The 226,982-nt window shown below is 69.0% G+C and carries 207 protein-coding genes and 43 pseudogenes (2 of these 250 only partly in view); 110 read left to right on the top strand and 140 right to left on the bottom strand.

Features of this window, described 5'->3' with window-relative positions; all coding sequences use genetic code 11:
- Positions 1–574, top strand: the 3' portion of a protein-coding gene (locus OG594_RS46015; protein WP_266608670.1) for an IS630 family transposase. It extends 281 nt beyond the left edge of the window; the window shows 574 of its 855 coding nt (coding positions 282–855); its start codon lies beyond the left edge, outside the window; its stop codon occupies positions 572–574.
- A gap of 887 nt (positions 575–1,461) precedes the next feature.
- Here the strand turns inward: OG594_RS46015 and OG594_RS46010 are convergent.
- The 4 genes from OG594_RS46010 to OG594_RS45995 form a co-directional block, all read right to left on the bottom strand.
- Entirely contained in the window at positions 1,462–2,799 is a 1,338-nt protein-coding gene (locus tag OG594_RS46010) for a cytochrome P450 (protein ID WP_266608669.1), read from the bottom strand.
- The gene (locus OG594_RS46005) at positions 2,796–3,746 is read right to left on the bottom strand and encodes a terpene synthase family protein (RefSeq protein WP_266608668.1); all 951 of its coding nucleotides are present in this window, start codon (positions 3,744–3,746) and stop codon (positions 2,796–2,798) included. Before OG594_RS46005 ends, OG594_RS46010 begins: the two co-directional genes overlap by 4 nt.
- 521 nt (positions 3,747–4,267) lie before the next feature.
- The gene (locus OG594_RS46000) at positions 4,268–4,888 is read right to left on the bottom strand and encodes a hypothetical protein (RefSeq protein ID WP_266608667.1); all 621 of its coding nucleotides are present in this window, start codon (positions 4,886–4,888) and stop codon (positions 4,268–4,270) included.
- A gap of 390 nt (positions 4,889–5,278) precedes the next feature.
- Positions 5,279–5,875 (bottom strand): TetR/AcrR family transcriptional regulator, encoded by a 597-nt coding sequence (locus tag OG594_RS45995; RefSeq protein WP_266608666.1) that lies wholly within the window; start codon positions 5,873–5,875, stop codon positions 5,279–5,281.
- Between the two features lie 131 nt (positions 5,876–6,006).
- Between OG594_RS45995 and OG594_RS45990 the strand changes: the two genes are divergently transcribed.
- Positions 6,007–6,795 carry an SDR family NAD(P)-dependent oxidoreductase gene (locus tag OG594_RS45990; RefSeq protein ID WP_266608664.1) on the top strand — a complete coding sequence of 263 codons (789 nt, stop codon included), beginning with the start codon at positions 6,007–6,009 and terminating at the stop codon, positions 6,793–6,795.
- 54 nt (positions 6,796–6,849) lie between these two features.
- Here OG594_RS45990 and OG594_RS45985 read toward each other — a convergent pair.
- The 5 genes and pseudogenes from OG594_RS45985 to OG594_RS45965 form a co-directional block, all read right to left on the bottom strand.
- Positions 6,850–6,963 (bottom strand): annotated as a pseudogene (locus OG594_RS45985) (ABC transporter ATP-binding protein); the annotation flags it as partial.
- 580 nt (positions 6,964–7,543) lie between these two features.
- The gene (locus OG594_RS45980) at positions 7,544–7,777 is read right to left on the bottom strand and encodes a hypothetical protein (protein ID WP_266608663.1); all 234 of its coding nucleotides are present in this window, start codon (positions 7,775–7,777) and stop codon (positions 7,544–7,546) included.
- 256 nt (positions 7,778–8,033) lie between these two features.
- Positions 8,034–8,879: a helix-turn-helix transcriptional regulator gene (locus tag OG594_RS45975; RefSeq protein ID WP_266608661.1), complete on the bottom strand. Its 846-nt coding sequence runs from the start codon at positions 8,877–8,879 to the stop codon at positions 8,034–8,036.
- A 14-nt stretch (positions 8,880–8,893) separates the two neighbouring features.
- Positions 8,894–9,424, bottom strand: a complete 531-nt coding sequence (locus tag OG594_RS45970) for a DUF6879 family protein (RefSeq protein WP_266608659.1) — start codon at positions 9,422–9,424, stop codon at positions 8,894–8,896.
- On the bottom strand, positions 9,393–9,638 hold the full coding sequence (locus OG594_RS45965) for a hypothetical protein (RefSeq protein ID WP_266608658.1): 246 nt from the start codon (positions 9,636–9,638) through the stop codon (positions 9,393–9,395). Before OG594_RS45965 ends, OG594_RS45970 begins: the two co-directional genes overlap by 32 nt.
- A gap of 803 nt (positions 9,639–10,441) precedes the next feature.
- Between OG594_RS45965 and OG594_RS45960 the strand changes: the two are divergent.
- From OG594_RS45960 to OG594_RS45950, 3 genes and pseudogenes are all read left to right on the top strand, one after another.
- A pseudogene (locus OG594_RS45960) lies at positions 10,442–10,879 on the top strand (helicase associated domain-containing protein); the annotation flags it as partial.
- Positions 10,880–10,923: 44 nt separating this feature from the next.
- Positions 10,924–11,232: a hypothetical protein gene (locus OG594_RS45955; protein ID WP_266608657.1), complete on the top strand. Its 309-nt coding sequence runs from the start codon at positions 10,924–10,926 to the stop codon at positions 11,230–11,232.
- A 470-nt stretch (positions 11,233–11,702) separates the two neighbouring features.
- Positions 11,703–12,257 carry a hypothetical protein gene (locus OG594_RS45950; protein WP_266608655.1) on the top strand — a complete coding sequence of 185 codons (555 nt, stop codon included), beginning with the start codon at positions 11,703–11,705 and terminating at the stop codon, positions 12,255–12,257.
- Between the two features lie 202 nt (positions 12,258–12,459).
- Here OG594_RS45950 and OG594_RS45945 read toward each other — a convergent pair whose 3' ends face one another.
- Together OG594_RS45945 and OG594_RS45940 are read right to left on the bottom strand one after the other, a co-directional pair.
- Positions 12,460–12,972, bottom strand: coding sequence for a hypothetical protein (locus OG594_RS45945; protein ID WP_266608653.1), 513 nt, complete (start codon positions 12,970–12,972; stop codon positions 12,460–12,462).
- A 703-nt stretch (positions 12,973–13,675) separates the two neighbouring features.
- Entirely contained in the window at positions 13,676–14,050 is a 375-nt protein-coding gene (locus OG594_RS45940; RefSeq protein ID WP_266608651.1) for a carboxymuconolactone decarboxylase family protein, read from the bottom strand.
- 115 nt (positions 14,051–14,165) lie between these two features.
- Between OG594_RS45940 and OG594_RS45935 the strand changes: the two genes are divergently transcribed.
- Entirely contained in the window at positions 14,166–15,113 is a 948-nt protein-coding gene (locus tag OG594_RS45935) for a LysR family transcriptional regulator (protein ID WP_266608649.1), read from the top strand.
- A 1,320-nt stretch (positions 15,114–16,433) separates the two neighbouring features.
- Here OG594_RS45935 and OG594_RS45930 read toward each other — a convergent pair.
- On the bottom strand, positions 16,434–16,718 hold the full coding sequence (locus OG594_RS45930; protein WP_266608648.1) for a chaplin: 285 nt from the start codon (positions 16,716–16,718) through the stop codon (positions 16,434–16,436).
- Positions 16,719–17,010: 292 nt separating this feature from the next.
- On the opposite strand from OG594_RS45930, the gene OG594_RS45925 reads away from it, so the two are divergent.
- The 3 genes and pseudogenes from OG594_RS45925 to OG594_RS45915 form a co-directional block, all read left to right on the top strand.
- Entirely contained in the window at positions 17,011–17,475 is a 465-nt protein-coding gene (locus OG594_RS45925; RefSeq protein WP_266608647.1) for a DUF3618 domain-containing protein, read from the top strand.
- Positions 17,472–17,738, top strand: coding sequence for a DUF4235 domain-containing protein (locus OG594_RS45920; RefSeq protein WP_266608646.1), 267 nt, complete (start codon positions 17,472–17,474; stop codon positions 17,736–17,738). The genes OG594_RS45925 and OG594_RS45920 overlap by 4 nt, the downstream gene beginning before the upstream one ends.
- 527 nt (positions 17,739–18,265) lie before the next feature.
- Positions 18,266–18,592, top strand: a pseudogene (locus OG594_RS45915) (polyphosphate kinase 2); the annotation flags it as partial.
- 257 nt (positions 18,593–18,849) lie between these two features.
- On the opposite strand, the gene OG594_RS45910 reads toward OG594_RS45915, so the two are convergent.
- The 7 genes and pseudogenes from OG594_RS45910 to OG594_RS45885 form a co-directional block, all read right to left on the bottom strand.
- Entirely contained in the window at positions 18,850–19,005 is a 156-nt protein-coding gene (locus tag OG594_RS45910) for a hypothetical protein (RefSeq protein ID WP_266608925.1), read from the bottom strand.
- Positions 19,006–19,407: 402 nt separating this feature from the next.
- On the bottom strand, positions 19,408–20,463 hold the full coding sequence (locus tag OG594_RS45905; RefSeq protein WP_266608644.1) for an endonuclease/exonuclease/phosphatase family protein: 1,056 nt from the start codon (positions 20,461–20,463) through the stop codon (positions 19,408–19,410).
- Positions 20,464–20,512: 49 nt separating this feature from the next.
- The gene (locus OG594_RS47325) at positions 20,513–21,583 is read right to left on the bottom strand and encodes an FG-GAP-like repeat-containing protein (protein WP_353962640.1); all 1,071 of its coding nucleotides are present in this window, start codon (positions 21,581–21,583) and stop codon (positions 20,513–20,515) included.
- A 72-nt stretch (positions 21,584–21,655) separates the two neighbouring features.
- Positions 21,656–21,826, bottom strand: a pseudogene (locus OG594_RS47495) (transglycosylase family protein); the annotation flags it as partial.
- 294 nt (positions 21,827–22,120) lie between these two features.
- A complete protein-coding gene (locus OG594_RS45895) occupies positions 22,121–23,221 on the bottom strand; it encodes an RICIN domain-containing protein (RefSeq protein ID WP_266608642.1) in 1,101 nt (366 codons plus the stop codon).
- A gap of 293 nt (positions 23,222–23,514) precedes the next feature.
- A complete protein-coding gene (locus OG594_RS45890; RefSeq protein ID WP_266608640.1) occupies positions 23,515–25,788 on the bottom strand; it encodes a LuxR C-terminal-related transcriptional regulator in 2,274 nt (757 codons plus the stop codon).
- A 462-nt stretch (positions 25,789–26,250) separates the two neighbouring features.
- Positions 26,251–26,664 (bottom strand): hypothetical protein, encoded by a 414-nt coding sequence (locus tag OG594_RS45885; RefSeq protein WP_266608638.1) that lies wholly within the window; start codon positions 26,662–26,664, stop codon positions 26,251–26,253.
- A 414-nt stretch (positions 26,665–27,078) separates the two neighbouring features.
- Between OG594_RS45885 and OG594_RS45880 the strand changes: the two are divergent.
- A pseudogene (locus OG594_RS45880) lies at positions 27,079–27,452 on the top strand (transposase); the annotation flags it as partial.
- 181 nt (positions 27,453–27,633) lie between these two features.
- On the opposite strand, the gene OG594_RS45875 reads toward OG594_RS45880, so the two are convergent.
- Positions 27,634–27,876 carry a hypothetical protein gene (locus OG594_RS45875; protein WP_266608636.1) on the bottom strand — a complete coding sequence of 81 codons (243 nt, stop codon included), beginning with the start codon at positions 27,874–27,876 and terminating at the stop codon, positions 27,634–27,636.
- 1,319 nt (positions 27,877–29,195) lie between these two features.
- Here OG594_RS45875 and OG594_RS45870 point away from each other — a divergent pair.
- Entirely contained in the window at positions 29,196–30,035 is an 840-nt protein-coding gene (locus OG594_RS45870; protein WP_266608635.1) for an IS5 family transposase, read from the top strand.
- A gap of 189 nt (positions 30,036–30,224) precedes the next feature.
- Here OG594_RS45870 and OG594_RS45865 read toward each other — a convergent pair whose 3' ends face one another.
- From OG594_RS45865 to OG594_RS45855, 3 genes are all read right to left on the bottom strand, one after another.
- Positions 30,225–30,992, bottom strand: coding sequence for a 2OG-Fe dioxygenase family protein (locus tag OG594_RS45865; RefSeq protein WP_266608634.1), 768 nt, complete (start codon positions 30,990–30,992; stop codon positions 30,225–30,227).
- A gap of 478 nt (positions 30,993–31,470) precedes the next feature.
- Positions 31,471–31,911, bottom strand: coding sequence for a hypothetical protein (locus OG594_RS45860; RefSeq protein ID WP_266608620.1), 441 nt, complete (start codon positions 31,909–31,911; stop codon positions 31,471–31,473).
- 1,009 nt (positions 31,912–32,920) lie between these two features.
- On the bottom strand, positions 32,921–33,388 hold the full coding sequence (locus OG594_RS45855) for a lamin tail domain-containing protein (RefSeq protein ID WP_266608618.1): 468 nt from the start codon (positions 33,386–33,388) through the stop codon (positions 32,921–32,923).
- A gap of 1,171 nt (positions 33,389–34,559) precedes the next feature.
- On the opposite strand from OG594_RS45855, the gene OG594_RS45845 reads away from it, so the two are divergent.
- The 9 genes from OG594_RS45845 (at position 34,560) to OG594_RS45805 (ending at position 47,046) form a co-directional block, all read left to right on the top strand.
- Entirely contained in the window at positions 34,560–35,546 is a 987-nt protein-coding gene (locus OG594_RS45845) for an ABC transporter substrate-binding protein (protein WP_266608617.1), read from the top strand.
- Positions 35,547–35,566: 20 nt separating this feature from the next.
- Positions 35,567–36,646 (top strand): iron ABC transporter permease, encoded by a 1,080-nt coding sequence (locus OG594_RS45840; protein ID WP_266608911.1) that lies wholly within the window; start codon positions 35,567–35,569, stop codon positions 36,644–36,646.
- Positions 36,647–36,657: 11 nt separating this feature from the next.
- On the top strand, positions 36,658–37,467 hold the full coding sequence (locus tag OG594_RS45835) for an ABC transporter ATP-binding protein (RefSeq protein WP_266608910.1): 810 nt from the start codon (positions 36,658–36,660) through the stop codon (positions 37,465–37,467).
- A gap of 691 nt (positions 37,468–38,158) precedes the next feature.
- Entirely contained in the window at positions 38,159–39,556 is a 1,398-nt protein-coding gene (locus OG594_RS45830) for a YcaO-like family protein (RefSeq protein WP_266608615.1), read from the top strand.
- Between the two features lie 66 nt (positions 39,557–39,622).
- Positions 39,623–40,645, top strand: a complete 1,023-nt coding sequence (locus OG594_RS45825) for an LLM class F420-dependent oxidoreductase (RefSeq protein ID WP_266608613.1) — start codon at positions 39,623–39,625, stop codon at positions 40,643–40,645.
- On the top strand, positions 40,642–41,991 hold the full coding sequence (locus OG594_RS45820; RefSeq protein WP_266608611.1) for an MATE family efflux transporter: 1,350 nt from the start codon (positions 40,642–40,644) through the stop codon (positions 41,989–41,991). Before OG594_RS45825 ends, OG594_RS45820 begins: the two co-directional genes overlap by 4 nt.
- Before the next feature lie 763 nt (positions 41,992–42,754).
- Positions 42,755–44,251 (top strand): peptidylprolyl isomerase, encoded by a 1,497-nt coding sequence (locus OG594_RS47315; RefSeq protein WP_323185479.1) that lies wholly within the window; start codon positions 42,755–42,757, stop codon positions 44,249–44,251.
- A 148-nt stretch (positions 44,252–44,399) separates the two neighbouring features.
- Positions 44,400–45,095, top strand: coding sequence for a hypothetical protein (locus OG594_RS45810; protein ID WP_266608610.1), 696 nt, complete (start codon positions 44,400–44,402; stop codon positions 45,093–45,095).
- A 193-nt stretch (positions 45,096–45,288) separates the two neighbouring features.
- On the top strand, positions 45,289–47,046 hold the full coding sequence (locus OG594_RS45805) for a VCBS repeat-containing protein (protein WP_266608608.1): 1,758 nt from the start codon (positions 45,289–45,291) through the stop codon (positions 47,044–47,046).
- Positions 47,047–47,246: 200 nt separating this feature from the next.
- Here the strand turns inward: OG594_RS45805 and OG594_RS45800 are convergent, their stop codons facing one another.
- From OG594_RS45800 to OG594_RS45790, 3 genes are all read right to left on the bottom strand, one after another.
- Positions 47,247–47,432, bottom strand: coding sequence for a hypothetical protein (locus OG594_RS45800; protein WP_266608607.1), 186 nt, complete (start codon positions 47,430–47,432; stop codon positions 47,247–47,249).
- A 308-nt stretch (positions 47,433–47,740) separates the two neighbouring features.
- A protein-coding gene (locus OG594_RS45795; RefSeq protein WP_266608769.1) for an IS5 family transposase occupies positions 47,741–48,507 on the bottom strand; the annotation gives its coding sequence in 2 pieces (ribosomal slippage) (positions 47,741–48,201 and positions 48,201–48,507; 768 coding nt in all).
- 405 nt (positions 48,508–48,912) lie between these two features.
- Entirely contained in the window at positions 48,913–49,209 is a 297-nt protein-coding gene (locus OG594_RS45790) for a hypothetical protein (protein ID WP_266608605.1), read from the bottom strand.
- Positions 49,210–49,355: 146 nt separating this feature from the next.
- Between OG594_RS45790 and OG594_RS45785 the strand changes: the two genes are divergently transcribed.
- Positions 49,356–49,655 (top strand): DUF6506 family protein, encoded by a 300-nt coding sequence (locus tag OG594_RS45785; protein WP_266608604.1) that lies wholly within the window; start codon positions 49,356–49,358, stop codon positions 49,653–49,655.
- A 15-nt stretch (positions 49,656–49,670) separates the two neighbouring features.
- Here OG594_RS45785 and OG594_RS45780 read toward each other — a convergent pair.
- From OG594_RS45780 to OG594_RS47310, 3 genes and pseudogenes are all read right to left on the bottom strand, one after another.
- Positions 49,671–50,556, bottom strand: a pseudogene (locus OG594_RS45780) (IS5 family transposase).
- Positions 50,514–50,918: a hypothetical protein gene (locus tag OG594_RS45775; protein ID WP_266608603.1), complete on the bottom strand. Its 405-nt coding sequence runs from the start codon at positions 50,916–50,918 to the stop codon at positions 50,514–50,516. The pseudogene OG594_RS45780 and the gene OG594_RS45775 overlap by 43 nt, the downstream one beginning before the upstream one ends.
- A 33-nt stretch (positions 50,919–50,951) precedes the next feature.
- A pseudogene (locus tag OG594_RS47310) lies at positions 50,952–51,164 on the bottom strand (pRL2-11); the annotation flags it as partial.
- A 626-nt stretch (positions 51,165–51,790) separates the two neighbouring features.
- Between OG594_RS47310 and OG594_RS45770 the strand changes: the two are divergent.
- The 4 genes from OG594_RS45770 to OG594_RS47305 all read left to right on the top strand — a co-directional run bounded on the left by OG594_RS45770 (position 51,791) and on the right by OG594_RS47305 (position 54,903).
- Positions 51,791–53,005 (top strand): IS110 family transposase, encoded by a 1,215-nt coding sequence (locus OG594_RS45770; protein WP_266608602.1) that lies wholly within the window; start codon positions 51,791–51,793, stop codon positions 53,003–53,005.
- Positions 53,006–53,525: 520 nt separating this feature from the next.
- A complete protein-coding gene (locus OG594_RS45765) occupies positions 53,526–54,206 on the top strand; it encodes a hypothetical protein (protein WP_266608601.1) in 681 nt (226 codons plus the stop codon).
- Positions 54,207–54,241: 35 nt separating this feature from the next.
- On the top strand, positions 54,242–54,370 hold the full coding sequence (locus OG594_RS45760) for a hypothetical protein (RefSeq protein WP_266608600.1): 129 nt from the start codon (positions 54,242–54,244) through the stop codon (positions 54,368–54,370).
- 116 nt (positions 54,371–54,486) lie between these two features.
- Complete coding sequence (locus OG594_RS47305; protein WP_323185496.1) at positions 54,487–54,903, top strand: helicase associated domain-containing protein; 417 nt, start codon at positions 54,487–54,489, stop codon at positions 54,901–54,903.
- Positions 54,904–55,538: 635 nt separating this feature from the next.
- Here the strand turns inward: OG594_RS47305 and OG594_RS45750 are convergent.
- The 5 genes from OG594_RS45750 to OG594_RS45730 all read right to left on the bottom strand — a co-directional run bounded on the left by OG594_RS45750 (position 55,539) and on the right by OG594_RS45730 (position 60,199).
- Complete coding sequence (locus OG594_RS45750; RefSeq protein ID WP_266608596.1) at positions 55,539–56,261, bottom strand: hypothetical protein; 723 nt, start codon at positions 56,259–56,261, stop codon at positions 55,539–55,541.
- A 716-nt stretch (positions 56,262–56,977) separates the two neighbouring features.
- Entirely contained in the window at positions 56,978–57,262 is a 285-nt protein-coding gene (locus tag OG594_RS45745) for a barstar family protein (protein WP_266608906.1), read from the bottom strand.
- A gap of 419 nt (positions 57,263–57,681) precedes the next feature.
- Positions 57,682–58,044, bottom strand: coding sequence for a DUF3883 domain-containing protein (locus OG594_RS45740; RefSeq protein WP_323185494.1), 363 nt, complete (start codon positions 58,042–58,044; stop codon positions 57,682–57,684).
- A 1,094-nt stretch (positions 58,045–59,138) separates the two neighbouring features.
- Positions 59,139–59,834, bottom strand: a complete 696-nt coding sequence (locus OG594_RS45735; protein ID WP_266608903.1) for a hypothetical protein — start codon at positions 59,832–59,834, stop codon at positions 59,139–59,141.
- 164 nt (positions 59,835–59,998) lie between these two features.
- Positions 59,999–60,199, bottom strand: coding sequence for a hypothetical protein (locus tag OG594_RS45730; RefSeq protein ID WP_266608594.1), 201 nt, complete (start codon positions 60,197–60,199; stop codon positions 59,999–60,001).
- Between the two features lie 180 nt (positions 60,200–60,379).
- On the opposite strand from OG594_RS45730, the gene OG594_RS47300 reads away from it, so the two are divergent.
- On the top strand, positions 60,380–60,751 hold the full coding sequence (locus tag OG594_RS47300) for a hypothetical protein (RefSeq protein WP_323185478.1): 372 nt from the start codon (positions 60,380–60,382) through the stop codon (positions 60,749–60,751).
- A 617-nt stretch (positions 60,752–61,368) separates the two neighbouring features.
- Here the strand turns inward: OG594_RS47300 and OG594_RS45720 are convergent.
- On the bottom strand, positions 61,369–63,291 hold the full coding sequence (locus tag OG594_RS45720) for a WD40 repeat domain-containing protein (RefSeq protein WP_266608592.1): 1,923 nt from the start codon (positions 63,289–63,291) through the stop codon (positions 61,369–61,371).
- A gap of 66 nt (positions 63,292–63,357) precedes the next feature.
- On the opposite strand from OG594_RS45720, the gene OG594_RS45715 reads away from it, so the two are divergent.
- Positions 63,358–64,157, top strand: a protein-coding gene (locus OG594_RS45715; protein ID WP_266608901.1) for an IS5 family transposase whose coding sequence is annotated in 2 segments (ribosomal slippage) — positions 63,358–63,697 and positions 63,697–64,157 — 801 coding nt in all. Because the reading frame shifts where the segments join, the coding sequence is not laid out codon by codon here.
- On the opposite strand, the gene OG594_RS45710 is transcribed toward OG594_RS45715, so the two are convergent.
- Complete coding sequence (locus tag OG594_RS45710; RefSeq protein ID WP_266608590.1) at positions 64,129–65,784, bottom strand: serine/threonine-protein kinase; 1,656 nt, start codon at positions 65,782–65,784, stop codon at positions 64,129–64,131. The genes OG594_RS45715 and OG594_RS45710 overlap by 29 nt on opposite strands.
- A 303-nt stretch (positions 65,785–66,087) precedes the next feature.
- Here OG594_RS45710 and OG594_RS45705 point away from each other — a divergent pair, with 303 nt between their 5' ends.
- Together OG594_RS45705 and secD are read left to right on the top strand one after the other, a co-directional pair.
- Positions 66,088–66,465, top strand: a complete 378-nt coding sequence (locus OG594_RS45705) for a hypothetical protein (protein ID WP_266608589.1) — start codon at positions 66,088–66,090, stop codon at positions 66,463–66,465.
- 100 nt (positions 66,466–66,565) lie between these two features.
- On the top strand, positions 66,566–68,914 hold the full coding sequence (gene secD / locus OG594_RS45700; protein WP_266608588.1) for a protein translocase subunit SecD: 2,349 nt from the start codon (positions 66,566–66,568) through the stop codon (positions 68,912–68,914).
- 188 nt (positions 68,915–69,102) lie between these two features.
- On the opposite strand, the gene OG594_RS45695 is transcribed toward secD, so the two are convergent.
- A complete protein-coding gene (locus OG594_RS45695) occupies positions 69,103–69,393 on the bottom strand; it encodes a hypothetical protein (protein WP_266608587.1) in 291 nt (96 codons plus the stop codon).
- Positions 69,394–69,463: 70 nt separating this feature from the next.
- On the opposite strand from OG594_RS45695, the gene OG594_RS45690 reads away from it, so the two are divergent.
- Positions 69,464–69,778 (top strand): hypothetical protein, encoded by a 315-nt coding sequence (locus tag OG594_RS45690; protein WP_266608586.1) that lies wholly within the window; start codon positions 69,464–69,466, stop codon positions 69,776–69,778.
- A 110-nt stretch (positions 69,779–69,888) separates the two neighbouring features.
- Positions 69,889–70,476 carry a GNAT family N-acetyltransferase gene (locus OG594_RS45685; RefSeq protein WP_266608585.1) on the top strand — a complete coding sequence of 196 codons (588 nt, stop codon included), beginning with the start codon at positions 69,889–69,891 and terminating at the stop codon, positions 70,474–70,476.
- A gap of 261 nt (positions 70,477–70,737) precedes the next feature.
- On the opposite strand, the gene OG594_RS45680 is transcribed toward OG594_RS45685, so the two are convergent.
- The 3 genes from OG594_RS45680 to OG594_RS45670 all read right to left on the bottom strand — a co-directional run bounded on the left by OG594_RS45680 (position 70,738) and on the right by OG594_RS45670 (position 73,008).
- The gene (locus tag OG594_RS45680) at positions 70,738–70,941 is read right to left on the bottom strand and encodes a hypothetical protein (protein ID WP_266608583.1); all 204 of its coding nucleotides are present in this window, start codon (positions 70,939–70,941) and stop codon (positions 70,738–70,740) included.
- A 211-nt stretch (positions 70,942–71,152) separates the two neighbouring features.
- Positions 71,153–72,160 carry a restriction endonuclease gene (locus tag OG594_RS45675; protein ID WP_266608582.1) on the bottom strand — a complete coding sequence of 336 codons (1,008 nt, stop codon included), beginning with the start codon at positions 72,158–72,160 and terminating at the stop codon, positions 71,153–71,155.
- Complete coding sequence (locus OG594_RS45670) at positions 72,160–73,008, bottom strand: restriction endonuclease (RefSeq protein WP_266608581.1); 849 nt, start codon at positions 73,006–73,008, stop codon at positions 72,160–72,162. Before OG594_RS45670 ends, OG594_RS45675 begins: the two co-directional genes overlap by 1 nt.
- A 345-nt stretch (positions 73,009–73,353) precedes the next feature.
- Between OG594_RS45670 and OG594_RS45665 the strand changes: the two genes are divergently transcribed.
- Positions 73,354–74,556: a helicase associated domain-containing protein gene (locus OG594_RS45665; protein ID WP_323185477.1), complete on the top strand. Its 1,203-nt coding sequence runs from the start codon at positions 73,354–73,356 to the stop codon at positions 74,554–74,556.
- A 112-nt stretch (positions 74,557–74,668) separates the two neighbouring features.
- Here OG594_RS45665 and OG594_RS45660 read toward each other — a convergent pair whose 3' ends face one another.
- Positions 74,669–75,502: a pentapeptide repeat-containing protein gene (locus tag OG594_RS45660; RefSeq protein ID WP_266608579.1), complete on the bottom strand. Its 834-nt coding sequence runs from the start codon at positions 75,500–75,502 to the stop codon at positions 74,669–74,671.
- Positions 75,503–75,630: 128 nt separating this feature from the next.
- Here OG594_RS45660 and OG594_RS45655 point away from each other — a divergent pair, with 128 nt between their 5' ends.
- Positions 75,631–77,007 (top strand): IS1380 family transposase, encoded by a 1,377-nt coding sequence (locus OG594_RS45655; RefSeq protein ID WP_266594891.1) that lies wholly within the window; start codon positions 75,631–75,633, stop codon positions 77,005–77,007.
- Positions 77,008–77,702: 695 nt separating this feature from the next.
- Positions 77,703–78,374, top strand: coding sequence for a serine protease (locus OG594_RS45650; protein ID WP_266608577.1), 672 nt, complete (start codon positions 77,703–77,705; stop codon positions 78,372–78,374).
- 414 nt (positions 78,375–78,788) lie between these two features.
- Here the strand turns inward: OG594_RS45650 and OG594_RS45645 are convergent.
- From OG594_RS45645 to OG594_RS45615, 7 genes and pseudogenes are all read right to left on the bottom strand, one after another.
- Positions 78,789–79,799: pseudogene (locus OG594_RS45645) on the bottom strand (IS701 family transposase).
- A pseudogene (locus tag OG594_RS45640) lies at positions 79,797–79,886 on the bottom strand (IS5/IS1182 family transposase); the annotation flags it as partial. The pseudogenes OG594_RS45640 and OG594_RS45645, both read right to left, overlap by 3 nt.
- Positions 79,887–79,926: 40 nt before the next feature.
- Positions 79,927–80,061 carry a hypothetical protein gene (locus tag OG594_RS45635; protein ID WP_266608575.1) on the bottom strand — a complete coding sequence of 45 codons (135 nt, stop codon included), beginning with the start codon at positions 80,059–80,061 and terminating at the stop codon, positions 79,927–79,929.
- Positions 80,062–80,741: 680 nt separating this feature from the next.
- Positions 80,742–81,258, bottom strand: a pseudogene (locus tag OG594_RS45630) (IS5 family transposase); the annotation flags it as partial.
- 204 nt (positions 81,259–81,462) lie between these two features.
- On the bottom strand, positions 81,463–81,765 hold the full coding sequence (locus OG594_RS45625) for a hypothetical protein (RefSeq protein ID WP_266608573.1): 303 nt from the start codon (positions 81,763–81,765) through the stop codon (positions 81,463–81,465).
- Complete coding sequence (locus tag OG594_RS45620; protein WP_266608571.1) at positions 81,752–82,648, bottom strand: protein-L-isoaspartate O-methyltransferase; 897 nt, start codon at positions 82,646–82,648, stop codon at positions 81,752–81,754. Before OG594_RS45620 ends, OG594_RS45625 begins: the two co-directional genes overlap by 14 nt.
- 57 nt (positions 82,649–82,705) lie before the next feature.
- Positions 82,706–84,820: an FG-GAP-like repeat-containing protein gene (locus OG594_RS45615; RefSeq protein WP_266608569.1), complete on the bottom strand. Its 2,115-nt coding sequence runs from the start codon at positions 84,818–84,820 to the stop codon at positions 82,706–82,708.
- 197 nt (positions 84,821–85,017) lie between these two features.
- Between OG594_RS45615 and OG594_RS47295 the strand changes: the two are divergent.
- A pseudogene (locus OG594_RS47295) lies at positions 85,018–85,104 on the top strand (hypothetical protein); the annotation flags it as partial.
- A 53-nt stretch (positions 85,105–85,157) separates the two neighbouring features.
- Here OG594_RS47295 and OG594_RS45605 read toward each other — a convergent pair.
- The 5 genes and pseudogenes from OG594_RS45605 to OG594_RS47490 form a co-directional block, all read right to left on the bottom strand.
- Positions 85,158–85,514, bottom strand: a pseudogene (locus tag OG594_RS45605) (transposase); the annotation flags it as partial.
- A 281-nt stretch (positions 85,515–85,795) separates the two neighbouring features.
- Positions 85,796–86,272: a hypothetical protein gene (locus OG594_RS45600; RefSeq protein WP_266608567.1), complete on the bottom strand. Its 477-nt coding sequence runs from the start codon at positions 86,270–86,272 to the stop codon at positions 85,796–85,798.
- Positions 86,273–87,256: 984 nt separating this feature from the next.
- A complete protein-coding gene (locus OG594_RS45595) occupies positions 87,257–87,508 on the bottom strand; it encodes a hypothetical protein (RefSeq protein WP_266608566.1) in 252 nt (83 codons plus the stop codon).
- Positions 87,509–88,520: 1,012 nt separating this feature from the next.
- Positions 88,521–88,691: pseudogene (locus OG594_RS45590) on the bottom strand (IS701 family transposase); the annotation flags it as partial.
- 72 nt (positions 88,692–88,763) lie between these two features.
- A pseudogene (locus OG594_RS47490) lies at positions 88,764–88,997 on the bottom strand (transposase); the annotation flags it as partial.
- 69 nt (positions 88,998–89,066) lie between these two features.
- Between OG594_RS47490 and OG594_RS45585 the strand changes: the two are divergent.
- The 4 genes and pseudogenes from OG594_RS45585 (at position 89,067) to OG594_RS45570 (ending at position 90,488) form a co-directional block, all read left to right on the top strand.
- Positions 89,067–89,216 carry a transposase gene (locus OG594_RS45585; RefSeq protein ID WP_266608564.1) on the top strand — a complete coding sequence of 50 codons (150 nt, stop codon included), beginning with the start codon at positions 89,067–89,069 and terminating at the stop codon, positions 89,214–89,216.
- Positions 89,201–89,569, top strand: a pseudogene (locus OG594_RS45580) (transposase); the annotation flags it as partial. The gene OG594_RS45585 and the pseudogene OG594_RS45580, both read left to right, overlap by 16 nt.
- Before the next feature lie 192 nt (positions 89,570–89,761).
- On the top strand, positions 89,762–89,992 hold the full coding sequence (locus OG594_RS45575) for a hypothetical protein (RefSeq protein WP_266608562.1): 231 nt from the start codon (positions 89,762–89,764) through the stop codon (positions 89,990–89,992).
- An 82-nt stretch (positions 89,993–90,074) separates the two neighbouring features.
- Complete coding sequence (locus tag OG594_RS45570) at positions 90,075–90,488, top strand: hypothetical protein (protein ID WP_266608560.1); 414 nt, start codon at positions 90,075–90,077, stop codon at positions 90,486–90,488.
- A 618-nt stretch (positions 90,489–91,106) separates the two neighbouring features.
- On the opposite strand, the gene OG594_RS45565 is transcribed toward OG594_RS45570, so the two are convergent.
- Positions 91,107–91,427: a hypothetical protein gene (locus OG594_RS45565; RefSeq protein ID WP_266608559.1), complete on the bottom strand. Its 321-nt coding sequence runs from the start codon at positions 91,425–91,427 to the stop codon at positions 91,107–91,109.
- A 33-nt stretch (positions 91,428–91,460) separates the two neighbouring features.
- Positions 91,461–91,997 carry a hypothetical protein gene (locus OG594_RS45560; protein ID WP_266608558.1) on the bottom strand — a complete coding sequence of 179 codons (537 nt, stop codon included), beginning with the start codon at positions 91,995–91,997 and terminating at the stop codon, positions 91,461–91,463.
- Positions 91,998–92,197: 200 nt separating this feature from the next.
- On the opposite strand from OG594_RS45560, the gene OG594_RS45555 reads away from it, so the two are divergent.
- From OG594_RS45555 to OG594_RS45545, 3 genes and pseudogenes are all read left to right on the top strand, one after another.
- On the top strand, positions 92,198–92,458 hold the full coding sequence (locus OG594_RS45555; protein WP_266608556.1) for a hypothetical protein: 261 nt from the start codon (positions 92,198–92,200) through the stop codon (positions 92,456–92,458).
- Between the two features lie 106 nt (positions 92,459–92,564).
- Positions 92,565–92,733, top strand: a pseudogene (locus OG594_RS45550) (XRE family transcriptional regulator); the annotation flags it as partial.
- Positions 92,734–92,867: 134 nt separating this feature from the next.
- Complete coding sequence (locus OG594_RS45545) at positions 92,868–93,503, top strand: hypothetical protein (RefSeq protein WP_266608554.1); 636 nt, start codon at positions 92,868–92,870, stop codon at positions 93,501–93,503.
- A gap of 46 nt (positions 93,504–93,549) precedes the next feature.
- Here the strand turns inward: OG594_RS45545 and OG594_RS45540 are convergent.
- A pseudogene (locus OG594_RS45540) lies at positions 93,550–93,642 on the bottom strand (IS5/IS1182 family transposase); the annotation flags it as partial.
- Positions 93,643–94,533: 891 nt separating this feature from the next.
- Here OG594_RS45540 and OG594_RS45535 point away from each other — a divergent pair.
- Together OG594_RS45535 and OG594_RS45530 are read left to right on the top strand one after the other, a co-directional pair.
- Positions 94,534–96,132: an ISL3 family transposase gene (locus OG594_RS45535; protein ID WP_323185475.1), complete on the top strand. Its 1,599-nt coding sequence runs from the start codon at positions 94,534–94,536 to the stop codon at positions 96,130–96,132.
- A gap of 89 nt (positions 96,133–96,221) precedes the next feature.
- On the top strand, positions 96,222–96,731 hold the full coding sequence (locus tag OG594_RS45530) for a hypothetical protein (RefSeq protein WP_266608553.1): 510 nt from the start codon (positions 96,222–96,224) through the stop codon (positions 96,729–96,731).
- 415 nt (positions 96,732–97,146) lie between these two features.
- Here the strand turns inward: OG594_RS45530 and OG594_RS45525 are convergent, their stop codons facing one another.
- Complete coding sequence (locus tag OG594_RS45525; protein ID WP_266608896.1) at positions 97,147–97,665, bottom strand: pyridoxamine 5'-phosphate oxidase family protein; 519 nt, start codon at positions 97,663–97,665, stop codon at positions 97,147–97,149.
- Positions 97,666–97,883: 218 nt separating this feature from the next.
- Here OG594_RS45525 and OG594_RS45520 point away from each other — a divergent pair, with 218 nt between their 5' ends.
- Both OG594_RS45520 and OG594_RS45515 read left to right on the top strand, forming a co-directional pair.
- A complete protein-coding gene (locus OG594_RS45520; protein ID WP_266608551.1) occupies positions 97,884–98,408 on the top strand; it encodes a hypothetical protein in 525 nt (174 codons plus the stop codon).
- A gap of 350 nt (positions 98,409–98,758) precedes the next feature.
- Positions 98,759–99,088 (top strand): isoamylase early set domain-containing protein, encoded by a 330-nt coding sequence (locus tag OG594_RS45515; RefSeq protein WP_266608549.1) that lies wholly within the window; start codon positions 98,759–98,761, stop codon positions 99,086–99,088.
- 610 nt (positions 99,089–99,698) lie between these two features.
- On the opposite strand, the pseudogene OG594_RS45510 reads toward OG594_RS45515, so the two are convergent.
- Both OG594_RS45510 and OG594_RS47290 read right to left on the bottom strand, forming a co-directional pair.
- Positions 99,699–100,837 (bottom strand): annotated as a pseudogene (locus OG594_RS45510) (serine hydrolase domain-containing protein).
- A 146-nt stretch (positions 100,838–100,983) separates the two neighbouring features.
- Entirely contained in the window at positions 100,984–101,217 is a 234-nt protein-coding gene (locus OG594_RS47290; protein WP_323185474.1) for a hypothetical protein, read from the bottom strand.
- Between the two features lie 594 nt (positions 101,218–101,811).
- Between OG594_RS47290 and OG594_RS45500 the strand changes: the two genes are divergently transcribed.
- From OG594_RS45500 to OG594_RS45485, 4 genes are all read left to right on the top strand, one after another.
- Positions 101,812–102,435: a LysR family transcriptional regulator gene (locus OG594_RS45500; RefSeq protein ID WP_266608547.1), complete on the top strand. Its 624-nt coding sequence runs from the start codon at positions 101,812–101,814 to the stop codon at positions 102,433–102,435.
- 614 nt (positions 102,436–103,049) lie between these two features.
- Complete coding sequence (locus OG594_RS45495) at positions 103,050–104,216, top strand: S1 family peptidase (protein WP_266608545.1); 1,167 nt, start codon at positions 103,050–103,052, stop codon at positions 104,214–104,216.
- Positions 104,217–104,750: 534 nt separating this feature from the next.
- Positions 104,751–106,010 carry a family 16 glycosylhydrolase gene (locus OG594_RS45490; protein WP_266608544.1) on the top strand — a complete coding sequence of 420 codons (1,260 nt, stop codon included), beginning with the start codon at positions 104,751–104,753 and terminating at the stop codon, positions 106,008–106,010.
- Positions 106,011–106,122: 112 nt separating this feature from the next.
- Positions 106,123–107,784, top strand: coding sequence for a beta-1,3-glucanase family protein (locus tag OG594_RS45485; protein ID WP_266608542.1), 1,662 nt, complete (start codon positions 106,123–106,125; stop codon positions 107,782–107,784).
- A gap of 144 nt (positions 107,785–107,928) precedes the next feature.
- On the opposite strand, the gene OG594_RS45480 is transcribed toward OG594_RS45485, so the two are convergent.
- Entirely contained in the window at positions 107,929–108,792 is an 864-nt protein-coding gene (locus OG594_RS45480; protein WP_266608540.1) for an alpha/beta hydrolase, read from the bottom strand.
- Between the two features lie 411 nt (positions 108,793–109,203).
- On the opposite strand from OG594_RS45480, the gene OG594_RS47285 reads away from it, so the two are divergent.
- The 3 genes from OG594_RS47285 (at position 109,204) to OG594_RS45465 (ending at position 110,475) form a co-directional block, all read left to right on the top strand.
- Positions 109,204–109,488, top strand: a complete 285-nt coding sequence (locus OG594_RS47285; RefSeq protein ID WP_323185472.1) for a hypothetical protein — start codon at positions 109,204–109,206, stop codon at positions 109,486–109,488.
- A 66-nt stretch (positions 109,489–109,554) separates the two neighbouring features.
- Positions 109,555–110,283 carry a TetR/AcrR family transcriptional regulator gene (locus OG594_RS45470; protein ID WP_266608536.1) on the top strand — a complete coding sequence of 243 codons (729 nt, stop codon included), beginning with the start codon at positions 109,555–109,557 and terminating at the stop codon, positions 110,281–110,283.
- A gap of 24 nt (positions 110,284–110,307) precedes the next feature.
- Positions 110,308–110,475, top strand: coding sequence for a hypothetical protein (locus OG594_RS45465; protein ID WP_266608534.1), 168 nt, complete (start codon positions 110,308–110,310; stop codon positions 110,473–110,475).
- A gap of 16 nt (positions 110,476–110,491) precedes the next feature.
- Here the strand turns inward: OG594_RS45465 and OG594_RS45460 are convergent, their stop codons facing one another.
- Positions 110,492–111,367, bottom strand: coding sequence for a LysR family transcriptional regulator (locus tag OG594_RS45460; protein ID WP_266608532.1), 876 nt, complete (start codon positions 111,365–111,367; stop codon positions 110,492–110,494).
- A gap of 122 nt (positions 111,368–111,489) precedes the next feature.
- Between OG594_RS45460 and OG594_RS45455 the strand changes: the two genes are divergently transcribed.
- Together OG594_RS45455 and OG594_RS45450 are read left to right on the top strand one after the other, a co-directional pair.
- Positions 111,490–112,488 carry an NADP-dependent oxidoreductase gene (locus tag OG594_RS45455; protein ID WP_266608530.1) on the top strand — a complete coding sequence of 333 codons (999 nt, stop codon included), beginning with the start codon at positions 111,490–111,492 and terminating at the stop codon, positions 112,486–112,488.
- 257 nt (positions 112,489–112,745) lie between these two features.
- Entirely contained in the window at positions 112,746–113,900 is a 1,155-nt protein-coding gene (locus tag OG594_RS45450) for an alpha/beta fold hydrolase (protein WP_266608529.1), read from the top strand.
- A gap of 8 nt (positions 113,901–113,908) precedes the next feature.
- Here the strand turns inward: OG594_RS45450 and OG594_RS45445 are convergent.
- A protein-coding gene (locus tag OG594_RS45445) for an IS5 family transposase (RefSeq protein WP_266603152.1) occupies positions 113,909–114,708 on the bottom strand; the annotation gives its coding sequence in 2 pieces (ribosomal slippage) (positions 113,909–114,370 and positions 114,373–114,708; 798 coding nt in all).
- 40 nt (positions 114,709–114,748) lie between these two features.
- On the opposite strand from OG594_RS45445, the gene OG594_RS45440 reads away from it, so the two are divergent.
- Positions 114,749–114,961 (top strand): alpha/beta hydrolase, encoded by a 213-nt coding sequence (locus tag OG594_RS45440; RefSeq protein WP_266608526.1) that lies wholly within the window; start codon positions 114,749–114,751, stop codon positions 114,959–114,961.
- Between the two features lie 84 nt (positions 114,962–115,045).
- Here the strand turns inward: OG594_RS45440 and OG594_RS45435 are convergent, their stop codons facing one another.
- The 4 genes and pseudogenes from OG594_RS45435 to OG594_RS45420 form a co-directional block, all read right to left on the bottom strand.
- The gene (locus tag OG594_RS45435) at positions 115,046–115,372 is read right to left on the bottom strand and encodes a hypothetical protein (RefSeq protein WP_266608524.1); all 327 of its coding nucleotides are present in this window, start codon (positions 115,370–115,372) and stop codon (positions 115,046–115,048) included.
- A gap of 521 nt (positions 115,373–115,893) precedes the next feature.
- On the bottom strand, positions 115,894–116,694 hold the full coding sequence (locus OG594_RS45430) for a hypothetical protein (protein ID WP_266608522.1): 801 nt from the start codon (positions 116,692–116,694) through the stop codon (positions 115,894–115,896).
- A gap of 473 nt (positions 116,695–117,167) precedes the next feature.
- Positions 117,168–117,485 (bottom strand): annotated as a pseudogene (locus tag OG594_RS45425) (transposase); the annotation flags it as partial.
- A gap of 573 nt (positions 117,486–118,058) precedes the next feature.
- On the bottom strand, positions 118,059–118,760 hold the full coding sequence (locus OG594_RS45420) for an NAD(P)-dependent oxidoreductase (RefSeq protein WP_266608520.1): 702 nt from the start codon (positions 118,758–118,760) through the stop codon (positions 118,059–118,061).
- Positions 118,761–118,887: 127 nt separating this feature from the next.
- Here OG594_RS45420 and OG594_RS45415 point away from each other — a divergent pair, with 127 nt between their 5' ends.
- From OG594_RS45415 to OG594_RS45400, 4 genes and pseudogenes are all read left to right on the top strand, one after another.
- Positions 118,888–119,598, top strand: a complete 711-nt coding sequence (locus tag OG594_RS45415) for a TetR/AcrR family transcriptional regulator (protein ID WP_266608518.1) — start codon at positions 118,888–118,890, stop codon at positions 119,596–119,598.
- Positions 119,599–119,845: 247 nt separating this feature from the next.
- Positions 119,846–120,364, top strand: a pseudogene (locus tag OG594_RS45410) (winged helix-turn-helix domain-containing protein); the annotation flags it as partial.
- Positions 120,364–120,569, top strand: a pseudogene (locus OG594_RS45405) (IS630 family transposase); the annotation flags it as partial. The pseudogenes OG594_RS45410 and OG594_RS45405, both read left to right, overlap by 1 nt.
- Before the next feature lie 105 nt (positions 120,570–120,674).
- A pseudogene (locus OG594_RS45400) lies at positions 120,675–120,973 on the top strand (transposase); the annotation flags it as partial.
- 244 nt (positions 120,974–121,217) lie between these two features.
- Here the strand turns inward: OG594_RS45400 and OG594_RS45395 are convergent.
- The 3 genes from OG594_RS45395 to OG594_RS45385 all read right to left on the bottom strand — a co-directional run bounded on the left by OG594_RS45395 (position 121,218) and on the right by OG594_RS45385 (position 124,798).
- Positions 121,218–121,538 carry a hypothetical protein gene (locus OG594_RS45395; RefSeq protein WP_266608516.1) on the bottom strand — a complete coding sequence of 107 codons (321 nt, stop codon included), beginning with the start codon at positions 121,536–121,538 and terminating at the stop codon, positions 121,218–121,220.
- Positions 121,539–121,550: 12 nt separating this feature from the next.
- Complete coding sequence (locus tag OG594_RS45390; RefSeq protein WP_266608515.1) at positions 121,551–123,032, bottom strand: NF041680 family putative transposase; 1,482 nt, start codon at positions 123,030–123,032, stop codon at positions 121,551–121,553.
- 431 nt (positions 123,033–123,463) lie between these two features.
- A complete protein-coding gene (locus OG594_RS45385; RefSeq protein ID WP_266608514.1) occupies positions 123,464–124,798 on the bottom strand; it encodes an aspartate aminotransferase family protein in 1,335 nt (444 codons plus the stop codon).
- A gap of 96 nt (positions 124,799–124,894) precedes the next feature.
- Here OG594_RS45385 and OG594_RS45380 point away from each other — a divergent pair, with 96 nt between their 5' ends.
- Entirely contained in the window at positions 124,895–125,638 is a 744-nt protein-coding gene (locus tag OG594_RS45380; RefSeq protein ID WP_323185470.1) for an SDR family oxidoreductase, read from the top strand.
- Positions 125,639–125,686: 48 nt separating this feature from the next.
- On the opposite strand, the pseudogene OG594_RS45375 reads toward OG594_RS45380, so the two are convergent.
- The 6 genes and pseudogenes from OG594_RS45375 to OG594_RS45350 all read right to left on the bottom strand — a co-directional run.
- A pseudogene (locus tag OG594_RS45375) lies at positions 125,687–126,151 on the bottom strand (DUF6309 family protein); the annotation flags it as partial.
- On the bottom strand, positions 126,148–126,957 hold the full coding sequence (locus tag OG594_RS45370; RefSeq protein ID WP_266608510.1) for a phytanoyl-CoA dioxygenase family protein: 810 nt from the start codon (positions 126,955–126,957) through the stop codon (positions 126,148–126,150). The pseudogene OG594_RS45375 and the gene OG594_RS45370, both read right to left, overlap by 4 nt.
- Positions 126,958–127,420: 463 nt before the next feature.
- Positions 127,421–127,597: a hypothetical protein gene (locus OG594_RS45365; protein WP_266608508.1), complete on the bottom strand. Its 177-nt coding sequence runs from the start codon at positions 127,595–127,597 to the stop codon at positions 127,421–127,423.
- A 275-nt stretch (positions 127,598–127,872) separates the two neighbouring features.
- Positions 127,873–128,097 carry a hypothetical protein gene (locus OG594_RS45360; protein ID WP_266608506.1) on the bottom strand — a complete coding sequence of 75 codons (225 nt, stop codon included), beginning with the start codon at positions 128,095–128,097 and terminating at the stop codon, positions 127,873–127,875.
- Between the two features lie 431 nt (positions 128,098–128,528).
- Positions 128,529–128,862 (bottom strand): annotated as a pseudogene (locus OG594_RS45355) (DUF4394 domain-containing protein); the annotation flags it as partial.
- A gap of 550 nt (positions 128,863–129,412) precedes the next feature.
- Complete coding sequence (locus OG594_RS45350) at positions 129,413–130,381, bottom strand: YafY family protein (RefSeq protein WP_266608504.1); 969 nt, start codon at positions 130,379–130,381, stop codon at positions 129,413–129,415.
- Between the two features lie 63 nt (positions 130,382–130,444).
- On the opposite strand from OG594_RS45350, the gene OG594_RS45345 reads away from it, so the two are divergent.
- The 3 genes from OG594_RS45345 to OG594_RS45335 all read left to right on the top strand — a co-directional run bounded on the left by OG594_RS45345 (position 130,445) and on the right by OG594_RS45335 (position 132,791).
- Positions 130,445–131,590: an epoxide hydrolase family protein gene (locus tag OG594_RS45345; protein WP_266608502.1), complete on the top strand. Its 1,146-nt coding sequence runs from the start codon at positions 130,445–130,447 to the stop codon at positions 131,588–131,590.
- A gap of 318 nt (positions 131,591–131,908) precedes the next feature.
- The gene (locus OG594_RS45340; RefSeq protein ID WP_266608500.1) at positions 131,909–132,043 is read left to right on the top strand and encodes a hypothetical protein; all 135 of its coding nucleotides are present in this window, start codon (positions 131,909–131,911) and stop codon (positions 132,041–132,043) included.
- A 124-nt stretch (positions 132,044–132,167) separates the two neighbouring features.
- Positions 132,168–132,791, top strand: coding sequence for a DUF6000 family protein (locus tag OG594_RS45335; RefSeq protein ID WP_266608498.1), 624 nt, complete (start codon positions 132,168–132,170; stop codon positions 132,789–132,791).
- A 425-nt stretch (positions 132,792–133,216) separates the two neighbouring features.
- On the opposite strand, the gene OG594_RS45330 is transcribed toward OG594_RS45335, so the two are convergent.
- Together OG594_RS45330 and OG594_RS45325 are read right to left on the bottom strand one after the other, a co-directional pair.
- A complete protein-coding gene (locus OG594_RS45330) occupies positions 133,217–134,041 on the bottom strand; it encodes an ABC transporter permease (RefSeq protein WP_266608496.1) in 825 nt (274 codons plus the stop codon).
- Complete coding sequence (locus tag OG594_RS45325; protein ID WP_266608494.1) at positions 134,038–134,958, bottom strand: ABC transporter ATP-binding protein; 921 nt, start codon at positions 134,956–134,958, stop codon at positions 134,038–134,040. Before OG594_RS45325 ends, OG594_RS45330 begins: the two co-directional genes overlap by 4 nt.
- Positions 134,959–135,168: 210 nt before the next feature.
- Between OG594_RS45325 and OG594_RS47485 the strand changes: the two genes are divergently transcribed.
- On the top strand, positions 135,169–136,074 hold the full coding sequence (locus tag OG594_RS47485) for a histidine kinase dimerization/phosphoacceptor domain-containing protein (protein ID WP_353962639.1): 906 nt from the start codon (positions 135,169–135,171) through the stop codon (positions 136,072–136,074).
- A 23-nt stretch (positions 136,075–136,097) separates the two neighbouring features.
- On the opposite strand, the gene OG594_RS45320 is transcribed toward OG594_RS47485, so the two are convergent.
- Positions 136,098–136,241, bottom strand: a complete 144-nt coding sequence (locus OG594_RS45320; protein ID WP_266608923.1) for a hypothetical protein — start codon at positions 136,239–136,241, stop codon at positions 136,098–136,100.
- A gap of 121 nt (positions 136,242–136,362) precedes the next feature.
- A pseudogene (locus tag OG594_RS45315) lies at positions 136,363–136,455 on the bottom strand (MerR family transcriptional regulator); the annotation flags it as partial.
- 432 nt (positions 136,456–136,887) lie between these two features.
- Here OG594_RS45315 and OG594_RS45310 point away from each other — a divergent pair.
- Positions 136,888–138,147 carry an Ig-like domain-containing protein gene (locus tag OG594_RS45310; RefSeq protein WP_266608491.1) on the top strand — a complete coding sequence of 420 codons (1,260 nt, stop codon included), beginning with the start codon at positions 136,888–136,890 and terminating at the stop codon, positions 138,145–138,147.
- A gap of 544 nt (positions 138,148–138,691) precedes the next feature.
- Here the strand turns inward: OG594_RS45310 and OG594_RS45305 are convergent.
- Positions 138,692–139,903, bottom strand: a complete 1,212-nt coding sequence (locus tag OG594_RS45305; RefSeq protein ID WP_266608489.1) for a hypothetical protein — start codon at positions 139,901–139,903, stop codon at positions 138,692–138,694.
- A 460-nt stretch (positions 139,904–140,363) separates the two neighbouring features.
- Entirely contained in the window at positions 140,364–140,516 is a 153-nt protein-coding gene (locus OG594_RS45300) for a hypothetical protein (RefSeq protein WP_266608488.1), read from the bottom strand.
- Positions 140,517–140,723: 207 nt separating this feature from the next.
- On the opposite strand from OG594_RS45300, the gene OG594_RS45295 reads away from it, so the two are divergent.
- Positions 140,724–140,858 (top strand): hypothetical protein, encoded by a 135-nt coding sequence (locus OG594_RS45295; RefSeq protein WP_266608486.1) that lies wholly within the window; start codon positions 140,724–140,726, stop codon positions 140,856–140,858.
- Here OG594_RS45295 and OG594_RS47480 read toward each other — a convergent pair.
- From OG594_RS47480 to OG594_RS45275, 5 genes and pseudogenes are all read right to left on the bottom strand, one after another.
- Positions 140,810–141,025 (bottom strand): annotated as a pseudogene (locus OG594_RS47480) (hypothetical protein); the annotation flags it as partial. The gene OG594_RS45295 and the pseudogene OG594_RS47480 sit on opposite strands and share 49 nt — an antisense overlap.
- Positions 141,026–141,397: 372 nt before the next feature.
- Complete coding sequence (locus tag OG594_RS45290) at positions 141,398–141,529, bottom strand: hypothetical protein (protein WP_266608484.1); 132 nt, start codon at positions 141,527–141,529, stop codon at positions 141,398–141,400.
- Positions 141,530–141,562: 33 nt separating this feature from the next.
- Positions 141,563–141,985 carry a hypothetical protein gene (locus tag OG594_RS45285; RefSeq protein ID WP_266608483.1) on the bottom strand — a complete coding sequence of 141 codons (423 nt, stop codon included), beginning with the start codon at positions 141,983–141,985 and terminating at the stop codon, positions 141,563–141,565.
- A 436-nt stretch (positions 141,986–142,421) separates the two neighbouring features.
- Positions 142,422–143,249 carry an IS5 family transposase gene (locus OG594_RS45280; RefSeq protein ID WP_266603160.1) on the bottom strand — a complete coding sequence of 276 codons (828 nt, stop codon included), beginning with the start codon at positions 143,247–143,249 and terminating at the stop codon, positions 142,422–142,424.
- The gene (locus tag OG594_RS45275; protein WP_266608895.1) at positions 143,236–143,517 is read right to left on the bottom strand and encodes a DUF3732 domain-containing protein; all 282 of its coding nucleotides are present in this window, start codon (positions 143,515–143,517) and stop codon (positions 143,236–143,238) included. The genes OG594_RS45280 and OG594_RS45275 overlap by 14 nt, the downstream gene beginning before the upstream one ends.
- Positions 143,518–143,657: 140 nt before the next feature.
- Here OG594_RS45275 and OG594_RS45270 point away from each other — a divergent pair, with 140 nt between their 5' ends.
- Complete coding sequence (locus OG594_RS45270; protein WP_266608481.1) at positions 143,658–144,110, top strand: hypothetical protein; 453 nt, start codon at positions 143,658–143,660, stop codon at positions 144,108–144,110.
- Positions 144,111–144,883: 773 nt separating this feature from the next.
- The gene (locus tag OG594_RS45265; protein WP_266608479.1) at positions 144,884–145,102 is read left to right on the top strand and encodes a hypothetical protein; all 219 of its coding nucleotides are present in this window, start codon (positions 144,884–144,886) and stop codon (positions 145,100–145,102) included.
- Positions 145,103–145,140: 38 nt separating this feature from the next.
- Here the strand turns inward: OG594_RS45265 and OG594_RS45260 are convergent, their stop codons facing one another.
- The 4 genes from OG594_RS45260 to OG594_RS45245 all read right to left on the bottom strand — a co-directional run bounded on the left by OG594_RS45260 (position 145,141) and on the right by OG594_RS45245 (position 146,699).
- Positions 145,141–145,557: a VOC family protein gene (locus tag OG594_RS45260; protein WP_266608477.1), complete on the bottom strand. Its 417-nt coding sequence runs from the start codon at positions 145,555–145,557 to the stop codon at positions 145,141–145,143.
- Positions 145,558–145,626: 69 nt separating this feature from the next.
- Entirely contained in the window at positions 145,627–146,004 is a 378-nt protein-coding gene (locus OG594_RS45255; protein ID WP_266608475.1) for a hypothetical protein, read from the bottom strand.
- 234 nt (positions 146,005–146,238) lie between these two features.
- Positions 146,239–146,436, bottom strand: a complete 198-nt coding sequence (locus OG594_RS45250) for a CsbD family protein (protein ID WP_266608473.1) — start codon at positions 146,434–146,436, stop codon at positions 146,239–146,241.
- 101 nt (positions 146,437–146,537) lie between these two features.
- Positions 146,538–146,699, bottom strand: coding sequence for a hydrophobic protein (locus OG594_RS45245; protein WP_266608472.1), 162 nt, complete (start codon positions 146,697–146,699; stop codon positions 146,538–146,540).
- A gap of 401 nt (positions 146,700–147,100) precedes the next feature.
- On the opposite strand from OG594_RS45245, the gene OG594_RS45240 reads away from it, so the two are divergent.
- Positions 147,101–147,394 (top strand): LLM class flavin-dependent oxidoreductase, encoded by a 294-nt coding sequence (locus OG594_RS45240; RefSeq protein ID WP_266608470.1) that lies wholly within the window; start codon positions 147,101–147,103, stop codon positions 147,392–147,394.
- A 154-nt stretch (positions 147,395–147,548) separates the two neighbouring features.
- On the opposite strand, the gene OG594_RS45235 is transcribed toward OG594_RS45240, so the two are convergent.
- Positions 147,549–147,923 carry a DUF3618 domain-containing protein gene (locus OG594_RS45235; protein WP_266608468.1) on the bottom strand — a complete coding sequence of 125 codons (375 nt, stop codon included), beginning with the start codon at positions 147,921–147,923 and terminating at the stop codon, positions 147,549–147,551.
- A gap of 598 nt (positions 147,924–148,521) precedes the next feature.
- Between OG594_RS45235 and OG594_RS45230 the strand changes: the two genes are divergently transcribed.
- On the top strand, positions 148,522–149,103 hold the full coding sequence (locus OG594_RS45230; protein WP_266608467.1) for a DUF2231 domain-containing protein: 582 nt from the start codon (positions 148,522–148,524) through the stop codon (positions 149,101–149,103).
- A gap of 43 nt (positions 149,104–149,146) precedes the next feature.
- Here OG594_RS45230 and OG594_RS45225 read toward each other — a convergent pair whose 3' ends face one another.
- Positions 149,147–149,533 carry a hypothetical protein gene (locus OG594_RS45225; RefSeq protein WP_266608465.1) on the bottom strand — a complete coding sequence of 129 codons (387 nt, stop codon included), beginning with the start codon at positions 149,531–149,533 and terminating at the stop codon, positions 149,147–149,149.
- Between the two features lie 300 nt (positions 149,534–149,833).
- Here OG594_RS45225 and OG594_RS45220 point away from each other — a divergent pair, with 300 nt between their 5' ends.
- The 5 genes and pseudogenes from OG594_RS45220 (at position 149,834) to OG594_RS45200 (ending at position 154,013) form a co-directional block, all read left to right on the top strand.
- Complete coding sequence (locus OG594_RS45220; RefSeq protein WP_266608463.1) at positions 149,834–150,202, top strand: PRC-barrel domain-containing protein; 369 nt, start codon at positions 149,834–149,836, stop codon at positions 150,200–150,202.
- Between the two features lie 178 nt (positions 150,203–150,380).
- Complete coding sequence (locus OG594_RS45215) at positions 150,381–151,346, top strand: hypothetical protein (protein ID WP_266608461.1); 966 nt, start codon at positions 150,381–150,383, stop codon at positions 151,344–151,346.
- Positions 151,343–152,581 carry a hypothetical protein gene (locus tag OG594_RS45210; protein WP_266608459.1) on the top strand — a complete coding sequence of 413 codons (1,239 nt, stop codon included), beginning with the start codon at positions 151,343–151,345 and terminating at the stop codon, positions 152,579–152,581. The genes OG594_RS45215 and OG594_RS45210 overlap by 4 nt, the downstream gene beginning before the upstream one ends.
- Positions 152,582–152,609: 28 nt before the next feature.
- A pseudogene (locus OG594_RS45205) lies at positions 152,610–152,840 on the top strand (helix-turn-helix domain-containing protein); the annotation flags it as partial.
- A gap of 903 nt (positions 152,841–153,743) precedes the next feature.
- Complete coding sequence (locus OG594_RS45200; RefSeq protein ID WP_266608894.1) at positions 153,744–154,013, top strand: hypothetical protein; 270 nt, start codon at positions 153,744–153,746, stop codon at positions 154,011–154,013.
- A gap of 41 nt (positions 154,014–154,054) precedes the next feature.
- Here the strand turns inward: OG594_RS45200 and OG594_RS45195 are convergent.
- The 3 genes and pseudogenes from OG594_RS45195 to OG594_RS45185 all read right to left on the bottom strand — a co-directional run.
- Positions 154,055–154,365 (bottom strand): annotated as a pseudogene (locus tag OG594_RS45195) (PRC-barrel domain containing protein); the annotation flags it as partial.
- Positions 154,366–154,389: 24 nt separating this feature from the next.
- Positions 154,390–156,117, bottom strand: a complete 1,728-nt coding sequence (locus OG594_RS45190) for a thiamine pyrophosphate-dependent enzyme (protein ID WP_266608457.1) — start codon at positions 156,115–156,117, stop codon at positions 154,390–154,392.
- Between the two features lie 35 nt (positions 156,118–156,152).
- A complete protein-coding gene (locus OG594_RS45185) occupies positions 156,153–157,739 on the bottom strand; it encodes an FMN-binding glutamate synthase family protein (protein WP_266608455.1) in 1,587 nt (528 codons plus the stop codon).
- A gap of 195 nt (positions 157,740–157,934) precedes the next feature.
- On the opposite strand from OG594_RS45185, the gene OG594_RS45180 reads away from it, so the two are divergent.
- The 3 genes from OG594_RS45180 (at position 157,935) to OG594_RS45170 (ending at position 160,047) form a co-directional block, all read left to right on the top strand.
- A complete protein-coding gene (locus OG594_RS45180) occupies positions 157,935–158,129 on the top strand; it encodes a hypothetical protein (RefSeq protein WP_266608453.1) in 195 nt (64 codons plus the stop codon).
- A gap of 4 nt (positions 158,130–158,133) precedes the next feature.
- Positions 158,134–158,883: a restriction endonuclease gene (locus OG594_RS45175; RefSeq protein ID WP_266608451.1), complete on the top strand. Its 750-nt coding sequence runs from the start codon at positions 158,134–158,136 to the stop codon at positions 158,881–158,883.
- 312 nt (positions 158,884–159,195) lie between these two features.
- Entirely contained in the window at positions 159,196–160,047 is an 852-nt protein-coding gene (locus tag OG594_RS45170; RefSeq protein ID WP_266608449.1) for an RNA repair domain-containing protein, read from the top strand.
- A 922-nt stretch (positions 160,048–160,969) separates the two neighbouring features.
- Here OG594_RS45170 and OG594_RS45165 read toward each other — a convergent pair.
- The gene (locus OG594_RS45165) at positions 160,970–161,320 is read right to left on the bottom strand and encodes a hypothetical protein (protein WP_266608448.1); all 351 of its coding nucleotides are present in this window, start codon (positions 161,318–161,320) and stop codon (positions 160,970–160,972) included.
- A gap of 902 nt (positions 161,321–162,222) precedes the next feature.
- Between OG594_RS45165 and OG594_RS45160 the strand changes: the two genes are divergently transcribed.
- A complete protein-coding gene (locus OG594_RS45160; protein WP_266608446.1) occupies positions 162,223–162,918 on the top strand; it encodes a VC0807 family protein in 696 nt (231 codons plus the stop codon).
- Entirely contained in the window at positions 162,915–164,120 is a 1,206-nt protein-coding gene (locus OG594_RS45155) for an aromatic ring-hydroxylating dioxygenase subunit alpha (RefSeq protein ID WP_266608444.1), read from the top strand. The genes OG594_RS45160 and OG594_RS45155 overlap by 4 nt, the downstream gene beginning before the upstream one ends.
- A 250-nt stretch (positions 164,121–164,370) precedes the next feature.
- On the opposite strand, the gene OG594_RS45150 is transcribed toward OG594_RS45155, so the two are convergent.
- A complete protein-coding gene (locus tag OG594_RS45150; RefSeq protein ID WP_266608442.1) occupies positions 164,371–164,673 on the bottom strand; it encodes a hypothetical protein in 303 nt (100 codons plus the stop codon).
- A gap of 170 nt (positions 164,674–164,843) precedes the next feature.
- Positions 164,844–165,287: a MarR family winged helix-turn-helix transcriptional regulator gene (locus tag OG594_RS45145; RefSeq protein WP_266608440.1), complete on the bottom strand. Its 444-nt coding sequence runs from the start codon at positions 165,285–165,287 to the stop codon at positions 164,844–164,846.
- Between the two features lie 89 nt (positions 165,288–165,376).
- On the opposite strand from OG594_RS45145, the gene OG594_RS45140 reads away from it, so the two are divergent.
- The gene (locus OG594_RS45140; RefSeq protein ID WP_266608438.1) at positions 165,377–166,300 is read left to right on the top strand and encodes a zinc-binding dehydrogenase; all 924 of its coding nucleotides are present in this window, start codon (positions 165,377–165,379) and stop codon (positions 166,298–166,300) included.
- A 387-nt stretch (positions 166,301–166,687) separates the two neighbouring features.
- On the opposite strand, the gene OG594_RS45135 is transcribed toward OG594_RS45140, so the two are convergent.
- The 4 genes and pseudogenes from OG594_RS45135 to OG594_RS45120 all read right to left on the bottom strand — a co-directional run bounded on the left by OG594_RS45135 (position 166,688) and on the right by OG594_RS45120 (position 168,503).
- On the bottom strand, positions 166,688–166,948 hold the full coding sequence (locus OG594_RS45135; RefSeq protein ID WP_266608893.1) for a DUF5959 family protein: 261 nt from the start codon (positions 166,946–166,948) through the stop codon (positions 166,688–166,690).
- Positions 166,949–167,055: 107 nt separating this feature from the next.
- Positions 167,056–167,169: pseudogene (locus OG594_RS45130) on the bottom strand (hypothetical protein); the annotation flags it as partial.
- Between the two features lie 78 nt (positions 167,170–167,247).
- Positions 167,248–167,496: pseudogene (locus OG594_RS45125) on the bottom strand (IS110 family transposase); the annotation flags it as partial.
- 104 nt (positions 167,497–167,600) lie between these two features.
- Positions 167,601–168,503, bottom strand: a complete 903-nt coding sequence (locus OG594_RS45120; RefSeq protein ID WP_266608436.1) for a helix-turn-helix domain-containing protein — start codon at positions 168,501–168,503, stop codon at positions 167,601–167,603.
- Positions 168,504–169,317: 814 nt separating this feature from the next.
- Here OG594_RS45120 and OG594_RS45115 point away from each other — a divergent pair.
- From OG594_RS45115 to OG594_RS45105, 3 genes are all read left to right on the top strand, one after another.
- Positions 169,318–169,644, top strand: coding sequence for an SgcJ/EcaC family oxidoreductase (locus OG594_RS45115; protein ID WP_266608434.1), 327 nt, complete (start codon positions 169,318–169,320; stop codon positions 169,642–169,644).
- A 255-nt stretch (positions 169,645–169,899) separates the two neighbouring features.
- On the top strand, positions 169,900–170,064 hold the full coding sequence (locus OG594_RS45110; RefSeq protein WP_266608432.1) for a hypothetical protein: 165 nt from the start codon (positions 169,900–169,902) through the stop codon (positions 170,062–170,064).
- Positions 170,065–170,445: 381 nt separating this feature from the next.
- Positions 170,446–170,871, top strand: a complete 426-nt coding sequence (locus OG594_RS45105; RefSeq protein WP_266608430.1) for a hypothetical protein — start codon at positions 170,446–170,448, stop codon at positions 170,869–170,871.
- A 585-nt stretch (positions 170,872–171,456) separates the two neighbouring features.
- On the opposite strand, the gene OG594_RS45100 is transcribed toward OG594_RS45105, so the two are convergent.
- On the bottom strand, positions 171,457–173,193 hold the full coding sequence (locus tag OG594_RS45100) for an immunity 49 family protein (RefSeq protein WP_266608892.1): 1,737 nt from the start codon (positions 173,191–173,193) through the stop codon (positions 171,457–171,459).
- Between the two features lie 177 nt (positions 173,194–173,370).
- Between OG594_RS45100 and OG594_RS45095 the strand changes: the two genes are divergently transcribed.
- Both OG594_RS45095 and OG594_RS45090 read left to right on the top strand, forming a co-directional pair.
- Complete coding sequence (locus OG594_RS45095) at positions 173,371–174,498, top strand: hypothetical protein (RefSeq protein ID WP_323185468.1); 1,128 nt, start codon at positions 173,371–173,373, stop codon at positions 174,496–174,498.
- Between the two features lie 406 nt (positions 174,499–174,904).
- A complete protein-coding gene (locus OG594_RS45090) occupies positions 174,905–175,345 on the top strand; it encodes a hypothetical protein (RefSeq protein ID WP_266608428.1) in 441 nt (146 codons plus the stop codon).
- Positions 175,346–175,461: 116 nt separating this feature from the next.
- Here the strand turns inward: OG594_RS45090 and OG594_RS45085 are convergent, their stop codons facing one another.
- A complete protein-coding gene (locus OG594_RS45085; RefSeq protein WP_266608426.1) occupies positions 175,462–175,734 on the bottom strand; it encodes an isoamylase early set domain-containing protein in 273 nt (90 codons plus the stop codon).
- Positions 175,735–175,940: 206 nt separating this feature from the next.
- Between OG594_RS45085 and OG594_RS45080 the strand changes: the two genes are divergently transcribed.
- From OG594_RS45080 to OG594_RS45070, 3 genes are all read left to right on the top strand, one after another.
- A complete protein-coding gene (locus tag OG594_RS45080; RefSeq protein WP_266608425.1) occupies positions 175,941–176,087 on the top strand; it encodes a hypothetical protein in 147 nt (48 codons plus the stop codon).
- A 282-nt stretch (positions 176,088–176,369) separates the two neighbouring features.
- Entirely contained in the window at positions 176,370–176,567 is a 198-nt protein-coding gene (locus tag OG594_RS45075) for a hypothetical protein (protein ID WP_266608424.1), read from the top strand.
- Positions 176,568–176,857: 290 nt separating this feature from the next.
- Complete coding sequence (locus tag OG594_RS45070; protein ID WP_266608420.1) at positions 176,858–177,322, top strand: hypothetical protein; 465 nt, start codon at positions 176,858–176,860, stop codon at positions 177,320–177,322.
- Positions 177,323–177,652: 330 nt separating this feature from the next.
- Here OG594_RS45070 and OG594_RS45065 read toward each other — a convergent pair whose 3' ends face one another.
- Positions 177,653–178,042, bottom strand: coding sequence for a helix-turn-helix domain-containing protein (locus OG594_RS45065; protein WP_266608417.1), 390 nt, complete (start codon positions 178,040–178,042; stop codon positions 177,653–177,655).
- 122 nt (positions 178,043–178,164) lie between these two features.
- Here OG594_RS45065 and OG594_RS45060 point away from each other — a divergent pair, with 122 nt between their 5' ends.
- A complete protein-coding gene (locus tag OG594_RS45060) occupies positions 178,165–178,998 on the top strand; it encodes an enoyl-CoA hydratase/isomerase family protein (protein ID WP_266608416.1) in 834 nt (277 codons plus the stop codon).
- Between the two features lie 231 nt (positions 178,999–179,229).
- Here the strand turns inward: OG594_RS45060 and OG594_RS45055 are convergent, their stop codons facing one another.
- Positions 179,230–179,454, bottom strand: a complete 225-nt coding sequence (locus tag OG594_RS45055; protein ID WP_266608415.1) for a DUF6480 family protein — start codon at positions 179,452–179,454, stop codon at positions 179,230–179,232.
- A 569-nt stretch (positions 179,455–180,023) separates the two neighbouring features.
- Between OG594_RS45055 and OG594_RS45050 the strand changes: the two genes are divergently transcribed.
- Positions 180,024–180,569 carry a type 1 glutamine amidotransferase domain-containing protein gene (locus OG594_RS45050; protein WP_266608889.1) on the top strand — a complete coding sequence of 182 codons (546 nt, stop codon included), beginning with the start codon at positions 180,024–180,026 and terminating at the stop codon, positions 180,567–180,569.
- A gap of 188 nt (positions 180,570–180,757) precedes the next feature.
- On the opposite strand, the pseudogene OG594_RS45045 reads toward OG594_RS45050, so the two are convergent.
- The 5 genes and pseudogenes from OG594_RS45045 to OG594_RS45030 form a co-directional block, all read right to left on the bottom strand.
- A pseudogene (locus tag OG594_RS45045) lies at positions 180,758–181,206 on the bottom strand (SRPBCC family protein).
- Positions 181,207–181,394: 188 nt separating this feature from the next.
- A pseudogene (locus OG594_RS47475) lies at positions 181,395–181,607 on the bottom strand (hypothetical protein); the annotation flags it as partial.
- Between the two features lie 160 nt (positions 181,608–181,767).
- A complete protein-coding gene (locus OG594_RS45040; RefSeq protein WP_266608414.1) occupies positions 181,768–182,295 on the bottom strand; it encodes a hypothetical protein in 528 nt (175 codons plus the stop codon).
- A 1-nt stretch (position 182,296) separates the two neighbouring features.
- Complete coding sequence (locus OG594_RS45035; RefSeq protein ID WP_266608412.1) at positions 182,297–182,839, bottom strand: hypothetical protein; 543 nt, start codon at positions 182,837–182,839, stop codon at positions 182,297–182,299.
- 416 nt (positions 182,840–183,255) lie between these two features.
- Positions 183,256–183,849 (bottom strand): annotated as a pseudogene (locus OG594_RS45030) (HAD family hydrolase).
- 430 nt (positions 183,850–184,279) lie between these two features.
- Here OG594_RS45030 and ppk2 point away from each other — a divergent pair.
- Entirely contained in the window at positions 184,280–185,317 is a 1,038-nt protein-coding gene (ppk2, locus tag OG594_RS45025; RefSeq protein ID WP_266608410.1) for a polyphosphate kinase 2, read from the top strand.
- A gap of 59 nt (positions 185,318–185,376) precedes the next feature.
- On the opposite strand, the pseudogene OG594_RS45020 reads toward ppk2, so the two are convergent.
- Positions 185,377–185,910, bottom strand: a pseudogene (locus OG594_RS45020) (CHAD domain-containing protein); the annotation flags it as partial.
- Between the two features lie 34 nt (positions 185,911–185,944).
- Here OG594_RS45020 and OG594_RS45015 point away from each other — a divergent pair.
- Both OG594_RS45015 and OG594_RS45010 read left to right on the top strand, forming a co-directional pair.
- Positions 185,945–186,202 (top strand): annotated as a pseudogene (locus OG594_RS45015) (YhjD/YihY/BrkB family envelope integrity protein); the annotation flags it as partial.
- A gap of 52 nt (positions 186,203–186,254) precedes the next feature.
- Positions 186,255–187,034, top strand: a pseudogene (locus OG594_RS45010) (phosphatase PAP2 family protein); the annotation flags it as partial.
- A 95-nt stretch (positions 187,035–187,129) separates the two neighbouring features.
- Here OG594_RS45010 and OG594_RS45005 read toward each other — a convergent pair.
- Entirely contained in the window at positions 187,130–187,537 is a 408-nt protein-coding gene (locus OG594_RS45005) for an ATP-binding protein (RefSeq protein ID WP_323185467.1), read from the bottom strand.
- 661 nt (positions 187,538–188,198) lie between these two features.
- On the opposite strand from OG594_RS45005, the gene OG594_RS45000 reads away from it, so the two are divergent.
- Both OG594_RS45000 and OG594_RS44995 read left to right on the top strand, forming a co-directional pair.
- On the top strand, positions 188,199–189,482 hold the full coding sequence (locus OG594_RS45000) for an AI-2E family transporter (protein WP_266608407.1): 1,284 nt from the start codon (positions 188,199–188,201) through the stop codon (positions 189,480–189,482).
- A 47-nt stretch (positions 189,483–189,529) separates the two neighbouring features.
- A pseudogene (locus OG594_RS44995) lies at positions 189,530–190,318 on the top strand (peroxidase family protein); the annotation flags it as partial.
- Between the two features lie 332 nt (positions 190,319–190,650).
- On the opposite strand, the pseudogene OG594_RS44990 reads toward OG594_RS44995, so the two are convergent.
- Positions 190,651–191,683 (bottom strand): annotated as a pseudogene (locus tag OG594_RS44990) (catalase-related domain-containing protein); the annotation flags it as partial.
- Between the two features lie 352 nt (positions 191,684–192,035).
- Positions 192,036–192,383 (bottom strand): SsgA family sporulation/cell division regulator, encoded by a 348-nt coding sequence (locus OG594_RS44985; RefSeq protein ID WP_266608405.1) that lies wholly within the window; start codon positions 192,381–192,383, stop codon positions 192,036–192,038.
- A 239-nt stretch (positions 192,384–192,622) separates the two neighbouring features.
- On the opposite strand from OG594_RS44985, the gene OG594_RS44980 reads away from it, so the two are divergent.
- Positions 192,623–192,781: a hypothetical protein gene (locus tag OG594_RS44980; protein WP_266608404.1), complete on the top strand. Its 159-nt coding sequence runs from the start codon at positions 192,623–192,625 to the stop codon at positions 192,779–192,781.
- A gap of 258 nt (positions 192,782–193,039) precedes the next feature.
- Here OG594_RS44980 and OG594_RS44975 read toward each other — a convergent pair.
- The 3 genes and pseudogenes from OG594_RS44975 to OG594_RS44965 all read right to left on the bottom strand — a co-directional run.
- Positions 193,040–193,213: pseudogene (locus OG594_RS44975) on the bottom strand (ribonuclease BN); the annotation flags it as partial.
- A gap of 517 nt (positions 193,214–193,730) precedes the next feature.
- Positions 193,731–194,861 (bottom strand): PP2C family protein-serine/threonine phosphatase, encoded by a 1,131-nt coding sequence (locus tag OG594_RS44970; RefSeq protein WP_266608402.1) that lies wholly within the window; start codon positions 194,859–194,861, stop codon positions 193,731–193,733.
- 232 nt (positions 194,862–195,093) lie between these two features.
- Positions 195,094–196,590: a thiamine pyrophosphate-dependent enzyme gene (locus OG594_RS44965; protein ID WP_266608400.1), complete on the bottom strand. Its 1,497-nt coding sequence runs from the start codon at positions 196,588–196,590 to the stop codon at positions 195,094–195,096.
- A 71-nt stretch (positions 196,591–196,661) separates the two neighbouring features.
- On the opposite strand from OG594_RS44965, the pseudogene OG594_RS44960 reads away from it, so the two are divergent.
- Positions 196,662–196,795: pseudogene (locus OG594_RS44960) on the top strand (peroxiredoxin); the annotation flags it as partial.
- A gap of 94 nt (positions 196,796–196,889) precedes the next feature.
- Here OG594_RS44960 and OG594_RS44955 read toward each other — a convergent pair.
- From OG594_RS44955 to OG594_RS44945, 3 genes are all read right to left on the bottom strand, one after another.
- Positions 196,890–197,783, bottom strand: coding sequence for an alpha/beta fold hydrolase (locus OG594_RS44955; protein WP_266608398.1), 894 nt, complete (start codon positions 197,781–197,783; stop codon positions 196,890–196,892).
- Positions 197,784–197,884: 101 nt separating this feature from the next.
- On the bottom strand, positions 197,885–198,610 hold the full coding sequence (locus OG594_RS44950) for a recombinase family protein (RefSeq protein WP_266608396.1): 726 nt from the start codon (positions 198,608–198,610) through the stop codon (positions 197,885–197,887).
- A 273-nt stretch (positions 198,611–198,883) separates the two neighbouring features.
- Positions 198,884–199,273, bottom strand: coding sequence for a MerR family transcriptional regulator (locus OG594_RS44945; RefSeq protein WP_266608394.1), 390 nt, complete (start codon positions 199,271–199,273; stop codon positions 198,884–198,886).
- Positions 199,274–199,352: 79 nt separating this feature from the next.
- On the opposite strand from OG594_RS44945, the gene OG594_RS44940 reads away from it, so the two are divergent.
- Entirely contained in the window at positions 199,353–200,540 is a 1,188-nt protein-coding gene (locus tag OG594_RS44940; protein ID WP_266608393.1) for an MFS transporter, read from the top strand.
- A gap of 34 nt (positions 200,541–200,574) precedes the next feature.
- Positions 200,575–200,769, top strand: a pseudogene (locus tag OG594_RS47280) (NADP-dependent oxidoreductase); the annotation flags it as partial.
- Positions 200,770–200,773: 4 nt separating this feature from the next.
- Here OG594_RS47280 and OG594_RS44935 read toward each other — a convergent pair.
- The 3 genes from OG594_RS44935 to OG594_RS44925 form a co-directional block, all read right to left on the bottom strand.
- Positions 200,774–201,514: a hypothetical protein gene (locus OG594_RS44935; RefSeq protein ID WP_266608392.1), complete on the bottom strand. Its 741-nt coding sequence runs from the start codon at positions 201,512–201,514 to the stop codon at positions 200,774–200,776.
- A 48-nt stretch (positions 201,515–201,562) separates the two neighbouring features.
- The gene (locus OG594_RS44930) at positions 201,563–202,417 is read right to left on the bottom strand and encodes a class I SAM-dependent methyltransferase (RefSeq protein WP_266608887.1); all 855 of its coding nucleotides are present in this window, start codon (positions 202,415–202,417) and stop codon (positions 201,563–201,565) included.
- 511 nt (positions 202,418–202,928) lie between these two features.
- Positions 202,929–203,312, bottom strand: a complete 384-nt coding sequence (locus OG594_RS44925; RefSeq protein ID WP_266608391.1) for a hypothetical protein — start codon at positions 203,310–203,312, stop codon at positions 202,929–202,931.
- Positions 203,313–203,704: 392 nt separating this feature from the next.
- Between OG594_RS44925 and OG594_RS44920 the strand changes: the two genes are divergently transcribed.
- From OG594_RS44920 to OG594_RS44900, 5 genes and pseudogenes are all read left to right on the top strand, one after another.
- Entirely contained in the window at positions 203,705–203,833 is a 129-nt protein-coding gene (locus tag OG594_RS44920) for a hypothetical protein (RefSeq protein WP_266608389.1), read from the top strand.
- Positions 203,834–204,731: 898 nt separating this feature from the next.
- Positions 204,732–205,561 (top strand): annotated as a pseudogene (locus OG594_RS44915) (IS5 family transposase).
- Positions 205,562–205,828: 267 nt separating this feature from the next.
- On the top strand, positions 205,829–206,044 hold the full coding sequence (locus OG594_RS44910) for a hypothetical protein (RefSeq protein ID WP_266608387.1): 216 nt from the start codon (positions 205,829–205,831) through the stop codon (positions 206,042–206,044).
- A 407-nt stretch (positions 206,045–206,451) separates the two neighbouring features.
- Positions 206,452–206,583 (top strand): hypothetical protein, encoded by a 132-nt coding sequence (locus OG594_RS44905; RefSeq protein WP_266608385.1) that lies wholly within the window; start codon positions 206,452–206,454, stop codon positions 206,581–206,583.
- 1,110 nt (positions 206,584–207,693) lie between these two features.
- A complete protein-coding gene (locus OG594_RS44900) occupies positions 207,694–207,966 on the top strand; it encodes an isoamylase early set domain-containing protein (RefSeq protein WP_323185493.1) in 273 nt (90 codons plus the stop codon).
- 356 nt (positions 207,967–208,322) lie between these two features.
- Here the strand turns inward: OG594_RS44900 and OG594_RS44895 are convergent, their stop codons facing one another.
- The 3 genes from OG594_RS44895 to OG594_RS44885 all read right to left on the bottom strand — a co-directional run bounded on the left by OG594_RS44895 (position 208,323) and on the right by OG594_RS44885 (position 211,716).
- Positions 208,323–208,922 carry a hypothetical protein gene (locus tag OG594_RS44895; protein WP_266608381.1) on the bottom strand — a complete coding sequence of 200 codons (600 nt, stop codon included), beginning with the start codon at positions 208,920–208,922 and terminating at the stop codon, positions 208,323–208,325.
- Positions 208,923–209,821: 899 nt separating this feature from the next.
- Positions 209,822–210,370: a hypothetical protein gene (locus OG594_RS44890; protein ID WP_266608379.1), complete on the bottom strand. Its 549-nt coding sequence runs from the start codon at positions 210,368–210,370 to the stop codon at positions 209,822–209,824.
- Positions 210,371–210,852: 482 nt separating this feature from the next.
- Positions 210,853–211,716 (bottom strand): LysR family transcriptional regulator, encoded by an 864-nt coding sequence (locus OG594_RS44885; RefSeq protein ID WP_266608378.1) that lies wholly within the window; start codon positions 211,714–211,716, stop codon positions 210,853–210,855.
- A gap of 92 nt (positions 211,717–211,808) precedes the next feature.
- Between OG594_RS44885 and OG594_RS44880 the strand changes: the two genes are divergently transcribed.
- Both OG594_RS44880 and OG594_RS44875 read left to right on the top strand, forming a co-directional pair.
- Positions 211,809–212,546, top strand: a complete 738-nt coding sequence (locus OG594_RS44880; RefSeq protein WP_266608377.1) for an SDR family oxidoreductase — start codon at positions 211,809–211,811, stop codon at positions 212,544–212,546.
- A gap of 1,314 nt (positions 212,547–213,860) precedes the next feature.
- Positions 213,861–214,769, top strand: a complete 909-nt coding sequence (locus tag OG594_RS44875; RefSeq protein WP_266608376.1) for a hypothetical protein — start codon at positions 213,861–213,863, stop codon at positions 214,767–214,769.
- A gap of 289 nt (positions 214,770–215,058) precedes the next feature.
- On the opposite strand, the gene OG594_RS44870 is transcribed toward OG594_RS44875, so the two are convergent.
- The 5 genes from OG594_RS44870 to OG594_RS44850 all read right to left on the bottom strand — a co-directional run bounded on the left by OG594_RS44870 (position 215,059) and on the right by OG594_RS44850 (position 219,276).
- Entirely contained in the window at positions 215,059–216,546 is a 1,488-nt protein-coding gene (locus tag OG594_RS44870) for a helix-turn-helix domain-containing protein (protein WP_266608375.1), read from the bottom strand.
- A gap of 3 nt (positions 216,547–216,549) precedes the next feature.
- Positions 216,550–216,828 (bottom strand): hypothetical protein, encoded by a 279-nt coding sequence (locus tag OG594_RS44865; RefSeq protein WP_266608374.1) that lies wholly within the window; start codon positions 216,826–216,828, stop codon positions 216,550–216,552.
- A gap of 993 nt (positions 216,829–217,821) precedes the next feature.
- Entirely contained in the window at positions 217,822–218,226 is a 405-nt protein-coding gene (locus tag OG594_RS44860; protein WP_266608372.1) for a hypothetical protein, read from the bottom strand.
- Between the two features lie 250 nt (positions 218,227–218,476).
- Entirely contained in the window at positions 218,477–218,758 is a 282-nt protein-coding gene (locus OG594_RS44855; RefSeq protein ID WP_266608885.1) for a transcriptional regulator, read from the bottom strand.
- Positions 218,759–218,778: 20 nt separating this feature from the next.
- The gene (locus tag OG594_RS44850) at positions 218,779–219,276 is read right to left on the bottom strand and encodes a hypothetical protein (RefSeq protein WP_266608370.1); all 498 of its coding nucleotides are present in this window, start codon (positions 219,274–219,276) and stop codon (positions 218,779–218,781) included.
- Between the two features lie 399 nt (positions 219,277–219,675).
- On the opposite strand from OG594_RS44850, the gene OG594_RS44845 reads away from it, so the two are divergent.
- Positions 219,676–220,032 carry a hypothetical protein gene (locus tag OG594_RS44845; protein ID WP_266608368.1) on the top strand — a complete coding sequence of 119 codons (357 nt, stop codon included), beginning with the start codon at positions 219,676–219,678 and terminating at the stop codon, positions 220,030–220,032.
- 507 nt (positions 220,033–220,539) lie between these two features.
- Here the strand turns inward: OG594_RS44845 and OG594_RS47470 are convergent.
- Positions 220,540–220,983: pseudogene (locus OG594_RS47470) on the bottom strand (YidB family protein); the annotation flags it as partial.
- A gap of 54 nt (positions 220,984–221,037) precedes the next feature.
- On the opposite strand from OG594_RS47470, the gene OG594_RS44840 reads away from it, so the two are divergent.
- On the top strand, positions 221,038–222,075 hold the full coding sequence (locus tag OG594_RS44840; protein ID WP_266608366.1) for a hypothetical protein: 1,038 nt from the start codon (positions 221,038–221,040) through the stop codon (positions 222,073–222,075).
- A 186-nt stretch (positions 222,076–222,261) separates the two neighbouring features.
- Here the strand turns inward: OG594_RS44840 and OG594_RS44835 are convergent, their stop codons facing one another.
- From OG594_RS44835 to OG594_RS44805, 7 genes are all read right to left on the bottom strand, one after another.
- The gene (locus OG594_RS44835) at positions 222,262–223,881 is read right to left on the bottom strand and encodes a sulfatase-like hydrolase/transferase (protein WP_266608364.1); all 1,620 of its coding nucleotides are present in this window, start codon (positions 223,879–223,881) and stop codon (positions 222,262–222,264) included.
- Positions 223,878–224,120, bottom strand: coding sequence for a hypothetical protein (locus OG594_RS44830; RefSeq protein ID WP_266608362.1), 243 nt, complete (start codon positions 224,118–224,120; stop codon positions 223,878–223,880). The genes OG594_RS44835 and OG594_RS44830 overlap by 4 nt, the downstream gene beginning before the upstream one ends.
- Before the next feature lie 182 nt (positions 224,121–224,302).
- Positions 224,303–224,638, bottom strand: coding sequence for a YnfA family protein (locus tag OG594_RS44825; RefSeq protein WP_266608360.1), 336 nt, complete (start codon positions 224,636–224,638; stop codon positions 224,303–224,305).
- An 11-nt stretch (positions 224,639–224,649) separates the two neighbouring features.
- A complete protein-coding gene (locus tag OG594_RS44820) occupies positions 224,650–224,964 on the bottom strand; it encodes a hypothetical protein (protein WP_266608358.1) in 315 nt (104 codons plus the stop codon).
- On the bottom strand, positions 224,945–225,388 hold the full coding sequence (locus tag OG594_RS44815) for a MerR family transcriptional regulator (RefSeq protein ID WP_266608356.1): 444 nt from the start codon (positions 225,386–225,388) through the stop codon (positions 224,945–224,947). Before OG594_RS44815 ends, OG594_RS44820 begins: the two co-directional genes overlap by 20 nt.
- On the bottom strand, positions 225,385–225,741 hold the full coding sequence (locus tag OG594_RS44810) for a hypothetical protein (RefSeq protein ID WP_266608355.1): 357 nt from the start codon (positions 225,739–225,741) through the stop codon (positions 225,385–225,387). Before OG594_RS44810 ends, OG594_RS44815 begins: the two co-directional genes overlap by 4 nt.
- 300 nt (positions 225,742–226,041) lie before the next feature.
- Positions 226,042–226,982, bottom strand: partial view of an aldo/keto reductase gene (locus OG594_RS44805; protein WP_266608351.1) — the 3' portion only. 34 nt of this gene lie beyond the right edge of the window; only the last 941 of its 975 coding nucleotides appear in the window; its start codon lies off the right edge, out of view; it ends in the stop codon at positions 226,042–226,044.

Genomic DNA, 226,982 nt, shown 5'->3' with positions numbered 1-226,982 from the left:
CCACGTCTCCTACAGCGTCTCGGGTGCGACGAGGCTGATGCACCGGATCGGTTTCAGCCCGCAGGTTCCTGCGCGGCGGGTCGCCGAGCGCGACGAGCAGGCCGTGACCGTGTGGAAGGAGGCGACCTGGGCGGAGGTAAAAGAGCCCGGGCGGCCTGCGGGGGGCTACATCTGCTTCGAGGACGAGGTGGGCTTCACCCGGAAGTCGCCCAGAGGACGCACCTGGGGCCGGCGCGGCCGCACCCCGGTCGTGACGGTCAGCGGCCGACGCTCCGGGCGCCTGTCGGTGGCCGGACTGATCGCCATGCGGCCCGGCTCCCGCACCCGGCTGTGCCATCGCCTGCGCACCCACCCCGCGGGCAAGGGAAACCGTCGCAGCATGGGCGAGCGCGACGCCATGGCGCTGATCGACGGCGTCCACCAGCTCGTCAGGGCGCCCGTCGTGCTGGTCCGGGACCGGCTGAACACCCACGTCTCCCACGCCATGCGCGACCTGGTCACCGAGCGCGAATGGCTGACGGTGTTCCTGCTGCCCGCCTACTCGCCCGACCTCAACCCCGTCGAGGGTGTGTGAGCGCACGTCAAACGCAGCCTGGCCAATCTCGCTGTCATGGCCCTCGACCGGCTCGAAACCCTCGTCCGTAACCGGCTCAAACGCCTCCAGTACCGCCCCGACACCCTCGACGGCTTCATAGCGGCACCGGCCTGACCCTCGACGCCCCAGCGTCACCCTGACAGGCCGAAGTCAGTAGTGCAGAGAAGTCGGCAGCCTTGTTGCCGCTACGGCGTCGGAGCGAACCCGCTCTGTACTCCCTGCCGCGCCGCGCTCCAGGCATCTCAGCAGAAGCTGGCCGAGCACAAGGTGTAGGTGAAGCGGGCGCTAGCGGCCTGTGTCCCCGTGTCCTCTCGTGTGTCCCTCCCTGTGTCCCGGGTTGTGCTCTTGTGAAGCCACAGCTCCGAAAGCCCTTTGTGGCTAACGGGTGCGACCGCGGCCTGCTGCGACGTCAGTTTGGCTGGGGCGGCGGGGCGCGGTCGGGCACGGTGGGGAGTGGGGACGAGTGAATGCGCGCGGCGGCCCCACCTCCTCGGCGAGCACCGTGACAGGTACTGGCTGCGGCGGGTCTTCGACGACCAGGACCCTCGACGCGACCACCTGCACTGGCCGCGCACAGGGCTGGTGGGGCCACATTGTGGCGTGGCCACCACTGGCCGATCGCAGCGAGCCGGGCCCGGTCTACTTCGATGTGGGCAGCGGCCCGACCCTGCCGTCGTCGCGCGAGTGGCACGCCTACGACGGCGGGTACGGCCGCCCCCGCGCTGCGGACCTGCGGGGCAGGGACCGACAGCGGACCAGAAGCCCTCGGCGGCCAACCGACAGAGTTGTTTGACCTGCTGCGATGTCCGGCCGTCGGAGGACCTGTTCCCAGGGGTCTAAAGATCACTTCCCGGGTCGTCGCCGGGTCACGGGCTCCGGTTCGCGGCTGTCCGGGGTTCGCAGATCAAGCGGAGTCGGCCGGGTCCGAGGCTCATTCTCGGCCGCGGCGACAAGGGTGAGGTGGAGCGCAGCCGCCACTTTGCGGCGATTGCCGCGATGACGAGGGTGGCTTGTGTCAGCGCGAACTGGTCGCCGATGCATCTCCGGTTTCCTCCGCCGAAGGGGATCATCGCGCCGCGGGGCACGGTGTCGTTGCGGTGCGGGAGCCAGCGGTCCGGGTCGAACCGGTCGGGGTCCGGGAACAGGGCCGGGTCGTGGTGGTGGAGGTAGGGGCTGCAGAGGACGTCGGTGCCCGCGGGCAGGTGGTGCCCGGCGAGGCGGGTGTCGGTGGTGGTGACCCGGGTAACGATCCAGCCGGGCGGGAACATCCGCAGCGCCTCCAGGATGACGCGGCGGGTGTGGTCGAGCGCGGGGAGGGCGTCGGGGGTGAGGGGCCGGCCGCCGGTGGCGGTGCTGACCTCCTCGTGGAGGCGTTCCTCCACTTCGGGGTGCATGCTGATGAGCTGGAACGCGGAGGCCAGGGTGTCGGCGGTGGTGTCGGTGCCGGCGAACATCATCGTGACGAGTTGGTCGTGGATGTCGCCTTCGCTCAGTGCCTCGCCGCTGTCGGTCCGCGCGTCGAGCAGGGTCGACAGCAGTGTGCTGGGCCCGTCCGGGGTACGGTGGTGTTCCTTGATGGCGTTCGCGGCGACGTGCCGCAGGCACTCCCGTGCCCTGGTGAAGGGGCGGTTGGCCGGCGTGGGCAGGCGGAACCAGGACTCGAGGGGGATCACCATGCGCCAGTAGACGCCGTCGAAGGCGATGGGCAGGGCGCGCGCGAGGAGCCGCTGGTCGTCCTCGCGCAGTGAGAACAGGGCGCGGTTGAGGACCTGGATGGTGAGCGCCTGGAACTCCCGCCTGGCGTCGATGACCTGACCGGGCTGCCAGGACGCGGCCAGCGCCACGGCCTCTTGCGTCATGACGGTGGCGTAGGCCTTGATCTGGGCCGAGTGGAACTGGGGCTGGAGCACGCGTCGCTGCCACCGGTGGTCCTGCCAGGAGGAGGTTCCCAGGCCATTCCCGAGTAGCAGCCGCGCCTTGTCGTAGAAGGGCCCGCCCTTGTCGAAGGTCCCCGGGGCCGACAGGATCTCCCGGGTCACGGCGGGGTCGCAGGCCACGACGACGGTGCGCGGCCCGAGGCGGATGGCGACCACGTCGCCGTCGGCGGGGAGCGAGGCGAGGAATGCGAGCGGGTCGCGCAGGAACGCCAGGGCGTGCCCCACGGCGGGCAGGGCACCGGGAGCCGTCGCGACAGTGCTGTTCAAAGAGTCACCTTGGTGGTCGGTGCTGGCAGCGGAACGGTGGCGTCGAAGACCGTGCGGTCCGGATAGAGGGTGACGGTGCCCGCGCGGACACCGTTCCAGCGATGGTGCTCGCCGTGGTAGCGCGCGGCGATGTAGTTCCAGTGCTGATTGCCTCCCACCAGGAGGCGCAGGGCGTCGAGGTAGGCGCCGACGGCGGCCCGGTCGCCGGTGATGGAGACGCTGTCGCAGGCGGCCAGCAGCCGGTGCTCGGCGTCGTCGATCGCCGTACACAGGTGGTCCACGGTTCGCTGCAGGGACCAGCCGTGGTGGTGGCGGTAGGCGACGACGAGGTTCTGGTCGTCGTGCTCGTACTTCTCCTTGCGGAAGGAGAACAGATCGTTGGTCAGGGCGATGTGCTCCAGCGCGCACTGCGTGGCCGGTGCGGCGTCCGCCAGCGACGCGGCGCTCAGGCGCAGTCCCAGGACCGCTTCGATCAGCACCAGGTAGAACTCGATCGCCAGCGTCCCCATGCGACGGCGCAGCAGTTCTGCGGGCGGTGGGACCCGGTGCAGGGCGCGGTCGACGTTCTCGCACTCGGCGTTGTCGAAGTACAGCTGCACGGCCTGGCCCAGGCGGTCGAACAGCACCGGGTCCAGGGCCCGCCGGGTCCGGTCCCACAGATCCGCGAACGGCTCCTCCAACCCCCTTCCCGCAGGAAAGGGATGGCCCGCCCGGCCCCCGGGGACCGCCGCCGCGGCGACAGCACCGGCGTTGCCCGCGGTGGCGAGCGCGTCGTCGGCGAGAAACAGGACGCAGGTCCACTCGACGATCAGCTCCGCCGTCACCACCTCCACCGTAGGGGCGACGTAGCAGCCCCACAGGCCGCTCTGCAGACGGATGTACGCGTCCAGACCGCCCGCGTCCTCGAACGCCGCCACCAGGAACCGGCGCGCCCACTGCGCGCTCACGTGCTCCAGCGTCGGCAGGTCCGGATGCACCCGCACCGGCGCCCGAGTCGAAAGCACCGGCAAGACAAAGCTCTCACCATCACCGAACCGCACAGCCGCTCCTCGCCCTGGCACACCGCAGCATCCCGCCCGACCGTCCCGCCAGCACAGCACCCGGCCGGCACCTGTGGAAGAGCGGGCCTCGCCGGACCACACGTGGGTGGGAACGGCCTGGTATACCGGCCCGCAAGCCGCCCCGAGCGGCTACACTCCGGCGTCTGCCCGACGAGAGGACGCCCGTGCGTCCGGCGCACGCCTCCCCCAGCGAGGGTGCAGAGCAAGGGACTTCGGCCGGCGACAGGGGCCTTCAGGCCTTCAGTGCCCTCACGAACGGCCCGCCCCGAACGGCGGAACTCGTCGCCCTCTGCCCACCCACCTTCTGAAATCCGCTGACCGGCCGCAACGAGACCGTGCCCTCCCATCCGAGTGACGAGCCCGATACGTGCTCGGACGCCTCGGCGCCCGATGCCGGCTGGGTGCGGTCATCTGTCCTGCGCGGCCAGGAGGAGAACGAGGGCCTTGGAGCGGGTGGTGCCGAGCCCGGTGGCCACCGCCTCGGCGGACGCGCCGTCTTCCGCCAGCGCGCCGGCCGCCTCCCGTCCGACGCGGGCGGCGATCCGCTCCAGCACCCCGGCGGCGCGCAGCGCGGCCAACGGCGTGTCCGTGGCCGTGACGGTCAGCTGCTCGGTGATCTCGACCAGGAGGGCGGCCAGCGGCTCGGGCAGCCGTACCGCCTTGTCCCGGACGAGAGACAGGTGGGCGTTCCAGTCCGCGAGCGGTCCGGTGAGGTCGACGCCCGCCTCGTACAGGGGCTCGTGGCCGATCGACTCCCAGTCCAGGGGGTACTCCGCGGCGCCGCGCCATCCGCACGCGCACACCGCCCGGAGGGCTTCGGCGCGCGGGCGGCGGTGCCGGCCGTCGTACGCCGACCAGTGCGTGGTCGACGGCACCTCCGAACCGCTCCCGACATCGAAGTACACCGGGCCCGGCTCGCCGCCGCCGACAAGGACACCCACCGCGCCCACGTGCGCGTCCCCGAACTCCACCGTCCACCAGTCCCACTCCACCAGCACACCGCCCTCCCAGACGTTCCTGCCTGCCACCGTCCCCCGCCCGCATAGCCGCCCACACCCCCGGCAGCCCAACAACGCACGCGTCGTGGTCATGCCCGGTCAATGCCGGGCCCGCAGATGCGACACGGCCCCGCCCCGAAACCGCCTCGGACGAGCGACACCCGGTGTCCGGGCGTCGATCGCACGTCCGGTCAGCCGGAAGCGGGTACCGCTCCGGTCCAGGCGAGCACGTCCTCGCGGCGGTCGTCCTCGCCGAGAACGGCCAGCATGTCGGCTGGCTGGCCCGCGAGGTCGGCGGCCCTCTCCGGGGACTCCTTGCGGAGCAGGTGCCAGCAGGCGGCCCGGCCACGGGGGACCGCGCCGGTCGCGCTCGGCCACCGCAGCTGGCAAGTGTTCGAAGTTACTTCCTTTCAGAACCCGTCAAGGGCTGAGGAAGCTGCCCTGCCGACCCAGGCCACGCAACAATGTGTCGATCACGAGGGTTGCCAGTTCATCGACATCGTCGGCGTCGTCCGAGCGATTCTGGGCGGCCTCGTGAATGAGGGCGTAGTAGACGCGGCGAGTCCACGCAAGGTCAGTGTCGGGGCGTAGAACACCGGCTTCCAATGCGCGCTGGAAGAGGCGGCCGCACTGATCGAGCACATCGGCGTGTGCTCGTGCCACGTCGGGGTCCTCCGGTGTGGTCCTGCTCATTGCGAACCCCCACCCGATCTTGACCCGGAGGACGTTGGCGGTCGCTTGGTAGAGGGCGATCAGTGGTGGAGCGCTGTCGGGATGGGCACTCGTCACGGCTTCGTGGAACTGCTGCGTCGCCCAGGCCGTCAGGGCATCCACCAGGGCCTCACGGCTGGTGAACCGGCGGTGCACGGTTGTCCGAGCGACGCCCGCCGCCTCCGCGATCTGCTCCATCGTGGCTGCCGGATTGGAGCTGAGGACACGCTCGGCAGCTTCCAGGATTGCCCTCACGGTCCGCTCTGCGTCCGCGCGCAGCGGCCGCTGCTGACTCTTCCGATCCACGAGGCTCCCTCTCCCTGACTCTCCGATAAGTGTACGGGGCAGTCGCCATTCATGCGCAACTTGCAACACCGGTGTTGCAAGTTCTAGAGTTTGCGCATCAGATAAGACTCATCTCTGGATAGGGGTGCTCCATGGACCTGCAGCTGACCGACAAGGCCGCTGTTGTGACCGGCGCGAGCCGGGGAATCGGCTTGGCCATCGTCTCCGCACTGGTAAGTGAGGGCATGCGGGTGGTGGCCGCGGCACGGACGATCACACCGGAGCTCAAGGCCACCGGCGCGATCGGCGTGTCTGTGGACCTATCGAAAGCCGATGGCCCTGCCCGGCTCGTCGCCCGGGCCGAAGCCGAGCTCGGCAAGTTGGATCTACTGGTCAACAACGTCGGCGGCGGCGACGCCGGGGAGGGCCAGACGGGCGGCTTCCTCACCTTCACCGACCAGCAGTGGCACGACGCGTTCGACCTGAATTTCCTCGCCTCGGTGCGCACCACCCGGGCCGCGCTGCCCCATCTCGCCAACAGCCGCGGCGCCATCGTCAACATCTCCTCCAACGGAGCCAGGACCCCCCATGCGGGCCCCATCACCTACACCACCGCCAAGGCTGCACTGACCGCGTTCGGCAAGGCGCTGGCCGAGGAGTTCGGCCCCCAGGGCGTGCGCGTCAACACCGTCTCGCCTGGACCCGTCCGCACGGACATGTGGGAAGGCCCCGACGGCTACGGAGCCGAGCTGGCCAGGTCGATGGGCCTGGAACAGGAACAGCTCCTGGAACGTCTCCCCACCGCCATGGGTATGGTCACCGGCAGGCTCGTAAACCCCCGCGAGGTCGCCGCCCTTGTCGCCTACCTCGCCTCACCCCTCGCCGGCAGCACCACAGGAGCGGACCACCTCATCGACGGCGGCGCGATAAAGACAGTCTGACCACAGGCGCGATGCCGCCCAGATCCCGCATGCGCCCCTGTCCAGCCCACCTGGGCTCTGCTGCAGTTGGGCACCCAGGAGCTGGGTGACCCGGTCACGGTCGACAATCGGGTCGAGGCCCGCGACCCGTACCGTGCCGGTTTCGGGGACCCGCAGACCCTCGACGCAGCGTCCAGGTCGACGGAGACGATCCGCCCACCCGGTCCCGCTTCGCCTCGTCAACCGCGAGGCCCCAGCGGAACTTGGTCGCGGTCCACTCGGCGCCGTACCGGCGTCCGGCGCCGGCGGAAGCCACTCCGCCGGATCCTGGTCGGACACGGGACCGCCCGTTGCGCACAGCAGCGCGGGCCGTCGCCTGGCGGGGCGACGGCCCGTGCTCGCGTGCCGGTCAGTGGTCGGTTGCCGCGCGGTCCGGCTGCGGGTGGGTCACATCACGCAGGGTTCGCGGCATGCCGCGCGGCCCACGGGTGGCGGGGGTCAGCGGCGGCGGCCCCAGGTCTCGGTGTCGACGGTGTGGCCGCGGTCCTCGCGCAGGGTGGCGGTGGCCTCGGAACGGGCGGTCCCGAGCCCTGTCGTTGGCGAGCAGCCACGCGACGACGTCGGCTCGGTCGAACTCCCATGTCGCTCGCGCCGACCGAAGGGGTCGGTCGCCCGGGTGACCGACCCCTTCGACCTGTCCAGCCCCGCCGTACGCCTACCCACCGAGGCAGGGACGTCCCGGGGTCTGTCGTCACCGAGCGCAGTGCGATCAGGGCGCTCCGAGGGGTTCGATGTTGCCCAGGGCTGTCGGTAGTTCGCGGCCGCCGGCCTCGGGGCGGATGTAGGCGCGGCGGGTCCAGCGCGGTCCGGTGTGGGTGGCGACTTCCTCGCGGACGACGGCCATCAGTTCGCCCTCGGTGCCGGAGGCGATGTCGCGGACCCGGTGGCCGAGCAGCGGGTGTTGCTCGTGTCCGAGGCCGAGGTCGCGGCCGGTGTTCTTCACGCCTCGCCACCGACGGTGTTCTCCTGCGCCTTGTCCTGACGGTCGAGGAACCGGGCCAGGCCCCGGTCCGCGCGAGCCGGCAGGTCGGCGGAGGGGGCGCCGTAGCCGGGCCGGGCGGGGATCCGCCGGGTGTGCTCCGGGCCGTTGGTGGGTGTGCTTATTAGGGGCCTCCGTGCTGCCGGTGCAATCCCAACATCCCTGAAGCTAGGGATCCGGGCGGAGGGTTCTCAACGTTCTTGCGGGAAATTGCGGATCTTCACCCGTGTGTTGCGGCGGCCCGCCGGATCAGGGTGCGGGCGCCGGCTAGGTGGACGGCGTGGGCGGCGAGGTCGGCGAAGGCCCGCTCGTAGGTGGCGATCTCGCCGGGCGCGGTGATCGTGACCCGGGCGGACAGCAGCTCGATGCCGACCTGGACGTCGTCGTAGACGGTGAAGGACTCCATCGACCACAGCGGCCTCGGCGCGCGGGCGGCGACGATGCCGAGGGACACCTGCGGCAGCCCGGCGAGCTCGATGAGATGCTCCAGCTGGACGGCAGTGGTGTCGGGGTCGGCGATGCGGGAGTGCAGCACGGACTCCTCGATGAGGAACGCGAACCGGCGGCCGCGCTTGTGCAGGACCCTGGAGCGCTTGACCCGGGCCGCCGCCGCGGCCTCGACGTCGTCGGCCGCGCCGTGGAACGTGCCGTACTTGGCGTTGACAGCGGCCGCGTACGCGGGGGGCTGGAGCAGGCCGGGGACGACGTGGGAGCAGTACACGCGGAAAGCGCGGGTCCGTTCGACCAGGGGGACGATCTCCTGCTGCAGGCCGGCCAGCCCGGCCCGGTTCAGGCTTTTCCACTCCACGTACATGGAGGTGACGCTGCGGGCGGCGGCGATCAGGTCCTCGGCCTGGCCGTCGGCGCCGCACGCCGCGCACCAGGCTCGGATGTCGGCGTCGGAGGGTGCGGCGCGGGTGTTCTCGATCCGGGAGGTCTTCGCCGGGTGCCAGCCGCACGCGAGGGACAGCTGGTGACCGGCCAGGCCCGCGTCCAGGCGCAGGTGCCGCAGGCGCGTGGCGAGCGCGCTGCGGGCGGCCTGGGCACTGGACAGGGGCGAGGTCATCGGCGTTGCTCCGGTCAGGGCTTGTAGTCCTCGTAAGGGACGGCGCGCTCCCACACGGCTGTGAACGCCGTGGCGCACAGTGCGGCGGCGGCCGGGTCGTCGGACATCTCACCGCCGGCAGAGGTGCCGTTGCCGGTGAAGTGGTTCCAGCGGACGAGGCGGCCGTCGATCAGCCAGAAGTCGTTGCCGGGCAGCGCGATATTGCTGGCGTGGCGGCGGGGCAGGTAGCGGATCTCCTCCCCGGCCGCGATGTTCACCACCGCCCCGGCGTGGCTGTAGCGGGAGTAGTCCGACAGCGGCTCCGACACGATCCGGGCCCGGCGCACGGACACCCCGCGGGCCGTGATGCGGCGCACCAGGCCGGTCCAGAACGCCCAGTACTCCGAGTCCGGATCCGTGTTCCGCCGGCCGGTGGCCAGCCAGTCCGCGAACCCGGACGACTCCTCGGCGACCCCGTAGGCGTCACGCATCTCCAGGTGGAACGCGGAGTGCCGAGCGCCGTCCAGCAGGACGTCAAAGCCCGGCACGACGTCGCTCTGCGTCATCGCACGCCTCCCTCAGCATCGCCACCATCCGGGCGGGAATCCTCACAACTCCCTCGGTGCCGGGGATCGAACCGGTCTCCAAACACCGGGCGAGCAGCGCCTTGTCGGCCTTCCAGCCCTGGATCACGACATCGGCCGTAGCCTCGTCGACCCACACCGTCGGACACTGCCCGGTGTCGGAGTCCGGGTCGATACCGATGAACCGTAGTGCCATGACAGCCTCCTGCATCGCTCAGCTTGCGGGAAATTGCGCTCAACCCAGTGGACCAGGAAACAGGTGACGGCGGCCGGAGAACAACGGATCCCCTCCCGCGATCGACCCTCCGAGCAGTCCGCCACCCCGCGCGGTTGGCCCGTCAGTCGACCCTCTTGGCGAGGGCCTGGGAGGGCGAGAGGACCCAACCGGGAGCGACGGACGCACCCGACATCGGGGCCACAGCCGGGTGGGCCCGGGGAGGTCGCCTCATGGGTCGGTGCGCACCGTTCCCCAACCCACCCCCCGGTTCCACAATTCGCCCTGCACACGTGACGCGATGCGCCATTTTGTCCTGATTCGTGTCCCGATCGACTCTTGATCGTTTACAGGGAGCCCGCCGCCCGCGTGCCTGCCTTCCGCCCGGTGTCGAGGGCTCGAACAATCTGGAACTGACTGGGACTCGTCAGCGATGACCGTGGGCGTGTTGGAGCGGCAGACCACGATCGGTGCGCAGCTTGCCGGGATGCTGGCCTCGCGTCTGGAGTGCGCGGTGGAGCTGGAGGTGCCGGCTCGGGCGGGGTAGACGCTGCACAGCCCGCCGGGCGCAGCGCCCGTGCTCCACTCGTCGCCCGGGGGGTAGACCTTGCGCCCGCATTCGGGGCAGGGCCATGCCTCGGCCGCCCGGCGCTGGCGTTGCTCTTCCCGTTCCCGTTCCTCGCGCTCGCGGGCGGCCTGTGGTGACGGGGCAGGCGGTAGACCTCTTCGGCGAACGGGCTGAGGTCGGCGGGGTGGAGGTCCAGGTGCCGGGCGAGTTCGAGGACGTCCGACAACACCTCGACGCCGGTGAAGCGCTGCCCACTCTGACGGGCGAGGTCGTGCGCCAGGGCGAGGACATCGGACGGTGGGTCACCTCCGTCCGGTACGGGTGGGACCAGCTCACCGGGGTCCAGCAGTGGATGTGCGAGCAGGTCCTCGGCATCGAACCCGCCGACGAGGACGAGAAGCCGAAGCCGCGCACCAGCCAGGCGGACAAGTGGGCGATGCACCTCGCCGCCGCTGAGCAGTTCTTCGCGCGCGAGGGCCACCTGACGGTGCCCCGCAAGCACGTCGAGACCATCACCCTCGGCGGCGACGGCCAGGCGCAGCGGGACGTCCCGCTGAAACTCGGGACGTGGGTCGACAACCAGCGCCGCCGGGCCGCCACGCTGTCCCCGGAGCGGATGGAGCAGCTGTCCAAGGTCGGGATGAGGTGGGCGTGATGGGCGTCGTCGACCGCACCCGGGAAGACAAAGGGAGGTACAGCATGAGCACCGAGCAGTACGACGCGGACGCGTACGGCCAGGAGCTGGCCCGCATCAGCCGGCACCGGCACGCGGCCACCGCAGCGCGGTCCACGGTGTTCCAGGCCCTGGCCGCCCCCGGGATCGCGCCCGAGCAGGCCGACGAGCTTGTATCACAGCGGGAGGCCAAAGCGGTCGCCGGGGCGCACACCTGGGTCTCTGCTTTAGGGCCGTGTTTTGGAATGTGCTGGTCTGTCGGGTGGGTCGTGCGGGAGGTCACGGGTGGCCAACCAGATGATGAGGTCGTTGGCGATGCAATCGATACTCGTTGAGGTGGCGACGTCATGTTTGCGGCGGGTGGGGTCGCGATGCTCGAACGGCGCCGAAGCCTGAAGGGGACCTCTGGCGGGGATGACTAGGAGCGAAACCGGACGGCTCAAGCCGCCTGGGACGCACCGGCCTAAAATCTGCTGGCTCTGCTGCCCAACCGGACGGAGATCCTGTTCACTGCTCAAGAGCTGGCAGTCACAACGGAGTTGTGCTTTCGCCATGGAGATTGGGGAGGAACGGAATGAGTGAAATGCCATCGCTGGGAGGGCCCGTCACGCCCTCACCGGAGCCGCCGTCGAGGCCACCACCTCCCATGAACCCTCCGACTCCCCCTCCCAGCCCCGCGCCGGCTCCCCCGCCGCAGCCAAACCCTGACGCGGCGGGGCCTGGAGGAACGCCCCGCCCCGCCCCGGCACCTCGGAGGCTGGGAGACATTGCGGCACTGATCTCCGCGATTGCGACCGTCTTCGGAGTGCTGCTGGGATTCTTCGGATTGCCGACCCTTGTCAACTCGCCCACGGCCATGCCGCCCGCCCGCCCCACGGTCACGGTCACGGTCACTGCGCCGGCACCGAGCACCGCTCCTTCCCTGCCCCCTTCGACTGCGAGGAGCAGCCCTGCATCGGATGAAAAGCCCTCCGGCCGGGACGTCGTGACGACGGCTTCGTTCGACCTGGCCGAGGGCTACGGCTTCGACCTAGAGGACAACCCGCTGCGCCCGAGCGACCGGTCGGAGCTGGACTTCGAGTTCTACACGACGAGCGGCAGCATTCTCCGTGCACAGCGGGGCGCAAAACTGGTCCAGCTCAAGCGGACGGAGACCGGATCGTACGAGACATGTTCCATGGTCACGCGTTACACGAATGCGCTAGACCCCTACTCATTCTCCAAGGGAGGCCAGCTGTGTGTGATCTCGGCCGATGGACTGATCGCGCTGGTGGACATCACGAGTGCCAACGTTGGACTCGGGATCAACCCAGAGACCCTCTCAATGAAGGTCACCGTGTGGGCGGGGCAGCGTACGTGAGCCAGTAGCCCGCTGACCCGAATAGACCAACACCGTCCCCTGGAGGTGCGGCGGGCTTGGGACCGGGCCGGGGATGGTCGTGGTCCTCGCCGTAGACCCGACCGCGCAGCAGCTCCTCATCCCTGTCCATGCGTCCCAGCGTCTCAGCTGACGCCGACAGCGGAGGCTTGCCCACGCCCTCGGGGGAGGCTTGCCCAGCCCTTCAGGAGGCTTGCCCGGGGCGGAAGCGGGAGCGCCAGCCGCGGGCCTTCTCAGCGGTCGCTGCGGCTTCCGCCTCCAGGCGGTTGCGCTCGGCCTGATCGGCGGCCGCGACGGTGTCGGCCTCGCACGGCTCGCACAGCTTCGGATACCACCGGTTGCCCGGCTCCGGGGACAGCTGGGTGTTCTCCCATCGGTCGTTGTCGAACGTCGTCCCGCAGCCGGCGCAGGCAGGGCGGGCGGCCCCGCGCTCGGCCCTCCTCTGCTCCGCTGCACGGCGCAGCTTCTCCTGGTACTCCGCCTGTTGCGGCTCCACCCGCTCTGCCCGGCGGGCGAGGACGGCGTCCCGGCGGGGGTTGCCGATCGCGTCGCGCAGTGGCTGCATGTGGGTGCGGTCGAGGGGTACGAGGTGGCCGACGGGATCGACGTGGGTCCCGTGGAGGGAGGCGAGGGCGTGCCACATGTCCCCCGGGAGGCTCGGTACGAGCCCGGCGTTGTTCTGCTGGTGTCGTCGCATGACTCCGTCGTACGACCGCCGAGGAGGCGTAGGGCGGCTCCGGGCCTCCGCATGCCGGACGGTGACGCCACGACTTCGGGAGCCGTCCCGCCACGTGATCCGGACGCTGAGCAAGCCCTCCGAGCCGAGGGCTTGCCCAGCAGAAGCCGTGACCGGTCGGCAGGCCGGCTGTAACCGATCCGTCTCCCGCGATCGGTCAACCAGCACGTCAGCGCCGTGACCGGTCCATGCAACTCCCGGCCGAGGCGGTGACCGGTCATCGGTCATCGGTCATCGGTCACCCGTCATCGGTCAGCCGGGCCCTCGCCGGGAAGCCCGGGGTGGCCGTGACCGATGCCGCCTGGCCGGAGCGCCTCCGGCCCGGGTGGGCAAGGCCGTCCCAGGCGGACGTCGGAGGCCGTGGACAGCAGTGTCACTCTGTTCTCGCGCCGCCGACCTCCACCTTGCGGTCGCTGTCGGTCGGCGCGGCCGGCAGGGCCAGCCGGGCGAGGCGGTCGTCTGCGCCTGGGCAGCCGAGGTCGGCGCACACCGCCGAGCACGCCCTCTTCGGGCTGGATGCCTTTGAGAACGCCCTCTTCCCCCGGCAGGCGGCACCCCGGCGGCTCCGACGCGGAAGGCCTCTGACCCCTTACCTCCCGGCACCGGCCACGGCTGCCTCGCCGGAATGCTGGTCCCGTTGCCGGAGGGCCGGACCGGTGGGCCGTCAGCCGGAGGGGATGGTCGCGCTCGCGGAGGTTGCGGACGGGTCGTGGTGGCCGTGCTGTTCGTAGAGGCGGTCGGCGAGGAGGGCATGGGCGAGGGTTCCGCCAGCCCGGACCGAGGCGGTGACGAACGCGGTCTCGGCGAGTTCCTCGGCGGTGACGCCGTGCCTGCGGGCGGCCGCGGTGTGGACGTCGAGGCAGTACGCGCACTGGGTGACGAGGGCCACGGCCACGGAGATCAGCTCGCGGTAACGGCGGGGGACGGCGCCGTCCTCGCGGTCGACCGCGTTCTGGAAGGCGAGCCAGGCCGCGAACTCGGGCGCCGCGGCAGCGCCCACGGAGCGGGCGCGGTGGAGGTCGTCGGGGTGCGCGTACATGGTACTCCTCGGGAAGTCGATGGGGGTGGGACGTCTCCACCTCATCCCGGACCCCTCCCCCGCGTCCAAGACCGGTTCCGCGGGGGCGGTGCCGTTGTCGGTATCGTGGCCGGTCATGGACTTGAGGGCGTTGCGCTGTTTCGTCGCGGTCGCGGAGGAGGGCCACTTCGGCCGCGCCGCCGTGCGACTCCACCTCGCCCAGCCGCCCCTCAGCCGCCGGATCCGCGATCTGGAGGCGGACCTGGGGTGTCGTCTGTTCGACCGGATCCCGACCGGTGCGCGCCTGACGGCGGCAGGAAAGGTCCTGCTCCCGGAGGCCCGCGACCTGCTGGCCCGGGCCGAGCGCGCCCGCGAGCGGGTGCGGGCCGCGGAGTCCGTACGCGAGGTCGTCCTGGGCGCCGTCGCCGGCGCCGGCCTGGACTCCTGCCCCGCGGCGCTCGCGGAACTGCGCGACACCCGTCCCGAACTGCGTCTGAGGCTGCACGAGGCGCCCGTGACCGATCCGACGGGCGGGCTGCGCGAGCGTCGGGCCGACCTGGCACTGACCCGTCTCCCCTTCGACACTTCGGGAATGACTGTACGTCAGCTCGGCGTCGAGCCTCTGGTGGCGGCGCTGCCCGCGGACGACGCACTCGCCGCGCGGTCGCGGCTGCACGTGCGGGAACTCGCGGGGAGGCCGCGCTTCCGGCTGCCGGCCGGGACGGACGCGCGGTGGCGCGCGTACTGGCTCGCCGCTGACGAGGACACTCCCGGCCCGGTGGTGGCGTCCGTCGAGGAATGCCTGCACGCGGTGGTGTGGGACGGGGTATCCGGGATACTTCCGGCCGGCGCCGCGCGCCGGCACGCGCGCCCTGGCCTCGCGTTCGTCCCGGTCGACGGCCATCCGCCGAGCCGCCTGGTGCTGGCCCGCCGCGCGGACGCCCCCGACCCGCTCGTGGACGCGGTGGCCGACGCCCTGGCGGACGCCCACGCTTCGGCGGACCCTCTGGTCGGTGTCCACCCCGTCGTTCCGGTCGCGCACCCGGCGGCCGTCGCCGGTGCCGAAACCTCCCGCCCGGCCTGAGCGAAAAGCCGCACGGCGTCCTCGGACTCCGGCGAGACGGCCTCCGGAGCTTTGTTGAACGGCTCGCGGACGAGGGCCTGGTGGTCTAGGAGGTAGGGACGACCGGCACGCAGTGGTCGCTCGTGGGCGCCATGGTTCGACCCTGCCTAGGGCATCGGCCTCATCAGCCAGGAAGGCAAAGGCCCAGACGTCCAGGCAGAAGCCTGTGCCATCCACGGTGCGGCGCACCATGTGCACGTGCCAGTGCGCACAGTCCGATGATGCGCACACTGTGCGGTGCGGGACATGGTGCGCGCGAGGGTGGAGCCCACCGTCAGCCGGTGCGCACCTCAGTGGACGCCACGCGATGGGCTGGTCCGCCGATCATGGGGGACCGATCGGCGCCAAAGGCGGCTAGATGCCAGGCGGATCTGCCGGCGCTCTACCCTGATGAGCAGTGCCGTCCTGCCGACCCTCCAGCAATACACGGAAGCCGAAGACTCGATCCGCCGGCTCCAAAGCACCCTCGCCGGCATCGCCACCGCCTGACAGCATCCGACTCGCCCGAGCGTCATGATCGCCCGGACGAGACCTAACGGGTTGGTGCGCGAAAGCGGTCGTGGGTGCAGTCGCGAGTGCAACTGAGTGCACCCTTCGCGCGCCCTCCGCTCCGTGACGAGCCATCGGAAAGCCGCGACACGGCCCGGACTGGTCCTGACCGCGGGCACGGCCGGGCTGGTACTGGCCGCGGTCCTGCTGTGAAATGGCCCGCCGGCCGGGCAGTGGCGACAAGTTCCAGGCCCTGGCCGCCCTCGGCCTGCGCTGGGCCACGTGACATCACCCCCGCCGCCAGGTGGAAGCCGGCTACAGGCCACGACACGAGCCATCGGCGCCGCGCCGGCAACGGCCGGCGCCCTGCGGAGCATCCAGAGCGACGCGTGATTCGTGCTTTGCTGAGCGCCTGGTCAGCGCAGATCGTCAGCAGGTTACTGGGAAGCGAGCACCGAGGTTCAGCCCTCTGTGTTGTAGGACCGTCCGCCGCGTCGCCCCGCACGGGTCTGCACCAGCACCGTGCCACCCGGCCGGGCCGCGGTGAAGACGAGCGGGCCGCCCCACGCGACCGAGGTCCGGCACGCGGACCGGGAGGGCCGCTTCCTGCGGCCTGGCTCGGCTGGCTGCTGGCTGGCTGGCTGGCTGCACGAGCTGGCCCCTTCATGAGAACGGCCTCCCCTTGGAGGATGAGGGGAGGCCGTTCTACCGGGCTGTGCGCTGCGGCTGGTTCAGATGACGGCGCTGGATGTGCCGGCGCGACGAGCTCGCCGGGTCCAGGACTTGCTGCTGTCAGTTTTTGCCGTGGTGGTCGGCCTTGTGGTGCCCGTCCGAGCCGCTGGCGTTGATGCAGGTGTTGCCGAAGGCCGGGTTGAGGAGGCCGACGATGTTGACGGTGTTGCCGCAGAGGTTGACCGGGATGTGGATGGGCACCTGGACGACGTTGCCGGACAGGACACCCGGGGAGCCGATGGCAGCGCCCCCTGCCGTGGCGTCGGCGGCGGCCATGCCGGCCCCGCCTGCCAGGACGGCACCAGTGGCGGCGGTAACGGCTACGGCCTTGGCGAAACGGAACATCAAGATCTCCTTGAACTCACTCTGCCGCGGGGAAGTACGGCACGGACGACGTCCCCCACAACGGCCGGAGGCGCCCGCCCGTCACGGACGATGGGCCGAACCGGTGAGCTCGCGAAGCGTCCGCTCAACCTGACCCAGACCGCGACCGCCCGAGCCGTCGGGCCCGCTGACCGGCGCGGCGACACAGGAGCGAGGCCGTGGGCCGCCATCGTGCAGCCATCGGCCCCCGTACCCGAGCCGGCCATCGACAGCGTGAGGGCCGATGCAGCCGAGATCAAGGAGCAGGCACATCATGACCGATCAGCCTCAGGGCGATGAATCCGCACCTACCCCCGAAGAGCTGCGTGAGCAGGTCGAGCACACCCGCGAGGAGCTCGGCCAGACCGTTGAGGCGCTGGCGGCCAAGGCCGACGTGAAGGCCCAGGCCAAGGAGAGGGTGGCCGAGATCAAGGAGCGGGCCGCCGAGAAGACCACGCATGTCGCCGGCCAGCTCCGGGAGAAGGCAGGGCAGGCCGCTCAGTTGGTGAAGGACAAGACTCCCGATCCGGTCCTCGACAAGGCAGCCCACGCCGCGGCCCAGGTACGCGACACCGCGACCCGGGCTGGACACCTCGCCGCCGAGAAGACCCCGGACCCGGTCCGCGAGAAGGCCGCGACGGCCGCGACCGTGGCGCGGGCCAACCGCACCCCGCTGATCGCCGCGGCTGCCGCGCTCGTCGTCTTCCTGCTTCTGCGCCGCAGCCGGAGGCACCGGTGAAGGCCGCCAAGATCGCCTACAAGCCGGTCGGCCTGGCCCTGGGCGCCGCGAGCGGCATGATCGCCGGCGTGGCCTTCAAACAGGCGTGGAAGATGATCGGCCACGACGACGATGCCCCCGACGCCACCGATGAGAACCGCACCTGGCAGGAGGTCCTGTTCGCCGCGGCCCCGCAAGGTGCGATCTTCGCCGTCGTCAAGGCCGCCGTCGACCGGGCAGGAGCCACCACGACCAGGCGCCTGACCGGCACCTGGCCCGGCTGAATCCTCCAACGGCGGTGCCGGCCCAGAGCTCGAGGGCTGGCACCCCAGACCCCGTAGCCCGAAACCATGGAGGAATGTCGTAGCCGCGCACCACCGGCTGCCCGCCATCACAGCCGCCGCTCTCACCACCGCCATGCTGCTCGCCCGCTGGCGGGCAACCCGCGCGGCCCACGACGCACACGGGGCAAGCGCCGCCAGAGCCCCCTGGCGACGCACAGCACCCCCACCGGCCGCCACGGACACCGCTGACGACCGCGTGGCCGACCTGCACACCTCGTTCATGGAGCCCGCCCTACGGGAAACCGACGCCCACCTCGAGCAGTACTGGAACAAGCTCAAGTCCCTCTACCCTCAACGCGACGACGAGCGCCGTCACAGGTAGAACCAGGCACCACACCGCAGCGCGGCATCAAGCGCTCCGGTGACCGCCAGCGCCTCCGCCCTCCTTCTGACTGCACCACGGCTGCCCGCACCTGCGGGATTGCGGTCACAGCCATACAGGCGCCCTGCGCGGGTAGGCGCACCGCGTGAACGAAGAGGCGTTGCCGCGGACGGAAGCCGAGGATCTGCTGACGGGGCTGAGTGTGGATGCCCGGCGGCCGGAGCAGCCCGTGCTGCTGGACTCCGTCGGCGCTCCGATCCGTACCTGGCGGGAGAACTACCCGTACGAGCGCAAGATCCGTCGTGCGGAGTACGAGCGGACCAAGCGGATCCTGCAGATCGAGCTGCTGAAGCTGCAACGCTGGGTCCGGGAGACCGGTGCCCGGCTGGTGGTGATCTGCGAGGGCCGGGACGCGGCAGGCAAGGGCGGCACGATCCAGCGTTTCACCGAGCGGCTCAACGGCCCCAGGGGGGTAAGTCCAGAACCTCACCAGCCACACAACGGGTTCTGAACAGCGGCGATGCGTGGTGAGAGCGCGGAACGCGTCCCCCTCAGCTTCCCCCCGTGTTCCCCCCTCAGCTTCCCCCGCAGGTTCCCCCACAACCGACCGGAACCCACTGGAACGAGGACCCTACGCCGACAGCCGACCGGATGCACCGGCCTGCACCGTCCCAAGCCGACCAGACTGGCGCCCGGCAGAACCAGTCATCGGACGCGCCACCGCCTGTCTCAAAAGGCCGTCACCACGAAGACGCGCCACTCCGAGTCGCCGCGGTGGAAGTTCTCGGCATCGGCCGCCTCCGAGCCGGTGTTGTCAGAAAAGCGGATGGGAATATTCCCTACGCGGTCACGTTGCTGCGGGGGCAGGTTGCCGAGGCTCAGCACCGGCTCGCGGACCCTGCGGAGGGCGGCGACAAGGGGCGGGGCGTTGCTGCTCGCTGTGGACGGCGTTGAGGATGATCAGGCCGCAGGTCAGGGCTGGCACGGCCCACTGGGCGTAGGACAGGTGGCGTTGGGGCGGCCGGGCCAGAACCTCTCGACGGCGGTGGAGAAGACCTGTCGCCGGCACCGCGACTGCCTCCGAGGGCCAGCCGGACCAGAGGCGAGCCCACCGCCGGCCACACCGGAGACCCCGCTCCTGGACCGGATCCGACAGCGTCACGCTGAGGTCAACGAGCTTGCCGCTGCCGGCCTGTCGCTGAACGCCATCGGTCGGCGTCTGCGGTTGGACCGCAAAACGGTCCGGCGCTACCGGAACAAGGACCTGGCAGGGCTTCTCGCTTCGGCTCAGGACCGAGGGCACGGTGTCCTTGAGCCGTTCATGGAGCACGTGCAGACGGGCTGGTCACCGAGGCGCGCGACGACCGGGGCGTGGTCGGAGAAGCCGTTCGTGGGGATGCCGGGGGTGTTCTCGGTGGTGTCCATGCGGGCTTCGTCGATGTCGCAGGAGGAGATGGCCCGGCCCGTGGCCGGCCGGGTGACGAAGATGTGGTCGAACTCGCGCCATACGTGGCCGGTGCCGTTCCAGCCGTGGAGTGTGGCTCCGTCGACGCAGTTCTCGAAGGCGCCCGTCACCTGCGCCATGAGGGAGTTCTCCGCCTCACGGTTGAAGTCACCGCCCAAGGCGGCCCGCCCGAGGCCGTGCTGGGCGGTGAACCCGTCCACGAAGCTCTTGACGTTCGCGATCTGCGGCCCGATCCGTGAATCCTCGGAGCCTGGGATGATGTGTGTGTTGCACACGGCAGTCGACCGGCCCGTCACCGAGACGCACTGCACGGGCAGGGTGCGGTGGTCCGGGGCCGGGGTCACCACGGGCAGTGCGTCCTGGGAGGCGCGCGCGCTGATCGTGCCTTTGATGGCGATCAGATTGCCGAGCCTGCCGCCCTGGAGGACACCACGGCACGGGCTGCCGTAGGCCAAGGAATTCGCGGAGGTGTCGTCCCACCGCCTGACTGGGGCGAAGTCGAAGCTCCAGCCTTGAGGGCCGAGCAGTTCCTTCAGCCGCTTCTGGTGGTATCCCTCCACCTGAGCTGTGCCGTCCACGGTGGCCGGTACGCCGGGCGGTGCGCCGCACACCTCCTGAAGCACGATCGCGTCCGCTCTCTGGTCGCCCATCAGCCGGACGATCTCCAGGACCTTCGCCTCGTTCTCCTGCAGCGTCGCGCGGGAGGGGCAGAAGCCCGCGTCTCCCCTGCTGCCGCCGGCCTCGCCGCAGATGTTCCACGACACCATCGTCATGGAGGTCGGTGCCGGGGTGGCGGCCTGCGCGGCCGGTGTCGTCGTCAGACCGAGCAGTGCCATGCTGCCGGCCAGAAAGGCGGCCGAGATCCGGGGCGGTTTCATCGCGTGTCCAAGGGTCGGGGTGTGCCGGGGGCGGGGCCGGTCGCCGCACTCATGTGAGGTCGCTGGCGATCCAGTTCCAGCTGGTCTGGTTGGCGCTGTCCCAGGCCATGGCCGGGGTGGTGAAGCCGGTGCCGGTGCTGTTGAACTTCCACAGGCCGGTGCGGTTGGTGCCGTCGTCCTGGGTGCCGTAGCCGTAAAGGACACCGACGTCGGTCCTGCCGTCGCCGTCGAAGTCTCCGGCGGTCAGCTTGCTGGTGTCGGAGTTCCAGCTGCCGCTGCCGGACTCCCACTTCCTCGACGGGTTGGAGAAGTCGGAACCGGTGGAGGTGAACGTCCACAGAGCCGACTGGTTACGGCCGTCCTCAGCCTGTCCGTTGTTGTAGAGGACGCCGACGTCGGCCTTGCCGTCACCGTTGAAGTCACCCGCGGTCACCTTCGACCGGTCCCAGTTCCACGAGCCGGTACCAGCCGTGACGTTGTCCCACCTCTTCACCGGGCCGGAGAAGCCCGAGCCGGTGGAGGCGAAGGTCCACAGTGCGGTCTGATTCACACCTTCGCCGGTCTGCCCATTGTTGTAGAGGACACCAACGTCGGCCTTGCCGTCACCATTGAAGTCACCAGTGGTCACCTTCGACCGGTCCCAGTTCCACGAGCCGAAGCCGGACGCGGTGCTGTCCCAGACCTTGACCGGGTTGGCGAAACCAGAGCCGGTACTCAGAAACGTCCACAGCGCGGTCATGTTGGCCCCGCCCGCGTTCTGTCCGTTGTTGTAGAGGACGGCTATGTCGTCCTTGCCGTCGCCGTTGAAGTCACCGGTCGTGCGGGTGGTGGTGGCGCGGTTCGCGATGAGGAAGGAGACCGCGGCGGACAGGGGGCCGGTCTGCCCCGCGTCGTTGACCGCCCGCACGGTGACCGTGTGCGCTCCGTCGGCGAGGGTGGTCGTGTTGAGGGTGAGGGTGTAGGTGGGACCCGAGCCGTTCACGGTGCCGACCGCGGTGCCGTCGACGTAGAACGTCGCCCGGGTCGGGGTACCAACGGCATCGGTCACAGACGCGGTCAAGGTCATCGACCCCGTAGCCACCGCCACCGTTCCGGAGGGGAGTCCAACGATCTTGGACACCGGCGGTACAGGGTCGGGGTACGGGTCCGCGCGGTCCGCGCCCAGGTTCGCGGCGGGACCGCAAACCGGCCATGCCCCCTCGCCCTGGCCCGCGAGGACCTTCTCGGCTATGAGGATCTGCTGCTTCTTCGTGGCGAGGTCTGCCCGAGCGGCGTATGCGGTGCCGCCGAAGGCGGTCCAGGTCGCCTGGGCAAACTGCAGGCCTCCGTAGTGCGGCCCAGCACTGTACGTCCAGTCGCCGCCGGACTCGCATCTTCAGGTGCCTCAAGCGCTTCGTCGCGCGAGAGGTCTACCGCCATCTCACCAGCGGTTTCAGCGACGCGATCCGGCCGTCTCCTACAGCTTGACGATCTATAGAAGCTTCAGAGTCAAGCTAAGGAGCGGGTGCGACCGATATGTTTGAGGACGGTCCGCAGCTGGGCGAGGGTGATCCGGGCGGCCTTGGCCGGGGTGGAGCCTCCACCGATCCCGGAGCGGTCACCTTCGTGGTCGCCTGACACCTGGCGAGTGTCAGGCGACCGGTGATCAGGGAGAAGCCTAAAGGGCCGAGCAACCGGAGGCGGGCGTGGCCGTGCTCATCGGGCTGTAGAACACGGGGTCATTGGAGCCGCCCTTGAGGGGGATGGTGATCTTGTCGTTGGCTTCCCACGGGAATCCGTCGGCATCGAAGGTGAATGTGCCGGTCACCGTCTTCGCCTGCACCGCTCGGGCCACCCAGTTGTACTTGTGAGGCTGGGCCGACAGGGTGACGCTGTTGGTTGTGGTTGTGGAGCTGGTCCACGTGAATTCGTTCGACACACTCAGCGAGGACGTTACCTTCGCGACGACGGACGAGAGCGCGCCGGTCTCGAATCCCGCCGTGACAGTGACGCCAAGAGTGGAATTGAAGCCCTTCGCCGTCGACACCGTGAAGGTGTAGTTGTACGGATTGTCATACGGGTTGTACCACTGCGTTGAGATGCACTTGGTCGGCAGCGGGGCCGCCTCCGATTCGCTCTCCTCCGTCCAGTAACACGACCACGTCTGGGTCTGGCACCTGTCCGCGGCGTACTTCACGGCCACGGCCTTGGCCTGGTCGGCAGGGTTGCTGCCGACGAAGAAGAACATTTGGTTGTCGCCGCTGTGGCAGTTGTAGAGGCCGACCCAGGCGTTGTCATGGTCGCTGCGGTTCAGCAGGTCCATGCATTTGCCGGAGTTGATGTGGCGCATTCTCCAGCCGATGGATGTCGGCTGGATCGCCCACCTCTGGGTGGCCTGCCCTTGGCAGGTCCACTGGCGCAGACCGTCGTCCCCCCACCCGACGTCGATGCACTTGCCCGTCCCCGAGTTCACAATCTGGAACGTGTTGTCCTGGTTGACGTTGAAGCGCCACTTCGCCGTGTTTCTCGTGGCCGGACGTCCTGAGTCGATCGTGACGATTCGGGCTCCGTCGCTGGTGGAGGCGCCCTCCACGTCGATGTTCCTTCCGTTGATGGCGACGAAGCTCAGACAGTCCAGGTTCGAGGAGGTCAATGTGCACGTCGCGGCATGAGCCTGGCCTGCAGGCAGCGGCGACAGGGAAATTGCCAGGGCCAGGAAGACGGCGGCCAGCAGGGTGATCAGGCGAGGTGAAGGCGCTGACGGCACGCCCGAACTCACGGTCATAGTCGGTGCCACGGGGGCTTGTCCCTTTCTTCTCACGCCCCTCCCGCGATCGGCCGAGCGCCGACCGCAGGAGGGGGCGGAAGAAGCATCGGCCCTCATGCCGGGCAGGCGCCTGCGCACAATTACCCGTTCGCTTACCTGCCTTGCGCCTCGGGAGAGCGCTCCCGGATCGAGCTCACCCGGGCGAAGGTGCTGAGAGCCCCCGTGGATGGCCGAGCCCTGACCTGTACTTCGCCCCTGACCAGGGCGCGCCACGTGCCCTGCGTGCTGCAGCGCCTGGCGCTTCGTCAGGGCGCGGATGAAGATTGACGGTCAGCCCATTTGGCTACCTGTGTGCGGGATGTGAAGCCGAGCTTGACGAGGATCCGCTGGACGTGACCGTGAACCGTGCGGGGCGACAGGACCAGAAGGGCAGCGATCTGCTTGTCGGCCAGTCCCTGAGAGACCAACTCGGCAACCTGCCGTTCGCGGGCCGTCAGCGATGCCGCAGGCGCCTCCTGCGGCTGCCTGAGGCTCTTCGGAACACCGATAGCCTGTTCGACAGCCTGATGGGGCATCACAGCCTCGCCCGCCTGCAGCGCGGACAGGAAGCGGTCCTCCCCCAGCTCCCGGCGCAGCCGAGCCTCGCACTCGGTGCGGTGGTGGAGCAGGCACCCCACGCCGGGCAGCGTGCTTCCGATCTGCCGCCACAAACGCTGTGCCGAGCCCAGCAGCTGGGCCCCTTCCAGGGCTCGGCCCTGCAGCGTCCTGGTCCAGGCGAGGACTTCCAGGCATTGGGCGACACCCAGGCGATTGTGGGCGGGCCAGCCAAGGCGCAGGCTCTCCTTGAGCAGATCAGCGGCCTGTTCGTATTCGGCATGCAACAGGTGCAACAGGCCGCTCAGCCACAACGACCAGGAGCAGGACCACCGGGCGTCGTGTCGCTCACACAGTTCAAGGCCTTCACGACTGAGGTCGGCGGCACGCAGGTCGCCGGCCAGACAGCAGGCGAGTCCCAGGAGGAAGAGCGTGGACCAGGTCTCACCGAGCGCGCCCTGTACCCGGTACCGGGAGAGGACGTTCTCGAGCAGCGGTATGGCCGTTGTGAAGTCGTCCTGGAAGAGCGCGGCCAGGGCAGCGAGCTGCTCTGCGTCTGTGCTGGCACGTTCATCGCCCAGGGTTTCGGCGAGAGCACGGCATTGAGCCACTCGTGAGGCGGCGGCATCGTGGTCACCGCGTAGGAGGGCGAGCCAGCCGTCTGACCACACCGCAGATGCCTTGGCACGGTTGGGCTCTGGAGACATGGTGAGGGTTTGCGCAAGCCAGTGACGTTCCTCCTCCAGGCCGCCCGCCCCTAGCCGGTGACACCACAGGGCGGCAGCCATGTCCAGGCCGGGCTCACTTTCACCCGGTTCTTCGAGACAGAAGGACAGGGCAGCGCGCAGATTGGACCGCTCTTCGTCTAGACGCGCCATCCACATGGTCTGCCGTTGGGTGAACCACTCCTGGTCGGCGCGCAGGACTAGCTGCTGGTAGTGGTCGCGGTGGCGGCGGCGCCAGGTGGCAAGCTCGCTGCGTGTCTCCAGGTGTCGGCGGGCGTAAGCACGGACGGTCTCCAGCATGCGGAAGCGCACACCGGCGATACCTTCCTCGCGGATGAGAACCGACTTGTCGACCAGGCCGGCCACCAGGTCAAGTAGCTCGGCAGCACCCACCACGCTGTCGGTGCACACTGCTTCGACAGCGTCGCGATCAGCGCTGCCGGCGAATACGGACAAGCGCGCCCACAGCAGTTGTTCCGCGGGGGTGCAGTGGTCGAAGCTCCAGTCCAATGCAGCGAGCAGCGTCTGGTGGCGGGGCAAGGCGGTCCGACTGCCTCGGGAGAGTAGGTAGAAACGGTCGTCCAGATGCTGCAGGATCTCCTGGCAGGTCATCGTCCGAAGGCGAGCAGCGGCGAGTTCGACGGCCAAGGGGATTCCGTCGAGACGGTGACAGATGAGCGCGGCGGCGTGGGCGTCCGACTCTGTGGGGGCGAACGCGCCGATCGCGGCGGCGCCGCGCTGGGTGAACAGCTCAAGCGCGTCGTTCACCACCGGTGCATCGGCTGGTACGAGGGCATCGGGGTGCGGCGCTCGAAGGGGCGGCACGGTCAGCAGGTGCTCGCCCTCGACCGCGAGGGCCTGTCGGCTGGTGGCGATTACCTGCAGGTCGGGCAGCGCAGCCAGCAGCGTGGCGATCGCTGTTGCGGAGGCCTCCAGCAAGTGCTCGCAGTTGTCGACGACCAACAGCATCCGTCGGCCCTGCAACTGACGGGCCAGAGCGGCCATGATCGGCCGTCCCGTCTCGTGGTCAAGGCCAAGGCTCTCCAGCACGGCGTGTCCGACCAGGTCCGGCTGTTCCACAGCCGCAAGGTCCACCCTCCAGACCCCGAAGGCGTAAGCACGTGCAACCTGGGCAGCAAGGCGCAGAGCCAAGCGCGTCTTCCCGATACCCCCGGCACCGGTCAACGTCAGCAACCTGGTCCGCGACAGCACCGCACGCCCAGCGGCAAGTTCCTCACGACGGCCCACGAAACTCGTCATATCGGCAGGAAGGTTCCCCTGGCATCGCGGACTGGTCCGCATCAACAATTGCTCCTTGCTGCCCCCTAGAGAAACGGCCGGCACAGACGCCGGGCACGACAGGCGAGGCACTAGTGCCGCCGCAAGGTGGCCATTCCAGCATCTGGAGGGCGTTGTAAGTATTCACCCCGACGGGAGAGGGTAGAGAGACGCCTCAACATGCCTGCTGCACGTCCGCATAGTGGACACCGTTGCCGCGATTACGCGTGCGTCCCCTTACTGTCCGCAATGTGACTGCGCAGGCGCAGCCGTATGATGCGCTGGCCCTCGTGGCGTGGATCAGCGAACGGACAGTCTGTGCCGATGAGTACACTCGGCAAGTGCGCGGCCTCCCCGACAAAACCCGCGAGTCCTACCAGGCAGCCGTCACCATCGCGTCCCTGTTCCTCTGGCTCAGACCCCTTTGAAGACACCGCCTAGTGATCATTCCACTGTCAGTAAAAAGATCACTGTGCCCAGGATGAGGAAGATCCCGCCCAGGAGGGCCGCGATGACGAGCGTGCCGGCGACACGGGCAATCAACATGCCCCAAAACTCCGCCCGCCTCCCGTCGGGCGTGTCGGTCCGCCAGTCTGACGGGATGTCGACGCGTCCCTCGGCGATGGCCGGCGCGGCCCTGTGCACGTCTCCCGGGTGGAAGTAATAGATCGTCGGCTCCGCCCCCCAGGTGCCCCGGTCTTTCCCGCCGACCCTGCGGACGCGGACATCCGCACGATAGGCGACACCCGACAGCCAGTCCTTACGTACCGGCCACAGTTTCGCGACCTCGTCACTGCTGAGCCAAGGCTCCTCCTCATGCACTGACTCTGGTGTTCCCGGCTCCGGCGTGTGCGGCATGCCTCCCCCTCGATACAGCAGGCCTCCAGTACACATCCGCTGCCCCGCATGCCGATAGAGCGCCTCAGGCGCGGCGCGGTACGGGATGCGGGGCAGCCAGCCCATCTCGACCGTCAGACACACGCGCGCGACGCCGACACCCCGCCGGAAGGATGAGGACGCGCTGCCGGCCGGCGAAGAGGTCGACCGCTGTCTTCTCACTGACCAAGGGGTAGCTCACACAGGGTGGCCCCGGTGCTCAGTTACCGGAGTACCGGGGCCGAGGACGGTCCGTACTGCCCCAGAGCGCTCTGGGCACCGGCCTGAACCACGCACCCATGTCGGAGCAGACTGGAAACGACCTCAGCGGGCCACAACCGCGCGACATCGTCAGTCAATGATTCAGCTCCCGCCGGGGATCCAGCCCAGCCAGCCGTCGACACACGCGGCCTCCCCCTACCCATCATGGTCACTCCCGCCGATCTCCACGACAGTCACGCGGCCAAGGAAGTTCTCTTCCGCCTCCGGCTCAGGCAACCCGAGATCACGATCGTCTGGGCGGCTCCGCCTACGCGGGCAAGCTCGTGACCTGGGCAAAGAAGTACCTCAACCTGACGATCAAGACCGTCAGCAGACCCAAGGACAGCTCTGGCTTCGTGATCCTGCCCCGCCGCTGGGTGGTGGAACGGACCTGGTCCCGGATGATGCGGGCCCGCCGACACGCACGGGAGTACGAACGGCTCGTCCAGCACTCCGAAACGCTCATCACCTGGGCGGCCATCACCCTCATGACCCGACGGATCACCAAGGCACGCAAGCCCCTCGAGCGGTTCTCACCCCTGCTATGACTTGTGCCTTCGCGCCAGACCCGAGGCGGAAGCTCTCTTCCGGATACGACGTTCGAAGCAAGCGGTCCTCGCCTGGGGCCAGAGAGGGCAGCCCCCGACCCGGCGGCCCGGCGATCTACCAGAAGATCTCTGACTCAGGTCACTAGCCGCGGTCCTCCCAGTCCGGCGCGAAGAAGCGGGCCCCGCTCACGACGGCGTCACCGGCCCTGGTGGCACGTACGTACATGTTGAGCTCCTCCGGACCCGGACCGCCGCCGCAGTGGACCACCCACTCCAGGCCTCGTTCCTCGATGCGCCGGATCACCTCCGCGTCGACCTCGGAGACCGGGCGGCCGATCAGCCCGATGCCGTCCCAGTCGACCTGGGGCCCCGTACGCCCGTCCACGGTGACGGCCGCCAGGGTGGGAGGGCCTTCCGGGGACCAGTAAGTGGGCGGTGACCCCTGCCCCGTCGAACTGCTCCTCCCTCAGGTACCACGGTCCGGCTCCGCGTCCGGCCCACAGGTTCCATCCCCGGCGGATGGCCGGCGCTTCCCAGCCCAGTGCGGCAGACACCTGGTTCACGGTCATCCCGAACCGGAGCGGTCCGACCCCTGCCAGCGGCGTCCAGGCCCAGTGGGGCCGCTCCTGCGGAGGCAGCGGGGGTGTTCCGGGGTTCGGCCTCGCTTCGCGAACGTCGTACCAACCGATCACCGGGGCGGTCGCGTACGGATCCTCGGCCAGCTCGGGGCCGACCAGCAGGGCGTCCGTGATCACCCTGTCCTTCCGCGTCGCCTCCTCGGACGGAGAACCCCAGTCCTGCGCGGCCCCCATGGACAGCCCCCAGGCCGCCACCTCCGGATCGCCGCTCCAGTTCGACCTCACGGAGACCCCCGCACTCCCGGCGAGACCCCGAATTTCCGCACGGACCTCGGAGGGCACCCGGGCGATCAGCTCGACATCCCATAGCCGCACCAGCGGCCCGCACCACGGATCAACCGCCACCGCGACGAGGCGCGGCCCGTGCCCGTAGACCGCGGTCACACCCACGTCGGGGTACAGCTGCCAGGACAGTCTGCCGTCTGACGTCTGCGACACCGACACGTCCGCCCCGCCCAACGCCGCCTGAACCTGCTCGGGATCCATACCGAAGCGCAACGGCCCGACCCCCAGCAGCGGTTCGAGCACCCACCGGGCCCGCTCTCCCTGCGGCTTCCTGGTCCACCAACTCATTGACACATCCCCCGATCCCCCTGAACGACCCCCGCCCCCCCCGCCCTCCGGCGATCTCGCCTGCCACCCTAAGCGGCCCCTCTGACAAGGAGGGACAGCCATGACATGGCGACCGGAGACCAAACCGTGTCATGAGCCCATCGCCATCGTGATTCTTGCCGATCGTCGACTGCGGGCCGACGATGCCCAGGGCCGCGTCGTCCCGTCACGAGGGCCCCGCCTACACAACGGCAGCACCACGACGGCACTTGTCATGGCGGCCTCACAAACAGGCAGTCAGAGGGTGTCTAGCGCTTTATTGAGGCTGTTTGAGGCCAGTATGGGCTTGTGGTCGGTTGGGGCTGTTGGGGTTGGTGCGATTCATGATGTGGGAGTGGCTGCCGGGCGAGTGTCTTGCTCTGCCTCCTCCTGTGCAATCCCAAGGCGCCGGGTTTCACGCCGTGTGTTTCGGGCGCCGGTCCGCACACCCGGGCCGGCTGGGTAGCCCAGAATCATGTCTGAACGCCGCCGATACCCGAGCGATCTGTCCGATGCCCGGTGGGAGCTTGTCGAGCCGGTTCTGACCGCGTGGCGGTCCGAGCGCCGTGGCCGCGGCCTAGACATCGGCCGGCCACCCGACCATGACTTGCGCAGTCTGCTTGACACGGTGCTCTACGTGAACCGGACGGGCATTCCGTGGCGCTACCTTCCGCACGACTACCCGCACTGGAACACGGTCTACGCCTACTTCGCGCGCTGGCAGGAAGAGGGCGTCTTCGACCAGCTCAACACGCTCCTGCGACGCCAAGTCCGCAGACAGGAGGGCCGGGAGGAGGAACCGACGGCGTGTGTCATCGACTCGCAGAGCATCAAGACCTCCACCAACGTGCCGGCCTGTGAGCAGGGCATCGACGCCGGCAAGAAGATCGTCGGAAGGAAGCGGAGCATCGTCATCGACACCGTCGGGCTCCTCCTCCAAGTCCTGGTCACCGCTGCGAGCGTGCAGGACTCGATCGCCGGCCAGACTCTCGTCGAACGGGTCGCCGCCGACCATCCCACCGTCCGCAAGACCTGGGTCGACGGAGGCTACCGCCAACACCTCGTCGAGCACGCCGCCACCCTCGGCATCGACATGCACATCGTCCGCCGCGACCCCACCACCAGGGCATTTTCAGTCCTGCCGCGAAGGTGGACCGTCGAGAGAACCCTCGGCTGGCACATGAACCACCGCCGCCTGGCCCGCGACTACGAAGCCCATCCACACCGCTCCGAAGCCATGATCCACCTCGCAATGATCAACCTCATGACCCGCAGACTCACCGCCGAATCCACCCCCAGCTGGCGCGGCGCATGAACCGCCCTCAACCCGGCAATCCGGGATGAAACAACGGGATGAAACGCCCTCTCAGCGTGGCGGCACGGCCGGTGGCCCGGCAAGGCCCACAGAGAACCGAGCGTCCTTGAAGACGAGTGGGCGGACGTGACCGGAATGCCCGCACCGCGCGCTGGTGCGTTCGGCGGGCTGGGCGTGGTGGTGCCGGTGTCACAGCTGGGGGACGTACGGCGCGAGGCCGACGATGAGGATGGACCGTTCGCCCGGCCCTGGCTCGGAGCCCGCGCGGACCGGGCCGACGTAGTGGCTGACCCTGTGGTCGTGGACGGCGTAGCCGTCCAGTGGGTCGGTGAGGGTGAAGGCGGCGTGGATGTCCGTCCACGGGTCCTCGGGCTGGAGGCCCGCGCTGCCCGGTGTGGCGATGACGTTCTGCCCGCCGATGACGTTGGTACGGCTGATCAGGTGGGCGAAGGTGAACGTGCTGGCAGAGCCTCCGTCCTGGTGCAGGCAGTTCGGGGAGGAAACGGCGTCCTGGCCGGGACGGTCGACGCCGAGCCTGATCAGGTGGACGCCGGCCCACAACGGCCGGTTCCCCAGATTCTTCAGGAACAGGACCTGCTCGATGTCCCAGCGCAGGAGTCGCAACAGCAGGGCGTTGCCGCGCAGCGCTTCGGGGATGTCGGGGAGCACGCGACGCTTCTGCGGGTGCTCAGGGTCGTCCTCGCCCTGGGAGAAGTCGGTGACCGTACCGTGTACGGGGTGGGGGGTTCCGGGAATCCAGGACAGTTCGTCCTTCCACGGCAGATACACGGCATGGGAGTACCGGCGGAACCGATTCGTTCCCGGAGCGTACGGATCGGGCGGCAGAGCCGCGAAGACCTCCCGGATCCTGGCCAAGTCCCTCAAGGCGGAGCCGGCCGAGATGCCGAGTTGTGCAGCGCCGTAGCGGGCGAACCCGCGCACGCGCAGACCTTCCATGCCCTCACCAGGAGCCCCCACACCGGAGTGCGATCGGCGCTGGGCCTTTTCCACGTGTTCCTCCAACAGGTCACCACCAGGGCCAGGGCGCCTGCGGCCCGTGCCGGCCATGCGCACGCCTCCCCCGTCATGCCCCGGGCTCGACACGGCCCTGCGAGACGAGGCCACAACCCTTGCGGCGTGCTCGTCGAACGGTCGAGGCTACGGGCTGCCCGGCTGCAGAGCGCCCTACGGGTCGGCAGAGGACGCAAATCCGATCTGCGAGCCCGACCAGAAGATCACCATTCACGAATGGCTTTCCTCAGCTGAAATGAACCGTCCAGGCAACGGTTCAGCCGCCCTCCGGTGCAACCCTCCCCCGGGGCCAGCATGGGATGCGGTAGGCGCAGTGCCTTCGCACGCTAGTTGGCCAGGCTTTGCAGCGATGGATGGCCAGATGGTCCCCATCTCGACGCGGGTGTGCGTGGGTGGTCCCCGGTCATCGGCGGCCGGTGGACAGGATGACGAGGAACTGGCCGCCGCCAGCCTGGATGTCGGCGGTCACCGGCAGCCCTGGTACCAGTCGGGAGAACCGGTCCACCAGCCAATCCGCCGCCTCCTGGGCGTCCTTCCTGGTCGGACAACGGCCCACCATCTCGCGGCCGCCCTTGCGCTCCAGCCTCTCGGCAACGGTGATCAGCGGCGCGGGTTCGACTACGTACAGGCGCTCCGGCCAGGCGATGACCACCTTGACCGCACCCTTGCGGGTATTGCACCCGCGGTGCGCGAGCCGCTCGGCAACCTTGGCCTTCCGGTCAGCGGTCCGGCTGTCGACACTGGGCCCACGCGGGTCGTTCACCGACTCGTCGGGGTCAACCGGTTCGTCACACACCCAGCAGCGCCAGCCATCGCGCTCGGCCACATCATCAAGGAAACTCACCCGAGCAAACTAGCCTGCCCGGCCGCCACCCCGCGCACCAGGACCACGACAACCTCTCAACACCAGCCAACAAGCGCTGCGCCGCCTGGCCAACCAGCGGGCAAAGACACAGGCGCGGCCTTGGCCAGGCTGGCACCCACCGCCGCCGCCGTGCGGTAGATCGCCGTGGCACAGTTCCAGCTCGGCGCGTTGCGACGGCCGTGGGCAAGCCCCCCCGTTCGAGGGGTGGCTTGCCCGCCTCGAACGGGGGGCTTGCCCGGCTGTCAGGAGGTTTGCCCGGGACAGAAGCGGGAGAGCCATCCACTGGCCTTCTGCCCGGGCGTGGCTTGTTCCTGCTCCTCATGGCGCTACCGGGACGGCCAAGCCCCGCGTATGCGGGTGACGTACCGCTGGTCGCATTTCTCGCACAAGGACGGGTTGGACTCATGGAGAGTGCTCCAGCCGCCGCGCTCGATCGCCTTCCGCCGTTCGTCGGTGAGCTGGGCCCCGCATTCGCAACAGACAGAACGGCGGGTCTCACGCTGGAAGTCGTGCCCTCCCCCACGTGCACCGGCTCGTGGTACTCCTGCTTGCCGGCCACTTGGCCTTCGGCGGCGACGGGCCGTTGCTTGCAGCCGTCGCACAAGTGCGGGTGGGTGGTCCTGAGGGACTCCCCAGTCCGTCGCACCGGCGGGGCTTCGGCGAGCAGGTGCCGGGGATGGAACCATCCGTCGCCGTTCATCACGAACACGATCGCGGTGACGACGAGAGCCGCACGGGCGACGTCGACGATTCTGGCTACCCGGGACCGGATCGCGACGGCGGCGGCGACGGCGCCGGCGCCGGCGCCGGCGCGCTCGAGCTTGGCGAGCTCGGGGAACTGGGAGACCCGTTGCATACAGCAGCGCGGGCCGCCGCCCGGTGGGGCGACGGCCCGTGCTCGTGTGCCGTTCAGCGGTCGGTCCGGCTGCGGGTGGGTCATCTCAAGCAGGCTTCGCGGCATGAGGCGCGGCCCGCGGGGTGGTGGGGGTTAGCGGCGACGGCCCCAGGATTCGGTGTCGACGGTGCGGCCGCGGTCGTCGCGCAGGGTGGCGGTGTCGGCGCGGTTGTCCCAGACGTGGTCGCGGCGGTCCTGGAAGAGGTCGGTACGGGTGTCGCGGCCGTTGCCGGTGTGGATACGGATCGTGGCACGGGAGGCGATGCGGACGTTGTCGAAGCGGTAGCGGTTGCCGTCGCTGTCGCGCAGGGTCCAGCCGCGGAGGTTGATGGCGTTGCGGGTGGTGTTGGTGATCTCCACCCACTCGTTGTTCAGGGAGCGGTTCGAGTGGTCGTCGCGTCCGGGGCTGTCGGCCTGGACCCGGCTGATCTCCACCCGCGGCCGCTGGTGGTGACGGTCCCCGTCCGCGGCGGACGCCGGCAGCGCGGCGGCAGAGACGATGGCGCCGGCGGCCAGGACCGTGGCAGCGATACGGCGTACGGAGGAAGAAGCAGAAGACATGGGTGACGCTCCCTCAAGAACAGTGCCCCACCAGCCGAAACAGGATGGTGGAGGCCTTTGCGGTGTCGGCCCGGGGTGAGCCGAGGGCCACACTCTCGACCCGACACGCCCCCCACCGCAGCCCCCACCGACACCAGTTACCAGACGTGGACATATCCGTCACAGTCACCTGCCAGATGCATGCATTCCGCCCGAACGTGCCCCTGACATTCACTGACCGCTACACCCACCCGCACCACAAACCGGACAACGAGGTCGACGCGCTCCGGCGCACCACCGGACGCACCCATTCGCCGCTTCACCCGACCGGAGTAGTTGATCAAGTAACAACCGTTCTGCAGAATTCTTCGCACACCAGTCCGTGACTCGCACACGATTCTCGCCCCGCCCACACCCCCGCCAGCCCAACAACGCATGTAGTTGGACCGGCACGGCCACGCTGCTGTCACGAGCAGCTGAGGAGCACAGCAAAGGGCCGCCACCTGTCGAGGGAGCGGCCCTGACCTTCGGACTGGTCCACGGGGCGGGGGCGAACTCCACGTCCGTGCCGCCGCAGCCGGCCGCGATGTCGAGCAGGTGGTCCCGCTCGGCCTCGTCGACCGCGAGGCCCCAGCGGAGCTTGGTCGCGGTCCACTCGGCGCCGTACCGGCACAGCACATCCGACGCCGGCAGGAACCACTCAGCCAGGTCCCGGTCAGCCCTCAACCGGTTCGAGCGAGCAGTTACCGCCACCAGGGAAGCCGGCTGGCCCTGGTCGTTCGTGTACGCCTCACTCCGCGCCGCCGTCCACCCGGATGCCCCAGCTGGCGGGGAGCGTCGTTCGAACCGCGCGATATTCCCTTTCGGTGGCATGCGGCGGTCCCTGAGCGCCAGCCCGTCTGTACCTGGGGTGCCGCTCGGCGTCGGTGACGAGCTCAGGCAAGGGGGTCCTGCGTCGGGGCCGTGTCAACCGCTCGTGTCGTCACTTGGCTAAGGGATTCAAGCCCACAACCCGTCGTGCATCCGTGCGCCCCTCCCGGCCGTTCCGCTCTATTGCACCGCTATCGCAGTTGCTGAGACGTTGCAGGGCGTGGGGCTGTTCTTTATCTGCACCCACCGTGAAACATCCGCTCCGCCCAGCTCCATGACGTGCGCTGCCCGTCCGATCAACTGCGGTGAAAGGAACCACTGGATGAGGATCAAGCGTCGGCTGCCGTTGTTGTCGGCTCTCAGCGTGGCCTTGCTGATCTCGGGCTGTGGAAGTCCCGCGTCGGACAGACCCGCCTCAGCGGGGTCTGTCGGCGAGGGGTTTCCGGTCACGGTGTCCAACTGCGGTGTGAAGACCACCTACGAGCGGCCTCCGCAGCGGGCGGTGTCGCTGAACCAGCACGCGACCGAGCTGATGCTTGCGCTCGGGCTGGAGAGGTCGATGGTGGGAACCGGCTACCTCGATGACTCGATCCTGCCCGAGTACCAAGCCGCCTTCGGCAAGATCAAGGTCCTGTCCAAGGAGTACCCGTCCGCCGAGGTGCTGCTGGCTGCCGAACCGGACTTCGTCTACGGCGGGTTCGCCACGACCTTCGACGAGAAGGAGGGGCGCAGCCGCGACGCCCTGGCCAAGGTCGGGGTCAACACTCACCTCAACATCGAGGAGTGCCCTGCCGGCCCCGTGACGATGGCGGCGATGGACGAGGAGGTGCGCACCGTCGCGAAGATATTCGGCGTGCCCGACCGGGCCGAGGCGGAAGTGAAGAAGCTCCACGGCACCCTGATTGCCGTCGAGGGCAAGCTCACAGGGGTGCAGCCGGTCAAGCTGTTCGTCTACGACAGCGGAGACAAGACCGCCTTCACCGCGGGCGGCAAGGGCATCGGCAACGAGCTGATCAAACGGGCCGGCGGGGTGAACTTGTTCGCCGACGTGGACAAGGCCTTCGGTGACGTGTCGTTCGAGCAGGTCGCCGAACGGGCCCCCGACGTTGTCGTCATCTACGACTACGGTGACCAGCCCGTCGAGGACAAGAAGAAGTTCCTGCTGGCGAATCCGGCGCTGAAGGACGTGCCGGCGATCAAGAACAAGCGGTTCGCGGTGCTCCCGCTGTCGTCGACGGTCCTCGGCGTACGGGTGCCGTCGGCGGTGGAGTCCCTGGCCCGGCAGATCCACCCGGACCGTTTCCGGTGACCGACCTCCGGCAGGGGGAAATGGAGGCTTCCGGCGCGGTCACCGTGCCGGCTTCAGCCGGTCAAACGGGCTTCCGGCGGCGCGGGATTCCGTACGGCGTCGTGCTCGTGGTCCTGGGCTTCCTCGTGATCGCCGCGGCGACGGCCGGGGTCGCAGTCGGCTCGATCACCGTGCCGGCCGACCAGGTCTGGTCGATCCTGCTGCACCGCCTTCATCCGGGGCTGGCCGAGCAGACCTGGACGCCGGTGCGCGAGACGATCGTGGTCGATGTGCGGCTGCCCCGCATGCTGTTGGCCGGGGTGGTGGGCGCGGGCCTGTCGGTGTCCGGGATGGCGCTGCAGGCCCTGGTCCGCAATCCGCTGGCCGACCCGATGCTGCTCGGGGTGTCCTCGGGTGCCTCGGTCGGAGCGGTGGTCGTCCTCGTCTTCAACGTGACGCTCTTCGGCATGTTCTCCGTACCGGTCGCGACGTTCGGCGGGGCCCTCGCCGCGCTGGTGGCGGTCTACTTCCTCGCCAGGTCCGGCGGGCGGATGACCACCGTGCGCCTGGTGCTCGCGGGCGTGGCGATGGCGGAAGTCCTCTCCGCCGTCGCCAGTTTCCTGGTCGTCACCTCCAGCGAGCCGCAGAAGACCCAGTCGGCGCTGCGGTGGATGCTGGGTGGGCTGGCCGGCACGACCTGGACTACCGTCTGGATCCCCGTCGGGGCGGTCCTGCTCGGGACGGCGGTCCTGCTGGGCGTCTGTCGCCCCCTCAACCTCCTGCTGGCGGGGGAGGAAGCGGCCGCCTCGCTCGGCCTGGACGTCCACCGCTTCCGCGGGACGCTGTTCGTGCTCGTGGCGCTGATGATCGGCACGATCGTCGCGGTGAGCGGCCAGATCGGCTTCGTCGGGCTGATCCTGCCGCACGTGGTGCGCCTCCTCGTGGGCGCCGACCACCGCCGGGCCCTGCCGGCGGCCGCACTGCTCGGGGCGGCGTTCCTCATGGCCGCCGACCTCGCAGCCCGGACGTTCATGAGCCCGGAGGAGATACCCGTGGGCATCCTGACCGCCCTGGTCGGAGGCCCGTTCTTCCTCTGGCTGATGAGGAGGAGGGCACAGTGACGGACAGATCCATGGGCAAGCCCGGCGCCCTCGACGCTGAAGACGTATCGGTCGTCGTGAAAGGCCGAACACTCGTGGACCGGGTGTCCTTGCGCGTGGCGCCGGGGGAGGTGGTGGGGCTCGTCGGCCCCAACGGGGCAGGCAAGTCGACGCTGTTGCGGACGGTCTACCGGGCGCAGCGGCCCGCTGCGGGCAGAGTGCTGCTGGACGGCGAGGACGTCTGGCGGTTACCGGCCAAGCGCCTGGCCCGCCGTCTGGCCGCTGTTCTGCAGGAGACGGCCGGGGATTTCGAGCTCACCGTCTACGACGTCGTGGCCATGGGCCGCACCCCCCACAAGCGTGCCTTCGCCGGCGACGACGCCGGCGACCGCGACATCATCACGGACGCGCTGGCCGAGCTCAACGTCGCGCCCCTGATGCACGCCCCCTTCGACCGGCTCTCCGGCGGGGAGAAACAGCGGGTGCTCATCGCCCGCGCCCTCGCCCAACGCGCGGGCACGATGGTGCTGGACGAGCCCACCAACCACCTGGACCTGCGCCACCAGCTGGACGCGCTCCGGCTCGTCCGCAGGCTCGGCGTCACCGCCGTCATCGCGCTGCACGACCTGAACCTCGCCGCGTCCTTCTGCCACCGGATCTGCGTGATGGACGGCGGCCGCCTCGTTGCCACCGGAACCCCGCAGGAGGTCCTCACGGCCGACCTGCTGGCCGAGGTCTACCGCGTCAACGCCGACGTCGCACCGCACCCCAGGACCGGAATCCCGCAGGTCACCCTGCTGCCCGGTACCGCCCTCCAGGAGAGGAGCGAATTCAGGGCCTGACGCATCGGCGGTCTTTTTCGGGTCCCGCACCGGAACAGCGGGGAATGTTTACAAGGGTTTACCACGGGGTGAATTTGGCGTTCCCTTATTTGGTTGATTTGGTCGTCGCGCTCCGATGCGTGTTCGATCGCGGGCTTGAGGGAGGGGGACGCATGCCGTACCGGTGATGGCGAATCCGTGCTGGTGGCGGGCCCATTGGCAGGCAAGCGAGCCTGCGGAGACGAAGTTGCCTGGGGGCGCGAAGCGCCTCCTGTGGCACAGAATGCGGGCGGTGGAAATTGCGGCCGGATGTGACCCGATGTAATTCTTCTGGCCTGATTCAGGCGCACGTTTTTCTTCCGTCCCCGATTGCCTATTGAAATCCTCGGGATGACGGCTCTAGCTTTATTGCGACCTACTCGCAACTGCATAGATATCGCATCCCAGTGAAATGGTTCCTGTGTCGACCCCGAAGGAGGACACCGAAATGGCACACACCGGTTGGGCCGAGCCCGAGGAACAGCAGGGCCTGAAGTCCCACACCCCGGCCGTGGACGCTCCGTTCGAGTGGCGTGAGGACCACGAGGACGAGTCGACCGAGAGCTGACCGAGCGGCGGGGGACGACGGTACGACGTCGTCCCCCGCCGCGCGCTGACCGGGCCACGGGCGCGGTCGCGTACCGCCCGACCGATGTAGAGGAGTGTGGGCTCCGTGGCAGCACCCGGCCAGGCGGCGAAGCCGGTCGATATCGAGACGGCCGCCGGGCCTGCGCCCGGCTCCCCGCTCGCACTGGTCGACCGGGTCACGCGAGACCGGCCTCGCGTCGAAACGGTTCCGACCTGCGTTTCCTACAGCGCCAGGTTGTCGCCACGGCCGGAGTTCAACCGCTGGTCCGTGGACGCGGTCACCGGAGGCGCCGCGCTCGGCGACCACGAACAGGCGCGCAAGGCCGCAGTCGGCGAAGCCGTCGAGCGGCTCTGCGGCAACGTCGTCCCTGACGTCCTGCCCGTCGTCTCGTACGCAGAACTCGTACGCGTCGGCCGCCCGGCTGTAGATCCGCGGGAGTTCGCTCTGTACTCCCGAACCCAGTACGCCCACCGAGGCTTTCCCTTCGACCCGATGTCGACCGAGCTGCCGATCGCCTGGGTGGCCGGGCGCGACCTGGACGACGGCAGCGAAGTCCTGGTCCCGGCGTCCCTGGCGTACGTGAACTACTTCCGGGGCGCCCACGCGGCCGAGCCCCCGACCAACTACCCGATGCTCGCGGGCACAGCCGCCGGTACGAGCATCGAGCAGGCGCAGCGTTCCGCGCTGGAGGAAGTGCTGGAACGCGACGCCGTCACGCTGTGGTGGACCAGCGGCGCACCAGCCACCCGGCTTGTCCTCGACGTTGAGGGGCCACTGGCCTCCGCACTTGCCGAAGCCAACGCCGCAGGCCTGACGGTGACCTTCCTGCGGGTGCCGTCGACAGTCGATGCCTTGGTCGCCGGGGTGTTCATCGAGGACAAGGACCGGCAGCTGGTCGCCTTCGGCAGCGCCTGCCGCTCGACTGCCGAAGCCGCCGCGGCCAAGGCGTTCACCGAGGCCATCGGCATGCACGAAAGCAGCCTGGAGCTGCTGGAGTACGACAGCGGCTTCTGGCGCGCCGTTCGAGCCGGCCGCGCGGACCACCGCCCGTACCGGCCGTTCCGCCACGACCGCGCCTACCTCAAGGACTTCCGGCCCGACTGGCGCGACGTCAACGACGTACGGCTCCACCCCCAGGTCCATCTCGACCCGGCCATGCAGGATGCCCGCCTGGACCGGCTCCGCGCACCCAGATCGGCTCGCCCGGGAGAGGCGACCGCCGACCTCGGGCCGACTGCCCTGCGCCGGCGACTCTCCGAACAGGGGATGCGCACCATCGCCGTGGACCTGGCGACACCGGAGGTGCGGGCCGCCGGCCTGCACGTCGCCCGCGTCATCGTGCCCGGCCTCTACTGCAACGCCCCGGCGGCATTCCCCTTCCTCGGCGGCCGACGGCTCTACGAGGAGCCGCTCGCCCGGGGCTGGCTGCCCCGGCCCCTCACCGAGAGTGACCTGGTCCGTCATCCGCTGCCGTTCTCCTGACGGCTCCGCGCGACCTGATCGACACCCCCCTTCGTCCCTTACGGCACTAGAGAGTGGAGTGACTGCATGCGTCTCGGGCTGGCCCTGGGCTATGGCGGAGAACCCATTGAGAACGTGCTCCCGATCGTCGAGCGGGCCGAGCAGATCGGCGTCGACTCGGTGTGGAGCGTGGAGGAGTACGGACCGGACGCCGTGAGCGTGCTCGGCTACCTGGCGGCCAGGACCGAACGGATCAAGCTCGGCACGGCCATCATGCAGATCCCGGCCCGCACCCCCGCCGCCACCGCGATGACCGCCATGACCCTCGACGTCCTGTCCGCCGGCCGCTTCCACCTCGGCCTCGGCCTCTCCGTGCCGTGGATCGTCGAGGGCTGGCACGGCCAGCCGTACGACAAGCCGCTGCGGCGGACCCGCGAGTACGTGGACATCGTCCGCCAGGCCGTCGCGAACAGCAGCCGGGTCGCCCACGACGGGCAGGTCTACCAGGTCCCCTACCGCGGGCCCGGCTCCAGCGGACAGGCCCGCCCGGTGAAGGCGGACATGAAGCCGCTCCGCCCCCACATCCCGCTCTACCTGGGCGCGATCGGCCCCCAGAACGTGGCGCTGGCCGGAGAGATCGCGGACGGCTGGCTGGCCGGCATGTACGCCCCCGAACACGAGGCCGCGCTGACCCGCCCCCTGGACGAAGGAATCGCCCGAGCCGGTCGCGCGCCCGATGATGTCAAGATCTGTCCGATCCTCTACGTCGCCCGCGCCGACACCATGGAGGAAGGCCGCGACAAACTGCGGCCCCTGTTCGCCCACCTGATCGGTGCGGTCGGGGCGGGGGCGCGCAATACGTACTTCGACATCGCCTGCCACATGGGCTACGAAGGCCCCGCGCACACCATCCGTGAACTGTTCGCCGAGGGCCGCAAGGCCGAGGCCGTAACAGCCGTCCCCGACACGCTGCTCGACGAAGTGGCCCTGACCGGGCCCCTCCCGGCCATCATCGACAGGATCCTGGCCTGGAAGGACTCGCGCGTGGACACCCTCATCCTGCTCGACCGCGACATCGAGCTGCTGGAAGCCGCCCAGGCCGCTCTGTGAACGAACCCGCCCGCCCGACGGTGCGCCGAGCCTGGGCCCTGACATACCCGTTGCTGATCGCCGGCCTGACGCAGATCGTCGTCAACGTCGTCGACACGGCCATGCTCGCCCGGCTGTCCACCGGTGCCTTGAGCGCCTTCGCGCTGGCCGCCCCCGTCTACCTCGTCGCCCTGATCGTCGTACGCGGCTGGGCGACCGCCGTCCAGGTCCAGGTCGCCCAACGCCACGGCGCGGGGCGGCCGGACGAGGTGGCCGGGACGGTGAGGGTCGGGCTGACCGTCTCGGTCGGGGCCGGCGCGGTGGTCGGTGTGCTGCTGTACGTCACGGCCGCGCCGGCCCTGGCGCTGCTGGGCGCCCCGGACGAACTGATCGGGCCCGGAGCCACCTACCTGCGCGTGATGGCGTTCGCGGTGCCGTTCGCCGCCGTCTCGTTCACCCTCCAAGGAGCCTGCGCGGGGATCGGGGCCACACGGGTCTCGATGTACACCGCCCTGCTCATCAACGTGGTCAACCTGCCCCTCGGCCTGCTCCTGATCTTCCGGGCCGACCTCGGCGTCACCGGCGCGGCCCTGGCGACCCTGGCCGCGACGGCCGCCGGAGCCGGCTACGTGGCCGCATACAGCCGGACCTGCCTACCGCAGTACAGCAAGACAGCGGACAAGCCGGTCGGCGTCACCGGGAAGCTGTGGCGCATCGGGTGGCCGGAGATGAGCACGTCAGGTATCGGCTACCTCAACGAAGCACTGCTGGCCGGGTTCGCCGCCCGCATGAGCACGCAGGACCTGGCGGCCTACCGCATCGTCGACAACCTCATCCTGGTGACCTTCACCTTCCTCAGCTCGGCCGCCGCGGCCGTCATGATCCTGGCCGGACAGGAACTGGGCCGCGACAACGTCGAGGGTGCGACGGCCTGGCACCGTACCGGCCTCCGGCTCATGCTGATCATGGTCGCCGTTCCCTCCGCGGTAGCTCTGGCCTTCGGCCGCCCGCTGATCTCCCTGGTCACGGACGACCCCCAGGTCATCGACCGCGCCTGGGCCGCGACACCACTGGCCTTGCTGAGCCTCGCCCCCTTCGTCGTGGCCATGTCCCACGCCGCCCTGCTGCGCGCCGCCGGCGACACCCGAGCGGTCATGTTCGCCTCCGTGACCAGCGACTACCTCCTGCTCATCCCGCTCGGCTGGCTCCTCGGCGTCCACGCCGGCCTCGGCCTGCCGGGCATCTACCTCGCCTGGATCGCCTTCGGCCTGCTGTACGTGGCCTTGCTCCAGCTGCGCTACCGACGCCGATTCGCCGGCGCAGCAGGTCCGTCTCCTGCCCCGGCGGCGGCATCGGCAGACGGTTGATCGGCACTCCTTGGGCTGCTCGACAATGACGCGCAGCCTGAGGAGGTCAGTTCGGTGAGAGGCGTCTTCTTCGCGGCTGGCGTGTCGGCAGCCTCGGGGAAGCTGGTGGCGAGCCGGGGTAGGGCGGCGAGCGCGAGGGCGGGAAGGCCGCGCGGCATCAGCTTGGTGATCATGATCCGGTTTGTAGCCGGGCCTGCTCCGGGTGGGAGGGAGTCGTGGGGCAACTCACCCCGCTGGGTGGCCGTTTTCGTCGAAGAAACGATCACGACCCGGACGATGGTCGTCTGGCCGCGAGGGCGCGCTGGCGTGCTTGGAGGTGGGGGGTCCCGTCGGTTGCGGCTCGGCGGCGCCGTTGCAGCGCGGTGATGACGTGGAGCCCGAGGAACGGGGCCAGGACCGCGGGCTGCATCTCCTCGGCGAGCTGGGATCAGGGCGGTCGCGCGGGAGCGACGGATGGGGATGCCGTGTCTGGTCAGGGACCGGGCGAAGGAGCTGGCGGAGCGGTGGGTTCCCGGCCGACTGCCGGGCGCCGCGAAGCTCGCACTCGAGCCGGGCCTTCCCCCGACCTCGTCGGCGGACGTCGGCTACCGGGCCGACGACCGCGAGGTCGCCGGTCACGCCGACGGGCTGGTGTGGGTGCGGATCCTCGGCAGCAGCGAGCACGCCCCGCTCTTCGGCGGTGGGCCGGTCCGGGTTGGCTACGGGCCCAGGTGGAGAAGGCGTTCAAGGGTGCGCCGCCGGCGCCTCGGTGACGGTGAGCGTCATGTGCGCGGACGGCGACAGGACCCGGATGTCCGAAGGCCGGTCCTACGTGATCGCCTTGACACACGGTGCCCAGGAGGAGGCCCAGGAGCGTCGCCTGGCCGCCACCGACCAGATCACCGCCGCGATCACCCCACACGCTGAGCTCCACGTGATCGTGATCAGGCGCGACGACTTCTACCCCCAACAGGCCGCCCTCGCGCCCAAACTGCTCGAAGCGGCCATGCCGGGTCTGCTCAACGTCCCGAGCACACTTGGCCAGGACGGCCTGCTGGACGTCATTACCCTGCCCGCCCTGAAGGCCGGCGCCCACCTCGAGCAGGGCCTGCCCGAACGCATCACAAGCATCGATGCTGGAGATCTTCTGGGACACCTCCGGCGCCGCGTTCGAGCAGAACCTCGGCGCAGCGCAGGCCTGCTACGAGCTCCATGGAACGCTAGGCCACGCCGCGGAACACGGCGGTCCTCGACGTCGCGATCGGGCAGTGCCTCAGGACAACGCAGCCGCTGCCTCGCGCACCAGGCGCTCCGCCGCCGTCCAGTCCGCCGGACCGACCGGCGGCTCGTAGCACTCCCGTACGCGACGAGCTCGCCGTCGAGGAGCAGGCCGCCGGGCGCTGCCCGGCGGTCGCCACCAGGACCGGCCGCTGCGGTCCTGGAGCAGCGCCCCTTGCCGGCCTTCTGTCGTTACCCATACCCATTCCCGCCGGCCGCACCACGCCCTAGACTGCGACCGCTCCAAAACCTGGCGATCATCAGGAGGGCGCGCAAGATGAACCGAGCACTGATCAGCGCATGTGCGGCCGTGACGTTAGTCGTGTCCGGTGGAAGTGCCGCCACCGCTTCCGACGGCGCTCCGCCGCGCACCACGCACGGCCCTTGCCAGTACGTACAGACCCCGGACGAGCCGCCCGCGCGTCATGTCCCGCTGCCGCCTGACCCGCGGCGCACCCCTAGCCATGGCACGGTTGACCTGGCTGTTCCGACCAGCCAGGGTCCGCTCCCGCTGCGTTTGGACCGGGCCAAGGCGCCGTGCACGGTCCAGAGTTTCCTGCACCTGGCACGGCATGGGTTCTACGACCGGACGGTGTGCCACCGTCTGACGGCGTATCCGACGCTGAAGGTCCTGCAGTGCGGCGACCCGACCGGTACCGGTGAGGGAGGGCCCGGGTACAAGTACAAGGACGAGCTTCCGGTGGATTTGCCACCCGCACCGACCGATCCGACCGGCGCGCGCCGCTTGTACGGGCGCGGCCTGCTCGCGATGGCCAACGCCGGTCCGGACACGAACGGCTCACAGTTCTTCGTGGTCTACGGCGACTCCGCACTGCGTCCGAACTACACGGTGTTCGGCACGGTCGGCCCCGACGGCCTGGCAACGCTCGACAAAACCGCCGCCGGAGGAATCGAGCCGACCGCGGAGGACCCGGCACCGGTCGACGGCACACCCGTGCTGCGGACCGAGCTGCTCCGCGTCCGGCCGTCCTGCCGGCATTGACTCCCCGCGGCCCGCGCCGAAGCCGCGGCCGCTGCCGCAAAGCCTGCCGACCTCGTCCTGGGCGCTGCGGTGGCCTCTGCCCGGGGTGCCCGCGCCCCGGGCGACCACCGACTTCCCTGATCCGCAGCTGGAGCGGGGGTTGGCAGACGTGGACGAGGAGTTGGTCCTCGATTCGAAGGCCGGCAACAGCCGTTGGTTTGCACACTGGACCACTCACTGGAAGAGCCGGCAGAACGCGCCGGCTGAGGTGTGCGTAGCTCTCGGAGGGAACGGCGGACTGCGGCAGGGCCACGTCGAGGAGCGCGTCATGGGCGCACTGCGGATAGCTGCCGCTGCCCTCGTCGCCGACCTGCAAGTCGGACACAGCCGACTGGACAAGCCGGCCCGTCACGGCCGAGCCGTCCGCGCCGCCTTCGGCTTGTCCCACCAACTCCTGCCTGACGGCCAGGCCCGACTGTTTCGCCCGCTGCCCCTCAACCCTGGTTTTGATTTGTCCACCGAAGCCGCCTCCCATCTCAGCGACGCCAGCCCTGACCAGGTCGAAGCCGTCCTTCAGCGTCTCGCGGGCGCCCACCTCATCGAACTCGGCACGGTCTGGGGCCGTGTCGTCACCCACGGCTACACCCATGCCATGGCCGATCAACGTGACATGGCCTTGTCCCGCCTGGTTGCCCACTACCGAAACACCGTCCAAGCCGCCCACGCCCGGTTGCAGCGCCCTGGCTGGCCGTCGAAGAGGACCGGGGCATCAGGGTGGTTGCGGCCTCCGAACCATTCGGATGTCCTCGTCTGCTCGCGCGCGCCGACCAAGGAGATCTCGTCGGCGAACCCGCCGCTGCGGTAGTGCCTGGCTCGCCGGTCGAAGCCCTCGGGCCCTTCAACTCCGCCTATGGAAACGAATTGATGCAGAACTTCCGCTGGCGTGGTCCATGGCGCGGCACAGGTGGAAGCGGGAACCGTTCACGCGTGGATGTGTGTCTCCGAGCACACAGCGACACGTGTCCGGGCGAGTCCCGGCTCGATCCTCAGGGGGGATCTTGACTTCATCGCACCGTGGAAGACTGCGTGCACTGGCCGCTGGCGGCGTACTGGCCCTGGCCGTCAGCGCCCTGACCGCCGCCCCGAGCAGCGCTGCCCCGCAGCCCGGCACAGCCAACTCCGCCACCGTCCAGCCATTAGCCGGCCCGGCGGCGGATTCGGTCTCCGAGGCCGCTCCGGGCGGGGATCGCAAGTACCCGAGCGTCGTCCTGCCCGGCCGCGCCACGGGGCCAGCGCCGCTGGCCGCCGCCAAGCCGCGGCACGACGTCGACGGCGACGGCATCAGCGACATGATCGTCATGGAGTACGACCAGACCACGGCCGTCTACCTGTCGTCGATCTCGTCCTGGAGCGAATACACGATCCACAAGACCGACCCCGACCCCAGCGCCTCGTTCAAGGACCTGCTGCCGGTGGGCGACGTGGGCGGCACCACCAAGGCCGAACTGCTCTCGCTCTCCTTCGACGGCGTGCTCACGCTCTACGAGGCCGGCCTGACGAGCACGTCGGCGCCGCTGTGGTCGGGCCGCGGCTGGCAGATCTACAACCGCGTCATGGCCACCGGTGATCTGACCGGGGACCGCCACCCCGACCTGCTGGCCCGCGACTATGCCGGCGACCTGTGGCTGTACACCGGCACCGGCAGCGTCAGCAAACCCTTCAACGGCCGGGTCAAGGTCGACACGGGCTGGGGGATCTACGACCAGCTGGTCGGGGCCAGCGACGTCGACGGCGACGGCCTGGGCGACGTCCTCACCCGTACGCTGAGCGGTGAGTTGTGGTTCCACAAGGGGGCCGGCAGCGCCACCGCCCCGCTCAAAGCCCGCGTCAAGGTCGGCAACGGCTGGAACGCGTACAACGTGATCACCGGCTCGGACGACGGCGACGGCGACGGCCTGAGCGACCTGCTCGCCCGCGACCGCGACGGCGTGGAGTACTGGTTCAAGTCGGTCGGTGGCGGCCGGTTCGCCGCACCCGCGTACTTCGGCAGTGGCTATGAACTGAACAAGTTCATCGTCGGCGCGGGCACCACGTCGCTCTACGGCAAGGCACAGAACCTCGGCACCGAGGCGGACAACGACCTCGCCAAGTACAGCGCCCTGGCCAACGGCGACTACCGGACGCCGCCGATCTGGGCCGGCAAGGAGACGCCCGGATCCCGCACCGCGTACGCCACCGGGCTCAACAGCCGCAACCACGCGACGTACGTACAGAACATCGGCAGCGACCTGTACATCCAGAACGAGCGGGTCAGCACGACGTGGAACTACACCGTGACGGTCGGCCCCGGTGACCTTACCGGCGACGGCAAGGGCGACCTCCTCAGCCGCGACTCCGGCGGCACCCTGTGGCTCCACCCCGGCGACGGTGCGCTGGTCACCAAATTCGGCGCGCGCATCAAGGTCGGCACCGGCTGGAACGGCTACGACGCGCTCGTCGGCGCGGGCGACTACTCCGGCGACGGGCGGCCCGACCTGCTCGCCCGGGACACCTCCGGCCGCCTGTTCCTCTTCAAGGGGACGGGCACGGCCACCGCGCCGTTCGCCGCCCGGGAGCAGGTCGGCAGCGGCTTCGACCAGTACGACAAGCTGTTCGTCCCGGGTGACATCGACGGCGACAGCAAGGGCGACCTACTCTGCCGACTCCCGAACGGCGTCGTGTACCGGTACTCCTCGACGGGCAAGACCGGCACCGCGACCTTCGCCGCCCGGGTGAAGTTCGGCACCGGTTGGGACCTCTATAGGAACATCGTCTGAAATTCTGCGGCCGCCCGGTCGCGCAGCAGCGATGGTACGGGCCCGTCTACCGGCACCAAGCCCGGCTGGAACGGGCCCGTATCGGGCTGCTGGAGACCCTTGATGCCCGCCTGGCCCAGGCCCACGGCGGGGAACTGGGCCACCTGGACTTCCTCCAGGTCCTGTGTCAGGACGAGATCACCCGCCGAGAGACCGTCGCCTTACAGCGATGCCTGAGCCGGACGAAGTTCGAGCAGCAGGGTGCCCGCGCGCCTCGCACCGGCCAGCACCACCGTTGCGGCCGGCAGGCTCAAGGACAAGGCGACGGTCTCACGCCCGGCCCGGTCGGCCCACAGGTCGCACGCGGCGCCGCCGTCCCCGCCAGCACGGCGCTGCCTGCCCCTCATCACCACTGCTCCCTCTGTCCAGCGCCTACCGGCCGCGTCCCGCACCCCTGGTGGACGCGGCCTGTTGCCGGTGGGTGGGGACGGCGGCTGCGACCGGGGCCGGCACACCGGGGGCCACGGTGGGGGTGATGGTGGAGCGGGAGCGGGCCGCCATCGGGGAGACCCACAGCCGGGGCCATGTGAGGCTCCCGGTCAGGGCCCGTGGCACCCCAAGCGCTTCCCTGAGCGGGGCAAGGCGCTCGACGGCAACGGTTTTTGGGGCGAAGTCGCACCCTACCGGCTCGGCCGCCGGTGCCTAAGAAGTCATCTCATTTGGCGAGTCGGCGGTAGCAGATGAGGGTGCAGGCGATGCTGGTGAAGGCGAGGAAGTGCTCGGCCTTGCGTTCGTAGCGGCGGTGGAGTCGGCGACAGCCGGCGAGCCAGGCCATGGTTCGTTCTATGGTCCAGCGGTGACGTCCGAGCCGCTGCGAGGGCTCGATGCCCTTGCGGGCGATGCGGTGTGTGATGCCGCGCTGACGTAACCATTTCCGCAGGTGGGCGTAGTCATAGCCCTTGTCTGCATGGAGCTTGCCGGGCTTGCGCCGTCGGCGTCCACGGCGGGAACGGATGGGCGGTATGCCGCGGACGAGGGGTTCAAGTGCCTGGCTGTCGTGCACGTTCGCCCCTGAGATACCGACGGACAAGGGCAGACCGGTCCGCTCGGTGATCAAGTGGATCTTCGAGCCGTACTTGCCCCGGTCGACAGGATTCGGACCCGTCAGGTCCCCCTTTTCAGGGCCCGCATGTTCACCGAGTCGATCGCGCAGCGGGACCAGTCCAGCTCACCTTGGGCGCCGAGCTCGTCAAGGACGAGGCGGTGCAGCTTGGCCCAGACCCGTGCCTTCGTCCACTCGGTGAAACGCCGGTGGGCTGTCGCCCCCGACGGCCCGAACGACGCCTTCGGCAACTGCTGCCATGTGCAGCCCGACGTGGCCACGAACATGATCGCGGCCAGCACTTCCCGATCACTGTGCCGACGCCGGCCACCGCCCTGCGGCCGCGAAGGCGCCTCCGGCACAACCCGTTGGAACAACATCCACAACTCATCCGGCACCAGCCGCTCAACGATCCCCGCCACGGCCGCCAGCCTATCCAACTCACCAAATGAGATGACGTCAAGTCAGCATGCCGCGGTCCCTCGGCTTTGAAGCCATCCCCCCATCGGCGAGCCAGACCAGACCCTCGGGTATCGCATCAGATGTCATTTCGCCTGTTTGCGGTGACGGACCAGAGCGGCACCCCGACCCGGTAGCGCCATCCGCCCGGTCCAGCGGCGCTCATGGAGCCCGGCCCTGACCTCCTGGCCGTCGGGGAGCGTGAGCCACACCAAAGGCGGGACTGCGGGATCAGACATGCAGGCCGACGTGATGGGCGGCGTGAGAATGACGTGGCCCTTCGTCACTCGTGTCAGCACCAGTGCGTCACGGCCTGTCCGTGTGAACTACCAGGTCGCTGGGGCTACACCGCTGACTGCCAGCTGACGGATCTCCCCTGACACTCCCCCGCAGAGCATCACGTGCCTCCGGTGCTTGGTCGACTTCGGCGCCGGGTGGACCTCGGGAGCGAGCATGCGCCAGGCGTTGACGCTGTAGCGGGCGAGGATGCGGGTGGAGAACTGCTCGCGGACCTCCGGGCCCCCGAGCGCGCGGGCGGTCGCGGACTGCGCGACCAGCAGGACGTGCATGCGCAGCTGACGGCCCATGTAGAGGATCTCGTTGGGAGCTGTCCGGCGGATCATGCGCTAGCGGGCCGTGTTGCTGTACTCCGACGGTGCGGGCATCCGGAGTGCGGCGTAAATCACTCACGGCTTGTCTCCGTTCCAGGCCATTCCCGCCCTGGCTCTGCTTGGCTGGTGGCTCTGACGATCACAGGAGGTTGATACGTATGGCGCTCACACACTGGGGGTTCATCTACACGGCGGACGGCAGCGCGGCAGGTGGCGATTTCAGCGTCGTGGACACGGGTACGTGCCGCAGTGTGTTCGTCGGGGTAGCGAAGCCCGAGGAGTGCATCGAGGCCGCGCGCCGCCTGGTGGGCGAGGGAGTGCAGCTGATTGAACTGTGCGGGGGATTCGGGCCGGTATGGGCCGGGCGTGTGATCGAGGCGATCAACGGCGCCGTCCCCGTGGGCGCGGTTGGCTACGGACCCGAAGCGGTCGATCAGGTGCATGCGATTTTCTCGTGACGGGTGCCAGCTCCTTCACTCCGATAGGGACCGGAGCCAGAGCCGAATGGCTGCGACGGTGACGGTGCCGTGAAAGATGTAGGCCCTCTTGTCGTATCTCGTCGCGACCGCCCGGGAGTTCTTGAGCGCGTTGATGGTGCGTTCCACTTCGTTCCTGCGCTTGTAGATCGTCGTGTCGAAGCCGGTGGGCCGGCCGCCCCTGCTGCCGCGGTGCTGGCGGTTGGCCCGCTGGTTCTTCGGTTCGGGGATGATGTGCTTGATCTGGCGTCGGCGCAGGTAGCGGCGGTTCCGCCGGGATGAATACGCCTTGTCACCGCCGAGTTGATCGGGCCGGGTCCGGGGGCGTCCACCGTCCGGGCGGGCGACACGGACACGCTCCATCACGGGAACGAGCTGCGGTGCGTCGCCCCACTGACCCGGCGTGATGAGGAAGGCGAGAGGCCGGCACCCCCCTCACCAAGCAGATGAATCTTGCAGGTCAGCCCGTCCCGGGAGCGTCCGAGCCCCTCATCGGGGCGGTGCTGCCGGGGCGTCCGTCTTCCCGGAACCCGGGGTGGCTTCTTGCGTGCTCCGGCGGCGTTCTGGTGAGCGCGGCAGGACGTTGAATCCACGCTCGCCATCGACCAGTCGATGCAGCCCGTCGCGTCCGCGTCGGCCAGGACGGCCTTGAAGATCCTCTCGCACATGCCGTCCGCAGACCAGCGCCTGTGCCGCTCGTACACAGTCTTCCACTTGCCGAAACGCGCAGGCAGATCCCGCCACGGCACCCCGGTGCGCTGTCGGAAGAGAATCCCGTTGATCACCTGCGATGACTGTCCCAACGCCAGCCCCGCTGCCCGCACTTCGGCAGATGCTGCTTCAGCCGCAACCATTCCTCATTCGTGAGATCTCCCCGCCCCATGAACATGCCAACGACTTGAACCCGGGACAGGTCACATGATCCGTCGGACAGGCCCTGAGCGCGTCGACGGCCGGGGAGACCTTCGGGTCGCCGGACTCGCGGATCTTCTCCCAGGAGCGGGCGAGCTGCCGCAGCGTCGCGTTGATCTCCTCGAGGAGGTTCAGGATGCGCAGTCCGATGGCCGTGGGGTCGGCGTCGATGCCCAGGGCGGCGGCGATCCGGGTTCGCTGGCGGCCGATCTGGCCCATCTGGCCGAGGGCGATGAGCTGGTCGTGGATGTCGGCGATGTCGCGGCAGTAGGTAACGCCGTCGATGCCGTGGGCCCACGGGTGGGAGATCTTCTTGGTGTCCAGGACGAACACGCGCGCACCGTGGTGGAGCATCTGGCAGGCGATGGCGCCCAGGGTGACCGACTTGCCGCCGCCCGTAGAGGCGTTGACGAGGATGTGCGGGGATTTCGGCGTCCAGGTCCACCGTGACGACCTGGTCTCCGGCGCCGATCCCGATGACGGGCGCGGACTGCGGTGCCCGCGCCACCAGCTCCCGGATCGTGGGGTCCTTGAAGGGGGCCTTCGCCGAGGGGCCGGGGGGCGGCGGGTCTTCTTCACCCGCGCGTACGGCTTGGACCCGGCCGGGTGCCGGGCGAACGTGACGCCCTCCAGGGCGAGCTTGTGCTCCACCAAATAGGCAACGGCCTCGCGGGAGAACGCAAGGCTCGCGGGCAAGTCGATACGGATCTCCGCGTCGTCGTCGCAATGTTCTTCGGGATGTGGAGGTAGCGGCGCGGGTCGGCCTGCTCGGCCGGCCCGAGCGGTCCCGCCAGCGCCTCGTGCAGCGGGATCACCCACTCGTGCATCAGCTCCCGGCGCTCACGGGTCAGCCACACGTACGCCACACCGTCCACCGCCGCGGCCGACGCCGCGCCGATACCCCGGACCCCGGCATCGCGAGGGTCTGGTTGTGGGTCTCCCCCGTTATGTTTTTCGCGGTCCTGCAATGGGGCTGCTGGCCTCCGGGCCCGGTATGACTGTGTCCCCTCTGTCGAACGAATGACCTGGGGGGTGGTGTCGCCGGGCCCGGGAGGTGCCGTCGGAGACGCTGATGAGAGACCCGGCCACCGCCCGGCCCGGCGCAATGCCGGGCAGAGACGTGGGCGGCAGGTCTGCATAACGTGGATGCGCGAGCACGGTGCCACCGCCAAGGCCGGCACGGTCAACACCTCTGGAGTCGTGCGATGTTAGACACCGAAGGCATAGGCGTCTTCCTCGGGATGGACGTCGGCAAGACGGCCCACCATGGCCACGGGCTCACGCCGGCCGGGAAGAAGGTCTTCGACAAGCCGATGCCCAACAGCGAACCGAAGCTGCGGGCCGTGTTCGACAAACTCAAGGCCAAGTTCGGCACTGTCCTGGTGATCGTGGACCAGCCCGCCTCGATCGGCGCCCTGCCCCTGACCGTCGCCCGCGATGCGGGCTGCGAGGTCGCCTACCTGCCCGGACTCGCGATGCGACGGATCGCCGACCTCTATCCGGGAGAGGCGAAAACCGACGCGAAGGACGCCGCGGTCATCGCGGACGCCGCCCGGACGATACCTCACACTCTGCGGTCGCTGGAGCTGACCGACGAGATCACCGCCGAGCTCACGGTGCTGACCGGCTTCGACCAGGACCTCGCGGCCGAGGCCACCCGCACCACCAACCGGATCCGCGGGCTGCTGACCCAGTTCCACCCCAGCCTCGAGCGGGTGCTGGGCCCGCGCCTGGACCACGCCGCCGTCACCTGGCTCCTCGAGCGCTACGGATCCCCGGCCGCACTACGGAAGGCCGGCCGTCGCAGACTCGTCGAGGTGATCCGGCCCAAGGCCCCGCGCATGGCCGCCCGGCTGATCGACGACGTCTTCGACGCCCTCGACGAGCAGACCGTAGTGGTCCCGGGAACCGGCACCCTCGACGTGGTCATCCCGTCGCTGGCCCGCTCGCTGGCCGCGGTCCACGACCAGCGCCGGGCCCTGGAAGCCCAGATCAACAGCCTGCTGGAGGCGCACCCTCTTCACCAGGTCCTGACTTCGATGCCGGGAGTCGGAGTCAGGACCGCCGCCGTCCTGCTGGTCACCGTCGGCGACGGCACTGGCTTCGCCAGTGCCGCCCACCTCGCCTCCTACGCCGGCCTCGCCCCCACGACCAGGTCGTCGGGAACCTCGATCCATGGTGAGCACGCACCACGAGGCGGAAACCGGCAGCTCAAACGCGCAATGTTCCTCTCCACCTTCGCCTGCATGAACGCCGACCCGGCCTCCCGCGCCTACTACGACCGGCAACGAGCCCGCGGCAAAACCCACACCCAGGCCCTCCTCCGCCTCGCCCGCCAACGCATCAGCGTCCTGTTCGCCATGCTCCGCGACGGCACCTTCTACGAATCCCGGACCCCCGACGTCACTCTCGCCGCATGACCACCCCAAACACCCGCATACCAGGCACCACTTCCTTGACGAAGGACATAGAGACACCCCCCCACCTCCCACACGCTCTCCGCGGTGGCCACGGGGTCCCGGCCGGCCAGGTAGCCGCTCTCCACCACCCCCGCCCCCAGCGCGAGATGGAACGACAGGCGCCGCCACCGCGCCCGGTAGGAGCGGGGCGGGACACGGCCCTTCACCTTCGGCAGAACCCGCGTCCCCGTCCGCCAGAACGTGGCGTTGGTCTTGCGTATCCCGTCCAGGTCCCGGCCCGCGAGGATCCTTCCGATGCCCCGCGCCACCGACTCGGAGTCTGCTTCCAGCTGCTTGTCGAACATGCTCTGCGCCACGGCCGCGCCTCACTTTCACTGTGTGTCCGGGCACTTCACCCCCGAAACCGGACAGCTCCAGTTCACGGCCGTACGCCTGTGGATAAAGTCGGTCGACAGAGAGCCGCGCTGCGCGGCGGATACGCTGGGGTACCGCCTCTGACCACGAAGAATGTGACTGCGCCGTGCCCATAGCCCCCTTCCGCCGGATCTGGATGAACATCTGGGCACAGGCCTCGGCCAGTGACAGTGCGACGCTCACCGAAGCGCTCACCACAGCCCTCTCGCCGTACGGCGAGGTGCTCGTCACAGCAAAGGGGCCGTACTGGCGGACTCCGGAAATGCTGGAGTTCCAGGTGTCGCTCGTACCCTCCGGAACCACCGCGGACTGCCTCCACGCCCTAGGGTGCGCGCAGGATCCGGAGGGCCTGTGGCGGGACTGGGAGCAGCCCAAAGACGGCGGTGTGTTTCAGCACCCCGCGGTATACGGCGTGCAGGTCGGCGAGGAGGAAGCCTCCGCACCGCCCTTGTTCAGGGCCGGTGACATCGTGGTGATCCGTGACTGCGCCGACGCCCGTGCGGAGGGACTGGCCGGAGCCGAAGCCGTCGTGCGCAGTGCGGGCTACGACTCCGACCAGCCCGACCCCCTGCTCCGCTGCTGGTACCACTACGTGATGCCCGAGGGCCGCGACACCCTGGAACCCTTCGACGAGAACGACCTCCAAGCCACTGGCCGCCGCGTCCCCGCCACCGGGCAGCAACCGGCCCGCCTCAGCATCAGTGCCAAAGGCGTCATCACGCAATCGTTCGCACCCCGAACGGGGCTCTGCCCGGGGGCTGCGACCGGCTTGGAGACCTCCGGGTAGGGCCATCGGCGGAGGTGGTCGTCCAAGGTGGGGCGATGCGCGTACGCAGACCCGGTGACATCACTGACGAAACGATCCAGGCCGTGAACGAGGCCCAGCGGCAGGGACTACAGAAGGACCTGCGTGCCGTCGCCGCACGGATCCGCGCCTCCGCCGAAGCCTGATGGTCGGCCTGAGAATCACATGGCCATTCGTCACTCGTGTCAGCACCAGCGCGTCATGGCCCGTCAGTGTGAACTACCAGGTCACTGGGGCTACACCGCTGACAACCAGCTGACGAATCTCCACTGACACTCCCCCGCAGAGCATCGTATGGGACATCGCCGACCCCGGCTTCGAGGCCAACCTCGGCGCGGCGCGGGCCTACCACCAGCTGTACGAGACCCTGGCCGCGCCGCGGGGCGCCACCGCGCTCGACCAGGCCGTCGGGCAGTGGCTCACCCACGTGCGCCGGCCGGGTGGGCTGGGGAAGGACCCCGACCGGGCGCAGCGGCGGGCCGCGGCGCTCGCCGCGATCGACCCGGACTGGAACCCGGGGACGCTGGGATGGACGATCGACTGGCAGCGGCACTACGCCTACCTCGCCCAGCTCCTCGCCTCCGGGGCGCGGCTGACCGCGATCGTCCCCGGCGTGACCCGGCACGGGGAAGAGTCGGACGGTGGCTCGCTTCGCAGTGGAGGGGCTGGGACCGGCTGAACGCCGAACAGCAGCACCGGCTCGCCAGGCTCGGCGTGAAGAAGGCTGTGCGGGCCCGCAAGGCGGCGACGAAGACGGCTACGGCTGTCGGTTCGCGCGTGGGCGGAGAGGCCTTCCAGAGAGGCTTGGAGGCTCTGCGGCAGTACATCGCGCGGGGGGCGGTCTGCCGGGGCGGGCCGTCGTCGAGCGGCTGCCAGGCGGGGACGTTCGCCGCGTCGGGGTGTGGCTGGCCAATCAGAAGCAGCGCCGCGACCGGCTCGACCGGGCGCAGCTCGCCGCTCTCGCCGAGCTGGGCGCTGACAGGGCGCCCGCGCCCCGCTCTCTTGGTGGGCGCGGCCTGCTGTCGGTGGGCGGGGACGGCGGCTTCGGCCGGAGCCGGCCCGCCGGGGGCCATGGTGGGGGTGGAGCGGGAGCAGGCCGCCATCGGGGAGACCCACAGCCGGGACGCGGACGCGGGCGACGCGGAGGGCAGCATAGTTAGGGCGTTCAGGGTCGCGTCCACGCGGCGGCCCACCAGAGCCGTGCCCGTAGCCTGCTTCCAGAAGGTGTCGGCCTTCAGACGGTTCAGGTGCTGGGCGACGGTGTGTGCTGTCGCTCTCGCGGATGCCTGGCTGCTTCTCATAGCTCCCCGCCGGTCAAGCCAATCCGGCAGGGAGCTGCGATTCGGCATCGCCTTCAGGGTCGTTGCCGGCGGGCTCCGGGAGCTTGTACCGCAGTAGCTCCCAATGAGACTTCACTTCGGCCAGATCAGCTACAACAACAGCGAATGCGACGATCAAAGCGCCTATAGAGGCCCCAATGCCGCCTAGGTCAATCGCAATGGAGCACAAGGAGAACAGTACGACCGTGAAGCCGACATACAGCATTGATTCGCGGAGTATGTAGTTCCAGTGAAAGTCTTCGCGCCTGAGGCATATTGGCCCGGCGAGCAACAGCATCGCCCCACTGAGCAGCAGGGCCAAGGTGCGATCAGATATCCCGGACTCGATACCCGCGTCGCTGACTGCAATGAACAGTGCTGTCCAGGCCGCAAAAGAGACTGAACCGCCAACTAGGCTGACATCCGTCTGACGCTGTGCGAGGAACCTAAAGTCGTTCGCCACCTTCTCGATATAGGCATCGAGCTCGTCATCGATGTCGTCATCTGGCTGGCGTTGCACCTCGATATTGGCTGAAGTCGCGAGCAGTGCTTCACGGATGGATCCCCGGCCAGAGCGCCTGTAGCGATACAGGTAGTAGATCACCCATGACACGCGAGCCACCAGCACAGCAGCTAGGAACGCGAAGAGCACGAACGGTGCTGCTGCAACGAACGATTGCCCGGTGATCCAGCAAGATTGCGCCGCGGATGAAGGCATCACTGGTCCTGTCACGGAGGGCACTTTGGCTGATGGCAACGACCTGTGTAGCTAGGAACACCATGCTTTGCGCATGCTCTCATGACATAGGGGCCCTTTTGGAGCTCAAGGCCCAAACCTGCGGCGCTCGCGAAATACTTCTGTGCGCTGTCGGGGTCGCCGTCAGCGAAGTAAGCGAGTGCGACGTCAGTTGTAGCGGCCATCGCCGCAGCCCGCAGGGCAGTCTGATCTTCTGCTCCGTACTCTTGGGCATTGTTCAGTGCGTTCAGGACGTCCACTGCCGTCTCGATCGCGTTCCCGAACTCACTGCGATTAATGTACGTCGCAACCTGGATCCTCCCCCGGCTCGCTTCGTCAAGAGCCCGTACCAACTCGTCAGGTTCCAACGCGTCAGGTTCCGGGTTGGAGTGTGCTCCAGCCATGGCAATCCCTCCGCCTGTTGGCAGAAAGTAGAACGTGCAAGCTGATTTAAAGGGAATAAATGCAGAGAACCGACCGGGCAGCCGCCAGCATTTTTGCAGGAACCGCGAGCGGCGCCTTCACCCTGTCTTATGAGGCGCTCCGTTCAGTCTACTCGGTAGCACTGGGCGACACGATCTCAGCGTCATATAACCGCTCATCGTGGAAGGCTTCGTCACGGTCACCGTCTGAGTGGCCTACCACCTTCGGGATCGAACATAAGCACGTTTGCCACCCTTTCCGTCGAGCGCCCGCTCTCAGCCGTAGGAGTGGGGCTCACCGTCGGCGTCGACCATGAAGTTGGCCCGCCAGGCGCCCGCGCACAGGGGCCACACGAGATCACCGAGGAATTCCACGTCCAGCAACGGGTCCGCGCCGTCGATCAGCACCGCGACGTCCTGCTTACCGTGCCCGAGCCCGTGCCAGTCGCCGAGGCAGTCCACCATGGCGTCCCAGTCATGCCCGAAGTAGCCGGGGAACCCCAGCTCACGGGCGAACGCCCGGTACAGACAGCCCTTCTCGTGCAGCTCCTTGCCGTCCAGGCGCAGGACGATCCCACCCCCGGGCCCACAGCTCGGCCTCGGCCGCGGCCAGCCAGGGGTCGGACCCGCGCCGGGCTCAGCGGCGGGCCTCCGCGATCGTCCCGAGTGGAACCCGGGGACGCTGGGGTGGACGGTCGACTGACAGCGGCACTACGCCTACCTCGCGCAGCTCCCGGCCGAAGGCGCACACCTGACGGCCGGCGTCCCTGGTGTCCTGGCTGGCCCCCACCGACCTCGAGGCGCCTCCACCGACCGGCTCATCCTCGCTGGCATCGTCACCGGCAATGCGTCAGACCGTCCTCCTACTCACGCTGACATCGCCGTAACCCGCCCTTTGCGCCTTGATGACACCGTGCTCGCCTCACGCGCCGGTGGCGGCGATGGCGAGTCGCAGCGCCGAAGAGGCGAAGGCGCACTTTTCACGCGGTGGTTTCCGGGAGTCGGTATTCGTACTTGCGGGGCCGGAGGTCTTCTTCGGCGGGCTCCCAGTCGGTGTAGTGGGAGACCGTCCCTCCGCTGGCCGTGTAGGGCTCGGTGTGGGTGTCGACCGGGATGTCGCTCACGACGTAGAGATCGACGGTGTTGCCCTTGTCCCACGCGTGGAGGACTTCGTTGATGGTCAGCTCCACGCTCGTCGCGGCGCCCATGGTGCCTTTGACCTCGATGTGGCGTTCCTCCGCGCCGCGGGTGCAGCGTGGGTCGTAGGGCTTGCCGAGCTTCTCGATGGTCCAGCCCTGGTTCTCGTTATGGGTGATGGCCAGTTGTTCGGCGTGTTCCTCGATGGTCTTGCGCTTCTTAGGGTCCGAGATGTAGCCGGCGCCGCGGCGGCGGCGCTGTGGCTTCTTCTTGCCGTCGACCTGGTCTGCGGTGAAGCCGGGTGACTGGTCCAGGGGGACGTCTTCGGGTTCGTCGGGGTCGAAGGGGATGCCGGCGTTTCCGGCAACCGCCCCGTGTTCATGCAGGTCAGAGAGCTGTGGAGAATTTCAGGCTCGGAAATTTCAAAAACTCTTCAATCACGTGTGACATTCGCAGGTTTCCCCGCACATCAGCTCGTACAACTAGCCAACTACTTCTCGGGCTCGCTCGCGAAGCAGCTCGGCTCAGACCAGAACCGGGGAGATCTTTATGCATACGGATGATGAGATCGCGCAGGCCGTCGACACCTTCCTGGCCGACGACCGATCGGCCCGAGTCGAGCAGGACACCGCTCGCGTCCAGGAGCTGGCCAACTACGGCTTCGACGGGCCGGTGTACAAGGTGTTCCGGGACGAGATGTGGGTGGAGAGCGAGCCTGTCCTGAAGGGCATGCTCCGCAGCGGCTCCCTCGGCCGGCTGGCCATTCAGCGCCACCTGAAGCGGGGCATCACGCTGTGGATCAGCGCCGACGACTCCGCCACCCTGAAGGCCGACGAAGCCGCCCGAGACGAGATCCTGCTCGAGATGCAGATCAAGGCGCTGGAGACGTTCCGCCGCAAGACGCTGATCGAGAAGGGCTGGGACCCGAACCACCACGGCCCCCGCGGTGCCAGCTGCCTGATGTCGTACTACATCGGCACGTGCATCTGGGAGTTCGGGCGGGTGTTCAAGAACTGGGCGCAGCGGCGGGTCCGCTGGCACGAGTTGCACGCGCTCTGCGACTTCGGGGAGGAGACGCCGGGCGGGCGCCGGGGGCTCGCGGGTCTGCTCCAGGCATCCGGTTACTTGGCCGAGCCCGAGGGCTTCGTCACCGTCTTCGAGGAAATCCTGGACGAGCAAAAGTGGGAGACCCGGGCGGTCGTCCGGATGACCATCGACGGGTACTCGAGCGCCGAGATCGCGGACAAGCTGAAGATCACCAACGCGGCGGTCCGCATGCGCATGAGCCGCCTCCGGGGAGTCATCTACCAGGCTGCCCGGGAGCGGCGTATCTGGATTCCCGCCCAGCTCCACACCAAGCCAACCTCGGCAAGCAGCAGGGTGCCGCGTGAACACTCCCTCCCCCACGACCCCGCCCAACCCGCCGACCCCGACCCCGGCTCCGGCTCCGGTACCGGTACCGGTACCGCCCGTCGGAAATCCGCCCGAGGGTCCCGCGACCAGCACTGCGGACTCCGGGCCGGTCGCGCTGGTTCATGTTCTTCACGAGGATCCCCTCGACGCCGGAGACGTCCGTCCAGTCCTCCAGCCACTCCCGGGCCTTGTCCGGGTCCGTGGTCATGGGACACAACGTCCACGGTGCGGTCAGTGCGCGGGCCGCGAAGAGGACCTCCAGGCGTCGGCGGCACTCGGCGTAGGGCAGGGCTAGCAGCTCGATGCCGTCGATCTGCAGGGCGTCGAAGGCGATGAAGAACTCGGGGGTCTTCGCGGCGAGCGCGGTGGCGGTGCGGCCGCGGGCGGCGGCCCGGCGCTGGAGGGCTTCGAAGGACAGCCGGCCGGCTGCGGCGTCCCAGACGACGAGCTGCCCGTCGAGGACCAGGCCCTCGGGCAGTTGCTCGGCGGCCGCGACCAGGTCGGGGAACCGGTCCTGGACCAGGGAGCCGCGCCGGGTCTGCAGGAGCAGCCGGCCGCCGGGGCCGGCAGGGGTGAAGAGGATCGCGCGGTGGCCGTCGAACTTCTGCTCCAGGGCCAGGCCGCCCGCCAGGACACCGGGTCCGGGGACGGACTCAGCAGCCTAGGCGAGCATCGGCTCGAAAGGAGGGGGCAGGACCACTCGGGGTTGGCCTCCCTCACCGCCGCTCCGGGCCTGGTCTCCCAGCGTCACCGGCCGGACGCGGTCCGGCGCGCCGCGCGGGTGTCCGTTTCGCCTGAGACGAGCCGGGCCACGGCGGTGAGCAACTCCTCTGGAGCATTGGTGATGTAGGAGGCGGTGAGCTCGACTTTGGTCTGTCGATCTTCAACTGTGCAGGTGGCCCAGCCGCGTACGTCGAGCGTCCAGGCCATGCGCATGCCAGTAGTCACGTCCGGTCCGTACCGAGTGGCGTTGGCAGTATGCCCGGCGCGGGAAGGGCGAGAACGCGGGCGAGGGCGGCGGTCAGAGGAGCGGAGTGGTCAGGTAGGTGCTCGGAAATCCAGTCCGCTGCTGCCCCGAGGAAGTCGGTCAGGTCGCGCTCGGCGCTGGCGAGCAGATGGCGGAGCCCGGTGACCGACAGCTCGATCACGGGACTGTCGTTCCGGTCGGTGCCGACGGTGAGGCGGATGGTATCCCCGAGGCTCGGCCAGCGACGGCTCCGGATCGTGGCCGTACCCGATTACGCCGGTGCCGTCGGCGACCTGGTACCAGTCGGGCCAGTCCTCCAGTCCGTCACAGCAGCCGGGCGAGAAGGCGATGCCCGTGGAGTTGTCCGTGACGCGCAGGCCGCCTGCCGCGTAAAGGCTGTCGATGTTCAGCAGTCCGTGGAGGAAGCCGCTGAGAGGCTCGGCCGGCCGAGGTGGGAGGTCGTCATCGTCTGTGGGGTCCACGTCGTTGCAAGCGGCGATACGCATGAGCGCCGTCCCGATCTCGGCGGGTGAGAGCCCACCACTGAGCGGCAGGAAACTGAACTGTTCGGTCTCGGCGACAGGCCAGAGGTCGAAGCCATCAGGGGTGTTCATCTCCAGGACGGGCTGCATCACGATCACCAGGCGAAGTGTTCCCCATCCGTCGCCGATCTCGCCTCCCGATTACTCCGAGCGTCCGCGTCTTCGCCGGTCATTAACCAGCTAGCGACTGTTCAGCGGCCAGGGGCGAGGCTTACTGGCAGATACTGCCCAGGCCGGCTGGGGCCGGACAGTTCGGCCCATCTTCGATGAGACGGATGGGGCAGTGGCCCACCTTCACTGAGACAAACCGTCGTCGACCCGCCTTCGCTGAGACAAGTCAGTGGCCCCCGGGGCCTTCGTCTTGTCTGCCGGCACAGGGCAACACAGGTCTCTGATGGCTGTGGGCTCGTGTTCGTGCAGGTCAGGGCTGCAAAGCACTGGCGTGTTGCAGCGCCGATGTTGCACGGCCGAGCGGGTGCGTTGCAGTCGCTGGTCCACCGGCCGCCCGGTGGACCAGTGGTGGCGCGGTCGTCACCGCTTGGGGTGGCGCGTTCTCCGCGGCCGAGGGTGCCTTGCCGGGAAGCGACCGCGTGTCTGGGGCAGCAAGTTCAGCACGTCTTCCGGTAGGGGACGTCGGGGATGTGGGCCTTCCACTGCTCTTCGGTGAGGCCGCCCGATCTGGCGCAGAGGTCCCGGATCAGCTGTGCCGGGGCGATCGTGTGGGTGTAGATTCTGCCGTCCTTGTCCACGCTGGTCAGTGCCGAACCGTCAGGGGCGAAGGCGACCGCGACGATCTCGTCCACCAGTCCCGTGATCGGGACGCCGAGCTGGGAACGGGTGCGGCTGTCCCACAGCTTGATCTGGTACCCAGGCTCGGACTTGTGCACGGTGGCGAAGAGCCGCCCGTCGGGCGAGGCGGCGGCGCCCCTGTCCTGTGCCAGGGTGGGCGCGGACACCGAGCCCGTACGCAGGTCATCCCCCGCCGGCTGGAGCGTCCGGGCGTCCCAGAGCCGTATGTAGGGCCGGTCGCCGCGAGGGTGGGTGTACAGCATCGTGCCGTCGTCGCTGATGGAGTCCACATCCATGCTCGCGGCGCCCTTGGTGAGGACCTCCCCCGAAGGGAACGCGACCCTGCCGAAGTGGGGTGCGGCTATCACGGACTTGCCGTCGGGGGCGAAGAGGACGGCCCCTTCGCTGCGCGGGGGGCCGAGGCTGGCACGCACCTCGCGTATGAGGCGCATGGTGGTCAGGTCCCAGAACGAGAGGATGTTGGTCTCGTCCTTCAGGATGACCTGTACGGCGAGCGCGGTGCCGTCCGGTGAGAACGCGAACCCGATCGTGGCTCTGTCAGTCCGGTCCGGCTCGATGACGGGCATACTGCCGAGCATCGAGGCCTTCTCCTTTGTCGTGTCCCAGATCTCGACCTCGGTGCCGTGGAGGGCGGCGAGCCGCTGCCCGTCACGGCTGAGCTGGACGTGCCGCAAGCTGTCGCTCGCACCAGACGTCACGGTGGAGCGCCTGGTCCGCGACAGGGGCGACCAGATCTCGGCTTCGGAACCGCCGACGAGCGCAAGAGTGCGCCGGTCGGAGCTCACCGCCCCTTCCTGGTAGTACTGCTCCGTCCCCGCGGGAGGCTGGACGAAGGCCCTGATGTTGAGCGACCGGACGATGCCGTCGGTTCCCACGCACCGAAGCGTGGAGCCGTCGGGGGTGAAGCGCAGCGCGGTCGCGGGATAGCACTCGCTCTGGGTGGTCTCGTAGCGCAGGATCGGGGTCTGCGTGTACGAGTTTTCCCAGACGACCGCGTTCTGCACGAGGTACCGGCCGTCATGGCTGAAGTAGACCGGGTAGTCCGAGTTCTCATCGGCGCCGCCGAGCTCGATGCCAGCGCGCCCCTTGACGCGGCCGAACACACTGATCTTGCCTCCCTTCACCTTCAGGGCGGCGGATTTCCCGTCCGGGCTGAACACCACCGGCCCCTGGGTGTCGCCAGCCTTGATGTCGGCCTCGGGGAGGGGCAACTCCTTCATGGTGCTCGGGTCGTACCAGGTGAAGGGAAGGCCCTTGTCCCCGCCGGGCAGGGACAGCACCGCCTCGTCCGGTGAGAACGAGGAACCGGCCAGGAGGAAGGCCGGTCCGCTGGCACTGGTGGAGAACTTCTTGTCCCCGGTGCGGGCGTCCCAGACCGTCAGGGTGGACTTCAGGTTCTCGTCCAGGAAATCGACCATGAGGTAGGTGCCCCGCGGGCTGATCGCCGTAGCCGGCCAGTAGCCGCCGGCCTGCTTGGCCGTGGGATAGGCGTGCAGGTCACGGGGGCGGCCGGTGGCGGCGTCGATCAGGCGGGTGTACCCGTCGTCGGAGCTCACGGCAGCTGTCCTGCCGTCGTCGGACAGGTCGACCGAGTGAACCTTGGCCTGGGCGGTGTAGGAGCCGCTTTTCACGCGGGTCTGGACGTTCCAGAACTCGACGCGGGTGTCCAGGGCGGTCACCAGGGTCTGCCCGGAACCGTCCAGATCCGAGGCCGTCGCCACGAAGTCCGGCAGCCTAAGAATTTATCTCATTTGGGCTTCGCGGGTAGGCTGTCGGTTGTGGTGGGGATCGTTGAACGGCTGGTGCCGGATGAGTTGTGGGAGTTGTTCCAGCGAGTGGTGCCGGAGGCGCCGTCGCGGCCTCAGGGCGGTGGGCGGCGCCGCCACGGTGACCGGGAGGTGCTTGCCGCGATCGTCTTCGTGGCCACGTCGGGTTGTACCTGGCAGCAGCTGCCCGCCGCCTCGTTCGGCCCGTCCGGGGCGACAGCTCACCGTCGTTTCTCGGAGTGGAGCAAGGCCCGGGTGTGGGCCAAGCTCCATCGCCTGGTCCTCGATGAGCTCGGCGCCCGCGGCGAGCTGGACTGGTCCCGCTGCGCGATCGACTCGGTGAACATGAGGGCCTTGAAAAGGGGGACCTGACGGGTCCGAATCCTGTCGATCGGGGCAAGTTCGGGTCGAAGATCCATTTGATCACCGAGCGGACGGGGCTGCCCCTGTCCGTCGGCATCTCGGGCGCGAATCTGCACGACAGTCAGGCCCTTGAGCCCCTCGTTCGCGGCATACCGCCTATCCGCTCACGCCGAGGACGCCGACGACGCAAGCCCGGCAAGCTCCATGCGGACAAGGGCTACGACTACGCCCACCTGCGGAAATGGTTACGCGAACGCGGCATCAAGCACCGCATCGCCCGCAGAGGCATCGAGTCCTCGCAACGGCTCGGCCGCCACAGATGGGTCGTCGAACGGACCGTGTCCTGGCTCGCCGGCTGCCGCCGCCTCCACCGTCGATACGAACGCAAGGCCGAGCACTTCCTCGCCTTCACCAGCATCGCCTGCACCCTCATCTGCTACCGCAGAATGGCCAAATGAGATGACTTCTAAGCGCGTCGTCCTCCCATTGGTTGCGCAGGGCGAACAGCGCCGACCAGGACTCAGGGGTGTCGGCGAGGCGCGCCGCTGCGACCGCCATCCGCCGGGCCAGCTCGGGGTCGGTTCGGCGTAGGGACTGGGCGGTACCGGCCACCTGGGCGGAGGTGGCACGGTCGCGCTGGCCGACGACGGTCTGACGCTGGTCGAAGGCGACAGCGCCGGCGCCGATCGCGATGACCAGCAGCGCGGCCAGGACTGTAGTAAGCAGTACGCGCCGCCGGCCACGGCGCCGGGCCAGGCCGGACCCGGCGTCCAGGAAATCTCGTTCCGTGCGGTTGAGCGTGAGCAGGCGGCGGCCGGTCGCGGCCCAGTTTCTGGCGTGCTCCAGAGCTGTGCCCTGCGGCAGATCGCTGTTCTTGCGGCCGTGGTCGTGCCAGAGCCGGGACGCTGCCGACAGCCGCTGGTGGACGGCCAGACCCGGGCGTTCGGCCTCCACCCAGTCGCGCAGCCGTGGCCAGGCCCGGATCAAAGCGGCGCTCGACAGCGTGACGGCCCCGTCCTCCCAGACCAGCAGCCCGGCCTCGGTGAAGGCGTGCAGAACCTGGTCCACCACCTCCTCTGGGGTTTGACCGTCGGAGAAGTCGGCCCGGCGGGCCGAGCGGAGCGTGTCCTCGGCCCGTTCACCGGGGGCGACCAGGCGCAGCAGCAGGCTGGAGACGGCCTCCTGCCCGCTTGTGCCCAGGGCTTCGAACACCGCTTCTGCCACCTCTGCCCGTGAAGGGTCGGCGGGGTCGACCGGGCTGCTGGGGGCAACCCCCTCGACGATGGCGGCAAGGTCCGCGCGGCCGACGAGGGACAGCAGTAACTGCTCCGCGGTCGGCCTGCCCTTGGACTTTTTGGACAGCGCTGCCGCCACCAGCGAGCGGAGCGGTTCCTCCAGCACCGAGGTGTCGGGGTCGTCCATGGCGACCTGGTAGGCCAGCACTGCTGCGTTCTCACCGTCGAAGGCGGGGCGGCCGGTCGCGGCGAAGAGGACGACGGCGCCCCAGCCCCACACGTCGACCTTATTGTCGCCGTGCTCGCCCTGGTAACGCTCGGGCGGCATGTAGCGGAGGGTGCCCATGGGCAGGCCGGCGGTGGCGGTTCCCTCGACGATCCGGGCGATGCCGAAATCGATCACGCGCGGGCCGTCGGGGCCGAGGAGGATGTTCTCGGGCTTGAGGTCCCGGTGCACCACACCAGCCTGGTGGATGGCCGCCAGTGCCGTGGCCACGCCGATCGCCAGGCGGCGCAGCTCCTCCGGGCCGTACGGTTCTCCAGCGGTGACCGCACGCCGCAGGTCCGGGCCTGCCACATACTCGCTGACGACGAACGGGACGGGCCCGTCGAGGTCGTCGTAGAGCATGCGGGTCGTACAAAAGGGTGCCACCCGGCGCCAGGCCTGCACTTCCTTGCGGAGCATGTCCCGGTCCTTGTCGCTCACCCGGTGCAGCGCCTTGACGGCCACCCGCTCGCCGTCCGGGCTATAGCCCTCGTACACCACGCCCTGGCCGCCCGCGCCGAGGCGGCCATCGAGATAGTAGGCGCCCAACTGCTTCGGGTCGCTGGGAAGTAGTGGTGCTGACAAGACGGAGCCTCCCGGAGTGAGTGCCGAACGTGTCTCGTGGTCCATCAGGCGGGTAAGACGCCTTCGGAGGCAAGGTGGTTCGCCGGACCGGGGTGGACTACCACGGCGGACGCGAGCGCCGTGCGGGCCACAGGTGGAGCATTACGCGCTGGCGGGCTTCTTCCGCCTCATCGAGCACCTCTCGCAGCTGCACGAAGAACTACCGAGGAACACGGAACGGACCGGGGCGCCCGATACGTTGAGCAGGGCAGGGCCACGCCACGCCGTGCGCACCCGACGAGCGCCGAAGGGATGGGGGGACGCGTGCCGCAACAGAGCCGCTCCGCGCGCCTGGCCGCGTCCGCGCTGACCCTCGTCGTCACCGTCCTCGCGCTGTTCGTCCCGGTGGCCGGGGCGCAGGGCATGCCCATGCCCGCCGACAGGCCGCTCGCCCACCACACGGTGGCGGGGCACGCCGGACAAGGGGCAGGACCGGACGACGTCCCGGCGCTCCATGTCGAGGTCACGCACCGACCTGACGCTCACATCCCAGGCCCGCAGCCTGCGGGCCCCGCGCGTACGGCCGTCGACACGGCCCCGCGACGCGCCCTGGGCGGGCCCGACACGGGCCCCGCCACCGTACTCGCGCCGCCGCGCAGGCCGGCTGAGTCCGCCGCCCCGCGCGGCCCGCCCCACCGATGAGCACGCAGACCGTCATCGACGCCTGACCCCTTCTGCCCCGGCGCACACCGTGCGGGGCCGGTCACGCGTCCCTCCGTCCTGCCCTCATCGTGGAGTACGCATGTCTCGCGCACCCTTGTCCCGCCCACCCTTGTGGAGGGCGATCGTCGCGCTGGCGGCCGTCGCGCTGTCCCTCTACATCGCCCTCACCCAATCCGCCCGCCTCGGCCTCGATCTGCGCGGCGGCACCCAGATCGTCCTGGAGACCCGGGACTCACCCACCGTCAAGGCCGACGCCACATCCACCGACCGCGCTCTGGAGGTCCTCAGGCAGCGCGTCGACGCCCTCGGCGTCTCCGAACCCGGCATCGCCCGCGCCGGCGAGAAACGGATCATCGTCGAACTGCCCGGAGTGCAGGACCCACGCAAGGCCGCCGAGGTCATCGGCCGCACCGCACAGCTCACGGTCCACCCGGTGACGGGGGCGACGGCCGACAAGGGCTCCGCGAAGCCCGAGGCCGACGGATCGCGCACCCTGCCCGACCCGGACCAGCCGGGCAACCACCTGAAGCTGGGCCCCACCGCCCTCACCGGCGAGGGGGTCAAGGACGCCGAGGCGGTCCTGGACCAGCAGTCGCTCAACGGCTGGATGGTCTCCCTCGACTTCCGCAAGGGCGCGGGCGACACCTGGGCGAAGATCACCTCGGACGCGGCCTGCGCGCCTCAGGGCGCTCCGGAACGCCGCGTCGTCATCACCCTCGACAACAAGATCATCTCGGCGCCCGGCGTCAACCCGGACGTGGTGTGCGGGACCGGTATCACCGGCGGCTCCACGCAGATCAGCGGCGGCTTCGGCCGGGCCGAGGCGCGCGAGCTGGCGGCGCTCGTGAAGGGCGGCGCGCTGCCAGTGCCCCTCGACGTCGTGGAGCAGCGCACGGTCGGCCCGACGCTCGGCTCCGACGCAATCGAGGCGAGCACCAAGGCCGCGCTCATCGGCATCGCCCTGACCGCACTGTTCATCACCGTCGCCTACCGGCTCCTTGGCGCGCTCGCCGCCTTGGCCCTCGCACTGTACGGCCTCATCTCGTACGCCGCTCTGGTGGCGCTCGGCGCGACGCTCACACTGCCGGGGCTCGCCGGGTTCGTCCTGGCGATCGGCATGGCGGTGGACGCGAACGTCCTGGTCTTCGAACGGGCCAGGGAGGAGTACCTGGGCGTCCGTTCCAAGGACTTGGCGAAGTCGGTGAAGAGCGGCTTCGCGAAGGCATGGAGCGCGGTGATCGACTCGAACATGACGACGCTGCTCGCCGCGGGATTGCTGTTCTTCTTCGCCACGGGCCCGGTCAAGGGCTTCGGGGTCACCCTGTGCATCGGCGTCCTGGCATCGATGCTCACGGCGCTCGTGATCACCCGCGCGCTCGCGGACTTCGCCGTCGCCCGCAGCTTCGTACGCAAGCGCCCCGGTCTGACGGGCATCGCCTCGACGGGCCGAGTCCGCACATGGCTGTCCCGCCGCAACCCGAACCTGGTCCGCCACCGTCGCCGCTGGCTCGGCGCGAGCGCACTCCTGGTGGCGGTGGCCGTCGCAGGAATCTTCATCCGCGGCCTGGACTTCGGCGTGGAGTTCACCGGCGGCCACCTCGTCGAGTACAGCACCAGCAGGTCCGTCGACGCGGACACGGCCCGGAACGCCGTGTCCGACGCGGGGTTCCCGCGCGCGGTGGTGCAGGAGTCCGGCGACGGCGACATCACCGTACGCACGGAGAAGCTCACCGACGACGAACAGCAACGTGTCAAGGCGGCCTTGGAGAAGCCGGGCGGAACCGTCACGGTGGAGCGTGACGAACAGATCGGCCCGAGCCTCGGCGGCGAACTGCGCCAGAAGGCGCTCCTGGCCCTGGGCGTCGCGGTGGCCGCCCAGCTGATCTACCTCAGCGTGCGGTTCCGCTGGACCCTGGCGGCAGCGGCAGTCTCTGCGATGGTCCACGACGTCCTCCTCGTGGTGGGCCTGTTCGCCTGGCTGGGCAGGCCGGTGGACAGCGTCTTCCTGGCGGCGCTGCTCACGGTGATCGGCTACTCCGTGAACGACACGGTGGTCGTCTTCGACCGCGTCCGCGAAGCGCGCCGCCGAAACCCACGAGGCAACCTGGAGAAAACGGCCAACCACGCGGTGGTCCAGACACTCCCGCGCACGGTGAACACGGGCATGGGAGCCCTGTTCATCCTGACCGCACTGGCGGTACTGGGCGGCGACTCGCTGGCGGACTTCTCCGTGGCGCTGATCGCGGGCGTCTTGGTCGGCATCGCCTCGACCATTGTCACCGCGGTCCCGATCGCGATCGCCCTGGAACACCGCAACCCGCCACCACCACCGGCACGGGGCCGCCGCGCCGCGAAGGAAGTCCCTGACGGGTACAGCCCGTTGGAGGCGCGGAAGAAGAAGGAGAGGAGGACAGGGGCGGTCGTCTGAGCCCGCGAGGACGGTCCTGAGGCCGAGGGCAGCCTCCATCACACGCCGACCGGGCCTCCACGGAGCTCCGACAACCGCGGCCACGATGCCTCAGGCCGCCCTGGCCCACACCGAAGACCGCCGCAGCAGCAGCACCGGCGAGTCACACCAAGCCCTGCACGCGCTTCTCAGCGATGACGACCAAGCGCTCACCATCCCCGCAGCACGCCACCCCGGAACAGGCGCAGCTGGAGGCTGCGGTCTTCCTCGCCTGCTGCAAGATCGGCAGCGTCTCCGAATACCCCCTTGGCGTCGTCCAGGTACATCTGGAGGAGGAGCAGCTCACCCTCAGGCTTCTCGACGAACCGTACGTCGTCCACCGCTGGGTCGAGTTCCTCCTCCCCCGCCTGAACGACGTGGAGAGCGACCACCCGCAGGACTGCGTCGCGGGGGTGGCCGGCCTTCGCTACCGCCGCGAGGGCGGCGGCGTCATACTGCACCGCCCCGGCATGCCAGCCCGGATTCTGCTGAGTCCTCCACTCCCCCACCCTGCGCGCAGGCGTTCCCACCGTGTCCGGCCCCGCCGAGCGCACCGCCTACGCCGAGCAGCTGTGCAAGGCAGTGAGCGAGGCCCTCCACCCCCACATCGTCTCGGAGTTCGCCGCCTCCCTGGACGCCCGCGACCCCGGCCGCCCGGCCGCCTCCCTCCCGTACATCGACGACGTCCCCACCGACCCCGGCCTGGTCCTGACCCTCACCACCGCCCGGGCTGCGCTGGAAGGAGCCGACGGAGCCGTGGTGGACGGCTGCTCTACCGACGGTAGTACCACCACTGGGGGCACAGGGTTCAGAAACAGACACTTGTCGTTTGACGTCCGGCACTGAACGCCCTCCATCCCTGGCATGTTCGGCAACGTTGAAGTGCCAGGTCACAGGCGGTTTCAGGGGTGGGCAAAGATGTGGACCTCGCGCACTACAACGTGATCGAATAGCGGATGACATCTTTCTGGACGGGCAAGCGGGTACGTTTGCGCGGTATCGAGCCCGACGACTGGATCGCGTTCATGCGCTTCGCCGTGGACGAGGAGCGGTTGGGAGACCTACTACAAACGCCTCGCTCCGCCGAGGGCTTCCGTACCTGGGCGAAGGAGCAGGCCGCTGCCAAGTCCGATGGCGACTGCTTCGTGTTGGCCATCGAAGCGGTCGGCACGGGGAAAATAGTCAGCAGCGTCGGCTCGCACCACGCTGATCCGCGTGCGGGCTGGTTCGAGTGCGGCGTCACGGTGGGCGCTGATCATCGGGGCAAAGGCTACGCCGCAGAAGCTGTGGTGATGGTGCTGCGTTTCATGTTCGCCGAGCGGCGCTATCACAAGTGCCAAGCGCGGATCTCCGCGCACAACGAAGCATCGCTGGCCCTTCATCGTCGGCTCGGCTTCGTCGAGGAGGGTCGCCTTCGTGACCACGTGTTCTTCGCCGGTCGGCACCACGACCTCGTCCTGATGGGCATGCTCGCTGACGAATTCGCAGAACTGCACTCGATGAGCGAGCATCTGGATTGCCCTTCGACCACGCCTCGAACTTGATCGGCCTTTTCGCAGTTCGGCGGACGTGAGGGTGGCCTCCGTCTGAGCGAGCGGAAGACCATTCCACCTGCGGCGCCTGCGATCCAGTCCGCAAACGGCCACCGAGCCCCGGCCGCCCGGCTCAACCGCCGCCGCCATCGGGAACGCCTCCGCGAGGACGCTGCCCCACTCGCGCCGAACACGCACGACGGCGGGCCCGGCTTGTCCGGACCCGCCGCCCCTCCGCCCCCGGCCCACGTCGCCGTGCGCTGGAGGGGGAGGTCAGTGCGACCAGCCGGAACCGCTCATCTGCTCCCGCCACGTCACGCACTCCGCGTCCCGGGACGCGGCTCCGCAGCAGGCGCAGGCGAGGACCGGCCCTGCGGCCCGGCCCAGTGGCCCGAGTACGGTCTCCAGCGCCAGGCGCGGTGAGCCGGGGCGGGTGAACGCGGGGACTGGGGACGAGTAGCTCCGCTCCAGACTCACGGACGCTGTGTCCGGCTGGGGCCGCGTCTGACCATTCGGCCGCGCCAAGAGGCAGGGGCCACGCGAGCCGGCACAGGCCGGAGTCCTCGAAGCGGGGCCAGCCGCCACGAAATGCCAGCACCGAAGCCTTCTGCGACAGGTTTCAACCGTACGTTCGTCCTCCCTGAGAGGGCGCTTTTGTACAGCAGGAGCGCCCTCTCAGACCTGGTGTTCAGGCAGAGCGCCACCATGTTGTGCCGCTGCTTCCCGTCTCCGGATCGCCGACGCCCAAGACGGAGAGCAGGGGCTCGCCCCATGTCGCCCAGCGTCGCAGCAGTGCCCCGCCTATGAGGTTGATGTCGTGGTTGTCGGCGAACTCGCGAGCGGGTTTGGTGAAGGTCCCGTTGGTGACCGCGACGACTATGTCAGCCTTGTGCTCAGGGCGGGCGGTCCCGTTGAGTGTCTGGATGTCGGGCGATCCGACCTTTCCCTGACCACCATGGCGATGCTTGCACTGCAAAACCATTCGGCTGCCGTCGGGCGCCACCGTGATCACGTCGGCTCCGAGGTCCCCGGATCTGCCACCGCTTCGAAGGATCGTGTGACCATCACGGCTCGCCAGAGCTGCCACCATCTGCTCGAACGCTGCTGGCGACATTGTGTGGATGTCTTCAAGAGCGATGCTGGCCTGGGAGGCAACGAACGCATGCAGGTCATGTTCTCTCAGCGCTACATCGTGCATGGCCTCGCGGTAGACCCTCATGGCGCGGTTCAGCGCTTGGTCGATCCCGCCTATCTGGTCCATGAGAGGCCCGAGGCGCTCAGCTGGTGCCTCCTGCTGCTGCGGTCGCTGCTTGAAGCTGGCACGGAGGTCTTCCGTGGTCCCTTTCCGAAGCTCTTCCCAAACGAGTCTGGCTGTACGGGCAGCGGCTCCGGAGGCGTCGCCAAGCCGAGCGAGCTCAGAGTCAAGCGCGTGACGAGCCTTGGCGTACTGCACCCAGAACAGGGTTCCCGCGGGCATGCGCAAGGCACCCAGGTGCCCCTGCTCTCTTTCGATCGTTCCTTCAAGGGCGGTTGCCGCGCTGACCTGCTCCACCGCGACACGGCCCTCGGTCCAGTGAAGGTACGCCGCAAGCAGGTCATCGTCAGTGGCTGCTGCTATCCGGCGGTTCAGCTCGTTACGGAGCTTCGGCTTCGGGTACTGCGGAACCGGCACCGATGTTGTCCAGTTGATGTGCATCAGAAGTGCTTCACCAGGCCATCCAGGGGTACGCCCCACTCGATCCAGCGCTGAAGCTCAAAGCGCTGGACAAGCTGTACCTTCGGGTGCCGGCCCTGCATGAACCGGTGCGCGGGATACGAGACGAAACGAAGATTGGTGATCACCAGCACGGAGCTGTGTCCCCGTTCGCTGGCCAGGCGTTGTGCGGTGACGATCTGCTCGATGCTGGTGTATTCGTCCCTCGTGGGGTGCCTGCCGTGTTCGCAGAAGATGATCCCTTTAGAGCCTGCTCGTTTCACTTCGATCATCCGGGGCTCATAGTGGACGACCTCAAAGCCCGATCGTTGGGTGGCCTCTCGTACGGCCTGCTCAAAGTCCTGCTGTGTCATCTGATCGAGCTGGTGCAAGGAGGTACCCGCGTCGGTAGAAGCCTGTCGCTTCAACATCTCGATTTCGGCAATCTGGCGCAGCCTCTTCCGGTCCTTCTCCAGCAGGCTGTCCAGACGCTTCTTCGCCCCCGACAGCTGGCTCCGCAGACCCGAGAGTGCTGCCCTCAGGTCTGACAGACGTTCCTCCTGGAGGCGGAGGTCTTTGCCCAGCTGGCTGCCGAACACTCCGGCCGCGGCCTCACATTCGGCGAGTGCATGCTGCGCCTCGAACTCTTCAGCGCCCAGATGCTTCACCAGCTTCCGGGCGACCTGCCAGGTATCCTCTGTCACCTGGTCCGGGGATCGATGGGCGTTGCTGTCCCGCCTGTGTTCAGCCTCTGTCCTCTCTCGAGTGACCTGTTTCAGGAAGCTGCGCCATTCGCGGGCGAGGCCGACAGCCATGCGCACTTCACTCACCCACAGGAACGCTCGCAGCATGTCGTCCTGGTCCGCTCGCCCTATCCGTCTACCGACCGTCCGACGCAAAGAAGGACTCTGGTAACACTTAGGGGTAACCCTCGCGTTCTGGTCAATTATCACCGCGTGAGGGTACACAACGCCTCTGACAGGCCAGCGCCGCGTTCGCCGTGACCCGCAGGGGCGGTGAACCAGTGCCTCGATGCCTCGCAGCATCCGGAAAGACTCTCGCGGCCATCTTGACCTCCATCAGCGCCGTACTCATGGCCATCAAGTAGAGACGGGTCAGGCAGCATCGCGTTCTGGGGTGATATTGCGCCGTAGCCTGGGACCGTAACACCACCTCACAAGGCTGCAGTTCAGCGAGTGCGTTCCCCACTTGTGGGGGTCTTTCCTACTACGGACACGCGGGTTTCGACCGGCCCCGCACATTCCCCCACGCACAAGGAGACACCACACACGTGCAGGAACGAGGAGAATCCGCAGGCCATCGGGCGGTTCTTTAGGGCGTCTCATCGAAATGTCTGGATCTTCTCACTCTACGTCACGCGCTATCGCAAGCGATGCCCTGCCATATCTCTGGCGATCAGGGAAGCTCTGTGTCATTTCGATGAGAGTCTGCGCGACGGCGAACCGAGATGTCGCAGTTACACCGTTATCAACACCGAGCGTCAGGACTGGCGCCGGGGCGTGGAAGCCGCATGGCAGTACCGGCAGCGTGAGGGGCATCTCGACGTCCCCTACGAGCACGTGGATGCTGACGGGTTGTTCCCGCTGGGGCGGTGGCTGTCGGATCAGCGGCGCACGTTCCGGGCCGGGGCCATGACCGGCGAGCGGTCGGCCGAGCTGGAGGGGCTGGGGGTCGTGTGGGACACCGCCGCCGCCGGCTTCGCAACCAACCTCGGCGCAGCGCGGGCCTACTACCAGCTCCACAGGACCCTCGCGGCCCCACGGAGCGCCACCATCCTGGACATCGCGATCGGGCAGTACCTCACGAACATCCGCCGCCCCGGCGGACTCGGCAAAGACCCCGAACGGGCGCAGCGGCGAGCCGCCGCACTCGCCGCCATCGACCCCGACTGGAACCCGGGGACGCTGGGTTGGACGGTCGACTGGCAACGCCACTACGCCTACCTCGCCCAGCTCCTCGCCGAAGGTGCGCGGCTGACCGCGATCGTCCCCGGCGTGACCCGGCACGGCGAGGACATCGGACGCTGGCTCGCCACCCAGCGGCGGGACTGGGACCGGCTGAACGAGGAACAGCAGCTCCGGCTCGGCGAACTCGGCGTCAAGAAGACCCCGCGCGCCCGCAAGGCGGCGGCGAAGACGGCTACGGCATCCGGGCCACGCGCGGGCAGCGAGGCGTTCCAGAAAGGACTCCAAGCCCTCCAGCAGTACATCGCGCGGGAAGGCGGGATGCCGGGGCGGGCTGTCGTCGAGCGGCTCCCCGACGGCACTGAACACCGCACCGGCATCTGGCTCGCCAACCAGAAACAACGCCGCCACCGACTCCACCCGGCACAACTCGCAGCACTCGCCCGGGGCGGCATCGACTGGGCTCGAACATGACGTGGGAGTCAACTTCCCTACAGGATTGTGTAGAGGGCGCGCATGAATCCGCCATCCCCTGCGGGCTGGAGAACGGGCTGCCCGGCGCGCCGCCGTCGACCCGAAGCGGTGATCAGTTCCGGGCTTGAAATCTCTGATGCTCCACGGCCACGATCCGAGCTTGCACCTGCGGTGCCCCACTGATCTCGTCAGGCAGTTTCGTCGACGAAGTGATCTCGGCGGCGACCACTTGTTCGACGGTCAGACCTTCCACCTCCCGCAGATCTGCATCGTTTAGATCGGTGCCCGTGAGATCGGCGCCCCAAAGGTGGGCACCTCTCAACGACGCACCTGTCAGATAGGACCCCTGCAGGTGCGAGTCAATGAACATCGCCCCATCCAAACGGGCCCCAGCCAGAATGGCATTGCGCAAGTCGACGCCGCTAAGATCCACACTGTAGGGCTCGTCCTCCTCTGGCCGCCGGCCAAGAACCATCAGTGCAGCCTGCAGAGTTCCGGCAGGTGTCTGCGAACCCCGCACAGCGGATACCTTGCCCTCAGACGGTGCTGGCGCACGCTCTCGGACGAACGCTGCTAGCACCTCGACCACCATGAAGTAGTCCTTCTGAGAATCGCGCATGATCCGCTCCAACGCGAAGATTCCGCCCAACTGCTCGATGACTCCATTTGAGGCAAGGTGTTTGATCGCAGTGGAATACCGGTCTGTAATCTGGCCTTCCTCTGCGATCCTCCTCTGATCGTCGTCCCTGGAGCGTGTGAGCCGGAGTGTACGATCGGTATAGGTCAGCCCTGCGCCTGCCACCAGACCGGCTACGGCAGCCACCACAGCCGTGCGAAAGCCAGTCACCACCGCCGCCGGACCGGGCTGCGTTCCCGAAAGGTGACCCCGGTCGAGCACCCACGGCCCCTGCCACAGCAGCCACCCGAAGAAGACAACTGCGACCACAACTAGCCTCGCGCTTTCATGAAGCGGGCTGTCCGACGGGTGGTCAGGTAAGCGAGAAGTGCCTCTGACCAGCAAGAATGAGGATTGTCGAGGTCCTTGTTCCTGCCACCGCCGGAGGCACTTCCCAGGTGAAGAAGCGTATCGGGTCCTACCCACGCGTCCGCATCGAGGGCGGTGGCCGTGGGGTGGTGTCACAGGCCGGGGCCGTGCTGCTGGTCGAGACGGTCCGCAAGGCCGGGCTGGACCAGGCGATATCGGCGGCGCTCGCGCCGTGGCGACGGCCGCGGGCGGTGCACGATCCGGGCAAGATCCTGCTGGACGTGGCCCTCGCGGTCGCGCTGGGCGGGGACTGCCTCGCGGATGTCGGGACGCTGCGGGCCGAGCCCGGCGTGTTCGGGCCGGTGGCCTCCGACCCGACGGTCTCCCGGCTCGTCGACGCCCTCGCCGCAGCCGGGCCGAAGGCCCTGTCCGCTATAAGGGCCGCTCGGGCCGAAGCGCGTGAGCGCGTCTGGAAGCTGGCCGGCGCTGCGGCGCCGGATGCCGCGGGGCAGGTGATCGTGGACCTGGACGGGGTGCTCGTGCTGGCCCACTCCGAGAAGCAGGACGCCACCGCGACCTGGAAGAAGACCTTCGGACACCACCCCCTGATGGGCTTCGTCGATCACGGAAGCGGCGGGAGCGGTGAGCCGGTCGCCAGCCTGCTCAGACCGGGCAACGCAGGCAGTAACACCGCCGCCGACCACATCACCACGGCTGGGCTCGCCTTGGCGCAACTGCCGAAGAAGTACCGGCGCGGACGCCGGACGCTGATCCGTACCGACTCCGGCGGCGGCACCCACGAGTTCGTCGCCTGGCTCGCCCAGCGCGGACGGTGGCTGTCGTACTCGGTCGGCATGACCCTCACCGAACAGATCCACCAGGCCGTACTCAAGGTCCCCGCCCCGGCCTGGACGGCAGCGATCGAGCCCGGCGGCGAGATCCGGGACGGGGCCTGGGTCGCCGAGATCACCGGCGACTGCCTCAAGGGCTGGCCGAAGGGAATGCGGCTGATCGTCCGCAAGGAACGGCCCCATCCCGGCGCCCAGTTGCGCATCACCGACGCTGACGGACTGCGGCTGACCTGCTTCGCCACCAACACCACCGACATGCCGATCGCGGCACTGGAGCTGCGGCACCGCCAGCGAGCGCGAGCCGAGGACCGCATTCGGGCCGCGCGGGCCACCGGCCTGCGCAACCTGCCCCTGCACGACACCGCACAGAACCAGATCTGGCTGGAGATCGTCCAGCTCGCCCTGGACCTGCTGGCCTGGATGCCGATGCTCGCTCTGACCGGCGAAATCCGCAGGTGGGAGCCCCGCCGTCTCCGGTTCCGCCTTCTCTCCGCCGCCGCCCAGATCGTCACGACCGCCCGCCGCCGGCACCTGAGGTTCGCACGCCACTGGCCCTGGACCGACGTGATCACCGACGCGCTGGCGCGGCTCGAAGCTCTCCCAAACCCCGACTGACCAGCACGTTCCCGTCCCTGCGAGCAGCATCACCCCGACCGGAGCCGTGGAATCCGGCGCCCACCCGACGCGACAGCCGGGCCATCAGCGTGCCCGCCACCGACCCGAACAACCGAAACGGCCCGCCGAAGAAGCCGACGGACCGTCACGAAAGATCGAGGCTAGAGTTGTACGGACCTTGTGGTGCCACATCCACAATGCGAGGGAATTCTGCACATTTTCCATTAAGTCAGCAGACCCCTCGCCTACGGTCTCCGTCGATCGACACCGCGGGGCAGAGCGGGAGATCACCCAGTCGCATCGGCCCACCCGCGTACGTATCCCGTACGTCACGATCCGCTCGATGTCGCGCGGGCCGTTCACTTCCACGGATAACTCGGACCTGTACGGTCTGGAGCAACCGCGATCATCGCAAGCTAGGTGGGCTGGGAATGGACCAGTCGTGGAAGGCACGCCAATGGGGACAGCGCCAGGTGCAGGCCGCTGCCGCCCGGCATCGGCGAGCGGCAGCTGAGCGACAGGCCCGCCAAGCTGAGGCCACGACCCAGCCATCAGATGTCGACGGTCGTCCCCCGGCTACAGAAGGCAGCCCCAGAGCGGGCGGAGCCTCGTCACGGCAATCCTGGGATTTCCTGTCCCGAGCCGTCCGTGCGGTGGAACCAGTGGCCCGTATTTGCGTACCTGTGGCTGGGGACATGCGGGCCGTAGCAACGGGCTTCCTGATCTCGCCGAGGCTGCTGCTCACCGTGGATTTTTCGTTCACACCTGAGCAAGCGGCCTTTGCCGAGTTCGAGGAGCGACCCGCCGCCTTGGGCGGTACCGCCGTGTCCACACAGCGGTACCCCCTCATGGCCAACGAGTTCTACATGTCCGACCGGCGCCTCGGGTTCGCCCTGGTGCTGCTGGGCGACGGGCCTGCTGGCCCTCCAGGGGGGTCCTTCGGTTGGACCAAGCTCAGCCGCCATTCTCAGCTCGTCGTCGGAGAGCCGATCAGCTTGGCCGGGTACCCGCAGGGCCGCTCGAAGGAGATTTCGTTCGACGGCCGTTTCGAAAGCTGGGGGAACGGCTCCTGCCGTTACCAGGCAGACACAGAACCGGGAAGCGCCGGCTCTCCCGTCTTCGACGACCAATGGAACGTGATCGCCGTCCACCAAGTCCGCGTGCCACGTAAGGATGAGAACGGCCGGCCGTTGCGTCTAGACGGCGAGATCTGGGAGCGCCGAGACGGAGAGGACGCCCTCGACTGGGTGTCGAAGGAAGGTGTGACCATCAGCGCCATCCTGGAACATCTCGCGGCGTACACACTGACACCGGCGCAGCGAACTCTCCTCGCAGAAGTGGGCAAGAAACCGGAGGCCTGGCCCTGAGCCATGCGCAGCTCGCGCCAGCCACAGCCAAACAGTGTGGGGGTGATCTCTGGGTGGTCCAGGAAGCCGTCAAGAACGGTCACCCCAGATCTTTCGGAGCGTGTCAGGCACGCGAAGCGCAGAGCTTCGATTCCATCGGTCGCCTTGGCGTCGGTCAGATAGCGGACACGCGCACCGCACTCCATCCGCCTCGCCCTACTCTTGCCCGTACCGCACTTCCGGCATCTCGCTGCGGAGGAATTGGGGGTCTCGCTGTACGGCGATACGGCTCGACGTAGGAAGCAGTGGGAGGTCTAGTGGTGCTTTGTTAGGTGGTGTCGTGGTGCTATTGGGGGATGGTTTGTCGGCAGGTGGGGCAGGTGCCGGTCCAAGTGGCGATGAGGTGTTGGAGGAGGTCCAGAGCCTGGTAGAGGGTCAGGCCCTGGCAGGGGCTTTTGGGTTCCTCCACTGTTCGGTCAGGAACAGGTGGGCTGCGGTGACGAGGGTGACGTGGCGGTGCCAGCCGGTGAACGAGCGTCCCTCGAAGTGGTCCAGGCCCAGGCAGGTTTTCAGCTCGCGGTAGTCGTGCTCGATCCGCCACCGGGCCTTCGCGAGGCGGACCAGGTCCTTCGCGGGAATGTCGGCGGGCAGGTTCGAGACCCAGTACCTCACCGGCTCGGCCTCGTCCTCGGGCCACTGGGCGATCATCCAGACGAGCGGGATCGTGCCGTCGTCGGCGGGCTTGGGCCGCCGGCCTGCGAGGCGGACCCGGAGGAGGACGAAGTGCGAGCTCATCGCCGCTTTCGACCCCTTGCGCCAGCTCACGGCCCGCCCCCGCTGCCGGCCCGCGGCCAGCACATGCTCGCGCAAGGACACCGGCCGACTGCGGTAGCGGGGCAGCCGGCGGGACCCAAGCCCGCCATAGGCAGGCCGGTGAGGCTCGGCGTCCTTGCCGTGGGCGGTCATCTCGCTCTTGACCTGCAGCACGTAGGCCAGACCCCGGTCCTCCAGGCCGTGGCGGAAATCGGCGTTCGCGCCGTAACCGGTGTCCGCGACCAGCGCGGCGGGCCGCAGACCAGCGCCGGCCAGTTCGTCAAGCATCTCCAGCGCGAGCTCTCACTTCGGGGGGTGGTGCTCGGTATCGGGGATCCGGCAGGCCTTGCGGCCTGCGGCCATCTCAGGCCCGTCCCAGGACGAGGGCAGGAACAGCCTCCAGGACAGTGGGCACGAGGCGGTATCGGACGCGGCATGGACACTGACACCGATCTCGCAGTTGCCGACCTTGCCCAACATGCCCGAGTACTGCCGCGCCACCCCGGGTGATGCGGTGCCGTCCTTGGGGAAACCGGTGTCGTCCACCACCCACACCTGTGCCGCCTCGCCGCATGCCAACCGGGCCCACACGTCCTCCACCGGCCAGGTCGAGGACGTCATGAACTGCTGCACGGTCAGAAGTTTGCCGAAGCAGCGCGGGCTCAGCCCCGTGAATGGGGCTATCCAGGACGGCTCCGAGGCCGTGATCACACCGGGCACGACAGAGATCATTTACCGTCGGCGCCAGCTGGCGGCAGTCTCAGCCGAGGAAGTCCTTCCAGAACGGCACGGACGCCTGCGGAGCCCAAGGCGCATCCTCGTCAACCTCGCCGAACTCGTGGTCGATGTAATCGGCCAGATCGTGGCCGTAACAGATGATGTCGGTTCCCCACACCGACAAGACCGGATGTCCTGGGGTGTCGCGACAGGTACGAAGCGGTGCGCGTATACGGGAACGAGGTCCGGCGCTTGCGCAAGTACCGCTCGGGCCACCTCCACGGCCTCTTCAGTGGTGGCGGGACGCACCCCCAGGGCCGGATGCCAGCTGCCGTGAGCGACGTCGCCCAGCACTTCTCGTGCCGGCCACTCCAGCCGATGGCGCAGGTCGTCTACATCCGCGTGACGCCAGTCGGGCCAGGGCTGCTGCCACGTTGCGCCTTCCTCGGGAGGTGAGGCAACCGGCAACCCTGCCGCCAGGAAGGCACGATGCTCTGGGGAAAACTCAAACCCATAGGTCGCCTCGATCCGGCTGAACTCTTCATCCGTGAGCCCTGGAGCTATCTCACAGCAGTCCGCCTCAGCCAACCGCCTCGCGGCCTCCGCACCCAACCGAGCGCCATCAGTGTCGATCACTCCGGCACCGTACACACACTGCTCGCACGGCATCGCCACTTTTCGAACCCCGACAGGGGCCTCCAGGTCATAGCGGGACAACCCTTAGGAGTTGTCGTCAAAGTGTCACGCCCACATCAGGAGCGATGCGAGGGTGACAGCTGCTTGGCAGGTTGGGCGGTCTTGTAGTACCTGGTGGCGATGCCGCGCCACTGCATGGATCGCTCCGGGATGGTGTGGGCGACGCAGCCAGACGCGAATGGCCTTCGAGCTGTCGCCCTTGTCGCCGATCATGTGGTGGAGCCGCACGCGTGGCCGGCCCGGCCCGAATCGGGGCACCCGTATTGCCTCCATCACGGCGGTGAACTGGGTGCAGTCGTTGGTATTCCCGCCGGGACGAAGGCGAGCGGGCGAGCCGAGCAGTCGCAGGCCAGGGGGATTTTGCTGGTCAGCCCGCCTCGGGACCGTCCGAGGGCCTGGTTTCGGAGCCCCTTTTTCGCGCTCCGACAGCGTGCTGGTGGGCGCGGACGACGGTGGAGTCGACCGACACCAGCCACTCGACATCGCCTGCGGCGTCTGCGTTTGCCTGCGCTGCCTGGAGCATCCGCTCGAAGGTCCAGTCCGCTGCCCACCTGCGGAAGCGTGTGTAGAGGCTGGCCCACGACCCGTACCGCTCAGGGACATCCCGCCAGGCGAACCCGGTGCGGAACTTCCACACGATTCCGTTCAGGACCGTCCGGTCGTCCAACCGGGGCCGCCCCAACACAGAACGGGGCAGCAACGGCTGCACGAGTTCCGAGTTCCCACTCGGCATCGGACAGTACATGGCGACGTATCACCACTCCATGATCCACAATCCAAGATCACTGCGACGGCAGACCCTAGGCACCTTGGTCTTGGTCGCCTACGTCGAGATGGACCGACTCCCCCCTGCTTCGGCACCGTTCGCCGAAGTGTGTGGTGCTCAGCGGTACGGCTGGTGGTCGTCGCGGTGGGCGATGGAGCGGTCCTCGAACCGCCAGGAGTCGACGGCCGCCCACGAGCCGGTGGTCGGGTCGTCGACCCGAGGGCGGGTGGGGGCGTGTTCGCCGCTGGTGTCCCAGCCGAACGAGGCGCCGGGGACGGTGAGGCCGACGTGGAACTCGGCATCGAGGTCGCCGCCCGCGACCGCCCACGGAGACAACCCCGTCGACGAGTACCCGGCCGCGCTCGCGGCACCCTCGGGCGTGGCTAGCGGTGAGTCGGGCTCGGCGTCAGGGCATGCCATCTGCATAGAGGAGGCGAAGGAGTGCAAGCGGCCCTGGGCCCGGCCGTCTTCGGCGGTGAGTGCGAGGGTGCCGTAGCTGCACCAAGCGGAGGTCCAGGAGGGGCACGATACGGCCGCCCGGCCGGAGCTGGGTCAGCCATGCGGGCGGGATGTGGTCGACGGAGAACGTGGCGAGGACTACGTCGTAGGGAGCGTTCGGCGGCCAGCCCAAGGCTACGTCCGCGTCCACGACCGTCGGCGCGCAGCCGGCCGTCTTCAGGGTCCCCTGCGCGTCGGCGGCGAGGGTGGGGTCAAGGTCGACGGTGGTGACCTGCTCGTCACCCACCAGCGCGCACAGCAGACCGGCGTTGAAGCCGGTCCCCGCGCCCAGCTCCAGCACACGGCCCTGGGCAGGGTGTTCGGCAAGGCCGGCCAGGAGGAGCATGCGGGCGACCATGGACGGCATGGACGCTGACGAGGACGGCAGACCGGTGGTGAACTGGGTGACCAGCGGCTCGTCCGAGTAGGCCGCGGCCCCACCCGTCGGGCTCCGTCGCCCGGTCCACGGGTCGGTAGCCGCCAGAGCCGTCGCGTAGCCAGATCCTGTCGAGCAGGAACCGGTGGCGCGGTACGCGGTGGAAGGCCTCTTGCAGGCGGCCGGGCAGTGGCTGGCCGAGCCGCTCGGCAACAGCCGCGAGCAGACCGTCGACGAGCCCGTCGGTGGCGGGGGCGTCCGGTGTGGTGGGCACGGCTGCTTCCCCCCGAGTGCACTCACGTGCCGTGGCTCGACAGCCCGGGCAACGTCGTACCCGACCTGACCTGACCCGTTGTCCTTGTCCCAGTGGAGCAGTCGATGTGGAGCCCCGGTCCTGGCCGCCGGCTCTTCCTGACGAGCAGTCCCCATACGACTCGGCCCCGTCCCGGCGGATGAGCCGGACGGGGCCGTCTTCTCGGGATTCGGTCAGTTCATGGACACGGTGCCGCCTCCCCAGCAGGTGTGATCCCAGGGCCTGCGGAAGTCTTGCAAGGCGCCGGTGCCGTAGGGGCTGGCGCTGAGGGCGAAAACGGCCTGGTGGGCATCGCCCCCGCAGGTGGCGCCGATGGTGCCGTAGTCATAGAACAGGGCTATGTCGCTCTTGCCGTCGCCGTTGTAGTCGCCGGTGGTGAGGAACCTGGTGCCGGGACCCCAATCGGTCCGGTCCCATTTGGCGACCGGGAGGCTGAAGCCGCCGTCGCCATTCGCGTGGGCGCTGAGGGTGTACAGGCTCACGTGCCCGGCGGTGTAGTCGTAGAACAGGGTGAGGTCGCTCTTGCCGTCACCGTTGAAGTCACCGGAGGTCAGGAACTTCGTCCCCTCCCCCCAGCAGCTGTTCTTCCAGATCTTCGTGGGGTTGCCGCCGCCGTTGAAGCCGCCTCGGGCGTCAGCGTCCGCGGTGAGGGTGAAGATGGCCTGGTGGGCGCCGCCGGCGCAGGTGGACCCGTCAGTTCCGTAGTCGAAGAAGAGGGCCAGGTCGCCCTTGCCGTCGCCGTTGTAGTCGCCGGACGCGACGAACTTGGTGCGGCTGCCCCAATTGGTCCCCTCCCATCGGGAAACCAGGTCGCCGAACCCGCTGCCGTTCTTGTCGGCGCTGATGGTGAACAGCCGCAGGCGCTCGTCGCCGTCGTGGTACAGGAGGCCGAGGTCGCTCGTGCCGTCGCCGTTGTAGTCACCGGAGGTCAGGAACTTCGTGCCGGCTCCCCAGCAGAAGCTCTCCCAGGCCGGCTTGGGCGCCGGCTTCAGGGTGCCGTCGGTCTCGGCCAGCCACGCGACGATCGCCACGTGGTTGTGCACACAGGTGGAGCCGGTAGTGCCGTAGTCGTACAACGCGGCGATATCGCTCCTGCCGTCGCCGTTGTAGTCGCCGGAGGTGACGAACTTCGGGTTGACTGGCTCACAGGGGCCGTCCCACAGGGATTCCATGCGGTCGCCGCCGAAGTTGCCGGACCGGTCGGGACTGCCGGGCAGGGCGAACAGCGCGGTGCGTTTGGCGCCGTTCTGGGCGCAACCGGAGGCAGTGGACCGGCCGTAGTCGTAGAACAGCGAGACGTCACTGACGCCGTCTCCGTTGTAGTCGTGCTCCGGGTTCTTCTTCTCGGCGACGGTGTCGACGAAGTGGGTGCCGCTCGCGTAGTAGCCGTTGACGGCAGCGTCGACCTCGGCCGGCTTCATGGCGCCGGATTCGCTGTAGTAGACCCAGTTGACCTTCTGATCCCAGGTACGGCTCTGGCCGGGGAGCGTCAGGTCGGTGAACCAGTGGTTGAAGTTGATGGTCATCAGCTGGCGCGGGGAGTACGTGGTCGTCGAGAAGAACGGCCGGCCGTCCACGTAATAGGCGACCATGCCATTGTCGACCGTCATCTGCAGGGTGTGCCACCCCTGGAGCGACCTGGGGGCTTCGTCCTTCCGGAAGACCCGGTCCGCGTCGGTGGGCTGCTCGGCGGGGTAGTTCCAGGCGGTGGTGTAGAGGGAGGGGCCGAGGTCACCCCAGCCGCCGTTGGGGACGTACTCGAAGTCGATCTCGCTGTACAGCGAGTCTGGCTTCTTCATGCCGATGGCGTAGAAGGTCTGAGCGGGGTGGTCGCCGGCGGGACCCGTGGTCGGCTTGTCGCTGAAGTGGACGCGCGCGGCGTACGTGCCGGAGTAGAACTTGTGTCGGGTGGTCTGGATCTGGGCCTGGGCGGTACCGGCGGCGGTGCCGTCGGTGGTGGCCTGCAGGAGCATCGACCGCTTGCCCTGCGCGGAGGCGTCGTCGGGGAAGCTGACCTTGCTCGGGGACCAGTTCGTCCCGGGGCCGGGGCCGCCGGAATCGCTGCGCACGGTCCAGCCGTGCGCAGCGAGGGCGGGATCGCTCGGGCTGGTGTAGTTGAAGTCGTCGAACAGGGTGCTCGCCTTCGGCGGCGCGGCCGCGGCTGCGGGCACGGCCGTCGATGCGGCGGCGCCAACCGGCAGCACCGTCGAGGCACAGGCCAATAAGGCCGTGGCCAGGAACGCGAGGCCTCTGCGGCCCGTGCGTTCGCGGGGACGAACACGATTCATCGGGTCTGCTTTCGAAGATCGCAAGAAGAGAAGACGATCAACACCGTGCGTTTGAGTGTTGAGTCGCAGGTCAAGCTCTGGGGGAATGCCGCAACGGGACGTCCTGATAGATCAGCTTGTGTCTATCAAGAAGATCATCGGGAGTCCCGTTGCAGAAGAAGTCTGTCATCACGCGCACGGTCGAGGCGGCCGGGGGTGTGTACGCGCCTGGCCACTTGGGTGAGTTGACCCAGATCGTGGACTTCGTGCTGGTGGATGCGGTGATCGAGGAGACCGGGTCACGGGAGAAGAGGCTGCGGCTGCTGCCGTCCCGGGTCGTCGTCTACTTCACCCTCGCGCTGGCCCAGACGGCGACCTGTGAGTTCTCGATCCTGCCCGCGGTGCCGGTGTACTGGCGCTGGACGCCGACCGTGTGCGTGCCCTTCTTCACGTCCCCGGTCTCATCGACCACCAGCACCGCCTCGTCGTCGTGCAGATGTTCCACCACGTACTCGCGCACGTCGTCGCGAATCCGGTCGGCGTCCCACTTGGCCCGGCCGAGCAGGTGCTGCATCCCGTCTGGACTTGCCTCTCCGGCCCATTCGGCTATGGTCCAGCAGTTCTTGCGCGGCAGATCCGACAGCAGCCCGAACACGAGCTGCCGAACCCGGCGCCGGGGCTCGACCCGTCTGAACCGGCCTGCGATCCGGCCCATCAGAACCTCGAACGCCTTGTGCCAACGGGCAGGGTCTACGCTGCGACCTGCGGCCACCGCATGATCTTCTGTTTTCACACACCGATGATCAACGATGACCGCACCCCTCCCAGCGCCAGCCCTCGCTGGCAAGAGCACGATCCACGACTGGAGTTAGCTTCAGCCGGAGCCGACCAAGCTGCCTCGTGGAGAGGCGCTCAGGGTTCCCCACACCGGATCGGCCGGGGACCCCGTGAGGTTGCCCCAGACGCCGGCCCTGGCCGCTGACGCACGCCGGAGCCTCAGCGTGGTGGCGCAATCATTGTTCGGTCGCCCCAGTCCTGGAGCACGCTCCAGGAGCCACTTGTTATGGCGAAGACCAACTGCGACCACTCGAACACCTGCTCCGCGTCGGCCGGCCCCGGACCGTCGAACCACTCGGCGCAGAAGTCCACGTACAACTGGTCGTCGAAGCGGGAGAACATCGGAGGGTCGTACAGCACCCAGGCAAAGCCTTTGCTCTCGTCGATCCGGAAGCGCGAGACTCCCTCAAAGTCCAGGCAGACGGTTTCCCAGAGGTTATCCTCGTCCCTCACCTGGGCATCGATGACGATCCGGACCGCCCGGCCCCGCGATTGCGCGCCGAACTCCTGGTCGAGTACGACCCTCCGAACACAGGAGTCCCCGAACTCGTACCGGCCCAGCAGGGCAGCGATGCCCTCCTCGGTCAGCGGGAACGGCCCGAGCCTTCGCGGCGGTACCTGCGCTCTGAAATCCATGGAACTCCACAATCGGTCACTTCGGAACATGCATCCCCTCGCTGACGGCCCGCCCGCCAACTGATCCTTGGTCAACGGGGGCTCAGAGCCCGGCCGCCGATCGCACGGCGACCGCAGGCCCGGAACGACGGGCGTGGCGCGAGAACAACTGTAGTTCTCCGCCCTCGTGAACGAGCTGGCAGCGTGCGCGGGCGCTTTTCCCCGGCAGCGCGGCGGAGGTGAGCCCCTTCTCAGGCCGGTGGCGGATCCTTGGCCGGGTTCCCCCAGAGCAGCGGAATCCGCCGGACGGTCGCCGCGCACCGCACGGGATCGGACGGCTGGTCGACCGCGCCCGATCAAGCAGACGAGGAGCAGTCACAGATCACGATCTACGGCTGGAATATTAGATCGCACGATCTTGACCGATCCGGATACGAAAGGGAAGAATTGCGCCACTGAAATACCGTTTTCCGACAGGCGGGTGGCACGAGGGTGCAGGTTTCAGCCGTGGCGTTTTCCCGACATGTGTTTTCTGTTTCAATTTAATCGGGTCGGAAATATCGTTCGATTGTCTCCCGGTGAAGGATTCTTCAACGTCTTGCAGCCGTGAAGGCCAATACTGTTGGCCGCGCGTGCGGAGATAGTCGAGAATCGCCCGTAGCGTCAAAGGGTTCGGGGGCGTGTCACCCGTGATCTTGTTCACCGCGCTCGTCAATTGATCAGACACAGAGCTGCGGGATATGTTCCTTAAGTACGCCCCGGCCAGACCAACCGGGTCGGATTCGGGGAGAATTACGGGGAAGAAGACCGCGGGGCAGGGTTTGTTTGGAACCATCGCCAGCGCACCTGCATGCCTTCTTCCCCGGCTACGCACCAAAGCGTGTGCGTGAAGCGCACTACTCTGCACGCCGCCGGTATCTCGGCGATCGCTGCTGTTGCCATCGGAATAGCTGCGCCTGCAGCCAGCGCTGCCACTTCGGCGCCAGTCCGGACTGTCGCCGCGGTTCAGAGCGCCGACGTCGTCATCACCGGGGCGCCGGGCGTGACTGGAGCCTCCCAGGCACCGGCGACGGCCTGGCGGACCACGGCGCGCACCGTGGGCTCATCGAGGGCCTGGAGGCTGCTGCGGGTGAGCGTGAGGAGTCGGTGGGTGATCAGCTCCGCTACGTCGCCGCTGCGGCCGGAGACGGTGGTCAGAGCCCGCTGGGACAGGCCGTAGTCGAGCGTGGCCGCGGCGCCCGTGCCGGTGTATCGCATGCGAGACAGCTTGGCGCCGGCGGCGCCGTGGATCGTGGCCGGGGCGCGGGCGACGTCCAAGAGTCGGTACGCCTGGGCACGGCTGATTTCGAGACCGCCGGGCTGCTGTTCCGCGTGGTCGTCACAGACCAGACAGATACCCCAAGGCCACCCGGGAGGAGCCTTGGCGCTTCAGATCCACCCTCGAGGACGCGTGTGCGACGTCCCGTTGTATGCCACGGAACGTCGCGCAAGGTCAGCTTGTTTCGCTGGTTGCGCCGACCCGACGGTCTCCCAGGGCGCACCACGCGGTGGACGTGCCTTTCGTCCACTCCCAAGGGCCGTAGTGCGGGTACTCGTAGCCTCCGATCGTCGTGCAATGGATCACAACCCGGTAGCGCTCGTAGCGTTCGCCCTTTGTGCACCTGAAGCTCGCACCGTCATGCCCTTGGCTGCCAGTCAGGTACTGGTACTTGCAACCCCCGAGTTTCGAGGTCGCTGCTGAGGCGTTCGGCGCCATAGCAAGTAGCCCGCTTGCGGCGAGGGCGATCGATGCGGTTACCGCTGCGATTCGGTTTCGTACAAGCACGGGTCCTCCTAGCGCTGCGGAGCGCGGGTGTGCCCCGCTATCAAGGAAGCTACTCGTACGTCGCAAGCAGGCACAGAGCAGCCGCCGCATGGCTTGATAGTTGAACCAAAAGGTCATCTAGACGACGAGCTGACGCGAGGTGTAGGACCCGGGCAAGGAGCCGCGCCTGAAGCAATAGCCCGGAAACCGGACCATCACCGACGACCCGAAACGACTCGCCGTTTTCGCCTGCATCTGGGCCCGCGCCACCCATGGGCGAGTACTTCTTCTCCCCATGCCCTTCGCACATCGCAACCGACCCGGAAGCCTGCCGCCTCTGGAAGTACCACCGCAGATTCACCTGCGCCTGGCTCAGACAAACGGACGACCATCCCCACTACTGCGAGCTGAAGGCACTACTCGAAGCCCGCGCCGACCAACTCGCCGCCGCCATCGACACCGAGTGTGCGCGAGCATGGCGAGGGTGACCCAGCGGGACCATGACGGGTAGCGGCGGACCTGGTGCTCGTCCAGGGCTGTCAGACCCTTTCCGGACTGGAAGAACTCCTCGACTCGCCATCTTGATCCAGCGACTCGCACCAGAGTCCTCAGCGGCACGAGTGTGGGTGAGTAGCAGCTGCATAGAGACGACTCGATGTCGCCTGCCGCGTCCGCTTGCGCCTGCGCGGCCTGGAGCATCCGCTCGAATGTTCCGTCCGACGCCCAGCGGCGAAAACGCGTGTGGAGACTGGCCCACGCCCCGTACCGGTTGGGCACGTCCCGCCAGGCGACCCCGGTCCGGAACTTCCACACGATCCCGTTCAGGACCGTCCGGTCGTCCAGCCGCGGCCGCCCCAGCGCAGGCTGCGACAGCAACGGCTGCACGAGTTCCCACTCAGCGTCCGACAGTTCATGGCGACGTATCACCCGACCATGATCCATAACATAGGATCACTTTGCCGACAGACCTAGAGGCCGTTTCTTATCAATCATCTGATCGTCGGTTGATGTGTGTCGTTGACTGACGCGCAGTGGACACGGATTGAGCCGTTGCGGCCAGATCGGACGCCGAAGCGTGGTGGGCGGTGGCGGGATCACCGGCAGGTGATCGACGCTATCGCGTTCAAGTACCGCACCGGCACACCTCCCGCGGCGGGCTGACCACCAAGATCCACCTCGCCGCCGACGGCCGCTGCCGCCCGCTCGCGTTCGTCCTCACTCCAGGCCGGGCCGGGGATGCACCGGCGTTCACACAGGTCATGGTCGCAATCCGGGTGACGAGGCCGAAAGGCAGGCCGCGATCCCGCCCCGTCGTCGTGCTGGCCGACAAGGCGTATTCGTCCCGCGCGATCCGCGAGCACCTGCGCAAACGCAGGATCCGGGCCGTGATCCCGCAGCCGGCCGACCAGATTGCCAACCGCAGACGACTCGACAGCAAAGGCGGTCGGCCGCCAGGCTTCGACCGCGAGGCCTACAAGCAGCGGAACACCGTCGAACGCTGCATCAACACGCTCTCACGCCGCCCTCCGACCCGAAGACGGTCCGGGTGACCCCCATGCCGCAGGCGTACGCCGCCCCGTAGCTGTCCCACCTCCAGTACGGGGCCGGGTCGGCCGTGCAAGGCGGGATGTGTACCCGAACGCCCGCCTGGCGTAGAGGTTCCCCGGTAGCGTCGGGCGGAGAGACCAACGAGAGGTGGGGGATGCATGAGCGAGGACCGGGAAAGGCTGTTGCGCGCGGTAGAACTGTTGCTGCTGCCCGGGGTGACGACCACACCGATCAGCGAGCTGATGCCGTTCCTGACGGACAACAACCACCGCAAGTGGGAGATCGCGAAGGCGGTCCGCGAGGCCATGAACAGCATGACGGGCGAAGGCCTGGCCGACGAACAGCGCGCGGAACTCATCGGTCTCGCCGAAGTGGTCCGCCGGCACTAGGTCGACACACGGCCGACGCCCGCCAGCAACGGGCACATCGAAGAGTCGTCACACCGACGTGTCCGCCCAGTAGAGGAGTCCCGTGCCCGCCCGGGCCCTGATCGCTCTCGCCATCACCACCGCCCTCGCCTGCGCCACCGGCTGTACCCCCGGCAGCAGCAGCTCCTCCGCCACCGCGAGTGCAAGTGCGACCGCGAGTCCGTCGCCCACATTCAGCGGCCCCGGCTATGACGCCTACCTGGCCGGACATTCCTACGGGAAGCGAAACGAGAAAGTCGCCCAGCTCCCCGCCGGCGAGGCCGCCGAGAACAAGGACGGAACTCTCACGGGGGCGCTCACGGCCGACCAGACCAACGCCAAGACTTGGTGCGTCAAGAACCTGCCCAGCGCCCTGCGCACCGAACACCGCGCATACCTGAAATCCCTGCTCGGCGGGTGCATCGACGGCGTCCTGCCCACCTATCTGTCGCCCAACGACCCAAGCCTCTACCTATAGACCTGGCTTCGCACGAACGCGACCAAGCTCGGAACTAGCTAGGGGCGGGGAACTGCCCGTTGCGTGCAGCACTGCCAGCCGTCGCCCGGTAGGGGCGACGGCCCGTGTGCGTGTGCCGGCCAGCTGTCGGTTGCCGCGTGGTCCGGCTGCGGGTGGGTCACCTCGCGCAGATTCCGCCACGTGGTGTGCGGCCTCCGGCTGGTGGGGGTTAGCGGCCGCGGCCCCAGGTCTCGGTGTCGACGGTGCGGCCGCGGTCGTCGCGCAGGGTGCAGCCGCGGAGGTTGATCGGGTTGCGGGTGGTGTTGGTGGTCTCCACCCACTCGTTGTTCAGGGAGCGATTGGAGCGGTCCTCGCGTCCGGGGCTGTCGGCTTGGACCCGGCTGATCTCCCCCCGCGGCCGCTGGTGGTGACGGTCCCCGTCGTGGGCGGCCGCCGGCAGCGCGGCGGCGGATACGAGGCCTCGAAGGCGTGGGCGAGACCGCGCATCCGAGTCTCCGGAGCATGCTCCGGGCTGGCGAAGAACGGCACGAGGTCATCCGCCGTCGGGCGGAACCGGTCGCGGACTCGGTCCAGTTGGGTTTCGAGGACCAGGCCGTTCACGTCGAGGGCGCAGATGTGCTACCGAAAGAAGAAACCCTCTCCTCCGGTGCTGTCGCTCCCGACGGTGCGCGTCACGACGGGGCCGTTGGGGTTGATGTACACCGTCGGCAGGGACAGCAGTCCGGACGGCTGGGCCGCGGAGTCACTCATCGTGGGAGGAGTGGCGGCAATGAATTGAAGTGCGTGCTCCATGCTGTTGGCGGCGTCGATGGCCGCGCTCGCTGCCTCCAGGTAGCCCGCCGGCAGGGGGACCGGGGTGCCGACCAGACACAGCCCGCCGCGGCTCGCCGCACTCAGCGTCGACTGGGCGCGGCCGTAGACGGCTGGTGTTCCTCGCACTGGCCCCAGCAGACCAGCGCGAGGAACTGTGGTCTATCGCCGGAGGCCTCGCTGGGGGTCCCGGATGCCGCGGTTGTCGAATGGGTCGAACCAGGCAGCCTCTCGAAGATCGCCCACATCCAGGAACTGGTTCGCGGGGTGGTCGCTGTCCTCGATGCCGGTGTACTTGGAGTGGAAGAGCATGAGGACATCGTGGTCCTGGAACATCAGGTCGGAGCAGCCGTCCCAGCCGTAGTCGTCGTCCTCGTGTTCCAGGAGGGTGTTGTGGTCGTCCTCTGCAGGGCGGTCTTCGAGGTAGGTCGGGGCGTCTTCGATGGCCAGGTGCAGGGCCATCTCCTCCGCGGTGAAGTTGGGGTTGGGCCAGTTTCCCTTGACGAGGTCGCCAGCCACGTCGTCGAAGGAGCGCGCCATCCGACGCCGCCAGCGGTGGTCGGCTGTCCAGGTGAGCGGGGGCAGCCGGTCGAAGACCCCCCAGGTTGCGGAGTCGGCGACTGACAGGAACTGGTCCCCCAGATGCTGCGCGTCGTCGTATGCCTGATCCGCGAGGACGACCAGTGCCGTGTGGAGCAAGTCGGCGGTACGGGGCGTGAGTTGCCATCCGCGCTCCTCGCAGTCCTCGTCTTCGCCCTTGCATGGGCAGTCCCGAGTGGCGAAGAACGCGAGGACATCGCCGCCAACGGCCCCCCGCCGGTGGAGGGGTGCGCACCTTGGGAAGAGCTACGGGAGGCGCATCTCGCCCGGCTCGCCGCCCAGCGACCGGTCGTCGCCTGATGGCCGCACGACGCGCCAGGATCGCGTTCAGCAACTCCGCCGCCAAGCAGCTCGAAGACCTCACCACCGAGCGCGAGATCCACGCCCTGGACCGCGCTCTGGTCGCCATCTCCGTGAACCCGGAGATCGGCGTACCGATCCCCGCGGACTGCATCAGCCCTGAGCTTCGCCAGTACGCCGACGAGATCGAGGACGTCCGCGTCCTGTACTTCATCACCGCACTGCGCACCGTCGTCATGGTCGCCTACGTCGAAACCTGACCAGAGGTGGCATCCCCCGTGGGCGGTGGAGCTGACGGAGGAGGGGCTGGACCCGGCCAGGCCCATCGAGCGCAGCGACGCCGGCCTGAACGAAGGGGAGTAGACGGTGGGTGACATCGAGGACGCCCTGGAGCGCGCGGACCGGGAGACGTTCACGCGGGAGCCGCCCAAGACGTTGAAGGGCCGCATCAACTTCCTGATGAGGCAGCTGAGGAACGACCAGCGCCGTCGCGGCCGAGCTCGGGGTCAGTCAGCGCTCGGTCGAGCGCTACCGCTCCCTTGCGTCACCACCATGTCCCAGTGCTGTAAGGGAACTGGGCTCGGGGCACCCGCCCGCCCAGTCGGCCACTAGCGTGCGGCCATTGGGCCCAGCAGCCCAGCCGACCACCACACCCCGGGAGACTCTGCCATGCCCGTCCTTGGTCCCCGCGCCCTCCTCGCCACGATCGCCCTCGCAACCACGCTGACGCTGACCGCCTGCGACCCCGCGGCCGAAGCCGAAGCCCCTCCTGCCCCTCCCGTCGCCACCGCCACTGTCTCCGCGCCCGCCTCCTCCACCTCGCCCGCCGGTTCGGGCAAGCACACGCTGGCCGAGGCCGCCACCGCCGGCGGGCTCACCAAGGCCACCGGTGCCAGCGCGGTCTCCGACGTCCCGGTTGACCCGGGCGAGATGCGTGACGGCATGCACCTGGTGGTCGCTGACTACAACCGCGCCGGGCAGACCTCCGGCCGCCGCATCCTTTTCGTTGGCGTCGACAGCGTTCCCGAGGACCCGAACAAGCGTCGCGAGCACCTTTGGCGCGGCCTGATCGACTACGCGCTGCAGAACGGTTCCACCGGCACCCCCACCACCGCCAAGCCGTACCAGCCCGGCCCATTCGGCGGATCCCTCGAGTGCCTCAGCCTGCCCGAGTCCGCCACCACCACCGACGTCATCTGCGGCTGGTCCGACACCAACACCGCCGCCGTCGCACTCTTCCCCCACACCACCCCGGCCGACGCCGCCCGCCTCTTCGCCGCCATGCGCGCCGACCTCGAACACTGACCGCCCCGTCTACCGCACCCCCACGGCCGGGGGCGTCGCGCAGGCAGCGGCGCCGCCGGGTGATCCACTCCAAGGTGCGTTCCACGATCCAACGATTGGGAACGACCTTGAAGCCCTGGCCCTTGCGGCGGCCGGGGTCGTCGGAGATCTCCGGATCGAGGCCGAGGGCCCGACGGCTCCAGGGCACGAGGGCTGCAGCAGCCTCGTCCATACGCCTACTGGCCCCACGCCCAGCTCCCCCGCACCGCCCACCGGCCCGTCGCCCGCGGCGAACTCCGCCCGGGCGAACTGCACTTCTGGGCCCGCAGAAACGGATCATCTACCACGTTGGCTCTACGCCGACCGAGCCGGCACGGACTACCTGACCTACGCGACCCTCCGATGGCCCTCAGGTGTCGACGAGCTATCCCGCCGGCCCCTGCACGTGTGCCGCCCGAGGGTGACCTCGCCGCGCGGGTAGGGCGGCCCGTTGGAGAGAGGGGGTGCCGCCGGAGGCGCCGGTGCTCCCGGGCAAGCCAGCTGGCCACGTGGCGCAGCTCCTCATTGCATCCTGTACACCGCCACCCGCTCCGCCGCGTAGGTGCCGTCCGGCAGTACCCCGTCGGTCAGCTCGAACTCCTCCTTCTCCCCGACGGGGCCGGTCCAGGCGATCCGGGTGCCGGCGGGACGGCTACTGGGCAGGTGGACCGGCTGACCGTCAGCGGCGCGGACGCCGAGCAGGGTGTAGGTGCGGACCGGCCGTCCGGCCCCGGCGAGGCCGGTCGTAGTGGTGTGAGCAGCCCGGCGGCGCCGGAATCAACCCCAGGCGCCGGCCCCCGCCAGCAGGGTGCGGCCGCCCAAGGTCTCCGCGGTCCCAGCCCGTGAGCACGTCGGTGAGCATCGTGGTGTCTGGCTTTGTTCACGTTCAGCGGTTCTGGCTCAAGTTCTGTGATCCGGCCACGGTGAGTAACGGCGGCGACAGTGACAGGTGTTGGCGAGGTCGCCCGAAAATGGCTGTCCGTCCGGATGGTTGGGCTGACAGTTCGGAGCCGTGGATGACCTTGCAGTTCGGTTGAAGGATCTACTGTTCCCGTCGGTGGCAGACGTGGTCGTGCTGTCGGTAGACGTGGACATCGCGATAGTGCGCGTTGATGTCCAGGGCTCGGCGGTAGGCGCGTCGTGTCCGTTGTGCGGGACGTGGTCGGACGACGTTCATGGGTCCTACCTGCGGTTTCCTACTGACGTGCCGAGCGGTGGCAGGAGTGTGGTTCTCCGGTTGAGAGTGCGGCGGTTCACCTGCCCGAATGCCTCCTGTGGTCGGCGGACGTTCGTCGAGCAGATACCGGGGCTGACACGTCGCCACGGCCAGCGGACGGAGCGGCTTCGCTCGACGCTGTCCGACATCGGTCTGGCCTTGGCCGGCCGGGCCGGTGCCCGCATGGCCCAGGTGGTCGGAGTCGGCGTCAGCCGGAGTACGGTCCTGCGCCTGGTCGACGCACTGCCGGAACCGGAGCCGCCCGACCCGCGGGTGGTCGGTGTCGACGAGTACGCGACTCGCAAAGGACGGCACTACGGGACCGTTCTGGTGGACGTCGAGACTCGCCGGCCGGTCGACCTGCTGCCCGACCGGGAATCGGCCAGCCTCGCAGCGTGGCTCGCGAAGCGGCCTGGGATCGAGGTGATCTGCCGGGACCGGGCGCCCTTCTTCGCCGAGGGTGCCACCGTCGGCGCACCCCAGGCAGTCCAGGTCGCCGACCGGTGGCACCTGTGGCACAACCTCAGCGAGGCCGCCGAGCGAAGCGTCTCCCAGCACCGTCGCTGCCTGCACGTACTCGTTCCCATTGCCCCGCAGCCCGACACAGAACCGGCTCCGGCAGCCGAGCCCGCGACCTCGCCGTGGGCGACCAGCAGCCGCTACGCGGATCGCACCAGAGCCCGGCACGCCACGATCCATGCCCTGATCGAGGCCGGGCACAGCCGGCGCTCGATCCAACGTCAGCTGGGCATGACATACCGCACCGTTCAGCGTTTCGCCGACGCCGCACGACCGGAAGACCTCTTCACCGGCCAGTGGCAGAACCGGTCCTCGATCCTGGACGAGTACAAGCCCTACCTCGACGACCGCTGGAGTGAGGGTTGCACCAACGCCTGGAAGCTATGGGAGGAGGTCGTCCCCCTCGGTTACCAGGGAAGCTACGGACGCGTCCGTGCCTACCTGCACCTCAAACGGACATCACCCCGTCCGGTGGCGGCCCGGCCCCCCTCGCCCCGCTCAGTCGCCGGATGGATCCTCCGCCGCCCCGAGACCCTGACCGAACCGGAGCAACTCCAGCTCAAGAACATCTCAGCCAACTGCCCCGAGATCGCCGCCCTCACCCGCCACGTCCGGTCGTTCGCGACCATGCTGACCGAGCGCCAGGGCGAACAGCTGCCGGACTGGCTCGACGCCGTCCGACAGGACGACCTCCCCAGCCTCCACACCCTCGCCACAGGAATCGAACGAGACCGGGACGCCGTCATCGCCGGCCTGACCCTGCCCTGGAACTCAGGCGTCGTTGAAGGACATGTCAACAGGATCAAAATGCTCAAGCGCCAGATGTTCGGTCGCGCGGGCTTCGCCCTCCTGCGGAAACGGGTTCTCATGTCCTGATCGGCGAACACGCAGGAGGAACTCGATGGCAGCAGCGTCTGAGAATGTGCGAGTCTCCTTCTCCCGGATGGCCGATCGAGAAGACTGTGATGACCCGCGACGACGCTCTCAAGCAGCTCAACCACATGGCGCGCGAGAGGGCATTCGGTAGGCACGTCGGGTCGGACCGGCTCATCCAGGCTGGGCTGGACGCGCTGATCGCCGGCGTCGAGAGCCCCTCCCTCGCCATGCTGGCCGGTCTCCTCCGGCGCGAAGAGCCCGAGGCTCCGGCACTCTTCGACCAGGTGCTGGAGGAGCTGGGACTGCTCTTCCACCCGCCCGCTGACCCACGGGCCGCGAAATGGGCCATGGCCCATTGGGTCGCCGGTCAGATCGCCGACGGATCCCTGGATCCCGCAGTCGGCACCCACCTCATCTGGGCAGACATCGCCTATGACCTCGGCTACCCCGTGGAACTCGAACCCCTCGTCCACTGCGCGCACAACTTGAACGGCTGGGAGGAGAGCTGGGGCGTCTCCGTCGAGGAACTCAACGGGGAAGCAGTTGAGGCAGCGAAACAGTTCCTTAGCAAGGGGTCGGCCGTTGGGGCGGGGGAATGACCAGCGGTTTGTTCTCGCCACCGGGATCTGTCATTCCCGAGCCGATCCGGTCACTCAGCGTGGCTGCACCACAGAAGCTGAGCCAGAACCCGTTCAGCAGCAGCGTTTGTCTGCTGGATTGGGCGGCAGTTGCGGATCTTGGGGCCCTTGGATGTTCACGAGAGGGCCCTGGCTCAACTTCTGTGGTGTGACCACTCTGAGTGACATCCGGGCCCCTTCGAGCCGTACGTGAAGTCGCCCGAAAATGGTCCGTGGGCAAAGCGGTTGGGCTGATAGTTCGGGGCCGTGGAAGAGGTCATGCTCCGACTGAAGGAGTTGTTGTTCCCATCGATCCCGTCTCGCCAGCACCCGAGCCCGCGCCGAAGAATCGGCCAAGGCGGGCTGACCGCCCAGACAGCCGACCAGGGATGCCGGACTACCGGCCCGGCTTGGTCCAGAACTGACGCGGCGCAAAACCCTCGCGCCGCAGCCAGTGCTCGGTATAGACGATCCGCTCGGCCTCGATTACCACGAGAGGTCCCGATGCTGGTTCATCGAGAGAACGCGACCGTTCGACATGGTCGGACTGCCAGCGGAACGCCGGCCAGTAGTACTCGAAATCGGGGTCGTCTTCGGACAGCACGCGAGCCCGCCCGAAGAGCTGAGCACCTCGGCTGCTGGCCTGTCCGACCAGCGGCGCAAAAATCCCCACCGACACCCTTGGGTCAGCGGCGAGGTTCCTCATCTTCGGCGAACCGGGAGCCGTGGAGAACATCACCGCGAAGTCGAGGTGGAAGTACCGCACCGGCGTCGCCAGAGGCCCTTCCGGCCCTGCCGTCGCGAGCACGCACATGTTCTGCGACGACAGCAGATTGAGTATCCGCTCTTCCAAACGATCTCGATCGAGGCGCTTCTTCGGTGACGGGCCGGCCAGCCACGGGTTAGTCACAGGCATGATCAAGTATCTCATGCCTCCCGCTCACTCTCCGGGGTCTGGCAGCAGGCTCAGCCGTCAGCGGTGCCGTCAAAACTCGGTTCTGGCACAGATCTTGGGGAGCGGTCGCGGAGCGTCACCGGGGCACCAGCATGAGGTGGGTCGGCCCGCAGGGCGGTTTGCCGGGACAGTCCAAATTTCCAGGCGCTTTCGCGGGCCCTGCTGGCATCGTTTGAACCATGGCAGCGATAGACGACACATCCGAACCTGACAGCCCTGTCCGTAGCGCCTATCCGCCCCTGGTGGAGGCAGCGTGGCTGTACCAGGCGGATCAGGTGTGTCCGGAAGACCTGCCGATGACCGCTGCCCAGGCACTCGCCATGGGAATGGACACGCCGACCCTGCGCGAGCTCGCTGGCCTGCCGCGTCATGCGGACCCCCGGGACATCCGCGATACATTCGAGCAGGCTCTCGAAGAATTGGGGATCACTCTGCCCGATCACCACCTGGCCCGACGATACGCGCTGCGCAGGCTGGCTACGCGATTCACCGCCGGGGAAGTGGATCTCGCCGGGTTGGCATCGGACGAGTGGTCGGAGATAGAGGTCGAGACCGCCGAGGAGCAAGCATTCGTGGCGCTACTCCCCCCATGCGCATGCTGCATCGAGTACACGCTGGGGCTCGACGCGGCAGCTTGGGAAGCGCAACTGCAGTTCGCCGCCTGTGCCTTGGTCTCGCATCCCACTGTCGGGCCGCGCTTCTGACGAGTGGGGTCGGAAGGCGTTTCTGGCGCAACCTCTGGGGTCGCGATCGCGGAGCAGTGGGGCGGTCACACACCCAAGGCGGGTGGCCTAACTCTGGAGGGTCGGACCTGGGACCAGACGCCGCTCCCGGCGGCCGTGTAGCCGGGTTCCGGCAAGACCTGTACGTATCTGGTGCCCCCTCCCCCGCAAACTTGTCGCAGGCAGACTCTCCTGACAAGGGGGCGGGACCTTGCACGAACCTGAAGCGGTGCTCGACGACGCTGTACTCGATCTGAGCGGAGAGAGCGCCGGGGAGCACCAGTGTGCGGCGGCCGGGTGACCCGGCGGCGGCGTCAGTGTGCACGGCTCCGGTGCTGCACCGAGCATGGACTCGTATCCTCGCTCCCCCTGTCTGTCAGGCCTTTCGTCTGGAACGCGCCCTGCGCAAGACCACTGCCAGGGTCACCTTCGTCCTGCCCGCCGACACCCCTTCGGCGGAGGTGAGCGTCGTCGGTGACTTCAACGACTGTCGTCCGGGGGTTCATGCGCTGACCCCGCGCAAGGACGGCAACCGGGCGGTCACCCTGGAACTCCCCACCGGCCGCAGCCACTCCTTCCGCTACCTCGCGGCCGGTGACCACTGGTCCAACGACGACACCGCCGACGGCCAGGACGGCCCCAACAGCCTCATCCACACCTGAACGCCGTCCTGGGGGCACTCGGCATCCAGCAGGCGCAGACAGCCCAGGACTGCAGATCCAGAGCCTCCGCGTGAAGGATCAGAGCGAGGAACTGCTGGCCCGCGTCCGCGCAGTGCTGTCCGACGCCGGCTTCCAGGAGATCGCCACCGGCTCCGAAGGCGTGCCACCTGATCCGGCACGCGCGCAGTCGTGGTCGACTGGCTGCCCGAAGACATCAGCCCACTCCCCGGCGGCGCGGCTCCCGCCGCGCCGCCGCCCCTCGCCCCACGATCTGCCGGGGCTCCGGCACGCCTTCGGCCTCGCCATGGCCGCAGCGCTCCGCGCAGCCGGCCTACCGTGGAAACCCGGGGTGATGAATGGCTCCTTGTCCTCTTCGATCACCCCACCGGCGCCCCACCCCCGCAGGTGGCTCGGCCGGCGAGCCGACAGGGCCGTGACGCTGCCGGTGGCTCAGGCGCGCGATTCCTCGACACCCACCGAATCCGGTCACTGCCCCGTCCGCATGTGTTGAGGGAACGGAATTGCTGGGCGATCAGTCCTCGATCACCTGGTACAGAGTGGTCCAGAAGTCGTGCATCAGGTGGACCGAGTCGGGGACCGATGTGCCGACCTAGGTGAGGAGGATACCGACGACGTTGTTCACGGGGTCGGCGTAGGTGGAGGTGCCGGCGCCGCCGTCCCAGCCGAACTGGCCGACGGGAGCGTAGTCGCCGCGGTAGGTCCGCACCGCCATCCCGAAGCCCCAACCGCCGTGCTGGCCCTGGCCGAAGGAGATGTGGACGTTATTCGTGGCCAGCTCGGTGCGGGCGGCGTTCTGCGCGGGGGTGAGGCGGTTGGTGGTCATCAGCTCCACTGCCTGCCTAGACAGAACGCGCTCGCCGCCGTGTTTGCCGCCGTTCAGCAGCATCTTGAAGTAGGCCTGGTAGTCGTCCGCGGTGGAGACCAGACCACCGCCACCGCCTTGGAACGCCGGAGGAACGTTCCAACGGCCTCCCCTGGATTCGTCCCATACGTGGAACTCGCCGGACTCCGGGTCGGGCGCGTAGAGGACCGGCAACCGGTCGATCTTGTCGTCCGGGACGTGGAAGCCGGTGTCCTCCATCCCCAGCGGGCCGAAGACGTGTTCGCGCAGCGCCTCCTCGAAGGTCTTGCCGGTCACCCGGGAGACCAGTACGCCGGCCAGGTCGCTGGCGAGCTGGTACTGCCATGTTCTCCGGGCTGGTGCATCAGCGGCAGGGCGCCCAGGCGGCGCAGCCACTCGTCCTGCTCAGGCATCGGCGTGGGCAGGTTGGGCGTCAGCCCCTGTGCGAAGACCTCGTTCATGATCGGCGTACCGATGGAGGTCATGTCCATACCGAGGCCGAAGGTGGAGGTCAGCACGTCCCGGACGGTGATCGGACGGTGCGCGGGGACCGTGTCGTCGATCGGGCCGTCGAACGCCTTCAGCACCTGGCGGTCGGCCAGCTCCGGCAGCCATCGGTCCACTGGGTCGTCCAGCCGGAGCCGGCACTCGTCGAGCAGCACCATCGCCGCCGCTATCGAGACCGGCTTGGAGGTGGACGCCATCCGGAAGATGGTGTCCCGGCGCATCGGCGCACCGCTGTCATGCTCCATCGTGCCGAGCATCTCGACGTGCGTCTCGTCGTCCTTGCTAAACAGGGCGACGACGCCGGGGATCTTGCCGGAGTCGACGTGGCGGGCCAGTACGTCGCGGATCTTGCGCTGCCCTGCGGCGGTGAGTTGAGACATGGTGGAGTACTCCCTGGTCGGGTTGACGTGTCGGGCAAGGAGGAGGGAAGGAGGGGGTGACGGATGAGGGGATCAGAGACTGCGGGCGGAAATGTCGCCGTTGCCGCTGGTGGCTCTGATCTTCAGTACGGGGGAACCGTTGTTCTTCAGGGGGTCGCTGACGCGCCCGTGCCGGGGGGCGGCGACGAGATGTCGCCGTGCTGGGTACGGAGCACCACCGTGCCGCGCACCGCCTCGCCGATGATGATGCCGCCCCGCGCGGTGGAGATCTCCGCGGGGACGCCCAGCCGGCCGACGTGGACATCGCCCTCGACGGGGATGAGGCGCCGGCCTTCTACGTCGACGATCGCTATGTGTCGATGAGCGCCATGAACCGCCACGTCGCCGCCGGCCCTCGGTGCGCACCTCGCGGCGGCGGAGGTGGTGCGGAGGTGGTTTCGACGCCGGAGCCGGCGGGGAGTTGAAGCGTCACCTCGATGGATCCGGGGCTGCTGAGCACCTGGTTCGTCGCCGCCGGCGCAATGACACGCAGCAGGCCGTCGCCGAATTCGACCGTAGTCTGCTCCGCGGCCGCCACATCGCGGTCCTTCCCGGCGTGGGCGTACCTCGGCGGTGGTCTCGGCGCACGGTCGGCAGCGAGGATGCTCATGCGTCCGGCGGGTATCTCCACAACGGCCGCGATCCCGCCGGGGGCTGGAACTTCTGTATCGGGTGCTCTCCTTGATGCGTAGTCAGGTAGTGGAGTGGTCGGATGGTGGGCAGGCCAAGGGGCCGTTCCCGGCGCAGCGCGCCGTGCACCGCGTACACCACGCTCAGGTCGATGGCATCACTCATCGGGCCGGACGAAGGCGGCGTTCACGTTTCTTCATGCGTGCGTGCCCGCCTCAAACGATCTTGCAGTCCGCGCATATGATCAAGCCGCACTTCCATGCGGTTCGATAACCGCTGGATTATCGGCGGAGGGCCGGGGGCCGGTGGAACTGCGGGACATCGAGATCTTCCTCGTGCCGGCAGAAGAGCTGCACTTCGGCCGGACCGCACAACGGCTGCATGTCTCCCAGGCCCGCGTCAGCCAGGCCATCAAGAAGCAGGAACGGCGCATCGGTGCCGAGCTGTTCGCCCGCACGAGCCGCTCGGTCAGCTTGACCGACGTCGGCCGGCAGTTCCGCGACGACCTGCGACCGGTCTACACGGGCCTGCACGAATCCCTGGAGCGCGCCCAGCTGGCCGCCCGCGGCATCACCGCACAGCTCCGCGTGAGCCCGATGCCCTTCAACATCGCCGATCTGCAGCCCTATTGGAAGGCGTTCCGCGCGCGCCACCCGCACTGGGGCCTCCAGATCCGTCAGGCGGCCCTCACCGATCCGTTCGGCCAGCTCCGCGGCGGCGCCACGGACGTCATGGTCGTCTGGCTGCCAGTGGAAGAGCCGGACTTCACCGTCGGACCGACCCTGTGCACCGACCCGCGGGTCCTTGCGGTGGCCGCCGACCACCGGCTCGCTGCACGGGCTGGGGTGGTGGAGCGGGGGCGGGGAAGCAGGATTTACGTCCAGACCGAGCTGTTCACCGCGTGGGGCGCGTTCGACCTCAGCGGGTGACACCCGTCGCCAAACCCCGCCGCCGATGTCGGAGTGCGACAGGCCCGGCCGTCACCGACAGCTCGGGGCTCCTCGACGCCGGCGAGCAGTTCGGCCGGTATTTCGAGGGCCTGGAAATGGGCCCGGGCTCCAACAGCACCTCTCCGCGGAGGCCATTCTCCAGTGGGTGGGACGCGGGGTCGCCGATCCCCCGCTCGGCCAGCCGCGCGGGCCGGTCGTGGGCCGGGGACCGTACTTGAGCTCCTCGATGACGAGCAGCTTGAGGTTGAAGTCGCGGAACTGGCTCATGCGCGATGGGTACCAGGTTCAAAGGGGCGGAGCCCGGGCCCCTGCAAGGTACGGCGTCGATTACGCCCTCTGCAGCGAACGCGCTGACCAGGGCGTCGAGATGGTCCATGTGATCCACCAGTCCACGACCGCGACCGCGACGTCGGTCAGGTCGGTGACGAAGTCGCCCCTCGGCGCCGGTGCAGTCCGCGGTGACCGAGTGGTCGCGCGGGTGCCGCCGCGGCCGAGGAATTTGGTATGGACCTGACAAAGAGGGTCGGCTAGCGTAGCGCCCGACACTCTGTGAGAGCGCTCTCAAGCGCTCGATCCCCACGCCAGGAGGTCTCGTGAAACACACCACCCCCTTACGCGCCGCAGTCGCCGCCCTGCTCCTGACCGTCGGCCTGGACGCCGCCCACGCTGGCGTGGCGAGCGCCGTCCCGCTTCCGGAGCCCGCTGCGACATCGTCCGCCGCAGCTCCGTCCGCCTCGGCCGGACTGCTCGACGCGATGCGCCGGGACCTCGGGCTCACCGCTTCCCAGGCCGAGGAACGGCTGAGCGCAGAAAGGGCGGCCGCGACCCTGGAGAAGACCGCACGGCAGGCCGCGGGTGGTGCGTACGGCGGCTCCTGGTACGAGCCTTCCACCGGCCGGCTCGTCGTCGCGGTGGCCGACCGCGCGGCGGAGTCCAAGGTGCGGGCACTGGGCGCCGACACCCGCCTCGTCCGGCACAGCGCCGCCGCGCTGGACCGCGCCAAAGCGCGCCTGGACACGCTGGGCGCGCCCACCGGGGTGGCCGGCTGGCACGTCGACCCGCGGACCAACAGCGTCGTCGTCACGGTCGTACGTACTGAGCGGGAAGCCCCCGCCGTACGGGCGTTCGTCGACCGGGCCCGGGCCGACGGCCCCGTCACCGTCGCCGAGACGGCGCAGGCGCCCCGTACGTACGCCGCGGGCACCGTCGGCGGCGACCCGTACTACACCGGCAACGTCCGCTGTTCGATCGGCTTCTCCGTGTACGGCGGCTTCGTGACGGCTGGGCACTGCGGGCAGGCGGGGGCCGCCGTGCGCGGCTGGGACGGGTCCGCGATGGGCACCTTCCGGGGATCCTCGTTCCCCGGCGACGACTACGCGTACGTCGGCATCCACAGCGGCTGGTGGACCGTACCGGTGGTGCTCGGCTGGGGCACCATCCCGGACCAGCTGGTACGCGGCTCCGCCGAGGCACCCGTGGGCGCCTCGATCTGCCGGTCGGGGTCCACGACGCACTGGCGCTGCGGCACCGTCCTCGCCAAGAACGAGACCGTCAACTACAGCCAGGGCGCCGTCTACCAGATGACGAAGACCAGCGTCTGCGCCGAGGGAGGCGACTCCGGCGGCTCGTTCCTCAGCGGGGACCAGGCCCAGGGCGTCACCTCCGGCGGCTGGGGCAACTGCTCGTCCGGCGGCCAGACGTGGTTCCAGCCGATCAACGAAATCCTCGGCCGCTACGGCCTGACGCTGCACACCGCCTGAATCTGCACACGCCTGAGGTCGGCGCGGCGACAGGTCCTTCCGGGCGCGAGCACCCGGAAGGACCTGTCGCCCGGCTTCCCGTACGGGGCCGGCGGCGCTGCTCGTCGAGGTGTCTGGTGTCGCGGACCAACGCCGGTGCACCGATCGACGGGCTGCGCGGCGCCGGACACCAACGCATGAACGAGGAACCGTCGGCCGGGGCTGGGTGCGCGGCCGGGAGCACGCGGTCCGGACGCCCTCGCGGAGTACCCGCGGCGGCCGGCCGGCCGACGATCACGGGAGGCTCCGATTCACACCTCTCTGCATCAAGCCAGCCTTAAGAGATCGTTAAGCCGAAAACCACAAGAGAAAACCGCAGCTCAGGGGCGTGCGAGGAGTGACGTCTGACATTGCCATGACGGTTACCCCTCCGTAATACTCACTGCCTCGGGTGACGTTGCGTCACGTTTGAGAGCGCTCTCGCACCTCTCCTGTCATTCTTCACGGCTCGCCCGGCCTGGCACCCCTCCTCCACCCAGACAAGGAACCATGCCCATGGCTGCTGCTCATCGCGCACGTCGCCGCTCTCTCGGCGGAGTGGTGCTCCTCGTGACCACCGCCCTGGTCGCGGCGGTGCTCATGTCCTTCACCCGTTCGGTCGCCCCGCCCGCCGGTGCCGCAGTTGTCGCGCAGACCTGGTCCGACGAGTTCGACGGCGCGGCCGGCCGGGCTCCTGACGCCGCCAAGTGGACACTTGAGAGCGGCGGTTCGGGATTCGGCAACCACGAGCTGCAGTACTACACCAACAGCACCTCGAACGCCGCGCTCGACGGCCAGGGCAACCTCGTCATCACCGCGCGGAAGAACACCGACGCCGGCCTCGGCTGCTGGTACGGGCAGTGCCAGTACACCTCGGCCCGGCTGAACACCGCCAAAACCTTCACCCAGGCGTACGGCCGCTTCGAGGCCCGCATCAAAATCCCGCGCGGCCAGGGCATCTGGCCCGCCTTCTGGATGCTCGGCAACGACCTCGGCAGCGTGGGCTGGCCCAACAGCGGCGAGATCGACATCATGGAGAACATCGGCCGCGAACCCAACACCGTGCACGGTACGGTGCACGGCCCCGGCTACTCCGGAGCGGGCGGCCTCGGCGCCGCGTACAACCTGCCCGGCGGCCGTGCCTTCGCCGACGACTTCCACGTGTTCGCCGTCGACTGGAGCCCGAACTCCCTCGTCTGGTCGGTGGACGGCACTACGTACAAGACCCTCACGCCGGCCGACACCGGCGGCAACAAGTGGGTCTTCGATCACCCGTTCTTCGTCATCCTCAACCTGGCGGTCGGTGGGGACTGGCCCGGCAGCCCGGACGCCTCCACGTCCTTCCCGCAGACGATGACCGTCGACTACGTCCGCGCCTCCTCAGCCGGCGCCCCCGCCGCACGCCCGATCCGTGGCATCGGCGGCATGTGCGTCGACGTCGCCGGCGGCTCCGACGCCGACCGCACCCCCATCCAGCTGCACGACTGCACCGGCAGCGCGGCCCAGCAGTGGACCATCGGGGGCGACGGCACCGTCCGCGCCCTCGGCAAGTGCCTGGACGTCGCGGGCGGCTCCACCGCCGACGGCGCCGTCGTCCAGCTCTACACCTGCAACGGCACCAACGCCCAGAAGTGGACGTACACCGCCGCCCGTGACCTCACCAACACCGGTGCGGGCAAGTGCCTGGATGCCAAGGGCAACTCCTCCGCCGACGGCACCCGGTTGCAGACCTGGACCTGCACCGGCGCCGCCAACCAGAAGTGGACGGTCGGCTGACCCGCCAGCCCCGCCGCCCTCCCTTTCTCCCCCCTTCCCTGCGTCCGACCGCTCCCCCGCTCGACCTCACGAAGAACGGACCCCCACCGTGACGGCTCGCCACCAACGAACCATGCCCCGTAGAAAACTCCTCGCCGTGACAGCGGGCCTGGCCCTGGCCGTACCCGCCGCGGCAGCCTGGCTCGAGATGAGCGCCAACGCGTCCACCACCGCCACGCTCCCCCTGGACCTGGTGAACACCACCGGCAACAACACGGTGTACGCCTATGTGCTCGGCCGTGACCCCGCGGCCGGCGGCACCTGGGCCTTCATCCGGGCCAACGGCTTCAGCCTGTACCACCCGCCGGCTCCGGCCAACGATCAGACCCCGCTCGGGGTCGACTGTGCCATCCCGCTCAACGCGTCCGGCGCCGGAGCGCGAAGGGTGACGCTGCCGCGCCTGGACAGCGGCCGTATCTACTTCTCCGTCGGCACGAAGCTCACCTTCCTGGTGAACCGCGGCGGCGGTCTGGCCCTGCCGTCGGTGAGCAACCCTACCGACCCCAACGCGAACGTCGCTCACGACTTCTGCGAATTCACCTTCAACAGCGACCAGTTGTACGCCAACATCACGTTCGTCGACATGATCTCGCTCCCGATCGCCTTCCAACTGGAGACCGGCCAAGGCACCCAGACGGTGCGCGGGCTGCCCGCCGACGGACTGTCCCAGGTCACCGCCGCGCTGCGGGCCCAGTCCGCCGCCGACGGCAGCGACTGGAGCCGGCTGATCGTCACCGCGGGCGGCCGAGACTTGCGCGTACTCAGCCCCAACCTGGCGATCCGCGGCAACAACGCCTTGTTCCGCGGCTACTTCGACGGCTACGTAGACGAGGTGTGGAACAAGTACCGCTCCACCGACCTGCGCATCGACACCCAGTTCACCTGGGGAACCGTCACCGGCCGGGTGAACGGCAATGTCCTCGCCTTCCCCGGAGTCGGCAGCTTCGCCAAGCCGTCCACCCTTTCGGTCTTCTCCTGTAGCGACGCGCCCTTCACCACGGGCAACGACCTGATGGGCAATCTCAGCGCACGGCTCGCCGCCGCCTTCAACCGCACCACCCTGCTGGACAACCCCCACCAGCCGACCGCCGAAGAGCCCGCCGCCTTCTACACCCGGCCGCGCACCAACCACTACGCCCGCATCCTGCACAACACCACCCCCGACCATCTCGGGTACGCCTTCCCGTACGACGACGTGCACCCGGCCGGAGTCGACTTCGAGGGCAAGGTGCAGTCCGGCACCCCCGGCCGCTGGACCATCACGGTCGGCGGTGTGGCCGGCGGCGGCACACCGGCCCCGACTCCGACCGCCACCGCCCCGGGCGGCGGGGTCAGCGCCTTCACCACCATCCAGGCCGAGGCGTTCAATGCCCAGTCCGGAGCACAGGTGGAGGCCTGCTCCGACGGCGGCGGATCCGCCGTCGGCCATCTGTCCAACGGCGACTGGCTCAAGTTCTCGGCCGTCGCCTTCGGCTCCACCGGCGCCACCCGCTTCGACGCCCGCGTCGCTTCAGGGGCCGCCGGCGGAGTCAGCGGCCTGGTCCAGGTCCGCCTCGACAGCCCCACAGCCACCCCGGTCGGCGGCTTCGCCGTCGCCAACACCGGCGGCTGGCAGGCCTGGCGCACCGTCCCCGCCGACATCCGCCGCACCACCGGAACCCACGACGTCTATCTGACCTTCGACAGCGGCCAGTCCTCTGACTTCGTCAACGTCAACTGGTTCTCCTTCGCCTAGCCAGGCGGGGCCCGATCGGCGGCAGGGGCACTGGGGAGGCAGGTCGAGATTGCGCGGTTTGAGGGAAGTACCCTTCTGAATTCCTGCGTCGACTGGGGCTAGGGGTGTGCCCCGCACCCCGGGTGCCCGGGGTGCGGGGGCGCCTCAGACGAGGCTCGTCAGGAGCTCCGCGAAGACCTGCGGCCGGCTGAAGTAGCCGACGTGCGAGGCCGCGAGGGTGTGCACGTCGAAGGGATGGTGCGGGGTCAACGCGTCCGCCGTGCGGATCATCTGGTCCTGGACCGCCAGGGGAAGGCTTCGGTCGGCGGAGAGCCGGACGTAGGTGTGCGGCACCAGCCCCCACGCGTCGGCCCGGACCAACGCACCCGGCTCCATCGTCGAGTAGGTCTCGTCCGGATCCAGGGAGTCGAGCAGCAGCCGGAACTGGTGGTCGGTCGAGTCGGCCATGACGACGGCTTTCAACGCGGCGAACACGTCCGGATCAGCGTGGGCGGCCCGCCAGTTCAGCCGGACCACGCCCGGATCGCGAACGCCCGGCACGGCGATCCGGGCCACTGCGGCGTCCAGCAGGTTGTCGTCGACCACGTCCCACGCCTCGGCGAGCATGGCCGGATCGCTGAGGCAGAGCGCGGAGAGGTAGACCACCCGGTCGAGCAGCTCCGGTACGGCGTTGGCGACGGCGCTGATCGTCAGACCGCCGAGGCTGTTGCCGACCAGGACGATCTGCTCCGACGCCGCGAGCCGCCGCAGGGTGTCCACCACGTGGCGCACGTTGTCCTTCAACGTGACACCGCGCAGCGCGGAGGGCGCGGCAGCGAGTGCCGTGACGTCCTGGGGTTGCCGGTAATAGGCGGCAGGGGTATCGGCGAGGTCGCCGTGACCGGGCAGGTCGACGGCGTGCGAGCGGTAGCCGAGCAAGGCCAGCTCGTTCTGCAACGGGCCCCAGGCCCGGGCGTTGCTGGAGCCGCCGTGAACCAATACGAAAGTGGGGCGCGAGTCTGCGCGCATGGTGAAGATCCTCGTCATCCTGAGGTGAACGGTGGAGGTGGGACCTGGTGTCGGCAACGGCCGACACCACTGTCAGCGCGTCGACCGGGTGCGCAGGGCCTGCCAGTTGTGGATGACGGAACACATGCGGACGACCGTAACAGTCGCCTCCGCACCGCGCACGGCAGTTTCACGTCTCGTCAGCCCACCGGGCACGGCGAGGCAGCCGGAGCGGCCTACCGCTGGCCTTCGACAAGCAGGTCTACAAGCACCGAACGTGGTGGAACGGTGCTTCACCCGTCTCAAGCAGTGGCGCGGCACGAGATCCGAACGGGACCACCCGTCTCAACCATGACCGATGGCTAGCAGAAACCGCTCCTGAACTGTGCTTATACGGAAACTGGTTCAGTCAACACCACCATCCCGATCAAGGTGGTCCCGGCCACGGAGTCGCACGACATCAGCTTCCGGCAGGTCCACACGGCCGACGGCGGCCGCATCCGCAACCGAAAGATCTGCGAGCTCGACGGCCAGCAGCTGCTCCCCGGTCCGGACCCGCGTCTTCGACGCTACGAGGCGGGTCTGACATTGATACTCGTAGCGGATTCCGGTGGTCTCCCTCTCCGCTCCGGCGCCCTCGCTCACTCGGTCGGCTCCTGGCCGATGAGCAGGTCGAGCAGGCTGGCGGGGGCGTTGTCGCCGAAGATGAGCTGGTGATTCTTGTCGGATTCGGCGGCGAACTGGGCACTGCGGGGGAAAAGGGGCTGCTCATACGGAAAACCGATGCACGACGCTCACACGCTGATCTGGAACCGGCCGGAGCGGGCCGCGAAAGGCACCGCACCCTCACGCATGCGGGCGGAGATCACCAGCGCCGCTATCGCGATCGCCGATGCCGAGGGCATCGGGGCACTGTCCATGCGGCGCGTCGCCAAGGCACTGGGGACGGGCACAGCCTCGCTCTACCGCTACCTGACGTCCAAAGACGACCTGCTCGACCTCATGCTCGACACCGTAGCGGCCGAAGACGGCGGACCGCCTGCTCCTACCGGCGACTGGCGCGGCGACCTGCGAGGCCTGGCCCATCGCTACCGGTCCACCTTCTACCGGCATCCCTGGATGACCTCCCTCGCAGCAGGGCGCCCATCACTTGGGCTGAACTCCCTCGATGCCATCGAGCGCGCACTCGCCGCCATCGATCCCCTCGGCTTCGATATCGACGTCGTGATCACCGTCGTCGACACGCTGCAGGCCTTCGTCCGCGGCTACGCCATCGGCGAGCTAGCCCAGCAGGAAGCCGTCCGACGCTCCAAAGTGGGCATCCAGGAATGGATGGACGCCCACACGTCCTACCTCGACAAAGTCGTCAAGAGCGGGCACCATCCACTCCTCGCCCGGGTCATTCGTGATGCCGAGCTTCCCCACGCGGCCGACAGCGCCGAGCGCGGGTTCGAGCTGGGTCTCGAACGACTCCTCGACGGCTGGGAGGCCAACCTCCCGGCCCGGCCTTGACGATCCAACAGCGCCACCTTGGCGATGACCACGCCATCAGCCTTGGGCTGGAACACCGTGAAGTCCCAGTGCCGGGCGTCCTGGGCGATGTCGGCGACGGTCTGCTCCAGCGACGGCATCCACAGCACCGGGTGGGCCAGGTCCTTGCGCGGGATGCGCACCTCCGGGCCCTCGCGCATCGCCTTGCTGTAGGAGAAGGCGAGCCCGGTCAGGCTGCCGGGGCGGTCAGGACGGCCTTGGCCACCAGCTGAAGATTCCTGATCATCGGATTCGGGTCGCCCTTGCGGCTGACCAGGACGACCTGGCTGGGAGGAGAGCCCTCGATCGGGACGGTGACGAGGTCGGGGCGCAGTGAGCTACGCCGATCGCCGACCGGTAGCACGGCGAGCGCCCTGCCACTCGCGACGAGTTCGAGCTTGTCCTCGTAGCTCTCGATCGGCGGCACGTCGGCCCCGAGGATCCGGTAGGAAGTCCAGTCCGCGGTCTCGAACGGGCACGGTGCCGCCTCCTCGCCAGCCAGTTCTTCCGCGGTCACCGACGGGCGGTCGGCCAGGGGATGGCCGCGCGGGACCACGAGCATCCGGGGCTCCTCGTACAGAGGGGTGGTGAAGACGTCGTCGGCGGCGAGCGGCAGCGGGGCCCGCGCGATCAGGGCGTCGACGCGCTTGTCGGACAGCGCCCCGATGTCGCGGCAGCTCAAGTACCGGGTGGTGATCTCGGCGTCCGGGTGACGGCGGCGCAGTTCCCGTACGGCGGCAGTGATCACCAGGTCTTCAACGTAGCCGATGGCGATGTGTTCGGTCTCGGCTTGTTCACGCACGGCCAGTTCGGCCTGGCGGGCGGCCTGCAGCAGGGCTTGGGCGTGAGGGAGGAACCTCTGGCCGGCCGGAGTGAGCCGGGCGCCCTGGGGTACGCGGTCCAGCAGTCGTGCGCCGAGATTCTTCTCGAGCCGTTGGATCTGGCGGCTCAGCGCTGGCTGGGCCACGTGCAAGTCGACGGCGGCCCGGCCGAAGTGCTGGTGCGCCGCCACCACGGTGAAGTAGCGCACCAGCCGCAGTTCCAGGTCCTGTCCGAGATCGTTCACCCTTGCAGCGTACGCGTCATGTCGTTTCGGAATGATCAGGTTGCCGAACCGGTCTTGGACGGCCATGCCGTCCTGGGCCTTGACTGCAGGAGCAACGTTTCCCCAGGAAAGCGACAGACGCGATGAAGGCAATCCAGTTCCACGAAGCCGGCGGGCCGGAAGTTTTGCAGTATGACGAGGTGCCGGTTCCCGAGATCGGCCCGGGCGAAGTGCTCGTCCGGGTGCACGCGGCGGGCATCAACCCGCCGGACTGGTACCTGCGTGAGGGGATGAAGGTCATGCCGGCCGAGATGAGGCCGGCGCTGGAGTTCCCTCTGATCCCCGGAACGGACATGTCGGGCGTGGTCCAGACGGTCGCTCCGGACGTGCCGGGGTTCGCCGTCGGTGACGAGGTCTTCGGCATGCTGCGGTTCCCCGGATTCGACGGCCGGACGTACGCCGAGTACGTGGCCGCTCCGGCTTCGGACCTGGCTCACAAGCCGGCCGGTATCGACCACGTGCAGGCGGCTGGAGCTCCGATGGCCGTGCTTACGGCCTGGCAGTACCTGGTTGATCTCGGCCACGACGTGCCGTCCCCGTTCACCGGCCAGGTGCACCAGCCGGTGCCGATCACACCAGGGATGACCGTGCTGGTCAACGGGGCCGCCGGTGGAGTGGGCCACTTCGCGGTGCAGCTGGCGAAATGGAAGGGGGCACACGTCATCGCGGTGGCCTCGGGCCGGCACGAGCAGTTCCTGCGCAAGCTCGGCGCCGATGAGTTCATCGACTACACCACGACGCAGGCCGCGGACGCGGTCAGCGGTGTCGACCTGGTGATCGACACCGTCGGTGGCCCGGACAGCTCACGCTTCCTGACCGTGCTCAAGCGCGGCGGCACCATGCTTCCCGTGTTCTTCGCCCAGTACGACCCGGAAGAGACGGCGCGTCTGGGCATCACCGTCTCGAACATTCAGGTGCGTTCCAACGGCCCCCAGCTCGCCGAGATCGGGCGCCTGTTCAACGAGGGCAAGCTCCAGGTCGGGGTGGACAGCACCTACCCGCTGCCCGAGGCGGACAGCGCACACACCCGAGCCGCGCAAGGCCACATCCAAGGCAAGATCGTGCTGACGGTGGTCTCGTGATCGCCGAACTCCAGCAGAGGGTTGCGCACACACCCACGCCCTGGACAAGCTGAACTGGCCCGAGCTGGAAGCGGTCCTGACCGAAGACACCACCTGGACCTTTACGATGCCCGGACGGGGAGTGCTCGGCTCCCGCCGACCACTGGACACCTCTGGACGGGCGTGAAGTTCGCGGCAGCCTGGGGCTCTCGCGACGGTACGCGCAGCAGCGCCTCAACTGGCAGCCGAGCCAGTCCGGTGCGCTGGAGTGCGCCTCCATGACGGTGCCGCGCGACTGGTACCACCCGGGCACGGGGACGGACCTGACCGTCGCGGTGTCCCGGCACCGGGCCGCGGACCCCGCCGCGCGGCGGGGCGTGCTGATGATGGCGGCCGGCGGGCCCGGCGCCTCGGGGCTGGGCCGGCCGGCGGGCCTGGCGGCGTACTCGCCCAAGGTGGCGGCCGCATACGACGTCGTCGGCTTCGACCAGCGCGGGGTCGGGGCCAGCACGCAGGTGGTCTGCTCCGACCAGGACGCGGTGGACGCCCTGTTCACCAGCGGCGACCTGCGCGACCGCTCTCGCCGGGCCGTAGACGCCACCGTGGACCGGGCGCGGAACTTCGTACGGGACTGCGAGCGGCGGTCGGGCGATCTACTCCCGTACATCACCACCGACCAGGCCGTGCACGACATGGACCTGTTCCGGGCGCTGCTCGGCGAGTCGAAGGTGTCCTACTACGGACCCTCTTACGCCACCTTCCTCGGCGCCTACTACGCAACCGAGTTCCCGCACCGGGTCGACCGGGTGGTGCTCGACAGCAACATCGGCTTCACGGGTAGTTGGCAGAAGTTCCTGACGGGCCAGCCGATGAGCTTCCAACGCCGGTTCGAACAGGACTTCCTGCCCTGGCTCGCCGCGAACGACGCGACGTACCACCGGGGCCGGACCGCCGAGGAGGCCAAAACCTCGTACGAGCGGCTGCGGCGCGGACTGGGCGAGCACCCGCTGGACTTGGAGGGGACGACGGTCACCCCCAACCACCTCGACGCCGCCGCCACCTCCATCATCTACAGCGGCGACCGCTTCCCCGATCTGGCGATGCTGCTCGGTGTCCTGGAGCACCCGGAGGCGGCTCCGCCGGCCGCCCGCAAGGCCCTGGCCGAGAAGCTGAAGCACCCGCTGGGGGCGCAGTTCGCGGCAGACTTCTTCTCCGTCATCTGCCAGGACACCCCGTGGAACCACGACAGCGCCTTCTGGGTCCGCCGGAGCGCGGCCGACGGCGCCGCGTACCCGATGGCCGGGGCCCGTGAGCTGACCTTCGCCTCGGTCTGCGCCGCCTGGCCGCGCTCCCAGGCGCCCCGGGTGCAGGTCACCGGGCGGGGGCTGCCGCCGATCATGATGCTCAACTCGCTTCACGACCCGGCCACTTAGAGGTCATCTCATTTGGTGAGTCTTCGGTAGCAGATGAGGGTGCAGGCGATGCTGGCGAAGGCGAGGAAGTGGTCGGCTTTGCATTCGTAGCGGCGGTGGAGTCGGCGGCAGCCCGCGAGCCAGGCCATGGTGCGTTCGATGGTCCAGCGGTGGCGGCCCAGTCGCTGTGAGGACTCGATGCCTCTGCGGGCTATGCGGTGCTTGATGCCGCGCTGACGTAACCATTTCCGCAGGTGGGCGTAGTCGTAGCCCTTGTCAGCGTGGAGCTTGCCGGGCTTGCGCCGTCGGCGGCCACGGCGGGAGCGGATGGGCGGTATGCCGCGGACGAGGGGTTCGAGGGCCTGGCTGTCGTGCAGGTTCGCGCCCGAGATTCCGACGGACAGGGGCAGACCGGTCCGCTCGGTGATCAAGTGGATCTTCGATCCGAACTTGCCCCGATCGACAGGATTCGGACCTGTCAGGTCCCCCTTTTCAGGGCCCGCATGTTCACCGAGTCGATCGCGCAGCGGGACCAGTCCAGATCGCCGCGGGCGCCGAGCTCATCGAGGACCAGGCGGTGGAGCTTGGCCCACACCCGGGCCTTGCTCCACTCGGCAAAACGCCGGTGCGCCGTCGCTCCTGACGGCCCGAACGACGCCGTCGGCAACTGTTGCCACGTACAGCCCGACGTGGCAACGAACACGATCGCGGCGAGTACTTCCCGGTCGCCATGCCGACGCCGACCACCGCCCTGCGGTCGCGACGGGGCCTCCGGCACGACCCGCTGGAACAGCACCCACAACTCATCCGGCACCAGCCGGTCAACAATCCCCGCCACGACCGTCAGTCTACCCAACCATCCAAATGAGATGACTTCTTACTACGAGGGCGCGCTGCGGGCCCACCAGGGGACGGCCGGATCCCGGCTGATCACCGTCGGCGGCGGGGACCACGGCGTCTACCAGTCGCACAACCCCTGTGTGGACGCGTACGTCGAGGGCTTCCTCGTCGACGGCCGGATGCCGACCGAAGATGCCTCGTGCGAGGGCAAGCCTCTTCCCGACCCGACCGCTAGCCGGTAGGTCGTCTCCTTCGGATCTCGCCGGTCAAGCCCGTGTCGCCCGCGTGACCGACCCCTTCGACGTGTCCAGCCCCGCCGTGCGCATTCACCGAGGGAGGGACGTCCCGGGTTCTGTCGTCACCGAGCGCAGAGCGGTCCTCAGCCGCTCGGCCATCTCCGCCAGGAGGGCGGCCAGGGGTTCGGGCAGATGTACGGCCGCCTCCCGGATGACGGACAGGTGCGCGGTCCATTCCGCGAGCGGCCCCGACATGTCGACGTCGGCTTCGTACAGGGGCTGGTCGCCGATCGTCGCCCAGTCCAGCGGGTACTCGGCGCCGCCGCGCCGTCCGCACGTGCATACGGCCCGGAGCGCCTCGACGCGCGGACGGCGGTACCGGCCGTCGTACGCCGACCAGTGCCTGGTCGACGGCACGTCCGGACCACTCCCCACATCGAAATAGACCGGGCCCGGCTCAACACCACGGACAAGGACACCCACCAGCGCAATTGGATGCCGGAGCCCGGTGCGCCTCCGCTGTCTCCCCCAGCAGAGTCCGCGCCCGAGCCCAAGGCCGTACCCCTGGTCGGGATTCCGACCAGCAGCCCCGTGAGGCGTTCCCCAGCGCTGGGCCTGGACCGGCTGAACGAGGAGCAGCGGCGCCGGCACGGCGGACTCGGCGTGAGGAGAAAGGCCCCACGCGTCCGTAAGGCGGCGACGAAGACGGCTGCGGCGTCCGGGCCGCGCAAGAAGCGTTCCGGAAAGGGCTGAAGGCCCTCCAGCGGTACATCGCGCGGGAGGGCGTCCTGCCGGGGCCGGCGGGTGTGCCGGAGATGCCCGACAGCGACGTTCGCGGCGTCGGGGTGTGGCTCGCCCGCCAGAAGCAGCGCCGCGACAAGCTCGACCAGGCACAGCGCACTCACCGGGCCCGCCTAGCCTATGGCGGCAGGGTTGGGTCACTCGTTCTCGCGGTAGTTCATGAACCAGTGGGTGTCGAAGTAGCGGGCCATCGTGAACGGGTGGTGCGGGTCGAGGAGGATGCGGCAGATGAACTCCGCAGCCGAGCAATCGAAGGGGACGACGTCGTCATCGAAGGTCCGGATGGCGACGGACCAACGGTCTGGGTCGGTGCTGTGGTCGGTCTGCCAGCAGTACAGGTTCTCGTGCTCGGTGCTTGCCCAGATGAGCAGGCCGTCCTCGCGGAGGTGGGTCCACGGCTCCTGGTTCAGGGTGAGGAATCCATCGAAGGCGCCTTCCCCGAATGTCTCCACCATGCGTTTGTAGTCGCCGGGAAGACGCGTGCCCGCCTGTGCCTCGATCTGTGCCCAGTCGATGTCCGGCCGTTGCGGGGGCGAGGTCCAGGCGGTGATAACGATAAGCCGCTCAACCCAGTCCTCGTCCCGGCCGGTCCCCCCTGTAGCAGGCACCTGCACGCGCCGCGGCGCGGCCGCCAGCACTGGCCGGACGACTCCTTGCGCGTCCCGAGCGGTCCCGGCGCCGATCCACTGACCTCCGTACGCCCATGCCCGAATCGTCTCGCCCCGGCCTTCGAGGACAGCGAGAAGAGCCGCGCCACGGGACTCGTCCACGGTCGGGTCCGTGAAACCGTCCAAGACCAGGGTCCGTGGTGCCCCGTAACGGTCGGCCAGCCTGTCCACGAGCATGTGCGGGTCGGTGTCCAGCGACAGGTGCAGAGATCCACTCGGGGCGTCGATCCGGTCCAGCAGGTCATTAAGCATCGATTGCGTTAGCTCCATGACAGACAGGAAAGCGCACTTCACTGACAAGGGGCGCACTCGCCCAATGATCCCAACAGGTGCGCTTCAGACCTGCCCCAAGGACTGGTGCCGCGACGCCCGAACTCAAGGAAGTCCAGTCCGAAGGCCGGTAGCGGGGGATCTCTGTACACAAGAGCCGACGCCCCTGCTTTGCCCCCGGCCGTCTCGATCCAACATCAATGGCAGGAGCACAGTGGTTCTCCAACTTTCCGGGCAAACCGTCCAGGTTCGGTGTCAGAGGACAGCGGGCGCGGCATCACCGGAGTAGGCCCTTGCGGCGCAGGTCTGTTCGCCGCTCGTTAACGGCACCCGAAGTAGTGCCCGGCGGGGAAGGAGGGCTACGTCCCCGACCCCGGCATCCTGAGCCGGACGGACTGCCGGCCCGTCGATTGGCCGGAGGAGATCGAGGGCGGCGACCCGTCCCGGCCGCCGGCCTGGTGAGGGGATCCAGTGCGAAGCCAGATGACCAGGGCCTCTGCGGTGACTGTGCCGAGGAAGACGTAGCCGCGCTTTTCATACCGGGTCGCAACGGCCCGCGAGTTCTTCAGCTTGTTGACGGCCCGCTCCACGGTGTTGCGCTTCCTGTATCCGTCTTCGTCAAACCTCGGTGGCCGTCCGCCTCGTGATCCCTTACGCAGGCGGGCCTCCTGACTGTCGGCCTTCTCCTGGATCGTGTGCCGGATGCCTCGGCGCCGCGGGCACGCGCGGCAGGGGCCGTTGCTGTAGCCCTTGTCCGCTGCGACGGGGTCAGGCTTCTTACGTGGCCTACCCGGCCCAAGACGGCCAGTAGTCGCCGGCGGTGAGGTAGTGGAACGAGTGGGTGCTGCCACCGGAAAAGCCCGTGGCTGCGCCTCTCCCGAACGATGTACGAATCGGCGTGCCGTCGCGCGACCCTGGAGACGTGGCCCGCATCCGCTACTGCGCCTGCTGCGAGGCCCAACTACCGAGGAGCGCGTCGGTCCGGCGCCGATACTGCGACGACGTCGCCCGGGCCCAGGCATACCGGGACGGACGCAGAGCAGACCGCAGTTCACGCTCGGGCTGATGCTGGCCGAGGCGGAGTGGAACGGTGACACCCGCATGATCAGCATCTGACGTGTCCGGAGTGCGGCCGGATCACTTTCGCCGGCGGCGGCCGCTGCCAACGCGGTGTACTGCTCCGGCCGATGCCGGTCAAGAGCCTGGCGCCGCCGGGCTGCCCGTCGTACGAGGCAGCGTGCGTGATGTGCAGCCGTCACCGAAGCGAGCTGTACCGACGGGTATGACGGATCTACGTCACGCTCAGCGCACCCCGGGGCCTCGGAAGGAAAGCCTCCCTGCGGCGTCAGTCCGCAGCCGTCGGTTCAGTAGCCGATGGTGAAACGGCGCTGGACGAAACGGGGCAGTTCCGCCTCATCGACGAGAGCGACGGCGGCGTCCTCCACCGAGATGCGGCTGCGCCCGTCCGCGTCGAGTACGGGCTGATCGCCGCCGATCCGGAACCGGCCCGTACGCTCGCCGGGCGCTATGTCCTCCGCGGGGCTGAAGTAGGTCCACAACCGGTTGGAGGTGCGCAGGACGTCCAGCGCGTCCCGGTGGCCGCGCACCGCGGCGGTGTACTCCCGCGGCAGGCCGATCGCGTCGAGGGTTTCGTGCAATAGCTCGTCGGAGTCGGCCCGTACGAGTCCGGGCTCGATCTCCAGACTGCCGGCGCCGCCGATGACGATGAGCCGGGTCCGGGGATGGCTCTCCAGCGCCTTCAGGAGTGCTCGCGCGGCTGTGGCGTACACCGTGGGATCGGCGATCGAGCGGGCCACCGTGGCGGCGATGTCCTTGGCGGCATTTCCGGGCTGGAACCCGCTGATCAGGACGTCGAGGCCGGGTATGACGGCGGCGATGGCGTCGGCGTCGAGGACGTCGACGCTCTGCCAGACGACGTTCTTCCGGTCCTCGTCGATCTGCGTGGCGTCGCGGCTGAAGGCCGTGACGTGGTGCCCCCGGCCGAGTGCTTCGGTGACGACGCGACTGCCGATGCCGCCCGTGGCCCCGATGACTCCGATGTGCATGACTCTCCCCTAGTTGCTCATGCGGCGGTTACCCATGCCGTCCTCTTCTCTTCACGGCACGCAGTGACTATACGGCGTGAAGTATCGATACGGCACTCAGTATTGTGACGATGTAGAGTGAGTGATCGTGGGAAGCATCAAAGGGCGCCGCGAGCGGTTGCGGGCCGAGACGACCGCCGAGATCAAGAAGGTCGCGCTGGAGCTGATGGCCTCGGGAGGACCCGACGCGATCACGCTGCGGGCCATCGCTCGCGAGATGGGCATGACGGCCAACGCCATCTACGGCTACTTCGCCACCCGTGACGACTTGGTCACTACGCTGATCAAGAACGTCTACACCTCGCTGGCCGACACGGTGGACGCCGCCTGGGACTGCGCCCCCGCCGAGAATCCGGCCGCCCGGATCCAGGCATGGGCCTGCGCCTTCAGGAACTGGGCGCTGGCCAACCCCGAGGGCTTCCGCCTCATCTACGGCGACCCCGTGCCCGGCTACCGGCCCCCCGAGGGCGGCGCCGCCCCGGACGCCGCCCACCGTGTCTGTACCGGCATCACCGCGCTGGCGGCCACCGCCTGGCCGCACGCCGAACACCGCTACGCGGACAGCGACTTCGAGTGGTCCGACTTCGACGCCGGTCTCCTCGACAAGGTCCGCCCGACCTTCCCCGACCTGCCCCCGGCCGCCGTGGCCCTCGCCCTGCGCATCTGGAGCCACCTGCACGGCCTGGTGTCACTTGAGATCTACGGCCACCTACAGACCCAGGCCCTTAGCCCGGAAAAACTCTTCCGTGAAGAACTGGCCCAGCTCATCCGGTCCTTGAGCATCACCCCGCAGGGGTAACGGCCCCACACAAGGGGCGCCTGCGAGCTGAGCCGGTTGTGGGGCCGCTGCCTTGTCGCGTGCAGGCACGCACCCAACGCTGGGGCAGCGATCCCACCAATTTGCGCACCACGCCCAAGGACGTCCTCCTGGGAAAATGCGTGGTGCTTAAGCACCGATCCCTGAACGCGCAGGGTTCATTTACTGACCTTGAAGGTGGGTTGTCGTAGGGGCTGACGATCGGTGATCATCGCGGTATGCCGGGTGTCTGAGGTATCCGCAGGGTGGGGGTCTGACCGCGGAGAGGCAAGCGTTGGAGGCAGCGGCTATGTTCGCCGCCGGGCGGGGCAGTACGGACGTCGCAAAGGAGTTACGGGTCAGAGTCCGGTCGGTCCAGCGATGGCGGCAGGCCTGGAAGGCGGCCGGCCGGAACGGGGTTCGGTCCCGCGGACCGGCGTCCAGGCCGAAACTGAGCGACGCACTGTTCGACGTGCTCGAGGAAGAGCTGGCCAAGGGCCCGGTCGCGCATGGCTGGCCTGACCAGAGATGGACGCTGGCCAGGATCAAGACGCTGATCGGCCGGCGGTTCCACAAGTCGATGACCCTGTCGGGGATCTCGCAGATGCTGCGGAGACACGGTTGGAGTCATCAGCTTCCGGCCCGTCGTGCGGGCGAGCGCGACGAGGCGGTGGTGGCCGGCTGCGTGAAGGACGTGTGGCCGCACGTGGAAACACCGCGGCGGCACTCGGGGCCTGGATCGTCTTTGATGACGAAGCCGGATTCTCGATGCCGCCGCCGACCTCCCGCACCTGGAGCCGACGCGGAACCACACCGGTCATCCGAGTCCGCGGCCGTTCCCAGCGGCGCTTCTCCGTCTCCATCTCAGCCCTGTGCTGCTACAAACCCGGCGAACGCTCTACCGGCCCAAACAACGTGCCGATCACAAGAGCGGCGGTCGCAAGAGCTTCGCCTGGACCGAGTACCGCGACCTCCCGCCAGATCCAATACCGCAGCGACATCATCGACGGATGCCTCACCGGAACCGGACTCACACTAAGACGTCGTTTCTTATGGCTTGATCGTTCGCTGAACGGTGCATGGCGGATCTGGTTGAGCGGCTGGTGCCGGACGAGTTGTGGGTGCTGCTCCGGCGGGTGGTACCGCCGACGGAGGTGATACGTCCGCAAGGCGGGGGCCGGAGTCGTGCGGGTGATCGCGAGCCTTGGCGGCGATCATCTTCGTGGCGACCTCGGGCTGCACCTGGCGGCAGCTTCCGCCGGTGTTCGGTTCGAGCGGGCAGACGGTGTACCGGCGGTTCGCCCAGTGGAGCCGAGCCCGGGTCTGGGGCCGGCTCCATCGCGTTGTCCTCGACGAGCTCGGCGCCCGAGGCGACCTCGGCGACCTCGGCGACCTCGGCGACGGACAACGAACTCCTGTCCTCGTCCGTCGCACCCAGCGACCAGGTGTTGGTCTCCCGCTCCACCCGCCGATCAGCCGGCTCCAGCACCAGCGGCTCGGCCGCCACCTCAGCGATCCACGTCAACAGCACCGCAGCAGTATCCCTGCACAGCTCTGCCCGAGAACCACCAAAGGAAACAACGCCTTAGCTTGACGTTTAACGTCAGTCTGCTGCTCTTCCGTCAGTCAGAGATCGGTGGTTGCGTGTCATCGTTGGCCAGTTTCGTGGCGACCATCGTTGTGAAGTGTTCGAGCACGTCGAACGGCAGCTGCTGGTTGCCGTCGAAGTGGACGTAGGGCGGCTTTTCCACCTTTGAGTCATGGGCGATGACGGTGACGGCCGCGGGACCCGGTAGGAAGCCGTTGCGACAGGGGCTGGCCGTCCGGTCGGCAGGGGCGGAGCGGGACTCGCTCAACTCGAAGTACCACGCCTCGTCGCCCTGCACATAGGTCGACTGCAGGCAGTAATGGTCACCGTCGTGTTCCCAGGTCTCCAAGGCCATGGGAGAAGACTGTCACGTGGGTCTTTCACCAGCAACGCGCCGGGGTTTGGTGCCGATCTGGTGGTGTGCGGGGCGGGTGTAGGGCTCGCCGGTGGCGAGGACGCGTCCGACGTCGTAGCGGGTGGCGGGCCGCTGGTTCTTCGATCCGAGGGGGCGGCCGGGGCCGGGTCGGGTGGGTTTCGGTGCACGGGCTGGCGTGCCCGTCCGCGCGTGCAGGTTCCTGAACCCCCGACGGACCCGGGCGGGGGTGAGCTTGTTCGGTTCCGCCGGTCGTTCCCAAGGCCGGCGGAGATCCGTGGCGAGGGGGCGGGCGAGGCGGAGTTGCGCGTGTGCGGCCAGGACGAGCCAGGTCCAGCGGTCGGCCGCGGTGGAGTCTCGGAGCTTGGGTCGCGTCCAGCCGAGGGTCTGCTTGAGCAGGCGGAACGTGTGCTCAACGTCGAACCTGCGCAGGAACGCTTGCCAACACCGGTCGACGTCCCCGGGGGCCGCTCCGGTCCCCGACCACCACAACCAGACTGGCTTGTTGACCCCGCCGCTGGGCAGCTGCGCCACGGTCAGCCGGATCACCGTGCCCTCGATGATCGGCAACGGGCCCTCGTGATTTCCCCACGCCGCCCGACGCGTCAGCCGAGGATGGAGCCGGTCCCACGCCTGCGCGATGGCGGTTCCGTACCGCTCCGTCGCGGTCGCGGTGACGGCCGTCTCCTCGCCCCAGGTGTCGGGGTCGCCGAACACGAACTCGCCGCCGTGCTTCGGGGGACGCCCGCCCTGCGGTGGGCAGATCCACGGGACGGGGACCGGCTTGCGCATGACCCGGTCCGACCGAAGTCGGCCCAGGACCTCGATCGGCATGTCCGCCAAGAGGTGCGCGATCCGGGGCGCGTCGTAGCCGGCGTCCAGGACAACGAGGACGTCCGGTTGGCCCCGCTGCCACTGACCGGCCGCGATGAGGCGTTCGACGACCTCGCGGACCTGGCTGGCGGTGACGGCCGCGAGGTCGGCGCCGGGCTCCAGCCGGATCGCGTCCAACAGCGCCGTCCAGGAAGTGCGGCCTGGCTCCAGCGCGGCAACGATCGAGTACGGCCAACCCGGCACCATCTGGTGTTTGCCCAGGCCCCGGCCGAAGGTGTGGCAGAACGACCGGTCCGAGCATGTGTCCGCGTCCGGCCGCAGCCACGGCGACACGTCCACCGCGAGGACCAGGCGCCCGTCGACCGCCCGGGGCAACGGGACCCCGGCCAGGGCCCGCCGAAGTCGGGCGACGTCGATCCGACCCTGGTTCAGCCCGGCGTAGAGGGCGCCGTGCCCGCGCCGGTGCTCGGGGGCGAGCGCCAGGTCCACGAGAGTCTGGACCGGGCCGTCCGTGCACAACAGGGCGTCGCACAACTCGAAAAGGGCATCGCCTCGGGCGAGCAGGGACGCGTACAGCTCGGTGCGGAACGCTGTCACCGCCGTGAACGCGTCTCGTTGAACCCCGTGCTCGACCCGTTCCACGATCCGGCCTCCACGCGCCGCGCCGACCCTCCCCGCAGGATCCGGCCCCGGCCCCGTGGACACGCCGTGAACGGGGGAACCGCCGAACAAGTTCGAGCCCTGTTCGATGGCGGACCAAAAACGTCAAGCTTAGGACCTGAAATTCCAGCTCAGGCTCCAGGGCGCAAGGTCGAACAACACCAGTCGACCCCCGACGTGGTGGCCGCGCCCTGCCCTTGATGCGTCGTCATGACCTCGACGCTACCGGTGCTTCCATCGGCGGGGATGGCTTGGGCACCACCACGTCGATCTGCGTCACGTCGTCCGGTCCTGTGAGGAGGAGAAGGACCCAACCGGCGGTCAACGGCTCCGTCGACGTGCGCTCCAAACGACCAGAATGCCGACTTCGTCTCCCCGGGTTCAGGTCCAGCTGGGTGATCGCGGGTTTGCCGTCACAGGGCCTTGAACGCTTCCGTGACAGCCTCGCAGGTGGCCGCGAGGTCGTCGTCCGTGACCGCGGCTGAGACGAACCAGCAGGCCATGGGGAAGGCGTTGGCGTGGACTCCGCGTTCGAGGAGTTCATGCCGGAAGGCGTGGGACCGAGCCTGGTCGACGCGCAGCAGGTCGCGGTAGTTGCGCGTGGGGCGGCCGTCGGCAGTGAAGACGGTCTGGAACATGGCACCGACTCCTTGCACGGAGCAGGGGATTCCCTGGTCGTGCGCCGCCTTCCGTGCCGTCTCCATGACCTGGCGGCCGGTGTCGTCGATCCGTTGGACGACGGCGGGATCGCCGAGTTGCCGCAGGGTCACCAGGGCGGCCGTCGCGCACAGCGGCGAGGCGTTGTACGTGCCGCCGTGCTTGACCCGTCCCGAGGCGAGTGCGTCCATGATCTCTTGGTGTCCGGCGAAGGCGGCGATGGGCAGGCCGCCCCCGAGGGCCTTGGAGAACACGGCGAGGTCGGGTTCTACGCCGAAGAGGGCCTGCGCCCCGCCAGGGCCGGTGCGGAACCCGGTGCAGACCTCGTCGAAGATCAGCACGATGCCGCGGGTGGTGCACTCCTCGCGCAAGGCCTCAAGGTATCCCGCCTCGGGCATGGTGCAGGCGTTGTTGGCGACGATCGGCTCACAAATGACGGCGGCGAGCTCCCCGGCATGGGCGTCGAGCACGGCACGCAGCGCGGTCACGTCGTTCCAGGGGCAGACCACGACATCCTCCACGACACCGGCGGGGATTCCCGGGGAGTGCGGGACGGGCCGTGGCGTGTCGGAGGGGCCGGCCTCGTGCTCCGTGGGGCGGTTCGAGATCGCCAGGGTGTCCGACCACCCGTGGTAGTGCCCTTCGAACTTCAGGATCCGGGAGCGCCCGGTGTGGCCGCGGGCAGCACGTACGGCGCCCTGTACGGCCTCGCTGCCGGAGTTCGCGAAGCGGACGAGTTCCGCGCAGGGCACCATCTGGCAGATCGTCTCCGCCAGCTCTACCTCCGGAACGTTGCAGGTGCCGAACATCGTGCCGTTGTGCAGCACCTGGGTGAGGGCGTCCGTCAGCACGGGCGGGGCATGGCCGAGGACCGCGCTGCCGTAGGAGATGAGGTAATCGATGTACTCGTTGCCGTCGACGTCCCGGATCCGGGAGCCGGACCCGCTGCTGATGTAGAGCGGGTAAGGATGCGGCCCTGTGGAGGTGAGGCGGGAGGACGAACTGATCCCGCCCGCGAGGGAGTGCTGCGCACGCTCGAACCACGACCTGCTGCCGCCCGTGCCGTGCAGCGCCTGTAAGCGGTCATTCATGGCTGCTCCTGTTTGCTGAGGTGTGCCCGGGGACACGCTTGCGGGTGTTCGGACCGGCGTCATGGACGGCGTGAGACGAAGGGGTGGTGCGGTGTGGTGAGGACGGCTGTGGTCACGGGCGCGGGGAGCGGTATCGGGCAGGCGTGTGCCCTGGGTCTGCTGGCCGACGGCTGGACGGTCGTGCTGACCGGCCGTCGCGAGGAGCGGCTGCGTGAATCGGCGCGCCTCGCCGATACCCGCGACCGCGACCGGGCGGTGGTGCTGCCCGCAGATGTCACCGACGCGGAGTCCGTGGACGCACTGTTCTCTGCAGTGGTGGAACGGTGTGGACGCCTGGACCTGCTGTTCAACAACGCCGCTGACGTCATGCCGTACACGCCCACCGAGAATGTGGACGTGGCGGACTGGCATCGGGTCATGGACTCGATCGCCACCGGAACCTTCCTGTGTTCGCGGGCGGCCTTCCGGATCATGAAGGCGCAGGCCCCCCGGGGCGGGCGGATCATCAACAACGGGGCACCGTCCGCCCAGATGCCGAGGCCGGACTCGGTCGCGTTCACCGCGGCCAAACATGCCGTGGCCGGCATCACCCGCTCGCTCTCCCTCGACGGCCGCCGCTACGACATCTCCTGTGGACAGATCGACATCGGCAACGTGACCCCCGCCGACCGTCCTCAGCCCGCCGTCCGGCAGTCCGACGGCTCACTGCGGGTGGAGCCCACCATGGACATCCGGCACGTGGTCGACATGGTCCGGGCCATGGCCGCCCTTCCGGTCGGGGTGAACATCCAGTCCGTCCTGGTCATGCCCAGCGCCATGCCCTATGTCGGCCGGGGATAGGCCCGCCACGTACGCGTGCAGCAGCTGGCCGGGCGCCAGGCGTTTCGCCCGCTCCCAGGCCAGCATCCGGTGCAGTCCGTCCAGGTGGATCAGTCCTTCCCGGACGGACAGTCCCTCGTAGTCCGGTCCACCCACTGCCCTGGTGCTCAGGAACACCGCGGTGGGCTCGGCGTGGACCTGGCGGGCCAGCTTTCGTGCGCACAGCGGATTGGACGCGGCGTACGCATCCCCCAGTGCCGCCAGCCGGGCGGCGGCGGCCCGCACGGTGAGGCCCGTCCTCGGAATCAGCTCGACTTCCCCGTCCTCGCCCAGATGCCAGGGCAGCACCACGCCGCTGACCTCCGGCCCCTCCAGCAGCACCCGGTGCCAGCGGCCCTTCGCGAGGGCCTGAGCGTTGCGGATATGGGTCTTCGCCTCGTCGTTGGAGTTGGCCATGTCCCCAGGATGGTAGGGATGGTGCCGCGTGAAGTAGCCCAGGACTGTGTCGAAGGAGACGGCCTCTAGGACCCTCATGCCGCCCGCCCGACGTCTCCCGGCTCGTACACGCCGAAATGACGTTCCTCGAACAACTCCGCCCACCGTCCTTGTCCCAGCTGGCGCTCCCGGCCGACCGCCAGTATCCGCCGCCAGTACGGCTTGACCGGCGGCCACAGCTCACCCGTACGGCAGTACGACGCGTCGATCATGTACCTGTCGGCGTCCTCGCCCGCGGACGCGTCCCCGGCACGTCGGGTGTGGAACAGCGCGGAATGGAGGACCACCGCTGACCCCGGGGGCAGCTCAGTGATCAGTACCTCTCCCGGCAGCGCGACCGTCCCGAGATGACTGCGAGCGTCCTTCTCCGCGACCTCGTGGTGCGAGCCGGGCAGCACGGCGAGAGCGCCCATGCCCGGCCGCAGGCCTTGGATGTAGTGAAGAACGTGAACCATCGGAAGCCGCCGATGCCGCTGGGGTCGCTGCTCGTAGTCGTGGTGCCAGGGCTTGCCCGGGGCTCCGGAGGGGCGGCGGTCACTGTGGAGGTGGTGGAACACGAAGGCAGGGCCGAGCAGGTTCTCGTCCTCCAGCAGCTCCAGCAGCGGCGAGAACGCGGCCAGCTCCCCGTGTGCCGTCATCTCCAGCTCAACCGTCTCCGGTACCGGGCACCGATCCGGCCGTAAGCAGGCGTCGATGGAACGCTGTCGCAACCCGGAGTCCACCCAGTGGTCGACTTCCCGTGTCAGACGTCCGAGGAAAATGCTGGGCAGAAGGCCCGGAAGCACCAGGAACCCCTTCTCGTCGAACTCCTTGATGTGCGCTGCAACATCCGAAGCGGCGATCACGCGGCTGAACCTCCGTTGTACACCGATGGGCGGCCAGGGATAGATCAGGTTGCGCCATCCATCTCCAGGTCTTTCCGGAGCCATACCGTTACGCAGCGAAATGGCCGGTCCCCAACCCCTGGAGGTGTGACAGCAGGGCCTCAAAGGGGGGGAAGGGCTCCTTCCGGGACGGATGAGGCACCGACGCCAAGGACGAACGGCCGGTTCGTGCGCCCAAAATGGGTCGGCGCCGGACAACCTCGCCACCCCCGGAGGAGCGGCGCACACCGCTCGTCGCCCGATCCAACTCCCCCGCGGTCCATCCGCTACGGCGTCCTCGGCCCCCTGGTGTGTCTCGCGGGCGTGGGCGTGATCACGCAGGCCTGCCGTCACTGACTTGCTGGCGCCGATTTCCGTTCAGGAACTCTTCAAGCCGCTACCTGCTCGGCTGGGGCGAGGAATCGGCGACCGAGGGTCGTGTACCTCACGACGGTCGTTTGCGGGCCGGCCGTGCTGCGGCTGGGCGCATCAGGCGCCGGACGAGGGTGACGGCGACGCCGGATATCTCGGCGATGTCCGCTGCCGACAGGCCCGTGCTCTGGAGCCGGCGTGCGGCTGCGGCGGCTTCGGATGAGGGGATGCGGGCGGGGCGGCCGGCCATGAGTTTGCTGGTGCGCCGGGCGCGGTACCGGCGGGCCGCGGCCCTGCACTGCGACCGCTGGCAGCCGTAGTCGGCGCAGGTGGGGCTGCCGTGCCTGACACGAGACAGCAGCGGCTGCCTGCGTTCCCTGCCAGCGGCGCGGGTCTGCGTGGAGGCTGAGGGTGCTGGTGAGTTTGTGCCGGTTCGATTCTGCCCGCTCACGACCACGTCTGTGCCCCGCACCTCTGTGGTCAGATCACGCGGGGCGTACGACGGAGGGCGGGAAGCAGCGGTGGTCAGTCCGGCCGGTCCTTGCCACGCTCGGAATCCGGCGAGGTGCCGGTCGTGCCTGGTGCGGGCGGATCATCGCGCGGCCACAGGCTGAGCACGTCGAGTAGCTGCGCGAGGTCGGCGCGATCAATGGCGCGGTCGGCGGCCGCGCGGCGTGCTGCGTTCCGGTCCACGACCCCCACCGGGGCCAGGAGGGTGGATGCCTCCGAGGAGGAGAAGGGGTCTTTCATGGCGTGATGCCACCACAGACGGCGTCACCCTGCAGGGCGGACTGCGCCAACCGGTAACTCGACGGCAGCCTGACTACGCTCATGTTCCGGGGACGGCAGGGCGATCCGGGCGTACGGCGCGGATCGGCGCCAGTTCTGGTGGGCAGAGGGGTCGCTTCGCACGGGTTCCGCTCTCCTCGCCCCGGGCTGGCGGCGTGACGGCAAGTCCGGGGGCGAGGGGCGGTGAGCCGCAGCCACCCCTTCCGGGTGCCCGAGGCACCACCAGAACACCCCAGTGATCTTGTGTCGGCCACTCACCGCACCGGTCGTACGTTTTCCATCACTCGTATGCGGATGTGGACACGCGCACGATCAATTTCCTCGACCGCGCATCCGATGCGTCCGTGGGGCCGGGCCGCCCCCGAGCGGCCCGGCCCCACGGGCGAGTGGGGTCAGTTCTGGTTGAGAGGGAGGGCGATGTCGGTGACCTGCTGACGGGCCAGGAACATGCCCTGGCCGGTGGACGTTGATGGCGGCGAAGCCCTTGTTGGGGCCGGTCTTGGCGTCGTAGTAGATGTCGAACCCGGCGCCCGGTCCGGCGTTGACGCCCAGGCTCCCGGTCGGGGCGAGCGTGCCGGCGTTGGCCGGAGACTGCAGCGAGATCCGGTCGGCCGTCGTGTCGAGGTCGAACAGCGAGGTCGCGGTCGCCGCGTCCAGGTCGTTGTTGGTGTACGCGGCGCCGGTCACCCCCAGAGCCGTGGACGGCGGCGTGGCGGGGTTACTGAGGATTTCAAGGTGGGGTCGGTGGGTTGATGGCCAAACCTGTGGCTGTGAGGCAGCCGTCGATCAGGTGGGGCCGGAGTTGGATTCTGCGTAACTCGCGGCGGAGTGTGCGGTCGAGGTCGTCGGGTGTGTCGAATGCGGTATTGGCCATCGCTCTGCGCATGATCCAGGCACCGGACGCCGCCGCGAGGCTGTGTCGAGGCTTCTCCATCAGGTCCACCGCCCACGCCATCTCCTGCACGCCCTCCAACTTCGCCAGACCTGGGGTGGGGCCGAGGCGGAAACCGCCCAGCAGCGGCTTGCCCGAAGCGGCGTAGGGCCGGTGGTTCGGGTCGCGGGCGGCGGCCTTTGATCTGTGTCCCGTCTCGATTGATCTGGTCCGGGCCCGGAGCTGTGGGCTGCGACGACCAGATGGGTCGCGACGGTTGCCTGACGCGGATCTCAATTGACGTGGTCGGTCAGGGCAGTTCTCCAGAGTTGTCTCAGATGATCTGGTCCGGCAGTGGCGAATCTGGTTGACGCCGGTCTTGGCACGTCTGGCAGGTCTTTTCGCTCAGGGGGTAGGCAGTGTGGAGCGGGAGTAGCGGTCCGCGAGTCGACGCAGGTGGGTGACCAGTTCCGGGGGCTCGGTGACATAGAAGTCGAAGTCGAGCATGCCCAGATAGACCGCGAGGGTTTGCACCGTATCGGCGCCGGTGGTCAGGACGCAGGTGTTGGCGTCGAGTGCCTCGACCGTGCCGACGGCAGGGTTGATCTGCTCGATCACCGCCGCCGCCGGAGCGTGGACGGTAACCCGTGCGTGGTAGAGCCAGGCAGCGCCCGATACTCGTTGGGAGACGTACACCGCGGCGTCGCCACCGGGCAGTTCGCGCGGGGTGAAGCGCGGCCCGGTCGGAGTGCGGGGCTGGATTCGGTCGGCCCGGAAGGTCCGCCAGTCCTGGCGCTCGACGTCCCATGCCACCAGGTACCAGCGCTGTCCCCAGTTCACCGCCCGATATGGCTCCACGATGCGGCGGGTGGGCGAGCCGGTGTGGTCCAGGTAGTCGAAGCGCAGTCGTTCCTGGTCGTGGCAGGCGGACGCCAGGGTGGTCAGTACCTCCGCGGTGACGGTCGGGGCCCGACGGTCGGCCGGCACGGCCACGGTGTACGTCATGAGGGTCCGCACCCGGCGGCGCAGCCGGGAGGGCAGCACCTGCTCCAGCTTGGCGAGCGCCCGCAGGGAGGTTTCCTCGGTGCCGGGCACGGTGCCCTGCGCGGCGGTGCGCAGCGCGACCGTCACCGCGACGGCCTCCTCGTCGTCGAGGAGCAGCGGAGGCATCGCCGCCCCGGCGCCCAGCCGGTAGCCGCCGGTGGATCCGCGTGTGGCCTCCACGGGGTAGCCGAGCTCGCGCAGTCGGTCGATGTCGTTGCGGACGGTGCGGCCGCTCACCCCGAGGCGCCCGGCCAGTTCGGATCCCGGCCAAGCCCTCGGGGTCTGCAGAAGGGAGAGCAGGCGCAGCAACCGCGCGGATGTATCAAGCATGAGAATAAGCCTGTCGTGCTTTTAGGAACGTATCGTGCCTATATTGAGAATACTGTCGTACCCATGGAGAACAAGCGCAACACCGACGCCCTGATCCAGCCGTTCCGCATCGACGTCCGGCAGGAGGAGCTCGACGACCTGCGGGAGCGGCTGGCGCGTACGCGCTGGGGCGTCGAGATCCCCGGCGCCGGCTGGAGCCGGGGAGTGCCCACCGACTACCTCAAGGCCCTGGCCGCGTACTGGGCCGACGGTTTCGACTGGCGCAAGGCGGAGGCGGAGCTTAATGAGTTCCCGCAGTTCACCACCGAGATCGATGGCCAGAACATCCACTTCCTGCACGTCCGTTCGCAGAACCCTGCGGCCGTGCCGCTGCTTCTGCTGCATGACTGGCCCTGCTCGTTCGTGCAGTTCGTCGAGGTCATCCGGCCGCTGGCGGAGGACTTCCACGTCGTTGTGACGTCCACGCCCGGCACTGGTTTCTCCGGTCCGCTCGGCGAGGCCGGCTGGAACACCGGCCGCATCGCGGGGGCGTTCGTCGAGCTGATGGGGCGGCTCGGCTACAGCACTTACGGCGTCCAGGGAACAGGTGGTGGAGCCTGGATCGCTACCGAGATGGGGCGGCAGGCACCCGACCTGGTCGTCGGCATTCACGTCAACGGCCTGGTCACCTTCCCCTCTGGGGATCCTGCCGAGTTCGAGGGGCTGACCGCGTCCGAGCAGGAGCGGCTGGCGCGGCTGGAGGATTTCCAGCAGGACAAGATGGGCTTCAACGCCATCCAGTCCACTCGTCCGCAGACCCTCGCCTACGGACTGCATGACTCGCCGGTCGGCCAACTCGCTTGGATCGCTGAGAAGTTCAAGGAATGGACGGACCCCGCCGCCGCGCTCCCCGAGGACGCCGTGGGCCGCGACCGCCTGCTGACCAATATCAGTGTCTACTGGTTCAGCGGCACGGCGGGCTCCTCGGCAAACTTGTACTACGAGGCGGGCCACGACCCGAGCGCCTGGGCCCCGAAGGCCCGCGGCACCGTCCCGACCGGCGTCGCCGTCGCCCTGCACACCGACATCACCATCCGCCGCTTCGCCGAGCGAGACCACAACATCACCCACTGGACCGAGCTCGAGCGCGGTGGCAACTTCCTCTCACTGGAGCAGCCAGAGGCGTTCGTCGCCGACGTCCGCGCCTTCTTCGGCACGCGCGGCGCCTGACACCTCAAGGTCGGTCAGCCCCGGCATCCGATGCGGTCACGGGGCCAGTCTGTCACCCGCGCGATCTTGGTCCACCGCCTTTTCCACTGCTCGCGGAGAACCAGATCATCTGACACGACGAGCGAACCGGACCAGATCACTTGAGACAGGGACCGCATCGACAGAGACGGGACAATCTGGAGCACTTGTCCTGTGACAGCGAAGGTTGATCTTTGCCATCGAACGACGAGAACGTCATCACGATCGAGATCCTGGCCACGATCCGACCGCCGTCGCGGCGGAGCAGCGGATCTCCGAGCTGTTCCTCTCCAGCGGCCCGTGCCGGCTGCGCCGCACCCGGGCGAGGCCGAGGTGCAGGTGTTGGTGTACGCGGACGTCACCCGTAACCCGGATGAGGGCAGCTACCTCTACCCCGAGGAGCAGGCGGAGGACGCAGGCGCGTTTCCTCGGTGAACCCGCTCCCCCGGCGGAGTGAGCCACCCCCAACCCGACTCCTCTCTTCTCTGGACTGGCGATCGCTACTCAGGGCGTGGGTAAACCGCTGGCAGCTGGGTCGTCCCCGCGCAAGGATGCAGGCATGCTTGATGCCAACACCGACCCCGAGCTGATGGACCTGGTCCGACGATTCGTCACGCCCGGCCGGCGGTACATGCGGCTGGGCGGAAGCTCACTCCGGTTGAGCGGGCCTGAGCGCGACCTGTTCGTGAGGGAGCTGGTCCAGGCTGCCGGGGAGATCACTCCCACTGAACTCGGCATCCTTTTCGAGGGCGGGTGGCGAGAGCGCAGGACTGCCTCCTGGCTGGTTGCCGTGGCCGGGAGGACCGAGTTCCGGAGCCGCATCGGCGAACTCCTGCTGGCCAGCGGAGGCCCCTACCAAGGGTCCCTCTGCATCGCTCTTGCCACCTTCGGCACCAGCGCGGACGCCGACCTGCTCTGCAAATGCCTTGATCGCTACCTGCCTGAACCCGACCTCCGCTGGGACCAGACCGCGGTATTCAGCACACTGCTTCACCTCGATGCCGTCCTTGGGACCGAGCGGGCAGCCCCATACCTTGCGGCCGGTGGACTATGGCAGCAGTGGACTGCTGCCACGCCGAACACGGTGCGGGATCCGCAGGAGTACCGGCAGGTCGTGGACCAGCTCTGTTCCTTCGCCAGCGAGTGCACTGAACTCTTCGCCAGAACGGAACTCAGGAACTGAGCCTCCTGACCTAACGGCTGGAAGCCGACTGCTTCGGAGGCCCCAAGGTCCGCAGGCTTGGAGCTCGGCGAAGAACTGACCCACCGGCTTCACCAAGGCCTCGTTCGTGTCCAGCAGCGCGTAAGGCCGCGCCGGATCCGCTGACTACACCAACCCACCCGAGTCCGGCAGTACGAAGCCAACCAGACCCCGGTCAGAACCACCGTCACGAGCATGGCCGCGAAGCTAGCAGAAACCCTATCTGACCTGCGAATACACCTTCCCTAGTTCAGCCAACGGGACGCTGCCGGTCGCGCTATACACCGCGACCGACAGCCACACGATCCAAACCACCAGCTCCAGCGCGGCACCTCCAACCGGATCCGCAACCTGCGGGTGAACGAGCGCACCGGCAAGGATCGTTTGTGCGCGTCCTGGAGGCACGCTCACACGTCGCGTCGCCTGACGACGAGCACTGCGAGTGCGACCGTGATCAGCGGCCAGAGCACGTACACGATCCAGGAGCCGGGGACCGTGGCGGTGTATCCCAGGGATCCGGGATCCGGCTCCCAGCTCTGGACCAGGCGCTTCCAGGCCGCCGACACCATCGCATGGTTGATGTCCGCCGACCAGCGATCGCTCTCCGAGAACATGGGCGGCAGCATGAGCAGGGTGAAGATGCTGGTGACCATGGTTGCAGCACTGTGCCGGAGCAGGACGCCGAGGCCCAGACCGACCAGTGCGCAGACCGGAGCCAGCAGCGCGGATGCCGCCAACGCCCGGAACACACCAGGGTGAGTGAGCGGGACCCCAGCGTGCCGCCCGCTGAGGATGGCCTGGGAGACCAGGAAGGAACCGGTGGAGATGACCGTGCCGACCGCGGTCCACAGCGCGGCGGTGACGGCCGCCTTGGCCAGCACCACCGAGCCGCGGGCGGGGACAGCCACGGTGGTGGTGCGGATCAGGCCGCTGCTGTACTCGCTCACGACGGTGAGGGCGCCCATGCTGCTGGCGACGAGTATCAGCGTCCAGTAGCCGGCCGGCGGATAGGCGTCGTAGGGCAGGAAGCCAGCGGGGCCGGAGCGGGCAGCGTTGTCCGCGAGCGTGGCCACGGCGGAGGACCCGATGACGAACAGGACGGTGAGTGCGATCGTCCACGGTGTGGAGCGCAGGGACCGCATCTTGATCCACTCGCAGGCGAGCAGGTCGCGGAAACGGGCGGGTGGCCCGGTGACCGGGGTGGTCGGGAGGACGGTGGCCAGTGTGGTCATCGGGGCTGTCCTGCCTGGTATTCGACGCTGTCGGCGGTGAGTTCCATGAAGGCCGCCTCCAGTGAGGCGGTGTGGGTGGTCAGCTCGTCCACGCGGATCCGGTTCTCGAAGGCGAGCGCTCCGATTCGGTCCGCCGGGAGCCCGGTCACGGCGAGTTTCCCGGCGCCCGCGGAGCCTTCCGGTTCGACCGTGGCGCCCGCCGCAGTCAGCACGGCTGCCAGCTCGGCGGCCTGTGGTGTCCCGACCACGACGCTACGCGGGTTGCCGCGGGCCGCGAAGTCTCGTAGCGACTCGGCGGCGATGAGGCGGCCACGGCCGATGACTACCAGCTGGTCGGCGGTGTTCTCCATCTCCGACATCAGGTGGCTGGAGAGGAAGACGGTACGTCCCTCGGCGGCCAGACGTCGGAAGAGCCGGCGTACCCAGAGCACGCCCTCCGGGTCCATGCCGTTGATCGGCTCGTCGAACATGAGCACGGGCGGGTCGCCGAGCAGGGCGGTGGCGATCCCCAGCCGCTGCTTCATGCCGAGGGAGAATCCGCCGATGCGACGGCTCGCCGCCTCGGCCAGCCCCACTTCCTGGAGCACCTCGTCCACCCGGCGCCGCGGGATGCCGTTGCTGCGGGCCAGGGCGGCCAGGTGGGCGACGGCAGTGCGTCCGCCGTGGACCTGTCCGGCGTCGAGGAGTGCGCCGACGTGCCGCAGTCCGCGCGGGTGGTCGTGGAACGGGATGCCGCTGACAGTGGCGGAGCCGGTGGTGGGAGTGTCCAGGCCGAGGATCATCCGCAGGGTGGTGGACTTGCCGGCTCCGTTGGGGCCGAGGAATCCGGTGACCTGACCCGGCTGCACGGTGAAGGACAAATGGTCGACAGCCGTCTTGCGGCCGTAGCGCTTGGTGAGTTCGTTGACTTCGATCACGGCACCCACACTGCCGGGAGGACGCCGTCCGGACATGGGGCTGTGGGAGGCAATCGTGCGGCCGGGTTAGCCCGTGGGCGTACGTCCCGGGGCTAGTGCCGCGCGGGCGGCGGGCCGGTTAGTGTCGCGGCGTGGACCTCATAACGATCACCCGTTGCCTGTGTATGTCGCGCACCCTCGGCCTTGCTCCCGAAACGGGGCACGCCGCCCATGAGGAGAACCAAGACGATGGCCTGGGCGGGGGTGCCCTCTACCTCCTCATGGTGGGTCTGCTGGTGGGGGCGCCCCGCGGACATCGGGCACGGTCCACGGTGTCGGGTCGCTGCCGGCCGTGAGCCTGCTCGTCGGCGGGGTGCGACGGAGGCCGCTGCCGGCTCTGGCCGTGGCACTCCTCGGATCCACCGCCGTGGTGGTGGGAACTCCAAGCTCCGTCCATGCGGACATGTTGGTGGGCCACCAGAGCCAGTTCCCGTCGTTTCTGGCAGTGGATCTCGTCCTGGGATTCATCGTCGCCACTGCACTCGGCGAGCCTCGCTCGCCGCCCTGGCCGTGTCTTTCGCCGTACAGCTCCTGGTCATCGGTGTCTTCGCGGACGGGGACAACCTGACCGTCAACGTCGTGATCGCCCTTTTGGGGATAGCCACATCTTGCACGGTCGGTCTGCCGAGTCGCGAGCGCCGCGAACACCCGATGGCGCTGCGTTCGCAGGAGGTGGCCAAGGCCGTGACCGCCGAAAGGCTGCGGATCGCACGGGAGCTGCACGACATGGTCGCGCGCAGCATGGGCATCGTCGCCGTCCAGGCCGGTGTCGGCAGCAGGGTCATCCACCCAGCCCGCGGAGACCCGCGAGGCCCTGCGCGCCATCGAGGTGACTTGCAGGGAGACCCTGTCGGGTCTTCGGCGCACGCTGATGTCGCTCCGTCAGGCCGGCCTGGGTGCGACCGCACAGGAGCAGTCACCGCTCGCACCTTCGCCGGGGCTGGCGCACGTCGAACAGCTGGCGGCAGCGACCTCGGATGCGGGGGTACGCGTCGACGTGCGCCGCAGCGGGGAGCAGCGTCCTTTGCCTACCGACACCACAAGCAGGGCACGAAACCCAGACACGTCGTGGGATGAGACAACGAGCGAAACAAACAACGTCAGTCAGTGAGGTGCCGCATGTCGCAGGCCACCACAGTGGCCTCGTCGGCACCGATGTACGGCTCGTCGAGAGCGGACCTGCTCTCCAGGTCAAGCTCACCGGACGGGGCGAGGTACACCGTCGGCCCGAAACGCCTCGGCATCACACGGAAGTCCGTGCCGTCCGACCTCGCCGCGATCGGCAGGCTTGATGCGTGCCCGTCCAAATCCGGGCACCAGATGGCCCGAACCGATGGTCGCGCCGCTCGGGAGCCGTCCGCAAGCCGAGGCCGATGGGTTCACCGAACCGGCGGCACGGCGATACTCGGCGTTGATCCGCTGAGCTTCTTCCACCTGGCCCTCGAGGATGACGATGCGGCGGCCAGCCCCGTCGCCCGACCTGCATCTGCTCTGGCTTAAAGGTCCGCGAGCGGACACATGTGCCGGTGAGCGGCAACCCGCGCATCCCTCCCGGTCGGCGTATCCGCTTCCGGAATGGCGGCCGGGTGTCCACCGGCCCGCACGCATGTGTTCGACCGAACGGGCTACCGAAGGGCGCGCCGCCAAGAGACGCGCGGGGGACCGTGGTGATCATCCGTGGTGCGGGCCCGTCGTAGGGCCCGCGGTCTTGTAGGCAATGCATCTTCGGGCCGCGGCTGCGTTCGCTGACCGCTCTTCCTCTGCGGCCGGCGGTGCGGCAGCAACGAGGAGGAACCTCACATGGCCGTTCCACACGATCCTGTCATCGCCCGTCATCCCCGGCCCCGGCCGCGTCTTCGCGCACTGGCGGCAGCAAGCCTGGCCACGGGGATGTCCCTGGCCTTGGTGCCGCTCCTGGCGGCCCCTGCCGCCGCCCAGGGCTGTGTGCAGACCGGCAGCCAGGTGGTGTGCACGTTCGACTACACCGGGGCGGCGCAGACGTTCACCGTGCCCAGCGGGGTAACACAGCTGTCCGTGGATGCCCGGGGCGCTTCCGGGGGCGCGGCGGCCGGCAATGACAACCCTGGAGGCGTCGGGGGTGCCGGTGCCGAGGTCGCCGGCACTCTGACCGTCATGTCGGGCCAGACGCTCCAGGTCAACGTCGGCGGCGCGGGCGGGGTCGGGACGGACAGCGCCCCGGGTGCCGGTGGCTTCAACGGCGGTGGCACCGGCGGCTCCTCCGACTCCGCCTACGGCGGTGGCGGTGGCGGCGCGTCGGACGTTCGCTCCGGAACCCTGGACCTGGCTTCCCGGCTCGTCACGGCCGGCGGCGGAGGCGGCGGAGGTGCCACCGACGAGCTGTCAGGCGGTGGCGGCGGTGCCGGCGGCCAGTCCGGGGTGAACGGGACCGACGGCACCGGCGGCGCCAACACCACCGGTGGCCGGGGCGGCGGCGGGGCCACCCCGACGGGCCCCGGTACGGGCGGGGCCGGCGGCACGGGCAGTGACGACATCGGCGGAAACGGCCAGCCCGGCGTGCTGGGCACGGGCGGACTCGGCGGTACGGGCAGGACCGGCGACGCGGGCGGGATCACCGGTGGCGGTGGCGGAGGCGGTGGCGTGTACGGCGGCGGCGGAGGCGGAGGCGGAGGCATTACCAACGTCGAGTTCTCGGGGGCGGGCGGCGGTGGCGGCGGTTCGAGTGCGGGACCGGCCGGCAGTACCTTCACCACCGGCGCGAACGCCGGAAACGGGCTGGTCACCATCTCGTACACGCTGCCGGGTGCCGTGATCACCTACCTGGAGTCCCACCCGAACCCGTCCCAGCCGGGGAAGCCGGTCCGTCTGACGGATCTCGTGTGCCCGTCCGTCAGCGGACCGAACGTGCCTCGGCCGACCGGCACCGTTGCCTTCGCCGTCGACGCTACTCCCGTCGGCACGGCCCAGCTGACGCCCGCCGGCGGCAACTGCAGCGTCGCCTCCTTGATCGTGGACGGACCGGCACACGGTACCCACCTGATCACCGCCGTCTACTCCGGTGACGCCAGCTACCGTTCGAACCGCGACGCGCCGGAGACGCTCATCCACAAGGTCAAGAAGGACAAGAAGGACAGGAAAGAAGTGAAGCCGCCGACGAAGTGGTCCTGGTAGGGGGCCACCCGACCGTGCCGCATCGTCCAGGCAACACCATCGACGGCGGAGCGCGGTGGCGCCAACGGCCGGGGCACAGTGAGATGCGACGCAGTACGCGGATCCCTTGGCGCAGACCATCCCATAGCCGAACAGGCAGCCCTGTTCTGAGGTCGTCGGGCCCGTGTGCGGGGAACTCCCGGCGTCGCTCGATGTGCATGCGCTGCTGGCGGAGCGACCGACTGCGGTGATCCCGGCGAAAGACGGCTGGCGGCGACGGAGGGGCAGGACGTGGTGGATGCGGATGCCACGCCCGACGTAAGCGCGGACCGTATCCCTGCCGTGGTTCCGGGCCCTGCCTGAGAGGAGCGCATCACTCGGACCGGCTGATGGGGGCTGCTGCCGCGACTCCACACGCTGAGCACCGCCTTCATTCCGCGGGATCTGGATGTGGCGGTGCAGCAGCGCCACCAGATCGCCACAGCGATCAGAGGGCTGGTGAGAACGTTGTCGCCGAGCGTGGAGGCGGTCACGACGCTGTTCCCCGTAGCACTGCTTTGTCGCCTTATTGGACGATGTCAAGGAAAGAGCTGTCCCGGAAGGCGCGGAGTGCCTGCTTACGGCTGGCTCCCAGCTGCTCCAGGATCTTGTCCTTCCCCAACCCCGTGGTCCGGAGCCCGGAGCACTGTCGCGCCAGCGCCAGCCGCTCCGGGTGTTCTTCAGGCGCCTCGTAGAACATCCCGTCCTTCAATAGTTCATCAACAGTGTCGGCAGACCGCCCCATGGCTCTGGCTATCTGCGCCCTCGCCATCCCGGACTCCTTGAGACGGACAGCCTCCGCCGCGTCGCGGCGACGCGCACTCTGCAGGCCCTCATTGCTCTGAGCTGTGACCCCTGCGGCCCTACGAGCGCGTGACAGGGCGGTCTCGACCTGCTTCAACGACAGGCCGACCTCTGCAGCAATGTCTGAGACCCGCCGACCCTGGCGCTGCAGTCGCAGCGCCCGTTCGTCCTGCTCCTGACGCAGGAGAAGTGCCTGCTGGCGCTCCCGTTCCCGCCCTCTCTTGATCTCTCCCTTGAACGCGCGCAGCATGCCGGATCGAACGGAGTGGGCGAAGCGGAGAAGTTCCTTCTCCTGCCTCATCTGCTCGCGAACGAAGTAGCCGTACCAGAACGGCATCCGCTCGGTCAGGTCTCCGTCGCCCTTGGCCCCCCACCTGAACACAGGATGCTGCGCACGCTTCACGTACATCGCCCGTACGACGGACTCGTCGGGGCTGTATCCGCGGTCCCAACGCAGCAGGAGCCGCTGTGCCTCGGTCAGATCGGCCAAGGCGGTTTCCCAGGCGGCGCGCAGTCCCACCGCCTCCGCGAGAGTCACCAGGGTTTCCCATTCCCACTTGGGCACGGTCAGGCCGAAACGGCCCTCTCCGTCGTCTCCGTCCCACCGGTTAATCTCGGCCCTGCAGTAGACCGCGAAGCCGGCGTCGTTCCAGCCCCGCACGACGTCGTACCACATCTTCGCCGAGACCGCGGGCAGGTAGGCGACTCGCTGCCCTTCAACATCCAGCGCGATCGCCCGCGCGTCCCAGGGGTTGTGAGGCTCGGGCACCAGCTCGGCCTCGACCTTCTGTGCCACCCGAAACCCACTCAACGCATCCTGCTGGTAGTACGTCCCTGAGGCGAAGAACTCTCCGGACGCTGGGAAGTAGTCGTCGAGCAGTATGCGGCGCCCGGGTCTCACGTATTCCCCGGATCGACGGGTGTGCTTTCCCACAGAGTCCCCTCACAGGTGTCCAGGCGCCCCTCCGAGCCGACGGCTGTCACGGTGCGAGGGCATCACGGGCAGGCGGGGCCGTAACCATCAGACGCCTTCGACCTGCAAGTATGGCGCCGATCATACTCCGAGGGTGGCGCGCGGACGCTGCGGGAACTGCTGGCCGACGAGAAAGGCCAGGCGGAGGTCAGGTCTGCCCGGCTTTCGTCGCCCGGGTCACCACCGACACCACAGCGATGCGCCGGTGTTGGCCGCGGCCGGCTCGGCCAGGACTGCACCAGCTTCTCGGAGCTGCCTCCTGGTCCTTCCGCTTCGAGGGACGGCACGAAGACGCCGTCGGAACCATGCGCGCGACCTTGCCAGCGGTTCCCGCGGCCGTGCGGCCGCTGTGGATCGACATCGCAGACACCCTTGCTGCGCGCGCCGAAAGAGGTGGTCTGAGCGGCGATGTCGCGGGGGTTCAGTCTGTTCCGACGCTGACATTGAAGCGCCGGAACAGGTCTGGCAGGAACTGCTCCAGGAGCACCCGTGCCGCAGTCGCGTCCTTGAGTTCGTCGTGGCCGAACCGGAAGACCTCGTAGCCCCTGAGCTTGAGGTCCCGGCCGCCGGCCATCTCTCCGCGTACTTCGCGCTGTCGGGACGCTGGCCGCGGTCCCGGGTGTAGTGCTGGGAGCCGTCGACTTCGAGGACGATGCGCTGCTCGTGAGGGAGCAGGAGCAGGAGCAGGAAGTCCATGCGGGAGCGCAGCAGGGCCTGGAGGTCATGCCAGCGAAGGCCGTCTGCCGGAGCGGGGCGGTCGTAGACCAGGGAGTCGTCACGGTTGCCGACGATCTCGACGTCGTTGTCCATGGCGGACGGAAAGCGGATGTCGGGCTTGGTGAGCGAGGCGAAGATGATGTTCTTCGGCTTGCGGTTCTCGGCGAGCCGGGTGGAGACCATGCCGAAGCGCGGGTAGCCACCCCCTGTCCCTGTTTCCCTCAACTCGATCGCGGCACCGCGAACGTGCGCGTTGATCGCGGCGACGAGGTGCCGTTGCGCGGCTTCGTCGAGGAGCACGTCGCCGGAGACCAGCGCTTCGAGGAACCGGGCGAGCCTGGTGTCGCCAGCTTCGAAGGCGCCCAGGTTCTCCAGAAGGACTTCGGCCGTCCAGTCACCGGGTTTCGGAAGACGTGCCGCTCTAAATCGCGTTTGAGGCTCGGCCCTGGGGTACCGAAGAACGCGTCCAGGATCGGTCTCATCTCATCGCCGAGCACCCAAAACCGGCTCAGCAGCGCCATGAACCGACTCTCGCTGCGGACGAGGTCGGCGAAATCGAGAGAGCGGGTCGAATCCTGCTGGGTATCTCCGGAGGAGAGGACTCCGCCCACAACACATCTTCTATCCCGTGCCTCTGCGCCGCATTCGCGTAGCCGTTCCCGGAGGTTTTGCGTGTGGAGGTCCCTGTCGGGGAGCTGAACGAAGCTTCGCGCGACGCGCTCGCGCTTCGTCCCGTCCTCAGGGGGGGGTGGGCGGCATCCCCACCTTGGCGAAGGCCTCGTTGAGCGTGGCGTGCGTGTTCGCGTCCAGACGAACGACGACATCGTCGACCAGCCGTCGAAGAGTCGAGCGATCCCTACTAGCGGCCATCCGGCGATCGTCGCAGACGGCACCGACACCCGGTCAGGAATTCGCGGTGCCGGCCGCCGACGCGACCACGAGGCGGCCACCACCGCGGTGGACACCCCTGAGGAAGTCATCCCAGTCCGTGTGCGGTAGCCACGCCTTCTCCATGAGGTGGGCGGTCCAGTCCAGGAGCTGCTCCCACGAGCGGATCTTGGCTGCGGGGATGTCATACGCGGCCTCGCCTGGGGCCGGGTCACACAGGGCGTGATGTGCCTGCCAGCGCACCTTTTCCGGGTAGCCGAAGATGTCGTCACCGCCGAAGCCGAGTGAGCCATCGACCGCGTCCGTGCGCTCTTCCTCCCACGCGCGTACCGCCTCTTCGGTGCGCCGGACCTCCGCTGTGTCCACCCACAGGTATCCGTCGTCGTCGGCAATAGGCCTGCGGCAGCCATCACAGATCAGGTCCAGCTCAGCGGTCACGTCACACTCCAGGTTCCAGGTCCTCGACACAGCCTGCCGCAACAACCCGCCCTGATGTGGGCGGACGCAGCGGTCAGTCTCGTGCGCACCTGGCACCGCCACCCTTCGTCGCGCTTGTGCGGGTCGAGCGACGTCAGCCTTGGGAGTTCCCGAGCGCGGCCATGCCCAGATCCGCAGTTTCGCCGACCGGGGTCCAGGCGACCTCGACCCGCCCGCTCCGGTCCGCGCCCAGGGGCGCACCATGCGCGCGGCGCCCCGAGGTAGATCGCCGCTACCTGCTGCTGACGCACCTGGGGTAGCCCGGGTTAAGGATGCGGGGGGCCGGCCGGCCAGGATGACGCCCGGTCCCCGCCTGCGTCGCAGACGCCGCAGCGTGAGTCGGCCTCGGATGTGATCCATGCGGCGGGTACGAGTGCTAGGAGTTGTCGTCAAAGTGTCACGCCCACATCAGGAGCGAGGCGAGGGTGACGGCTGCTTGGTAGGCCTGGGCGGTCTTGTCGTATCTGGTCGCGATGCCGCGCCATTGCTTGAGTCGGTTGAAGCACCGTTCCACCACGTTGCGGTGCTTGTAGACCTGCTTGTCGAAGGCCGGCGGCCGGCCGCCCCGGCTGCCGCGCCGCGCACGGTTGCGGACCTGATCGGACCGTTCCGGGATCGTGTGCGTGATGCCGCGGCGCCGCAGCCAAGTACGGATGGCCTTCGAGCTGTAGCCCTTGTCGCCGATGACGTGGTCGGGCCGGATGCGCGGTCGGCCCGGCCCGGTCCGGGGCACTCGTATCGCGTCCATCACGGCGGTGAACTGGGTGCAGTCGTTCGTGTTCCCACCGGTCAGGACGAACGCGAGGGGTCTGCCCGTGCCGTCGCAGGCCAGGTGGATCTTGCTGGTCAGTCCGCCGCGGGACCGGCCGAGGGCCGGGCTGCGGAGCCCCTTTCGGGCCCCGGCCGCGTGCTGGTGGGCACGGACAACGGTGGAGTCCACCGAGACCAGCCACTCGATGTCGCCTGCCGCGTCTGCTTGCGCCTGCGCGGCCTGGAGCATCCGATCGAAGGTTCCGTCAGCTGCCCACCTGCGGAAACGGGTGTGGAGGCTGGCCCACGACCCGTACCGGTCAGGCACGTCCCGCCAGGCGACCCCGGTCCGGAACTTCCACACGATCCCGTTCAGGATCGTCCGGTCGTCCAGCCGCGGCCGCCCCAGCACAGGCCGAGGCAGCAACGGCTGCACCAGTTCCCACTCGGCGTCCGACAGTTCATGGCGACGTATCACCCAACCATGATCCACAATGCAAGATCACTTTGACGACAGACCCTAGTCCGTCGCGTCGGCGCCACCGGTGCTCGACGTGGTCGCTGAAGGCCGGATCTTCCAGGTCTGCGTGCTCCATGACGATGACCTGTAGCTTTCCGTCGAATCGGCGGAGCGTCCGGTGGATGGCCTTGAAGATGTTCAGGAGAAGGATCCGCTCGTCGCTCTCCGGTACCTCTTCGCCGACGTGGTCGGGCGGGAAGTACACCTGCGAGGGCTGGTCCAGTAAGTGCGGAGCCGGTTGGAGTTCGTTTCCCGTGAGCCGGGTGATCCTTTACCCCCACTGGGTGGTGGGCAGTCGCCGTGGAGGCCTCCGATCGACCGTGGGAACCGTGGTGCTACTTTTGGCCGAAATCTGTGGGAGGGGTGGGCAAGCTGGAGAACAGTGCCCTGCGGCGCGCTGCCGTCGTGGCCCTCGGCGAGCTCGGGCGAAGCAGCGACCCCGGGGACCGGGCGGACGCCGGTCGCGGTCTGGCGGGCTTCGCCGAGATGGAAGAGGCTGTCGGTCCGCTGCTGAAGCTGGTGCTCGACCGCGAAAACACCTTCGTCACACGGGTGACCGCAGAAGCCTTGCTGCGACGGCAGGACAGGGTCGGACTGATGGTGGTCGCGTCCGCGCTGGCAGTCGCCAGCCCGAACCATGGCGATTGGATCCACACCGCGATCCTCGATGCGTTTGCCATCTACGCCAGCGACCGCGACGACGCGATGCGGCTCTGCGAGGAGCTGACGATGGATCCTGACGAGCGCGTCGCCCTGGGGGCTCGCGCGCTGAACGAAAGCCTGTCCGGGATCGATTGCGTTCTTCATCCCGAATAGCGCAGGGGCACACGGTGCCGTGGGCGCCCAAGTGCTCGACGACCGCGATCGGTGACCCCGTTGCAGTCAAGCAGCCGGGCTCATGACCACCCCTTCAATCGAACGACATTTTTCATCCTCTGTGACCACACCCCGAGATCTGTGCCAGAACCGAGTTCTGAGAGCACCAGCACCGACGTGTCGACCGCCCTGTGCAGGCGCCTCAGGGCTGCATGGGCGGAGCCGATGGCATGACGCATGAGTTCGATATGGTGCGGTCGCTCACTGCGGGTGTTGAAGGCCGCAGGGGTGCCTGGGAGTTCATCCGCGGGTTCGTCGCGACCTGGTCGGAGGCGCTCGGTGATGACGACGGCTGGGGCGAGGCGAGTCTTGGCCAACCCACGGCTGGCCAGGGGCCGCACACACCCGAGAGAAGGCGTATCTGGAACGCTACCTCGACGGCTTCCAGCTCACCCACCCCGGTCTGCGGGTGGGCCGGATGCGGCCGGCGTTCCTCGTCAAAAAGGAAGCGGCGAGCGAGCAGGGCAGGATCTTCGCCGGGCCGTTCCTGCCGTGGCGGCTGATCCGGCCGGGCCTGCTGCCCGCGCTGCCCGAAACTTCCGGCCTGCGCTTCCAGGACCTGCACACCGACGACGCGGCCGAGGCCTACCCGGCGGCCGTCGTACGGCCCGTCCGCGGACCGTTCAACCTGGTGGCCGACCCTGCACTGGACACGGCCGCCGTGGCCGGGCTCCTGTACGCCCGTACGCTGCCGCTCCCGACGGGCGCGGCCCTTGCAGCGCTCGCGGCTCGGCGCGTACACCTCGTACCGGCCGATCCCGGCCTGTTGGACGCCGTACTGCGGCTCCCCCCTGCTCGACGCCGGCCGGGCCCGCGAGGAGCTGGGCTGGACGCCGTCGGCCACCGCCACGGAGGCCGTCGCGGCCTTCCTCGAAGGCCTCCACCAGGGAACCGGACTCGACACCCCGCCCCTGACCCGAAGAGCGGCGTGAGCGGTGCGATCCTCGGCGGGAGCCGTCACCCGGCCACGCTAGCTCGCGGCGGCGAGGTCCTCGTCAACGACGGCCAGGGTGAACGCGTGGCCGGCCGGGTCGGCGAAGCGCCGCAGGGTGGTCCGACTGCCCGGCAGGCTGCCGTCGTCCTCCGCGGCCACCGGGCGCGCGCCGAGGGCCACGGCCTCGCGCTCGGCCTCGTCGAGGCTCCGCTGCTCCACGAGAATGCACACGTGGGCCTGTTGGGAGCCCTCCGGGAGCGGCCAGCTCGGCGGTATGTGGTCGGGGTCCCGGCGGACTCCGAGGACTACTCCGGTGCCGCCGGTGATGAGGAGGAGATCCCCGTCGCCCGGCGCCGGTCCTGCCGAGGCACCGAGCAGTTCGGCGTAGAACTGCGCAAGCAGCTCGGGCTCGGCGCTGTCGAGGAGGAGAACGGCTGTCTTGGGTACGGTCATGCACCCCGTGTGCCCCGTGTCGGCGGCCGTACACGGTGCGTACTTGGCCGGGCGGCCGCACTCGATCCCTCAGGAGCGGATGCGGAGTGCGACCTCTCGCTCCTGGTCGCCCGATACGGCTCCCATGTCCTCGACCCTGAAGTTGCCGTCGAGCGCGGCCTGTACCCGCTGCACCGCACGGGGGCCTCCCTGGAGAGTGACGCTGACCGCGTCCTTCACCCGTACGGGTGCCGCCTGGCGCTCGGCCGGTTCGGCCGGCTTCGCCGCGTCGAGGATCGCGCTCCACACGGTCGCGGCCAGGCCGCCTTGCGCCGCTCCGTCCACCCCAGGCTCCGCAGGAAAGGAACGTTCGAGCAGGTCGAGGACGGCGCGCGCGTCCTCCTCGGAGCAATCGCCGACCGCCACGACCACTTCGGCCACCGGGATGTCCTTGTCGTGTCCGTCCATCGGGGGGACCTCTCTCGTACGTGCGGCATCGATGCGGAGAACGTGAAGGGGAGATCCGGGACCTCCCCGCTCCGAACGTGCCACAAGGGGTGGGGGCCCGCATCATTTGCCTCTGCCTATGGGAGGGGGCAATGGCGCGGGCCGCACCGGGAGCATGACGCGGCCCCGCGACGCCGGAGCGCCGGGGGCCGCATCGTGGTCACCCGCGAGCCGCGAGGGACTCGCCGGGCGGATTCAGGTCCTGTCGCGCTTGTCGCGCAGGGAGTCCTGGATGCCGCGGGCGCGCTCCTCGGTCTCGCTGAGGGCTTCCTTCGCCTTGCCCTTGGCCTGGTCCATCTTGCCCTCGGCCTTCATCCGGTCGCTGCCGGTGATCTTGCCTGCGGCTTCCTTTGCCTTGCCCTTGGCCTGGTCCATCTTTCCCTTGTCAGCCATGTGAACTCCTTGGTGGGGTGACTCAACTCGGCCCAAACTAGATGAAACCGGACTATTGTGCGCGTCGGCACCGCCGGTTGCCGCTGCGTCGATGACGGCGGCTACCAGCGGTACCAGCGTCCGCCGCCGCCCGCCGGGCGGGCCACGAAGCCGATGAGCCACAGCGCCAGGACGGCGATCGCCACCCACCACAGAATCTTGAGCGCGAAACCCGCGCCGACGAGGATCAGGACGAGCAGGAGAACGAGCAGCAAAGGGACCATGTGTCTTCACCTCCGACAGGCCGTGTGCCCTGTCCCCTCCCCCACATGCACAAGGATTTCGCGCACGGCGTCCGAAGCCACCCACCCCCCGCAGCCGTCCCGACGTTTGGTCGCCGGAGCCACGGGCACGCGCCGACCGAGGGGGTTGACATCGCCATCCCTGGAGGCACGAGGTCCATGCCGCCGTTCGGGTATTTCCCGGCCTGCGAGGCATTCACCCCGGGCCAGCTCCTGGAACAAACCCGCCGAGCCGCCGACTCCGGCTTCACGCCTGGCGATCTCCGACCGCTTCCACCGCTGGAACGACGCTCAAGGACACAGCCCCCTGGTCTGGTCCATGGTCGGCGCCCTGTCGCACACAGTCCACTCGCCGGTGACCACCCCTGGTGACCTGCCCCACCATGCGCCTGCACACGGCGTTGACGGCGCAGGCCGCAGCCACCTCCAGCCAGCTGCTCGACGGCGGGTTCGCACCGGGCGTGGGCACCGGCGAGGCCCTCAACAAGGAAGCCGTCGAAGTGATCCGCGCCCTGTTCACCGGCCGCCAGGTCAGCCACCGCGGACCGCACTACACGGTGGAGAACGCCCGGCTCTACACAGCGCCGCACGGACGGCTGCCCATCCACGTATCCGGCTTCAGACCGCAGGCGGCGTGCGCCGCCGGTTACGGTGCGCTGCGCCCTCGACGGCATTGAGGTCTTCGTCGAGGCGACGGGCCTCTCCGACCTCGAGTACCAGAGGCTGATGTCCAGAGCGGCTTGATGCCCAACCTCCGCGCCGCCCCCGCGATCATGCCGCTGACAGCACCCAGGGCCAGACCCCGAGGTTTGTACGCGACCTCGGACGCTTTCATCGGCTTCGGCGGCCGCGCCGCACCAACAGGAGGACGATCAGGGCGGCGCCGGCCACGAGCAGCGGCTTGCGGTTGGCCCGCACCACGCTCGCGGCCCGGCCCGCCTTGTCCAGAACCGGCTCGGGCGTCGTGTCCTTGACCAGCTGCGCCGCATGCAGGGTCTTCGTACGGATCTGGTCGGCAACCATGCCGGCCGTTGCGGCGGCCTGTTCCGTCATGGCGGCCGTCTTCTCTCGTGCCTGTGCCTTGATGTCGGCCTTGTCCGCCAGCGCCTCGATGGTCTGACCGAGTCCGTCGCGGGTGCGCTCGATCTGCTCGCGCAGTTCGTCGGGGGTGGGTGTGGCGATAGCGGTTCGGGGTTCGTTCGTCATCGGAACGTTTTCTCCTTGATCGCGGCCGAATCGGCCTTGACGCTGTCGATGGTCTGCTCCGGAAACGGATGCGCCGGCCTCGGGGACCCCTCTGACGATGCGCACTCCGTTCTCATCGCGCGCATACCCGACAAACGAACGAGCACCCACGCCACGAACAGATCCTTCTGCGCAGGCGGCGCGGCAGCCCTCCGGCAGTCGCACCGCTGGGCGGGCGCCGGGCCTGGGACCGTTCCCCGCCTCCCTCTGATCCGTCGGCCCTGCCCCGCGCCGGGGCCGAATCCGCCCGCCAGGCTGGCGAGTCGTCAGCGTTCGGAGTAGGGAAGATCGCCTGTACGGGGCATCCCGCCCGGAGAGCAGTGTCACCGCCACCCCACCGGGTACGCGGGGTCAGGGCCGTCGGCCATGGAAGCGGCGAAGAAGACCGCCGCGTCCGATCCCTTGGCCGTCCCCAGCGCATGGCCACTCCGGCCGTCCGGACGGCCGGGATCCGAGGGCATGGACATCCCCGCGCGACCGCCCCGGCTGGAGGCTGGTCGTTCGGGTGCCAGTGGGGACCGGGGCGGGATCTCGGCGTGACACCGGGTAGGCGTCGAGCATGAACTCACGCACTCCCGACGCCTCGGCCGTGACCGGGCGGACCGCAGTACTCGACACCGCCTCGACCCGATGGCTGACCGCGCTGGACCGGCTCGAACGGACGACGGTCGCCGATCCGGTGATCAGGGTGCTCCAGCGGGGCATCCGCGCACTCCCCCTGGGCGGGATGCGTGATCTGCTGCGCGGCAGGCCGCTCGGGCACCCCCTGCATCCCGTACTGGTGCAGGTACCCATCGGATGCTGGCTCTCGTCCGCCGTGCTGGACGTCGTACCCGGGACGCAGCGCGCGAGCAAGACCCTCGTCTCCGTCGGCCTGGCCGGGATCGCCCCGGCAGCGGTGGCGGGCTGGGTGGACTGGGCGGACCTGCCTCCCGAACAGGCCCGGGTCGGCCTGGCCCACGCGGCCTCGAACGCGGCCGCGGTGGCCTGCTACGCCGTGTCCCTGACGTCGCGGCTCCGCGGCCGCCCGGCGAAGGGCCGGCTGTGGTCCCTCGGCGGGCTGGCCGCCGTCGCTGTCACCGGCGCCCTGGGCGGGCACGTGGCGTATCGCCGGGCGGTCGGAGGGTACCCGGCGGCGTGAGCGACACCGGCGCGCTCCGCTCCCTCCGGGCCCGGCCCTCGTTTCAGGAGGCGGGCGGCGTGGCTGGCGTGGTCCGGATGGCCAGCTCGTCGACGATGTCGCCTTCCATCGCGGTGAAGGGCCGGTGGTAGGTGGAGTCGTAGGCCTCGATGATCTGGAACGTCCAGCGGCCCGGGATGACGTTGCGGCCCACGATGTCGCGCTCGACCCGTGCGGCCTGCTCCTCGTGGCCCGCCTCGCGCAAGAGCCGGACGGCGTCGCCGAGCTCGAAGTCCGCGGTCCCGGTCACCTGGTGGAATCCGTAGAGGTGTCCGCGGGCCCGCTCCGTGGTCTCCAGAGCCTTCGAGAGCGCACCCAGGGCGCGCAGTGTCTTCTCGTCGACGCCCTCGGGCACCCGGTTCTCCGGGTCCGTCTCGCGATTGCTGTCCATCGCGATCTCCTGCCCTCAAGGCGCCTTCACGAGCCGTCGATTGAGCCGTACGGAGCAAGGCGGCTCGCGGATTCCCTCGAGGAACGGACGGATTCCCTCACCCGACGCGCGGCCCAGGCACCACAGGGCGGGGACCGTCCCCGTCCAGCGTTCGATCCGGGTGCGTGAAGCGGTGAAAGCGGGGCAGGCGAAGTCCAGGCGGAGCGCAGTACATCCGCCGAGCACGGCGTACGGAACAAGGAGGATCGGCGGAGAAGCATTTCCCCGCCGTCCCCCGTTGACCGGAGGAGTTGTTTTCGCGTGACTGAACATGTGTGGAGTTACCAGCCGACCGCGGGCCACCTGGCCGGTACGGACCTGACCGGCTACAAGGTCGAGGCGACCGACGGGGACATCGGCAAGGTCGACAAGCACTCCGACGAGGTCGGTGACGCCTACCTGGTCGTCGACACCGGCGTATGGATCTTCGGCAAGGAGGTCCTGCTACCGGCGAGCACGGTCGTCAGGATCGACCCGGACGACAGGAAGGTCTTCGTCGCCGGCACCAAGGAACAGATCAAGGCCGCTCCCGAGTTCCACCGGGACAAGCACCTCGGCGACGCCGGCTACCGGGCAGAGCTGGGCACCTACTACGGCACCGGCGGCCCGTTCGGCGGCCGCCCCGCCTGATCCCGGCGGCCCGGATCCGAGCGAGCCCACACCCCTCACCGGGGGGTGTGGGCTCGCCGCGTCGACGTCCGTCCGCCACCCCGGTCGGCCGCCACGGCGGACGGGGCGGCGGCGGACGGGTTCACCCCTGACGGGGACGGTCGGTGTGGGAGATGACGGCGCCGGGTAGGGCGGGGTCATGCCCGATATCCCCCTGGCCGAAGAGGCACTGCGAAGGGTGCTGGCCGTCGTGGACCGGACGGCGGAGCTGGCGACAGAGCTGGCCACCACCCTTCGGATGCGCCCGGACGACGCCGCGGTCCGCGCGGCGGCGATACCGCTCGGGGTCGATGTAGGGGCCTTCGGGCATGTGGAATTCGAAGCGGTGGCCCGTCATCTGGAACCTCTGGAGCAGCTGATCGCGGCTGTCGCGCCGGACGCCGGCGGGATGCGGTGGCGCTACCTGGACGAAGCCGTTCTGTTCCGCTGCGAGGCGGAAGTGGGTACGCCGTTCGACGAGTTCACCGCGCGCGTCGACATCAGCCGGGTGATCGGCCTGACCGGCGGCTACCTTGCAGGTCGTACGGAGGTCCTGGCGCGCGACGCGACCGGAAGGCCGATCCGGCAGCTCGAGCGCAGCATCAGCCGGGCCCAGCCCGCCCACCTCGCGCTGGCCGGCGCCGACGTACTCGACGTCTGCAAGCTGGAGACCGTCGACTACGGCCCGGACGAACAGGTGCTGCGCTGGCGGCAGGTCCACAGTGCGAACGGCTCCGCGGTTCAGGACGACGGCTCGGTGTCCTTCGCCCGGACCCCGGGCGGCGGCACCGCAGTGACCGTCTGCGCCCATCAGCAATTCTCCCTCCCCCCGTTGTGGCGGGCGATCACCCCCGTGCTGTGGCCCGCGGTCCGGCGCGCTCTGGTGGAGGACGCCTACCGCAGGTCCTTCCGCATCACCCTGCGCACCATCGCCGCACGTGGACAGGGCAGCGCCGGACCGGTCGAGGAGACGGCCGGTGCCACCTCCTCGCTCTGGGACACCGTCTCCCGCGTGGCCGAGCCGTTGACCCTGTTGGCCGGGTCGGCCCCGTGGAAGCCGGCGCGGCCCGAGTGGACCGACAGTTCCGGATTCCGTCACTTCAGGCCCGAGAGGCAGCCCCTTTGACGCCGTCCGTCGGCCCATCGCACGCGTACCCGTACGCCTTCCACATCGCCCTCGACGGCAGCGGCCTCAACGGACTCGAAGGCCGGGCCGGCATCTGCGTCTTCCGCTACGACCCCGCCACCGGCCGGTACGCGTACAAGATCGACTACTACGACGGCATCGCCGGCGGTCATGCCGTCAGCGTCAGCCCGGACCACGCTCTCGGGTTCCTCGGCAACACCGGCCAGCACCTGCTCTTCTACGACACCGCGACCCTCGACGAAACCGACCGCCTGTCCACCCTGCGGATCGAACCCACCGACTCGTCCGTCAAGGGCACCACGCACGTCGCTTGGCTGGGTGACCGGGAGATCGTCGGCGCGATCGGCGAGCACCTGTGGCGGTTCGACTTCGACAAGCTCGATGCTCCCGAGCGCCTGGGGCCGCACAGCCTGAAACTGCCCCATGCCATGAAGACCACGGCGTCGGGCCGGTACCTCGTCTACGGCGGCATGGACCACCCCGGGCGCGGCGAGGCCCGTGAGGTCGGCATCTTCGACCTGCACACCGGCACGGCCCGCCGCATCGACCTGCCCGCCACTTGCTGGCACGTGGCCGTCCACCCCCGAGAGGACCGGTTCTACGCCCTCTCCTTCCGCGTCCTACCCCAGGGAGGGCACGACTGGCACGAATGGGCCATGGCCTACCTCAAGGAGTACGTCTTCGAGATCGACGCCGAGCACGGGCGGGTCCTGCGCCACTGGACGGCCCCGCGGGAGACCCCGGCTCACATCAACTCGGACGTCTGCGTCTCCGATCGTGAGCTGATCTACTGCAACGGCGGAAGCGGCACGATCGTCATGATCGACCTGGCCGACTTCGCCACCCATCGGATCATCGACGAGCGCCCCGGCCTGCCCGAACAGCTACTTGCCGGACGGCAATCACTCCACCAGGTGACCGACGCCTTCACGCGCGGCTCGCCGGCCGCAAACAGCAGGCACTTCCTCGCCGCTCTGCGGGTCTCGCGCGGAACCCTGCTCGATTCGGTGTACGCCTGTCAGCTCTCCGCCGACCAGACCCTGCTGTTCACCGCCAACCGGGGGCTCAACACCATCACCGTGTACGACTATCCCGCCAACACGGTCCGGCAGCGGGTGCGCATGCCACAACTACAGCAGTACGTCGACGGGCTCCCCTGGTGGCACGACCCTCGACTCGGCTTCCACCACAGCACACTCATCTCCCCGCCGTAAGCCTTCCGGGCGCCGGGCCTCTGGCAGCCTCAGCACCCGGCACTTCTCACGGCTCTTCGCGCAGCGCACCGGCAGCACGCCCGCCGCCTGCGTGGAGTCGGCCCGCCTGGAGGCCGCACGGCGCCTCCTCGAGGAGAGCGACGCCGGTCTGCCGCAGGTGGCCACCGCCAGCGCCCTCGGCTCCCTGCAAACCCTCCACCCGTGCTTCCAACGGCACCTGGGGACGACCCCCGCCGCATACCGCCGCCGCTTCCGCTGAAGCCGGCCCCTCCCCTACCGACCACCCTCACTGCCCGTCGGCCCTGGTCCGCCCTGCCCGCGGCCGGCGGATGCCGAGGCATGCCCGCGCCCGGCCCGTGCACGAAAGGCCCTCATGTCTGGCACGAAGATCATTCCAATTCCGGTGCTCGGCAAGCACGCGGTCGACGCCTACCTGCTGCTGGGTCGACGCCCCGTCCTCGTCGACGCCGGTACGCCGGGCAGCGGACGCCACGGGCGCACCCGTCGCCGGGCACATCGCCGACCTCGAACCCTTCCGCACCGGCCGATCGCTGATGCCGTACCTCCCGACGGGACCCATGGGTCGCCTGAGAAACAGGAACAGGAACAGGAACAGGAAGCTTCACGTCGCGGCGAAACCGACCTGTCGGACTTCGGGCTGGCGGGACGGATCATGCCCACCCCGGGCACACCGCGGGCTCCGTCTCCGATCTCACCGAGGACGGGGACTTCGTCACCGGTGACCTCGTGGCCAACTCCTCCATGGGCCTCATCCCCGGCACGCCGGCGAACCCGCCCTTCCATCACGACCCCCTGGGCAACCTCACGAGCCTGCGCGCCGTGCTCGAACTCGGCCCCGGCCGCCTCCATGTCGGCCATGGCACTCCGCTGGATCCCGAGCGCGTACGTCGCTGGGCACCGCGGGAGCAACGACGGCTGTCACGCCTCGACTCCCGTGGGCGCCTCCGAAGGCGTACGAAGAGCTGACACGGGCATGCTCGCCGGCGGCTCTGTGCCGCCGCAACATCCTTTGCGAGTGTCGCTCGAGGAAGAGACCATGAAGAGACCATGGATGCGGACGCCTACGGCATCCCCTATCCACCGGCGCACCCGGCCGGTACCCGCCGGTGCGGACTGCGGCTGATCGGAACCTGGAGGCGGCATGACGATCACCCTGCTCACCGTCGCGATCGTCGTGGCCGCCTTGGTGATCAGGACCGCGGTCGCCGAAATCCGCGTGCCCGGGAGCGGACGAAGGCAGTGGGCCTTCCTGACCGACCGACGCGCATGGGCGATCGGAACCGGCACGGCCGTGGTGCTCGGCATCGTCGGGTGGGCCACCTCGGGCCCCACCGCTGCCGTCTGGGCAGCGGTCGCAGGTTTCCTCGTCGCCTCGCTCACCCGTGCCGGAGACGGAGTCGGAGACGACTGACAGCGGGCTACGGACGTGCGCGCGCGCAGCACACGGTCGCCCGCGTCGCCGAGGTGCGTGTCCCCGTGGAACTCCGGGGAGACCTTGATCTGTTCCTTGGTGCGCTCCACGTGGATCGTCCGCTGCTCCGGGTCGATCGAGATCACGGTGCCGGCCAGCAGGAGCACTTCCTTGCCGAAGATCCACACCCCTGTATCGACGACCAGGTAGGCGTCACCGACCTCGTCGGGGTGTTCGTCGACCTTGCCGATGCTTCCGTCGACCGCCTCTACCTTGTAGCCGATGAGATCGGTACCGGCCAGGTGTCCAGGTGGCCCGACGTCGACTTGTAACTCCACACGCGCTCGGTCACGTGAGAACAACTCCTCCGGTGCCGTCAACCTTCACGGCCCGGCAGGAGCTCCTTGGCCTTGGCCATGGCGAAACCCCAGCCCTGGGCCACGGTCGGTTTCCCGGGTACGGCCACTTCCTCCGGGTTGGTGAGCACGTCCAGCAGGACCGGCCCCGGCGTCTCGAAGGCCCGGCGCACGCCCGCGTGGAGCTCGGCCGGGTCGGTGATCCGGATCCCCGTCAGGCCGAGGGCCGTGGCAACCGCGGCAAAATCGGGGTTGTCGAGTTCCGTACCGAATTCGGGCAGGCCCGCCTGCTCCTGTTCCAGCTTGACCATGCCCAGACGGCGGTTGTCGAAGACGACGAGCTTCACCGGCAGCCGGTACGTCTTGATGGTCATGAGGTCGCCGAGCAGCATGCTCAGCCCGCCGTCCCCGCAGAGCGCGACGATCTGCCGGTCGGGTGCCCACAGCTGGGCACCGAGGGCCTGGGGCATCGCGTTGGCCATCGAGCCGAGGTTGTACGAGCCGATCAGGCGGCGGTCGCCCCGCATGGTGACGAAGCGGGAGAGCCAGACGGTGGCCATGCCGGTGTCGGAGGTGAAGACGGCGTCGGCGTCGGCGTAGGCGTCCACCGCCGCGGCCAGCGCCTCGGGGCGGACGGCGTGCTCGCGGTTGTCCAGGACGGCCCGCAGCTTCCCGGTCCAGCGGTGCTCGTGTGCGGGGTCGGCCAGCCGCTGCTGTCCCTCCTGCCAGTGGAGGAAGCGCTCCCGGGCGTCGTCGAGGTGCGCGCGGTCGGGGACCGCCTTCAACAGCGGCAGCAGGGCCCGCAGCGTGGCGCCGACGTCGCCGGCCAGGCCCACGTCCACGGGGGTGCGTCGTCCCAGGTGGTCCTCGCGCGCGTCGACCTGGATCACCTTGGCGTCCTTCGGGTACCACTCCCGGTAGGGGAAGTCGGTCCCCAGCATGAAGAGCACGTCCCCGCTGTCGAGCGCGTGGGCGGCGGCGGGGTTGCCTATGAGGCCGGTCTGGCCCACCTGGAAGGCGTTGTCTTCCTCGAAGCCCTCCTTCGCCTTCAGTGTGAGCACCATGGGGGCCGACAGCAGCTCGGCGGTCCGCAGGACCTCGGTACGGGCCTCGCGGGCGCCCTGGCCGACGAGGAGCGTCACCCGGGACGCGGCGTTCAGCAGCTCGGCGGCCCGGGCGAGGGCCGGGTCGTCGGGCCGGGTGACGGCGCGGTCCAGGGCGAACCGCGTGGGCCTGTCGTCGCTCAGCTTCTGATCGCCAAGGTCGCCGGGGACGGTCAGGACGGCCACTCCGCCCTGGGTCACGGCGGCGCGTACGGCCGATTCGAGCAGGCGCGGCATCTGGTCCGGGGAGGTGACGGTGGCCCGGTGGACGGCGACGTCGCGGAAGAGGAGGTCGTTGTCGACCTCCTGGAAGTAGTCGCTGCCGATCTCGGCCAGGGGGACCTGGCCGCAGATGGCCAGGACGGGCGTGCGGCTCTTGGCGGCGTCGTAGAGGCCGTTGAGCAGGTGCACGGATCCGGGTCCCACCGTGCCCATGCACACTCCGAGGATCCCGGAGAGCTGGGACTGCGCCGAGGCGGCGAAGGCCGCGGCCTCCTCGTGCCGGCAGCCGACCCAGTTCAGGCCGGCGGATGTGCGGATGGCGTCGGTCAGCGGGTTCAGGGCGTCTCCGACGACGCCGAAGACGTGCTGGACGCCGAGTTCCTCGAGTGCGTCGACGATGACGTGGGCGACGGTACGTGCCACGGGACTGCCCTTCGTTTGCAGGTTCAGCGGCCGGTTCAGGAGGTGGAGTGGGTGAAGCGGCCGGGGTCGGCCGCCTTCCAGTCGGCTGCCCAGCTTTCGGGCGGCGAAGCGATCAGTTCTCCGGGGGCGAGCCAGGCGTACAGTTCGGCGTACGAGCGGACGGTGTGCGGGTCCACCCGCTGGAGCAGCATGTGGGGGTGCAGTCCGCGCGCATCGTCGACGCCCATGGCCGCCATGATCTGCAGCGCGCTCTTGACGGTCGCCTCCTGGTAGCGCCGTACGCGCTGCGCCTTGTCACCGACGTCCAGGGCCCGGGCGCGCCGCTCGTCCTGGGTGGCGACCCCGACGGGGCAGGTGTTGGTGTGGCAGCGCTGGGCCTGGATGCAGCCGATCGCGAACATCATGGCGCGGGCCGAATTGGTGTAGTCGGCGCCTTGGACCAGACGTTTGACGAGGTCGCTTCCGGTGGCGATCTTTCCGGAGGCTCCGATCCGGATGCGGTCGCGCAGCCCGGAGCCGACGAGGGCGTTGTGGACGGTCATCAGGCCGTCGCCGAGCGGCAGGCCGACGTGATCGGCGAACTCCAGGGGTGCCGCGCCCGTTCCGCCCTCCGCCCCGTCGACGACAATGAAGTCGGGGGTGACGTCCGCCTCCCGCATGGCCTTGCACACGGCGAGGAACTCGCGACGCGAGCCGACGCACAGCTTGAACCCCACGGGCTTCCCGCCGGCGAGCTCCCGCATGCGGGCCAGGAAGCACACCAGTTCGCGCGGGGTGGAGTACACGCGGTGGAACGGCGGCGAGATGACGGTCTCCCCCTGCGGCACCCCGCGCACCTGCGCTATCTCCGCGTTCACCTTGGCACCGGGCAGCACGCCGCCGATGCCCGGCTTGGCGCCCTGACTGATCTTCAGCGACACGCATTTGACCTGTGGGTGTGCGGCCTTCTCGGCGAACTGCCGCTCGTCGAAGCCCCCGTCGCCGGTACGGCACCCGAAGTATCCGGTGCCGATCTCCCATATGAGGTCCCCGCCGGGGCGCCGGTGGTACTCGGACACGCCGCCTTCGCCGGTGTCGTGGGCAAAACCACCCAGCTGTGCGCCGGTGTTGAGGGCGAGGACGGCGTTGGCGGACAGGGAGCCGAAGCTCATCGCCGAGACGTTGAGCAGGGACATGTCGTACGGCTCGGTGCAGTCGGGTCCGCCGACCCGGACCCGGGGCGGATCGGCGCGTACCGGGTGCGGGGCCATGGACGGCGTGAGGTATTCGCTGCCGGGCCGGAGGAGGTCGCGTTCGGTGCCGAACGGCTCCTCCGCGTCGGTGCCCTTGGCCCGCTCGTAGACAATGCTGCGGGTGTCACGGTCGAACGGGCTGCCGTCGATGTTCCGCTCGATGAAGTACTGCTGGATCTCCGGCCGCAGCGCCTCCAGGGCGAACCTGAGGTGACCGAGCAGGGGGTAGTTCCGCAGGAGGGAATGCCGGCGTTGCAGGAGGTCGTGCGAGGCCAAAAGGACGAGCAGCAGCGACGGAACGGCCACGGCCCACCACCAGGGCGAGACGACGACGGCGGCGACGGCGGCGAGCGCCGCTGCGGCGCCGGGCAGGATCAGTGTCTTCAGCACACCCCTCTTGTGTCCCGAAGACCGCGCGCCAAGCCTTCCCGGGAGTGCCGGGGTCGCGCCCTGGCGTGGGAGGCGTGGTTCATTCCGCCGCCAACGGGGAGCGCGGCTCAGCCGGCGGAATTCTCACGGGAGCGGCCGCTCATGATCCGGCCCGCGCGGGGAACACGGCCGTCACCGACCGAAAGGAGCATGGACATGCTCGGCATCACCGCCGCAGTGCTGTTGTTCATCGCATTCCTGATCAACGCCGCCACCATCGGCACGAACGACGTGTTCAGCTCCACCAACTTCATGCTGATCGGTCTCGCCGCGCTCGCGCTCCACGTCGCCGGCATCGGCCACGGGTGGGCGGTCCGCGGACGGGGCCGGGGCCGGGGCCGTAGGCGCTGACCCCGTGGCATCGAGGATGGGCAGGAGCGGGGTCCCGCGGCGCGGCGCGACGCTCGGGCGCGATCTGGTGCTCGCCGTGGGACTCGCCGGTACGGGCGTGGGTGGACTGGCCGTCTTCGTCAAGGCCGCCTCGGCGGCCGGGACGCGGATGCCGGTCCTGCCGGTGGCCGCGGCGGCGGTGCTGCTGATCGGCGTGGCTTTCGCCGGGTGGAGCATGCACCCCGTCAGGCGTCGTCCCACGGCACCGCCCGACCCGGGCGTGCGCTGCGCGCCGGGTGCGCGGCCCGCGACGGATCCGCCGGATGTGGGAGCCGACGCGCCGGATCATGGCGCGGTCGATGCCGACGGCTTCGAGCACACCGTCCCCGCTCTCTGCGTACGCGACGGCTGCACCCCGGTGGAAGTGGTGGGCGGCGCGGGCGACCTGGGCGCCGACGTGATCGCCACCACCCCGGACGGGCTGCGCGTCATCGTGCAGTGCAAGCACTACGCCGAGGACAACCGGGTGGGCTCGCAGGACCTCCAGCGTTTCGGCGGGACGTGCTTCGCCGTCCACGACGCCGACGTCGCGATCATCGTCACCACCAGTTACTTCACCGCACCCGCCCTCGAGTACGCCGCCACGTGCGGCATCGTCTGTGTCGACGGCGAGGCCCTGGCGGCCTGGACCGAGCCGGGTATGCGGCGGCCGCCGTGGGAATCGGACACTGTCCACTCCGACTGCTCCGCCGACGGCGCGCGGGCCGGCCGTTGAGGGGAGGCACAACGGGCCGACAGGACCCGCGCCGCGTCGTGGCTGAACGGGGCCAGGTGGTGATCATGGCAGCGTCCTTGGGCGGGAGCCGCCGGTCCTGGTGGTCCGACCACTGCTGATGGCCCCGCACGACGGCGGGTCACCGCGGCCTCCGGCCTCGGTCCACAGCGCCGGGTTGCCCGTCGCAGCACCTACTGGCCCAGCGCTGCAACGCCCGGATTCAGCCCCGCGCAGCGACGTGGGCGGGCCGGGCGCTGACTTGCAGGGCCGACCGGGCGCGCGTCACCCTGATAGTCGAGGGCAGGTGCCGACGTGCACACCAGCGACGAGATCTACCACCGGGTGCTGTGGGACCCGCGATTCGACCCCGAGCGGTTCGTGATGGGGATCGCCGAGCGAGGGGCCCCGCCGAAGCGGGTCCTGCTCGGCGACTTCGTGCCGGGCGGGGAGATCCCCTGGCACCGGGTGGTGTTCTTCGAGGCAGACGGACAGGTCGTCTGGGACCGCGCCTGCGGCGTCGACCGGCTGGACGAGGCCCTCGTCGAGCCGGTCGGTCCCGTACCGGCCCCGGCCCCCGGCGACGTCCTCGCCGTCCCGTCGACGAACCGCACCGCCGTCGCCTGGCTGCCGCCGGCAAAGTTGTGGCCGCCGATCCAGCACATTCGCCGCGAACACGATCGACAGATCCGCCGCTGGCCGCCGCACGTCAACGTGGTCTTCGGTTTCGTCCCCGAGGCCGAGTTCGCCCGGGCCCTGCCACTGGTCGCCGCGGCGCTCGCCGAGACGCCGCCATTCACCGCCCGCCTGGCGGGCGTCCACTGGTTCGGACACCGCGAGGACGCCACCGTCTGGCTCAACCCGGCCGCCGCCGACCCCGAGCCCTGGGAGCGGCTGCGGGAGTCCCTCGAGCTTCGCTTCCCGCTCTGCGGATCGCACGCGCACGGCTTCACCCCGCACCTGTCCCTCGGCCGTACTCCGAACCCGCGCTCCCTCGCCCGCAAGGCAGAGGCCCTCCTCGGCCCCATGACGGCCCGGGTCGACGAGCTGGTCCTGCTGTCCCGGCGCGGCGACGAGCCGATGCGGGTCCGAGCCCGCGTCCTGCTCGGCAGCGGCGACGTACGTCACCCGGAGACTCCGGCCCTTCCGGACGGCTCTCCGCCGTGACCGCCCGCATCAGACGCTGCCGTGCTGGGTAGAGAGCCATCCGCAGTACTGCACCATCCGGCATGGTGATGTGAGGGCCGCTGTTGCAGGAGGTCATCGGCGAGCCCGGGGAACAGCTGCCGCAAGTGCGGCGTGGTGGCGAACGTGCCGATCAGTGCTGAACGTGCAAACCCGCCCCGGTGCCAGACGAACTGGTGGGGCGGGCTCAGGGCGCGGCAGGTACAGAAGGTGATGCGTCCTGGCGTGGGTCAACAGCCAACGCGCGAAGTCGGTGCACGGCGCGCTGCGCCGGGAACGGCGCGGAGGCTCGTCGTAGCGTCTGCCGGCGAGGCTGTTGCAGTCCCGCATGGCGCCCGCAGCCACATACCGCCCTTCGTCGGAAGGCCGTTACTGCGCTGACGACTATGGACACGCACCATGGCACGGCCGCCCTCGGCCCTGTCGCCCGCCTTCTGTGGCGGCACGTGCGCCTTCGTCATCGTGCGGTACTGGCCGCAAAGCCCGCATGAGCGCGAGCCCTCGCGGCGCAGGTCCAGCCCTAGTGTTCCGGGAGGCCGGCTATCAGACACTCACCGAGTGTATCCATGTTCGATCTCAACGTTGCGCCTCTTTGTAGGACGCCGCTGCCTGTGCCGAACCGGCCGAGCGCGGCTTCAGAACGGCGCTGGGCTTGTCCTCCGTAGCATCGGTGAGGCGGAGACTCCCCGAGGACCAGGCCGTGCGGCAATTGCGCCTCGGCGACCGCCACGAGGTCCGGCCATCGGTCCTGTACCAGCGCCCCGCGGCGGGTCTGCACGACCACCGAGCCGCCCGGGCCGGCCGCGAGAGGCCGTTCGGGTTTGCGTACACCTGGCAGGTCGGGCCGGCCAACGCGCCGAGTCTTTGAGTGAACCCCGCGGCCAAGCGGTCACTCCGTCAAGTATCAGCCAGTGAAAGTGAGTTCGCGCCCGGTGAGCTTCCCGTCGGGGGTGAGGGTGAAGGCAGTGGGGTCCATGCTCGTGGCGCCGTGGGCGTCCTCGCCGTACGCCATGAGCGTGATCGACTCGGCCTTGCCCATGTGGATCTCCGCCTCGGCGGCGTGCGCCCAAACGTTGACTCGGATGTGCGCCGACCAGTGCAGCACCTCTTGGGACCGCCAGCCGCCCCATGTCGCTTCGGGGAGAAGGCCCGCCACCGGTCCCTGCCGGACGGCAAAGTCGCCGGCGGCCAGCAGTACGGTGGCCAGGATGAGGTAGATCGCCGTCACGCGGGACGGGCGGCGTAGCGCGGGCACGGAGGGCTCCTGTCGTTCGGTCGACGGCGGCCGGTTCCGTCGCATCACCCAGGGGAAGAGACGGTCGTGAGCGCGCGCCCGTTCCCGAACGGCGGCGCGGCCTCGGTCGTGGACTGGGTCGGCCGTGACATCTCGATGTCCAACGACACATCCCGGTGGCTGGCTTCCAACTACTGCGTCACGGCTCACGCCCTGCGCGAACGTCGCGCTCAGAATGACCACCCCAAAGCGCCCAGTGATCAAAGTGGGACGCTCAGTCACATGCGCGTCGGATGGCCGACATGGGGCGCCGACAGGTAAATCGAACACATGTTTCACTTGGGGCGCGAGACCACGACCCGCTTCCCCGTGGACCTGATCACGCCACAAAAGGCGTACAGGAGACCGACGCCGAACTCGCACAGGCCCCCGCCGGCGCCGGTACGACGGGCTGCGGCGTCGACTGATCACACTCTCCGAGGACCCGTACACCCCCCTACTGGGCGGCCCTCGCCGCCCGGCGGGCCGGCGGCGTCGAGCTGCGGCGCGCCGCCCGCACCCACACCTCCGCACCGGCGGACGGGGAGGCAGCAGCACGAACGAGCGGACCACCACGCCCCGCCCGCAGGAACCCACCCGACACCCAGCCAGACCGACCCTGCGCCCGGCACGGATCCCCCCTGCCCGGTACGGCGCCCCGACGCCCCCGCCATGCCGGACATGCCGCACCCAGCTCCCGGAATCGCAGCAGAAGCCGAACCACTCCGGAGCCTGACCTCACGGAGCCTTCCGGCCGAACCCCGCATCGCCCCGCCACAAGCACACATGGATGAATCAGAATAAAACGGTACATCGAAGGATGTACGCACATATCGCCCACCATGTCGATTTGATGATCTTGGCCGGTCCCTACGGTTTTTCGTATGGCATCACTGAACGGCCGGACCGAAGCACACAAGATCCCGACGTGGCGGGCAGCGGCCACTGCGATGCTAGTCGCCGTGGTTCTCCCGCTGGCCGTGTTCTACGTTCTGCGGGCACAGGGGATCAGCCAATGGCTGGCACTGACGCTCAGCGGGGCGGTCCCCGCAGTCCACATGGCTGTCCGGGCCGCCACGCAGCGCCATGTGAACAGCTTCGAGGCGTTCATGATCGGCATGCTGGCGGTACGCATTGTGACGTCGCTGCTCACCGGCAGTCCACGGGTCATCCTCGTCAAGGACGCCGGACTCGGGACGGCTGCCGGGCTCTGGATACTGGGCTCGCTTCTCGCGGCGAAGCCCTTCGCCTTCCAAGCCGGCCAGTCCTGGCACGCGCCCACCAGCGCAGCCGCCCGGGAAGCAGCCTGGGACGCCTCGCCCGCGCTGCGCAGCGGACTGACCCGGCTAACTGTGCTGTGGGGCTGCGCGCAACTCCTGGACAGCGCTGCCGGAATGCTCCTCGCCCTGCTCATGCCGGTGGAAACGGTTCCAGCAGTCAACCGGGCCAAGGGACTGGCGCTGCTGAGCGCTGTCCTCCTCGCCACCGTCTCCTACAGCCGCCGCTACCGGCGCCAGCACGCTCTGTCCCTCTTCGGTTCGACACCCCTGATCACCAGAAAGGAAGGCCGATCACCATGACCGTCCACCACACCACGGCCAAGCAGCCCGCCAACCCCGCATCCGCCCCCGGGGCCCTGCGTGAGACGCTCGCGGAACTTCAGCGTCTGGCCACGCTCCCACTTGAACGCGGCCAGACACTGCCACCCCACGCCTACACCTCCCCCGAGATGTACGAATGGGAGGTCGAGCGGATCTTCCGGCGCGAGTGGCTCTGCGTGGCACGAACCGAGGACATTCCACAGCCGGGAAGCTATCTGCGGTTGGACATCCTCGGCACACCGCTGGTGATCACGCGGGACGAGGAGGGCGAGCTCCATGCCCTGTCCCGGGTGTGCCGCCACCGGTTCATGGACCTCCTGCCACCGGAGAACACGCCCGAGCGCGGCTGCCTGGAACGGCTCACGTGCCCGTACCACACCTGGACCTACCGGCTGAACGGCCACTATGCGGGACAGCTCGCCGGTGCTCCGTTGATGCAGCGCGTCGACTTCGACCGGGCCAGCTGCCGGCTCCCGGCCCACCGCGTCGAGGTCTGGAACGGCTTCGTCATGCTCAACCTCGACCCCGACGCGGCACCGGCAGCACCCGCATTGCGCGGGCTGGACCTGCGCCTGAGCAGCCACGGCATCGCCGACTGGGTGAGTGTCCACACCCAGACCTGGGAAGGCGTACCCGCCAACTGGAAAGTGGCGGTGGAGAACGGTTCGGAGAACTACCACCACATGGGCACGCATGCGGCGACCCTGGATCCGGTACTGCCGGGACGGAACACGGAAGTCGACGAATGCGACGGCCGGTGGTTCACCATGTTCACGCCGCTCTCCGACCCCGAGCAGGGCGGCACCGGCCTCGGGAGACCTTCTTCTCACCGTCGGGAATCGCAGCCGGGAATGCTCATTGCCGGCATCTTCCCGCAGTTCGTCCTGGCGGTCCTGCCCAACAGCGCGGTCGGCATCCGCTGGCTGCCCACCGGTCCCGCCACCCACAACACACAGATCACGGCCATGGTCCCACCCGGAGCGCAGAGCACTCCCGGTTTCGCGGAGGAGCTGGCCGCCATGCGCGCCCAGATCGCGCAGATCCAGGAAGAGGATCTCGTGGCCATCCGCGGCGTCCAGCGCGGCCTGGCCTCACACCCGGCGCCGTCCAACGGCCGGTTCTCCCATCTGGAGCGCCCGTTGTGGCAATTCCAGCGCTACCTTGCAGAGCGACTGTTGTGACTGCCGTCAGACATCGATGGCGTCGGGTAGGCCGGGCTGGGAGGAGCGGAGCTATGCGTTCCCAGAAGTCGTCGGGAACAAGGTCGGCAGACACCTAGAAGAGTCTGCCCGACGCATTGTCAGATACCGGCCGAGATGCCGGTGTCGATGCGACTGACGGCAGCAGCCGGCCGGGTTCAGCGCCAGCCACCGTGGCGAGGCTCTACGTGCTCGCCGAACGGCGGGTCGAACACCTGTCCGTCACGGTCGGTCACGACGTAGTCCGGTTCGGCCTTCGAGGCGGCTGCGTGCAACCGGATGACGAGGTCAGTGATGGGGACGACACGCAGCGACAGGGCTGCGGACAAGGCCGGCGGCCATTCTGCTCAGCGCACAGGAAGTACTCCCCACCGGCGGACTCCCCGGCGATCACCTCCAGCTGCGCACCCGAGGCGAGCCTGAAGCCATCGCCATAGTGCCTCCGGTGGATGTCGAAGCCGAACGATGACCGCAGCAGCAGATCGATCTCCGGGGTGGACTGGATCAGGCCGAGCAGATGATCGCTCGAGGTCATGGCCTGGACGATAGCGAGTGCCGCTGACCTATCAGTGCCAGGCGAACAGTGCGCCCGGGTCCGGCCGGGGCGCGACGCCGTGGATGGCGCACTCCAGACCGCGCCTGCACCCAAGCATCACAATCCATTCTGAAACCATCAGTAGCAGCGGTCCGATGGATCATGCGTGATCAGGCCAGGATCTCCGCTGCTTCGTGCAGCCGCGTCAGCAGTGCCATCAGCTGCTTCTGCTCATCCGGGGTGAGTGGTGCCAGCAGTTGGGCATTGGCGGCTTCGGCCAGAGCTCCGCAGCGGGTGAGGACGGCCGCGCCCTCCGGGGTGGCGGTGACGGCGTTCTTGCGACGGTCGGAGGGATGGGGAGCGCGCAGGACGAGGCCCTCCTTCTGGAGGTGGTTGAGGATACCGACCATGTCCTTGGGGTCGACGGCCAGCCGACGGCCCAGGTCTGCCTGGGTGACGGGCCCGTACTCGGCCGTCGCGGCCAGTACCGCGTGATGTATGAGCTTCAACCCCTCCGCGGCGATCGCGTCGGCAACCATGGCCCTGCCGCGCGCCGCAACACGGCCGACGAGCCATGTCGGCAGGGACTGGATGCGCTGGAGGTCCGAGGTCATGTGCTCAGCCTACCTAAATATCATTGGACTCCCCAATGATATTCACCCTATCGTTGGGGCATCCAATGAGTCTGGATCAGGGAGGTCCTGTGCTGCGCATTCGCCATGAGGTCAACGGTGGACCCGAAGTGCTGTTCGCCGAGGAGGTCGACCGACCCGAGGCAGGAGCCGGGGAAGTATTGATCCGGGTCGAAGCGATCGGGGTGACCCTCCCCACCGTGCGCAAGGTGCGGGAAGGCAGCGAGCCGATCCCGTTCGGCGGCGAGGTCACCGGGGAGATCGTCGCCACTGGTGCGGGAGTCACCGCCTTCGGCGTCGGAGACCGCGTCACCGGGCTGTGCTTCGCCAACGCCTACGCCGAATTCGCGGTTCTGAACACCGCCATGACTTCCCCGATCCCAGACAGTGCGACCGCCGTGGAGGCGGTCGCACTGGTCCGCAGTGGGCTGGTGGCGCGCGGTGCCTACGAAGCCGCGCGCATGGAGCCCGGCGAGTCAGTCCTGGTCACGGCGGCGGCCAGCGCAGTGGGCACGCTCGCCCTCCAATACGCCAAGGCTGGCGGGGCAGCACGCGTCGTCGCCGCCATCAGCAGCGCCGCCAAGGCCGACTTCGTCCGAGGGCTGGGCGCCGACGAGGTCATCCTCTACGAGGACGCCGACTGGGGCGCCCCGTACGACGTGATTCTCGACGGCGTCGGCGGCGACTTGCTCGGACCCGCCGTACGGGCCCTGGCCACGGGTGGCCGCCTGGTGGCCTTCAGCTCCGGCGGCGGCACGGTCGAGGCGTACGAACTCCTGGTCCGCGGCGCCTCGATGATCGGCTTCCAGATGCGGGCCATCGCCACCGGGAAACCCGAACTCTACGACCGCTGGTTGCGCGAGCTCTGGCAGATGCACGCCGCCGGCACCCTGCGCATCGCCGTACACGAGGAAATCCCCCTCAACGGCGCCGCCCGAGCCCACACCCTGATCGAGCAGCGCCGTAACTTCGGGAAGGTCGTCCTCGTCCCTTAGGAGGTCCAGGAACAGGTCCGTGCAAACGGATCCCGCCTAGGGGTGCCACTCCATCGCGGGCGCAGCGCTCCCGTGTTCCGGGCACCAGGACGTCGGGACGATGCCGCCGCAGTCGTGCAGATCCGCCACGTCAGCCTCCACAATGAGGGTACGGGGCTCTCCTTCCCGGCGAAACGACGCCATCATCCCTGGAACACCTTCGTACGCCGAGGGCCGCTTGGACGCACTACGGCCGACGGCCTCCAAAGCCGGCCGGCGAAGTCGCCCAACGCGCCTGACGGACCTGTGCCACGACGCGGACAGGCGTCACCAGCCCTGCCCTGGTCTGACTGATTCCCCATCGTCGTTGTCAAGCAGTCGGAGTGGTGCGGGAAGGCGAGCTCGTGGTCAGGGACGTGCGCCGTAGTGGTCCTCTGTGCCCACGCCGAGAACGGCTCGGGCAGCCGCCAGACGCTCCCTGGACTCGGCTATCCACTCTTCGCTCATGTCGAGCGGCACGGAGACGACGATCTGGGTGCTGGGCCCGTCATGGACTTCGACCACGTAGGGGTCGTCGGCAATGAATCGGAGGTAGGCCGTGCGGCCGGATCGGGGCCAGTCCGCCGTGAACGGCTCGTCGAGGTCGGCCTCCTGCTCGTTCTCCTCGATGGCGTCCAGAAGCTGGCCCCAGTCTGAGAGGTCCTCGGAGTCGACCCGAGATAGACGGTTCCGTTCACGAAGCCGCTTGTGACGACGGCTTCCGCGTCGTAGTACCGGCCCCCCAGGCCTTCGAGGGTGGGCTCGGTTGAACGCAAACGAACGGTGACGCTCTGGCCAGGGTCGGCCAGCCGGATCAGTTCAATCGCATCGGGCCGTGTGTTCGTGTCCATGGCCGGGAACCTACGGCGGGCGCTCAGGAACGACGCTGACGGGTGTGCGTTCCGCGTCCGCTGACAAGCACGTGGTCGTCATGCCGCGGCTGGTTCCGGTTGAAGTGGCTGGGCTGTCCATTGGCGTTGGTCGCGTATGAGGGCCCAGAGAACGTCGAGGCGACGGCGGGCGAGCGCGAGAATCTCCTGCTTGTGTCTCTTGCCCTCGGCTCGTTTGCGGTCGTAGAAGGTCTTCGACGTGGGGCAGAAGCGGGCAGCCATCCGGACGGAGAGGTAGAAGACGCGCAGGAGTCAGCGGTGGTAGCGGTGTGACCGGCGCATGTTGCCGTGAGGGGAGCTTGCCGCCGGTGCCCCCTCCACAGTCACTTCGCCCGCCGCGGAAGCGTTTACGCAGGTCAGCCCCGTCGGTCAAGGTCCCCCGACGCGTTGCGTCACATGCCGACCGAGCGTCGGAAGTCGCTGGGAGACATTCCGTACGCAAGGCGGAAAGCGCGGGCGAAATGCGCCTGGTGGCGAAAGCCCCATCGGGCTGCGGTCTGGCCAATGCTCCGGTGCGCGATCCGCGGATTGGTGAGATCAGCTCGGCTGCGCTCCAGTCGGCGCTGGCGGATCGTGCCGCCAACCGTCTCCGGCTGCTGCTGGAACAGCTGGTGCAGTAGGCGTACGGAGATGTGGTGGTGTACTGCAATGGTGGCCGGAGTGAGATCGGGGTCGGCCAGGTTGTGATCGATGAAGGCCTGGATCTGGGCGAGCAGAGCCTGGTGGCGGGTCTCGGCCGGGAGGGAAGGGGCGCTGTCGAGCCGGCTGGCCAGGAAGACGGTGGCCAGATCGACCGCGATGGCGCCCAGGCGCTGTAGCTCGTCGGCTTCGCATCGGTCGGTGCTCTCGCGCAGGCCGGCCAGGTAGCCGGCGAGGAGCGCGCCCGCTCCTGTGCGGGAGGGCAGGCGGGTGCCCAGAAGTCTGTCGATCCGGTCGGGTGGGAGCGGCAGGGCGGTTCTGGGCAGCCGGAGCAGGGTGACGCGCGAGAGCCTGCTGTGATCCTCGAACTCGCACGCCAGAGGTTGGGAGGTGTCGAACAGGGCCATGTCTCTGGCCCTGAGCAGGGTGTTGCTGCGGCGCTGTTCCAGCCCCATTGGGCTGCCGTGGACCAGGAAGAGGAAGTAGCAGTCCGGGTCGGAGCGTCGGATGTCCACGGGTGCCCGCTGGGCCGACATCGGCGAGAAGGAGAACGAGGACACCTCGGTCTGTGGCAGACGCAGCGACGTCGCTGCTCCTCTGAAGCGGTCGGCATGCTGGCTGGTGATCGACACCGCCCCGACCGCTTCGCTGACCATCCCGTTCCACCACTCGAAGCCGTCCCTCTCGCTGACGCTGTTGGTGGATACGGAGACGGACAGTTCTGATTCCACTTCTCTGGCTGTCATCGCGCCCCCTAGCCCATCTGGTCACCAGGTCCACATTCATGCTCAGGCACCCAGCGATTGGGGGCGAGCACCCTGCCGGTCAGCTCGGGGTGCACTCCACGCCAAATGCGAGCGCTGGCAGCAGAAATGGGCAGCGGAGTCGTGGTGACACTCGTGGCCACGCGGTGTACAAGGCGGCTTCACGCCTACCCCGTCTCTCGGCGGATTGGTTCGCCACTCAATCGCTGCAGCGCAACAGCCCCTGACCTGCGAAAGCTTGGGAGCCATCGGCCCAGACGAGAGTTCGAGTCCCACCAAACGGAGGTGACCGGACTTCGGTCCCGCCGCCGCACCCGGCCACCTGGGTGGCCCGTTCGCTCGCCACGTACGAGAGGAACATGAACATGGCCACCACCATCCGCAAAAACACCGTGTGCGTAGTCGCCCGCTGCTGACGACGAAAGCACTCACGACTGACAGGTACCTGTTCTTCGCAGAGGATCTCGCCCTTGGCCGAGTAGTTTCCCCAGGCTCCGCGCATCCCGCCAGCAGCGCCTGCATCTGCACCGCCAGCACACCCCGGACGAGAGCATCGGCTATTTCGCACCGCGGGTCGGTGAACAAGAGCGCGGGGCCGAGTGGCGGTCCCTGCCCAGGGGCTGGGGCCTGGTCGAGGAGCGGGAGCGGCTCGGGGTCCGGGGAGTGCACCGCTGTCACGGCCACCGGCGACTACGACCGCGATGCGGTGTGCGCAGTACTGTCCTCGCTGGCCCAGGCCTGGGGCAGAGAGGATGCCGACGCCTACGGACCCCTCTTCACGCAGGACGCCACATACACCACCTACGTGGACACCTACTACCAGGGCCGCTGCGACATCACCGAGGCCCACCGGGCCCTCTTCAGCGGCTTCGTCAAGGGCACGAAGCTGGCCGACTCCCTCCTCGGCATCCGTTTCCCCGGCCCGGACACGGCCCTCGTCACCAGCCGTGGTGACACCTACACCGGCGACAAGCCGGGTGGGCTGACCAAGGTGCAGACGTACACGATGGTCCGCGAGGCCGACGGGCAGTGACGGATCGCCGCCTTCCAGAACACCCAGCGCCAGCCGGTCATGGAGAAGGTCTCCTTCCTCCTCTCGCCCGGCACGATCCCTGCGGCCGACAAGTGAGAGCGCTGCGCGCGCTGGTGACCGGCCCCAGCACCGGCACGGGGCGGACCTTCGCCCGGTAACGGGCCGCCACCGGGTACGCCGTCACCGCGGTCGCCCGGAGCAAGGACCTGGCTCCGCACCCTCGTCGACGGGCTCGGCTCGGGCCACCGCTACCTGGTGGCGGACCTTGACACCGCCGACGGTTGGGACGCGCTCACCGCGATACGGCTGAACTGCGAGGCCGTCGTCACCCTGGCCCACGCCTTCCTCGCCCCGGCCCGGCCGCTACGTCCGCCAGAACGCCCGGGGAAGACCGTCCAGCAGATCGCCGACATCCCCTAGCGGTTGGGCTCACTGGCGACGCCGAGTTCTACCAACACCTGGCAGTGGAGCTCCGGGGGCGAACCAGGTAGAGGTGGGCCACTGCGGCAGGGCTCGCCGCTGTTGCCGGGTGAGGGCGGCGCCGACCGCACCCGGAAGCAACTCGCGCAGCCCTCGACGGTCATCTAGAACGCCCCAACACCTCTACGTCGATGCCCTCGCTCGGCCTGGACGTCACCGCGGGAGGTCGTGGCCTCGGGCAGGCACGCGTGCCCAACAGAGACTCGTGCACTCCACGCCAAGAAAGCGTGCACCGCTCGCCAAAGCCGGCGTTGATGGCGCCTGGCGATACTCGGTGGGACGCGCCCGATGGGCGCACACCTCGACGGAAGGCGTCCCACCATGCGTACCAAGCTTCTGCTCGGTCTTGCCACCACCGCACTCCTCGCGAGCCCCTTGGCCACCGGAACCGCTTCCGCGGCCACCGACGCGGAGTCCGCGCTCACCGCCGTTCGGAGCTGCCCTCCGGAGCAGACGTACGACGACATCTCCTGCACGATGGCCTACAACGGTTCCTCCTGGTACAAGGGCGACTGGGTTGCCGTGCACCGCAGCCAGAGCGGCGGCACCTGGGTCAACGGCTACTCCAACAAGAGCGGTGTCTTTCGGGTGCTCCTCCGCAACGGGAACGGAAGCAGCGTTCGCTCGGACTGGACCAACGGAAACACCGGTCAGGGCGCTTCGGCAGGCCGGGTCAGCACCGTGCCAGCCCTGACCGGAACCATCGAGATCAATGGCGGCGCCTCGCGCCTCACCGTCAACGGCTGATCCGCGCACCGTACTCGGCAGCGACTTGAGGGGTCGTCCGGCACCCGCCGGGCGGCCCCTCCCGCCACGACCGCGCCATGCAGGTGGACCTGCCCTTCGGACGCCGCCGCTCGGGACATCGCCTCTCGCGGGTGCGGCAGCGGGGTCGACGCGAACGCGCCCGATCCGGTGATCCGCCGGCACGGCATGAGCTGGGTTGCCTGCCCTCCCTCCGGCTGGGTCCGCGCCACCGGCGAGCCCGTACCCGCCCCATCGGCCCGTTCTGCTCACCGTCACCGCGCACATACATCAGGCCACGGGGCGATCCGGTGTGTGGAGAACGGGATACCTCCCCCGGAAGTCGCCGACGAGTCAGCTCGGCAACAAGCCGGTCCAGCTCGTTCCGCAGTAACCCCACCCGCTGCCGGGCAGCGACCTCCCGCTCCTCGATCAACCCCATCACCGACGGCATCTGGCACCTCCGCCAAAGAGAGAACACGACGTGTCATCTCTATTGCAGCGGAGGCAACTTCACGCTTGACCAGCGGAAACCCGGCCGTCACACCCGGAAAGACAAATGATTCTAAGAATGAACCTGACCAAGCCCTACGAGAAGGGTTCAGCGGCCCGCAGGAGGTACTGCGGCAGGTAGGGGGACTCCACGCGGATGGCCCAGCCGCGGCGGCGGGCGTGGCAGGCCAGAGCGAGGACGTCGAGGTTGACGGAGACTTCGGGGCCGTCGGCGCGGTCGGCGACCTGGTAGTAGGCGCGATGGGTTTCGAGCGCGTCGGCCAGGGCGAGGTTGAAGCTCTCCTCGTCGCCCTCCACGAGCTGCGACAGCAGCACGGCCGGCGGCATCGCGAAGCCCCAGTCCTTGGCCTTCTCGGCCTCCTGCAGCGCCCGCTGCGCGGCGGCCTCGGGCCCGGCACCCGTCAGGTAGGCGTGGAGCGCTTCGCGGTACGCGGTAAATGCGGATCCGTCCGGGCCTGCGAAGGTGGGGCCGGTGAGGACCAAGGGGGCGAGATCCTCGCGCCCTCCGGTGATCAGGGCGAAGGCGACGGCCGTCTGCCAGTACCCGGCACCGGCTTCCCTACCCCGCTTGGCGGGGTAGCGCAGGGTGCGCCCGCCGATGGACACCTCGACCTCGGTGTCCGGCTCCGCCAGCGCGACGCGGAACAGGGCCGCCCCCATCTGAGAGGCCAGCCGAAGAGTGGTGAGCTGGGCGTCCGCAACGTCGCCAGGGCTTCCTGCCCGCCACTGGAACAGGCGCTCCTGGTCCTCCAGCACGCTGCCCAGACGCCAGACAGCAAGGGGCTTGCCGTCGACGGGAGCGAACGCTTCGTGGAGGTGTTCCTCGTACATGGCCTCGACCCGCGGGATCCCATCACGCTCACAGGCCGGCCGCTCCACCACCAGCGGGCCCGCGGCGAGCGCGGCGACAGCGTCCGGCCGCCGGTCCCGGCCGAACCCTCCGACCCGGGGTCCCCGCGTCTCGAAGCCGGTGACCAGCGCGTGCGGGAGGTAGTCCGTGTGGACGGACGGCGCCCAACCCAGCGTCCGGTATGCCACGGCGGCGAGTGAGATGGGGACGAGAGGGAGGAGGGTGCTCGGGGAGGCCGTCGGGCCGTGCAGGGTGGCGTGCCTGGTCAGGAGGTCGGCGAGCGCGGCATTGAAGGCCTCCCGGTCCTCCGCTGCCAGGGCGCGCAGCGTGCGCAGCGCCATGCTGTCGGGCCGGTCCAGGAGGGGCTCGCCGGTCTCTGCGGCACGGGCACGGATGCGGTCCAGTGCCGCGTCGACGGCGCGGAGCTTGGCCTGCGCGCTCGGCGGGTACTCCCCGTCGCCGGCGTCGTCCAGGACCACGGCCGTCAACCCCGTGGCGAGCTCGCCGAGGGGCGTTCCCTGTGCGTGCTCGGCGAACTTCTGCCGGGCGAAGTGGAAGGCCTCGCCGTGCCACTTCGCCTTGTCACGGAGCACCGCCAGGCACAGCGCGTCGATCCACTCCCCCGGTGTGACCCGCTCCTCGGGGGCGTCGTCACCCGGGTCGTAGCTCATGCCGAAGTTGACGTACTCCAGGAAGACGTTGAAGGTGCAGTGCGGGTGGTACGCGGCGTAGGCGACGGCGCCGACCGCGGCCTCGGAAGCGTCCTTGAGGGCGGCCATGGCCTCCGGGGTGTCGAGGTCGGGTGTTTCGACGGCCAGGGCGCCGAGGTATTCGCGGAACTCGTCCGCGATCGACTGCCATTCGTACGTGGCCATGCGGCCGGCCCTCGACATGGAGTGCACCTGACGCCCGATACGGTTCGTGAAGTCCTCGCGCGCTGCCGACACGGCGGCCCCGCCCACCTGGTGACGCTCTATTCGCACTGCCCTGCTCCTTGATCGAATCTCTGCACCAGCCTAAGCGCGGACTCTGACAGGCCAGCGACATGACCACGGCCCCGTGCCGTGCCGCGTCGCGTCGCTCCAGGAACCCAGCGCGGCGTGCAGGCGGACGGGGCACGAAGGGCGTAGGAGTGGCGAGTGCACCTCTCGCCGCCCGTCGAGGCGGTTTTCGACGCCGAGCTGGTGGTCTGGCACGACGGCCGACTGGACTTCACCGCTCTTCAGCACCGGGCCCGGCTCTGCGGGGCCCGGGCCGAGCACGCCGCCCGGAAGCAGCCCGCGCACGTGATCACCTTCGATCTACTCGAGGTCGCCGGGGCCGTCCTCATGGAACAGCCCCTGCATCAGCGCCGGAGGGCGCTGGAGGACCTCTTCGCGTCCCTCGGGCTCGCCGCGCCCTGGGCGCTGTGCCCGCAGACCACCGATGCCGCGACGGCCCGAGCCTGGCTGGACCCGGTGTGGGGAGCAGCGGGTATCGAAGGCCTGGTGATCAAGAATTCCGGCTCCCGGTACCGGCCCGGGGAACGCGGGTGGCAGAAGCTGCGGACGCGCATGTCGGCGGAAGGAATCATCGGCGCGGTCACCGGCAGTGCGCGTGCGCCCCGCAGTCTTCTGCTCGGCCGGCTTGACGCGGCGGGCCAGCTGCGGCTGGTGGCCCGCTCCACACGGCTGTCCCGGAACGCGGCGGCCGAGCTGGGCGCGGTCCTGCGTCCGGCGGGATACGAGCACCCCTGGTGGGGCCGGAAGTTCTCGGCGGGGTGGGGAACGAAGGACCTGCTGGCATTCCAGCCCGTGGTGCCCGACCTCGTCGCCGAAGTCGACGCCCACACAGCCCTCGGCCTAGGCCGCACCGGCATCCGGTGCGCTACCTGTGCCTGCGGGACGACATGGCTCCCGGCGACGTCCAGGAATGACCGACGGCCGCTCGCCCGGAGTGAGAGCCGGGTTACAGCCGTAGCGTCCAATCCTGGACGCCAGGACGCCCGTTCCCTGGTCATGATCGGATTCTCATCCGCGACCAGTAGGGGGTACCGCTGTGCCGGTCCTGCGCCAGATCACCACATGCACCCGCGCTGTCGACCGTGGTCGTCGAACGCCGCTCGCGGGCACGGGACCGGCCGGTGGACTATCGGCTGGAGGTCTGCCACCGCCACCGGTGGCTGGCGAGCAGCTGGACCGGGCGCCGAGGCCCGGAAGGCGCCGGAGGCCGGTGCGGCACCGTCACGGACTCCGGTCCGTCGCCGCGATCGTGCAATCCCATGTTGAAATGTGGCTCCTGGCGTTAACCACCAACGCCCCCGAGGACCACGACGGCGACCTCGCGGCCACCCTCCGCGCAGGATACGAATGGCTGACCACTCACCTGGAGCCGACCGGTTTGGCAACAGCACTGGAACACGCGGCCCGGATCGCTGAAGCGACGACGGCCGGCACCCCTACAGTCGGCCGAGGGCCAGGCGCAGCTCCTGGCCGCGCTCAGCATGGCGGAGACGCTCGCCGCCGACGCACGCGGAGCATGAGCCAGCCCCATCCGACGGCGAGGACGTTCCGGCTCCGCCAGGATCCGGCCCGGCGGTGCTGCTCAGATCGGTCGTCACAAACTGATCTTGGACACCCTCTGTCATTGGCGCAGCCAGACTTCGGAACTTCAGTAATTGACAATGGATGGGTTATGGGGATGGTCGAGGGGCTCTGGAAGTCCGGGGAAATGCCGCCTTGCGACGGTCTGTACCGGCCGGACGACACTGGCTTGGAGTTGCATGTTGACGGCCCGGGGACGTACCACCCGGATGCCGGGCAGCCGATTCCCTTTCGTATCGGAGGGCCGTTCGACGTGGCCCAGGCCCTTGAGGGGCACTACGTCGATGAGGTGAACACTTGCTTCGAGGGCCCGCTACCGGACGGATCAGGATGGATGTCCGGCGGGGGTGGCGGGATGGGCAACATCGGTTACCTCGCCCGTCTCAACGCCGACTCATCGTTGCGGTGGGTCGCCGTCATGTTTCTTTCCAACCCATTCGTCAGCGTGCACTACGAGGGCATGCGTGCCACCTTCACCAACGACTGGGGGAACCTGCTGGTCCTTGACCTCATGACCCCTGCTCTTGACTGACCCCCACTCGCCCACAATGGCAGGTCGTGCTTTCACGGCTATCGGCCGGAGACCTGGAAGCCTTCGCCGTCGTGCCGGGTCAACCAACAACCCGACCGGACTTCGGAACTACTCCTCTAGGTGTGCAGGCGGCTGTTGGGGCCGTCCTGCTCGCCGCTCTCCTCGTTGAACCAGTAGTCACCGGCTGCCAAGTAGCGGAACGAGTGCGCGCTCTCGGAGGGCAGCTCGACCGTGACGGCCCGCTTGCCGTCCTTGCGCGGCGTCAGGGTGTGCACGCCGGGCTGCCAGTCGTTGAAGTCGCCGACCACGCTGACGTCCCCGGGCGGGATGTCTGCGGGAAGGATGAAGGTGACCTCGGTGCGGTCCTTGCGCAGCGTGCGCTCCAGCATGGCAATCGGCTCCTGACGGCGCGGATGGGTAGGTAGGTTGCGCTCATCTTCGGCACCGAAGCCGCGGCCCGTATGCCGACGCATCGGCGGCCGCCCGGACACCACCCGCCCGCCATACTCCGTAGCCGAAATTGTGCGTAACGCTATGGTTCATATCGGCTTGGGCGGGAGGAATCAGCATCCCCACGCATCGAGGAGTCGCCGTCATGGGCGGTAAGCAGGACAAGCGCCAGGACCCGGTCCACCCCGAGCCCGGCGCCCCCTCCTGCGGCAGCCAGCGCCCCGACGACAACAAGCGGCGCCGCGAGGAAGACCCGTTCCAGGGTGAGCGCGAGCGCGACGAGGGCGTCTGAGCACAGGCGGTACCCCACGCACGCAGAGCCCCGGCCGGGCCCGTTGTCACCCGGCCGGGGCTCTGTCACGCCGTCGCCGCCGGCCCGGGCAGGCCCGCCCGACGCCGTACTGGGCCCCCGACCGGACCCGGTACGGCGTGGCCCCGGGCAGGAGGACCCGGGGCCACGCTCAGCCGGCCGCGCCGGGCTGCTGACCACACACGGCCACCATGCCAGCGGCCACACCCCGAATTCAGGCGGCTCGCCGTGCGGCGGGCCGCCCCCGCTCGTCAACGCTTTGGCATGGGGCAGCAGTCGGGGGCATGGTGGAGAAATGATCTGGCCGCCCTGCTGTTCGGCCCGCACGGAATCGAGGGGCTGACCCGGATCCGCCCCGACGTCTACTCCGCAGACGAGGAGCTGTTCCAGGCGCTTCTCCCGCCGCTCACTGCCGACGTACTCAGCTACTACCTCCCGTACCAGTCGGATCGACCGGCGTGACGCTGGGCCGGTCGCAGGCGTTGAAAGCCCGACACGTGCCGGCCGGCCCACCACCCCGGGCCGGTATCCGTGTGACGGTCCCGCCACCCCGTCCGGTGGCGGGACCCACGTCACTGCCCCGGCAGCGGCGGGCACAAGCGCTCGCGCAGGTACAGCAGGGCCGCGTGTCCGCCACGGCCGCAAAGTCGGCCAGCAGGGTGCGGATGCGTGCCTCGTCGCCGTCACGGACCGCCCGCACGATGTGCTCAACAGTCTGCCGGGCCCGGGGATCGATGCCTGCCGGACCGACCGTGGCCCAACCAAGACCGGCCGGCCCGGCAGACTCGCCCCGCCCGGCACCCGCCGAGGCGCCTCACACCCCATGCCCTCCCCAACGGACCGCGCTGCCGCAAGGGCACTCGTTCGACGGTGAGCGTTCCACGCTGGGTTCGCACCTCGCAGCGAACATCGTCCAGCGCTGGTTCGGTGCCCCTGGAGAGGATCCGCTGCTCGTACTGCAACGCGCCTCCGGCGAACGCCCGCAGGCGGCAGAGGCGCTGGCCTCCTTCCTCGACACGAACTCGCTGGAACCGCTGCACCGCTACCTGTGCGACAGCGGACTGGACGACGCGGACGCCCGCAGCCGAGCCGCAGCGATCGACGCCTTCGTGCTCGGCGTCTCGACCCGCCGCCGGATCCTGCGTTCCGAACTCGGCGACCCCGCTGAGCTCCAGGCCTGGCTGAGTGCCACCATCCAACGCCTCGCCGACGGGTGAGCACGACAGCAAGGCTTCGGCGGCGAGTTACGTTTCGGAGGTGCGGGGTGCGGCCTGACCACCGGGACCACGCCCCGACAGCGATTTCCTTGACCGCCACTCTGGAACTTGGCCACTACCTCGGCTACCTCGGCGGTGATCTGAATGCAGAACCCCCGGTGATGGTGACGCGGCCCCCGGGCCGCTGAAGGGTCAGCACTGCGTCGTACCATCCGGGCCGAGATGCCCACGGTTCAGCAACAAACGCCATGAGGGCTGCTGGGGTTTACCCAAGGCCGGACTCGGATGCCGAAGCGGTGCCCGGAATAAGTCGTTCTCGGACGCACCTTCTCAGCTCTGACCACGTTGGTCGTAGTCCATTTGGCGCGCCCGGATCTCGTCCGCGTTGGTGACCGTCCAGTCATACAACCGACCGAACGGCTCCCGCAGGGATTCGCCGAGAGGCGTGAGGGAGTACTCGACCCCGACCGGCGAGGTTGGCAGCACGCGGCGCACGATCATCCCGTTGCGCTCCAGGCGGCGCAGGGTCTGGGTCAAGACCCGTTGGGTCACGCCTTCGAGGCGGCGCTTGATTTCGTTGAACCGAGTGGGCTTGTCGAGGACAGCCATCACCATCATCGACCACTTGTCAGCGATCTGGTCGAGGATCGGGCGGCTGGGGCAGTCAGACCGGTAGACGGTGTCGATGCCAGCGCCGGCGCCGGTTTCAAAGGTGGCCATGTCGGTATCCTTCGCGATCCTTGCGATGTCGAAAGTGCGTTATTGACGCCCGTCGCCCGTCATCGCACGCTGAGTATGCATCAGGAACCTAGATGCATACCAGGTACCGACAGGGGATCGCCATGAACTACGACGCCTACACGACCCTGCGGGTGAGTTGCGAGGACGGCACCGCGCGCGTCACCCTCGACAACCCGCCCGTCAATGTTCTGGACGTCGCCATGATGGCCGACCTCCGGCACTTGCTGACCGCGCTGAAGGACGACGACTCGGTTCGCGTGATCGTGTTCGACAGCGCTAACCCGGAGTTCTTCATAGCCCACGTCGACATGTCGCTCGTCGACACGCCAGATGCCTTCGACGAGCTCGCGGCCGACCTTCCGGACGGCGCCAACGTCTTTCAGGCATTGGGGGAGCTGCTTCGGCACCAGCCCCAGGTGACCATCGTCAAGCTTGCCGGGATGGCGCGCGGAGGAGGGGCGGAGTTCGTTACGGCGGCGGACATGGCGTTCGCGGCGATCGGCCGCGCCGGGATCGGTCAGATCGAAGCTCTCATGGGCGTCGTCCCCGGTGGAGGAGGCACGCAATACCTCGCCGGCCGGGTCGGCCGCAATCGCGCACTGGAGGCGGTGCTGGGTGCGGACCTGTACGACGCTGAAACCGCAGAGCGCTACGGCTGGGTGAACCGGGCCGTCCCTGCTGACGAACTCGACGCCATCGTCGACCGCCTCGCCCGCAATATCGCAGCCCTGTCCGAGGGTGTGATCGCGGCGGCCAAGCGCGCCATCGCCCCAGAGGACCTGGCCGAGGGTCTCCTGCGGGAGCACGACGCCTGGGCGGGCCAGATCATTCGCCCCGCGGCCGAGCATTTGATCCGCGGCGGACTGGCCCACGGCGCCCAGACCCGCGACGGCGAGCGCGAACTCGAGGACCTGCTCAGGGGACTGCCCGGATAGAACCGGGAGAGGAGCGTTCGAAGTCCTCGGCCACGTGTTTGGGCACGGCCTTCGCGTGGCGGACCAGCAGCAATCGGCACCAGGCCGCCGAGTGGGAGGACGTCGCCGGTGGCGGGGGACCCGAGGACGTGATCGTCCCCTTCGCCGCGAGGCGGGTGCACAACCGCTGCCTGCCCTCGTTTGTCCGAGTGAGTTCAGCGCAGCCGGCCGTGCCGGCCCCGTCGGAATGGGTCAGACGTTCAGCATGATGGCGTAGGCAAGGAAAAAGAGGGCGCAGGCCAGGGCCACCAGGCAGGTCACCAGGAGAGGACCCTTACCCCAGCCGCGCGTCAGGGGGCGGTACGGACCCGCGCCGGAGCCGGTGCTCGACTCGCCGGGCGGAGTCTCGCCCGGCGGTACACCGCCGCCGTACGGTTGGGGTGTGTTCCGCGGGGGGTCTGGAACACGTGCGGACATGTCTGCCTCCTCGCCGCGAAGGCCGGGCCCGCCCTTCTGTCAGGTCGGCCGGGGCTGTGCTGCGCCTACCCGCCGCTTGGCGGCCTACTCCTCGCGAACCGCCCGGTCAGACCCTGGATCCGAGGCGGCCCGGGGCACGCCACCCACGGAGAGGGCGCCACCGGGAGGGCGGATTCCGGCGCGTTGTCAATGATGGTCCGGTCGTTTCGAGTCGCCCTGCGGCCTTCGCTCTTGCCTATCACAACGCCGTCCTTCTTCTCTTCACGAGAGACCTTGCGTCCGGGTCCGGGGCGCCGAAGCATGCTCATCGCCTTCGGAGGAGCGCTTCATGCGCAGGCCGTTCTGCTGACGGGTCGAGTCACCGTCCGGTGACCACCCGTCCTGGGGTTCGAGGTGCCTGCTCCTCGCGGACGGATCGGCCGGGCTCTGGTTCAGGTCCGTCGGCGGGGGAAGGCGCGGAGAGACCGAGTCGAACGCTGGGCGCGAGCCGGTGTGGCATCCATCGGCCTGCTCCGCTGCGGCGGCGGTCCACAGGGGTGACCGACACCCCGACGAAGGGAGTGAGCGCCATGCGCATCGCGTTTCTGACCGCCCCGGAGGGCGTGGAGGAGGTCGAACTCACCACGCCATGGAAAGCCGTCGAGACGGCCGGGTGGATTCCCCAGCTCGTATCCACCGAGCCCGGACGGGTGCAGGCCTTCAACCACCTCGACAGGGCCGGCACCTACCCCGTCGACCACCTTCTGGCCGGCGACACCTCGGATGCCTTCGAGGCGCTCGTGCTGCCGGGCGGTGTCGCCAATTCGGACGCACTACGCATGAACGAACGGGCTGTCGGCTTCGTCCGGAGCTTCTTCGAGACGGGCAAGCCGGTCGCGGCGATCTGCCACGCGCCCTGGACCCTGATCGAAGCCGACGTCGTGCGCGGCAGGACACTGACGTCGTGGCCCAGCCTGGCGACCGACATCCGCAACGCGGGAGGCACCTGGGTCAACGAGGAAGTAAAAGTATGCCGCGCGGCCCCGGCAACGCTCATCACCAGCCGCGGGCCCGACGACCTCGACGCCTTCTGCACCACGCTCGTGAAGGAGTTCACCCTCGCGGCCCAGGCGTGACGGCCCGGTGCCGTCCCGGAGTGGGGATTGAGGTGGTGCTGACTCCGCCAGGGACGCTCGTCCCCGCGGACGCCTCTGCCGGCGCGCGCGAGTTTCGGATCTAGGAATCCCCGCTGCACCCTTCGGCGGCTGCCGCGCATTCCTTACCCGGCGCGCGGCCTTGCGGGGCGGCGGTCTCGGGCTCCGGGTCAGACCTGGCCTCGCCACTGTCCGGTGGCCGAGCCACGGTCTTCGATGGAGTGCTTGAAGCGCCTCAGGTCGCCCTTGACCTGCCGGTCGACGAAGCCGCGCTTGTCGCCGACGTTCTCCGCCATCCCCTCGGGGTCGAAGTCCATCATCAGCGTGACCTGCGTATGGGTGGGATCGATGGCTCGAAGGTCACCAGGCCGGACTGCTCGCTCTCGCCTCCGACGGTCACCCACGCCACCTTGGTGTCCGTTATCTGCTCCGTGATCTCCGCGTGGAACTCCCGCTCGACACCGCTGATCCTCGTCACCCAGTGCGTGAGCGTGTCCGTGCGCTGCTCGATCCGCTCCACCCCGTCCATGAACTGCGGGAACGACTCGAACTGCGTCCACTGGTCATACGCCGTACGGACCGGCACGTCGACCTCGATGGACTCCTTGACCTGCGACATGGCTGTCTCCTCTGGTCTGGGGCGGTGAAGCGGGGGCCGAACGTTCTCGGGCCTGTCCGACTATGCAGGGGTACCCGCATCCGTGCCCTCGCGCCGCGCGCCTGCCCCGCCAACCAGGTCGTGACTCCCCGAACGAGCCCACTTCCCCCGCCAGGAAGACCCCACCAGTCGCGACCTGAGAGAAACCCTCAAAGGCTGGAACGGGAAGCCGACCAACCGAGCAGGCACGGCGCGACCCAGCGATAGACGACACCTGTAGTGGTCGCTGCCTTCGAAGGTAGCGATGCCGTCTTCGCCCGAGCGACTGCGGTCACCCCCGTCAGGCCGTACACGTACCGCAGGAACTCCCTGCTCAGCGGTAGGGGAGCGACCAGCACGTCCCCCGGCCGGAGCAGCCACGCCTTCCGCGGCGCCTGCTGGGCCCACTGAGTCTCGCCCCACGCAGCCCCTGCCGCGCGCGGCTGGGCATGAAGGCGGGGAACGGCGCAACCCGGCCCGCCTTCTCGCGCTTACCACCGAGCTCACTCCGAACGGCTCGAAACGGCTCTGTTACGGAGTCGGTCAGGTATTCAGGAGGCGGTTAAAGAACGACCGGTAATGCTGCAGCGCCAGCCGCAGGTCTTCGGTCGCTACCTGCTCACCTTGGCCCCACTGCTCCTCCAGGCCCTGCTTGTGGGCGGAGAAGGTGCGGGCGAGGGTCTGCATCACTTCCGCAACGAGGGCGTCCGCCGACGTGACCGCGTCCTGCGGGTCATCGACGAACCGGCTCTGTATCTCACTCCATTTCTTGTGGTAGTCCGCGGTGTCCTCGGCACCCAGCAACGGTTCGTCGGCGCCTGCCTGCGCCGGGCCGGTCCCCGCCTCGCGATCCGTCGGGCGTTCGTCCCCGCCTTCGTGGGTCTCGCCCTCCTCGGCGGCCGCGCCCATGGTGGCCTCCCCCGGGTACACGGGCGGCGTCCGGCCGTCGGCCGCCGCTTCGCCCGATTCGGTGTTAGTGCCGGTGTCCGGAGTCGGCACGGGGTGGGCTATGTCCTCCGTCGTGATGCCGGCGTCGCCGGCTCGCTCGTCACTGCTCGCGTGGTTCCGCATGTCACCGGCTCCTTTGATCACTCAACAGGTCGTCGAACAGGGCGCGGTAGTGCACCATCGCCCCTCGCAGTTCCTCGGTGGTCGTCTTCTGATCAGTGCTGCGCACCTTGACGTCGTGGGCAGCCCGGTAGTGCTCCAGGGTCCGGCCGTGCTCGACCGAGAGGTCTCGCAGCTGACCGCGGTAGTCGTCCGTGGGATAGCCTCGCTCGCGCATCAGTCGCGCGACCAGTTCGTCAGCCTCCTCCACGGAGCCTTCCGGCCGGTCCACGAAATGTTCCTGAACGCTGCTCCATTCAACGGCGTACTGGTCTCGCCGCTCGGCAGGGAGCTCCTTGATCTCAAGCTTGTCGTGGCGTTGCTCGCGGGCTCGTAGCTCGCGTTCGGCGGCCATGCGGCCGCCCTCGGCCTCGACCGTGCGGTTGTACTCGGGGCCGAACTTGTTCTGGAGACGACGTCGGCGGGCCGCCATCCACAAGCCGACCGCGAGCGCGATCACGATGACCGCGGCGATGGCAACGATGGCTATAAGCGTGCTGGTTGACATGGTTGGCCTCCAACTTGGAGCCCTCACTGGGCGGCACTCACGCGGCTACCCCGGTCTCCTGGGGACAATCCCTACCGGGCCCTCCCTCGACGATTTCGCGCACCACCACGAAGGGTGACGGGGCCCGGTTTCATTTCCCCGGTCAGCTCATATGGGCTCAGTCGGGAGGTTCCGGCAACGTGGGCGGTTCGGTAGTGGAAAGCTGCTCTGGGGCTGGGTCGGCCGGGGGCGGCTTGTCCCCGGGGCCGGCGGGGTGCGGGTCATGGGGAACCGCATCCGGGGTCATGGGGGACCGCATCCGGGCCTATCGGGGTGGGCCCGGGGCCCTCGGGTTCCGGCTCGGTGGATCGTTCCATGGGGCTCACCTTGTGGTACGTGTCGTTCTCGTACGCTGCGCCTACCCAGCAGGTCATCGCTCAAGCGGTGTGGTCCGGCGGTCTGCGCCTGTCCGTGAACGGACTGGTGTCGATGTGCGCGAGCAGGTCGGCGGGGTGCCGGTACACGGCGCGCGCCCCGGCTTCTTCGAGGTCACGCTGCGAAATGCCGCCGCAGAGCAGCCCCACGCATGCGACATCGGCCCGGGAGCCTGCCTGCATGTCCCACACGGCGTCGCCGACGAACACGGAGTCACGGGCGGCGGCATCGGCGAGGCCGAGGGCGTGATGCACCGGTTCCGGCCTTGGTTTGCCCTCGCTCACATCGTCGGAGCTCGCCGTCGCGGTGATGGCGTCGTCGGCGTCGACGGCCCGTCTGAGCGCGTCGAGCTCGGCGTCCTTCGCCGAGGTCACGAGCGGCGGTCCAGCTCGCGCAGCAGATCCGCCGCCGCGTGCAACGGGGGTAGCCGGTCGAATTACGTGCCGCAGAGGGTGCTGTGCGCGGCGCTGAGCGTGTCGTCCTTGCTCAAATCCCGATGCTCGCCCAGCAAACGGGCAAGGAGGTCATCGCCAGGCAGTCCGATCGCGCGGTGGATCGAGGGTGCCGTCGACATCGAACAGCGTGGCGCGGTTCATGTCCGCCTCCTGCAAGGCTCAGCAACCGAGCTCTCGCCTGAAACCCGGCTCGTTCACGGGGAAGCCGTTAGGTCGCTGCTGCGCCACATCACCTCGGCCCTGGACGATGCGGGCGACCTCAGAGAGGTCAGTGGCCTCATCCATTGGCTCCTACAGGAAGGCTCCCCCGCTGACGGCCAGCGCCGCGCCCTGGCAGAAGGCGGACTGCCCGGACTGCTTTCGCTGCTCAACGCTGCGACGCCCACGGCCTGATCCCGGGAGCATGCGCTCTACTCGGAGGGACCTCTCCCCTCGTCTGCCCCACCGGACGGTGCAGTAGGCATCCGTGCGGAATTCGCGGGTCAGCGGGATGGCACGCCGCTGCGGGCGCGGTGCCGCTCTGCCCCCTGGAAGGCGGTGTGAGGGAGTCCGGCCGGGTAGGCGCACCGGTATGGACACCTACGGAGTGCGGCAGCCGGACGGCGAGGACCTGCTGGCGGGGCTGAGTGTAGATGATCGCCGTCCGGAGCAGCCGGTGCTGCTCGATGCGGACGGGTACCCGATCCGTACCTGGCGGGAGAACTATCCCTACGACCGCAGGGTCCGGCGCGGTGAGTACGAGCGGACCAAACGCGTCCTGCAGATCGAACTCCTGAAGCTCCAGCGCTGGGTGAAGGAGACGGGAGCCCGGCTGGTGGTGATCTGCGAAGGGCGGGACGCCGCCGGGAAGGGCGGCACGATCCAGCGATTCACCGAACGCCTCAACCCGCGTGGTGCCCGGATCGTCGCCCTGGACAAGCCGACCGAGCGGGAGACCGGCCAGTGGTACTTCCAGCGGTACATCGCCCATCTGCCGACCGCCGGTGAGATCGTCTTCTTCGACCGCTCCTGGTACAACCGCGCCGGAGTCGAGCGCGTGATGGGTTTCTGCTCCCCGGCGGAGAACGAGCTGTTCCTGCGCCAGTGCCCCGCTTTCGAGGCCATGCTGGTGGCCGACGGGATCCTCCTGGTGAAGTTCTGGTTCTCCGTGTCCCGCGCCGAGCAGCGCACCAGGTTCGCGATCCGTCAGGTCGACCCGGTCCGGCAGTGGAAGCTCTCGCCCACGGATATCGCTTCCCTCGGGCTGTGGGACGCGTACACGACCGCCAAGGTCGACATGTTCCGGGCCACCGACACCGAGCACGCCCCATGGACCGTCGTCAAAACCAACGACAAGCGGCGAGCCCGGCTGGAAGCGCTCCGCAGCCTGCTGTGGCGCATCGACTACGACCGCAAGGACACCGCGGCCGTCGGGCAGCCCGACCCGCTGATCGTGGGAGCCGCCGCCACCCTCCTGGAAGTCGGCGAGGAATCCACCGACCTCTCCCCCACCGCGCTTGCCGGTCCCGCCCTGGGTCCCGGCCTGCACCCTCACGGCCGGCACGAGGCGCGGGCGCGGGCGCGCTCGACCGACGCGGATTCATCCGGTGGCACGCAGAGCCCTCGATGACAGGAACGAAGTACGCGTCCGCAGGCTGTCCCGTGCCCCTGCCTCAAGCAGCGGGCCGGTCAGCGGTAGAGCGCCTTCCGTCGAGCTGCGGGGCCTACGCGCGCCCAGGTCTCGGGGAGCCTGCGCTCGCAGTCGACGGCGGCGGCCCGCTCCTGACCGGCGAGCAGGCCCCAGGTGAAGCCGGGCTCCCCCGCGGCGTGCGCGGACACCGCCAGGCTTCGCAGCGCTTCGCCGGCCACGACTCTGTCATGGTGAGCTCCGGTCAGCCTCTGGACGGCTTTGGCGCGCTTGCCGAGGCGCTTGGCGGCCTTTCCCAGGGCAGGTCGGGCAGCCTCCGCGGCGTAGCGGAGTCTCTTGGCCGCCTTGAGGGCGTTGTGAATCGCCGTGCCGCGCTCCGCTCCGGAGGCGAGGTCCAGTGCGGGGCCCATCCGCCGGGCCAGTCGGCCGTAGTCCTTGCGGAGCGCTTTGACCATGACCCTTTCTGGTTTCCCGGCCGCCTTCGTGCGGAGCGGCGGGTCCTCGGTCAGGTGCTGTAGTGCGTCCAGCAGGCGCAGGTAGCGGCGCGAGGAAAGGGCCTTGAGGGTGCGTCGACGCCCTTGGGACCCGTCCCGCGCGTCCCACAACTAGCCGGGTTACACGTGGCTCGCATTCGGTGCCGTCGTCTACCTGGGGCTGTGGATCACAGCGACCTGGGCGTTGAGCCTGTACGTCGGCGCCAGCAGTACCTTCACCAGCGTGTACGGGCCGCTCAGCGCCCTCGTCTCGCTGCTGCTGTGGTCCTACCTGACCTCCCTGGCCCTGTTCCTCGGGCTCTCCTTCGCCGCCCAGCTGGAAGCCGTACGAGCCGGCGTACGCGAACCGGTCGCACGGGACCCCGGAGTCTGACGACCGCCGCCCGCCCCGCCGCCCGAACGACTCCGGGAGAAGGCCGCTACCTATGGCACAGCGCCCGCCTCGCTCCCGACGTCGCGCAGCCCGCGCGTTTCTGGCCGGCTGTTCCGGGCCGGACGCGGCCTTCGGGACGAGACTGCTGCTGACGGTGACGGCGACGACCGCTGTGACCGTGCCGTTCGTACTGGCCCTCATGCTCGTCGAATCCCAGTGGCCCCCGCTCCACCGCCTCGACCGGGACACGGCCGAACGGCTCCACAGCGCCGCCCTCGAAGACCCGGCGCGGGTGCGGGTCCTGGGCTTCCTCACGGACGTACTGTGGGACCCGGTGACCATGCGGCTTCTGGTGGCCGCCTTGGTGGTGTGGCTCCTGAGGCGTCGCGCGTGGCGCCTGGCGGCCTGGGCCGCCGTCACCGAGACGGCCGGCGCCCTCATCGGGTTCCTCACGAAGAACGTGATGGAACGCGCTCGCCCGCAACTGCCCGACCCCGTCGCCCACGCGCCCGGGTTCTCCTTCCCCTCCGGGCACGCCATGACCGCCATGGTGTCCTGTGCGGTGTTCCTCCTGGTCCTACTCCCGCTGGTGCCGCCCGTCTGGCGGCCCCTGCCCTGGGCACTGGCAGCGACGAGCGTGCTCGGAGTCGGCTACACCCGTGTCGCGCTCGGCGTGCACTGGGTCAGCGACGTCGTCGGGGGCTGGCTCCTCGGGCTCGTCGTGGTCACGGCCACGACGCTCGTCTTCGAAGCCTGGCGGGCGGACATCGGACGCCCTCGGAGCCACCTCGGGAATGGGCTGGAGCCCGAAATCTTCGGGACCGAACCCAAGCCGGCCCTCGGGTCTTCCGGTCGGCCCGGGCCCACGGACGGACCGACCGGAAGACCGAGCGTCCGCATCTCAGGCCACCGCGCGGGAACGGGCCGTCACGCGTCGGGGGATTCGCAGGCGTGCGGTCCTGAGTCACTCCTCGCGGTGTGCGGGGCGGGTGTCACCGGGAGATGGAAGCAGGCGGTGATCGTCTTGCCGCCGTGGAAGGAATGGGCGTCCCAGGCATCGGCGAGGGCGTCCATGATGGCGAGTCCCCGTCCGGAAGTCGCCTCGCGCGAGGGGTCGCGCGGGGCCGGCAGCTCCGGGTCCGCGTCGGCGACGCTGACGTGCAGGCACCTGCCGTCCCAGGTGAGCACCAGGCCGGCGCCGCTGTGGGCGTGGATGTGGGCGTTGGTGACGAGCTCCGACACCGTCAGCAGGACGGAGTGCGCGGTGTCGGGGGCGTACGTCGTCCACTTCAGGGAGTCCAGGCGTTCCGCGGTCCACCGGCGGGCTTCGCGCACTCCTCGGTGTATGGGGAAGGAAGTGGCCCACCCCTTGGCACGCATGGACACCGCGCTCACCTCGCTCGCGCTCTCGTGTAACGCCGGACGGTCGGGCCACGGGACGCTTGTCAGAACCGGCTCGCCCGGTGCCGGGCACGGTGCCCGCCGTGCCCGCCCCTGCGGTGGACGAGCAGCAGGGCCAACGCCATCGGCGCGATCAGCAGGACCATCGTCGTCATGGGAGCGCTCCTTCCGTCGTACTCCGTTCCTCCTGTGCATGTGGCCGCTATGAGGCCTCCGAAACCCCCGGTTCGTGCCGTCCGGCTCCATTTCCCTCGACAACCCGGGAGCGGTGAGCGGCCTGGCCGGTTGTTGGTGGAGACCTCGCCGAGCTTCCCCGCGTAGGAGCCGAGGGTCCCTCCGACACCCAGCCAGACCACGAGGAGGACGAGCAACAGCCACCGGGCCGGGCGGGACGAGGTGCGCATGATGTACCCCTCCCGGGGCGGGCACCCCAGGGACGAAATGCAGCGCTTCCGCATCACTCCCCGGCCTGATGCGCCCCGCACGCCCGAATTCCGTTCGAAGTTCGTCCGAACCCTCTCCGAAACGCGTCGGGCCGCACCGGCCTGATCCCCGGAATCCGGGGCAGCCGGCCTGATGAGGAAGGAGGGCGCGCATGCCCGGAATCCGTACGTGGCTCGGTCGCATGAAGGACGGCGCCGCGGCGCTCGGTGAGCGTCGTACGCAGGTGCAGGCGCGGCACGAGGCCGAGCTGCTGGCCGAGCGGCAGCGTGTCGCGGAGGGCCGCCGGGCCCGTCCGCGCAACCCGGACCCCGCCCGGGCGGTGCCCTGGGGCGTACGGGTCGCGGCCGAGGCCGGCTGGCGGTTCCTGGTGCTCGCGGCCGCCCTGTGGGTCATCATGCGGGTGATCGGTTCGGTCCGGCTCGTCGTCCTCGCCTTCGCGGCCGCGCTGCTGATCACCGCCCTGCTGGAACCGACGGTCGCTCGGCTGCACCGTGCGGGGCTCGCCCGGGGGCTGTCCACCGCCCTGACCGCGCTCTTCGGGTTCGTCGTCCTGGGGCTGATCGGCTGGTTCGTCGTCTGGCAGGTGCTCGACAACCTGGACAATCTGTCCGGGCGGCTCCAGGAAGGCATCGAGGAGCTGAAACGATGGCTCCTCGACAGCCCCTTCCACGTGACCGAGCAGCAGATCAACGATGTTGCCGGCAGCCTGAGCGATGCCATCGGCACCAGCACCAGCGAGATCACCTCGACCGGGCTCCGGGGCGTGACCGTCCTGGTGGAGATCATCACAGGCACGCTGCTGGCGATGTTCTCGACGCTCTTCCTGCTGTACGACGGCAGGCGCATCTGGGAGTGGACGCTGAAGCTGGTCCCCGCAGCCGCCCGGCCGGATGTCGCCGACGCGGGCCCGGCCGCCTGGGGAACGCTGACCGCCTATGTCCGCGGAACCTTGATCGTCGCCTTCATCGACGCACTCTTCATCGGTCTCGGCATCTACTTCCTGGGCGTGCCGCTCGCCGTGCCCATCGCCGTGGTGATCTTCCTGGCCTCGTTCGTGCCCCTCGTGGGCGCCGTCGCGTCCGGGGCCCTCGCGGTGGTCGTCGCACTGGTCACCCAGGGAGTGTTCACCGCATTGATGACCCTGCTGGTGGTGCTCGTCGTCCAGCAGATCGAGGGCCACGTGCTGCAGCCGTTCATCCTCGGCAGGGCCGTACGGGTCCACCCGCTGGCCGTGGTCCTGGCGGTCGCCACCGGCGGAGTGGTCGCCGGCATCGGCGGAGCGGTCGTCGCCGTCCCGCTGGTCGCCGTGGCCAACACGGTGATCGGGCACCTGCGCGCCAACGACGGGGACGACTGTTCGGCGGACCGGTCCCCCGTACCGGACAAGGAGGAGCGGGCGGATCCGCCCACGGCGCCGGACCGGGAACCCTCCTGACACCCGGGCCCAGGGCGCGGGCTCCGCGTGAACACGGCCAAGGTCGGACGGTTGCGCTCTTGGTCGGCGGCCACACGTTCGGCAAGTGCCACGGTGCGGTCGGCCCCGACTACATCGGGCCCGAGCCCGAGGCCTGCCCGATCGAGCAGCAGGGGATCGGCTGGAAGAACACCTACGGCACCGGCAGCGGCGCCGACGCGCTCACCAGCGGGCTGGAGGGCGCATGGACCACCGAGCCCACCACGTGGGACAACGGCTACCTGGACAACCTGTTCCGGTACGAGTGGGAACTGACCACGAGCCCGGCCGGTGCCCAGCAGTGGACCCCCAAGGACCCCGCGGCCCAGGGCACGGTGCCGGACGCCCATGATCCGTCGAAGCGGCACGCGCCGATGATGCTGACGACGGACCTCGCGCTGCGGATGGACCCGGTCTACGCACCGATCGCGAAGGGCTTCCACGAGAACCCGGACCGGCTCGCCGACGCGTTCGGCAAGGCCTGGTACAAGCTGCTGCACCGCGACATGGGTCCGGTCTCGCGCTTCCTCGGCCCGTGGATCCCCGAACCGCAGCTGTGGCAGGACCCCGTACCCGCGGTCGATCACGAGCTGGTCGCGGCCGAGGACGTCGCCGCCCTCAAGCGCACGATCCTCGCCTCGGGGCCGTCCCTTCCCCAGCTGGTCACCACCGCCTGGGCGGCGGCGTCGAGCTTCCGCGGCACCGACATGCGGGGCGGGGCCAACGGAGCCCGAATCCGGCTCGCGCCGCAGAAGGACTGGGAGGCCAACGACCTGCCCGAGGTCACCGAGGTGGTGCGGAAGCTGGAGGGGATCCAGCTAAAGTCCGCCGCAAGAATGGATCTTGTTCGTTCGTGATCACGTCTCGTGGAACGTGGAGATCTGGCGAACGGCCAGTGGGCCCGGTTTGAGCCCCGACAGTGGCCGGCCCGGCCGGCAGAGGCATGCCCGGACCTGGGCCTCGACGCCCCACCATCGCTTGAGTCCTAGGCGGTAGGGAGCGTGGCGCGGTCCTGTCGAGCCAAGTACCGGGGTGCTCTCGGCCAGCCTGAGGAAGGACGGGCCGTGCCCACCGCGGGTCGGCCCCTGCTCCACCTGTTGAGAGCAGGGGCCGAGGTCCCTTCGGCCGGATTCGTTTGACTGGGCCTCGTTCAGAGCGTGGTGGGGAACCTGTCCCAGGCCCGGTGCTCGGCCAACCCCCGGGTTAGTAGTCCCTCCAGGACCGCGGCGGCGGTGTCCTGGTAGGGAACGCCGGGCTCGTTCGTGCCAATGCCTGCCAGTTCGAAGAGCCGAGTGGCGTCGTTCCAGCCGCCGACGGCCTTGCCCTGGCGGTAGGCCTCGGTGAGTAGCATCAGGACGCGCGGGTCGGGCCTGCCGCAGGGTTGCTGCGTGCCGGCCTTGGCGTTGCGGCGGCCCCGTAGGCGTCGGCGCCGGCCTCCAGCGTCCCGGCGAACAGCAGGGCGTCGAACTCCACGGAGCGGGCGGTGGCGAAGGTGCGTTGGACGGTCACCTGGGTTGTCTTCGTCCCCAGGGTGCCGCCGGTCGGCGCGACCACGAGGGGGACCATGCCGGCGTCCAGTACGGCCTCTCGCACGGCCTGCACGGCGACCAGGTCCGAGGTCGTGTCGGCCACGATGCCGACGACACGCCCGTCCACCGGCCAGACGCCGCCGACCTGCGACAGGGCCGGACTCGGCTCGACGTCGGCGACCCGCTCCGTGGGGGCGGGGGCGGGGGCGGGAAAGCCGAGGCCGGCGGCGACCTCCGCGCACAGCTCAGCGTCGATGTTGGCGAGCACGCCCAGGACGCGTTCCTTGATGACCTGCTCGTAGCACTTGTTCAGTTCGAAGGTGTAGGCGGCGATGATGTGTTCGCGCTCCGCCGGCGTCATGCTGAGCCAGAACTGGCGGGGCTGGGAGAAGTGGTCGGCGAATGAGGCGGGCGCCGCACGGACCTTGCGCGCCCCTGGCAGCTCGCGGGGGACCTCGATGAGGGCGCCGGTGTCGGCGCCTGCGAGGAAGAGGCAGCCGCCGTCGAGGCTGTTGGGCCGATAGGGGGCCACCCGGTGTGGACGGCGCTCTGGTGCATGCCGTCGCGGAGCATGTCGTTGACGGGGGCGTGCGGCCGGTTGATCGGGATCGGCCCGAAGTTGGGGCCGCCAAGGCGTCTTCAAGCGGTGACCTGGCGGCGCTGCATCCGTACGAACCAACCGGCACTGGTGGGAAACTGGCCGGTCTCTCGCGCTCAGATCCCGCCGACGGGCACCGTTCGTGACTCGATGGCCGGCCCACATCCCTGACCGGCGCATCCGCGCTCCTACAGCCCGGTCTCTTGGGGGGATCTCCTGGTTCCTGCGGCTGGGGCAGCGTCGGAGGACAGTTGACGTGCAGCGACGTCGTACCGGTCCTCCCCGCGAGAGGCCAACTCGGTCGGGGAATCATGTCCCGGTCCCGGACCGTCATCCGTTCACCCGATCTTCCGCACCCACGCTCACGAGCAGGCACCCTGATTGCCTGATTGCCTGATTGCCTGCGTGTCAGCGGGCCAGGAACTCGTCGAGGAGCCTGTCCAGGTCGAGGAACTCCTCCCCCACACCCGTGACGGCGTACGTCTGCTCCAGAAAGCCTGCGAGAGCGCGGGCCGCCACGAAGAGGACGGCGTTCCCTTGACCCTCCGCGCCGGGGCCCCGCAATGCGACGCGGATCTCGTCAGCGCCGGCTGTCCCGCAGGGGCTGAAGGTGACGTCTCCCTCGCCCACCGGGCGATGCAGTCCCTCGGCAAGCATCTGCCGGTCGAAGTGCCAACAGGCCAGGACTACGGGGCCGTCAAGGAACCTGACCTGGACCACGTACGGGTCTTCGCCGTCATACAAGAAACGGGCCATGAGCGGCACACGGCCCCTCTCCGCCTCGAGGCTGACAACGGTCAGAGCAGACACACAGGACATCGACAGGCCTCCGGGGTGGGCTGCACGGTGACACTCGTCTGCCCCGCTTTCCCCTTGCCACACTGGTGCGATCGAGGGAACGGCCGGGAAGGCCGCACGGTTCGAAGGCCTTTGGTACCCAGAGTGGTCGCGGCTGGACGGTCATCACCGTCGACCACCCCGGAGACGCGAGCGGGGTGGAGTTCCCCGACAAGCGGCCGGACCGCGGACGGGCCCGGAAATCCGTACTGACCGGCCCACCCGACGCGACAACCTTCCGCACCATGATCGAAACCCGGATCGCCGACCTCCGCTTCGTCCTCGACGCCCTCGGCCTCGACCAGGTCGGCATGTAGACCATTCCGCAGGAGGCACGGCGGTCGCACAGACGCTCCACGAGGACCGGCGGATCGGCAGGGGCAGCGGAACCATGGACCCCATGTAGAAGTACGAGCCGCAGCTGGCAGCGGTGGTGCGGACCAGCTCGCCCGCCACATCACCCGGGCGCCCCCGCCGCCGATTCGCGGCGCGCTGACGGGCGGGCCCGGCCCGGAGCACCGCACCCGGTGGAACAGCTCCTCCGCTCTCTTGCCGGCCGCGCGATCCGGACGCGGTCACTGCTCCATGCGGCGGCGGTCCTGATCGTTCCACGCGCGGGTTTTGCGGGGCCGGGCGTAGGGTTCCTCGTCCTTGGGCAGCCCTCCGGCGATCGCCCGCTGGCGGGCCAGCTCTGCGTCGAACTCAAGCCCGAGGAGGATCGCAAGATTGGTGATCCACAGCCAGACGAGGCGGCTCGATCGGCGCCGCCGCCAAACTCCTCGACGCCGGGCTGACCGCATAGCACTCCAACGCAGGGGCTGTCCGGCGGCGGCGTCGTCCACACCTCCGCCGGCATCCCTCGACGTGGAGCATTGCCCCGCCAATCCGAGCGACGCAGGTCAACGCCTGACCAACCGGGCTCACCGGAGAGCAGGGCCAGGGTTCACCGTCTCCTCCTGCCTTGCCGATGACGCCTTCAGAATGCGCCCGTCGTCGGTGGTGCCGACGGGGGCGGTGTAGCCGAACCGGACCCGTGAGCGCTGGGGCGCGGCGGCGCAGGACTGGCAGGTACATCCCGATCGTGGTGGTGACGGCCTCGTCGCCATCGCGGGTGGTAAGGACAGAGGCGACCATGGCGATGACGTCGGCCGGCAGCTCACCGTCCGCCGGCGCTCCGCCTGCCCCTCTCGACTGCGAGAGACCGAACGGCCGGACCTACCGCCTTCTGTGCTGCAGAGGCGGGGCGCGCGAGGCCGATACACGGCGTCAGCCGGGTGTGGGGTGCCATTCGGCGAGCATGAGCGTGGCATCGTCGCGAAGCCTGTTCCTCTGGTGCGCGAGGAGGTTCTGGATCAGGCGGCGCAGGGCCTCGGGTGAGGTATCGCCCTCGGTCGTGGCACGGATGACGGCGTCGGCGAGGCGCTTCTCGCCGAAGAGGTCGCCTACCGGCGAGCGGGCTTCGGTGACGCCGTCGCTGTAGATGAGGATGCGATCGCCCGGCTGGAGGCGTTCGTGGTTCGGGGTGGGCGGCCGCTCGGTGTGGAAGCCCAGCCCGAGCGGGAGTTGCGGGGTTCGCTCCAAGATCTGGGGCAGGACGCGGCCCTCGCGCACCAGGAGAGGCGGCGGGTGGCCGCAGTTGATCCACGTGAGCCGGCCGGTACCGGTGTCGAGAGTGGCGATGACCCCTGTCATGAGGCGGCCAGGGATCCACTGCTCCAGGGTCCGGTCGATGGCGGTGGCGATGTCGGACAGCGTGCCACCGGCGCGGCGGGTTGCACGGCAGGTGGCCAGTCCGATGGCGCTGGCACCGCCGGAGGCCAGGTCGTGCCCCATCGCGTCCAGCAGGGTCAGGTGCAGGGTACCGTCGTCCAGGCTGTGGTCGAAGGCGTCGCCGCCGACCTCGTAGGCGGGCTCCAGCACCGCGGACGAGGTGACGCTGGTGGTGCCGATCGTCCGCGGTGGCAGAAACGCCCACAACAGTTCGGATTGCACGCTCATCGACTGTGTGCGCTCGCGGGTGATCAAGAGCTCGCTGTGGAGCGACTTGGCGACCACCAGCAGAGCCGACAGGTCCGCCAGTGCCGCGCACGCCTGCAGCACGGCGGTGTCCAGGCGGGACGCGGTGACGCGCAGGACCCCGATCCGCTCGACCCCCTCGATCATCGGGATGTAGGCAGCCGTACCGTCGCGTGCCTGCTGGATCTGCTGGGTGCGGTAGGCCAACCCGGCCAGCGACGTGTCGATGTCCAGTGCCTCGTCCTCGGCGGCGATGTCGGGCTGGGGCAGCGCGACGAGCCGGACCTGCTGCAGATCGGCCACGTAGATGCGTGCACCGGCGACGCCCAGACGCCGTGCGGCCTCATCGATGAGGGACGGCATCTGGTGCGCCGTGGCCAAGTGAGCGCGATCCAGAAGCTGTACCAGTCCGCCCTCCGGCGCGTCCTCCAGCACATCGCTCCGATCCTCGTCGGCAGCACCGGCCGCCCGGTCGGCCGGCCGCCCGGTCGGCCGGCCGGCCCTGTCACCTTCATCCTGCCCGAGCCCCCGCTCCTCGCCCTGTCTGACACGGCCTACCGGACGGGCGCGGGACACCAGCGCCCCAAACCCGGCGCGGTGGTGCTGCGGTCCGCTAACGGCCCGGAAGGATCTCCTTGGCCTTGGCGACGGCGAAGCCCCAGCCCTGGGCCAGGGTGGGCTTGGCGGGGAGGGCGATCTCTTCGGGGTTGGTGAGGACGTCCAGGAGGACCGGTCCAGGCGTGGCCAGGGCACGGCGTACGGTCTCGTCGAGGTCTGCGGGGTCGGTGAGGCGGATGCCGGTCATGCCCAGGGCGGTGGCGACGGCCGCGAAGTCGGGGTTGTCGAGTTCGGTGCCGAATTCGGGCAGCCCCGCCTGCTCCTGTTCCAGTTTGACCATGCCGAGGCGGCGGTTGTCGAAGACCACGAGCTTCACGGGGAGCCGGTGGGTCCTGATGGTCATGAGGTCGCCGAGCAGCATGCTCAGGCCGCCGTCCCCGCAGAAGGCGATGACCTGGCGGTCGGGCGCCCAGAGCTGGGCGCCGAGAGCTTGCGGCATGGCGTTGGCCATCGAGCCGAGGTTGTAGGAGCCGAGCAGGCGCCGGTCTGCGTGCATGGTGACGAAGCGGGAGAGCCACACGGTGGCCATGCCGGTGTCGGAGGTGAAGACGGCGTCGTCGGCGGCGTGGGCGTCCAGGGCGGCGGCCAGCGCCTCGGGGCGGATGTCGTGGCCGCGGTTGTCCAGGACGGCCCGCAGCCTCCCGGCCGGCCGGTGCTCCCGAGCCGGGTCGGCCAGCCGCTGCTGTCCCTCCTGCCAGTCGGCGAACCGTTCGACGGCGTCGTCCAGATGCGTACGGTCCCGGTCCGTCTTGAGGAGCGGGAGGAGTGCTTGCAGCGTGGCGCCTACGTCACCGGCCAGACCCACGTCCACGGGCGTGCGGCGTCCCAGGTGCTCCTCGCGGGTGTCCACCTGGACGACCTTCGCGTCCTCCGGGTACCAGTCGCGGTACGGGAAGTCCGTGCCCAGCATCAGCAGGGCGTCGGCGCTGTCGAAGGCGTGGGCGGCCGCGGGGTTGCCGATGAGGCCCGTCTGCCCGACCTGGAAGGGGTTGTCGCCCTCGAAGCCCTCCTTCGCCTTCAGCGTCAGGACCATGGGAGCGGCCGGTGCTTCGGCGGCCCGCAGGACATCGGCACGGGCGCCGCGTGCCCCCTGGCCGACCAGCAGGGTCACCCGGGAGGCGGCGTTGAGCAGGTCGGCGGCGCGGGCGAGGGACGGGTCGTCGGGGCGGGTGACGGCACGGTCGAGGGCGAAGCGTACGGGCCGGTCTTCAGTGAGCTCCTGGTCGCCGATGTCGCCGGGAACGGTCAGGACGGCGACCCCGCCGCGGGTGACGGCGGCCCGTACGGCGGTTTCGAGCGCGCGCGGCATCTGGTCCGGGGAGGTGACGGTGGCCCGGTGAACGGCCACGTCACGGAAGAGCAGGTCGTTGTCGACCTCTTGGAAGTAGTCGCTGCCGATCTCGGCGAGGGGAACCTGGCCGCAGATGGCGAGGACGGGTGCGCGGCTCCGTAGCCGGTGTCTCGGTCCGCCGCTGCAGGCAGGAACGGCCACACTGGCGATGGAACCGTGAACCATCTGGCTTCCCCCGCCGGGGCCGGTCCGTGGGGGCAGCGGTGCGGCGAATCAGCCCCCAAGACGTCGACAGCCACGAGCGGTTCGCCCGGGCCAGGCACCTGCGGACGCCGCTCCTGTCCGACCTCAACCGGGCCGGGCACGGTCCTCCGGTATCACCGCGCCCCTGATCGGCCTGAGGCGTGGGGCCCCTCCAGGGGCCTCCCCGGAGCCGAGGGACCGTCGTACAGGCGGACGGTTGGGCCACATGCCCAGGGCAGAAGGGGTGGGCGGGCCACTCAGCCGATGCCGGGATGCTCGACTTCGTGCAGGAATTCCGGAACCCGGCGATTGAATATCTCCAGCGGGATCCCGTGCCCCGCACCTGCGACCACCTCAGTTCGCACGTCCGGGATGAGCCGCCGCACGCGGGCCTCGGCCTTCTGGGAGTCCATGACGCGGTCGGCGCCGCCGAGCAGCACGAGGGTGGGTATCTCGATCGAACGCAGCTCCTCATCGCTCATGCGCTGCGGCTGCGGCAGCCGGATGCGGAATCCGTTGATCGCCTCCAGCGACACCCGCATCCCTGCTTCGGCTTCCTCGACGTTCGCACCTGTGTCACCGACGAGGCGGGTGAACCAACGGCGCTGAAAGCTGTCGGAGCCACTGAGAGCCGCGACAACGGCACTCAGCAGGAAACCCGGTTTCAGCGGGGCGAGGGCCCGGGGTGGATCGTAGACGGACAGCGACACGATCCTGCCTGGGGCGCGCAGGGCATGCTGTAGTGCCACGCAGCCGCCGTACGAATGCCCGACCAGGTGCACACGCTCCAGGCCCAGCCCGATGAGGGTCTCCTCCAGCCAAGCAGCCGTGTCGTCCGCGCTGCCGATCGGAAGGCGCTGCACGGTGTATCCAGGCTCGCCCATCCGGTCGACCGCCAGGACGCGCCTGCCAGCTCGGGCCAACGCCTCGACGTAGGGGGCCCATTCGGCGGGTGTAGCGCTCTGTCCGTGCAGCAACAGGACCGGGGTTCCTTCACCCGCGCCATAACTGTGGACCCGTGTGCTCCCGAATCGCGTGGGTACGTCTTGCTCCCCGCGCGGTTCGGGCCAATACGCCATCGCCCGGTCGTAGGCGGACAGGATGCGGGCCCGTGCCGCGTCATCGGTGAAGTTGCTGATCTGTTCCGTCATGGTGGCCTTCCTCGTCCAGCGCCCAGCGAGCACCGGAGTGATCTTCGCAGGAGGCCGTGTTCTCGTATAGCTGCCGACACCCGTCATGTAGCGCTGAGTAACTACTTGGGGCTGCGGTCTCGCTGCTGAAGGGCTGCGAATTCGGCATGCGCGGTTTCAACAGCCTCCGGGTACGCCTGGGTCTTCTCGTGCTCGGCGAGCGCGCGATAGATGCTGGAGAGGCTGGGGCTGTGTCCCGGCGGCCGGCCACCGTGGTTTCCCTTACGCGCCGCGGCGTCCAACCCTTCGAGGGTGGACCCCCGAATGTTCTCCCGCGCCGTCTCCGCCGTCGCCGCGAAGAGCCCGAACAGCAGGCGTCCCGGCCCGCTGGGGTCGTACATCCCCCGTAGGGGGCCGGCGAGCATCTCCAGGACCAGGCCGTGGGCGGTGAGGTGATCGGCGAGCGCGGTCAGTTCTGCGGCGTCGCGTCCCGGACGCTTCGTCTCGTTCACCGTGCAGATCACCCGGCAGTGCGGGGCGTGCGCCTTGATCTCTCTCGCGGCAGCGAGCGCGGCCTCAAACTCCAGGCGGACCCGCACCCGGGTGCGGATCTTCTCGGCGAAGATCTTGTCCCGTGGGATGCCGTGCCCGGCGAGCGCGTCGAGCGCATCGAGCTGCGACTGGAGTTCCTGGGTGAGGCTGGAACACCTCGCGTAGCCGATGCGGATGTCCGCGCTCGGGGTGCCCGGGTCGACGGGCGCCGGTGTCGGGGTGCCGGGCCGCCAGGGCTGGCCGGGGCCGCGGTCGGCGGGTGTCGGTACGCGCAGGAGTTTCGCGAGCCGGGGCACCTTGGTGAAGCGCCCCGTGTGAGAGGTGCCAGCGACCGCGCCGGAGTGCGAGCGGCAGAAGAACCTGGCGCTGCGTGACAGCGTGGGCAGGGGTGGCGCTCGACGTCGTCCGCTTCGGACACGAGTGCGGTTTGAGGGCTCGTCATCACAAACAATTCCCAGAACACGCCTGGTTCCACTTTTGAGTGAGAACGAGTTGTGACAGCGAATCGGCGCTGCGGACCGCCCCCGTCGACCGTTTGAGCCCGCCATCGTTTGTGAGAGCCGATTCGTTTACACGTCGAGTGAAGCCAGTGCCCTGCGAGTGACGTCGGCTGGGGCCGCAGCGATGACGTTGTTGAGCGCGTCCATGGAAGCCTGAAGGTCGCTGATGGCCTGAGCGATGCGGTCGCGCTCCTGGTGGAGGTCGGCAAGCAGGTCCGAGCAGGTGGGGACGAGACGGTCGCCGGTATCCCGCAGGCACGGCAGGACCGCGGTGATCGTAGAAGTGCCCAGGCCGGCGGCTAGCAGGCTGCGGATGCGGCGGACAACGGCAACGTCCTCCTCGACGTATTCCCGGTAGCCGCTGGGGCGACGCTGCGGATGGAGCAGACCCTGTTCCTCGTAGTAGCGCAACAAGTACACGGCCACGTCGGTCCGCCGGGACAACTCACCTATACGCACATGGACCTCCTGATCGTCGCGCGGACACGGCCCGTTCGACTTGACTCTCATACCGATGTGAGACTTTAGCGTCTGCGGCATGAAGGTGAACAAGGGTTTCGCGACGCTCGCCGCATTGTGCGCAAGCGTCTTCGTCGTGGGTACCTCGGAGTACCTGATCGCCGGGTTGCTGCCCCAGGTCGGCAAGGATCTGGACGTCTCCGTGGGAACCGCCGGACAAGCAGTGACCGCATACGCGCTCGGAGTCGTGGTCGGAGGGCCGCTCATGGCCCTGCTGACCTCGCGTCTGCCGCGCAAGGGCCTCGCCATCGGGCTGATGCTGCTGTTCGCGGCGGGCAGCGCGATCAGCGCCGTGGCGCCGTCGTTCGGCCTGCTCCTCGTGGGCCGCGTGGTGTCCTCGCTGAGTCACGCCGCCTTCCTGGCCTTGGCGCTGGTGACGGCGACTCGGGTGGTCCCGGCTGAGAAGACGGGCTCGGCCATCGCCACCGTGGCCTCCGGCTTCACCGTGGCCACGCTCCTCGGAGTGCCCCTGGGGGCACTGCTCGGGCAGGGCGCCGGATGGCGGGCTCCATTCGCCGCGCTGACCGTTCTGTCCCTGGTGGGCACCGTGCTCCTGGCCGCCGTACTGCCCCGGCAGGAAGCACCGTCCACGCGACTGCGTGACGAGATACGCGTGGTGACGCGTCGGCCGGTCATGCTCGCCATCGCCACCACCGCGGTGGGCTTCTCCGGGGTCGCCACAGTGTTCACCTACATCGCCCCGCTGCTGACCCGGGTCTCCGGCTTCTCCGCCGCGACGGTGTCCGGTCTGCTGCTCGCCTACGGCGCGGGTGGTTTCCTTGGCAACCTCACCGCCGGAAAGCTGACCGACAAGTCGATGAGCGCCACCGTACGCGGGGTCTTCGGCGGGTTGGCGGGGACGCTCCTGCTCGTCCCGTTCGCCGTGGTGTGGCAGCCCACCGCCGTGGCAGCAGTCCTGGTACTCGGTCTGTTCGCCACCGCGACCATCGCCCCGCTGCAGGGACTGATCCTGCACCACGCGGGCGCCGCACCGAGCCTCGCGGTCTCCGTCAACGTGGGCGCCTTCAACCTCGGTGCAGCAGCCGGCTCGGTCATCGGCGGCGCGATCGTCGCCGCCGGTGCTCTGCGGTGGACCGGCCTGGCGGGCGCGGTACTGAGCCTGATCGGGCTGGCCCTGACCTACCTCGTCCTGCCCCGGACACGGACGGCGGCGAAGGACCCCGCACACGAAGCTTCGGTCGCCTGATTCCCTGTCCACTCGCCTCGCATAGGAGGTCGCCATGTACGCGATCCACATCGCTCGTCACGGCGGGCCCGAAGTCCTGTCCGTCCGGAAGATTCCCCAGCCCACTCCAGGAGTCGGCGAAGTACTGATCCGTACCGTCGCCAGCAGCCTGAACCCGGTGGACTGGAAAACCCGCGCAGGGGAAGTCGGGCTCCAACTCCCCGCCACCTTGGGGTGGGATCTGGCCGGAGTCGTCACCGCCTCCAACCACTCCCGCTACCGCCCTGGGGACCAGGTAATAGCGATGTCCGCACAGATCGCCACCAGCCGCGGTACCTGGGCCGAGCAGGTCTCCCTGCCCGCCCGGCTGCTGGCGGCCGCACCCCACCACACTTGCACTGGAGGATGCTGCGGCACTGCCGCTGGCCGGGGTGACGGCGCTGGAAGCCCTGAGCCGGGCAGCAGTCACTGACGGGGACAACGTTCTGATCACCGGCGCGGCCGGTGCCGTGGACGGCCCCGGCGGCCTTATCCAGTTCGGGACAGCGGGCCAGGACATCCTTCAGACCGGCGCGGTCGTCCTCGCTCAGCGCGATGGGGTGTCGGGTGAGCCAGCCGGTCACCTGCCACACCGGCGGCGGGGTGCAGGACCCCTTGTTCTGCCGGAGCCCTGCCGTGGACACCTCCGAGATCCGCTCCAGCCAGGCACGGCAGGTCATGCCGTGGCCGGTCGAATCGAAGGCGTTCCCGGTGGAGGCCAGCCACACCGTGTGAAGGACCCGTTCCGAGAGCTCGGACGCCAGCAGGCGGCGGGCGTCCTCCCCCAGCTCGACGGCCTCCTCGCCCTCTGACCGGTCGGCCAGCTCCTCCGCGAACCCGAGCGCAGCGGCCGGGCCGGTGGCGGAGCCGGGACGGCTGAGGCGTTCGGTCAGGGCGGTCAGACCGAAGTCCTCGCCGTAGCCGAGTTCGTAGTACGCAGGACGTTCCGGGGTCATGGAGCCACCCCGTGGTGTCTCGGACCCGGCTCCGGGAAGGCGTGAGCCTCAACGCGCGGTGACTGAATACGCGGCGAGCGCGCGGTTGCCGCGCGGCTTGGCGATGGCCCGGAGAACGTCGGCCTGGCTCAGGACGAGCTGTCGCACCGGCTCGGGCAGCGCGGCCAGACGCCCATCGCTTCCCACCAGGTCGAGGCAAGCTGCGATTTCCCAGTCGCCGTCCTGCAGTTCTTCGGTATCGACCGGCTTGCTGCCGTCGGCCGTCCAGCCGGCCTCGGGCAGGAGCCGCAGCAGGCACTCACGGGAGAAAGGTGTGCGGACGTTGCCCTGGCCATGCGATCCCGCGGCTTCGGTCTGCCCCTGGATCAGCACGGCGAGCAGGTGTGCCAGCTGGTCGTCGGAGGTAGGCGTCAGGTCCCACTCGGTGAACCACAGTCGCCGCGCCCACGGGCGTACCCGGGCCAGTGTGTCTCGCAGTTGTCCGAGCGATGTGAAGTACCAGGAGCAATGTGCGAGCACCACATGGTCGAAGGTGCTTTCGGGGAAGTCGACTGACGGGTCGAGGACGTCGGTGCCGAAGCGGAAGTCGATGCGTGGCCCGAGTGGGCCCGCCGCGAGTCGGGCTGCCGATTCTCCGAGCGTGACCGGCGCCCCGTAAGAGGGTGCGGCCACGTCAACGGCCACCACGCGCCCTTCTGGCCCGACCGCCTCTGCAAGGACGGCGGTCATGTCGCCCTGGCCGCAGCCCAGCTCGAGGACGGTTGAGCCGGGTGCGATGTGCCAGCTCGCCACGAGCGCGGCGCGGTGGCGAGTCTGGGACAGCTGGGTGTCCGGGCTGTGATCGGCGGCGGCCATGCCGGCCGCGAGCGAGCGGGCCTTGGCGAGGAGATCGGAGTGATTCACAAAGTCCTTGGTGATTTCGACGGATCGGTGCGGCCCGATGGTATGAGACGCACGGGCAGCGGCGCCTCCAACTTTCTGGACATCCTGTGATGCCGCAGCCTGCGCAGATAAGAAGCACGCGGCCGGAGACACCAAGCCCGCCCCCGGCGGCCCTCGCGTCAGGCGCTGCTCACCGAGGCCTACCGGCATGGCAAGGCCCTCGCCAGCTGGGGCGGCGCCGAACCCTCTTCGGAGCTGCTGGCCGACCTGTTCGCCCTGACCGTGCGGATCGACTCCCACCCTCACTGGTGTACCGCCGCGCAGCAGTACGGCCGCCTCCGCGGCGGCTCTCGCCTGCGCCAGGTGCCAGGCGGCAACCGCCTCCACCGCCTCCACAAGCGCGATCAACAACGTGAGCACCACTGCGTCGCCGTGCCCCGGCCGGCGCACGGCGCATGCTCCAACGCCCTTGTGTAGGCCCGCCGTATCCGGCGCGGGCGCGGCCCTTCTGCGAGCGGGCGCGGTTCCGGTGTTAGGTGCACTCGCGGCGGACCACGGTAAGCATGGCTTCTACTTCGCTGTCCGACTGCCCAGCTCTACGCAGTACTCCGCCATACCAGGCGGGGCCGAGAGTCCGGTAGTCCGTGCAGTTGAGCTGCTTGTCGCTTGGGGTCGACTGGTCCCACGTTCTCTGGGCCTCGAGTCTGTGGAGGAAGTCCGAGCCGTAGGAACCAGTGGTGGGCTCGGCAGTGGGCGGGCTGTAGTGGCTGGAAGCGGGGGCCGGGGTGGGGGCGGCTTCGGCGGCGGGGTCCATGGTGTTGGCGCCCGCGACGGCGAGGGCAGCAAGGACGCCCAGCCCGATGATCGTGGCACCAGCGGTTATGTGGTCCGTACGGCTCATTCCGCGGATGCTCATCGGGCTCCTTCAAGTACGTGCTGGTGCGGATGGCGTCGACTCGATTGCGGCGAACGACACCGCTCTTACCGGCACCCGCCCCGGAACCGCAGAGCATCGACTGACGACAGCTTCGGCGTCTTCCGCGCTGGCGTGGACGGCACCGGGCACGGCGATAGGAAGAGCGAGTCTGTCAGAAGGGAGGCAGGCCTCACAGACGTTCGGTCGATCGCGGCAACTGGGTCCCGAGCGACTGGCCGCAGGCTGCTCCGTGCAGTTGCCGGCGGGAGCTGCTGATCAGATCGGCCAGCCTGGTGCGGTCGCCCGGTGCACCTGCGAGTTCGGCAGAGGACCGCCCTGGACACCGCGCCCCGGCTGCATCGAGCGCACCAAAATCCGGATCAGCAACCACGGTGGCCGTCCACGGTGAGCAGGTCGCCTTCTACGGCGGCTACGGCGAGAACAGGACCGTCTCGTATGGAAAGCTCACCGAGACCTCCGTCGAGCCGACGGAGGCGGGTCTACTCACACTGCCCGACTGAGCCCCACCGGGCCGCCAGAGAGTCGTCGGCCGGAGAAGCAGGATCCATGAGTCGACGCCGGCCTGCTGCAGGCCGACGAGTTGGCGGGCCATCTGCGGCCAGTCCGCGCCGTGCGTCAGCACAGCCAGAACGTCGTCAGCGCGCCTACTTCTTCCACGGCATCGTCACCGCCGCCTCGCTCCGCCTCTGGCTCAAGGGCTGATTTCGGCGGTAAAGCCAAAGGGCCCGCCCCTCAGCGATGGGGCGGGCGTCGGGGCGGGCGTCGGGGCGGGCCTCAGTTCAGGCGTCCGCCGATGCCGCCGTCGGGGGCGATCTCGGCGATGGCGGCGAGGTCGGTGCGGTGAGGGTCAGATCGGCGGCGGTGTTCTGGGTGACGCGGTCGGGGTTGCGTGAGCCGGGGATGGGGACGGCGTACTCCTCTGCGCCAGCAGCCAGGCGAGGGCGAGCTGGGAGAGGGCGACTCCGTTGGAGTCGGCGAGTTCGGTCAGCTTGCCGACGATGGCGAGGTTGGCGTCGAAGCTCTCCGGCTTCCACCAGGCCGGGCGCTGGCGGAAGTCGTCGGCGCTGCAGTGGGAACGCGTCAGGTGTCAGGACCTGGGCCCGCCCCCGGCAGACCCGGAGGGGGAACGAATGGAGCCCCCCGGGGCGGTGTGCGTCCCCACCCTCCGACGACCAGGCGCGCCACCGGACATCGGCACGGCACGCACCCGCGCAGGCTTCCTGCCGCGAGCCGTGCCCAACCCGCGGGTGCGGCGTTGATCTTGACATGAAACTTCGATTGCTTGCCGTTCTGGCCGCTGTCGGCACCACCCTGGCGCCGACAGCCACCGCTACCGCTGCACCCTTCCCCTAGGGTCTGTCGTCAAAGTGATCTTGCATTGTGGATCATGGTTGGGTGATACGTCGCCATGAACTGTCGGACGCCGAGTGGGAACTGGTGCAGCCGTTGCTGCCTCGGCCTGTGCTGGGGCGGCCGCGGCTGGACGACCGGACGATCCTGAACGGGATCGTGTGGAAGTTCCGGACCGGGGTCGCCTGGCGGGACGTGCCTGACCGGTACGGGTCGTGGGCCAGCCTCCACACCCGTTTCCGCAGGTGGGCAGCTGACGGAACCTTCGATCGGATGCTCCAGGCCGCGCAGGCGCAAGCAGACGCGGCAGGCGACATCGAGTGGCTGGTCTCGGTGGACTCCACCGTTGTCCGTGCCCACCAGCACGCGGCCGGGGCCCGAAAAGGGGGCTCCGCAGCCCGGCCCTCGGCCGGTCCCGCGGCGGACTGACCAGCAAGATCCACCTGGCCTGCGACGGCACGGGCAGACCCCTCGCGTTCGTCCTGACCGGTGGGAACACGAACGACTGCACCCAGTTCACCGCCGTGATGGACGCGATACGAGTGCCCCGGACCGGGCCGGGCCGACCGCGCATCCGGCCCGACCACGTCATCGGCGACAAGGGCTACAGCTCGAAGGCCATCCGTACTTGGCTGCGGCGCCGCGGCATCACGCACACGATCCCGGAACGGTCCGATCAGGTCCGCAACCGTGCGCGGCGCGGCAGCCGGGGCGGCCGGCCGCCGGCCTTCGACAAGCAGGTCTACAAGCACCGCAACGTGGTGGAACGGTGCTTCAACCGACTCAAGCAATGGCGCGGCATCGCGACCAGATACGACAAGACCGCCCAGGCCTACCAAGCAGCCGTCACCCTCGCCTCGCTCCTGATGTGGGCGTGACACTTTGACGACAACTCCTAGAAGGGCTCCATCAAGATCGAGTCCCACGGACTCCGCAAGAGCTATCCCCGCAACTGTGTCGCGGCGGAGAAGAGTGACCTCGATGGGGACCGGTACAACGCCGTCCCCCGGGTCTGCAAGGCGGGAGCCAATCGCCAGCAGTGGCGATGGAACAAGGAAACCGGGCAGCTTTCACCCGCGTCGCACCCCCGCCGGTGCATCGGCACCCACACGGCGCCCAACGGTCTCGAGTTCCTGGAGCTGGTCATGTGCGGCACCGGTCCCGCCGGCAGCCAGCACTGGGAGCGCGGCATGGGCAACTCCAACGGTGACCTGATCTACGGCCCGGAGAGGACGGACGAGGGCGGGACCACCGTCCGCAGCCGGCTGACGTGCAGCTGGAAGAACGGTGACGACGCGATCTGCGGCATGACGACGTCCGACGACGCCATCCAGGACCGATTCCGCGTCTCCACCTGGTAGCACCCACCCCACACACCGGATCAGTTCACCGATCCCGGGCCTCGCGCACCGCAAGGCCCGGGACGGACTTGGCGGAGGCCACCACGGCCTCCGCCAAGGGGTAGGCCGCGGCACCCCCACCGACCCACAGCCCGCGCGCCCTTCGTCGCACCAGCAACAGGGGCGGCCCGCGTGCCAACGAACCGCCCCCTCGACGAACACGGCCCGCATCGATGGCCTCCTCCACACCTGCCGCCCTGCCGCGCGCGAACTGCACGCAGCGCAGGCCGCCGCCCATGCACCACTCCAGCACCGCGTGACCTCGCCCCCGCACTCGGGGCGCCACAGGACCGGTTCCAAGCCTCCGCAGTCGTGCCCGGTACACACGCACTCCTTACCGGTCCTCGGGTACGGGCCAGGAAGGCCGTGTGCCCGACCAGAGGTCCGTCCGCCTCGAACACCCGCAGATCGACCGGACCCGCCGCGCGGCCGTCTTCGGCGCCGCTACCGCCGACGGCCTGCTTCGATGGATCCGGGCCTGCGATGCCCGACATCGCTGAACGGTGACGGCGTGGGACGGTGGATACTGTGGTGTTGCAGGTGAAGTTCATTGACGGTCGGGGGACTTGAGCACAATGGCAGCACAGGGTCAGACGGGGGAAGCTCCTCCTCCACCACCTCCATATCCTCCGTCGCACTCGCCATCGACGCCTGGCTCAGTACCTCCTCGATGGGCCTGGCGGGTCGGGGGATCGCGATTCCGCTGCTGGGTAGCGTGGTCAGTGTGATCGTGAGCGGCGGCCGTGATGCCCCGGCCCCCACGCCCATATCCGCCCCCGGTTCGCAGACGACCGTCGCCACACCGCCCCGTACGGACACGGCGCCTCCCGCTCCGAGCCCGACGGTGCCTACCGGCGCAGCTGTGACTCCCAGGCCGAGCGGGGTCACCACGCCATCGGCCGACACCGACCTCACGCCCCCGGACGGATACGGCCCGGCGCGCATGGCGACATGGGGTCTGGCGCCTGCCCCGTGCACGCAGGAACTTCCGGCGCAGGACACCAGTCGAGCATCGGCTCGAAGGGAGGAGTCAGGACCACTCGGGGTTGGCCTCCTTCACCGCCGCTCTCCGGGCCTAGCCCCTACAGCCTCCCCCAGCCCAGCGCGGATGGCGCGTGGCCAGAAGGCCCCGCAGCACCAGGCTCCCGGGTGGGCCGGCCTCTGCTGCCGGGGCACGGCTGGCCCGCCTCCGTCGCCAGGGCCGCTTGCCGGCGACCTGCACGACCCCTGAGCGACGCAGTGCGCCATGGCGAGAAGCGGCTATCACCAGCGAGGAGACGACACCACCGATCGCCTCGACTCGCGGGGAGCGAAAGATCTCCGCCGCGCGGCATCGTGCATCTGGCCCTGCGGGGAAGGGCTGCCCATGCGCTCCGTGTGGCGCAGGGCCCGGCCGGTGTGGCTACCGGCGGCCGGGCCCTGCTTGCGTGGGGCAACCTGTCGTCCGGTCTTCCCATCTGGACTGTCACACGCGGGGGTGCCTTGGGTCGTGCCGGGTGTGGCGGGTGGGTGACCCGGCGACCGGTACGGCGACGTCAGCGGGCCCGACCCATGCCGACGTCGAGCATGGCCCGTTACCCCGCCCCACTCTCATCAGGAGCCTTACCGTGATGGAACGCGCCCTGCGCAGGAACTCCGCCAAGGTCACCTTCGTCCTGCCCGCCGACATCCCTGCGGTCGAGGTCAGCGTGGTCGGGGACTTCAACGACTGGCGCCCCGGCGTTCGTGCCGTCGCCCCGCGCAAGGACGGCAACCGGGCCGTCACCGTGGAACTCCCCAGGGGCAGCACCCACTCCTTCCGCTACCTCGCCGCCGGCGACCACCGGTTCAACGACGACACCGCCGACGACCAGGAGGGCCCCAACAGCCGCATCCACACCTGACCGGCGCGCGGCCCTGGGCGTCCCCGGCACAGGAGCCGTACTGCGGCGTTCCAGGGTCCTCGCATGCCGCAGACCGGGCCAGGGCTGCGCCTCTCCCGCCGATCTGCGAATCGGCGTGCCGTTGCGCGACCCTGGAGACGCGGCCCGCATCCGCTACTGCGCCTCCTGCGGGGTCCGACTGCCGAGGAGCGCGTCGGCCCGGCACCGGTAACTGCGACGACGCCTACCGGCCCAGGCATACCGGGACGGACGCAGAGCAGACCGCAGTTTCGCGCTCGGGATGATGCTGGCCGAGGCGGAGCGGAACGGCGACCGCCGCATGATCAGCATCCTGACCTGCCCGGAGTGCGGCCGGATCACGTTCGCCGGCAGCGGCCGCCGCCAGGACGGGCGAAGCTCAGCGCGGACCGCCGCCGCAGGCGCCTTTGACCGGTCGGCGCGGCCCGCACGCTCCACGAGCGGGCGGCCCCGATCCCCGTTGCCGGCAGCAACCGACTGGGGAACGAACCGGCCAGGCGAAACAGGAGATCACTCAGGCCGGCACTTCCTCTCCTGACTCGCCGACCGAGGCCGCACCCCTCGAACACTGCCGGCAGGCGGACGTCGACGCCTGGAACACGGAGAAGCCGGCCACCCGGCGCCCGGCCCAGACGTTCCTGCGCTGGTGCGTGAAGACGAGCCGGATGCCCCGCCTCAACCTGCCACCCCAACTCATCAACCAGGACCAAGCGCCGCTGCACCAGCACCGCCGACTCGCCATTCTCCGGCGGACCCTCAACGACGACTCCCTGCCCCTGCGGGCCCGGGCCGCGGCCGCGCTCGTCCTTCTCTATGCGCAACCCGTCACCCGCATCGTCCGCCTCACTGTCGATGACATCCTCGATGATGGAACCACCGTCACCGTCCGGCTGGGAGATCCGCCGTCCCTTGCTGCCGGAGCCCGTCGCCGAACTCATGCGGGCATACATCCAGTCCTACCGGCACCTGCCCTACGCCAGCAGCAGAAGCTCACAGTGGCTCTTCCCCGGCCGTCAGCCCGGACAGCCCATGAACCCGGTCAGCTCCAAGTCCACCTGCGGAAGATCGACGTCCCGCCAACGCGGCAGGACCTCCGCAATCCGCCAACTCGTACTCCAAGCCCCGGCACCCGTCATCGCTAAGGCCCTCGGCTACCACGACAAGACCGCTGCACGGCTGGTCGCCGAAGCCGGAGGAACCTGGAGCCGATATGCCCCGGCGACCACACACGGTGACACCAGATCCACTGAGAAGGGCACGAGGAGCACTCCCGCCGACTCGGCTACACATCATCCCTGCCCGACGCCCCTGTCGAGCAGGCCCAGGGCTGAGTACAGGGCGACGGAAAGGGTCATCCATACGACAAATGCCCCGCCAGCGCAGAGCACTGCGCGTGGAATGTTTCCGTCCGCCGCCCAAGACAGCACACCAGCGATGACTGCGACTAGCAGAGACAGGACAGTTGCCAGGGCGACGAGCAAGAGGCGCGTCAAAGGTCCGGAACTCAACGGCCGACATCCTTCTGTGAGGGTGGCCGTTCCGAGACATGCCGCCTCAGCCCGACCACCGAAGCACGATGGTTGGCTGAGACGGTGTAACCCCTGGGAAGGGCGGGCCATTACAGGTCCGCGCAGCCGCGAGGTCACGCCCTCAATCAGTTCTCGGATGATAAGTGACTTCAGGAGAGCACGCCAGAGTGTGGTCATGGAGCAAGAGCCATCGGCCGTCGCTCAGGGTGACCCCAGGGGTGACCCCGGCAGGAATTCGCGACGCCTCAACATGCGAGCCCACCAGTCCCGCGGCCGGAGTCTTCCCGCCCACCCGTCCCAAGGCCGGATCAGAACGGGGTGGTGACCCATTGTCGAGTTGCGGGGTTCCATGCCGCGTCGGCGATCTGGCCGTCCTTGATGCTGACGGCGTGCCAGCTGTCCGAGATCCACCGGACGGTGGTGGGGACGTCGCCGAGCTCCTGTACCTCGGTGAAGTCGATGGCGGGAAGCAGTGTCAGTGCCTCCACGGGGGTGTAAGTGGAGAGCTGGATCCGCGTTCCGCCCTCGGCGGTGACAGTCAGAGCGGAACGGCTCTCGTCGGCCGCGTCCTCCTCGGTAGGGTCACCAGGTTCTTCCCCTGCATCGAGAAACATCGAGGAACGGTTGAGGATGGCGGGCCGTGGTACGCGTCGCAGGATCCGTAAGGCGACCGTTTCGATCCGCCCGCCCAGGCCGCTGCCGAGGGAGGCCGCCACCGCGGTGATGAACGGCGCGAGCGTGACCGCGACGAGCACGTCGGGCAACGCCATGGACGGCAACCCTCCGCCAGCGGTCGCCCGGCGGTACGCGATGTCGAACTCCCGCTTGTCCAGGTACGCCGTGACCTGATCTTGCATCCCGCACATTCCGCCCCCTGCTGGTCTATCCGCCCGACTCATGGGTTGACGGTCCTGTAACGGACCCGGAGGCGACGGCGTTCCACTCGTTGCTCAAGCGACAGCCGCAGGCGCAGGCGCAGGCGCAGCGCCGTGGTTCAGCCACCCGGTTGAGAGACAATCGGAATCACTTCTACCGCCAGCCATTGCTCTACTGTTCCCCGAGGCCGATCCAGGCCAGAGCCCGTCGGCCGTTGGTCCTCATGGGTCTCACCTGCGGTTCGGAGCGTGAGGCCGGGGAGCGCGTTCCTCGGGAGCCGGCATAGGTAGGCGCTGGTTTCACCTTTCAATCCAAGGCCTGCCGGGCCCGATCGACCGAGAAACGGAACGCTCGCTACCGCTATTGGCTGTTCCGTTGGTCCTACCAGTCTCACGACCGGGTCCCACCGGCCCTGGTGGCGTCTGAGCTGTTCCGGGTGGTGGCCGATGGGGGCAGGACCTGGTCATAGACGTGCAGCCGTGCGGACCAGGCCGGCCAGGGCGAGGGAGCGGCTGTGCGCGGGCCAGGCGATGTGGGTCACGACGGGAGGTGCGTCGGTCAAGGGGACGGCCGTGTGCTCGGCCCACAGCCAGGAGCGGGCGGAGTCGGGGACGACCGCCACGGTGCGTCCGAGGGCGATCAACTGAGCCAGCTGCGTCTGGTTGTGGATCTCGGGGCCCGGGCCGGGTGCGTAGGTGCCGTGGGTGGGCCAGCGGGCGAGCGGCAGATCGGGAACATCCCTGACATCCGCCAGGGACAAGGTCTCTCGGGCGGCGAGCGGGTGCCCGGCAGGCAGAACGGCGACCTGTCCCTCGGTCATCAGTGCCTCGCTGTCGAACCCGGCGAGGGAGTTCCACGGCGCGTGCATGAGCGCGACATCAGCACGTCCGTCGCGCAGCAACTCCTCCTGCTCGCACATACCGCACAGCAGCACCTCGATCTCGGCGCTGCCGGGCTCGGCCGCGTAGGCGTCGAGAAGCTTCCGCAGCAGTTCGTGCGACGCGGCGGCCTTCACCGCAAGGGCCAGCCGACCGCGGGAGCCGCCAGGGCCGTCGGCACCGCCGGCGCGCCGGGTGCGGCGAGCAGCGGCAGCGGTCGCGTCGAGGGCCGCCCGGCCCTCATGCAACAGCACCTCTCCGGCACCGGTCAGGCGGACACCACGGCGGTTGCGCTGCAGCAGGCAGACCCCGAGGCGCCGTTCGAGCTGCTGGATCGCCCGCGACAGCGGCGGCTGCGCCATGCCGAGGCGCTCGGCGGCGCGCCCGAAGTGCAGTTCCTCGGCGACCGCCACGAAGTACCTCAACTCGCGGGTCTCCAGGGTATCCACGGCCGCAGCATACGCGGTGATACCTGGCAGGTATGACAGAACACCGTATCGGTGTTGGCCGCGCCACTCGTCCGCGAGCCAACATCATCAGCATGAACGAAACGATGATCGCGCTGGTGACCGGCGCGAACAAGGGCATCGGGTACGAGATCGCAGCCGGGCTGGGCAGCCTCGGGTACCGCGTGGGCGTGGGAGCCCGCGACGCCACCCGACGCGAAACCGCCGTCGGGAAGCTGCGCGCCGGCGGCGTGGACGCGTTCGGGGTACCGCTGGACGTGACCGACGACCAGAGCGTCACTGATGCTGCGGAACTGATCGAACGGCTGGCCGGGCGCCTGGACGCCCTGGTCAACAATGCCGGCATCTCAGGCGAGATGGACCCTGGGTGGGTGCAGGACCCGACCGCGCTCGACCTGGAGGTGCTCCGCACGGTCGTGGATACCAACGTCATGGGTGTCGTCCGGGTCACCAACGCGATGCTGCCACTGCTGCGGCGCTCGGCCTCGCCACGCATCGTCAACGTCTCCAGTAGCGTCGGCTCCCTGGCCCGGCAATCGGACCCGGACATCGAGATCGGCCCGATCATGGCGGCCTACGCGCCGTCGAAGTCGTTCCTCAACGCCCTCACCGTGCAGTACGCCCGGCAGTTCGCCGGTACGGACATCCTGATCAACGCCGCCTGCCCGGGCCTGGTCGCGACCGACTTCACAGGCTTCCAAGGGCCCCGCACTCCTGAACAGGGCGCGACCACGGCGATCCGGCTCGCCACCCTGCCCGACGGCGGCCCGACCGGCTTGTTCTTTGAGGACGACGGCGTCGTCCCCTGGTGATCACGAACCCGCCAACGCACACATCTCGGCGACCAGTGATCAGCTCCCCGCGAACCCACCCACCATCCGCTACCGGAAGCTGACCCCCACCTGGAACATCAACCTCGATGACCAGGACGAAAGGACTCGCCGACTGCCCCGCTTGGCAGCTCTCTACTTGGAGTAAGCGAAAGATCGCAGTCACAAAACCAGGTCAAACAGCAGGGAGCAAGACTCCCGAACTCACTGTCCGTCACTCCACCAGGCCATGAACACGTCTCGGCTGACGAATGCGCGACGCCTCAACATGCGCGCCTACCAGTCCCGGGGCCGGGCCAACAGGCCGCCGCCAGGGGAAACCACGGCGGCCGGCCGAAGGTGATCGACGGCGACATGCTCGCCTTCGCCCTCGTGCTGAAGGCCAAGGGCCTGCCCGTTCCGGAGATCGCCGGGAAGCTGGTCATCAAGGACGGCAGGAACGCCGGGAAGAACCCGTCTGTCCCTCGGTCTACCGTGCGCTCGCCAAAGCCGCGGAAGCCGCCCGGACAGCCGGATCCGATCGGGGAGCGCTGCGAGCGCACGAGCAGCTGGTTGTCGCCCACCGCACCGGGTGGTCGGCCGGGGTCCCGGCCTGACCCAGTTGGCCCAGTCCCGGTACGTCAGAAGTTGTGACGGCAACACCGGTTCTCCCGTTCGGCTCTTCCCGCACCCCCAGTTCCGCCATGGTGGCCCCGCACTCGGGTAGCTACGGCAGCGAGGCAGGTAGCTCTGCGCAGCGGCTGTGACGGGGTGCGGGGGCGGGCAGGGGGAGGCTGGGCTCCTACGGCTGCGACCGCCCAGAGGTCCGGGCGGCCCGGAACCGGCCCCAGAAGGTGCCTTCCCTCCCCCGGCCCGCCCTGGCGGATCAGCCCGACAGGGCCATCTTGAGCGCGGGGGTCCCGAGGAAGAACGGCTAGGAATAGTGCTTCTGGTCCCAGGAGAGGATCACGGCCGCTCCGTCCTTGAGCCGCTCTTTGCCCGACCTCGGCCCGCCGCCTGCCCCTCGTCGAACGCCTCACGCACCGAACTCACCACGAACCCCACTCCCATCCGTATCTGGACGGCCCGGCCACCGGGCCGCGCTCGAAACATGCAGAAAGATCCTGATTGATGTAAATAGCTCCGCTTCCAGGACGAGTTGAGGGCACGTCATACAAGTCGCCTACGCGTACGCGAGGCCCGGATTCACCCCTGTGGAGGACAGAAAGCGGAGCCGACATCCCGGGACCTGCCGGGCTCGCGCGTCTGTGAATTTCGCTGCCCACGCCTGTATCCGGCTTGTACCGTTGCCCGATGATGGAACGATGGGCCCCCCTTTCCGAACGGGAGGGCAATGCCCCGAAAGTCCTCCGGGAACAGGTCTCAGACGCGCTCGAAGGACCGCTGCGGGAATGGCTCGAACGCGCGCTGGACGGGCTGGGCTCGAACGTCACGAGGGTCGCGGTCCGGCTCGACTTCAGGCTCTACCGCGCCGTCGACGACAACGACGAAGACAACGAGGTCTTTCAGCTCGCCTACGGCCCGAGCCGAGAGAAGCTGTGGGATGTCGTGGACGCGGTCTTGGACCTGCTGCCGAGCGGAGGGTCGGAACGAACACCGCTCACTCCGGGCATGAACAGGCTGACGGCCGCTCTGACCGTGGCGGGTTCGCTGCCGGATGTCCGTTTCCGCGTCCCGCTGCGGAAGCTGCTCGATGACGCACGCGCCGCGTACGTGATCCGCAGCGACGGCCGTGCTCTGGTGCGCAGGCTCGATCCCGCCGTCGGGGCCGCGGTCGAGGAAGCGCTGAAGTCAGCAGACCAACCGGAGCGCGGTTCTGCCAGCCGGCACCTCCGTCAGGCGATGGATCTCGCCTACGCGCTTCATCCGGATCCGGTGAAGGCGTACAGCGAGGCGATCAAGGCCGTGGAATGCGCCCTGCACGACACCCTCCAGCCGAACAACCGCAAGGCGACCCTGGGCACGATGAAGGGCGAGCTCCCACAGCTCCAGAACAAACTCCGCAGCGCAATCACCGGGCCGAACGGCAGCGAAGGCTTTGAGACGGCCCTCAAGATGATGACGCTGCTGTGGGAGGGCCAGACCAGCCGGCACGGGGCCCGCGACCAGACGCGCGACGAAACGCCCGAAGCTGCCAGGATGGCCGTACACCTCGCAGCAACCCTCGTCCAATGGTTCGCCTCGGGAGCCATCAACAAGGCCTGACGGCCGTTCGCCCGCCAGTTCAGTGGCCAGGCGTCCGCGAGGTCCTGCAGTGCCGCTGGAGTCGCACGGCCACCCTCCAGGTGCACGGTGAACGTCTCCAGCCGATCCGGTTCCTCGGGCCAGTCCGGATCGGCCGCGGCCCTCCTCTCGGGCTGCTTGCCACGGGGCAGCCGCTCATTTCGGCGATGGCGTCAGCGATCAGGACGGGAAGGTGGCTCATCGCGCGTTCGAGGAGTTGTTCCATCGGGACCGCGTGCTGGCGGATGAGCTTGACCCAGGCCACGGGGGGCTAAGCAGCTCTGCCCGAACGGTGCGGCCCCAGATCGTCAGCAATGTGGTCGAGCCCTGCTTCGCTTTGGTTGAGGATCTGCCGGGCTCTGGAAAGCGCGATGTCGATGTCGATGTCGTCGTGGTCGGGCGCGGCGGGGTCCTGGCCGGTCCCCGTCAAGAGTTCGAACGGCGCAAGACGCTTCTGCAGCCCGCTGGCGTGCTCGAGCTCGGAGCGGAGAACTGCGATCTGCTCTTGGAGTCGCAACGCAAGTTCTTCGGCCCTGATCCTGGCTTGCTGTGCGCGCTTGAGTTCTTCCTTGGCGCGCACGGTTTGCTCTTGGGCCCGACGTAGACGGTCTGCAAGGTCGACGTGGGAGGGTGACGTGTCGCGCAGGCGGAATCGCGTTTCCTCGAAGGTGGCGATGTCCACTTGGAGCTTGCCGATCATGGCCATGAGAACGATGGCCAGCTTCTGTGCGTTCTCCATCGATTCACGCAGAGCCTGTTGCTGCTCCAGCGACGCCGTGAGCCGCTCGTACACCTCCATCTCACGTGAGCCGGTTCGAACAACTGCGCCGCGCGAGACCGCAGACCCCCTTGAGCTCGGCTTCATGGCTCGATCCCACAGGGACATGGCGTGGGCGAGCCGGCGTTCGGCGACTGCGGGAGCGGCGACTGCCCTCACCAGGGCGACGACGAATTCGTGGGGAGGGATCCTGCCGGCAAGGTAGTCAGAGATCCGAGGTTTGGGCATACGCAGCCTTCGGCTCAACTCGAAGGTTCTGATGCCAGCCTCGTCCACCAGGTGGCGCAGAAACGCCGCGAGATCGTGCGCCTCGCGGGTGGCCGCCCGGATGGGGCGGCGCGGTCGGCCCCTGCGGCCCGCGTGTTTGCGCTCAAGCGGGGCACTGTGTGCGCTGTGCCGCTCGATGGCCGGGCGAATGCGTCGGAGGGCTTGCGTCCAGTCCTCATGGCGGTGGGTGGGGACCTCGCATGCGGTCAGGTAGCTGCGCATCTGACGCTCGGAGATCGGCAGCGTCCTTCCCAGGCTGATGCGATGTGCGGTCGATCGCGGGAGGATGCCGATGCCGCCAGCCTCTCCTTCCATGGAGCGCATGGTCGGGCGGCCTGCCCACAGGTGCAGGTCACGGAGGCTGTTGCGCAGGTCGTCTGCCGTGGCGCAGAGTTTCGGATCGGGTGCGTGGTAGCTGTAGCGGGGCAGGATTGAGGCGTAGCGCGCCTTCTTCCACAGAAGCCGCGCTTGGGCCAGGTCTGCGTCGCAGGCCGCTCCGGGCGGTGTAGAGGCCATGACGTAGGCGAGAACGGTGCTGAGTTTGGGCACGCCAGCTCCCGAGGCGGCCCGCTTGAGGGTGGATGGTGACAGCTGGGCCACAGATGCGAGCTGGTCGTAGGTCACCTGCGAGGCGGCCCTGAGGGCGCGCAGGAAGTCGGCTAGGGCGGCGTGCTCGGGGACACTCCGGTCCACGGGCTTTTCGGGGCGCGCCACTGCCTACTTCTCCGGTCCCAGCAGGGCTCGTAGTGCGGCGCCGAACCGTCCTGCCCCTCCGGTGACGGTAAGGAGGACGACGCTCGAGCCGATGGCTCCGGATCCACCGATCAGCCACAGCACGTCGGCGACGGGCATGTGGAGAACGGCCAGCAGAGCCGCGGTGAGGAGGAAGGCGATGATGACGGCTGCATGAGCGGGACCGAATCCGGTCGCGGCCTGGGGCGGCGGGGGCGGGGGCGGGGAAGAGCTCGCAGAGGAGGAAGAGCGGGAACGAGGCATGGCGCAATCTCCTGATCGTGCGTCCTGCCGGCAGGGACCGCATGCCGACAGGACGAGGGCTACTGGCTCCAAAGGCGTTGCTTCACAGGGCGGTTGGCGCCGCCGGATGTGATGCCTGGAACTGAGCATCCCAGCTACTGAGCCGTTCGTGGATAGCACCAGAACAGGGCGCGGGGGGTTGGCTCATGGGCGTCCCGCTCCGGACTCTTTTCCCCGCTGGCACGTTCTGGCACACCACCCCCTGCAACCAGGGAGGACGTCACGATGGCTGTTCCGATGCGACCGGTTGGGCCCGCTCGTTAGCTCGGGCGCGTCCCAGTTGCACTTGCCTGCGCCAAGGTCCGATGAGACGGTCTCTAACGTGGCAGGCGCCTCACACGGCACCCCGCCCGTCATCCCTGATTGCTACTGGCTCCAACCTCGGTGAACAGGGACAATCGCAGGCCCATGTTGGCGCATGACCTGCAGTGCACGAGACAGGCACCTCCGCCGACGCGGTGGGTGCCTCTCTCGTTTCCCAACTCGTCGCGGATCGCGCCTCATAGCCAGTGTGGGCCTCATCGCCCCATCAACGTCCCGTTGCACATCGCGTGGTCCGGAATGCGCATCCTCGATCTGGACCGGCCACGCCAGCGCATGAGCCTGTACAGAACGTGCTCGCCGAAGGCACGCGTGACCACCTAGCCGTTTCCTCAACAAGGGCATCCTGCTCGAGCTGTGGCCAGTGCTCCGCAAGCTCATCAGCACGGCTGTCAAAGACGTCTGGGAAGAAGCGTTCCCCGAGCTGTGACCATGATTGACTTCCGTCCCAGCACCGCCACAGCAGGCGTTCTCACCGCAACTGCGGCAGTCCCGTCCAACCTGCAGGGCCGCAGATCAAAGGGCCCGAACAGGGTCCAGAATCTGTCGCAACCCACCTGCAGTACCACAGATCAAGGGCATGTAATCACCTCAACAATGGTGAGACCTCACACCAGATCAGGGCGGAAACGCTCAACGCGCGTCGAATGCCGCCTGCAACGCGTCCTCCGTGGGAGCTATGACAACCGCGTTCCCCTGAAGCTCCACAGGAAGGTGACGACGCTCCTTCTCGTCGAAAATCAGTGCCCCACCGTCCTGGGGGACGATTGAGGCTCCGAGGGCTGCCGCCAGCCCGGCGAGCACGCCGAGCATCTCGCCACGGGCAAAGTGGGTCGCCGTCACGCACTGCATCCCGCTTTCGCCGTGGGACGCGTGGTACAGGTCCGCTTCGCCCCCGTCCTCCGCGCGGAGCTGGGAGAAGCCCTCCTCCGGACCGCCCGCCACCACGTACGGCTCCGTCACATGCCGAAACCGTTCGGCGTCCAACGCGACGACCTCGCTGTCTACGAACCGGAGCAGGAAGATGCTGTAACTCACGGACGCACTCTGCCATGGTCATGATCCGCCGGACAGGGCCTGGATGTGGACGGCCCAGCCCGCAGTGCTCAGCGCGATGCCGAGCGTGATGCCGCCGTAGAACTGCCGCAGGTGACAGAGCGCCGCCCAGGCCGGCGGCCTCCCGCAGCACCACGCCCGCAGCGGAGGCGGCTTCCGCCTGCGCCCAGTACCACGTGGCGGCGGCTTGAGACCGCTTCCACGAACGCGACCAGCCGGCCGGGGCTCGGTCTTACGAGCCGACGATGGCGCGCAGGGCGGCCAGATGCGCCTGGTAGGCGTCGCGACCCCGTCGGGTGAGCCGTAGCCAGACGCGTTGGCGCGTGTCGCGGACGGCCTTGCGCTGCTCGACGTAGTCGGCGTCCATCAGCACGGTGACGTGCTTGCTCAGCACGGAGGCGGAGACATTGAGTTCTCGCTGGACGGTGGCGAACTCGGCTTCGCCTGCGGTGTCAAGCAGGGCGCAGATGCGCAGCCGGTTGGGGGCGTGGATGGTGATGTCGAAGCCATCCATGGGGTCGGCGGGGTCGGGGCTCACGAGTTCTTCCGGTGTAGACGGATGAAGGTGAGGTGGAAGGCGATCGATACCGCGGCGCCCACGGCAGAGGCGGCGAGCAGCACCACCGGATCGCCGGTGGTGCGAAAGGCGATCGCCGATCCCACCAGGAGCGCGGGCAATCCGACGGCCATCGGTACGGTGGCACGCTTGGGCAGCACGTCCAGGCGCAGTGCGACGCCGGTCTTCTTCTTCCAGGAGTTGGCAGCGGCGGCGAAGAGCGCCAGGTAGGCGGCGGTCATCACCGCCATGACGGTGGCCCAGGCGACCTTGGGCAGCAGCCACTCGGAAGCCGCCACCAGGCCGCCGTAGACCGGCGGGATGGCAGCTATGTACAGCGTGAGCGCGGTGGTGAACCACAGCGGCCACGGGGTAGCGGACAGGGCGGTGGTAGAGGCATGGATCTGCTCAGTCTCGGCCAGCGCGTCGCGAGCCTGCTGCGCCGTTGGTCGGATGACGCCCCCGTTGGTTTCCATGATGGAAAGACTAGGGGAGTGTTTCCATCATGGCAAGACTCGAATTTCCACAGCGGAAAGTCTGGTGTCACCCTCGCACGGGTCACCGGGCGGCGGCGAGACAGACGTCTGGCCCTGCAGACGGGCCGCGTCGGTCTTTGTGCATCGACGAGCCCGGCTCTATGGAACTCGACCGGCGAGGCGCCGAACTCCTCTTCAGCGCGGCCGCGAGGGACGAAGCCGTTGCGTTGCTGACGTGGAGGGCGCGGGCCAGGGATGTCGTGGTGTGAGGTTCGGCGAGAAGGCGCAGGGCGTCCAGCCGTGTGCGGCCCAGGATCGCGGCAAGGGCCTCGGCGGAGACGACCGGGCCCCCGCGGTGGGCGGGAACCCGGGACCGGCTGGGTACGTCAGGACCGCGGGATGGCCCGGGGTGTCCTGGAGAAGTGGGCCCGCCGGGTGGTCGAAGGTGGGCAGCAGAACCAGGCCGCGCCCGTCGAGCCAGACGTCGCGGTCCGGCGCTGCGCCGGGCCATTCCCACACGCCCTCGTGGAGCCGGCTGCCCGGGGCCAGGCCGGTCAAGGTGGCGGCCACGCCGTGCTCGGCGACCGTCAGGGCGTAGCGGGTGAACTCCTCACGGTGCAGACCCTGCACGACGGACCAGACCGGGGCGAGGAGCGTCTCGAACGCGGCCTGCTGGGCACGGTGCAGGGTGTGCCAGGCGGTTTCGTCGCCCGCGTGCAGGCCCGGATCCAGCGCGGAACGGTCACCGTCCCGTAGACCCGCTCCAACTCGACTCGGACGAGACCGGGGCTGGTGGCTCGGATCTGTTCGAAGCCGTCGGCCATGGTGTCGCCGATGACGTCGAGGAAGGAAGGCGGGCGACCCGCGGGAACAAGATCGGCGAGCGGGCTGCTTGCGGCTGGGAGGGATCGCAGGATGCGGCCGCGCCACGGCGCGAACAGCGGCCCGCCACGCTGGGTCACGGCTGCCGTCAGGGCTGCGTGTAGCTCCTGGAGCGGCGCCGGACGGGGTGCGAACCGGATGCGGGCGAAGTCCTCCGCGGTGAACTCGCAGCACTCTCACAGCTCCTCGTCCTGGGCCAGCCTTTCGGCCAGGGCCTGAACCTTCCCGTCGTGACGGCCCCGCACCAAGGATGTTCGTATGACTTCGCGACGCACTCTTTTGAAGGGCACCCCATTCGGGAGTACCGCCGCCCTGCTGCCCACGGCTGCGTCCGCATCCGGTGGAGGCCCGGTCCTCCGGATCGGAAACGGTCCGGCCGTCGGGCGCGGCGGTATCGACGAGTCCAGGGAGCCAGGCGGCAGGGTCAGCGGCCAGGTCGGCGGGCTCCCTTCCCAGACTCTCCGCGGTCCCGGCGAGCCGGGCCTCACCCACAGCCGCAACGATCTGGCCGGCGGTGATCGCCTCGTTGGGGCCGTCGCCCATCCACGACCGCACCTGCGACTCCAGGCCGGCATCGGCCAGGCTCTCCTCAGCCGAGATCGTCAAGGACGGCGCGCGGGCGGCCCTTGGACGTCTTCGACCTGGTCGTCGTCGATGAGGCGCACCGGATGTCCGGCCCCAACGTCGTCCAACCGTCAACGTCGTAGGCGGCCTTCGCGGAGCCCGGCCCGTGTGTCGGCGTTCGCGTGAAAGTGCACAGGGCGGTACGCGAAAACGTGCACACCCCCTGTTACGCAATGCAGGATCCCAGCGGCTGTCCGGCACAGCTGAGCCATCCGCCTGCGGACGGCTTGCCGGGTGGTCGTAGACTCGCGCGCCATGGAAGAGATGTTCGAGCTGGGGACCGTCAGCTGCCCGTCCGGCACCCTGGTGCTCATTGACGGTGGTTACCTGGGGCTGTGGAGCGGGGACCAGTCGCCGGCGGACATCGATCCGGCTGCCTTGGGTATTGAAGACGCTGCAATGGCCGCCGACGTAACGGGCGCCATTGACTTCGTGGTCAGCGGGCCGGACGCCTCCGAAGCCGTTCGGAGCTTTGACCGTCAGCCAGGCTCAAGGCTCCATGACATCCCGGCCTCGAAAGCCGCCGAATTCGAGGCGACTTTCGATGGACACTGCCGATCTGCCGGTCTTGACGCCCGGCTGAAGGCCCTGCCGGTTCGGGAGGCACATGCCCACAGGGCCCGCCGGACCGGCGAAGAGGGCGGTGGCGGCTTTTTGATGTTCGGGGTGCCCGTCGTTGCAGTAGGTGGCGTACCCCGAAGTCGGCACCTGCCTGTGCTGGCTAAACGGGTCGACTACGGCGACGGTGTCGGAGAACGCTGGTCCGAGATCTCGATCCGGATGAGTGAGGGCCGGGTGACGTCATCGGTTTCCTTGGGTGACATCGGCGTGGACTGGGCACGTGTGCTTTTCGGTGATGTCGACGCCCTGGGCCTCTGGCAGCACGATGAGCCGGCGGACGGCTTGGCCGATGTGGCGTTCTGGGGTGCCGATGCAGACGAAGCAGCCGCGACGTTTGCCGCACCCGAACTGGGCACGCTCGGCGAGGACGGCATTCGCGGGTGGACTGACCTGCCCGTCTCGGAGGCAAGGGACAGAGCACGCGCTCTGCTGAGATGGAAGGACGAGACCGGACGGCGCATGGCAGTGGACTTCCGACCGCACTCCCATCACTGGCAGATCATGCGCGAGATACGTGCTTCGCACGTCGAGGCCGGATCCGTGGAACTCGGTGATGCCCGAGTGCTGTGCGCGATGACGAGCTGGGGTGATGGCTTCTTCCCGGTGATCGCCGATCTGGATTCGTCCGGTGGCCTCCTCGCAGTGCGCGTGTGCTTCTCCGACGCGCCCTGAACAGCCGGCCCAGAGCGCGCGGGATGGGCACGTAGCGCCGTGCCTTGGTGAGCACTTTCATGCGTACGCCGACACGGTGGCCGCCGAGAGGCGCGCCACCCATCTGGGGCGAGCGGGGCCGGGAAATTCACCATAGGTTCGACGGAAGCGCAGGGGAGAGTGGGGCCGCCGTTCCTGGACGGGGGGTCAGCGTCCTTGTGCGGTGAGTGTCTCGGGTCGGTGGTCGTCGCCGTGCCAGGTGGGCCAGCCGAGCAGTCGGGGCCGTTCGGTGACCCAGTCGCGGGCGTCGGGGCCGATCTCGGCGTCGATGAGGTCCTCCAGCAGGGCGCGGTAGCGCTCGACGAGATCGTGGTGGGCGGGGTCGGTGGCCAGGTTGCGCAGCTCGGCCGGGTCCTGCTCGCGGTCGTAGAGGACGACGTCGTTGTCGGCCAGCAGCGCGTCGGTGTCGGTGGGGCGGTTGGGGTTGAGTGGGGAGAAGTAGCGGCCGAAGGTGTAGCGCTCGTCAGAGTAGGCGCGCAGGAAGCCGCGCTTGTTCCAGTCGGGGCGCAGGTCCCCGGATGCGACGCGCTTGGGCGCCTCTGGGTCGGCGAACTCGAACCAGAATGAGGCGTCGAGTGTTGTGATCGACTCGACAGCGTTCAGGATCCCTTGCCGTACCGGGCGGCCGTGGAGCACGGGCATCAGCGAGTGGCCCTTGAGCGCAGGGTGGCGGGTGGCGGTCTCGGTCGCATCGACGCCGGCGATTTCCAGCAGGGTGGGTGCGATGTCGACGGAGGAGGCTAGGGCATCGGTGCGTCCGCCGCCGGGCAGGTCGGGGTGGGCGATCATGAAGGGGACGTGGAAGTTCTCGTCGTAGACGAGGTTCCCCTTCTGGCGCAGTCCATGGGAGCCGGCCATCTCGCCGTGGTCGGAGGTGAAGACGACGACGGTACGGTCGGCCTGGCCGGAGGCCTCCAGGGCGTCGAGGACGAACTCGACGCTGCGGTCCACGTCGCGGATGGCGTTGAGGTAGAAGTTCAGACCGTCGTACCAGTGCTCGTCGTCGGCGACCGGTCCGAAGACGGTGTCCAGCATCCGCGTGTACTCGGCGACTGCGGGGGCCGCGCCGGAGAGGTCGTCGTGGAGGCTGGCGGGGAGGTCGAAGTCCCAGCGGCGTTGGTAGACGGGGATGTTCGCAGCCGCGCGGGTGACGACGGCGTGGGCGAGGCCGAAGGGCAGCTGGACCTGGGGGCGGCCGCCGTAGTCGAAGCTCATGATGTCGTGGGGGTTGACGAAGTTGACAGCCATGAACCAGGGCTGGTCCTCGCGGACGACCGGTGCGCGGTTGCGCAGCCAGCGTACGGCCTGGCCGGCGATGACGGGGTCGAGCTTGAGGCCGGCCCAGGCGCCACCGTCGATGTCGCCCCAGTCGTTGAACTCGCTGAAGCCGTAAGGCTCCAGGGCGTCGGTGGTCGGGCCAGGGTTTTCGGGTGTCACATAGCAGTTCGAGAGGTGCCACTTGCCCTGGTAGGTGGTGTAGTAGCCCGCCGCGCGGAGCATGGTGCCAAGGGTGCCCAGCGCGGGGTCGAGGGGGCGGATGTAGGGCATGTTGTCGTTGTCGTAGATCTGGGTGAGCGGCAGGTGTTGGCCCGTGTAGATCACCGATCGGGCGGAGCTGCACTGCGCCGAGGCGGTGTAGTAGCGCTCGAAGGTGGTGCCGCGGGCCGCGATCCGTTCCCGGGCTGGTAGTGAGTACCCCTTGGGGCGGGGCAGGGAGGCGCGCTCCTCGTCGGTGACGATCAGCAGGATGTTGGGGCGACCGGTCATGTCTTGCCCTTCGCTCGCCACGCGTCGACGGGGGTCGGGCGGTGGTTGGCCGCCTCGCGCGCTGGTACGGACGTCGTCGAATCTAGGGCGGGAAGTCGGTCGGGACCGTTCGGGACGCGGCCGACCACGGCCGGACGGGTGATCCGCATCGCCCGCTGGGGCCCGAACAGGATCCCGCTCATGAAGCCGAGGTGCCGCTCGCGCAGTTGGTGGGTGACCCGGTCCAGCCGCTCGGCCACGGGCTCTAGTGCTGGTGGACGGGCTCGTCGTGCGTGATCCTGCTCATCTCCGCGTTCAAGCTCGCCCGACACGACTGACCGCCAGACCGACCGGCACCGAGCCGGGGCACCCGCTCGACGCGTGGCGGGGGTCCAACGGCGCGGCTCGCGACGAGGGCGGGTGGGTGAGGTCTCGACGGTGGTCAGTGCGAGCGGGGCGCGTACATGATCACGGCCATGCCGGCGAGGCAGACCAGGGCTCCGATGACGTCGTAGCGGTCGGGGCGGTAGCCGTCGGCGACCATGCCCCAGGCGATCGACCCCGCCACGAAGATCCCGCCGTACGCGGCGAGGATGCGGCCGAAGTCGTCGTCGGACTGAAAGGTCGCCACCACCCCGTAGAGGCCGAGGGCGATGACGCCGGCGCCGATCCATGCCCAGCCCTTGTGCTCGCGGATGCCCTGCCAGACCAACCAGGCCCCGCCGATCTCGAACAGGGCGGCGACGACGAACAGGGCGACGGAGCGGGCGACAGTCATACTGCCGGACCCTACTGGCGGCCCGTAGGGCTGATCTTCAGCGGGTCGGCGGGTGCCGTGCAGCCGCACCTGCCCCCACCTGCACTCTTCGCTCCGCAAGAGCAGGAATAGCGGCGCTGCCCGAACCACCAGGTGCCGGCGGCGAGCACGGCCAGGACCACGGCGAGGGCGGGCAGCCAGCCCACCACCGCCCCGGCGCCAGCGCCGATGACCCCGGCGGTGATCAGGACGGGCAGTGCGCAGCACGCGACGCAGGCCAGGGCGGCCAAGCCCCCGAGCGCCTTCGGTGCGCGCCCGGGGTGGGGGTCAGCAGCAGGGTCCGGCATGGCGCTCCTTGGCGAGGTCGGTGAAGGGGATCGGGCAGCAGGCACTTCCGGCGCAGACGGTCAGGTCGTCGCAGCCCGCCTCGACGGCGGCGGCCAGGGCGGTGCGGATGGTGGTCAGGTCGGCGATCTTCGCGTCGACCTCGGCAAGCTTGGCGGCCGCACGGTCCTGGAGTCCCGCGACGGGGCGACCGTGGCGGTGGCGGCCCGCCTCCAGGAGCTCGGCGACCTCCTCCAGCGTGAACCCGAGGCGCTGAGCGGCCTTGATCACCCGCAGCGCGGTCACCGCGGCCTCGCCGTACAGGCGGTGGCCGCCGTTGCTGCGCTCCGGCTCGGCCAGCAGGCCGCGGCGCTCGTAGTAGCGCAGGGTCTGGATGTTCACCCCGGCCGCCTCGGCGACCTGGCCACTGCGCAAGCCCGCACTCACCGCTGCTCCCCGGCGGCCACGGTGCGCGCGGCCAGGGCGTCCAGGACCGCCCCGTGCTCCTGGTCCACCGCGACGTCCAGACGGATCAGGCCCGCACCGGGGGCGAGGGCGAAGGCGAAGAACGAGCAGCAGCCGCTCTCGCGCTCCACCAGGTCCCGGACCCGGTCCTCGACACCCGGCCCGCCGGCCAGGTCGAGGCGCAGGCGAAGCGGCTGCGGTCGGGTGAGCGCGGTCAGCCGTTCGAAGAACAGCGCATCCCACTCGGCGACCCGCAGGGGCCGCTCCTCGGTGGGCAGCGTGCAGGACTGCGGCACCCACGCCAGGTCGTTCATCGCGCTCACTCCCGTCGTCACGCCCCCCGATGGTGGGGACATCTCCGACGGTAAACCTGTACCCGGGTACAGGATGCAAGCCCCCAGGGCACACGACGGTCCGCCGGCAGCGCTCAGGCCCGCGCTCCGCGCACGCGGCCGGTCCGACCCTTGGGGCCGAGCCAGGATTGTTCGGCTTCCCTCATGAGGAGGTGGAAGGTCAGGGGGTGGGTGGCGAACCGGGGCAGGCTCGCGGGCAGCTCCGCGCGGGCTGCGTCGCGGGCGCGACAGCAGTGGTCTGGTCGCCGAACCGCGCGGCGAGCAGGAAGATCGGGGTCGTGCCTACTGCTCGAGGCGGGACAGGTCCGGAGCCCGGGCGCCGAACGCTTCGGTGATGCACTGGCCGACGGCCTCGAACTGCCCTGGGGCCAGGCGTACGGACAGGGCGGCGAGGTTGTCGTCGAGGTGGGCGCGGCGGCGGGTGCCTGGGAGCGGGACGATCCGCTCGGGGCGGGCCAGGAGCCAGGCGAGGGCCAGTTGCGCGGGCGTGCACCCGGTCTCGACGGCGAGCTCGCGCAGGCGTTGGACCAGGGTGAGGTTGGCGGCGAGGTTGGCGCCCCGGAAGCGGGGCTGGGCGTGGCGGACGTCGTCCCGGTGGAGGCTGCCCGTGGAGGTGAGGGTGCCGGTGAGCAGGCCGCGGCCGAGGGGTGAGTAGGCGACGAGGGTGACGCCGAGGTGGTGGGCGGTGGGGAGGATCTCGCGTTCGAGTGCGCGGGTGAAGAGGGAGTACTCGCTCTGGAGGGCGGCGACGGGTGCGGTGGCGCAGGCGCGGCGCAGGGTGTCGGCGTTGACCTCGGAAAGGCCGATGTGGCCGATCTTTCCGGCGGTGACGAGGTCGCGCATGGCGCCGATGGTGTCCTCGACGGGCACGGTGGGGTCGCGGCGGTGGAGGTAGTAGAGGTCGATGTGGTCGACGCCCAGGCGGGCCAGGGAGGCGTCGCAGGCGGCTCGGGCGTGGGCCGGGGTGGAGTCGATGCGTCGGGAGGTGGGGTCCGGGCCTCGGACGACGCCGAACTTGGTGGCGAGGAACACCTCGTGGCGGCGGCCCTTGATGGCGCGGCCGACGAGTTCCTCGTTGGTGTACGGGCCGTACATGTCGGCCGTGTCCAGGTGGGTCAGGCCGCGGTCGAGGGCGTGGCGGATGGTGGCGAGCGCCTCCTGTGGGTCGGCCGGACCGTAGAAGTCGGACATGCCCATGCAGCCCAGGCCCAGTGCCGGCACCA

Source organism: Streptomyces sp. NBC_01214 (assembly GCF_026340975.1).
GTDB lineage: Bacteria > Actinomycetota > Actinomycetes > Streptomycetales > Streptomycetaceae > Streptomyces.
Note: the sequence above shows the minus strand (reverse complement) of the source record. Positions and strands in the feature narration are given on the sequence as shown.

Bases quoted from the DNA above. Each gene is read 5' to 3' on its own strand.
- OG594_RS45890 (WP_266608640.1), bottom strand. From the start codon at position 25,788: ATGACGAGTTTCGTGGGCCGTCGTGAGGAACTTGCCGCTGGGCGTGCG.
- OG594_RS45770 (WP_266608602.1), top strand. From the start codon at position 51,791: ATGTTAGACACCGAAGGCATAGGCGTCTTCCTCGGGATGGACGTCGGC.
- OG594_RS45335 (WP_266608498.1), top strand. From the start codon at position 132,168: ATGCTTGATGCCAACACCGACCCCGAGCTGATGGACCTGGTCCGACGA.
- OG594_RS45215 (WP_266608461.1), top strand. From the start codon at position 150,381: ATGCCCGATATCCCCCTGGCCGAAGAGGCACTGCGAAGGGTGCTGGCC.
- OG594_RS45350 (WP_266608504.1), bottom strand. From the start codon at position 130,381: ATGCTTGATACATCCGCGCGGTTGCTGCGCCTGCTCTCCCTTCTGCAG.
- OG594_RS44880 (WP_266608377.1), top strand. From the start codon at position 211,809: ATGAACGAAACGATGATCGCGCTGGTGACCGGCGCGAACAAGGGCATC.
- OG594_RS45835 (WP_266608910.1), top strand. From the start codon at position 36,658: ATGGGCAAGCCCGGCGCCCTCGACGCTGAAGACGTATCGGTCGTCGTG.
- OG594_RS44955 (WP_266608398.1), bottom strand. From the start codon at position 197,783: ATGACGGAACAGATCAGCAACTTCACCGATGACGCGGCACGGGCCCGC.
- OG594_RS45530 (WP_266608553.1), top strand. From the start codon at position 96,222: ATGACCCGCGACGACGCTCTCAAGCAGCTCAACCACATGGCGCGCGAG.
- OG594_RS45545 (WP_266608554.1), top strand. From the start codon at position 92,868: ATGCCCGTCCTTGGTCCCCGCGCCCTCCTCGCCACGATCGCCCTCGCA.
- OG594_RS45180 (WP_266608453.1), top strand. From the start codon at position 157,935: ATGCTCGGCATCACCGCCGCAGTGCTGTTGTTCATCGCATTCCTGATC.
- OG594_RS45935 (WP_266608649.1), top strand. From the start codon at position 14,166: ATGGACTTGAGGGCGTTGCGCTGTTTCGTCGCGGTCGCGGAGGAGGGC.
- OG594_RS45480 (WP_266608540.1), bottom strand. From the start codon at position 108,792: ATGCGCGCAGACTCGCGCCCCACTTTCGTATTGGTTCACGGCGGCTCC.
- OG594_RS45625 (WP_266608573.1), bottom strand. From the start codon at position 81,765: ATGGCATGCCCTGACGCCGAGCCCGACTCACCGCTAGCCACGCCCGAG.
- OG594_RS45430 (WP_266608522.1), bottom strand. From the start codon at position 116,694: ATGGAGCTAACGCAATCGATGCTTAATGACCTGCTGGACCGGATCGAC.
- OG594_RS45825 (WP_266608613.1), top strand. From the start codon at position 39,623: ATGCGTCTCGGGCTGGCCCTGGGCTATGGCGGAGAACCCATTGAGAAC.
- OG594_RS45600 (WP_266608567.1), bottom strand. From the start codon at position 86,272: ATGGATTTCAGAGCGCAGGTACCGCCGCGAAGGCTCGGGCCGTTCCCG.
- OG594_RS45675 (WP_266608582.1), bottom strand. From the start codon at position 72,160: ATGCACATCAACTGGACAACATCGGTGCCGGTTCCGCAGTACCCGAAG.
- OG594_RS44985 (WP_266608405.1), bottom strand. From the start codon at position 192,383: ATGGCCCGTTTCTTGTATGACGGCGAAGACCCGTACGTGGTCCAGGTC.
- OG594_RS45525 (WP_266608896.1), bottom strand. From the start codon at position 97,665: ATGCCTGTGACTAACCCGTGGCTGGCCGGCCCGTCACCGAAGAAGCGC.
- OG594_RS47315 (WP_323185479.1), top strand. From the start codon at position 42,755: ATGTGCGCGGACGGCGACAGGACCCGGATGTCCGAAGGCCGGTCCTAC.
- OG594_RS45065 (WP_266608417.1), bottom strand. From the start codon at position 178,042: ATGGCCACCTTTGAAACCGGCGCCGGCGCTGGCATCGACACCGTCTAC.
- OG594_RS45245 (WP_266608472.1), bottom strand. From the start codon at position 146,699: ATGGTCCCTTTGCTGCTCGTTCTCCTGCTCGTCCTGATCCTCGTCGGC.
- OG594_RS45230 (WP_266608467.1), top strand. From the start codon at position 148,522: ATGAACTCACGCACTCCCGACGCCTCGGCCGTGACCGGGCGGACCGCA.
- OG594_RS45085 (WP_266608426.1), bottom strand. From the start codon at position 175,734: ATGCTGGAGCGCACGCTGCGCAAGGACCGCACCGAGGTCACCTTCATC.
- OG594_RS45150 (WP_266608442.1), bottom strand. From the start codon at position 164,673: ATGACCTCGAGCGATCATCTGCTCGGCCTGATCCAGTCCACCCCGGAG.
- OG594_RS45395 (WP_266608516.1), bottom strand. From the start codon at position 121,538: ATGGCCTTGGAGACCTGGGAACACGACGGTGACCATTACTGCCTGCAG.
- OG594_RS44845 (WP_266608368.1), top strand. From the start codon at position 219,676: ATGGCCCGGGGTGTCCTGGAGAAGTGGGCCCGCCGGGTGGTCGAAGGT.
- OG594_RS44835 (WP_266608364.1), bottom strand. From the start codon at position 223,881: ATGACCGGTCGCCCCAACATCCTGCTGATCGTCACCGACGAGGAGCGC.
- OG594_RS44900 (WP_323185493.1), top strand. From the start codon at position 207,694: ATGGAACGCGCCCTGCGCAGGAACTCCGCCAAGGTCACCTTCGTCCTG.
- OG594_RS45075 (WP_266608424.1), top strand. From the start codon at position 176,370: ATGGGGCAGCAGTCGGGGGCATGGTGGAGAAATGATCTGGCCGCCCTG.
- OG594_RS45685 (WP_266608585.1), top strand. From the start codon at position 69,889: ATGACATCTTTCTGGACGGGCAAGCGGGTACGTTTGCGCGGTATCGAG.
- OG594_RS45090 (WP_266608428.1), top strand. From the start codon at position 174,905: ATGGGGATGGTCGAGGGGCTCTGGAAGTCCGGGGAAATGCCGCCTTGC.
- OG594_RS45885 (WP_266608638.1), bottom strand. From the start codon at position 26,664: ATGCCGCACACGCCGGAGCCGGGAACACCAGAGTCAGTGCATGAGGAG.
- OG594_RS45155 (WP_266608444.1), top strand. From the start codon at position 162,915: ATGACCGTCCACCACACCACGGCCAAGCAGCCCGCCAACCCCGCATCC.
- OG594_RS44865 (WP_266608374.1), bottom strand. From the start codon at position 216,828: ATGCCTCGTTCCCGCTCTTCCTCCTCTGCGAGCTCTTCCCCGCCCCCG.
- OG594_RS45235 (WP_266608468.1), bottom strand. From the start codon at position 147,923: ATGACGAACGAACCCCGAACCGCTATCGCCACACCCACCCCCGACGAA.
- OG594_RS45555 (WP_266608556.1), top strand. From the start codon at position 92,198: ATGGCCGCACGACGCGCCAGGATCGCGTTCAGCAACTCCGCCGCCAAG.
- OG594_RS45870 (WP_266608635.1), top strand. From the start codon at position 29,196: ATGTCTGAACGCCGCCGATACCCGAGCGATCTGTCCGATGCCCGGTGG.
- OG594_RS45145 (WP_266608440.1), bottom strand. From the start codon at position 165,287: ATGACCTCGGACCTCCAGCGCATCCAGTCCCTGCCGACATGGCTCGTC.
- OG594_RS45905 (WP_266608644.1), bottom strand. From the start codon at position 20,463: ATGAAACCGCCCCGGATCTCGGCCGCCTTTCTGGCCGGCAGCATGGCA.
- OG594_RS45290 (WP_266608484.1), bottom strand. From the start codon at position 141,529: ATGGCCGCTAGTAGGGATCGCTCGACTCTTCGACGGCTGGTCGACGAT.
- OG594_RS45120 (WP_266608436.1), bottom strand. From the start codon at position 168,503: ATGGTCAGCGAAGCGGTCGGGGCGGTGTCGATCACCAGCCAGCATGCC.
- OG594_RS45330 (WP_266608496.1), bottom strand. From the start codon at position 134,041: ATGACCACACTGGCCACCGTCCTCCCGACCACCCCGGTCACCGGGCCA.
- OG594_RS45620 (WP_266608571.1), bottom strand. From the start codon at position 82,648: ATGGGGACTGCTCGTCAGGAAGAGCCGGCGGCCAGGACCGGGGCTCCA.
- OG594_RS44910 (WP_266608387.1), top strand. From the start codon at position 205,829: ATGTGCGGCACCGGTCCCGCCGGCAGCCAGCACTGGGAGCGCGGCATG.
- OG594_RS45055 (WP_266608415.1), bottom strand. From the start codon at position 179,454: ATGTCCGCACGTGTTCCAGACCCCCCGCGGAACACACCCCAACCGTAC.
- OG594_RS44875 (WP_266608376.1), top strand. From the start codon at position 213,861: ATGGAACGATGGGCCCCCCTTTCCGAACGGGAGGGCAATGCCCCGAAA.
- OG594_RS44895 (WP_266608381.1), bottom strand. From the start codon at position 208,922: ATGAGTTCGGCGACGGGCTCCGGCAGCAAGGGACGGCGGATCTCCCAG.
- OG594_RS44890 (WP_266608379.1), bottom strand. From the start codon at position 210,370: ATGCAAGATCAGGTCACGGCGTACCTGGACAAGCGGGAGTTCGACATC.
- OG594_RS45255 (WP_266608475.1), bottom strand. From the start codon at position 146,004: ATGGACGGACACGACAAGGACATCCCGGTGGCCGAAGTGGTCGTGGCG.
- OG594_RS45240 (WP_266608470.1), top strand. From the start codon at position 147,101: ATGCGCCTGCACACGGCGTTGACGGCGCAGGCCGCAGCCACCTCCAGC.
- OG594_RS45975 (WP_266608661.1), bottom strand. From the start codon at position 8,879: ATGACCTCGCCCCTGTCCAGTGCCCAGGCCGCCCGCAGCGCGCTCGCC.
- OG594_RS45615 (WP_266608569.1), bottom strand. From the start codon at position 84,820: ATGAATCGTGTTCGTCCCCGCGAACGCACGGGCCGCAGAGGCCTCGCG.
- OG594_RS45040 (WP_266608414.1), bottom strand. From the start codon at position 182,295: ATGCGGAACCACGCGAGCAGTGACGAGCGAGCCGGCGACGCCGGCATC.
- OG594_RS44850 (WP_266608370.1), bottom strand. From the start codon at position 219,276: ATGGAAACCAACGGGGGCGTCATCCGACCAACGGCGCAGCAGGCTCGC.
- OG594_RS45855 (WP_266608618.1), bottom strand. From the start codon at position 33,388: ATGTCTTCTGCTTCTTCCTCCGTACGCCGTATCGCTGCCACGGTCCTG.
- OG594_RS45080 (WP_266608425.1), top strand. From the start codon at position 175,941: ATGGGCGGTAAGCAGGACAAGCGCCAGGACCCGGTCCACCCCGAGCCC.
- OG594_RS45000 (WP_266608407.1), top strand. From the start codon at position 188,199: ATGCCCGGAATCCGTACGTGGCTCGGTCGCATGAAGGACGGCGCCGCG.
- OG594_RS45790 (WP_266608605.1), bottom strand. From the start codon at position 49,209: ATGATCCGCCGGACAGCTCCCAACGAGATCCTCTACATGGGCCGTCAG.
- OG594_RS44940 (WP_266608393.1), top strand. From the start codon at position 199,353: ATGAAGGTGAACAAGGGTTTCGCGACGCTCGCCGCATTGTGCGCAAGC.
- OG594_RS45440 (WP_266608526.1), top strand. From the start codon at position 114,749: ATGACTTCTTACTACGAGGGCGCGCTGCGGGCCCACCAGGGGACGGCC.
- OG594_RS45800 (WP_266608607.1), bottom strand. From the start codon at position 47,432: ATGAGGGGCAGGCAGCGCCGTGCTGGCGGGGACGGCGGCGCCGCGTGC.
- OG594_RS45420 (WP_266608520.1), bottom strand. From the start codon at position 118,760: ATGCACATCGGAGTCATCGGGGCCACGGGCGGCATCGGCAGTCGCGTC.
- OG594_RS44855 (WP_266608885.1), bottom strand. From the start codon at position 218,758: ATGGATGGCTTCGACATCACCATCCACGCCCCCAACCGGCTGCGCATC.
- OG594_RS45455 (WP_266608530.1), top strand. From the start codon at position 111,490: ATGAAGGCAATCCAGTTCCACGAAGCCGGCGGGCCGGAAGTTTTGCAG.
- OG594_RS45105 (WP_266608430.1), top strand. From the start codon at position 170,446: ATGCGTACCAAGCTTCTGCTCGGTCTTGCCACCACCGCACTCCTCGCG.
- OG594_RS44825 (WP_266608360.1), bottom strand. From the start codon at position 224,638: ATGACTGTCGCCCGCTCCGTCGCCCTGTTCGTCGTCGCCGCCCTGTTC.
- OG594_RS45450 (WP_266608529.1), top strand. From the start codon at position 112,746: ATGACGGTGCCGCGCGACTGGTACCACCCGGGCACGGGGACGGACCTG.
- OG594_RS45925 (WP_266608647.1), top strand. From the start codon at position 17,011: ATGACCGATCAGCCTCAGGGCGATGAATCCGCACCTACCCCCGAAGAG.
- OG594_RS44820 (WP_266608358.1), bottom strand. From the start codon at position 224,964: ATGCCGGACCCTGCTGCTGACCCCCACCCCGGGCGCGCACCGAAGGCG.
- OG594_RS45320 (WP_266608923.1), bottom strand. From the start codon at position 136,241: ATGCCGAGGCGTTTCGGGCCGACGGTGTACCTCGCCCCGTCCGGTGAG.
- OG594_RS45595 (WP_266608566.1), bottom strand. From the start codon at position 87,508: ATGCGATACACCGGCACGGGCGCCGCGGCCACGCTCGACTACGGCCTG.
- OG594_RS45965 (WP_266608658.1), bottom strand. From the start codon at position 9,638: ATGGCACTACGGTTCATCGGTATCGACCCGGACTCCGACACCGGGCAG.
- OG594_RS45260 (WP_266608477.1), bottom strand. From the start codon at position 145,557: ATGACCGTACCCAAGACAGCCGTTCTCCTCCTCGACAGCGCCGAGCCC.
- OG594_RS45845 (WP_266608617.1), top strand. From the start codon at position 34,560: ATGAGGATCAAGCGTCGGCTGCCGTTGTTGTCGGCTCTCAGCGTGGCC.
- secD (WP_266608588.1), top strand. From the start codon at position 66,566: ATGTCTCGCGCACCCTTGTCCCGCCCACCCTTGTGGAGGGCGATCGTC.
- OG594_RS45225 (WP_266608465.1), bottom strand. From the start codon at position 149,533: ATGGACAGCAATCGCGAGACGGACCCGGAGAACCGGGTGCCCGAGGGC.
- OG594_RS44840 (WP_266608366.1), top strand. From the start codon at position 221,038: ATGGAAGAGATGTTCGAGCTGGGGACCGTCAGCTGCCCGTCCGGCACC.
- OG594_RS45365 (WP_266608508.1), bottom strand. From the start codon at position 127,597: ATGGCCGGCCGCCCCGCCCGCATCCCCTCATCCGAAGCCGCCGCAGCC.
- OG594_RS44925 (WP_266608391.1), bottom strand. From the start codon at position 203,312: ATGAGCATCCGCGGAATGAGCCGTACGGACCACATAACCGCTGGTGCC.
- OG594_RS45345 (WP_266608502.1), top strand. From the start codon at position 130,445: ATGGAGAACAAGCGCAACACCGACGCCCTGATCCAGCCGTTCCGCATC.
- OG594_RS44935 (WP_266608392.1), bottom strand. From the start codon at position 201,514: ATGACCCCGGAACGTCCTGCGTACTACGAACTCGGCTACGGCGAGGAC.
- OG594_RS45485 (WP_266608542.1), top strand. From the start codon at position 106,123: ATGCCCCGTAGAAAACTCCTCGCCGTGACAGCGGGCCTGGCCCTGGCC.
- OG594_RS45865 (WP_266608634.1), bottom strand. From the start codon at position 30,992: ATGGAAGGTCTGCGCGTGCGCGGGTTCGCCCGCTACGGCGCTGCACAA.
- OG594_RS45785 (WP_266608604.1), top strand. From the start codon at position 49,356: ATGGCGCTCACACACTGGGGGTTCATCTACACGGCGGACGGCAGCGCG.
- OG594_RS45750 (WP_266608596.1), bottom strand. From the start codon at position 56,261: ATGCCTTCATCCGCGGCGCAATCTTGCTGGATCACCGGGCAATCGTTC.
- OG594_RS45575 (WP_266608562.1), top strand. From the start codon at position 89,762: ATGAGCGAGGACCGGGAAAGGCTGTTGCGCGCGGTAGAACTGTTGCTG.
- OG594_RS45840 (WP_266608911.1), top strand. From the start codon at position 35,567: ATGGAGGCTTCCGGCGCGGTCACCGTGCCGGCTTCAGCCGGTCAAACG.
- OG594_RS45470 (WP_266608536.1), top strand. From the start codon at position 109,555: ATGCACGACGCTCACACGCTGATCTGGAACCGGCCGGAGCGGGCCGCG.
- OG594_RS45060 (WP_266608416.1), top strand. From the start codon at position 178,165: ATGAACTACGACGCCTACACGACCCTGCGGGTGAGTTGCGAGGACGGC.
- OG594_RS45970 (WP_266608659.1), bottom strand. From the start codon at position 9,424: ATGACGCAGAGCGACGTCGTGCCGGGCTTTGACGTCCTGCTGGACGGC.
- OG594_RS45050 (WP_266608889.1), top strand. From the start codon at position 180,024: ATGCGCATCGCGTTTCTGACCGCCCCGGAGGGCGTGGAGGAGGTCGAA.
- OG594_RS45940 (WP_266608651.1), bottom strand. From the start codon at position 14,050: ATGTACGCGCACCCCGACGACCTCCACCGCGCCCGCTCCGTGGGCGCT.
- OG594_RS45490 (WP_266608544.1), top strand. From the start codon at position 104,751: ATGGCTGCTGCTCATCGCGCACGTCGCCGCTCTCTCGGCGGAGTGGTG.
- OG594_RS45930 (WP_266608648.1), bottom strand. From the start codon at position 16,718: ATGTTCCGTTTCGCCAAGGCCGTAGCCGTTACCGCCGCCACTGGTGCC.
- OG594_RS45955 (WP_266608657.1), top strand. From the start codon at position 10,924: ATGAGCACCGAGCAGTACGACGCGGACGCGTACGGCCAGGAGCTGGCC.
- OG594_RS45760 (WP_266608600.1), top strand. From the start codon at position 54,242: ATGCGCGTACGCAGACCCGGTGACATCACTGACGAAACGATCCAGGCC.
- OG594_RS45520 (WP_266608551.1), top strand. From the start codon at position 97,884: ATGGCAGCGATAGACGACACATCCGAACCTGACAGCCCTGTCCGTAGC.
- OG594_RS45670 (WP_266608581.1), bottom strand. From the start codon at position 73,008: ATGCTGCGAGCGTTCCTGTGGGTGAGTGAAGTGCGCATGGCTGTCGGC.
- OG594_RS45465 (WP_266608534.1), top strand. From the start codon at position 110,308: ATGACCACGCCATCAGCCTTGGGCTGGAACACCGTGAAGTCCCAGTGC.
- OG594_RS45360 (WP_266608506.1), bottom strand. From the start codon at position 128,097: ATGAAAGACCCCTTCTCCTCCTCGGAGGCATCCACCCTCCTGGCCCCG.
- OG594_RS45035 (WP_266608412.1), bottom strand. From the start codon at position 182,839: ATGTCAACCAGCACGCTTATAGCCATCGTTGCCATCGCCGCGGTCATC.
- OG594_RS45300 (WP_266608488.1), bottom strand. From the start codon at position 140,516: ATGGCCGGCGGCCGGGACCTCAAGCTCAGGGGCTACGAGGTCTTCCGG.
- OG594_RS45310 (WP_266608491.1), top strand. From the start codon at position 136,888: ATGTCCCTGGCCTTGGTGCCGCTCCTGGCGGCCCCTGCCGCCGCCCAG.
- OG594_RS45385 (WP_266608514.1), bottom strand. From the start codon at position 124,798: ATGAATGACCGCTTACAGGCGCTGCACGGCACGGGCGGCAGCAGGTCG.
- ppk2 (WP_266608410.1), top strand. From the start codon at position 184,280: ATGGACACCTACGGAGTGCGGCAGCCGGACGGCGAGGACCTGCTGGCG.
- OG594_RS45160 (WP_266608446.1), top strand. From the start codon at position 162,223: ATGGCATCACTGAACGGCCGGACCGAAGCACACAAGATCCCGACGTGG.
- OG594_RS47485 (WP_353962639.1), top strand. From the start codon at position 135,169: ATGAGGAGAACCAAGACGATGGCCTGGGCGGGGGTGCCCTCTACCTCC.
- OG594_RS45945 (WP_266608653.1), bottom strand. From the start codon at position 12,972: ATGCGACGACACCAGCAGAACAACGCCGGGCTCGTACCGAGCCTCCCG.
- OG594_RS45650 (WP_266608577.1), top strand. From the start codon at position 77,703: ATGCGGGCCGTAGCAACGGGCTTCCTGATCTCGCCGAGGCTGCTGCTC.
- OG594_RS45200 (WP_266608894.1), top strand. From the start codon at position 153,744: ATGACGATCACCCTGCTCACCGTCGCGATCGTCGTGGCCGCCTTGGTG.
- OG594_RS45990 (WP_266608664.1), top strand. From the start codon at position 6,007: ATGGACCTGCAGCTGACCGACAAGGCCGCTGTTGTGACCGGCGCGAGC.
- OG594_RS45250 (WP_266608473.1), bottom strand. From the start codon at position 146,436: ATGGCTGACAAGGGAAAGATGGACCAGGCCAAGGGCAAGGCAAAGGAA.